General features: G+C 56.3%; 187 protein-coding genes, 1 other RNA gene, 1 pseudogene, 1 riboswitch and 1 other annotated feature. Of the genes and pseudogenes, 163 read left to right on the forward strand and 26 right to left on the reverse strand.

The annotated features are described in order from the left end of the window. The 16 genes from H8699_RS11380 to rnpB all read left to right on the forward strand — a co-directional run. The coding region (locus H8699_RS11380) for an EF-Tu C-terminal domain-related protein (RefSeq protein ID WP_330605238.1) at positions 1-120 on the forward strand (120 nt) is incomplete at its 5' end. A gap of 199 nt (positions 121-319) precedes the next feature. Beyond that, entirely contained in the window at positions 320-469 is a 150-nt protein-coding gene (gene rpmG, locus H8699_RS11385) for a 50S ribosomal protein L33 (protein ID WP_138296691.1), read from the forward strand. Positions 470-530: 61 nt separating this feature from the next. Further along, on the forward strand, positions 531-809 hold the full coding sequence (secE, locus tag H8699_RS11390; protein WP_138296690.1) for a preprotein translocase subunit SecE: 279 nt from the start codon (positions 531-533) through the stop codon (positions 807-809). Positions 810-845: 36 nt separating this feature from the next. Beyond that, positions 846-1,373 carry a transcription termination/antitermination protein NusG gene (gene nusG / locus H8699_RS11395; protein ID WP_138296689.1) on the forward strand — a complete coding sequence of 176 codons (528 nt, stop codon included), beginning with the start codon at positions 846-848 and terminating at the stop codon, positions 1,371-1,373. Positions 1,374-1,488: 115 nt separating this feature from the next. After that, complete coding sequence (gene rplK, locus H8699_RS11400) at positions 1,489-1,914, forward strand: 50S ribosomal protein L11 (protein ID WP_138296688.1); 426 nt, start codon at positions 1,489-1,491, stop codon at positions 1,912-1,914. Positions 1,915-1,981: 67 nt separating this feature from the next. Further along, on the forward strand, positions 1,982-2,671 hold the full coding sequence (rplA, locus tag H8699_RS11405) for a 50S ribosomal protein L1 (RefSeq protein WP_138296687.1): 690 nt from the start codon (positions 1,982-1,984) through the stop codon (positions 2,669-2,671). A 46-nt stretch (positions 2,672-2,717) separates the two neighbouring features. Continuing rightward, positions 2,718-2,855, forward strand: a sequence feature (ribosomal protein L10 leader region). 26 nt (positions 2,856-2,881) lie between these two features. After that, a complete protein-coding gene (gene rplJ, locus H8699_RS11410) occupies positions 2,882-3,409 on the forward strand; it encodes a 50S ribosomal protein L10 (protein WP_138296686.1) in 528 nt (175 codons plus the stop codon). Between the two features lie 56 nt (positions 3,410-3,465). Beyond that, positions 3,466-3,840: a 50S ribosomal protein L7/L12 gene (rplL, locus tag H8699_RS11415; protein ID WP_249285805.1), complete on the forward strand. Its 375-nt coding sequence runs from the start codon at positions 3,466-3,468 to the stop codon at positions 3,838-3,840. 257 nt (positions 3,841-4,097) lie between these two features. After that, positions 4,098-5,111: a deoxyguanosinetriphosphate triphosphohydrolase gene (locus H8699_RS11420; RefSeq protein ID WP_249285806.1), complete on the forward strand. Its 1,014-nt coding sequence runs from the start codon at positions 4,098-4,100 to the stop codon at positions 5,109-5,111. A 90-nt stretch (positions 5,112-5,201) separates the two neighbouring features. Then, the gene (dnaG, locus tag H8699_RS11425; RefSeq protein ID WP_249285807.1) at positions 5,202-6,998 is read left to right on the forward strand and encodes a DNA primase; all 1,797 of its coding nucleotides are present in this window, start codon (positions 5,202-5,204) and stop codon (positions 6,996-6,998) included. 13 nt (positions 6,999-7,011) lie between these two features. Further along, a complete protein-coding gene (gene rpoD, locus H8699_RS11430; RefSeq protein ID WP_138296682.1) occupies positions 7,012-8,109 on the forward strand; it encodes an RNA polymerase sigma factor RpoD in 1,098 nt (365 codons plus the stop codon). 175 nt (positions 8,110-8,284) lie between these two features. Further along, a complete protein-coding gene (locus H8699_RS11435) occupies positions 8,285-10,237 on the forward strand; it encodes a hypothetical protein (RefSeq protein WP_249285808.1) in 1,953 nt (650 codons plus the stop codon). Positions 10,238-10,252: 15 nt separating this feature from the next. After that, positions 10,253-10,945: a tRNA (adenine(22)-N(1))-methyltransferase gene (locus H8699_RS11440; RefSeq protein WP_249285809.1), complete on the forward strand. Its 693-nt coding sequence runs from the start codon at positions 10,253-10,255 to the stop codon at positions 10,943-10,945. Positions 10,946-10,947: 2 nt separating this feature from the next. Further along, positions 10,948-12,072, forward strand: coding sequence for a Nif3-like dinuclear metal center hexameric protein (locus tag H8699_RS11445; RefSeq protein ID WP_249285810.1), 1,125 nt, complete (start codon positions 10,948-10,950; stop codon positions 12,070-12,072). Between the two features lie 62 nt (positions 12,073-12,134). Next, positions 12,135-12,851, forward strand: a complete 717-nt coding sequence (locus tag H8699_RS11450) for a zinc ribbon domain-containing protein (RefSeq protein WP_249285811.1) — start codon at positions 12,135-12,137, stop codon at positions 12,849-12,851. A 45-nt stretch (positions 12,852-12,896) separates the two neighbouring features. After that, positions 12,897-13,236: RNase P RNA component class A (gene rnpB, locus H8699_RS11455), an RNA gene on the forward strand. Between the two features lie 35 nt (positions 13,237-13,271). On the opposite strand, the gene H8699_RS11460 is transcribed toward rnpB, so the two are convergent. Then, positions 13,272-13,487 (reverse strand): YdeI/OmpD-associated family protein, encoded by a 216-nt coding sequence (locus tag H8699_RS11460; protein ID WP_249285812.1) that lies wholly within the window; start codon positions 13,485-13,487, stop codon positions 13,272-13,274. 254 nt (positions 13,488-13,741) lie between these two features. Between H8699_RS11460 and clpB the strand changes: the two genes are divergently transcribed. The 15 genes from clpB (at position 13,742) to H8699_RS11535 (ending at position 35,037) form a co-directional block, all read left to right on the forward strand. Further along, positions 13,742-16,339: an ATP-dependent chaperone ClpB gene (gene clpB / locus H8699_RS11465; RefSeq protein WP_249285813.1), complete on the forward strand. Its 2,598-nt coding sequence runs from the start codon at positions 13,742-13,744 to the stop codon at positions 16,337-16,339. A gap of 219 nt (positions 16,340-16,558) precedes the next feature. Continuing rightward, positions 16,559-18,625, forward strand: a complete 2,067-nt coding sequence (locus H8699_RS11470) for a YgiQ family radical SAM protein (RefSeq protein ID WP_283244229.1) — start codon at positions 16,559-16,561, stop codon at positions 18,623-18,625. 203 nt (positions 18,626-18,828) lie between these two features. Continuing rightward, a complete protein-coding gene (gene tig / locus H8699_RS11475; RefSeq protein WP_249285814.1) occupies positions 18,829-20,100 on the forward strand; it encodes a trigger factor in 1,272 nt (423 codons plus the stop codon). A 38-nt stretch (positions 20,101-20,138) separates the two neighbouring features. Continuing rightward, positions 20,139-20,723 carry an ATP-dependent Clp endopeptidase proteolytic subunit ClpP gene (clpP, locus tag H8699_RS11480; RefSeq protein ID WP_147518760.1) on the forward strand — a complete coding sequence of 195 codons (585 nt, stop codon included), beginning with the start codon at positions 20,139-20,141 and terminating at the stop codon, positions 20,721-20,723. Between the two features lie 29 nt (positions 20,724-20,752). Beyond that, entirely contained in the window at positions 20,753-22,045 is a 1,293-nt protein-coding gene (gene clpX, locus H8699_RS11485) for an ATP-dependent Clp protease ATP-binding subunit ClpX (RefSeq protein WP_138296673.1), read from the forward strand. Positions 22,046-22,284: 239 nt separating this feature from the next. Further along, positions 22,285-24,609 carry an endopeptidase La gene (gene lon, locus H8699_RS11490; RefSeq protein WP_249285815.1) on the forward strand — a complete coding sequence of 775 codons (2,325 nt, stop codon included), beginning with the start codon at positions 22,285-22,287 and terminating at the stop codon, positions 24,607-24,609. Position 24,610: 1 nt separating this feature from the next. Further along, on the forward strand, positions 24,611-25,243 hold the full coding sequence (gene yihA, locus H8699_RS11495) for a ribosome biogenesis GTP-binding protein YihA/YsxC (protein ID WP_249285816.1): 633 nt from the start codon (positions 24,611-24,613) through the stop codon (positions 25,241-25,243). A 40-nt stretch (positions 25,244-25,283) separates the two neighbouring features. Next, positions 25,284-27,101 (forward strand): cache domain-containing sensor histidine kinase, encoded by a 1,818-nt coding sequence (locus H8699_RS11500; protein ID WP_249285817.1) that lies wholly within the window; start codon positions 25,284-25,286, stop codon positions 27,099-27,101. Between the two features lie 178 nt (positions 27,102-27,279). Next, on the forward strand, positions 27,280-28,890 hold the full coding sequence (locus tag H8699_RS11505; protein ID WP_249285818.1) for a response regulator transcription factor: 1,611 nt from the start codon (positions 27,280-27,282) through the stop codon (positions 28,888-28,890). Between the two features lie 210 nt (positions 28,891-29,100). After that, on the forward strand, positions 29,101-29,937 hold the full coding sequence (locus tag H8699_RS11510; RefSeq protein WP_147518764.1) for a class II fructose-bisphosphate aldolase: 837 nt from the start codon (positions 29,101-29,103) through the stop codon (positions 29,935-29,937). Between the two features lie 34 nt (positions 29,938-29,971). Then, positions 29,972-30,925, forward strand: a complete 954-nt coding sequence (locus tag H8699_RS11515; RefSeq protein ID WP_147518765.1) for a carbohydrate kinase family protein — start codon at positions 29,972-29,974, stop codon at positions 30,923-30,925. 45 nt (positions 30,926-30,970) lie between these two features. Next, positions 30,971-32,374 (forward strand): L-fucose/L-arabinose isomerase family protein, encoded by a 1,404-nt coding sequence (locus H8699_RS11520; RefSeq protein WP_249285819.1) that lies wholly within the window; start codon positions 30,971-30,973, stop codon positions 32,372-32,374. A gap of 125 nt (positions 32,375-32,499) precedes the next feature. Continuing rightward, positions 32,500-33,183: a DUF4867 family protein gene (locus H8699_RS11525; protein ID WP_147518767.1), complete on the forward strand. Its 684-nt coding sequence runs from the start codon at positions 32,500-32,502 to the stop codon at positions 33,181-33,183. An 82-nt stretch (positions 33,184-33,265) separates the two neighbouring features. After that, on the forward strand, positions 33,266-34,093 hold the full coding sequence (locus tag H8699_RS11530; RefSeq protein WP_249285820.1) for a transketolase: 828 nt from the start codon (positions 33,266-33,268) through the stop codon (positions 34,091-34,093). Beyond that, positions 34,093-35,037, forward strand: coding sequence for a transketolase family protein (locus H8699_RS11535; protein WP_249285821.1), 945 nt, complete (start codon positions 34,093-34,095; stop codon positions 35,035-35,037). Before H8699_RS11530 ends, H8699_RS11535 begins: the two co-directional genes overlap by 1 nt. A gap of 54 nt (positions 35,038-35,091) precedes the next feature. On the opposite strand, the gene H8699_RS11540 is transcribed toward H8699_RS11535, so the two are convergent. Beyond that, a complete protein-coding gene (locus H8699_RS11540; protein WP_249285822.1) occupies positions 35,092-35,847 on the reverse strand; it encodes a nucleoside phosphorylase in 756 nt (251 codons plus the stop codon). Positions 35,848-35,971: 124 nt separating this feature from the next. Between H8699_RS11540 and H8699_RS11545 the strand changes: the two genes are divergently transcribed. From H8699_RS11545 to H8699_RS11555, 3 genes are all read left to right on the forward strand, one after another. Further along, entirely contained in the window at positions 35,972-36,679 is a 708-nt protein-coding gene (locus H8699_RS11545; protein WP_249285823.1) for a M15 family metallopeptidase, read from the forward strand. 38 nt (positions 36,680-36,717) lie between these two features. Beyond that, positions 36,718-37,287 carry a glycerol-3-phosphate responsive antiterminator gene (locus tag H8699_RS11550; protein ID WP_249285824.1) on the forward strand — a complete coding sequence of 190 codons (570 nt, stop codon included), beginning with the start codon at positions 36,718-36,720 and terminating at the stop codon, positions 37,285-37,287. 350 nt (positions 37,288-37,637) lie between these two features. Continuing rightward, positions 37,638-37,880, forward strand: coding sequence for a cytoplasmic protein (locus H8699_RS11555; RefSeq protein WP_249285825.1), 243 nt, complete (start codon positions 37,638-37,640; stop codon positions 37,878-37,880). A gap of 75 nt (positions 37,881-37,955) precedes the next feature. On the opposite strand, the gene H8699_RS11560 is transcribed toward H8699_RS11555, so the two are convergent. Together H8699_RS11560 and H8699_RS11565 are read right to left on the reverse strand one after the other, a co-directional pair. Beyond that, positions 37,956-39,338, reverse strand: a complete 1,383-nt coding sequence (locus H8699_RS11560; RefSeq protein ID WP_249285826.1) for an MATE family efflux transporter — start codon at positions 39,336-39,338, stop codon at positions 37,956-37,958. A gap of 325 nt (positions 39,339-39,663) precedes the next feature. Next, the gene (locus H8699_RS11565; RefSeq protein WP_249285827.1) at positions 39,664-40,614 is read right to left on the reverse strand and encodes a hypothetical protein; all 951 of its coding nucleotides are present in this window, start codon (positions 40,612-40,614) and stop codon (positions 39,664-39,666) included. Between the two features lie 197 nt (positions 40,615-40,811). On the opposite strand from H8699_RS11565, the gene H8699_RS11570 reads away from it, so the two are divergent. From H8699_RS11570 to H8699_RS11605, 8 genes are all read left to right on the forward strand, one after another. Further along, entirely contained in the window at positions 40,812-41,390 is a 579-nt protein-coding gene (locus H8699_RS11570) for a class II aldolase/adducin family protein (protein ID WP_138295658.1), read from the forward strand. A 103-nt stretch (positions 41,391-41,493) separates the two neighbouring features. Further along, positions 41,494-41,769, forward strand: coding sequence for a hypothetical protein (locus H8699_RS11575; protein ID WP_138295659.1), 276 nt, complete (start codon positions 41,494-41,496; stop codon positions 41,767-41,769). Positions 41,770-41,984: 215 nt separating this feature from the next. After that, entirely contained in the window at positions 41,985-43,421 is a 1,437-nt protein-coding gene (locus tag H8699_RS11580; protein ID WP_407944000.1) for a nicotinate phosphoribosyltransferase, read from the forward strand. A 19-nt stretch (positions 43,422-43,440) separates the two neighbouring features. Next, a complete protein-coding gene (locus tag H8699_RS11585) occupies positions 43,441-44,043 on the forward strand; it encodes a DivIVA domain-containing protein (RefSeq protein WP_138295661.1) in 603 nt (200 codons plus the stop codon). Between the two features lie 205 nt (positions 44,044-44,248). Further along, a complete protein-coding gene (gene polA / locus H8699_RS11590) occupies positions 44,249-46,831 on the forward strand; it encodes a DNA polymerase I (RefSeq protein ID WP_249285828.1) in 2,583 nt (860 codons plus the stop codon). Between the two features lie 12 nt (positions 46,832-46,843). Next, a complete protein-coding gene (gene coaE, locus H8699_RS11595) occupies positions 46,844-47,467 on the forward strand; it encodes a dephospho-CoA kinase (RefSeq protein ID WP_249285829.1) in 624 nt (207 codons plus the stop codon). Positions 47,468-47,519: 52 nt separating this feature from the next. Continuing rightward, positions 47,520-48,065: a lytic transglycosylase domain-containing protein gene (locus H8699_RS11600; protein WP_147518781.1), complete on the forward strand. Its 546-nt coding sequence runs from the start codon at positions 47,520-47,522 to the stop codon at positions 48,063-48,065. Then, positions 48,010-49,671, forward strand: coding sequence for an ABC transporter substrate-binding protein (locus tag H8699_RS11605; protein ID WP_249285830.1), 1,662 nt, complete (start codon positions 48,010-48,012; stop codon positions 49,669-49,671). The genes H8699_RS11600 and H8699_RS11605 overlap by 56 nt, the downstream gene beginning before the upstream one ends. A 48-nt stretch (positions 49,672-49,719) precedes the next feature. On the opposite strand, the gene H8699_RS11610 is transcribed toward H8699_RS11605, so the two are convergent. Beyond that, positions 49,720-50,466, reverse strand: coding sequence for a hypothetical protein (locus H8699_RS11610; protein ID WP_249285831.1), 747 nt, complete (start codon positions 50,464-50,466; stop codon positions 49,720-49,722). A gap of 91 nt (positions 50,467-50,557) precedes the next feature. Here H8699_RS11610 and H8699_RS11615 point away from each other — a divergent pair, with 91 nt between their 5' ends. Both H8699_RS11615 and H8699_RS11620 read left to right on the forward strand, forming a co-directional pair. Beyond that, positions 50,558-51,697: an MGDG synthase family glycosyltransferase gene (locus H8699_RS11615; RefSeq protein ID WP_249285832.1), complete on the forward strand. Its 1,140-nt coding sequence runs from the start codon at positions 50,558-50,560 to the stop codon at positions 51,695-51,697. Further along, complete coding sequence (locus H8699_RS11620) at positions 51,694-52,224, forward strand: glycosyl-4,4'-diaponeurosporenoate acyltransferase CrtO family protein (RefSeq protein WP_138295668.1); 531 nt, start codon at positions 51,694-51,696, stop codon at positions 52,222-52,224. The genes H8699_RS11615 and H8699_RS11620 overlap by 4 nt, the downstream gene beginning before the upstream one ends. Positions 52,225-52,289: 65 nt before the next feature. On the opposite strand, the gene H8699_RS11625 is transcribed toward H8699_RS11620, so the two are convergent. From H8699_RS11625 to H8699_RS11650, 6 genes are all read right to left on the reverse strand, one after another. Then, on the reverse strand, positions 52,290-53,954 hold the full coding sequence (locus H8699_RS11625; RefSeq protein WP_249285833.1) for a peptide ABC transporter substrate-binding protein: 1,665 nt from the start codon (positions 53,952-53,954) through the stop codon (positions 52,290-52,292). 125 nt (positions 53,955-54,079) lie between these two features. After that, a complete protein-coding gene (locus tag H8699_RS11630) occupies positions 54,080-54,502 on the reverse strand; it encodes a DUF3842 family protein (protein ID WP_249285834.1) in 423 nt (140 codons plus the stop codon). 151 nt (positions 54,503-54,653) lie between these two features. After that, positions 54,654-55,037 carry a Rid family detoxifying hydrolase gene (locus H8699_RS11635; protein WP_249285835.1) on the reverse strand — a complete coding sequence of 128 codons (384 nt, stop codon included), beginning with the start codon at positions 55,035-55,037 and terminating at the stop codon, positions 54,654-54,656. Positions 55,038-55,049: 12 nt separating this feature from the next. Beyond that, positions 55,050-56,318, reverse strand: coding sequence for an MFS transporter (locus H8699_RS11640; protein ID WP_249285836.1), 1,269 nt, complete (start codon positions 56,316-56,318; stop codon positions 55,050-55,052). A gap of 3 nt (positions 56,319-56,321) precedes the next feature. Beyond that, positions 56,322-57,290, reverse strand: a complete 969-nt coding sequence (locus H8699_RS11645; RefSeq protein ID WP_138295673.1) for a carbohydrate kinase family protein — start codon at positions 57,288-57,290, stop codon at positions 56,322-56,324. A gap of 2 nt (positions 57,291-57,292) precedes the next feature. After that, positions 57,293-58,138 carry a class II fructose-bisphosphate aldolase gene (locus H8699_RS11650; protein WP_249285837.1) on the reverse strand — a complete coding sequence of 282 codons (846 nt, stop codon included), beginning with the start codon at positions 58,136-58,138 and terminating at the stop codon, positions 57,293-57,295. 365 nt (positions 58,139-58,503) lie between these two features. On the opposite strand from H8699_RS11650, the gene H8699_RS11655 reads away from it, so the two are divergent. Together H8699_RS11655 and H8699_RS11660 are read left to right on the forward strand one after the other, a co-directional pair. After that, positions 58,504-59,862 carry a glycoside hydrolase family 5 protein gene (locus tag H8699_RS11655; RefSeq protein ID WP_138295675.1) on the forward strand — a complete coding sequence of 453 codons (1,359 nt, stop codon included), beginning with the start codon at positions 58,504-58,506 and terminating at the stop codon, positions 59,860-59,862. Positions 59,863-60,062: 200 nt separating this feature from the next. Further along, positions 60,063-60,959 (forward strand): EamA family transporter, encoded by an 897-nt coding sequence (locus H8699_RS11660; RefSeq protein ID WP_249285838.1) that lies wholly within the window; start codon positions 60,063-60,065, stop codon positions 60,957-60,959. Between the two features lie 64 nt (positions 60,960-61,023). Here H8699_RS11660 and H8699_RS11665 read toward each other — a convergent pair whose 3' ends face one another. Then, the gene (locus H8699_RS11665) at positions 61,024-62,382 is read right to left on the reverse strand and encodes a GH1 family beta-glucosidase (protein WP_249285839.1); all 1,359 of its coding nucleotides are present in this window, start codon (positions 62,380-62,382) and stop codon (positions 61,024-61,026) included. A gap of 154 nt (positions 62,383-62,536) precedes the next feature. Between H8699_RS11665 and H8699_RS11670 the strand changes: the two genes are divergently transcribed. Continuing rightward, positions 62,537-63,397, forward strand: coding sequence for an alpha/beta hydrolase fold domain-containing protein (locus tag H8699_RS11670; RefSeq protein ID WP_249285840.1), 861 nt, complete (start codon positions 62,537-62,539; stop codon positions 63,395-63,397). Positions 63,398-63,463: 66 nt separating this feature from the next. Here H8699_RS11670 and H8699_RS11675 read toward each other — a convergent pair whose 3' ends face one another. Together H8699_RS11675 and H8699_RS11680 are read right to left on the reverse strand one after the other, a co-directional pair. Continuing rightward, positions 63,464-64,303, reverse strand: a complete 840-nt coding sequence (locus H8699_RS11675) for a DUF368 domain-containing protein (RefSeq protein WP_249285841.1) — start codon at positions 64,301-64,303, stop codon at positions 63,464-63,466. A gap of 37 nt (positions 64,304-64,340) precedes the next feature. Further along, entirely contained in the window at positions 64,341-65,345 is a 1,005-nt protein-coding gene (locus H8699_RS11680) for a LacI family DNA-binding transcriptional regulator (RefSeq protein WP_249285842.1), read from the reverse strand. A gap of 249 nt (positions 65,346-65,594) precedes the next feature. Between H8699_RS11680 and H8699_RS11685 the strand changes: the two genes are divergently transcribed. The 7 genes from H8699_RS11685 to H8699_RS11715 all read left to right on the forward strand — a co-directional run bounded on the left by H8699_RS11685 (position 65,595) and on the right by H8699_RS11715 (position 72,765). Next, complete coding sequence (locus H8699_RS11685) at positions 65,595-66,068, forward strand: RpiB/LacA/LacB family sugar-phosphate isomerase (protein ID WP_138295681.1); 474 nt, start codon at positions 65,595-65,597, stop codon at positions 66,066-66,068. A gap of 15 nt (positions 66,069-66,083) precedes the next feature. Continuing rightward, complete coding sequence (locus tag H8699_RS11690; RefSeq protein WP_330605239.1) at positions 66,084-66,848, forward strand: SDR family oxidoreductase; 765 nt, start codon at positions 66,084-66,086, stop codon at positions 66,846-66,848. Between the two features lie 210 nt (positions 66,849-67,058). After that, positions 67,059-68,060, forward strand: coding sequence for a 2-dehydro-3-deoxygalactonokinase (locus tag H8699_RS11695; RefSeq protein ID WP_249285843.1), 1,002 nt, complete (start codon positions 67,059-67,061; stop codon positions 68,058-68,060). A 130-nt stretch (positions 68,061-68,190) separates the two neighbouring features. Next, a complete protein-coding gene (locus tag H8699_RS11700; protein ID WP_249285844.1) occupies positions 68,191-69,276 on the forward strand; it encodes a LacI family DNA-binding transcriptional regulator in 1,086 nt (361 codons plus the stop codon). Positions 69,277-69,479: 203 nt separating this feature from the next. Further along, positions 69,480-70,823, forward strand: coding sequence for a sn-glycerol-1-phosphate dehydrogenase (locus H8699_RS11705; protein ID WP_249285845.1), 1,344 nt, complete (start codon positions 69,480-69,482; stop codon positions 70,821-70,823). 321 nt (positions 70,824-71,144) lie between these two features. Next, on the forward strand, positions 71,145-72,101 hold the full coding sequence (locus H8699_RS11710; RefSeq protein WP_249285846.1) for a glycoside hydrolase family 43 protein: 957 nt from the start codon (positions 71,145-71,147) through the stop codon (positions 72,099-72,101). Between the two features lie 286 nt (positions 72,102-72,387). Continuing rightward, the gene (locus H8699_RS11715; RefSeq protein WP_147518803.1) at positions 72,388-72,765 is read left to right on the forward strand and encodes a VOC family protein; all 378 of its coding nucleotides are present in this window, start codon (positions 72,388-72,390) and stop codon (positions 72,763-72,765) included. A gap of 97 nt (positions 72,766-72,862) precedes the next feature. Here the strand turns inward: H8699_RS11715 and H8699_RS11720 are convergent, their stop codons facing one another. From H8699_RS11720 to H8699_RS11730, 3 genes are all read right to left on the reverse strand, one after another. Further along, positions 72,863-73,858: a polysaccharide deacetylase family protein gene (locus H8699_RS11720; RefSeq protein ID WP_249285847.1), complete on the reverse strand. Its 996-nt coding sequence runs from the start codon at positions 73,856-73,858 to the stop codon at positions 72,863-72,865. Positions 73,859-74,062: 204 nt separating this feature from the next. Then, a complete protein-coding gene (gene argH / locus H8699_RS11725; protein WP_249285848.1) occupies positions 74,063-75,445 on the reverse strand; it encodes an argininosuccinate lyase in 1,383 nt (460 codons plus the stop codon). Position 75,446: 1 nt separating this feature from the next. Beyond that, positions 75,447-76,661 carry an argininosuccinate synthase gene (locus tag H8699_RS11730; RefSeq protein ID WP_249285849.1) on the reverse strand — a complete coding sequence of 405 codons (1,215 nt, stop codon included), beginning with the start codon at positions 76,659-76,661 and terminating at the stop codon, positions 75,447-75,449. Positions 76,662-76,901: 240 nt separating this feature from the next. On the opposite strand from H8699_RS11730, the gene ruvC reads away from it, so the two are divergent. The 16 genes from ruvC (at position 76,902) to H8699_RS11810 (ending at position 93,359) form a co-directional block, all read left to right on the forward strand. Beyond that, positions 76,902-77,396, forward strand: a complete 495-nt coding sequence (ruvC, locus tag H8699_RS11735; RefSeq protein WP_138295691.1) for a crossover junction endodeoxyribonuclease RuvC — start codon at positions 76,902-76,904, stop codon at positions 77,394-77,396. Between the two features lie 21 nt (positions 77,397-77,417). Then, on the forward strand, positions 77,418-78,026 hold the full coding sequence (gene ruvA, locus H8699_RS11740; protein WP_249285850.1) for a Holliday junction branch migration protein RuvA: 609 nt from the start codon (positions 77,418-77,420) through the stop codon (positions 78,024-78,026). Between the two features lie 27 nt (positions 78,027-78,053). Beyond that, complete coding sequence (gene ruvB, locus H8699_RS11745; protein ID WP_138295693.1) at positions 78,054-79,094, forward strand: Holliday junction branch migration DNA helicase RuvB; 1,041 nt, start codon at positions 78,054-78,056, stop codon at positions 79,092-79,094. Between the two features lie 18 nt (positions 79,095-79,112). Beyond that, entirely contained in the window at positions 79,113-80,138 is a 1,026-nt protein-coding gene (queA, locus tag H8699_RS11750) for a tRNA preQ1(34) S-adenosylmethionine ribosyltransferase-isomerase QueA (protein ID WP_249285851.1), read from the forward strand. A gap of 316 nt (positions 80,139-80,454) precedes the next feature. Further along, positions 80,455-80,859: a prepilin-type N-terminal cleavage/methylation domain-containing protein gene (locus H8699_RS12495; RefSeq protein ID WP_283244232.1), complete on the forward strand. Its 405-nt coding sequence runs from the start codon at positions 80,455-80,457 to the stop codon at positions 80,857-80,859. Positions 80,860-80,963: 104 nt separating this feature from the next. Further along, complete coding sequence (locus H8699_RS11760; RefSeq protein ID WP_249285852.1) at positions 80,964-81,731, forward strand: prepilin peptidase; 768 nt, start codon at positions 80,964-80,966, stop codon at positions 81,729-81,731. Between the two features lie 39 nt (positions 81,732-81,770). Continuing rightward, positions 81,771-82,976: a type II secretion system F family protein gene (locus tag H8699_RS11765; protein ID WP_249285853.1), complete on the forward strand. Its 1,206-nt coding sequence runs from the start codon at positions 81,771-81,773 to the stop codon at positions 82,974-82,976. A 30-nt stretch (positions 82,977-83,006) separates the two neighbouring features. Next, on the forward strand, positions 83,007-83,897 hold the full coding sequence (pilM, locus tag H8699_RS11770) for a type IV pilus biogenesis protein PilM (protein WP_249285854.1): 891 nt from the start codon (positions 83,007-83,009) through the stop codon (positions 83,895-83,897). A 13-nt stretch (positions 83,898-83,910) separates the two neighbouring features. Next, positions 83,911-84,480: a hypothetical protein gene (locus tag H8699_RS11775; RefSeq protein ID WP_249285855.1), complete on the forward strand. Its 570-nt coding sequence runs from the start codon at positions 83,911-83,913 to the stop codon at positions 84,478-84,480. Positions 84,481-84,492: 12 nt separating this feature from the next. Beyond that, the gene (locus H8699_RS11780) at positions 84,493-85,116 is read left to right on the forward strand and encodes a hypothetical protein (RefSeq protein ID WP_249285856.1); all 624 of its coding nucleotides are present in this window, start codon (positions 84,493-84,495) and stop codon (positions 85,114-85,116) included. Continuing rightward, positions 85,116-86,783, forward strand: coding sequence for a GspE/PulE family protein (locus H8699_RS11785; RefSeq protein ID WP_249285945.1), 1,668 nt, complete (start codon positions 85,116-85,118; stop codon positions 86,781-86,783). Before H8699_RS11780 ends, H8699_RS11785 begins: the two co-directional genes overlap by 1 nt. A gap of 12 nt (positions 86,784-86,795) precedes the next feature. After that, positions 86,796-87,845, forward strand: coding sequence for a type IV pilus twitching motility protein PilT (locus H8699_RS11790; RefSeq protein WP_249285857.1), 1,050 nt, complete (start codon positions 86,796-86,798; stop codon positions 87,843-87,845). A gap of 27 nt (positions 87,846-87,872) precedes the next feature. Further along, positions 87,873-91,523 carry a prepilin-type N-terminal cleavage/methylation domain-containing protein gene (locus H8699_RS11795; RefSeq protein WP_249285858.1) on the forward strand — a complete coding sequence of 1,217 codons (3,651 nt, stop codon included), beginning with the start codon at positions 87,873-87,875 and terminating at the stop codon, positions 91,521-91,523. Further along, on the forward strand, positions 91,520-92,095 hold the full coding sequence (locus H8699_RS11800; protein WP_249285859.1) for a hypothetical protein: 576 nt from the start codon (positions 91,520-91,522) through the stop codon (positions 92,093-92,095). Before H8699_RS11795 ends, H8699_RS11800 begins: the two co-directional genes overlap by 4 nt. Next, the gene (locus H8699_RS11805; protein ID WP_249285860.1) at positions 92,056-92,415 is read left to right on the forward strand and encodes a type IV pilus modification PilV family protein; all 360 of its coding nucleotides are present in this window, start codon (positions 92,056-92,058) and stop codon (positions 92,413-92,415) included. Before H8699_RS11800 ends, H8699_RS11805 begins: the two co-directional genes overlap by 40 nt. Further along, a complete protein-coding gene (locus tag H8699_RS11810) occupies positions 92,412-93,359 on the forward strand; it encodes a prepilin-type N-terminal cleavage/methylation domain-containing protein (RefSeq protein ID WP_249285861.1) in 948 nt (315 codons plus the stop codon). The genes H8699_RS11805 and H8699_RS11810 overlap by 4 nt, the downstream gene beginning before the upstream one ends. Positions 93,360-93,441: 82 nt before the next feature. Here H8699_RS11810 and H8699_RS11815 read toward each other — a convergent pair whose 3' ends face one another. Next, positions 93,442-94,308 (reverse strand): DUF362 domain-containing protein, encoded by an 867-nt coding sequence (locus H8699_RS11815; RefSeq protein WP_249285862.1) that lies wholly within the window; start codon positions 94,306-94,308, stop codon positions 93,442-93,444. Between the two features lie 497 nt (positions 94,309-94,805). Here H8699_RS11815 and H8699_RS11820 point away from each other — a divergent pair, with 497 nt between their 5' ends. The 5 genes from H8699_RS11820 (at position 94,806) to H8699_RS11840 (ending at position 98,507) form a co-directional block, all read left to right on the forward strand. Continuing rightward, positions 94,806-96,023: a S41 family peptidase gene (locus H8699_RS11820; protein ID WP_249285863.1), complete on the forward strand. Its 1,218-nt coding sequence runs from the start codon at positions 94,806-94,808 to the stop codon at positions 96,021-96,023. A gap of 15 nt (positions 96,024-96,038) precedes the next feature. Next, positions 96,039-97,193: a PDZ domain-containing protein gene (locus tag H8699_RS11825; protein WP_249285864.1), complete on the forward strand. Its 1,155-nt coding sequence runs from the start codon at positions 96,039-96,041 to the stop codon at positions 97,191-97,193. A gap of 15 nt (positions 97,194-97,208) precedes the next feature. After that, entirely contained in the window at positions 97,209-97,469 is a 261-nt protein-coding gene (locus H8699_RS11830; RefSeq protein WP_147518811.1) for a TM1266 family iron-only hydrogenase system putative regulator, read from the forward strand. 18 nt (positions 97,470-97,487) lie between these two features. Beyond that, positions 97,488-98,042, forward strand: coding sequence for an ECF transporter S component (locus H8699_RS11835; RefSeq protein WP_249285865.1), 555 nt, complete (start codon positions 97,488-97,490; stop codon positions 98,040-98,042). Between the two features lie 213 nt (positions 98,043-98,255). After that, positions 98,256-98,507: a hypothetical protein gene (locus H8699_RS11840; RefSeq protein WP_249285866.1), complete on the forward strand. Its 252-nt coding sequence runs from the start codon at positions 98,256-98,258 to the stop codon at positions 98,505-98,507. 2 nt (positions 98,508-98,509) lie between these two features. Here the strand turns inward: H8699_RS11840 and H8699_RS11845 are convergent, their stop codons facing one another. Continuing rightward, positions 98,510-99,655, reverse strand: a complete 1,146-nt coding sequence (locus tag H8699_RS11845) for an aminotransferase class V-fold PLP-dependent enzyme (protein WP_249285867.1) — start codon at positions 99,653-99,655, stop codon at positions 98,510-98,512. 95 nt (positions 99,656-99,750) lie between these two features. On the opposite strand from H8699_RS11845, the gene H8699_RS11850 reads away from it, so the two are divergent. The 4 genes from H8699_RS11850 to yhbY all read left to right on the forward strand — a co-directional run bounded on the left by H8699_RS11850 (position 99,751) and on the right by yhbY (position 102,555). Then, complete coding sequence (locus H8699_RS11850; protein ID WP_249285868.1) at positions 99,751-100,032, forward strand: DUF3343 domain-containing protein; 282 nt, start codon at positions 99,751-99,753, stop codon at positions 100,030-100,032. A gap of 80 nt (positions 100,033-100,112) precedes the next feature. Then, complete coding sequence (gene nth, locus H8699_RS11855; protein ID WP_249285869.1) at positions 100,113-100,757, forward strand: endonuclease III; 645 nt, start codon at positions 100,113-100,115, stop codon at positions 100,755-100,757. Between the two features lie 228 nt (positions 100,758-100,985). After that, entirely contained in the window at positions 100,986-102,248 is a 1,263-nt protein-coding gene (gene obgE, locus H8699_RS11860; RefSeq protein ID WP_249285870.1) for a GTPase ObgE, read from the forward strand. 19 nt (positions 102,249-102,267) lie between these two features. After that, positions 102,268-102,555: a ribosome assembly RNA-binding protein YhbY gene (gene yhbY, locus H8699_RS11865; protein WP_138295705.1), complete on the forward strand. Its 288-nt coding sequence runs from the start codon at positions 102,268-102,270 to the stop codon at positions 102,553-102,555. A 1-nt stretch (position 102,556) separates the two neighbouring features. Here the strand turns inward: yhbY and H8699_RS11870 are convergent, their stop codons facing one another. Beyond that, positions 102,557-103,441, reverse strand: a complete 885-nt coding sequence (locus H8699_RS11870) for a hypothetical protein (protein WP_249285871.1) — start codon at positions 103,439-103,441, stop codon at positions 102,557-102,559. Positions 103,442-103,560: 119 nt separating this feature from the next. Here H8699_RS11870 and nadD point away from each other — a divergent pair, with 119 nt between their 5' ends. From nadD to H8699_RS11885, 3 genes are all read left to right on the forward strand, one after another. Further along, the gene (nadD, locus tag H8699_RS11875) at positions 103,561-104,790 is read left to right on the forward strand and encodes a nicotinate-nucleotide adenylyltransferase (protein WP_249285872.1); all 1,230 of its coding nucleotides are present in this window, start codon (positions 103,561-103,563) and stop codon (positions 104,788-104,790) included. Between the two features lie 12 nt (positions 104,791-104,802). Then, positions 104,803-105,153 carry a ribosome silencing factor gene (gene rsfS, locus H8699_RS11880; RefSeq protein ID WP_138295708.1) on the forward strand — a complete coding sequence of 117 codons (351 nt, stop codon included), beginning with the start codon at positions 104,803-104,805 and terminating at the stop codon, positions 105,151-105,153. 74 nt (positions 105,154-105,227) lie between these two features. Then, positions 105,228-105,989: an AAA family ATPase gene (locus H8699_RS11885; protein WP_249285873.1), complete on the forward strand. Its 762-nt coding sequence runs from the start codon at positions 105,228-105,230 to the stop codon at positions 105,987-105,989. A gap of 65 nt (positions 105,990-106,054) precedes the next feature. Here H8699_RS11885 and H8699_RS11890 read toward each other — a convergent pair whose 3' ends face one another. Next, complete coding sequence (locus H8699_RS11890; RefSeq protein ID WP_249285874.1) at positions 106,055-107,479, reverse strand: D-alanyl-D-alanine carboxypeptidase family protein; 1,425 nt, start codon at positions 107,477-107,479, stop codon at positions 106,055-106,057. 167 nt (positions 107,480-107,646) lie between these two features. Here H8699_RS11890 and H8699_RS11895 point away from each other — a divergent pair, with 167 nt between their 5' ends. The 47 genes and pseudogenes from H8699_RS11895 to H8699_RS12125 all read left to right on the forward strand — a co-directional run bounded on the left by H8699_RS11895 (position 107,647) and on the right by H8699_RS12125 (position 150,553). Then, a complete protein-coding gene (locus H8699_RS11895; RefSeq protein ID WP_249285875.1) occupies positions 107,647-108,279 on the forward strand; it encodes a helix-hairpin-helix domain-containing protein in 633 nt (210 codons plus the stop codon). A 114-nt stretch (positions 108,280-108,393) separates the two neighbouring features. Then, positions 108,394-109,077, forward strand: a complete 684-nt coding sequence (locus tag H8699_RS11900; RefSeq protein WP_138295712.1) for a response regulator transcription factor — start codon at positions 108,394-108,396, stop codon at positions 109,075-109,077. Continuing rightward, the gene (locus H8699_RS11905; RefSeq protein ID WP_249285876.1) at positions 109,070-110,503 is read left to right on the forward strand and encodes a sensor histidine kinase; all 1,434 of its coding nucleotides are present in this window, start codon (positions 109,070-109,072) and stop codon (positions 110,501-110,503) included. Before H8699_RS11900 ends, H8699_RS11905 begins: the two co-directional genes overlap by 8 nt. Before the next feature lie 62 nt (positions 110,504-110,565). Beyond that, positions 110,566-111,555, forward strand: a complete 990-nt coding sequence (locus H8699_RS11910; protein ID WP_171026032.1) for a GerMN domain-containing protein — start codon at positions 110,566-110,568, stop codon at positions 111,553-111,555. Between the two features lie 16 nt (positions 111,556-111,571). Continuing rightward, on the forward strand, positions 111,572-113,125 hold the full coding sequence (locus H8699_RS11915; RefSeq protein ID WP_249285877.1) for a GerMN domain-containing protein: 1,554 nt from the start codon (positions 111,572-111,574) through the stop codon (positions 113,123-113,125). Between the two features lie 93 nt (positions 113,126-113,218). Next, complete coding sequence (locus tag H8699_RS11920; protein ID WP_249285878.1) at positions 113,219-114,133, forward strand: DUF2156 domain-containing protein; 915 nt, start codon at positions 113,219-113,221, stop codon at positions 114,131-114,133. Positions 114,134-114,152: 19 nt separating this feature from the next. Continuing rightward, a complete protein-coding gene (locus H8699_RS11925; RefSeq protein ID WP_249285879.1) occupies positions 114,153-115,298 on the forward strand; it encodes a GNAT family N-acetyltransferase in 1,146 nt (381 codons plus the stop codon). A gap of 172 nt (positions 115,299-115,470) precedes the next feature. Next, complete coding sequence (locus tag H8699_RS11930; protein ID WP_249285880.1) at positions 115,471-116,190, forward strand: FoF1 ATP synthase subunit A; 720 nt, start codon at positions 115,471-115,473, stop codon at positions 116,188-116,190. 41 nt (positions 116,191-116,231) lie between these two features. Further along, the gene (gene atpE / locus H8699_RS11935) at positions 116,232-116,465 is read left to right on the forward strand and encodes an ATP synthase F0 subunit C (protein WP_138295719.1); all 234 of its coding nucleotides are present in this window, start codon (positions 116,232-116,234) and stop codon (positions 116,463-116,465) included. Between the two features lie 18 nt (positions 116,466-116,483). Continuing rightward, positions 116,484-116,960, forward strand: coding sequence for a F0F1 ATP synthase subunit B (gene atpF, locus H8699_RS11940; RefSeq protein WP_249285881.1), 477 nt, complete (start codon positions 116,484-116,486; stop codon positions 116,958-116,960). Between the two features lie 3 nt (positions 116,961-116,963). Beyond that, positions 116,964-118,730: a F0F1 ATP synthase subunit alpha gene (atpA, locus tag H8699_RS11945; protein WP_249285882.1), complete on the forward strand. Its 1,767-nt coding sequence runs from the start codon at positions 116,964-116,966 to the stop codon at positions 118,728-118,730. A 1-nt stretch (position 118,731) separates the two neighbouring features. Further along, entirely contained in the window at positions 118,732-119,619 is an 888-nt protein-coding gene (gene atpG, locus H8699_RS11950) for an ATP synthase F1 subunit gamma (RefSeq protein ID WP_249285883.1), read from the forward strand. A gap of 41 nt (positions 119,620-119,660) precedes the next feature. Beyond that, positions 119,661-121,067 (forward strand): F0F1 ATP synthase subunit beta, encoded by a 1,407-nt coding sequence (atpD, locus tag H8699_RS11955; RefSeq protein WP_249285884.1) that lies wholly within the window; start codon positions 119,661-119,663, stop codon positions 121,065-121,067. Positions 121,068-121,105: 38 nt separating this feature from the next. Beyond that, positions 121,106-121,522 carry an ATP synthase F1 subunit epsilon gene (gene atpC, locus H8699_RS11960; RefSeq protein WP_249285885.1) on the forward strand — a complete coding sequence of 139 codons (417 nt, stop codon included), beginning with the start codon at positions 121,106-121,108 and terminating at the stop codon, positions 121,520-121,522. 89 nt (positions 121,523-121,611) lie between these two features. Beyond that, entirely contained in the window at positions 121,612-122,172 is a 561-nt protein-coding gene (cobU, locus tag H8699_RS11965; RefSeq protein WP_249285886.1) for a bifunctional adenosylcobinamide kinase/adenosylcobinamide-phosphate guanylyltransferase, read from the forward strand. A 5-nt stretch (positions 122,173-122,177) separates the two neighbouring features. Further along, positions 122,178-122,933 carry an adenosylcobinamide-GDP ribazoletransferase gene (gene cobS, locus H8699_RS11970; RefSeq protein WP_249285946.1) on the forward strand — a complete coding sequence of 252 codons (756 nt, stop codon included), beginning with the start codon at positions 122,178-122,180 and terminating at the stop codon, positions 122,931-122,933. A 4-nt stretch (positions 122,934-122,937) separates the two neighbouring features. Continuing rightward, positions 122,938-123,483: a histidine phosphatase family protein gene (locus tag H8699_RS11975; RefSeq protein WP_249285887.1), complete on the forward strand. Its 546-nt coding sequence runs from the start codon at positions 122,938-122,940 to the stop codon at positions 123,481-123,483. Between the two features lie 192 nt (positions 123,484-123,675). Further along, the gene (locus tag H8699_RS11980; protein WP_249285888.1) at positions 123,676-124,971 is read left to right on the forward strand and encodes a phenylacetate--CoA ligase family protein; all 1,296 of its coding nucleotides are present in this window, start codon (positions 123,676-123,678) and stop codon (positions 124,969-124,971) included. Positions 124,972-124,986: 15 nt separating this feature from the next. After that, positions 124,987-126,717, forward strand: a complete 1,731-nt coding sequence (gene iorA, locus H8699_RS11985) for an indolepyruvate ferredoxin oxidoreductase subunit alpha (protein WP_249285889.1) — start codon at positions 124,987-124,989, stop codon at positions 126,715-126,717. A 3-nt stretch (positions 126,718-126,720) separates the two neighbouring features. Then, positions 126,721-127,299, forward strand: coding sequence for an indolepyruvate oxidoreductase subunit beta (locus H8699_RS11990; protein ID WP_147518839.1), 579 nt, complete (start codon positions 126,721-126,723; stop codon positions 127,297-127,299). A 128-nt stretch (positions 127,300-127,427) separates the two neighbouring features. Further along, positions 127,428-127,862 carry an ACT domain-containing protein gene (locus H8699_RS11995; RefSeq protein WP_249285890.1) on the forward strand — a complete coding sequence of 145 codons (435 nt, stop codon included), beginning with the start codon at positions 127,428-127,430 and terminating at the stop codon, positions 127,860-127,862. Between the two features lie 31 nt (positions 127,863-127,893). After that, complete coding sequence (gene alr, locus H8699_RS12000; protein ID WP_249285891.1) at positions 127,894-129,003, forward strand: alanine racemase; 1,110 nt, start codon at positions 127,894-127,896, stop codon at positions 129,001-129,003. 8 nt (positions 129,004-129,011) lie between these two features. Continuing rightward, positions 129,012-129,623, forward strand: coding sequence for a 5-formyltetrahydrofolate cyclo-ligase (locus H8699_RS12005; protein WP_249285892.1), 612 nt, complete (start codon positions 129,012-129,014; stop codon positions 129,621-129,623). Then, complete coding sequence (locus H8699_RS12010; protein WP_138295732.1) at positions 129,616-130,236, forward strand: hypothetical protein; 621 nt, start codon at positions 129,616-129,618, stop codon at positions 130,234-130,236. The genes H8699_RS12005 and H8699_RS12010 overlap by 8 nt, the downstream gene beginning before the upstream one ends. Positions 130,237-130,287: 51 nt before the next feature. Beyond that, complete coding sequence (gene rsmD, locus H8699_RS12015) at positions 130,288-130,848, forward strand: 16S rRNA (guanine(966)-N(2))-methyltransferase RsmD (protein WP_249285893.1); 561 nt, start codon at positions 130,288-130,290, stop codon at positions 130,846-130,848. Continuing rightward, positions 130,845-131,324: a pantetheine-phosphate adenylyltransferase gene (gene coaD, locus H8699_RS12020; protein WP_138295733.1), complete on the forward strand. Its 480-nt coding sequence runs from the start codon at positions 130,845-130,847 to the stop codon at positions 131,322-131,324. The genes rsmD and coaD overlap by 4 nt, the downstream gene beginning before the upstream one ends. A 50-nt stretch (positions 131,325-131,374) precedes the next feature. Then, positions 131,375-131,818, forward strand: coding sequence for an ATPase (locus H8699_RS12025; protein ID WP_249285894.1), 444 nt, complete (start codon positions 131,375-131,377; stop codon positions 131,816-131,818). Positions 131,819-131,846: 28 nt separating this feature from the next. Then, positions 131,847-132,551, forward strand: a complete 705-nt coding sequence (locus H8699_RS12030; protein ID WP_249285895.1) for a DUF6483 family protein — start codon at positions 131,847-131,849, stop codon at positions 132,549-132,551. A 13-nt stretch (positions 132,552-132,564) separates the two neighbouring features. Next, a complete protein-coding gene (plsX, locus tag H8699_RS12035; RefSeq protein ID WP_249285896.1) occupies positions 132,565-133,584 on the forward strand; it encodes a phosphate acyltransferase PlsX in 1,020 nt (339 codons plus the stop codon). A 50-nt stretch (positions 133,585-133,634) separates the two neighbouring features. Next, entirely contained in the window at positions 133,635-133,862 is a 228-nt protein-coding gene (gene acpP / locus H8699_RS12040; protein WP_138295737.1) for an acyl carrier protein, read from the forward strand. A gap of 78 nt (positions 133,863-133,940) precedes the next feature. Then, positions 133,941-134,624, forward strand: a complete 684-nt coding sequence (gene rnc, locus H8699_RS12045; RefSeq protein WP_249285897.1) for a ribonuclease III — start codon at positions 133,941-133,943, stop codon at positions 134,622-134,624. 168 nt (positions 134,625-134,792) lie between these two features. Next, on the forward strand, positions 134,793-135,683 hold the full coding sequence (locus H8699_RS12050) for an AraC family transcriptional regulator (protein ID WP_249285898.1): 891 nt from the start codon (positions 134,793-134,795) through the stop codon (positions 135,681-135,683). Between the two features lie 173 nt (positions 135,684-135,856). Continuing rightward, the gene (locus H8699_RS12055; protein ID WP_249285899.1) at positions 135,857-136,747 is read left to right on the forward strand and encodes an alpha/beta hydrolase; all 891 of its coding nucleotides are present in this window, start codon (positions 135,857-135,859) and stop codon (positions 136,745-136,747) included. Between the two features lie 415 nt (positions 136,748-137,162). After that, on the forward strand, positions 137,163-140,741 hold the full coding sequence (smc, locus tag H8699_RS12060; protein ID WP_249285900.1) for a chromosome segregation protein SMC: 3,579 nt from the start codon (positions 137,163-137,165) through the stop codon (positions 140,739-140,741). A gap of 24 nt (positions 140,742-140,765) precedes the next feature. Further along, the gene (gene ftsY / locus H8699_RS12065) at positions 140,766-141,683 is read left to right on the forward strand and encodes a signal recognition particle-docking protein FtsY (protein WP_249285901.1); all 918 of its coding nucleotides are present in this window, start codon (positions 140,766-140,768) and stop codon (positions 141,681-141,683) included. A gap of 89 nt (positions 141,684-141,772) precedes the next feature. Beyond that, positions 141,773-142,138 (forward strand): YlxM family DNA-binding protein, encoded by a 366-nt coding sequence (locus H8699_RS12070; RefSeq protein ID WP_249285902.1) that lies wholly within the window; start codon positions 141,773-141,775, stop codon positions 142,136-142,138. Continuing rightward, complete coding sequence (gene ffh / locus H8699_RS12075) at positions 142,128-143,456, forward strand: signal recognition particle protein (RefSeq protein ID WP_249285903.1); 1,329 nt, start codon at positions 142,128-142,130, stop codon at positions 143,454-143,456. The genes H8699_RS12070 and ffh overlap by 11 nt, the downstream gene beginning before the upstream one ends. Positions 143,457-143,515: 59 nt before the next feature. Next, a complete protein-coding gene (gene rpsP, locus H8699_RS12080; protein ID WP_138295750.1) occupies positions 143,516-143,761 on the forward strand; it encodes a 30S ribosomal protein S16 in 246 nt (81 codons plus the stop codon). Positions 143,762-143,804: 43 nt separating this feature from the next. Beyond that, positions 143,805-144,032 (forward strand): KH domain-containing protein, encoded by a 228-nt coding sequence (locus H8699_RS12085; RefSeq protein WP_138295752.1) that lies wholly within the window; start codon positions 143,805-143,807, stop codon positions 144,030-144,032. 133 nt (positions 144,033-144,165) lie between these two features. Beyond that, positions 144,166-144,687, forward strand: a complete 522-nt coding sequence (rimM, locus tag H8699_RS12090) for a ribosome maturation factor RimM (RefSeq protein ID WP_249285904.1) — start codon at positions 144,166-144,168, stop codon at positions 144,685-144,687. Further along, a pseudogene (gene trmD / locus H8699_RS12615) lies at positions 144,677-145,375 on the forward strand (tRNA (guanosine(37)-N1)-methyltransferase TrmD); the annotation flags it as partial. The gene rimM and the pseudogene trmD, both read left to right, overlap by 11 nt. A 129-nt stretch (positions 145,376-145,504) precedes the next feature. After that, entirely contained in the window at positions 145,505-145,888 is a 384-nt protein-coding gene (locus tag H8699_RS12620; RefSeq protein WP_249285947.1) for a GNAT family N-acetyltransferase, read from the forward strand. A gap of 112 nt (positions 145,889-146,000) precedes the next feature. Beyond that, a complete protein-coding gene (gene rplS / locus H8699_RS12105) occupies positions 146,001-146,345 on the forward strand; it encodes a 50S ribosomal protein L19 (protein ID WP_138295756.1) in 345 nt (114 codons plus the stop codon). A 168-nt stretch (positions 146,346-146,513) separates the two neighbouring features. Continuing rightward, the gene (locus tag H8699_RS12110; protein WP_249285905.1) at positions 146,514-146,723 is read left to right on the forward strand and encodes a hypothetical protein; all 210 of its coding nucleotides are present in this window, start codon (positions 146,514-146,516) and stop codon (positions 146,721-146,723) included. Between the two features lie 151 nt (positions 146,724-146,874). Further along, positions 146,875-149,571 (forward strand): DUF4118 domain-containing protein, encoded by a 2,697-nt coding sequence (locus H8699_RS12115; protein WP_249285906.1) that lies wholly within the window; start codon positions 146,875-146,877, stop codon positions 149,569-149,571. After that, a complete protein-coding gene (locus H8699_RS12120; RefSeq protein WP_249285907.1) occupies positions 149,564-150,262 on the forward strand; it encodes a response regulator in 699 nt (232 codons plus the stop codon). The genes H8699_RS12115 and H8699_RS12120 overlap by 8 nt, the downstream gene beginning before the upstream one ends. 93 nt (positions 150,263-150,355) lie before the next feature. Then, complete coding sequence (locus H8699_RS12125) at positions 150,356-150,553, forward strand: hypothetical protein (RefSeq protein ID WP_249285908.1); 198 nt, start codon at positions 150,356-150,358, stop codon at positions 150,551-150,553. 149 nt (positions 150,554-150,702) lie between these two features. Here H8699_RS12125 and H8699_RS12130 read toward each other — a convergent pair whose 3' ends face one another. After that, positions 150,703-151,266 (reverse strand): manganese efflux pump MntP, encoded by a 564-nt coding sequence (locus H8699_RS12130; protein WP_138295766.1) that lies wholly within the window; start codon positions 151,264-151,266, stop codon positions 150,703-150,705. A gap of 201 nt (positions 151,267-151,467) precedes the next feature. Between H8699_RS12130 and H8699_RS12135 the strand changes: the two genes are divergently transcribed. From H8699_RS12135 to H8699_RS12165, 7 genes are all read left to right on the forward strand, one after another. After that, the gene (locus H8699_RS12135; protein ID WP_249285909.1) at positions 151,468-152,334 is read left to right on the forward strand and encodes a DegV family protein; all 867 of its coding nucleotides are present in this window, start codon (positions 151,468-151,470) and stop codon (positions 152,332-152,334) included. Positions 152,335-152,537: 203 nt separating this feature from the next. Beyond that, positions 152,538-152,843 carry a 50S ribosomal protein L21 gene (gene rplU / locus H8699_RS12140; protein ID WP_138295770.1) on the forward strand — a complete coding sequence of 102 codons (306 nt, stop codon included), beginning with the start codon at positions 152,538-152,540 and terminating at the stop codon, positions 152,841-152,843. 3 nt (positions 152,844-152,846) lie between these two features. Beyond that, positions 152,847-153,173, forward strand: coding sequence for a ribosomal-processing cysteine protease Prp (locus H8699_RS12145; protein ID WP_249285910.1), 327 nt, complete (start codon positions 152,847-152,849; stop codon positions 153,171-153,173). A gap of 19 nt (positions 153,174-153,192) precedes the next feature. Then, complete coding sequence (gene rpmA, locus H8699_RS12150; RefSeq protein WP_138295773.1) at positions 153,193-153,483, forward strand: 50S ribosomal protein L27; 291 nt, start codon at positions 153,193-153,195, stop codon at positions 153,481-153,483. A 75-nt stretch (positions 153,484-153,558) separates the two neighbouring features. Continuing rightward, positions 153,559-154,443 carry a DNA-3-methyladenine glycosylase family protein gene (locus tag H8699_RS12155; protein WP_249285911.1) on the forward strand — a complete coding sequence of 295 codons (885 nt, stop codon included), beginning with the start codon at positions 153,559-153,561 and terminating at the stop codon, positions 154,441-154,443. Between the two features lie 13 nt (positions 154,444-154,456). Then, positions 154,457-155,824 (forward strand): alanine/glycine:cation symporter family protein, encoded by a 1,368-nt coding sequence (locus H8699_RS12160; RefSeq protein WP_249285912.1) that lies wholly within the window; start codon positions 154,457-154,459, stop codon positions 155,822-155,824. Positions 155,825-155,887: 63 nt separating this feature from the next. Then, complete coding sequence (locus H8699_RS12165; RefSeq protein WP_249285913.1) at positions 155,888-156,718, forward strand: class B sortase; 831 nt, start codon at positions 155,888-155,890, stop codon at positions 156,716-156,718. An 86-nt stretch (positions 156,719-156,804) separates the two neighbouring features. On the opposite strand, the gene H8699_RS12170 is transcribed toward H8699_RS12165, so the two are convergent. Together H8699_RS12170 and H8699_RS12175 are read right to left on the reverse strand one after the other, a co-directional pair. Continuing rightward, entirely contained in the window at positions 156,805-157,152 is a 348-nt protein-coding gene (locus tag H8699_RS12170; protein WP_249285914.1) for a helix-turn-helix domain-containing protein, read from the reverse strand. Positions 157,153-157,344: 192 nt separating this feature from the next. Next, positions 157,345-157,722 carry a metal-dependent transcriptional regulator gene (locus tag H8699_RS12175; RefSeq protein WP_147518857.1) on the reverse strand — a complete coding sequence of 126 codons (378 nt, stop codon included), beginning with the start codon at positions 157,720-157,722 and terminating at the stop codon, positions 157,345-157,347. A gap of 184 nt (positions 157,723-157,906) precedes the next feature. On the opposite strand from H8699_RS12175, the gene H8699_RS12180 reads away from it, so the two are divergent. From H8699_RS12180 to H8699_RS12230, 11 genes are all read left to right on the forward strand, one after another. Beyond that, positions 157,907-158,116, forward strand: coding sequence for a FeoA family protein (locus H8699_RS12180; protein WP_249285915.1), 210 nt, complete (start codon positions 157,907-157,909; stop codon positions 158,114-158,116). Positions 158,117-158,139: 23 nt separating this feature from the next. After that, on the forward strand, positions 158,140-158,370 hold the full coding sequence (locus H8699_RS12185) for a FeoA family protein (RefSeq protein WP_249285916.1): 231 nt from the start codon (positions 158,140-158,142) through the stop codon (positions 158,368-158,370). Positions 158,371-158,409: 39 nt separating this feature from the next. Next, positions 158,410-160,887: a ferrous iron transport protein B gene (gene feoB / locus H8699_RS12190; RefSeq protein WP_249285917.1), complete on the forward strand. Its 2,478-nt coding sequence runs from the start codon at positions 158,410-158,412 to the stop codon at positions 160,885-160,887. Between the two features lie 18 nt (positions 160,888-160,905). Next, positions 160,906-161,094, forward strand: coding sequence for a FeoB-associated Cys-rich membrane protein (locus H8699_RS12195; RefSeq protein ID WP_249285918.1), 189 nt, complete (start codon positions 160,906-160,908; stop codon positions 161,092-161,094). A 131-nt stretch (positions 161,095-161,225) separates the two neighbouring features. Next, entirely contained in the window at positions 161,226-161,606 is a 381-nt protein-coding gene (locus tag H8699_RS12200) for an ArsR/SmtB family transcription factor (protein WP_249285919.1), read from the forward strand. 23 nt (positions 161,607-161,629) lie between these two features. Beyond that, a complete protein-coding gene (locus H8699_RS12205) occupies positions 161,630-161,848 on the forward strand; it encodes a cation transporter (RefSeq protein WP_147518862.1) in 219 nt (72 codons plus the stop codon). Positions 161,849-161,907: 59 nt separating this feature from the next. Next, positions 161,908-163,761 carry a heavy metal translocating P-type ATPase gene (locus H8699_RS12210; protein ID WP_249285920.1) on the forward strand — a complete coding sequence of 618 codons (1,854 nt, stop codon included), beginning with the start codon at positions 161,908-161,910 and terminating at the stop codon, positions 163,759-163,761. A gap of 38 nt (positions 163,762-163,799) precedes the next feature. Beyond that, on the forward strand, positions 163,800-164,522 hold the full coding sequence (locus H8699_RS12215; protein WP_249285921.1) for an ABC transporter ATP-binding protein: 723 nt from the start codon (positions 163,800-163,802) through the stop codon (positions 164,520-164,522). Continuing rightward, positions 164,522-165,439: a SufB/SufD family protein gene (locus H8699_RS12220; protein ID WP_249285922.1), complete on the forward strand. Its 918-nt coding sequence runs from the start codon at positions 164,522-164,524 to the stop codon at positions 165,437-165,439. The genes H8699_RS12215 and H8699_RS12220 overlap by 1 nt, the downstream gene beginning before the upstream one ends. Before the next feature lie 186 nt (positions 165,440-165,625). Beyond that, positions 165,626-165,961 (forward strand): HEAT repeat domain-containing protein, encoded by a 336-nt coding sequence (locus H8699_RS12225; protein WP_249285923.1) that lies wholly within the window; start codon positions 165,626-165,628, stop codon positions 165,959-165,961. Positions 165,962-166,094: 133 nt separating this feature from the next. Further along, a complete protein-coding gene (locus H8699_RS12230; protein WP_249285924.1) occupies positions 166,095-167,066 on the forward strand; it encodes a 2-hydroxyacid dehydrogenase in 972 nt (323 codons plus the stop codon). Between the two features lie 72 nt (positions 167,067-167,138). Here H8699_RS12230 and H8699_RS12235 read toward each other — a convergent pair whose 3' ends face one another. Then, complete coding sequence (locus H8699_RS12235; RefSeq protein WP_249285925.1) at positions 167,139-167,972, reverse strand: MBL fold metallo-hydrolase; 834 nt, start codon at positions 167,970-167,972, stop codon at positions 167,139-167,141. A gap of 162 nt (positions 167,973-168,134) precedes the next feature. On the opposite strand from H8699_RS12235, the gene H8699_RS12240 reads away from it, so the two are divergent. From H8699_RS12240 to uvrA, 5 genes are all read left to right on the forward strand, one after another. Next, positions 168,135-168,365 (forward strand): tautomerase family protein, encoded by a 231-nt coding sequence (locus H8699_RS12240; RefSeq protein WP_249285926.1) that lies wholly within the window; start codon positions 168,135-168,137, stop codon positions 168,363-168,365. Between the two features lie 6 nt (positions 168,366-168,371). After that, positions 168,372-169,376, forward strand: coding sequence for an aldo/keto reductase (locus tag H8699_RS12245; RefSeq protein ID WP_249285927.1), 1,005 nt, complete (start codon positions 168,372-168,374; stop codon positions 169,374-169,376). A 245-nt stretch (positions 169,377-169,621) separates the two neighbouring features. Beyond that, entirely contained in the window at positions 169,622-171,655 is a 2,034-nt protein-coding gene (gene uvrB / locus H8699_RS12250) for an excinuclease ABC subunit UvrB (RefSeq protein ID WP_249285928.1), read from the forward strand. A 98-nt stretch (positions 171,656-171,753) separates the two neighbouring features. After that, the gene (locus tag H8699_RS12255; RefSeq protein WP_249285929.1) at positions 171,754-172,158 is read left to right on the forward strand and encodes a VOC family protein; all 405 of its coding nucleotides are present in this window, start codon (positions 171,754-171,756) and stop codon (positions 172,156-172,158) included. A 94-nt stretch (positions 172,159-172,252) separates the two neighbouring features. Next, complete coding sequence (gene uvrA / locus H8699_RS12260; RefSeq protein ID WP_249285930.1) at positions 172,253-175,075, forward strand: excinuclease ABC subunit UvrA; 2,823 nt, start codon at positions 172,253-172,255, stop codon at positions 175,073-175,075. 135 nt (positions 175,076-175,210) lie between these two features. Here the strand turns inward: uvrA and H8699_RS12265 are convergent, their stop codons facing one another. Continuing rightward, the gene (locus H8699_RS12265) at positions 175,211-176,749 is read right to left on the reverse strand and encodes a UDP-glucose--hexose-1-phosphate uridylyltransferase (protein ID WP_249285931.1); all 1,539 of its coding nucleotides are present in this window, start codon (positions 176,747-176,749) and stop codon (positions 175,211-175,213) included. A gap of 186 nt (positions 176,750-176,935) precedes the next feature. On the opposite strand from H8699_RS12265, the gene H8699_RS12270 reads away from it, so the two are divergent. From H8699_RS12270 to H8699_RS12320, 11 genes are all read left to right on the forward strand, one after another. Then, on the forward strand, positions 176,936-178,222 hold the full coding sequence (locus tag H8699_RS12270) for a galactokinase (RefSeq protein ID WP_249285932.1): 1,287 nt from the start codon (positions 176,936-176,938) through the stop codon (positions 178,220-178,222). A gap of 1 nt (position 178,223) precedes the next feature. After that, positions 178,224-179,378, forward strand: a complete 1,155-nt coding sequence (locus tag H8699_RS12275; RefSeq protein WP_249285933.1) for an amidohydrolase — start codon at positions 178,224-178,226, stop codon at positions 179,376-179,378. Positions 179,379-179,435: 57 nt separating this feature from the next. Further along, positions 179,436-179,567, forward strand: a riboswitch (FMN riboswitch). A gap of 96 nt (positions 179,568-179,663) precedes the next feature. Next, positions 179,664-180,266 (forward strand): ECF transporter S component, encoded by a 603-nt coding sequence (locus H8699_RS12280; RefSeq protein ID WP_249285934.1) that lies wholly within the window; start codon positions 179,664-179,666, stop codon positions 180,264-180,266. 38 nt (positions 180,267-180,304) lie between these two features. Continuing rightward, positions 180,305-180,727, forward strand: a complete 423-nt coding sequence (tsaE, locus tag H8699_RS12285) for a tRNA (adenosine(37)-N6)-threonylcarbamoyltransferase complex ATPase subunit type 1 TsaE (protein ID WP_249285935.1) — start codon at positions 180,305-180,307, stop codon at positions 180,725-180,727. A 19-nt stretch (positions 180,728-180,746) separates the two neighbouring features. Beyond that, positions 180,747-181,460 (forward strand): tRNA (adenosine(37)-N6)-threonylcarbamoyltransferase complex dimerization subunit type 1 TsaB, encoded by a 714-nt coding sequence (gene tsaB / locus H8699_RS12290; protein ID WP_249285936.1) that lies wholly within the window; start codon positions 180,747-180,749, stop codon positions 181,458-181,460. Then, complete coding sequence (rimI, locus tag H8699_RS12295; RefSeq protein WP_249285937.1) at positions 181,460-181,912, forward strand: ribosomal protein S18-alanine N-acetyltransferase; 453 nt, start codon at positions 181,460-181,462, stop codon at positions 181,910-181,912. The genes tsaB and rimI overlap by 1 nt, the downstream gene beginning before the upstream one ends. Before the next feature lie 207 nt (positions 181,913-182,119). Next, the gene (locus H8699_RS12300; protein WP_249285938.1) at positions 182,120-182,905 is read left to right on the forward strand and encodes an alpha/beta fold hydrolase; all 786 of its coding nucleotides are present in this window, start codon (positions 182,120-182,122) and stop codon (positions 182,903-182,905) included. Positions 182,906-182,908: 3 nt separating this feature from the next. After that, positions 182,909-184,564 carry a UDP-N-acetylmuramoyl-tripeptide--D-alanyl-D-alanine ligase gene (locus H8699_RS12305; protein ID WP_249285939.1) on the forward strand — a complete coding sequence of 552 codons (1,656 nt, stop codon included), beginning with the start codon at positions 182,909-182,911 and terminating at the stop codon, positions 184,562-184,564. A 27-nt stretch (positions 184,565-184,591) separates the two neighbouring features. Continuing rightward, the gene (locus H8699_RS12310) at positions 184,592-185,788 is read left to right on the forward strand and encodes a D-alanine--D-alanine ligase family protein (RefSeq protein WP_249285940.1); all 1,197 of its coding nucleotides are present in this window, start codon (positions 184,592-184,594) and stop codon (positions 185,786-185,788) included. An 86-nt stretch (positions 185,789-185,874) separates the two neighbouring features. Continuing rightward, positions 185,875-187,083, forward strand: a complete 1,209-nt coding sequence (locus tag H8699_RS12315) for an NADP-dependent isocitrate dehydrogenase (RefSeq protein WP_249285941.1) — start codon at positions 185,875-185,877, stop codon at positions 187,081-187,083. Between the two features lie 38 nt (positions 187,084-187,121). Next, positions 187,122-187,622: an SEC-C metal-binding domain-containing protein gene (locus H8699_RS12320; protein WP_249285942.1), complete on the forward strand. Its 501-nt coding sequence runs from the start codon at positions 187,122-187,124 to the stop codon at positions 187,620-187,622. The last annotated feature ends 163 nt before the right edge of the window (positions 187,623-187,785 follow it).

Raw genomic sequence — 187,785 nt, forward strand, 5'->3', positions numbered from 1 at the left:
AACGTACAGATGGAAGTGAAGCTGATCACGCCGATCGCCATCGAAGAGGGGCTGCGTTTTGCTATCCGCGAGGGTGGCCGCACGGTTGCTTCCGGCGTCGTGGCTTCCATTATTGAATAGTTCAAGATTGTATTGAAAGCGGGGACAGGGTTGTCTGTCCCCGCTTTTTATATGCGCAAACAAAATTGCCGGAAAGGGCGGAAATCTCTGGCCAGATGGGCTTTTTTGGTTGACAACTTGCCTGGGGTATGATAAATTTAATAAAGCGTCACCCCTTGGGGTGTTTTTTAGTGATGAAAATTCTAGGAGGTACCAGAAGATGCGCGTAAAGATCACACTGGCCTGCACGGAATGCAAGCAGCGGAATTATGATACGACCAAGAACAAGAAAAATACGCCGGATCGCTTGGAAGTGCGCAAGTATTGTAAGTTTTGCAAGGCGGAGACCGTACATCGCGAAACTCGCTAAAAGCCATGCGCCTGATTTAAGGGAAACGGGACAACTAATTGCGAATTGAGGATGTGAAGCTATGGCGGGCATTTCGCTCAAAAAGGACCCGGCGGGGTCTTCTGCACCCGAGAAAGGGCGCAAGGGCGGGGTAAAAGCGCAGAATAATAAAAAGCAAAAGCGCAAGCCCTTCCGTTTTGTGCGCGAATCTTTGGTAGAATTGAAAAAGGTGAACTGGCCTTCCCGTAAAGAGCTTATCTCTTACACGGTGGCTGTGGTCGTCTTTGTCATTCTGTTCATGATCGTGATCGGTGCGGTTGACCTGGGACTTTCCCAGCTGTACAAGCTCGTGATAAATTAGGGTGGGAGGTAGAGGTTATATACCTCTGGTCTAAATATGTCTGAAACCACTGCTAGTGCTGCATGGTATGTCGTCCATACCTATTCGGGATATGAAAATAAGGTAAAGGCCAACCTGGAAAAAACCGTGGAGAACCGCGGCTTGCAGGATCTGATCCTTGAGGTAACCATCCCGATGGAAGAGCAGATCGAAATTAAAAACGGGAAACGCAAAACGGTTCAGCGCAAGCTGTATCCGGGTTATGTCATGGTCAAAATGATCATGACGGACGAATCCTGGTACGTAGTGCGCAATACGCGCGGCGTGACGGGGTTTGTGGGCCCGGGGTCCAAGCCCATTCCGCTGTCCAATGAAGAGGTACGCTCCATGCAGGTGGAGATGGTCCCGGTCAAGTTGGATGTGGAAGTCGGCCAGAATGTCCGTGTGCTGTCCGGTCCGCTGGAGAGCTTTATCGGTACGGTGACCGATGTGGATGCCGAGCGGCAAAAGGTACGCGTATCTGTATCCATGTTTGGCCGCGAAACGCCGGTTGAACTGGATTTCACCCAGGTGGTTACCTTATAAGTAACCTTTTATTTGCTTCCAAGACATGAGCAATCATGTGTTGTGATAGTGGGAGGGAAGCGCCGCGCAAGCGTGGCTCCCGCCTGAACCACAAAACGAAGAGGAGGTGTCAAACATGGCCAAGAAAATTGCGGGTTATATCAAACTGCAGGTGCCCGCCGGCAAAGCGACTCCTGCGCCGCCGATCGGTCCGGCGCTGGGTCAGCACGGCGTCAATATAATGGGATTCTGCAAAGAATTCAACGAGCGTACGGCAAAGCAGGCCGGTCTGGTTATCCCTGTGGTAATCACCGTCTATGCGGATCGTTCTTTCAGCTTCATTACCAAAACGCCGCCGGCCGCCGTTCTGATTAAGAAGGCGATCGGTCTGGAAACGGCTTCTGGTAAGCCGAATCGTGAAAAAGTCGGCAACATCACCACTGCCCAGATCCGCGAGATCGCCGAGCTGAAAATGCCCGACCTGAACGCGAACACGGTTGAAGCGGCGATGAGCATGATCGCCGGTACGGCCCGTTCCATGGGTGTTGTCGTCGTCGACTAATAGCGCTTTTAGTAATGTGGGAGGACGGGCGTGGCCCGGCCGATAATACCACCAAGGAGGAAACGAAATGAAACATGGTAAGAATTACCGTGCCAGCCAGGAGCTGATCGACCGCTCCAGGCTGTACGATACCGCTGAGGCTGTGCAGCTGGCCCTCCAGACGGCAAAGGCCAAGTTCGATGAGACCATCGAGCTGTCCATCCGTTTGGGTGTTGACCCGCGCCATGCCGACCAGCAGGTTCGCGGCGCGGTGGTGCTGCCCCATGGTACCGGCCGTACGGTTCGCGTGCTGGTCTTTGCCAAGGGCGATAAGGCCACCGAGGCGCAGAACGCCGGTGCCGACTTCGTGGGCGCCGAAGAGCTGATTGCCAAGATCCAGAATGAAAACTGGTTTGATTTTGATGTTTGCGTAGCCACCCCCGATATGATGGGTTTAGTGGGCCGTATCGGCCGCGTGTTGGGTCCCAAGGGCCTGATGCCTAACCCCAAGAGCGGCACGGTTACGATGGACATCACCAAGGCGATCGAGGATATCAAAGCCGGTAAGGTGGAGTACCGCGTTGACCGTTCCAGTATCATCCACGTGCCGATCGGCAAAAAGTCTTTCGGCGAAGAGAAACTGTTGGAGAACCTGAACGTGTTGGTGGATGCCGTTGTCCGCGCGAAACCCGCTGCGGCCAAGGGTACCTACATGCGTTCGATGGTCATCTCCTCTACGATGGGCCCTGGCATCAAAATCAACGCAGCGCGCTTCTAAATTGTATTGACGGGACGCCTGTCCCCTGGTATAATATTAGCGTTGTCAATTAAATAAATGGCCACCGCAGACAGCAGGTGCCCTTTGGGGCATAAAGGTTTACCGCCTGCCGAGGTGCGCATGGATATTGTATTACACAATGCCCCTGTGCCGGTCTGCGCACAGGGGCTTTTTATTGCGAGTGAAGATGCAAGGAGGTGGCAAAGAAGAATGTCCCAGAATGTTGAACTCAAAAAGACGGTTGTCGCCGAGATTTCTGATCGCTTCGCACGTGCGCAGGGCGTGGTGCTGGTGGATTATCGGGGTCTGACGGTGGAGGAAGTGACGCAGCTGCGCCGCTTGTTCCGCAAGGAGAACGTGGAGTACAAGGTACTGAAGAATACGCTGATCGGCCGTGCGGCCAAGGAGCAGGGTATCGAAGGCCTGGATCCCGTTTTGGAAGGGCCTACGGCGGTCGCCTTTGGTTACGACGATCCGGTCGCTCCGGCGCGCATCGTTTGTGACTTTATTAAAAAGACCAACAAGGTTGAGATCAAGTGCGGCGTCGTATCCGGCAAGGTGGTAGACGCGGCCGCGGTCAACGACCTGGCGAAGCTGCCCAGCAAAGAGGTGTTGGTGGCCAAAATGCTTGGCTCGCTCAATTCCCCGGCAGCAGGGCTGGTGGGTGTGCTCAGTGGCCCCGCCCGCGCATTGGCCGTTGCGCTTAATGCGATCCGCGAGCAAAAAGAACAGGCGTAAGTTAAGCGCCTCAAGTTACGCGTAAAGCGAATCAAAAAATTTGGAGGTAAATTCAAATGACTCGTGCTGAAATTATCGAAGCCATTAAGGAAATGAACGTTCTGGAGCTCTCTGAGATGGTCAAAGAGCTGGAAGAGATCTTTGGCGTTAGCGCTGCTGCCCCCGTGGCCGTGGCTGCTGCTCCCGCTGCCGCCGGCGATGCTCCCGCTGCTGAGGAGAAGACCGAGTTTGACGTTGTGCTCAAAGAAGTGGGTTCTGAGAAGATCAAAGTTATCAAGGCTGTGCGTGAGCTGACCGGCCTGGGCCTGAAAGAGGCGAAGGAAGCGGTTGACGGCGCGCCCAAGACCCTGAAAGAGGGCGTTTCCAAAGAGGATGCCGAGAAGATCAAGGCGACCTTTGCCGAGGTTGGCGCCACCATCGAGATCAAATAAGAAACCAGGGTTTCTTAAAAGGCTCCGCGCATGCGGAGCCTTTTTATATTACATGAGGCCAAAGTTACCCGTGGGGAGGCCAAGCAGAAATTTGCACCGAGCTAGGGGAGAATGTGGGAGAGCAAGGGTGAAAATCGGCAAATATGAAAATAAAGTTGTGTTTTATCCGTATAAATGCAGGAATTTGATGCAAGTTTGTTGTATTAATATAACGTGATGGCGCTGCCGGACGAGATGGACAGTAAGGGGCGGTATGAATGTTGTTGCGTACAGAACAGGAACGCCGGGAGGCAGAGCTGCTCGCGCCCTGGGCTGCAAAAGCGGCGCAGACCCGTGGCAGAGAAAGGGCGATTACTCCCTGTGAGATCCGCACCGAGTTTCAGCGGGATCGAGATCGAATCTTGCATTGCAAGAGTTTCCGCCGCCTGAAGCATAAGACGCAGATGTTTCTATCTCCGGAAGGGGATCACTACCGCACGCGGCTGACGCATACCCTTGAGGTTTCTCAAATCGCCAGGACAATCACCCGGGCCTTGAACCTGAACGAGGATTTGGCCGAGGCGATCGCTCTGGGACATGACTTGGGGCATACGCCCTTTGGACACAGCGGCGAGCGGGCGCTGCGCAAGGTGATGCCCAATGGCTTTGAGCATAATGAGCAGAGCCTGCGCGTGGTGGATTTTATCGAGCGCGACGGCGAAGGGCTGAATTTGACTTGGGAGGTGCGCGATGGCATCGCCCACCATTCGGGGCCTGTGGAGCCACAGACGCTGGAAGGCAAGGCCGTGCATCTGGCGGACCGGATCGCCTATATCAACCACGACATAGACGATGCGATGCGGGCGGGTATGCTTCGCCAGGAGGATCTGCCGCAAAACTGTTTGGTGATACTAGGCAAGACCCATGGACAGCGCATCAACACCATGATTTTGGATATTATCCGCCATAGCGGCGGACGCGAGGCAGTGGAGATGTCGCCCAGGATCGGCAAGGCGACGGATGAATTACGGAGCTTTATGTTTAAAGAGGTTTACCATCGCTCCATCGATCCGGCGCAGGAAGCGCGCGCAGAGCACGTGATGATCGCGCTGTACCAGCACTTTGCAGCCCACCCGGAGGCGCTGCCGGGCGAGATGCAGGCGCGCATTGGTCGCTTTGATTTAAGCTGCGTGGTAGGGGATTATGTGGCGGGAATGACGGACCGCTTTGCCGTAAGAACGTATGCGGATCTATACATCCCCACGGCCTGGCATGTTTTGGATAGCGAATGATTCTTATAAAAATAAAGGGTTTTGGCGAAAGATGTCGAATAAAACCCATTCGGCCCCTATGCGTGGATGGGGCAGTTAGGTGATGGATAAATGGCAACTTATTTCCCGGAGCAATGGTTAAATGAACTGCGCAGCCGCAATGATATTGTGTCTGTAGTTTCACAGTATGTGCCATTGCAGGCAAAGGGACGCCGTTATTGGGGGTGTTGCCCGTTCCATTCGGAAAAAACGCCCTCGTTTAGCGTCAACCCTGAGATGCAGATGTACTATTGCTTTGGCTGCAAGGCGGCCGGCAATGTGATCGGCTTTATCATGGCTGCAGAGCGGCTGGATTTTTTTGACGCCGTAAAGCTGTTGGCCGAGCGGGTGAACATGCCTTTGCCGGAAATGGACGAGCGTGGCCGGCAGGATTACCAGAGAGAGCGGGTTTTAAAGGATCAGCTTTACGAGGTCAACCTGATGGCCGCTCAGTATTTTAGGGATCAGCTGAATACCCCGGCGGGGAAGCAAGCGCGCGCCTATTTGATCAGGCGGGGCTTGAGCGAGCACACCATCCGGCGCTTTGGGCTGGGTTACGCGCCCGATTCCTGGAACGCTTTGTTAGATTTTGCGACCCAAAAGGGCGTACCCAAAGAACGGCTGGTACAGGCCGGGCTGGCAGTACAATCCAAAGGGCGAACCTATGATGCTTTCCGCAACCGGGTGATCTTTCCCATCATTAATACGATGGGGCGGGTGATCGCCTTTGGCGGGCGGGTGATGGACCAGAGCCTGCCCAAATACCTGAACTCGCCGGAGACGCCGGTGTTCAACAAGCGGCACAACCTATATGGGTTGAACTTTGTAAAGCGCCAGCATAAGCCGGAGCAGCTCTTTGTGATGGAGGGCTATATGGATGTAGTATCCGTAGCGCAGCAAGGCGTGATGGGCGCGGTGGCTTCGCTGGGTACCGCGCTGACCAGTGAGCAGGCAAGGCTGCTTAAACGATATGTGGATCGGGTGATCCTCAGTTACGATGGCGATTCTGCCGGGCAGAACGCGGCGCTTCGGGGCTTGGACATACTCCATAAAGAAGGGCTGGAGGTGCGGGTGCTCCCGTTGCCCGAGGGCATGGACCCGGATGAATATATTCGCAAATTTGGCAAGGACGCCTGGGACAAGCTGGCGCAGGATGCGCTGACGCTGCCCGCTTTTAAAATGAAGATCGCCGCAAATCGGCAGGACCTTTCTACCCTGGATGGGCGCACAAAATACGCCATCGCCGCCGCAAAAATCATCGCGGCCGTGGAAAATGCGGTGGAACAGGAGATTTATTTAAAGCGCTTACAGGTGGAAACGGGTTTTTCAATGGAAAGCCTGAAGGCACAGGTAGATGGAAGCGGCGCGGAACTAACCCCCAGGCATAACGTAGAACGTACCCGGAATACTAAGGATGACGCGCAAACCGAGATGAACCCGGAGACGCGGGCCGGCTGGTCGCTTTTGGCCAACCTGGCATCAAACGGCGAGGACCTGGCCTGGGTGTATGAACAACTGGAGCCCCAGGCACTGGCAGATGAAACGCAGCAGATGCTGTATCAAAAATTGCGCACCACAGCAAAAGAAGGCGGAAACCTTGCGCCTTCGGATCTGTTAGACGAGATAGAGGATAGCGAGAAAAAGGCGCTGGCAGCCAGAATGCTGGCTGGGGAACAGGCGCCCGAGCAGATGACGAAATATGTGCAGGACTTGGTCTGGGAGATAAAAAGCCAGGCCGTGGAACGGAAGATCAGCCAACTGCAAAGCCAACTGAAACAAAGCGGCCTTGATGCGGAAACCCGCAGCGAGCTGCTGCGGGAGATACAGGCGCTGATCGTCGCGCGGCAAAGCGGCCGCCGCCACAGTTAAGGGAGGCGAGTGTTTGAAAAACAATCAGGAACAAAAGGAAAAGATCAAAGCACTGCTCGAGTTGGGCAAGAAAAAGGGTAATCTCACCTATAAAGAGATTATGGACACCCTGGAGGATATCGAGCTGAGCCCCGAGCAGATTGAAAAGATTTACGCCACGCTGGAGAGCATGTCAGTGGAGGTGATCCGCGACGCTTCGGCTGGCGATATCGACCTGAGCGAGGCGGCGGAGGACGAGCCTACCACCGAGGAAAAGCTGGACCTGAGCGTGCCGGAGGGCGTGAGCATAGACGACCCGGTGCGGATGTACCTAAAAGAGATCGGCAAAGTGCCTCTGCTAACAGCGGAGCAGGAGATTGATATTGCCAAGCGCATGGAGCAGGGCGACGAGGAGGCCAAGCGGCTTTTGGCGGAGGCTAACCTGCGCTTGGTGGTCAGCATCGCTAAGCGGTATGTGGGCCGCGGCATGCTGTTTTTGGATCTGATCCAGGAGGGTAACCTGGGGCTGATCAAGGCGGTGGAGAAATTCGATTATCGCCGGGGTTATAAATTCAGCACGTATGCCACCTGGTGGATCCGCCAGGCCATTACCCGCGCCATTGCGGACCAGGCCAGGACGATCCGCATCCCGGTGCATATGGTGGAGACCATTAATAAGCTGATCCGCGTATCCCGCCAGCTTTTGCAGGAGTACGGCCGGGATCCGCAGCCTGCAGAGATCGCCAAAGAAATGGGCATACCTGAGGAGAAGGTGCTGGAGATTATCAAGATCGCCCAGGAGCCGGTATCGCTGGAAACGCCCATCGGCGAGGAAGAGGACAGCCATTTGGGCGACTTCATCCCGGATGACGATGCGTTGGCGCCCGCGGAGGCGGCGGCTTTTTCGCTGTTTAAAGAGCAGTTGATGGATGTGCTGGACAGCCTGACACCCCGGGAGGAAAAGGTGCTGCGCCTGCGCTTTGGCCTAGACGACGGGCGGGCCCGCACGCTGGAGGAAGTGGGTAAGGAGTTTAACGTAACGCGGGAGCGCATCCGCCAGATCGAGGCAAAGGCGCTGCGCAAACTGCGCCACCCCAGCCGCAGTAAAAAACTAAAGGACTTTTTAGACTAAACTGCATAGCGATACGCGAAATGAGAATGGGTTTGAAAAAGAGTGGGTATAGGCTTTAAAAAGGCGAACTCACTCTTTTTTGTGAAAGACTGAAAAACAGTATCCCTGGCAAAGCGCATGACCTATGAGATAAAGCTGTAAGGGCGCAGAAAAAAAGGAGGCGCAAGCGTAACAAATGAAGACTGCAATTCAAAAAAATGCACTGTGGATATGGTTAGCTGTGGCCGCTGTAGTCATTGTATTGACGGTATCATTTTCGCCGGTGGCGGCGTGTGTAATTGGCTTATTACCTTTAGCTGTATATTACGCATTGGCGTACTTTTCTATACGTATGACGCCGGCAAAGGATATTTTAAAATCGTTGACCAAAAAAGAGATATGGATTACAGTTGTCATCTGTATTGGTTTTTTTGGAGTAATGATGTATATCATTGCAAAAGAAAATTTTATTGAATATTGGGATTTTGGCGCATACAAAAACTTTGCCCTAACCCAGGGGAAAATGCTTTTTGATGATCCATGGGGTACCTTGCAGGCGCTTTACCAAAGCATTAATACAGCTGAATATAACAATCTTCTTGCGTTAATAATATCGATCCCACTGATGCTTTTAGGGGGAGGTTATGGCGCTTGCAACTTATTGGTCGTCTTTCTGTTTATCATACCCTTTGCCATTGCGTTTTCACTTTTAATGCGGTGCTTACTGCAAAAATACGGCTTGAAACAGATCTCATTTTATTGGTTTGTATTGCTTGGGTTTATAATTCCCCCAGTATTTATTCCTGCACTGCAAGGTTATTGTGATGCGAGTGTTTTACTGCCCGTTGCAGCAGTTACGCTGTTAACCTTAACGCGCGACTTGGGTAAATTCAATTGGAAGAAAAATTTGCTGACAGTTGCGTTATTACTATATATTCTTTGGTTGAGACGATATATTGCCTACTGGCTATTGGGCGGAGTGCTTACCTTGCTGATATGGTCAATTTTCCGCCTGATTATACTGCCCAAAGGAGAACGCAAGCGATTTGCCGCTGGGTTTTGCGCCAACCTTTTGATGGTTGGGGCTATTGGGGCGGGAGTGATCGTCATTTTCTTCCCGGGTTATTTTGAAATGCTGCTCTCCTCTCGATATGCGGATGCCTATGACGCGTATGGGCATGACTCATATCTGGTTCGGTTTACACAAGGCATTCATTATTTAGGCATTGCAAGTGGTATAATCTGCGCCATAGGCGTTGTACTTGAGTTAACGCAGATTCGCAAGCGTCAGTTTATCTGTTTCAACGCGGTGCATTTAATGATAAGCTTGTTATTTTTCCTGCGCATTCAAAATTTGACGGCACATCATGCATATATTTTGGTCTTACAGTTTATGGTTCTTATTGCTGGCAGTTTTATATATATTGGGGCAATCGCAGTTAAATCGCGGAAACTGAGGATAGCCCGGAATATAGCCGGAGGCCTTTGTGCCGTTCTCGTTGTATCCAATTTCTTTTTTAGTTTACCGGATCTGTCTGGGATAAATCAGAAGCCCAAATTTTTCGGAACAGCGGCTTATCAGGCTAAAATCATGGGACAGTATGGAGATATCATTGAGGTGCGACAGATTTTAGAGAACGTTGCATTAGCTCAGAATAAGTCGATCTATATTATTGCCAGTTCGTCTTTTTTTAATGAAGACATGATACGCAAAAGTTATATACCGCAAGATGTACCGCTAAATCTATTACCGGTTCCACATGTGGATAAGAACAGTGGCTTTAATACTGACTTTTTCGGCGCTGATATTGTGGTTGTTTGCGACCCGGTGCAGTATCATTTAGACAAGGGACAACGCGTGATTACGGAACTTTCTGATATGGTTACGTCGGAAGACTCACCGCTCCATGCGCATTATAGGGTGGTAGACTCGGTTACCTTACAAGGTGTGGATAATGGCGGCGAAAGGCAAAGCGATAAGGAAAGAAGTGCGGTTTGCACTATTTACGAAAGAGTAGAACCCTTTACCAAAGAAGACGTAGAATATGTCCGAGACCGTTTCAAAGCGTACTATCCTGATTTGCCAGAACTCTTTGAGAATAGGTTTGATCAGTATATTCAGACGCATTTTGCGCAAACGGAGAATTAGCGGTGGAGGAAGGCTATGCGAAACCAGAGGGCAGAGGCATTGCAGCCCAGATTGCTAACCGTGGCGGGCATGCTCGAAAAAGACGGCGCGCTGCTGGATGTGGGCAGCAACCACGGCAGGCTGTGCGCCTATCTGGCGGCTACCGGCTGGAAAGGGCGGCTGATCGCCAGCGACATCAGCGCGCCCTCGCTGGACCGGGCCAGGCAGCGTTTCCAGCGGCTGGGCCTTGAAGGGCGCATAGAGCTAAGGAACGGCGACGGCCTGCAGGTGGTGGCGCCTGGCGAGGTCAACGCCTGCGTGATCGCGGGTATGGGCGGCAGGACGATTGCTAAAATATTGGAGGACGCGCCCCGAGGTGTGGCAGAGACACTGACGCTGATGCTTCAACCGCAATCGCACTTAAGCCAGCTGCGGCACTACCTGTGGACCCATGGATGGCGTATCCAGCGTGAACGCCTGAGCAGGGACGCAGGACGGTTTTACGTGGTGCTGCGGGCCGTACCGGGACAGGAGGAACCTTACACGCCGGTAGAAGAGGCGCTGGGGCGCCGGCTGTTGGCAGATGGAGACCCGCTTTTACAAACGTATCTGTCGTGGAATTTGCAGGTGCTGTGCGCAAAGCGCGAGGGCATGGCCAATAGCCGCCATAATAAGCGGGAAGAACTGGAGCGAATCGACGCGCTGATCGCACGCTGCCGGGAGGGATGAAGATGGCATTTGCAAGGGTTAAAGATATTGCGGAAGTGATGGACCGCTGGTGCCCGCCGGAGTGGGCGGAAAGCTGGGACAATGTGGGCCTTTTGGTGGGCGACCCCGCGGCGGAAGTAAAGCGCGTTTTGGTCACACTGGATGTGACGCCAGCTGCCGCGTTTGAGGCCGCACAAAAGGGCGCGCAGATGATCGTTTCACATCATCCCTTGATCTTTAAACCCCTCAAGACCCTACGCGAGGATCGGGCGGGACAGGGTATCGTCTGGCGTTTAGCGCGGGACGGCATCGCGGCGTTTGCTGCACATACGAATCTCGACGTCGCCCCCGGCGGCGTAAACGATGCATTGGCCGCTGCGCTGGAGCTGCAGGATTGTAAGATTTTGGAAGAAAACGCAGCGCAGATGTTTAAGCTTACGGTTTTCATCCCCAAGGGATACGAAGAACGGGTACAACAGGCGGTGTTTGCCGCTGGCGCGGGCCGGTATGGCCATTACGACCAAAGCGGCTTTGCTGTGGAAGGTCAAGGCGGGTTCCGGCCACTTGCGGGCAGCAGCCCCTTTCTGGGGGAAACCGGCCGGCATGCGCTGGCGCAGGAGACGCGGTTTGAAGCGATTTTGGACGCGGCGGACAGCGCCGCGGTAGTAGCGGCGCTTTTAAAAGCGCACCCTTATGAAACGCCGGCCTTTGATTTAGCGCCGGTTAAGATCCCCAAGGCGCAAGGGGGGCTGGGCCGCATCGGCTCGCTGCCTCGGGCGATGAACGGGGAAGAACTGGGACGGTATGTGTGTAAAAAATTATCGGCTCAGGGCGTGCGGCTGTGTGGGCCGCAAAAGGAGCGTATAAGCCGGGTCGCCGTATGCGGCGGCAGCGGAGCGGGGACGATCGATTCGGCCTGTGCTTTGGGCGCTGATGCGCTGGTGACCGGGGATGTGGACCATCACGAGGCGCTGTACGCGCTGGAGCGAGGGTTGCTTCTGCTGGACGCAGGCCACGGGGTAACAGAGCGGGTGGTACTGGACTGCGTGGTTGACCGTTTACAAACCGCCGCAAATGCTTTACAATGGAATTTAGATATCGTAAAAAGCGATGAAAGCCATGATCCGTGGATGTGGGTTCAGGGATAAGCCGGTGCTTATTCCTTTTTTATAGGGCCCGCCCGAAGCGGAAAGATATAAGGAGTGTTGAAATGAAGGGTTTAGATCAATTGTGGGCTTACCAGAAGGTGGATATGGAGATCGATAAGGCCGAGCATGAGCTTAAGGTATCCCCCGAGCGGCAAAAGCTGGTGCGCACCCGTAATTTTCTGGTGGAGCAGCAAAACTTGATTAAATCGATGACCGAAGCGATGGCCGATAAGCAGGCGCTAGTGGAAAAACTGCTGGAAGCGCACGGCAAGCTGGCCGAGCAGGCGGAGGAATACGAGCGTATCGTTCAGGATGAAAAGGACTTTATCACCAAAGAGGAGCTTGAGCAGATGCGCCAGGAGGAGATCGAGCTGCTGGATGGGCTGAAAAAGTGCGAAAAGGAGCTAAATGCCCTGGGCGGAGAGATGCAGGATCAGATCGCCAAGCTCAACGATATGCGGGTGAAGATCGCTAAAGCGAAGAAAGATTATCCCGTACTCAAGGAGAAATACGACCAGGCGGCGGCCAAGATCGTGGAGGCTACCCGTCCGCTGGTGGAGCAGCGCAGCGAGATGGCCAAAACGGTACCGGAGGAACTGATGGCGCGCTATAAGGCCGTCAAAAAGCAACGGCCGATGCCGGTGGCCAAGCTGGTGGGCGACCAGTGCGGCGGATGCTTTATGAATATTGCGGCGCTGGTGATGCAGCGGGTAAACGAGCCGGATACCATCGTCGTGTGTGAAAACTGCGGCAGGATCCTTTATCCAGTAGAAAAATAAAACTTGTAGACGCATAGAGAATTATGATATGATAGGCCTTGTTTGCGAGGCAGCTGGACAGCCGCGGTCCGCTTAGGGCGGGACGAGGAAAGTCCGAGCTCCATAGGGCAGGGTGCTGGGTAATCCCCAGTGGAGGCGACTCCAAGGAAAGTGCAACAGAGATATACCGCCCGTTTTGTAGCGGGTAAGGGTGGAAAGGCGAGGTAAGAGCTCACCAGCGGACAGGGTGACCTGCCCGCTCTGTAAACCCCACCTGGAGCAAGATTGATGGAAGAGCGCGGCGGCCCGCCGCATTTCCAGATAATCGCTTGAGCCTGCGGGCAACCACAGGCCTAGATAGATGGCTGTTCACGACAGAACTCGGCTTACAGGCTGCGCTCGCAAAGCAAACGCCGGCATTTATGCCGGCGTTTTTGTTATTTAAAATAAGGTGCTGTGCCGCTCAAGTACGGAAACGGCGTGGTCTATCTTTTCTTTGGCCTGCTCGCCCGTGGTATTGCCATCGTGCACATAATGGATGACGGCGGTCTTTTCTGCCGGGGAAAGGGAGCCAAAATAGGTCAAGGCCTCGTTATTCTGCGCTAAGGACATGCCAAAGCCGATGGGCAGCTCTGGCACGTTTGATTTGGAAGGCATGTCTTTATTCCTCCTTTGTTTTTTCTAGTTTCCCGAACTTACTTTAAAATTATGCGATGCGCGCGGCTATTATCACAAGGCCGGGGGCACGCTATTAAAACGGTTAACCAGACACGGGCCCACAACATTTTTTAGTTGCCACACTGCTGCGATAAAAAAGTATCGTGCCGCATGTAAAAGCCCTTGACAGGCGGAGCCAGACATGGTAAATTATAAATGTCAAAGAAAGTCAAAGATTGAAAAGAGGGATCGTTATGGATTTTAATAAATATACCCAAAAGGCCCAGGAGGCCATCGGTTTGGCCCAGGAGATCGCCCTGCGCAGGGAAAACCCGGAGGTGGGGTGCGACCAGCTGCACCTGGCCCTGCTGACCCAGGAGGATGGCCTGATCCCCCGGTTGATCCAATATATGGGCAAAGACCCGGCCGCGATCACCCGCGAGGTTGAAGAGGCGGTAGGCAAGCTGCCTGCCATGCGCGGCGGCAACGCCCAGCCCTATCCTTCCAAAGCCTTCAGCCAGGTGATGCTGGACGCGCAGGACGAGGCGCAAAAGTTCCAGGATGAATACGTCAGCGTGGAGCATTTATATTTAGCCCTGCTAAAGAGCCGGGATGGAAGCACCAAGGCGATTTTGCGGCGCAACGGCATCACCAAGGATTTGCTTTTAAAGGCGCTGCAACAGGTGCGGGGCGGCCAGCGCGTCACCTCGCAGGACCCGGAGCAGACCTATGAGGCGCTCAAGCGCTTTGGCCGGGATTTAACGGAAATGGCCAAAGAGGGCAAGCTGGACCCCGTGATCGGCCGGGATGGCGAGATACGGCGTGTGGTGCGCATCCTTTCCCGGCGGACGAAGAATAACCCGGTGCTGATCGGCGAGCCGGGCGTGGGCAAGACCGCCGTGGTGGAAGGCCTGGCCCAGCGGATCATCCGGGGCGACGTGCCCACGGCGCTGGAAGGAAAGACGATATTTGCCCTGGATATGGGCGCACTGGTGGCGGGCGCCAAGTACCGGGGCGAATTTGAAGAGCGGCTTAAAGCCGTGCTCAAGGAGATTCAGGAATCCCAGGGGCAGATCATCCTGTTTATCGATGAACTGCATACCATCGTGGGCGCGGGCGCGGCCGAAGGGTCCATGGATGCGGGCAACCTGCTCAAACCCCTGCTGGCCCGGGGCGAGCTGCACTGCATCGGCGCTACAACGCTGAACGAGTACCGCAAGTATATTGAAAAGGACGCGGCGCTGGAACGGCGCTTCCAAACGGTATTGGTAGAACCGCCTACGGTGGAGGACACCATCTCCATCCTGCGGGGGATCAAGGAGAAGTTTGAAATCCACCACGGCGTGCGGATCACCGATGGAGCCATTATCGCCTGTGCGACCTTAAGCGACCGTTACATCTCCGACCGGTTTTTGCCGGATAAGGCCATCGACCTGATGGATGAAGCGGCGGCTATGCTGCGCACGGAGATCGACTCCATGCCGGCAGAGCTGGACGAGGACACCCGGCGGCTGATGCAGCTGCAGATCGAGCGGGAGGCTCTGAAAAAGGAGGAAGACGACGCCTCCAAGACGCGGCTGGCCGCGCTGGAGGGCGAGATCGCCGCGCTGCAGGAGCAGGTCTCCAAGATGAAGGCGCAGTGGGAGAACGAGAAAAAAGGCATTGCCCACGTCAAGGAGATTCAGCAAGAGATCGAGGGCGTGCGCCATCAGATCGAGCAAGCCGAGCGCGGGTATGATCTGGAAAAGTTGGCCCAGCTGCGCTATGGGCAGCTGCCGCAACTTGAAAAGCAGCTAAAAGACGCGCAGGAGCGCGAGGCCAATAAAGAACTACTGAAAGAAGCGGTGACCGAGGAAGAGATCGCCGACATCGTGGGGCGTTGGACCGGTATCCCGGTGGAAAAGCTGATGGCGGGCGAGCGGGAGAAATTGCTGCACCTGGCCCCGCGCCTGCACGAGCGGGTGATCGGCCAGGACGAAGCCGTGCAGGCGGTGGCCGACGCGGTGCTGCGCGCCCGGGCGGGCCTGAAAGACCCCAGGCGGCCCATCGGTTCGTTTATCTTCCTGGGCCCCACGGGCGTGGGCAAGACGGAACTGGCACGGTCGCTTTCGGCACAGTTATTTGACAGCGAGGACGCCATGGTGCGCATCGATATGTCCGAGTACATGGAGCGCCACGCGGTTTCCAGGCTGATCGGCTCGCCTCCGGGCTATGTGGGCTATGAAGAGGGCGGCCAGCTGACCGAGGCGGTACGGCGCAAACCCTATTGCGTGATCCTGTTTGACGAGATCGAAAAGGCGCACCCGGAGGTCAGCAACATCCTGCTGCAGCTTCTGGACGACGGGCGGCTGACCGATAGCCAGGGCCGTACCGTGGACTTTAAAAATACGGTGATCATCATGACCAGCAACGTGGGCAGCTCGATTTTGCTGGAGGCGGCCGAAAACGGCGGCGTAACGCAGGAAGTGCGCGAAAAGGTGATCGCTGAGCTGCATAAGTACTTCAGGCCTGAGTTCCTTAACCGGGTAGATGAAACGGTGGTATTTGATCCGCTGAACATCGAGCAGATCCGCAGTATCATCACCCTGAGCGTGAAGGATATTGCCGTACGCCTGGCGGACAGGGGCTGTACGCTTGATATCACCGACGCGGCGCGGGACTATGTGGCGCGCGAATCCTTTGACCCGGCCTTCGGCGCGCGGCCGGTGAAACGGTACTTGCAGCACACGGTAGAGAACATGCTGGCCAAGCGCATGATCGAAGGGCGCATTCCGGATCAATCGCACATCACCATCGACCTGGTAGACGGACAGCTGGATGTGGTGACTGCGGGTGGAAAAACCGGCGCGTAAACGCGTAAAAACATATGGCGCGGGCAAGAGTTCGATTAAAAAACCGATTGGAAACGCTTGCCCGCCCTTGTTTTTTATAAAAATTGCCTGTTGGGGCTCACCCGGGCCGCGGTTAAAAAGGTTGCTTTTATGCCGGCCGCCCTGTATACTGAGGGGTGCAGTAAGGGGAGCAGCGCGGCCGCAAAGGTCTGTGCTGCTTTTCGATCTTAGGAGGTAGCATTGGGATTTCTGCCGGTAAGTAAAAAAGAAATGCGCGCGCTGGGCTGGGATGCGGTAGATTTTTGCCTGGTTACGGGCGATGCGTATGTAGACCACCCCACTTTTGCCAACGCGGTGATCGGTAGGGTGTTGGAAGATGCGGGGTTCAAGGTGGGCATCATCGCCCAGCCGGATTGGAAGGACGAGGCCGCGTACGGCGTATTTGGAGCGCCCAGGCTGGGATTTTTGGTAAGCGCGGGCAACCTGGATTCCATGGTGAGCCACTATACCGTTGCCAAAAAGCCGCGGCGGGAGGATAGCTTTTCGCCGGGCGGCAAGGGCGGCAAGCGGCCGGACCGGGCCACCCTGGTCTATTGTAACGGCATCCGCAAGGCGTTTGGGGAGGTGCCCATCGTCATCGGCGGGGTAGAGGCCAGCCTACGCCGTTTTGCCCACTATGATTATTGGGATAACCGCATCCGCCGCAGCATTTTGGTGGATAGCGGGGCAGACCTGCTGGTCTACGGCATGGGCGAAGAGCAGATCGTAGCCATCGCCCGGGCGCTGGAGGCGGGCAAACGCGCCGCCGAGATACGGGATGTGCCGGGGACCTGCTTTATGGCCCGGGAGGACGAGCTGCCCGAGGGCATCACGATCCCCAGCTTTGAGCAGGTACATCAGAGCCGCGAAGAATTTGCGAAAGCGTTTATGGCGCAGTACCGGGAGCAGGATCCCGTGCGGGGCAAAGTGTTGATCCAAAAGCAGGATGCGCGCTATCTGATCCAGAATCCGCCGGCCATGCCGTTAAGCGGGAAGGCGCTGGATCGGGTGTACGAGCTGCCCTATGAGCGGCGTGCACACCCCAGTTATGAACCTATGGGCGGCGTGCCGGCGCTGGAAGAGGTGCAGTTTTCGCTGTGCTCCAGCAGGGGCTGCTTTGGCGGCTGCTCCTTTTGCGCGCTGACCTTTCACCAGGGACGGATCGTAACGGCACGCAGCCATGAATCCCTGCTGCGGGAGGCACAGTTGATCACCCAAATGCCGGAGTTTAAGGGTTATATCCACGATGTAGGCGGCCCCACGGCAAACTTCCGTGCGCCGGCCTGCCGTAAGCAGCTGGACAGGGGAACCTGCCCGGGCAAGCAATGTCTTTATCCCTCTCCCTGCAAACAGCTGCGGGCTGATCATAAGGACTATGTGGCGCTGCTGCGCAAGCTGCGGGAGCTGCCTGGCATTAAAAAGGTCTTTATCCGCTCCGGATTGCGGTTTGACTATATCATGGCGGACCGGGACGGCACCTTTATGAAGGAGCTGGTGGCCCACCACGTCAGCGGCCAACTAAAAGTTGCGCCCGAGCATATATCCCCCTGGGTGCTGGAACGGATGGGAAAGCCCCCGCGGGAGGTGTACGACCGGTTTGTACAGCGTTACCAGGCGCTAAACCGCCAGATGGGTAAAAAGCAATACCTGGTGCCCTATTTTATGAGCAGCCACCCGGGCAGCGACTTGAACGCCGCTATTGCCCTGGCGGAATACCTGCGGGACTCGGGCCAGCAGCCCGAACAGGTGCAGGACTTTTATCCTACGCCGGGGACGCTTTCGACCTGTATGTACTATACGGGGCTGGACCCGCGGGATATGCAGCCGGTATACGTGCCCAAATCCGCATCGGAAAAGGCCATGCAGCGGGCGCTGCTGCAGTATAAGAGCCCGCATAACTATTGGCTGGTGCGCAAGGCGTTAGAGCAGGCCGAGCGCATCGACCTGATCGGCAGCGGCAAGCGCTGCCTGATCGGAGAGCGGCCGCCGCGTACGGGAGAGGGCACAGCCCGCCGCACCGAAGGGCAGAAGGGCGGCGGTGGGAAAAGGCCCCCGCAGGAACGCGCGCAGCCAAGCGGCCCGCGCAGCGGAATAAAGGCGGGGAGCGGGCGGAACGCGCCCAAGCGGGACGAAGGACCAAGACGGAGTGGAAAGCTGCACCAGGAGCAGGCCCACGGAAGAGGCGGAAAGGCGCGAACGGGCGGGCCGAAAAAGGCGGCGGGTACACCGCGTAAACCGGCCGCGGGAAGAGGACGCAAAAGGGGTTAAAACCCTTGACCGGGGCTGGATTGCGCAATCCATGCAGACCCTTGACATTCCTTGCTTTTTGAAACCAAATGTGATAAGATAATTTGGATTATGAAAAGGCTGTGGGAAAGTATGCCGTTTTGCGGCTGGATCGCCCGCTGCCCAAAGATAAAAAACGAATCATGAACATGCGCTAATTTCGCATATGAGGAGGAGCAGAAGGCATGAATTGCACGATGGAAAAACTGGAGAAGGACCAGGTTCGCCTGACGATCGAGGTGGATGCGGAGCAGTTTGAAAAAGGGATCGTAGCTGCGTACCGTAAAATGGTGAAGAGCATGAACATCCCGGGCTTCCGCAAGGGCAAAGCCCCCCGTAAGGTGATTGAGCAGTTCTATGGCCCCGCCATTTTCTACGAAGAGGCGTTTAAAGAGGTCTATCCCGATGCGTATGAAAAGGCCATTGAGGATAACGACCTGCAGCCGGTGGATTATCCCGAGGTGGATATTACCGATATCGGCGGCGATGGGGTAAAGTTCACCGCTACGGTGCAGCTGAAACCTACCGTAACTTTAGGCGATTATAAAGGTATAAAAGTGGACCGGCCCGAGTACACTGTGACCGATGAGGATGTGCAGGCCGAAGTGGATCGCGCCCTGGAGCGCAGCGCCCGCTGGATCGCGGTGGAAGACCGTCCGGTGCAAGATGGCGACCGGGTGACGTTGGACTATGCCGGCACGGTGGATGGCGTGGCCTTTGAGGGCGGCACGGCCGAGGGGCAGACGCTGAACATCGGCTCGGGCATGTTTATCCCCGGCTTTGAAGAGCAGATGGTGGGCATGAATCCCGGCGAGGAAAAGGACCTGAACGTGAAGTTCCCCGAGGAGTACCAGGCCAAGGAGCTGGCGGGCAAGGATGCGGTTTTCCATGTAAAGCTGCACGACATTAAGGAGAAAGAGCTGCCCGAGCTGGATGATGAGTTTGCAAAAGATGTGAGCGAATTTGATACGCTGGATGAGTATAAAGCCGATATTCGGGCTAAACTGGAAGAGCAGAACAAGCAGCGCGCGGATGCGGAGTACGAAAACGCCCTGATCGAGAAGATCGCCCAGAACGCCACCGTGGAGATCCCGCAGGTGATGATCGAGCGCCAGATCGACAACATGATGCGCGAGTTTGAGATGCGCCTGATGTACCAGGGCCTGCGGCTGGACGACTACTTTACCATTACCGGTTCCAAGGCGGAGGACGCCCGTGCGGAATTTGCCAAGGATGCCGATACCCGCGTGAAGGTGCAGCTGGTGCTGGAGGCAATCCAGGAGGCCGAGAAGATCGAGGCCACCCCGGAGGAGCTGGATGCGGAGATCGCCAAAATGGCCGAACAGGCCAACAAACCCGTTGAAGAGTACCGCGCATCCCTGCAGCCGCAAGATATGGCGTACCTGACGGATATGATCGTGATGCGCAAGACCGTGGCCCTGCTCAAGGGCGAATAAGACGTGAAGAGCAATCCTCACGAAAGGAGGCATTTTTGATGAATTTAGTCCCTATGGTCATTGAACAAACCAATCGTGGTGAACGTTCATATGATATTTATAGCCGGTTGCTGAAGGATCGCATCATCTTTCTGGATGGCGAGATCAACGACACCACGGCAAACCTGGTGGTGGCGCAGCTGCTGTTTTTAGAGGCGGACGACCCGGAAAAGGACGTGATGCTTTATATCAACAGCCCCGGCGGCTCGGTTTCTGCAGGCATGGCCATTTACGATACCATGCAGTACATTCGTCCCGATGTCTCCACCATCTGCGTTGGATTGGCCGCCTCGATGGGGGCTTTCCTGCTGGCAGCAGGGGTAAAGGGCAAGCGCAAGTGCCTGCCCAACAGCGAGATCATGATCCACCAGCCCTTAGGCGGCGCCAAGGGGCAGGCGACGGATATCGCCATCCAGGCCGAGCAGATCTTGAGGATCAAACGCAAGATGAACGAGATCCTTTCCGCCCGTACCGGCCAGCCGCTTGAAAAACTGGCCCAAGACGTGGAACGCGACTATTACATGACGGCGGAGCAGGCCAAGGAATACGGCCTGGTGGACGAGATCATCAAACCGCGCCGGTAAGGTGCGAATCAAAGAAAAGGAAGCAGAAAATGACCAAATACGATGAACCCAAGGCGGTAAAATGCTCCTTTTGCGGAAAGACCCAGGAACAGGTCCGCCGGTTGGTTGCGGGCCCGGGCGTCTACATCTGCGACGAATGCATTGAGCTTTGCCAGGAGATTATCGAAGAGGAATATACCCATTCTGCCGATATCGATTGGCAGGACGTGCCAAAACCCATCGAGATCAAGACCATTCTGGACGAATATGTGGTTGGCCAGGAGCGGGCCAAAAAAGCGCTGGCCGTTGCGGTATATAACCACTATAAGCGTGTGAACGCCGGCGCCGAAAAGAGCGAAGAAGAGGTAGAGCTCACCAAGAGCAATATTCTGATGCTGGGCCCCACGGGCTGCGGCAAGACCTATCTGGCCCAGACGCTGGCGCGCATTTTAAACGTGCCCTTTGCCATTGCGGACGCCACCTCGCTGACCGAGGCGGGCTACGTGGGCGAGGATGTGGAGAATATCCTGCTCAAGCTCATTCAGGCGGCGGATTACGATGTGGAAAAGGCAGAGCGCGGTATTATCTATATCGATGAGATCGATAAGATCGCCCGCAAGAGCGAAAACCCCTCGATTACCCGGGATGTATCCGGCGAGGGCGTACAGCAGGCGCTGCTGAAGATCCTCGAGGGTACGGTTGCCAGCGTGCCGCCGCAGGGCGGGCGCAAGCATCCCCATCAGGAGTTTATCCAGATCGATACCTCCAATATCCTGTTCATCTGCGGCGGCGCGTTTGACGGGATCGAGCGCATCATCGAAAACCGCACGGGGAAAAACACCATGGGCTTTGGCGCTGAGATGATGAGCAGCAACAAAACCGAACTGGGCAAGGTGCTGGAAAAGATGCTGCCCGAGGATCTGCTCAAGTTTGGGCTGATTCCCGAGTTCGTGGGACGTCTGCCCGTGATCGTGACGCTGAACGCGCTGGATGAAGAAGCGCTGATGAATATTTTGACCGAGCCGAAGAACGCGCTGGTCAAACAGTATAAGCGCCTGTTTGAGATGGACGGCGTGGATCTTGAGTTTGAAAGCGGCGCGCTGCGCGCCGTGGCCCAAAAGGCGATGAAGCGCAAGACCGGCGCGCGCGGATTGCGCGCGATCCTAGAAGAGGCGATGCTGGGCGTGATGTACGATATTCCCTCCCGAGAGGATATTGAAAAGTGCATCATTACCGAAGCCAGCATTGTGGATGCGGAGCAGCCGCTGATGGTGGTGGCCGATAAACCCGCGTTGCCCGAGGCTAAGGAGGGTGAGAGCGCCACAGCAGGCGAAAGCGCCTAAAGCAAAAGCAAATATGGACCGGCTCTGATCGTCAGGGCCGGTTTTTTGCTGCATAAAATAGCGCAGCCATAGAAGGGGAAGGGGCCAGGGGTAAGCGAATATTGGCTGTGCTGGCGAAAATTACATGGGCCTGCATCGCCAGGCGCAGGTTGCAAAGGGGCCTTTTGACAGGGTATAATGGTGAAAGCGCAGCCGGGCGGATTCAGCGCGGCTGGGTATTGGAGGTGCTTTTAGGCTGCATGCAGAATTTTAATGTAAATAATATGCCGATGCTGGCGCTTCGGGGATTGATGATCTTCCCGCACATGGTGCTGAATTTTGACGTGGGGCGGGATAAATCCATCGCCGCGCTGGAGGCGGCCATGCTGGAGGATCAATCGATCTATCTGGCCATGCAAAAGGACATCAAGGACGAGGATCCTGCCCCCGACCAGATCCATTCGATTGGTACGGTGGCTAAGATCAAACAGATCCTCAAGATGCCCGGCGACGTGGTGCGGGTGATGGTGGAGGGCGTATGCCGCGCCCGCGCGATCCAATTCGTGGAAACCGAGCCCTTTTTGCGGGTGGAGCTGGAGATCTATGAGGATGTGGAGGGGGAGCCGGATATCCAGCGCCAGGCCATGATGCGCCTGCTGTGCGACCGGTTTGCCGAATTTGTCTCGGCGGGGGGCAAGGCCTCGGCCGAAACGGTGGAAACGCTGCGCGAGATCGAAAGCGCGGGACAGCTGGCTGACGTGATCGCAGCCAGTACCGTTGCGCGCCTGGAACAGCGCCAGGACGTATTGGAGGCGCTGGATATCGACCTGCGTATGGAGCGGGTTTATGAGTACATGCAGCGGGAACTGGAACTGCTGCGCCTGGAGCAGCGTGTCCAATCCCGAATGAAGCGGCAGATCGATAAAAACCAGAAGGAATTTTATCTCCGCGAACAGATCAAGGCGATCCGCAAAGAGCTGGGCGAAAACGAGAGCGAGCAGACCGATGAGCTCGCCGAGCGCGCCCGAAAGATGGCGCTGCCCCAAGAGGTGCGCGAAAAGGTGGATAAGGAGCTGGGCCGCCTGGGCCGCATGGCGCCGGGCACCCCGGAGATCAGCCAATTGCAGACCTATATCGAGTGGGTGCTGGATCTGCCTTGGGGCGTATATACGGACGACGATATCCGCCTGCAAAAGGCGCAAAAGGTGTTGGACGCCGAGCATTACGGCCTGCAAAAGGTAAAGGAGCGGATCGTGGAGCATCTGGCCGTGCACCAGCTGACCCGTAGCGTCAAAGGGCCGATCCTGTGCTTTGCCGGCCCTCCGGGGGTGGGTAAGACCTCCATCGCACGCAGCATCGCCCATGCGATGAACCGTAAGTTCGTGCGTATTTCGCTGGGCGGTACGCGGGATGAGGCGGATATCCGCGGGCACCGGCGCACCTATATCGGCGCAATTCCCGGCCGCATCATCACGGGGATGAAGCAGAGCGGCTCTATGAATCCGGTATTTTTGCTGGATGAGGTGGACAAGCTGGGGCACGATATGCGGGGTGATCCGGCGGCGGCGTTGCTGGAAGTGCTGGATGCCGAGCAGAATAGCGCATTTCGGGATCACTATTTGGAGGTGGCCTTCGACCTGTCGCAGGTGCTGTTTTTGACCACGGCCAACGATATCGGGGCGATCCCGGGACCACTGCGGGATCGAATGGAGATCATCAATTTGCCGGGCTATACCGTTGAGGATAAGGTGCAGATCGCTAAAAAGCACCTGCTGCCCAAGCAGATGGAGGCCCATGGGCTGCAAAAGGATATGCTGCACATCGCCCCGGCGGTACTGCGCGCCATTGCCGACGATTATACCCGGGAGGCGGGTGTGCGGCAGATGGAACGGCAGCTGGCAGCGGTTTGCCGCAAGGCCGCGCGCAAGATCGCCGCAGGCGAGTCGGAAAGCGTTACGCTGCGCAAAAAGGATCTGGAGGAATACCTGGGCAAGCCGGTATTCAAGCGCCAGGAGCTGACGGGCGAGCGCCTGCCTGGATTGGTGACCGGTCTGGCCTGGACCAGCTATGGCGGCGATACGCTGCCCATTGAGGTGGCCGCCATGAAGGGGACGGGCGCCGTGGAGCTGACCGGGCAGCTGGGCGACGTGATGAAGGAATCCGCCCATGCCGCCATCAGCTATATTCGTACCATTGGCCCGGCGATAAAAATACCGGATGAATTCCCCAAGGGGATGGATCTGCACATCCACATTCCCGAAGGAGCTATCCCGAAAGATGGGCCTTCGGCGGGCATCTCAATGGCGACGGCGATCGTCAGCGCGTTGACCGGGCGCCCGGTGCGGGAGCATCTGGCCATGACGGGCGAGATCACGCTGCTAGGACGGGTGTTGGCGGTGGGCGGTATCCGCGAAAAGGTGATGGCGGCCTATGCCCAGGGCGTGCGGGAGATCATCATGCCGGCGGAGAACCGCGCGGATATCGAGGAGGTGCCCCAGAGCATCCGCGATAAAATGACCTTCCACTTCGTGGAGCACTTCCGCCAGGTTTTGGACCTGGTGTTTACCAAAGCAAAAGGAGAGTAGGATGCTGCAGATCAAAAAATCCAGCTTCATTACCAGCGCCAAGGGCGCGGAGGGGATCCCCAAGGGCTTCCCGGAGATCGCGATTGCCGGAAAGTCCAACGTGGGCAAGAGCTCGTTTATCAACTATATGGCCAACAACTATAAGCTGGCCCGGGTCAGCGGGCAGCCGGGCAAGACGCGCATGCTCAACGTTTACCGCTTTAACGATGCGTTCCAGCTGGTGGATCTGCCGGGATATGGCTACGCCGCGGTATCTAAGGGCGAGGTCAAATCCTGGGCGGGCATGGTGGAGGGATACTTTATGTACTCGCATAACCTGCGCCATGTGTTCTTGCTGGTGGATATCCGCCACCGCCCGGGCGAGCACGATAAGATGATCGCCCAGTTTCTCCAGCAGTATCAGATACCCCATACCGTGCTGGCTACCAAGTGCGATAAGATCCCCAAACGGGATTGGAAGAAAAAGTGTATGGACATCGCTTTTGACCTGCGCCAGGACTTTGCGGACGATATCATACCGGTATCGGCGCAAAACAAGATCGGCCGCGATCAGGTTTTGGGGCGGATCGCTGCGGTGCTTGCCGAGCCGGTGGAGGTCTTTACAGGCGAGGGCGACGCGCAGCTTGAACCGTAAGATAAGCGGCATAACGGGATGAGGGGAGGCCGTACAAAAGATGAACTGGCTAAAAAATATGAGTTTAAAGACGCGTATTTTAGCGGCGCTTTTGCTGCTGACGGTGATCCCCATGGCTGTGAACAGCTTTTTAGCTTATAATATGGCCAAACAGGCCTTGATTGAAAATGCGCTGATCTATTCTCAGGACGTGGCCGACCGGGTCATGGAGAATATCGAGGGCTATCAAAATAAGCTGCAGGCGGTAGCCAGGCGCGCGGCACAAAACGACGAGGTGATAGAGAACCTGCATAAGGAATACGGCGGGGAGGACGCGCAGGCCGCCAGCAGCGACTTTCAGAAGGATTACGACCAGGCGTCCAAGTACTTGAGCAGCCTGATTACCCCCATTCCCGGCGTGCTGGAGATGAGCATCTGCAAGGCGGGATCGGGTTATCCGATGATGTTCAGCTCCACGCCGCGTACGGATATCGCGGTCGATCAGTGGGATTATACCAAGGAGCTTTGGTATACCAGCGTGGGCGAGGCGAGCACGCATGAGATATATCTTGATAATGTGATCTATGAAAATGCCGAAGGGGAGGAGATCCCCAGCATGATCTATGCCGTATTGATCAGGGATGAACGCGGAGCGGCCAAAGCCGTAGTCCGCGTGATGGCGGCCCAGTCGATGATCGATGGCTTTGTGCAACGGGCCGGGCGGGATAAGCGCCACGAAATATCGGTAACCAATCAATATGGCCGCATCATTTACGACACCCGCGAGGATAAATCAGCCAGCATGTTTTTGGATGCGCGGCTGCTAAAACCCATCGACAGCGGAAAAAATGGGCAGATACTAAAGGAAGACGGCGTATCGACCCTGGCCTATTGCAATAACAGCGCCTCTTCTGGATGGCGGGTCTTCAGCCTGATGAAGGAGGAATACCTGACGCAGGCGCTGGGCGATAACGGGCGGCTTTTTGTGATGATCGCGATCATCTTTTCGGTGGTTGCGGTGATCTTATGTTACTACGTGGCCATGCATATCGTCCGGCCTCTGAAGTGGCTGAAAAACAGCATGGACCGCATCGAAAAGAAGAATTTTGAGGATACCATCGTCTGGAAGTATAATGACGAGATCGGCGACCTGGCGGCCAGCTTTAACCGCATGAGCATGCGTCTGAAGATCCTGATCGCCCGCATCTACGAGCAGGAGGCCGAGAAACGCTCGGCCGAGATGTTTGCCCTGCAGGCGCAGATACAGCCGCACTTTCTCTATAATACCCTAAATGCCATACGCTATATGGCGATCATCCAAAAATCAAAGGGGATTGCCGATATGGTATCGGCGCTGATCACCATCATGCGCTCGGTAACGCGTACCACCACCGGCCCCATCCCGATACGGGAGGAGATCGAATGGATCAAATCCTATATCTTTATTGAGGAAACGCGGTATTGCGGCAAGTTCCTGGTGGATTATCAGATCGATCCACAGGTGGAAAACGACCTGACCATCGGCTTTATCCTCCAGCCCATCGTGGAGAACGCGATCTTCCACGGCTTAGAGCCTAAAGAGGGGATGGGCAAGCTGACCATTGCCATCCGCGAAAAGCAGGAGGAAGGCATCGTAGAGTTTGAGGTGCGGGATGACGGCGTCGGCGTGGAGCAAAGCGATATCGAGAGCTTTATGAACGCGGAGCTGCGCTCCAAGCAGCGCAGGCGGGATGTGGGGCTTTATAATGTCAACCGGCGCCTAAAGCTGAATTATGGCGATGAATACGGGCTGCAGATCCATTCGCAAAAGGGGGAGGGGACGCAGGTGCGCATTAAAATCCCCCTGGTGCGGGAGGAAGTATCTCATGTACAGGGCTAATGCCAAACGGGGCTTAGATATGATATAATAGGAGTACATGCCCCTAGGAAGGGCTGGTTTTGTCCGGCGGGCATGGGCGTTTAAAACGGGTTTATGGTATAATGGTGACGTTATAACAATATACCAGTAATGGATTGGAAATAGGTTCCCTAGAGGGGTTAGAGGTGAAAGTAAAGCGATGATAAAATTGATGATAGTCGACGATGAGCCGCTCATCCGTATGGCCATTAAGAACCTGTTCGACTGGGAGGAGAACGGGTTTGAGATTACGGGCGAAGCCTCCAATGGCGAGACGGCGCTGGCCCTGATCGAGAAAGTTCCGCCGGATATTATCATGACCGATATCAAGATGCCCAGGATGGATGGGATCGAGCTGATCTCGCACGTGCGGGAAAAATTTCCCCAGATCGTCGTGGTCGTGCTCTCCAGCTATAACGATTATGAGTATGTGCGGGAGGCCTTTGTCTACGGCGCGGTGGACTATATCCTCAAGTCCGACCTGGATAACGACAACTTCGCTAAAGTCATCTGTAAATTACGGGATAAGTATATCGCCGATAACGACATAAAAGTCGATACGCTGAAAAAGGAAAAACAGATCAAACGGGATATTGAATATCTTCGTGAGGAGTTTTTGCGCAGAATGGTCAAGGGACAGTTCTCCGATCAGGCGGATCTGGAGCATGCCCTGGCGGTATATGAGCTGCACCTGCGCGAGGGCAGCTACCTGATGTGCAATGTGGTGCTGGATTACGTGGATACCGAGGCCAGCGAGGCGGACCTGGTGGCCCAGCGCAGTACGGCGCTGGATGTGCTGCACGAGATCTTTACCTTCGACGGCTTTTATTTTAACGACAGCCCCAACCGCTATACCATGCTGCTGTATATGTCCAGCCCCAGCGAGAGCCAGTTTATGCAGGACGTATACGCCTTTTTGAACCTGCTTAAAAACAACCTGAGCCGTTATCTGAACGTGGAGGTGACGGCGGGGCTTTCCAAGATTCTATCCAAGCAGGAAAAGATACCCGAAGCCTACCGGCAGGCCTGGGAAGCGCTGCGCAATCATTTTTACGAAGGGCCGGGTAAGACCTACCATTACAGCGACCTGCCGCAGGAAGAGGACGAAGAGGCCCTGCGCCGCTTTAACGAACGGGAGAATATCCAGCGCGTCAAAGAGTACCTCTCCCGCAAGGATTGGGACAGCATTGACGCGTACATAGCCGAATTCCAGACCTTTTTGCGCGCGCACCGCTATGAGGAGCGCAAGGTAAAGGAATTGCTGATCAATTTTTTCCTGCTTGTGCAAAGCGAAATGATCGGCCAAATTTCCGCGGACAACGCGCTGCTTTATACCAATGATAAGATCTATGCTAAGATCATGGGCTGCTCCACGCTGAAGGAGCTGGAAAGTTTCATGAACGATTACATCACGCACCTGAAGGACTATTGCCGTCAGATGACGCGGGACCGTTACAGCCGGCCCATCAGCGAGACGATCGAGTACATCAACCGTTATTTCAACCAGGATATCACGCTGACGACGATCTCGGAAAAGATCAATATGAATCCCAGTTATCTCAGCCGCCTCTTTTTGCAGGAGACCGGGATGCATTTTATCGACTATATTACAAACCTGCGCATCGAAAAAGCCAAGATATACCTGAAGCAGAAGGATTGCACCATGCAGGAGATCGGCGAGATGGTAGGCTATGCCAACCCCAAGTATTTCAGCCAGATCTTCAAAAAAATTGTCGGCATGTCGCCAGGGCAATATCGCAATCACGGTTAAATTGTTGAAAAATGTGGACGATTGTGCCCACTTTTTCAAAGTTCATTTTTAAAGTATATTTATTTATGTAGGGTCAATACTGTACATTTGAATTTTGGTATGATAAAATAATCCCTGGTGGGGATTTCGACGTAAATCTCACCAGCCCTAATTCGAGACGAACGGGCGATGCCCCGTTTGCTATAAATTTATTAAAAGGGAGCTGTTTTCATGGCACTGGCGACACTGAATGATCTCATTAAAATCACGACGAAAAACAAGAATGCGGTAGGTATGTTCAACGTAATCAACTACGAATATGCCGTAGCAATGATTAATGCGGCCGAGCAGGTGAACTACCCCATCATGCTGGGTGTTCCCGAGGGCTTCGTTAAGAACTATTACGATCTGGACACGATGACCAGCCTGCTCAAATACCTGGCCACCACAGCGAAGGTGCCGGTAGCGATCCACCTGGATCACTCCAAGACCTTTGAGACTACGGTCAAATGCATGCGCGCTGGCTTTACCTCCGTTATGTTTGACGGTTCTGCGCTGACCTATGAAGAGAACGTGGAGCAGACCGCTGAGATCGTTAAAATCGCTCATGCCATGGGCGTATCCGTTGAGGGCGAGCTGGGTTATGTGGGCCGCAACGGCGTAGACCAGATCGATCCTGAGTCCTTCACCAAGGTAGAGCAGGCGGTTGACTTTGTAAAGCGTACCGGCGTTGATGCGCTGGCCATCGCGGTGGGCAACCTGCACGGCAACTACAGCTTTGAGCCCAAGCTGGACTTTGACCGCATCAAGGCCATCAAAGAGGCGACCGGTGTGGGCCTGGTGCTGCATGGCGGCAGCGGTATTGCTGATGACGACTTCCGCAAGGCTGCTGAGCTGGGCATCGATAAGGTCAACATCTTCACGGAGATTCTGGACTTTGGTAAGAAGTTCACCCTGGAGAACCTGCCGGATATGACCTTCCTGCAGTACTCCAAGGCTTTGGCCGATGCCATGACCGAGGTTGTCAAATATCGCATGGAAGTGTTCACCTGCGGTCGCACCCTGTAAGTTAAAAGTATTACGTTAAAGGAGTGCTTTGAGCATGGATATTATTGGCGTAGGCGGTGCCAATATGGATCTGCTGGTGCAGATGGATGAGATCAACCTGGGCTTTAAAACGCCCATGGGGGATTTCTCCCTCCAGGGCGGCGGCTTAATCGCCTCTGCTATGGCGGCAGCGGCCCGGTTGGGTGCAAAAGTCGGCATGGCGGGCGCCATTGGGGATAGCACCTTTGGCAAAATGGCCATGGAAGACCTGGCCATGGATGGCGTGGATACTTCGCATATGATCGTGCGCAAGGGCGCGCGGGATGCTTTTGGCATCATTCTGGCGGAGAAAAAGACCATGGAGCGTACGATCCTGGGCCGTCAGGGAACCGTGGAACCGGCAAAGTTTGAGGAGCTGGATCACGATTACCTGGTTTCGGGTAAGTTCATGTTCCTGTCCACGGCCGATGAGCTGACGATCAGCTGCGCGAAACTGGCGCATGAGCACGGCGTGAAAGTGGGCTATGACGCCGACGGCCGCGCGGATCCGGAGATTTTTGATCTGATCCCGTATCTGGATGTGTTCATCGCCTCGGAGGTTTGGTACCACAACCATTATGGTACCGAGGAAAATTTTGAAAAGCATGTACGCGAGATCCAGGCCATGGGTCCGGAGATCGTAGTGGTGACTTTGGGCGTGCGCGGCTGCGTAGGCGTGGATAAGGATGGCAAGTTCTTCCAGGTCCCGTCCTTCCGCGTACCGGTCATCGATACCACCGGCGCCGGCGATATTTTCCACGGCGCGTTCCTTGTGGGGTTGCTGCAGGGCTGGTCGGCCGAGCAGACGGCTCGCTTCTCCAGCGCGGTATCTGCAATCAAATGCACCCGTCTAGGCGGGCGCGCGGCATTGCCCAAGATGGAAACCGTACTCAAATTCCTGGAAACGGGCGAGATCGAGTATGGCGACATCGACGAGCGAGTCGAACTTTTCCGCAGCCGTTCTTTCTAAAGGGCAGTTGGGGAATGGAATAATTTATAAGGGGGATTCACTACAATGTACGAACAGCATAAGATCAAGATCGGTATTGTTCCCGTACGGCGCCAGGGTGCCTTCGGCAGCAAGGAAGCTGCTTTTGCCCAGCGCGACCTGTTCTGGAAAAAGCTCAAAGAGATCACGCCTGAGGCCGTTGAGCTGGTGGACATCAACGACGTAACGGAAGATGGCATCGCTCAGGAGCTCGAGCATATCGATCCCGTCGTCAACAAGCTGAAAGCTGCCGGTGTGAACGGCGTATTCTTCCCGCATGCCAACTTCGGCCCGGAAGAGATCACCGCCCGCATCGCCGCTGGCCTGAATGTGCCTGTGCTGATCTGGGGCAACCGCGATAACATGCCCGATCCTGTGACCGGCAACCGCGAGCGCGATACCCAGTGCGGTATCTTTGCGGTGACCAAGGTGCTCCAGCGCCTGCACGTGCCCTTTAGCTACATCGTGAACGTGGACATCGAAGATCCCAAGTTCACCAAGGGCTTTGGCGAGTTCTGCGGCACGGTTTCCGTTATCAAGAGCTTCCGCGGCATGAAGATCGCCCAGCTGAGCACCCGTCCCCGTCCGTTCATGAGCGTTATGTACGACGAGGCCGACCTGCTCCAGCGCTGGGGCATCCAGGTGTTCCCGATCTCGCTGCCCGAGCTGCTCAGCTCCATCGACAACATGGTTGCCAAGAACGATGACGAGTTCCAGGCTGCCTATAAGGACGTCACCAGCCGCTTTGCCATGCGCGACATGGATGAGATGGCGATGAAGAAGCTTGTCGCGCTCAAACCCGCGATGACCAAGCTGATCAAAGATGTGGGCGCGGATGCCTGCGCCAGCGAGTGCTGGATCTTCCGTAGCCTGATCGGCTGCTCTTCCTGCGCGATGTTCGGTGAGATCACCGACATGGGCATTCCGGTAGCTTGCGAGACCGACGTAATGGGTGCGATCACCAGCGTGATGACGCAGGCCGCCGCTCTGGGCTCCAAGACCACCTTCTTCTCTGACCTGACCATCCGTCATCCGGAGAACGACAATGCAGAGCTGCTGTGGCACTGCGGGCCTTACAGCTATTCGCTGGCCAAAGATCCTTCCTCCGCCGCGATCGCCGCTGGCCGCGCGCAGTTTGAGATCAAGGACGGCCCCATCACCGTGAACCGTCTGGATGGCGTGAACGGCAAGTACACGCTCTTCACCGGCGAGGGCAAGGGCGTTGAAGGCCCCAAGACCTCCGGTACCTATGTATGGCTGGAAGTGGACGATTGGGAGAAGTGGGAAGAGCACCTCATGTTCGGCCCCTATATCCACCACTGCACCGGCATCCATGGCAACTATTCCCGCATCATGGTCGAGGCTGCCAAGTACATCCCGACCCTGAACGTGGATGCGATGGCCGATTATCGCATGAGCCTGGGTTTCTAAATTAAACTTACTTGAGGCCGCGCGGTATGTCTGTTAGCAAATAAGAGGCATGCTGCGCGGCATCATGATATTGCGTAGCGCCATATAGGCGGCGCAAATGAATACGATAAGGGAGAATACTGAAAATGAGCACTGTTTTAGAGCAATTGCAGGCCCTGAACCCGGAACTGAACATTCGCTGCGTGTGCGACCCGGCTTTCCGCAAATACGGCAACGTGCATAAGGGCTTTAACGTACAGCCCCTGATCGACTTTTTGAAGAAAAATATCGAGATTCCCGCGGATAAGACCGCTTATATCGCCTCGATCCCCGAGGCGGAGGAGAGCCTGGATCTCTATCAGGAAGTGTCCGATGTGATCTACGGCGGCATGCCCATCGAGATCGGCATGTGCTCGGGCCACAACGTGATGATGAACGGCATGGAGTGGCATAAGGGTAACGAAGTGATCGTCGCCACCAGCGATACGGTACTGTTCCTGGGTTGCTTGAGCGATATCGACTTCACCGGCGAGAAGATCACCTACGATTCCAACAAGGTGGAGACCTTCTTCCTGCCCGAGGGCGAGATGATCGAGCTGTACGACACCTGCCTGCACCTGGCGCCCATGCATGCGAAAGCTGCGGACGGCTTCCTGGTATCGGTTATCCTGCCGCGCGGCACCAACCTGCCGCTGGATAAGGAAGTATCCGGTTACAAGGGCGAGCCCGAGCTGCTCAAAGCCAAAAACAAATGGCTGATTACGCATCCGGATCGCAATATGGGCTATATGGGCATCGAAGGCCCGAACCTGCAGCTTAAGAGCCTGTAAGGAATTGACAAAATGCTAAAAGGCGATTCGGGGGTTAGCCCCGAGTCGCCTTTGGGCATAAAAGGAATAAGGAGAAAATTCGATGGAAAAGTGTCAAGTGGAAAGCTTGCGCAAGTTTGCAAACGAGATCCGCAAAAAAACCATTCACTGCATCGGCACGCTGGGGGTAGGCCACTTTGGCGGCAGCATGTCGGTGTGTGAGGCGCTGGCGGTGCTGTATCAATCGATTATGAAGATCGATCCCCAGAATCCCAAGTGGGAGGAGCGGGATTGGTTCGTGCTCTCCAAGGGGCACGCGGGCCCCGCTGTGTACGCCACGCTGGCGCTCAAGGGCTTTATCCCTATGGAAACGCTGGATACCCTGAACCAGCCCAATACGATCCTCCCCAGCCACTGCGACCGGCACAAGACCCCGGGCGTGGATATGACGGTGGGTTCCCTGGGCCAGGGCTTTGGCAATGCGGTGGGTCTGGCGCTGGGCTTTAAAATGGACAAAAAGCCCAACCGGGTATTCTGCATCGTAGGCGATGGCGAGTGCAACGAGGGCTCCATTTGGGAAGGCGCAATGGCATCGGCACACTTTAAGCTGGACAACCTGACCGTGATGGTGGATGATAACGGCCTCCAGTCCGATGGCAGGACGACCGATATCATGAATATGCAGCCCATGGATAAAAAATGGGAAGCGTTTGGTTGGGACGTGCAGACCGTGGATGGCCATGATGTCGAGCAGCTTTATAACGCGCTGACGCGTGAGGTGTCGGCCGGTAAGCCCCGCTGCATCATCATGAAGACTGTCAAGGGCAAAAACCTGCTGGGATTTGAGGATGTATCCACCAACCACAATACTACCATTACCCGTGAACAAATGCTGGCGGCGATCGCTGCTCTGGAGGAGGTTAAAGCATAATGAAGGATACGCTTGAAATGCGGGAGGTCTATACCCGCGCCTTAGAGCAGTTGATGAAAGAGGACGAGCGCGTGGTCGTGGTCGAGGCGGACCTGAGCCGCGGCGTGAATACCCTGCGCCTGCGCGACGAGTTCCCCGGCCGCCATATCGATGCGGGCATTGCCGAGCAGGACATGGTCACGATCTCTGCCGGTCTGGCCATCAGCGTTAATAAGATCCCCTTTACCCACACCTTTGCGCCCTTCATCTCCCGCCGGGCGATGGACCAGGTCTACCTGTCGGTGGGCTTTTCCAACGCCAACGTGAAGCTGGTAGGTTCTGACCCGGGCGTAAGTGCGGAGATCAACGGCGGCACGCACGATGGCTTTGAGGATGTGACGCTGATGCGCATGGTGCCGAATATGACGATCTTTGAGCCGGTGGATGCCGAGCAGTTGCGCCAGGCGATGCCGCAGATCTACAAACACGTAGGGCCTTTTTACATGCGCATGTTCCGCAAGCAGACCGAAAAGGTGTTTGATGAGAACTACCGGTTTGTGCTGGGCAAGGCGGACACCCTGAAAGAGGGTAAGGATGTGGCGATTATCGCCTCGGGCATCATGGTGGCGGAGGCCTTAAAGGCCGCCACGGCCCTGCACGAGCAAGGGATAGAGGCGCGGGTGATCAACCTACACACCATTAAACCCATGGATACCGAAACGGTGCTCAAGGCCGCAAAGGAATGCGGCGCCATCGTAACGGCCGAGAACCACAATATCAACGGTGGCCTGGGCGGGGCCGTGTGCGAGTATTTAAGCGGCGTCTGCCCGGTTCCGGTAAAGCGTATCGGCGTGCGCGACCACTTTGGCGAGGTGGGCAAGCTGGATTTCCTGATGGAGAAATACGCCATGAAGGCTTCGGACATTGTTAAGGCCAGTCAAGAAGCCATTGCCATGAAAAAATAATGGCTTTTGCAGCATAAAAAACCGCGGGATATTTCCCGCGGTTTTTTGTTTGGCTTAAACGAGTGCGGCGATCTCCACCGCCAGGCTTAGATACCGGTCGTCCGCGCTGGGGGGCACTTTACCCATGGTGCGCGCATCCCAATCCTCGCCATCCAGCGTATCCTCGCCGTAGAGGTACTGGTAGATTTGTACGCCGCGGAAGTGACCTGCCGCCATAATACTGGCGCACTCCATATCCACGCAGATACAGCCCTCATCCCGGCGCGCCTGCATATTGTTGCGGGTCTCGCGGTAAATGGCATCCGTTGTCCAGGTTTTGCCCTCGATAAAGGGAACTTGCAGCTGGTTGAAGATCTGTGCCAGTTTGGGCTGGGTTTCAACCGGATAATAATCTTCATCGGCCGGGGCGTAGTGATAGCTGACCCCTTCGTCCCGGTAGGCGGCGGTAGGCAGGATAAAGTGCCCGGCGGCGATATCTTTGCGCAGGGTACCGCACGAGCCGAAAAAGATGAATTTTTTGCCGCCCAGGGCAATGATCTCCTCTAATAGCCCGACAGTGCCGGCCCCGCCGATCAGCGTTTGGTAAAGCCCGACGGCCTGCCCGTCGATAACGGCTTGATAGATGGGAACCGGGCTTGCGCCGTGCAGGGTTTTGATGATGGTGGGCGAATAGCGCGCAATGAACCGCTGGACGATCTTATGGCGGAAGGTGACCAACACCGTTTCAGGGAATCCCTCAATGGGGGAGAGCAGGTGCTGCGGCGTAAAGATCTCGGGTGAATGGGGGTCAAAAGCATGGATAATGCTCATGGTCAAACTCCTTCAGACATACTTTAGGATATTATAACATATCAAAGTACAGTTTGCCGTCTGGATTGACAAGAGGGATGCAGAACCGATAAGATAGAACGGTAGAAGGGATGAAGGCGAGCTTATGAAAAGATGGCTGGCCCTGGGCTTATGCGCGTTGCTGATGTTTGCGCCAATAGGCTCGGCGGCACGGGCAATGGAATATGTGGATTACGACTGGGAGCTTTCTGCCGATGAAAAGGTGATGCGGGACGCAGGCTTTATCGAGGTGCATCAGGCCAACGGGCTGATATGGGTTAAACTGATGTATGGCACAACGGATAACATAGCCGGATATGACCTGTATGGCGACCTGAAGCGGGCCTACCTGCACCCTTCAGCTGCGCTGGCACTGGGGCGTGCGCAGCGTCTGCTGTATGCGCAGGACAGCACCCTGGCGCTTTGCGTAAAGGATGCGGCGCGCCCGCTGCGCGTCCAACAGGCATTGTGGGATGCGTTGCCGGACCCCTCTTTGCGGGGATACCTGGCCAACCCCAAGACCGGCTCGCTGCACAATTACGGCATTGCTGTAGACGTTACGCTGGTCAACGCCCGCACAGGGGAAGAACTGGATATGGGCTGCCCGGTGGATACGCTGGACGCGATTTCTCAGCCCCGGTACGAACAGAAGTTTCTCAAAGAAGGGAAGCTGACCCAGCAACAGCTGGATAACCGGCTGTTGTTGCGCAGCGTGATGACGCAGGCAGGCTTTCAAACCATTCCCAATGAATGGTGGCATTTTCAAACGATGAACCGGGCGCAGGCCAAGCAGGCCTCTACGCTCATCCCATAATCAATCAAACCAAGCAGCGCACAGGAGGGATAGGGCCCATGTCCTTAAAAAGCATACTGAATCGATTGGAAGATTTTCCGGTTATCGCCGCGTCCCGCGAGAAAGAAGCGCTGGCGCGGGCGGGAGAGGCGGATGCGGGGATCGTCTTTGCCCTGGGCGGGGACGTGCTGGAGCTGGCGGGCCAGGTGCGCCGCCTGCAGGAGGCCGGCAAAAAGGTGTTTGTGCATATCGATCTGGTGGATGGGGTAAGCCGCAACCCGGCCGGGGTCCGGTTGATCGCCCGCCATATCCGGCCCGATGGGCTGATTACCACCCGTAGCCCCCTGATCCGCGTAGCGGCAGAAGAGGGCATGCGCACGATCCTGCGCATGTTTTTGCTGGATTCGGCCTCGCTGGGCAGCGGAATTAAAATGGTGCGGGAATGCCGGCCGGATATGGTTGAGGTGATGCCGGGACTGCTGCCCGAGGCTATCGCCCAATTTAAGGCTGCGATACCCCAGCCCATCATCGCAGGAGGCATGATCGTACGAAAAGACCATATCTATGCCGCGCTCTCTGCAGGGGCGCTGGCGGTATCGACCTCCTGTGAGGCGCTGTGGAGGGAGTGAAGGGAAAGGTATAGGTTATTGTTCGGCGAAGAAACGAGGCCTAATGCAAGACAGGAATAAAGGATAGGGAACGTGTTTTATATGTTAAGGGGGAAGGGGGATTCCGATTTCCACCTTATCCCCCTTAACCCCTTGAAACGGCCACTCCGTGGTGGGGACATATATTTCTCAAGCTCTCCGAAGTATATTAGCTTATATATTTTCCAGCCTGTTCGCCTATGCCCTGCCCTTTAGGTCAACTTACACTTGCCTCCCTCTGTCGAGGAAGGTGGCGCGACTTTGTCACGCCGGAGGGAGGGATTTCCTTTGCGCATAAACCTATAAAATGACACAGGGAGGAGGGAGAGCTTATGGCGGATTATATTGCCGCGCATTTGTATGCTTCGGATAACTGGGATAAGCTTTCTTCCGATAGAAAGTGCGGTTGCTTTTATTGCTTAAGTATTTTTGATCCTCGTGAGATCGTTGAATGGGTTCCTATGGAGAATACGGCGCTCTGCCCGTACTGCGGTGTGGATTCAGTGATAGGCGCGTATAGCGGCTATCCGATAACTAAAACGTTTTTACAGAAAATGAAGCAGTATTGGTTTTAGCCGTGCGATTATCGGCCGTAAAAAAAGCGCCCAGCCGGAGAACGCATTCTCCGGCTGGGCGCTTTTTTTGCCATTTTATGCGGGAATCTGTTCCGGCGCAATATCCTCGCCCAGATGGTGCAGATGCTTGCGGTATAACGAGGCAAAGATCAGCAAACTGGCGGCCAGAGAGACCGTTTCAGCAATGGGGAAGGCGTACCAGACGCTCTCCAGCCCAATCTTTGAGAGCAGGTAGGCAACCGGCAGCAGGACCACCAACTGACGAAGTACGGAGATAAAGAGGCTGCGCGCGCCCATGCCCACGGCCTGGAACAGGGTCGAAAAAATGATGCCGATGGCCGCTGGCACAAAGCAAAGACTGATTAGCCGCAGCGCCGGTACGCCGATGGCATACAGCTCTTCCGAGGCGTTGAAGATGGCCAGCAGCTCCTTGGGAAAGATCCAAAACAGCAGCGTGCCCAGCAGCATGATGCCGCAGGCGATGATCGCGCCGAACTTCAGCGCGTCCATAACCCGCCGTTTGTTCTTGGCGCCATAGTTAAAGCCCATAATGGGCATCACGCCATGCGTAAGGCCAAATACCGGCATGAATACGAAGGACTGGAGTTTAAAGTAGATGCCAAAGACCGATACGGCGATCTCCGAAAAACCGACCAGGATCGCATTAATCCCCATGGTCATAAACGAACCGATAGATTGCATGATGATAGACGGAAGACCTACCGCATAAATATCGCGCACTGCGCGCCAGTTGAATTTAAACTTTTTAAAGGTAATGTGGATGGCGTGCTTCTTTTTAAAGATGACGATCAAGCTGAACACCATTGCCAAGATCTGTCCCAGCACGGTCGCCAAAGCGGCGCCGGCGACCCCCATTTTGGGGAAGCCCAGCAGGCCGAAGATCATGATCGGATCCAGGATCAGATTGGTAACGGCGCCGGTCAACTGAAATAGCATGGGATAGATCATGTTCCCGGTAGCCTGAAGGGTCTTTTCCAGATTGACCTCGATGAGCATCCCAAAGGACATGATGGTAACGATAGAGAGATAACTTACCCCCATATCAAAAACCACCGGGTTCTCGGTAAAGCTGGCAAAAAAAGCCCGCGTGCCAAAGACGCCGTACAGGGCAAAGATCACCCAGCTAAAGGCGCCAAGCAATATGCCATGGGTAGCGGCGCGGCTGGCTTCCTCCTGCCGCCCTTCGCCCAGCCGGCGGGATACTAGAGAGTTGATGCCCACGCCGGTACCTACCGCCACCGCGATCAATAGAGATTGAATGGGGAAGGCCAGCGATACGGCCGTGAGCGCATCCGGGCTGTACCAGGATACAAACATGCTGTCTACGACGTTGTAGAGGGACTGGACCAGCATGGAAAAAATTGAGGGCAGTGACATCGATACGATCAGCTTAAGCATTGGCGAGGTGCCCATCTTGTTTTGCGTTGCACTTTCCATTTGTGTATAATCTCCTTTCAAAACGTTTAGCCGCAATCTATGGGCCGGCTCCCATACACATGCTGCATTGGGCCGGCCTGTGGCGCATTTTGGCTTTGGCATGAAAAGGATCAAAAAAATGCAGGCTGCTTTTTGTCCAATGGGGGATTGCGGTTCCGCCTGGAAATGGGCAGCAGCCGAGCCAATATATGACGCTGGTACATTATAACATATAAGGCATATATATGGAAGAAAAGTGGGGATTTAAGCGGGGCGATGGAATTGGATAGAAAAATCACCCGCAGCAAACCTGCGGGTGATTCAATACTGTTTTAATGGGTTACGCTTAGCCTTGCCAGTTGATAGCCTCCAACACGTTGTGATCGGCATCCGCAAATACCACGATGTGGCCTGCGGGGATATCGCTGGCCTTGACCAGAATACTGCGCACGGGCATCAACGGCGCGTCCTCCGGGATCTCGGCCTGATCGGCCGGGGCTTCGGTAGAAACGTGGATGACCACCATCTTGTCCGTACGGATGATGCCCTCAAAATCGATGGTGTAGCCCGGCTGCTCCTGCTTGCCGCAGGTCACTTGAACCAGTAGCTGGTCGATGGGAACGGACTGAGTCTCCTCGGGGTAGATCACCCGGTACTGGGCGCCCTCGCCCTGAAGCGTATCGGTAGAGGCTTCGTCAAAATAAGAGTATTCGACCTCCTCGCCCTCAGCAGTCAGCTCCTCTTTGGTGATAGAGGCTTTGAGCAGCAGCTTTTCCGTTTCCTGACTGGTGGCGCTGGCCTGCACATCGCTGGCAAAAGCGCGGCGGGCTTGAAAGATCTGGGCAATCTCCTGCGGGGCTTCAAAGTAGTGGTAGATCAGCTGGGGTTCGCCTTCGGCGGTAGCCAGATCCTCCACCACACAAAAAAACTGGTTGGCCTCATCGTAATAAATTTTGCATTGGGCCTGATTCTCCCCTTTGACCACGAGCGTATGGGAGGCATCCGCCACATTATAGTAGTAGTTGGGGCCCATACTCTTGGGTTGGGCGTTAAACAAGGCGTCGCAAAGCTGCAAAAATTCCTGGCAGCTGCCGGCACGCATGGTATCGCAGTAAAAGGTATTGGACTGGCGCCCCTCGGCGGTGTATTCTGTTTCAATGGCGCTGACGCTATCCGCGCTTTCCAGTCCGCTTTCAGTTAAAAGCTGCGCGGCGCTTTTATCTCCCGTAGGCTGGCATCCGAAAAGGCATAGGCATAGCAGCGCGATCAAAACAAAAATTCCATACTTATTGCGCATAGTTCCTCCCCATTTCTAGGCTTTGGCAGGCAAAACGCGCGGCGTGCTCCATCATAGGGCCTCAAGGTCCGGGAGAGCAGACGCAGCAGCGTTTAAAAAATTATCCTTTTCAAACCTATTTATAACGATTATACTATATTCGTAATCTGAAAAACAAATCCGGTTTTTGATACGGGAAAGGAAAAATCTGAGAGGGAATGAAAAGACATCTTTCAACCAACGCTTCAATTATCGCGACCTGTCACAGCCTGCACGAGCGCGGATACGTCAGCGCCTACGGCGGCAATGTAAGCGTGCGCACGGGCAACAATAAGATCGTGATCACCCGGGCTAAATCCTCGCTGGACGATTTGGGCGAGGATGACCTGGTGGTGGTGGATATGGACGGGCGGGTGTTGTTCGGCACCAATCCGCCGTCCAGCGAAACCGCGCTGCACCTGATGGTTTACCGCACTCGGGAGGATGTGCGCAGCGTCATCCACACCCATCCGCCGGCGTCCACCTCCTTTGCCTATGTTAACCGCGAGATCATCCCCATCAACCCGGAGAGCCGCAATTACATCCAGCGCATCCCCGTGGTGCCCTATAGGCCCGTGGGCAGCCAGGAGCTGGCGGATGAGTGCAGCGAATACATCAAAAACTGGAAGGTACTGCTGCTGGAGCGCCACGGCCTGGTTAGCTGCGGGGAGAATATCGACGAGGCCTATAACCTGACCGAGTTGGCGGAGGAAATGGCCATGATGAACCTTTACGTGCGGATTTTGCGCGGTCAGTAAAAAATTTAAAAAAGCAGGCAGCTTTTGACAGGCGCCTGCTTTTTTTTATGCTCATAGCCGGGCGGAAAGCTGCGAAAACTATCCTCAAAAAGGAGGGATTAACATGCAGCGATTGCAAAAAGGGCTGGTGCTGGCGTTAGGCGCTATGTTGGTGGCGTTTACGCTGACCGGATGTACCGACAATGACGACGGCTCTGTGCCCAGCGATACCGCGCAGCCTTCGGCCAACGTAACGCCGCTACCCAGCGGCGCGCCCACGGATGAAGCGCCCGTAGTAACGCCCGACCCGGAACCGCCGATCGTGACCCATAACGCGCCTGACGCGGCCAGCCCCATGCCCACGATCGACCCGAAACTCGTAAGCCCCATGCCGGAATAGACGGCCTGGCCCGGAAGCAGCGCTTGGCAAGTGGCCAAAGTGCGCGCCTTCCGGGCCCTGTCATTTCTTGACAGAGAATTGAGAAGAACCTATAATGATTTTGGATCATTACCAACGCTCCCCAGGCCTTCGCCTGGGCTTTCTATCTATTTTGCGCCGCGCGCGGGAAAAGCACGGGCCGCTATTGGCTCTATGGAGGGAAAACGCTTATGTTAATGCGGAACCTGACGATGATGACGGATCTGTACCAACTAACGATGATGAACGGCTACTTCCGCTATGGTAAGCGGGATCAGGTCAGCGTATTCGACATGTTTTTTAGAGGCCATGCTTTGCAGGAATACGCCGTAATGGCGGGGCTGGAGCAGGTAATCGAGTATATCCAGAATCTGCACTTTAACCGGGAGGACATCGAATACCTTCGCTCGCTCAATATATTTGATGAGGATTTCCTCGAGTATCTCAGGACCTTCCGCTTTAACGGGGAGATTTATGCCATGCCGGAGGGCAGCATCGTATTCCCGCAGGAGCCGCTGGTGCGCGTAAAAGCCAAGATCATGGAGGCGCAGTTCATCGAAACGGCGCTGCTTAACATTATTAACCACCAGACGCTTATCGCCACCAAGGCGCGCCGGGTGGTGCAGGCGGCAAAGGGCGGTAGTGTTTTGGAGTTTGGCCTGCGCCGCGCTCAGGGACCGGATGCCGGCATTTTAGGCGCGCGCGCCGCGGTGATCGGCGGATGCGACGCCACTAGCAACGTGATGACCGGGCAGATGTTCGATATTCCGGTCAAGGGGACCCATGCCCACAGCTGGGTGATGAGCTTCCCGGACGAGCTTTCCGCTTTCCGGGCCTATGCGGATGTGTTCCCGGACGGGTGCATGCTGCTGGTGGATACCTATGATACGTTAAAGAGCGGCGTGCCCAATGCGATCACCTGCTTTAAAGAACTGCGCGCCAAGGGGTACGAGCCGGTGGGCATCCGCCTGGACTCGGGCGACTTGGCTTACCTGAGCAAAAAAGCGCGCCAGATGCTGGATGCGGCGGGCTTCCCCAATGCCAAGATCTTTGCCTCGGGCGATCTGGATGAGGACCTTATTTGGGATCTGAATGCCCAGGGGGCCTGCATCGACGTGTGGGGCGTAGGCACCAAGCTGATCACCAGCGATGGGTTTACGGCGCTGGGCGGGGTGTACAAGCTCTCCTGTGAGGATGAGAACGGAACGATGGTGCCCAAGATCAAGGTATCCGAGAATCCGGTGAAGATCACCAACCCGGGCTATAAAAAGGTGATGCGCATTTACGATAACGCCACCAATAAGGCGATTGCCGATCTGATCATGCTGGAGGAGGAGAGTGTGGACGAGAGCAAGCCGTTGACGCTGTTCCACCCGGTAGATACCTGGAAAAAGATGACGGTGACCGATTTCCATACCAAAGAGCTGCTGCAGCCCATCTTTGTAGATGGAAAGCTAGTATACCAGCAGCCTAAACTGCAGCAGATCTGCGCCTTTGCCCGGGAGGAGATGGAGAGCTTCTGGGAGGAGTACCGCAGGCTGCGCAACCCGCATGTTTATAAAGTGGACCTTTCCCAAAAACTATACGACTTAAAACAGGAGTTGTTGAAAAAAGCCCGCAACGGCAAAGCATAAGCTGTAAGGAGGGGAGAGCATGGCGTTTGGAAAGAAGGAAAGAGAAGCGGTTTCCCTTCAGATAACCAAGACCGAAAACGAGAAGCTCAAGGCGCGCGTAGGCGAGCTGGAGGGCGAGGTGGAGCGGTTGAACCGCGAATTGGAGCGTTACCGCAAGGACGAGGCGAATATCGCCAAAGCCCTGTTGTTTGCACAGACCCGGGTTGAGGAGATGAACCGCAGCGCGGAAAAGGAGTTTGGCACCGTACGCCAGGCTTACCTGCGCGAATTACACGATTTGGAGCGCAGCATCCGCCAGCGCAGAGGGGAGCTGAAGCTGCTGGAGGAGAGCGCGGCGCGCATACTGGCCGGCCTGCAAAAAGACCTGGCCCAAATGGGCGACCCCGAGGAGACGCCCTTGCCGATGGAACAGATGGCCATCGCCGGAGTAGAGCCAAAGCCCTACACCGCCTATCTGGAGGAGGAACAAAACCAGCCGGTGGAAGACAGCCGGGAGGAACTGGCGCGGCTTTGCCGGGAACTGGGGATCGTATCCGGCCTGGAGCAGGAACCAGAAGATAAAGGCGAGGCAAAGGGCGAGGAAATAAAAGGGCAGGAAGCTATGCCCGAATACGACGCCTGATCTAAGCAAGAGTAAGCCTTTGCGCAAATGGATACGCTATGCGCAAAGGCTATCTTTATGTTAAAACTTAAGATATACTTAACAGTTTATCCAAGAGGCCTTGCGCGTTTGATTTTTGGTGCGGCATATGTTAAATTTAGTGTTAGGCCCGGAGGGGAAAAAAGACGGCTTATGGAGAACCATGGCCGTGAACGGGAGATAGACGATGGCTGAAACGTTAGTCGTGATCGATGGGTACAGCTTGATGCACCGCGCCTTTTATGCGCTGCCCATCCTGAGCAATAAAAATGGAATTTACACCAACGCCGTATACGGCTTTTGCAGCATGCTGTTCAAGATCGTGGCGGATTACGCCCCCAGCTATCTGGCCGTGGCGTTTGACCATAAGGGGCCAACTTTTCGCCATAACACGTTTGAAGCGTATAAAGCGGGGCGCAAGGCGACGCCTGAGGAGCTCAGGCCCCAGTTTGACCTGCTGCGTGAAGTGCTAGAGGCGATGGAGATTCCCTGTTATGAGCTGGCGGGCTACGAGGCGGACGACATCATGGGCACCTTTTCGCGCCTGGCGGAGGAAAAAATGGTGCCCTGCCTGCTGGTCACGGGGGACCGGGACGCCTGGCAGCTGATCGGCAACATGACCCGGGTGTTGTTTACCCGCAAGGGCATCAGCCAGGTGGAGTGTCTGGATACGGCAGGCCTTGTGGGGCTGGCCGGGGTGACGCCGGATCAGGTGCCCGACCTTAAGGGGTTGATGGGCGATGCGTCCGATAATATCCCCGGGCTCCCGGGCGTGGGGGAAAAGACGGCGCTGAAGCTGCTGGGCCAGTTCGGCACGCTGGAAAACGTGCTGGAGAACCCAGATCAGGTATCGGGAAAAAAGCTGCAGGCCACCATCAAAGAGTTTGGAGACCAGGCCCGTATGAGCAAACAGCTGGCCACCATCGACCGGGAGGTGCCGCTGCACCTGGATTTTGCCGCCTGCCTTTTACAGTGGCCCCCGCCGCAAAAAGCGCTGGATAAGTTTGAAAGCCTGGAGATGCGCAGCCTGCTGGGGCGTTTGCCCCAGGCGCAGACCAATGGAGGCGATAAGGCGCCGGTAGCCGAGATCCAGCGCCAGCGGCTGACCACGTTAGAGGCGCTGGCGGATTGTGTCGCGTCTTTGAAGGACCCGGTCGCCCTGACGTTGACGCCGGATGCGCTGACCCTTGCCGACAGTACAGAGCGGGAATATACGGTAGCCCTGAAGCAGTCCTTGCTGGACGAGGCCGAGGCGCTGGACGTACAGGCAGCCGTGCAGGCGATTCAGGGCTTTTTAGAGGATGACAAGCGGCCTAAAGTGCTGCATGAGGCTAAAAAACTATATCATTTGCTGCTCACGATGGGCGTGACCCTGCGCGGGATCGCCTATGACACCGCTATTTCCGCCTACCTGCTGAACGCTACGGCGGCCTCGTATCCGCTCAACCAGCTGTTGGAAGAGGCGGGGCTGGGCAGCGAGCAGCAGGGCGCAGCCATGCTGATGCGGCTGAAAAGCGTGCAGAGCGATGAAATGGCGAAGCTGCAGCTGCAAAAGCTGTTTGATACCGTGGAGATGCCGCTGGTCGACGTATTGATCGAGATGGAAACGCAGGGCTTTAAGATCGACAGCGAGGCGTTGCGCACCACGGGTGAGCGCTTTGCCGACCGGCTGGCGCTTTTGGCCGATGAGATCTATACGCATGCCCAGGGCAAATTCAACATCAACTCCACCAAGCAGCTGGGCGAAGTATTGTTTGAAAAATTAAGCCTGCCCCATGGACGAAAGACCAAGACGGGCTATTCCACGGATAACGAAGTGCTGGAAGGCCTGCGGGGGATGCACCCGATCATCGAGCAGGTCATCGAATACCGGCAGCTGATGAAGCTGAAAAGCACCTATATCGACGGGATGCTGGCGGTGATCGACCGCAGGGATCAAAAGATCCACACCAGCTTCCAGCAGACAGTGACGGCTACGGGGCGCATCAGCTCCACCGAGCCCAACTTGCAAAACATTCCGGTGCGCACCGATATGGGCCGGGAACTGCGGCGCTTTTTCGTCGCCTCCGCCCCGGAAAGGGTGCTGGTGGACGCCGATTACTCTCAGATCGAACTGCGGGTACTGGCGCACATGTCCGGAGACGCTACGCTGATCGACGCCTTCCAAAAGGGGCAGGATATCCATACCCGCACGGCAGCTGAGATGTGGGGCGTACCCATGGACGCGGTAACCGGGCAGATGCGTTCAAACGCCAAGGCCATCAACTTTGGTATCGTCTATGGCATCAGCGATTTTGGTCTGGCCCGCAATACCGGGATATCCCGCACACAGGCCGCCCAGTTTATCGAAAAGTATTTTGAGACTTATCCTGGCGTAAAGGCCTATATGGATGAGGCTGTGGCCAACGCCAAAGATGCGGGGTATGTGACCACCTTGCTGGGCCGGCGCCGGCCGCTGCCCGAGCTGCATGCCAAAAACTATAACCAACGCGCCTTTGGCGAGCGCGTGGCTATGAACGCGCCCATCCAGGGGACGGCTGCGGATATCATCAAGCTTGCGATGATCGCGGTCAACAGCGCGCTGCGCAAGGCGGACATGGACGCGCACCTGATCTTGCAGGTGCACGATGAATTGATCGTAGATGCGGCGGCGCAGCTGCAGGATACCGTCGCTGCGTTGATGCGCCGCGAGATGGAGCAGGTTCTGGCGCTGAAAGTTCCCCTTGCGGTAGACGTACACGCTGGCTATACTTGGTATGACGCTAAATAGGGGGCGCTTGGGATGAAGATTATAGGGCTGACAGGCGGCATCGCCTCGGGCAAGTCTACCGTCGCGCAGCATCTTGGGGCGCTGGGCGCCGTAATCGTGGACGCGGACGCTATTTCGCGGGCGCTGTCCCAGCCGGGCGGCAGCATGTATAATGCAATTATGCACACATTTGGACCGGAATACCGGGCTGAAAACGGCCAGCTGGACCGCAAAAAGCTGGGGGCCTGCGTATTTGCCGATCCGGCGCAGCTGGCCAAACTCAATGCCATCAGCCATCCGCTCATCCGCGCGGAGATCGGCCGGCAGATCGCTCAGGCGCGCGAGGGGGGAGCCCCCGCTGTCATTATAGACGCGCCGGTTTTGCTGGAGAGCGGTATGCAGGATATGGTGCAGGAAGTGTGGCTGGCCGTATTGCCGGTGGAGGAGCAGATTTCCCGGGTTATGGCGCGGGATGGCGCGACAAAAGATGCGGCACAGGCGCGCATTGCGGCCCAGTGGCCGCTGGAAGAAAAGAAAAAATATGCCGATGTCTGCATTGATACTTCGGGGACGATAGCGGATACGTGCCGCATCGTCGATAAGATTTGGATAGAAAGGGTTCAAAACAGTGGCAACGGGGCCGAAAAAAACGAATAAAAGCAGTAAATCCCGTGGGAAAAAGGCCAGGACGGACCGCCGGATCCTGCGGGTGACCTTATGGATATTGGGCATCGCGCTATGCGCGGTCATGGTGATCGTGGGCTTTTCCAAGCCCTACCAACGCAGGCTCTATCCGCTCCGCTTTGAGGAGCAGATCGTCGCGTGCGCCGATGAGTTTCAGGTAGACCCCTATCTGGTGGCGGCGATCATCAAATGCGAGAGCGGGTTTGATGAGGACGCCCGCTCCGGCAAAGGGGCCATGGGGCTGATGCAGCTGATGCCGACGACCGCGGACTGGATCGCCGAAAAGCTTTCCATGCCCGCTCCGGACGAGGCACAGCTGCTAACGGCGGATACCAATATCCGCCTGGGCTGCTGGTACATCAAGTACCTGCTGACCCTTTATGATGGGGATATCACTTTGGCCGCGGCCTCTTATAATGCCGGGCGCAGCCGCGTGCTCTCTTGGCTGGAGGACCCGGCGTACAGCGACGATGGCAAGACCCTGAAGGCGATCCCTTTTAAGGAGACCGAGGAATATGTTAAACGCGTTAAAAACGCTTATGAACAATATCAGATCCTATATCAGCTCTAAACGCCCATGGCGGGCGATGGCGGCGATGATGATCGCCCTGTCCCTTACGGCAGGATGCGTAGCCGTAGATGAGAGCGCCCAGGTTATCCAGGCGCCTACGCCCACGCCTTCCGCCGTGCAGCCGATAGCCGGCGGGACGCTGAAGCTGGGGATGGATCAAAACATCACCACGCTCCACCCGCTCAAAACGAAAAACCGCTCGGTGATGAACGCGCTCTCCCTGGTCTTTGAAGGGCTTGTGCGCCTGGACGATACCGGCAAACCCATCGCCGCGCTGGCGGAAAAGTGGGAATTGCAGGAGGGGGAGGACGGCAGCCTGGCCTGGGTCTTTACCCTGCGCCAGGGGGTGAGCTTTCACCAGGGAGGAGAGCTCAAGGCCGCGGATGTAGTTTATAGCTTTAATGCCATCAAGGCACTGGGCGAGGGCAGCTATTGGTCTGCCGGGCTTTCAGGCGCCACCGCCTGCGAAGCGGTAGATGATTATACCGTTAAAATACACGTGCAAACCCCCAGTTACGCGATCATAGGGGGAATGAACTTCCCTGTGATCCCGCAAAGCTATTATGCGCAGCGGGAGAGCGACCCGCTCTGCCTGCCCAATGGCACCGGCGCGTATGTATGCCAAAGCTACGCGCAGCAGGAGGGGATGAAGCTGGCCGCCAACGAAAGCTGGTGGCGGCCTCGCGCCAAATTTGACGCGGTAGAGGTTTTGCCCTATGCTACGCAGGAGGACATGCACAAGGCATTTGAGCTGGGGCAGCTGGACTGTATCGACACCGACAGCGTGCTGACCGGGCAATATCAAAGCGCGTCACTCCGGGCGGGCGCTAAGGAGTACACGGCCCACACGCTGGATGCGCTGATCTTCAACTATCAAAATACCCTGGTGCAAAACGAGGCGTTCCGGGCGGGGATCGCCTATGCCATCGATGCGAAAAATATAGCGAACACGACCTATCAAAACCATGCGCTGATCACTGAAGGACTGATCCCCCAGGATAGCTGGCTGTACTCAAACCAGCATAAGGCATTTGAGCATAGCAAGGAGGTAGCCCTGGCCCAGTTTCAGGCTGCGGGGCTTAGCTACGACGCGCAGACGCAGACCTTACGTCAGGGCGGCCTGCCCGTCAGCCTTACGTTATTGGTCTGTGATGATATTTCAAACCCATATATGCGCTACGCGGCAGAGACCCTGCAAGACCAGCTGGCCCAGGTGGGCATTACCGTTGTGCTTGACCTGCAAGGTGCGGATGGGTATGATAAAAAGCTGAAGGAGCATACCTACGACTTGGCGATGGTACGCTATACCGTAGGCGCAACTATGGATTGGAGCTTTGCCTTTGACACGGAATCCCCTAATTACTGCGGATACCGTTCGGCGACGATCTCGCAAGCCCTGGAGGATATCGCCCAGCAGCGGGATGAAAAGGGATATAAGCAGGCGGTTTCCCAGCTGGAACAGTGCTTTGTTTATGAGTTTCCCTTTATCAGCCTTTTTTATAGGACCAATACGTTGCTGACACAGGAAAAACTGTATACCAACGATACCGCTCCGCTGGACTTGAATAGTTATCACGGTATGGATAAATGGATGCGTACGCCCTAAAAGGAGAAAGGGCGCGCAAGCTTGCGCGCCCTTGATACCCTAGAGCGTTTAGAAAAGCCTTCTGCCGCAGAAGGGGCAAAACGAGGGCGGCTCCGGGCCGCAGCAATCCCCGATAGGACGCCCGCAGTTGTGGCAAAAGCCTGGCTGCGGCGCGCAGGCGCAGCTGTCATCACAGCTGCAGGGCTGCACAGGGCAGGGGGCTTCTCCATCCGGAAAGAGGGGGAGCCGGCCCCAGACCTCACTGCAATCCACCTTGGGGGGACAGGGCAGCACCAGCGTATAGAGGCTGATACAGGCGATGGCGGTAAAGCAGATGCGCGGGCTGCACACATCCTCGTAGGGCTGGGGCAGCGGTTTGCTTAGATCCAGCTTATCCAAACACGCGGCGATCTGATAGGGGAAGCCGCCGGAAGGGATACGCAGCGCGGCACGCAGGCAAAAGGTGAGCGTTACGCATTGGTTTGCACAGCATCCGCAGCTATCCCGCAGGGTGACGACGGCAGGCACGCAGGCATCGGCGGAGAACTGCAGGCGGCAGGGATTGCACCGGTCGGGCTTGCAGCGTATGTTATGGAGGCGAATCATGCGGTCATTGGCTTCGATTCGGTCGATGCAAACGGGCGGGCGCAGCGGGCAGTCCGCCGCTAATGTAAAGCAGCAGGGCTGGCTGCATACTTCCTTGGCCGTGCAGTCAAATACGCGCAATTGTGGGCTTGGCGGCATCGGCGGGCAGCAGCTTGCCGGAGGGCAGCATACTACCCTGGGACTGGTATATGGACGTAACTGTGGTGACATAGGCATTGACCTCCTTTGGGGTGAGGGTCTATCATCTACAAGATATGTAATGAAATAAATTTGGTGCCATAAGATAAAGGAGAGAAACACCATGACGGAAGAACAGATCGATGTACTGGTGATATATTCCAGCTTCGGTACCGGACATTTGCAGGTGGCCAGGACCGTAAAGGACTATTTGGCACGCCTGCATCCGGAGTGGAAGATCGAATGCGTCGACCAGTTGGACGTGATCCGTTCACCGATCCAGAACATCGGGCGTAAGCTATATAACCGGATGGATCGGCTCTATCGGCCCTTATATGCCTTTGGTTACTACATTACCAAAAATGTGCCCATGGGGAACTGGACCAAAAAGGCCGGCAGGATATATGACGCCAAGATGTTTGGTGAATATATCGCCCGGCGCATGCCGCGGTTGATCGTTTCGGTATTTCCGGCCGTCAATGGCGCCTGTGCGCTGCTTAAAAACCTGGGGATGAATATCCCTATTGCCTCCATTGTAACGGATGCGGCCGTGCACGCGGAGTGGCTCTATCGTGAGGTCAGCCTCTATTTCGTTATGGATGAGCAGACGCGCGAGGGATGCATCAAATATGGCATTGAGCCAGAGCGCATTTTTGCCACGGGTATCCCCACGCGCACCATTTTTGAAAAGCAGTACGACCGGGCTGAAACGCGGCGCAAATATGGCATGGACCCGGATCTACCGGCGCTGATGATCAGCGCCGGGGGGATGGGCTTTATCGATACCATGAAGACCATGGTGCGCCATGCGCAGGAGACGGAGCTGCCCATCCAGGTGGTGCTGATCACCGGGCGCAACCAAAAGGCCATGCAGATCATGAAAGAATACGCCAAGGAGGCCAAGATCAAGATCATTTTACCGGGATACGTAGAAAATATGGCGGAGATGATGCAGGCCTGCGATGCGATTTTAACCAAGCCGGGCGGCCTGACCATGAGCGAGGTGCTGGTGTGCGGGCTGCCGATGATCGCCTACGACCCGGTGCCCGGGCAGGAAACGGCTAACCTGCGCTTTTTAACCCAGCACGGCGCGGCGCGGCATCTTAAATCCTGCAGCCAAATGAAGCAGATGCTGGAGGATGTGTTGTTTAACGAGGAAACGCGCAGGTCGATGCGGGAGGCCTGCCTGCGCATCAGCTGTCCTAAGGCGGGGCAGATCAGCGCCGAAAAGATGGCGGCGCTGGTAGAGGAGGTAGAGGAATGACCCTGATCTGGAACCTGGTGATCTGGGCCACTTTCGGTGCTGTCTGCGCCTTTATAGGCGCGGTGCTGCCGGAAAAGTGGTTCGATCACGACAGCCTGCTGGCGCCGCCCACTGCCAAGTGGGAACAGGGCGGCGGGATCTATTCCAGGGTCTTTCGCATTCACTACTGGAAGGATTTTATGCCGGACCTGGGGTCGATGATCAGCATTGTGATGCCCAAACAAAAGCTGGATACAGAGGTACGTCACCAGGAGGATGCGGATGAAAAGGCCTATCTGCGCCGCTTTGTCATTGAGACGCGCAGGGCTGAGGCCGTGCATTGGATCATATTGGTATCCGGCTTTTTTTACCGGATCTGGAATGACAGCTTGCTGATCAGCGGGATCATGAGCCTGCTCACCATCGTGACCAACCTGCCCTTTATCATGATCCAGCGGTTCAACCGTCCGCGGCTGGTGCGGCTGATCAAGCTGACCGGCAGGCGAAAGACGAAAAAAAGGGAAGAGCCTACAGCGGTGGAAACCTAAGCGGCGCCGTAAACAGATACGAAAAAAGCATCCAAGCGCGCTTGGATGCTTTTTATATGGCTTTTTTATTCGACCGATACGAACTTATAGTAATGGTATCCGGCGGGAGAGACGACTAAACCCTGCACGGCCGGGTCCACCAGTACCTGTTCATTATAAAAGAACAGCGGAGAAATGGCCGCATCTTCCAGAAGGATGTTTTCCGCAGCATGATAGGCTTGCATTGCAGCCGCGGCATCCGCCGTTTCTTTTGCCGTGGCGATGGCGCTATCATAATCGGCGTTAGACCATTTGGCGCTGTTATAAACGCTATCGGTCAAAAACAGGTCGAAGAATTCCGACGGCTGCCCATAGTCGCCAGCCCATCCGGTAAGGCAAACTTGGAAGGTGCCCTCTCTGCGGGCCTGAGAAAAGGCTTCCAGCGATTTTGGAACGAGGGCGACCTGAAGCCCCAGGTTATCTTCCCACATCGCCTGTACGGCCTGTAGAGCCGCAGGATTCATATCCTCAAGATAAATCAATTCGATCTCGGGCAGACCGTTTCCTTCCGGATATCCGGCTTGGGCTAAAAGCTGCTGCGCCTGCTGGATGGAGGCTTCGGCCTGTTCGCTGTCCACGGGAAATAGATCGCCGCCATCGCTGCGAAAATCGTTACCGCTGGCAAGGTCGCGGACCCCGGCAGGGATATAGCCTCCCGCGGGGGAGACTGCGCCAAACAGCGCATCGCTGCAGAGCTTCTCCCGGTCGATAGCCAGCGCAAGGGCCTTGCGCACCAGGGTGTTATCAAAGGGTGCGGCGCTGCAATTAAAGCTTAAAAACGCGGTGCTGATCTGCGGATAGCGCTGCAGCATACCCGCCTGTGCCAGCACGCCGGTTTTTTCGATGGGATAGAGGCGCGAGATAAGAATCTGCCGGCTGGTAAAAGCGGTCAAGGCCTGCTGATCATCGGTGATCATGGCAAAATCCAGCTTTTGGGGCAACACAGTTTCCGCGGCATAATACGCGCTGTTTTTAAGCAACACCAAAGAGCGATCCTTTTCCCAGGAATCAAGGACGAACGGCCCGTTGCATAGGAGGGATTCGCCCTCGCGTGCCCAACGATCGCCGCTGTCTACCATATCCTGCCGCAGCGGTAAAAAGAGGGGCAGGGCCACGACGGCGTCAAACCCGGCATAGGGCTGCTTTAATGTAACGACCAGCGTACGCTCGCCATCGGCCTGAACGCCAAGATCGGTGACGGGAAGGGTGCCGTCGTTGACTTCGGAACCGTTTTTGATAAACTGGCGGATTAAATAGGCGTGCTGAGCCTGGGTCCCGGGGTCAGCGGCTCGCTGCCAGGCGTAAACGAAATCCTGCGCCGTGACGGGTGTGCCATCGGACCAGTTGGCCTCGCGCAGTGAAAACGTCCAGGTCAGCTGATCTTCGCTGATCGTCCAATCCTGTGCGATGCCCGGCACGATATCCCCCGCAGCGTCCACGCTGGTCAGCCCTTCAAATAGCTGAAGGCAATAAATGGCATCGTTCTGGCTGCTTGCTTTGGCCGGGTCCAGCGTATCGGGCAGCGTGCCCAACGTCAGGGGTAAAACGCCGCTCTCCGGACCGGGCGTGGGCGAGGGGGAAGGGGCCTGGGCAGAGGTGGAAGGCGTTGCCTGCTGTGGGGCGCACCCACACACCAGCAAGAGGGCACAGGTCATGACCAGCGCCATCCGTTTCCATATAGCCTTGGGCATAAAAAAGTTACATCCTTTCTCCTTCAATGCGGGCGTGGCGGCAGATGATAAAATCTTACGGGCGCCATTACCCTATACATCAGCATATCCAGTCACAGGCAGATTTATCCAACTGGATATGCGTTTTATTTGTCTAAAGCCGCGATCATCTGCCGCAGGCAGGCCATCGCCTGGTCGATCGCCTCAGGCAATGGAGGCGGGGTAAGGCCGGCGATGATCACATGGCAGCGGTTGACCGGCACCAAGATCTTTTGTGCCGGGCTCTCCGCTACGGCGCAGGCGATTCTGGGTGTCAGCTCGCCTAACAGCGCGTTGGCCAAAATGATACCGATAGGGCCCAGAATTATATCCACTTTTCCTGCGTTAAACAGGATAGGGTTTTCGCCAGTCGCCCCTTCGTCTGCGCCGGCGCGCAACATGGCTGCGGTGGCTGTGGCGTTGGTGCCCAGCGCAAGGAGGTGCACCGAGTCACCCCATTCTTTACGGATTGCGGTAACCAGCGCACGGCCCACGCCGCCGCCCTGTCCGTCGATAATTGCAATATCCATAACTGCTCCCTTGTATTTTATATTGGTGTTGACCCTCCATATCATAGCAGATATTGGGTTTTTCTTCAAATATAGGGTGGTGTAGGCGCATCCACGGGCAGGCACACGAAAGCCCCGCAGGAATTTTCCTGCGGGGCTAAACCGGATGGGGTTATTCTGCGTCCAGCGCGGCGATCACTTCGATCTCCAACGGCGCATCCATGGGCAGCCGGGCGACCTGAACGGCAGAGCGGGCGGGATAATCCGGCCCGAAATACTGCTGATAGATGGTATTTACCGCCGCAAAATCGTCCATATCGCGCATGTAAACGGTTACTTTTACGCAACGCTCCATACCGCTGCCCATTTCCTCTAACACCGTTGCGATGTTTTGCAGCGCCTGGCGCGCGGCCGCTTGCACATCATCCGCCGCCAGCGTATCGGTAGCCGGATCGATGGGCAGCATGCCTGAAAGATAGGCCAACCCGCCGTGAATCATGGCGGTAGAATAAGGGCCGATGGCTTTGGGCCCGCGGTTGGTCAAAAAAGCTTTCATAGCCGAATCCTCCTATAGTTCGCCGGCGCGCCGCAGCGTGGCTGGGTTAGGATGCTGCAGCCCCAGCATTTTGCCAATGGGGAAGGAGAGCAAGAAGAAGACCACCGCGACCAGCTGCACCACGCCGCCGAATACATAGAGCATGCGGATGCCCCAAAGGTCGATGATCCAGCCGCTTACAGAGCTGCCGATCATGGCGCTGACGCCCGAGGCCGCCGCGCACAGCGTTTGGCCGGTGGCGTTGAGCTCCCGGGGAACGATGCTGAAAATGTAGCTGACCGTGCAGCTTAAATACAGGCCAAAGGCCATACCGTGCAGGCACTGAACCAAAATGATCTGGAACACGTTCTGCGCGAAGAAGTAAAGGAATTGCTCGATCATATAAAGCGCAGCGACTGTAAAGATGATCTTGATCAGGCTAAAGCGCTTGGCAAGCTTTGCCGAAAGGAAGAGCATGGGCACTTCCATCAGCGCCTTGACCGCTACCACCATGCCGATCTCCTCGGAGTGGGCGCCCACAGCCTCGACCAGTTTGGGGAGGAAGGAGGCGCCGAAGTTTACCGGCATGCTGATGCACATGTAAAAGAGCATGAAGGTGATAAAATAGTAATCTTTAAAAAGCCGGCCGATATGCAGGTTTTTAAGCGGTACGGACGCCTTTTTCTTATCGCTCTTGAGCATCAGGCACAGCACGATCATCACCGCGCCGAAGAATACAAAGCCGTAGAACGCGGTTTCATAGGGCGCGCCGCCTTGGTTGATCAGCCAATAATAAGAGAAAGAGGCGGCAGCAAAGCCGATAGACCCCCACAGGCGGATGGAACCGTAGTTTAGGCGCATGCCCTGCGCCTGGGATTCATTGGTGGTCTGGATCACCCAACTATCCACCAGGGCCGTCAGCGGCATGCGGAAAAAGGTCATCACCGCCATGACGGTGGCCATGGGAATATCGCCGTAAGCCAGCGGCAGGATGACCGACATCAAGCTGGCGCCGGCTACACAGATGATGAGCACTTTGCGGGTAGAACCCATCTTGTCGCTGACCACGCCCCAGATCGGCTGGCCGACGATGGTCATCAAGTTATTGAGCGCCAGCACGATACCGATGCCCACATTGCTCATACCCTTGGCGCTTAAATAAACGACGACAAAAGAGTTGGTCGCCATAGCGGCCCAGAAGAAAAACTCCAGGCTGCTGAAATACGCCAACAGTTTCCGGTGGGGGGGGATGATCCGCCCCCGCCGGTCCAATCTCACTTTTGACTCGGTTAAATTATCCATGGCTTACACGCCGATCCTCCTATAACGCTCCACGCGTTGGTCGATCTCGGAATAGTCGATCTCACCGGTCTCAATAAAACGCAGAGCCACCTCCCGGGTGGGGATAGCCGCACGGCCGCCCATGCGGGTGCACTTGATGGCGGAAACCGCGTTGCAGAACCGCGCGCGCTGGGGCGTGGTCCAATCCTCCTGGAGGGCGGCGTAGGCATACGCGCCGTGGTAAACGTCGCCAGCACCGGTAGTATCCACCGCCTCGACCGAGAAACCTTCCACCTCAAAATAGCTGTCGGTCTCGTCCACGCCGACAACGCCTTTCTCACCCAGGGTGAAAAGCACGACTTCAGGCCCTTCGGCCTTTAGTTTGCGGGCATTTTCTTCATAACTACCCTGGCCTTGGAACTTGGACTCATAATAGAACTCCGAGGCGATGAAATAATCGATATAGTGGATCATCTCATCCAGCTCCGGCGTGTACTTATCCGCGTCGATCAGTACCTTTACGCCACTCTCCTTGGCCCATTTGGCCGCCTGGAAAGAGGCATCCGAGCAATCGCTGATGTGTAGGATCCTGGCAGAGGCAATCAGCTCTTTGCTAAAGTCCGCCGGGGTGTACTTGCGGGCCGTACCGGGATAGTGGAAGATGGTGCGGCTGTGGGTCGCATCATCGCTCAGCACAACGGAGATGGCGCTTTCCTTCCCCTCATCGATGATGATGTGGGAGGTATCGATGCCGTGATCCTTAAAATCCTGCAGCATAAATTTGCCGTTGGGACAATCGCCCAGAACGGTGATAAAGGCGCACTTGGCGCCCAGCCGCGCCGAAGCGACGATGCCGCTGGCCACCTTGCCGCCGCCCTGGGTAGAATACTGCAAGATGGGCGCGCCGGTGTTGACCGGGGGCATGGCAGGGATGCGGTTTAAAATATCCACGCAGGACAGGCTCATGCCGATAACGTCATATTTCTTTTCCATAATTACACATCCGCCTTTAACAGATTGAATTTGCCGCGCAGGAACTCTTTAACAGAATCCTTGGACATCTGGCTGATCTCAAAGAGGCTGTCCTTATCCGGAGCCGCCGCAATGGAAGCGCTATAGCCTTTATACATGGCGCGGAAGTACTCGGTGGCGATGTTGACCTTGGCGATGCCACGGGTGATGGCCTGTTTGATCTGCTCATCCGGAATATCCGAACCGCCGTGCAGGACCAGCGGAATATCCACTGCATCGTTGATTTTGCTTAAAAGATCCAGCTGCAGGTTGGGGGTAGCCGCATAAGCGCCGTGGGCGTTGCCGATGGAAACGGCCAGCGCGTCTACATTCGTCAGCTCAATGAACTTGACGGCCTCATCAGGATCGGTAAACTTACCGCCGGTAGCAAAATCGTCCAAATTGCTGCCGCTGCCCACGTGGCCCAGCTCGGCCTCGACTTCGCAGCCCAGCGCATGCGCCGCGCGGCTGACCGCGGCGGTCAACGCCACGTTTTCATCAAAGCTCAGCGAAGAGCCATCGATCATGACAGAGGGGAAGCCGGCCGCAAGGCCCGCAAAGGCGATCTCATAGGTGGCGCTGTGGTCTAAGTGAACGCATACCGGCACGCTGGCGTGGGCTGCCAGCTCCTTGGCCGCGTCGCACATTACTTTGAGGGGAATGTAAAAATCATACCCCGGATAAAGCTGCACGATGACCGGGCGCTTTTCCTCCTCGGCCACCTCGATCGCCCAGGCGATGGTTTCATAATTATAGGTGTTAAATGCCGGCACGCAATAGCGGCCCTCCTGCGCCATCTTAAGTACTGTGCTGTACTTCTCCAATGCCATAACGAATTCCCATCCTTTCAAATATAAATCTGATAACTGGATTTTATGCAGGCCTACACGCACAGCGAGGCCCCTTACAGTGAGTAAGGAACCAAGCACGGTTTATAAACTTGCACAAAATACAATCCTATCATAAATCGTTTTTGCGGCTGCGTCAATTACAAAGCTGCGATTTAATGCCCCACAAAGGCGGATTTGGACGAAAGTTAGCCAATAGACCAGTATTTATGAATATATTTAGGAAGGCTTTTCCCGGTTTTGTCCATTTAGAAGAGCGGCATTGGCATTGCCGGCCTATTATAGGCGTGGTATGCTGAGAATGATAAGATGGATGCCGCCACAGGCGGCAAGGGGGAGGTAAAATCATGTTAAAAGCACAGGGCAAGGATTTTGTAGATCATGGACAGAAGATCGTTCTAACGGGCTTCAACTTTTGCGGCTGGATGCAGATGGAAAACTTTCAGATCGGCTTTCCGGGCGTTGAACAGCAGTTTAGAGGCTATCTGGCCCAATATGCGGGCCGCGATAAGGCCGAGCATTTTTTTGACCGGTTTTTGACCCAATATGTACAGGAGGCGGATATCGCCTTTATCAAGGCCATGGGCTGCAACCATGTTCGCCTGAACATCAACTACCGCCATTTTGAATCGGACCAGGCGCCCATGCAGTTCAAGGCGGAGGGGTTCCGGCATCTGGACCGGGTGCTGGAGCTGCTGGCGAAATACGGCATGTACGGCATATTGGAGATCCACGGCGCGCAGGGCTACCAGAACCCCGACTGGCACAGCGATAACGCCACCAATAAAGTTGGACTGTTTCAAAACCAGTTCTATCAGCAGCGGCTGATCGCCCTGTGGCGCTTTATCGCCGAGCATTATAAGGATAACGCGGCGGTGGGTGGCTATGAAATCATGAACGAGCCCTGGGCCGAAGCGGATGAGATTGACACGCTGGTAGATATCTGCAAGCAGGCGACGGCGGCTATCCGCCAGGTGGATAAGGAGCACATCGTTTTCATTGAGGCGAACTTATTCGGCAAGACTTATGAAGGCTTCCCAGAGCCTTGGGACGACAATATGGCCTGCTCGGTACACCAGTATCCATATCCGTCGCTAAATATGTTCTGCTATCCGGCGCTGAATGAGGGGGGCAGCGTATTCTATAATAAGGACTATATTGCCTACGAGATGGATATCCGCGATGGATACGGAAAAAAGTACAACCTGCCGGTATGGATGAGCGAGTTTGGCATCGTACATAACGATGATTTCCGTGAGGATAAGCTGCGCCTGCTGGAGGACCAGCTGGCGGTGATGGATGAGCGAGGGCACAGCTGGGCGCTGTGCTGCTATAAGGACGTTGGGAACATGGGCGTGGTGCGGCTGGATCCGAACAGCGCCTGGATGCAGTTCGTGAAGGAAAGCAATGCCTTGAAGCTGAAATACCATACGGATTTTGATCCCCTCGCCAGCGGAAGCTGGGAGATGATGGATGTGGTCAAACATCTGTTCCGCGCGGACTTTACCCCGGGCAGCGGCGAGGTCGAGGCGCGGCTGCACCGGCACCTGGCGGTGTTTTTCGGAGAGGAGCTGTGCATGCGGCTATGCAAGCGCCTGGCGCAGCTGAGCCTAGACGAGCTGGATACCCTGATGGACAGCTTCAAGTTTGAAAACTGCCTGGTCCGTGAGGATTGGAAAGCAATTCTGACCGCGCATACAAAATAGCGGAATGTAGACCCGCCCAAGTGCTACCGGATAACGGCGGACCGGGCGGGTCTTTTTTTGCTTTCATGATGGTAATTGTCGTTTAAAAACTATTGACATAAACCCCGCTCTATGCCTTATAATGGGCGTTAGGCGCGCTATGGATAAACGGCTGATAAACGCGCACTCTCCAGGCAAATGGGAGGAGGTAGACCCTTTCAATGGCGCTACACTATCTATGGCTGTTTATCGCCGTCATCTGCTTTAGCGTACAGCTTACGGCAGTTAAAGAGTATAACCATCGTTTCAGCAAGGGCAAGGCGACGCTTTTTCAGTTTCAGGCGCTCCATCTTTATGTCGCCAGCGGCCTGACGCTGATCGTCTGCCTGGCGGGCGGCGGCTTTGGGCCGCTGCTGCCGGCAACGCTGTGGTACGGGCTGCTTTTTGGCGCGGTATTTATCTGGTTTTTCTTCTTTTATACGATGGCGATCGACACAGGCCCCATGTCCTTTACCACGCTGTGCAATTCATCCGCCAATATCTTTCCGGTGCTGATCGGGCTGCTGTTTTGGGGGGAGACCTTAAGCCCGCTGCAATACTGCGGCATCGCCCTGGTGCTGGTCATGTTTTACCTGGGCAGCGGCATCGGGACCAATACGGGGGAGAACCGCAAAGCCAGCGGCAGGTGGCTGATTTATGTGGCGCTGATGATGGCCTGCAGCGGAACGCTGATGACCCTGACCAAGCTGCATCCCATGCTGACCGGCGGATTGCAGGTGCCGGAATTTTATACCATCGGCCTGGGTACAGCTGCGACGATTGCCCTGATTTTATCGCTCATCTTCCACAAGGGAAAAGGGGAAGCGGTCAATCGTCTGGGCCCGCGCCTGGTGGGGACCTGTGCCATCGCAGGGGTGGGGACCTGTGCGGGCAACCAGCTCATGGGCCTGGTCGCCTCGCAGGGGGTCAACGCGTCGATCATGTTTCCCTTTGTCAACGGGGCGCAGGTGGTATTCATTACCCTGATCTCGACGCTGGTCTACCGCGAGCGGCTGACGCGCAGGACCCTGATCGCCCTGGGGATCGGCATCGTAGCGCTGGTACTGATCTCGGTTTAGCCCGATCAATAGAGAAATTAAAAAAGCTGGGGACAAGCCCCAGCTTTTTTGTATCCGCTCTCTACTATAAGGAGGCGCCGTTTTCTTCGATGATCTTTTTATACCAGTAGCCAGAATCCTTGATGATGCGCTGCTGAGTGCGGTAATCCACATAGACCATGCCAAAGCGCTCAGCATAGCCGCTGTGCCATTCAAAATTATCCAGCAAAGACCAGTGGAAGTAACCCTTTACCGGCACACCATCTTGCACCGCGCGCTTTAAGGCCCCCAGGTAACGCGCTAAAAAGTCGATCCTGTTGGGGTCGTGCACCTGCCCATCCAGCGAGACCACGTCGTGGCAGGAGAGGCCGTTTTCGGTGATGTACAGGGGCAGCGAATACCGCTCGCACAGGAATTTGGGGCCCCAATAAAGCGCTTCCGGGGTAATGGGCCAATCCAGCGCCGTTTTAGGGAAGCCCGCGTAGCGCGGAACGAATTGGGGTTTGCCGTCCTCGCCCATGCGCACTTCCGAGCCATTATAAATATTCTGCCCGAAGAAGTCCAGTTTCTGGTGGATCAGCGCCATGTCCTCCGGGGTGATCTGCGGCAGATAGGGATGATATTTGCGCAGGCCCTCCTCGGGATAATGGCCCAGAATCACCGGATCGCTCCACCAGGGCACGTTCCAAGTCCATTCTTCTACATCAGGCAAGGCAAAACACGCCTGGCGCGCCGCCTCAATATCTGCAGCGCTCTCACTGGCAGGATAGTGCAGGGAGGCGGTGGGCGCGTAGCCGATTTTGACCTCGCCACGGGCTTTGTCCCGCAGGGCGCGCACGGCCATGCCATGGGCCTTTAAGACGTTATGAGCCATGGCAAAGGTATCCCAGGGGGACATTTTCAGCCCCGGGGCATGGATGCCGTTGGCGCAGCCGTGACCAACAAAGACCTGCGGCTCGTTAAAGGTGAAATAATACCGCACCCGGTCGGAAAAATGCGCTGCGATAACGCCGGCGTATTCGCCAAACCATTTGGGGCTTTGCGGGTTCATCCAGCCGCCCTGCTGGTGCAGCGCCAGGGGCAGCTCCCAGTGATAAAGGGTCAGGTAGGGTTCGATACCGTTTTCCAACAGGCAATCGATCAGCTCGTTGTAAAACCGCAGCCCGTCGGCGCTGACTTTGCCCGTCCCCTGCGGGATCAAACGGGCCCAATTGATGGAAAACCGATAGGCCTTGATGCCCATTTCTTTCATCAGCGCCACATCCTGGCGGAAGAGATGGTAGTGGTCGCAGGCGACCTCGCCGGTGTGCCCGCCAAAGACCCGGCCGGGCTGTTTGCAAAAGATATCCCAGATATTTAAGCCTTTATCGGCCTGGTAGGCCGCGCCCTCGATCTGATACGACGAGGTGGCCGCGCCCCAGACAAAATCATTTTGAAAACCCATATGCATCCTCCTTATACCGTTATTCTGCCCAGTTCAGTATAGATTTATTATATAACAACGATTTGCCACTTTACAATAAATAGCGGGGCGCAAAGGGGTGTACAGTGTGTTTAGTAAGGTGGTATACTGGAAACAGTAAGAAGGAGGGATGAACGTGATCTACAATTTGAAGCCGGAGGTCAAACGTCCGGCACTGTTGACGACGACCGAAATCACCTATGCCTATGCGCCGACTTACGGCGGCATCACCTGCCAGCCGCTTAAGATGAGCATTGTGCGCCCGGCCAGTTCCGCCGGGGAAAGGCTGCCGGTATTGCTATGGGTTCAGGGCGGCGCCTGGAAGGAGAGCGACCGTAATTTAAGGCTGGCAGAGTTGGGTGCCTTTGCGTACCGGGGGTATCTGGTAGCCAGTATCGAGTACCGCGTCAGCAGTCTGGCCACCTTTCCGGCGCAAATTCAAGATGTGAAGGCGGCTATCCGCTTTTTGCGCGCCCATGCGGACGCCTTTGGGATCGATGGGGAACGTATCGGCCTGAAAGGGGATTCGGCCGGCGGCCACCTGGTAGCGCTGGCCGGTACCAGCGGGGATGAGCCCGCGTTTAAAACCGGGCAGTGGGCGGATCAATCCGACCGGGTGCAGGCTGTTGTAGACCTTTACGGCCCTTCTGACCTGCCGCAGATGGGCGAGGTGCCCGGCTTTGAGGATCATCACGATCCGGCCTCGCCGGAATCGCTGGTACTGGGCGGGCCGGTACGGGAAATGGCGGGCGCCGCACGCATCGCAAACCCCATCACCTATATTTCAGAGGATACGCCGCCCTTTATGATCCTGCACGGCACGGCAGACCCGGTGGTGCCCATCAGCCAGAGCGAGTTGCTTTACGACGCGCTGGTGGCCAAGGGTGTGGAGGCGGATTTTTACCGCATTGAGGGCGCGGGGCACGCCACAGTAGAGTTTAACCAACAGGAAATATTTGATTTGATCGGGGAGTTCTTGGATAAACACTTAAAGTAGAGCGACTGCTCCAATAAAAAGTGCCGGCGCAAACGCGCCGGCACTTTTAGCTGTTTGGGTGCGACCTTATTTTTCCTCGGGCGCTTGTTTAAATTTGACGTTGTCCATCCACAACGCCAGCAGAAATCCTGCCGCAAAGACGGCGGCGCCAAGCGCTAAATCCAGGACGTTGGTAAAGGAAGAAGGCAAAATCATCAGCACCGAGGAGAGTACAAACCCCAGGATGACCCGTGAAAGTCCTGTGTAATGGTGCTTTAGCAGCTGATCTACCCCCCTTGAGGCAAGGACGATGGTGGCCGCAAAACCGATGACCAGAGGAATGAGTACGCTAAAGTCCAGATTGCCGATTCCCTCCGCCATGGGCTGGTATAATCCCATAAAAAGGAGGATGGAAGAAGAACTTAACCCCGGGATCACCATGCTCAGCCCCCAGACCGCCCCGCAAAACAGGAACCAGGCCCAGTTAGGCGTTATGGCGTTGCCTTGCATGCCGGTATCGAGCAGTCGAAAAAAGAGAAAGGAAGCGATCAGGGTGATGGTGAATCCTGTCCACCCCTTATCCGGCCCGCTGGCGACGGATTTTTTGATGAGGCCGGGCACCGTGCCGCCGATCAGCCCTGCAAAGAGCATCATCGCTATGAGCAGGGAGGCGCTAAGAAAACCCTCGACTACCTTGGCTAAAAGCATAAAACCAACTAAACCGCCGGCGATCAGCGCGATAAACATTTTGTAGCTTCGCCTAAAGGTGCGCAGCGGATGTACCAGAAAGGCCATCATCGGTTCATAGATCCCAAAGGCCACACAAAGCACGCCGCCGCTGATGCCTGGTAAAATGGCGCCGGTTCCGATGAGAATGCCCTGTAAAAAGAACAGGAGCCATTGCCACTTCTTTTTAAATTGATGCATGAGAGATTTTAACCTCCGTAAACGATAGCATAGGCCGTTATCCGCAAGGCCCGGTCGATGCGCGAGAGATCAGCTGGCAATCCAGAATCTCGCGCCTTTGGGGGCGGGCAGGGCTGTTGATGCGCTCAAGCAGCATCTGTACAGCCAGCTTGCCGATCTGTTCATAGGGCTGGGCGATGGTGGTCAGCCCTATACCGGCAAGGCCGGCGTAGGGGATATCGTCAAAGCCGATGATGCTCAGATTCTCAGGGATGGATTTTCCAGCGTTTCGATAGGCCTGCAAAAGCCCAATGGCCATTAGATCAGTCGTACAGAAGATGGCGGTGGGCGCAGCGCTCCCCAACGATAGCAAATGGCTGCCCAGCGTGTGCCCGCTATCCATATCCAGACTCCGGGTCGTAAAACTAAAGGCCTCCGGCAGGGCAACGCCGCCCAAAGAGAGCGCGTGAACAAAGCCTGCACGCCGGTCGCGGTGCGTGGTGGTATTTTTATCGCCGGAAAAAACTGCAACCCTGCGGTGCCCCAGCGCCAAAAGATGGTGGGCTGCCAGGCTCCCACCGTGAAAGTTATCCGTCGTGAGCATATCGCCCGCGAAATCGTCGATATAGCGGTTGAGAAGGATCACCGGGCAGCCCAGCGCAGGGGCGCTTTGCAGCAGATAGGCCTCGTTGGTGGGGGAGATCACGATGGCCCCGGCGAAATTATATTGCGCTGCCAGGTCGATAAAGTTGCGCTCTTTTTCGGGGTCCTCGCCGCTGCACCCTAAAAACATGTGGTAACCCTGCTGCTCAAGCTCTTTTTCAATATACCAAGTAACCTCCGAGTAATAGGGGTTGCGGATGTCGGAGATGATCAGCGCCACCAGGCGGGTAGCCCCTTGTACCAGTCCTCTGGCGATGGAGTTAGGCTGATAATGGTTGCGGCGCACCGCATCCATCACGCGCCGGCGGGTCTCATCGCTGACGTGTGGATCGTGGTTGAGCACGCGGGATACTGTGGACTTTGAGGTCCCCGCCAGGCGGGCGATGTCGTTGATAGTCATCCGATAAAGAACTCCTTGCCAGCAATAGGATTTATGGGAATATTCCCATAAATCTGTTTTTATCTTATTAGGGGAAGTGCGATCTGTCAATATCACCACGATAGATTTAGTTTGCGGTCTACCCCCTGCAAACAGGGATTATCCTGTGCATTCCGCTGGTTTTTAATTGACTTTTTGCCCTTTACACTTTATAGTTGGATTATATGGGAGCGTTCCCATATCAATCGAGGACAAAGGAGATTTTGATTTATGAAATTAGTTATTGCTTCCGATTTTGCGGGCTTTACCCTGAAAGAGGCGGTCAAAAAGCATCTGATCGAAATGGGGCATGAAGTGGCCGATGTGGGCCAGCAGACGCCGGAAAATCAGGTGATCTATGTGGACGCGGTTGCGAATTTGGCCAAGGCGATCGCCAGCGGCGAATATGAGCGCGGCTTTGTGATGTGCGGCACGGGCGCCGGCGTAAGCATTGCGGCCAACAAGTTTAAGGGCATTTATTGCGTCGCTTGCGAGAGCCTGTTTACCGCCCCGAAGTGCGCGATCATCAACAACGCCAACGTACTGGCCATGGGCGCGCGGGTCGTTGCCCCGGATAATGCCTGCGAGATGGCCGACGCCTGGTTAGAGCAGAGCTTTTGCAAAGGCTTTGCGCCGGAGCGAGCGGAATTTGTGGGCGGCTTGTTTAAAAAGCTGCAGGCCATGGAAGACGAGAATTTCAAGTAAGGCGGGAGCGGGAATATGCCGATGGAATTGTTTGACCTAACGGGTAAGTTTGCCCTGGTGACCGGCGCCGCCCGTGGGATGGGGCGCGCGATGGCCCAGGCTTTATACGACCATGGCGCGACGGTGGCCCTGGTCGGCCTGCATGAAACCGTGAAGGAGACCTGCGAACAGATCGATCCCACCGGGGAAAGGGCGCTGCCCTTTGTGGCAGACCTGGCCAGGCGCGAGGAGATCGACCGGGTATTTGACGAGGTGCTCTCAGCCTTTAATGGACGGCTGGATATTCTGGTGAACAACGCGGGCATCAACCTGCGCCACCCGCCGGAAGAATTCCCCTTGGAGGATTGGGATCAGGTGATACGCCTGAACCTTGACGCAGTCTTTATTCTGGCGCAAAAGGCCGGGCAGGTCATGCTGCGTCAGGGCGCGGGGAAGATCATTAACATGGCGTCGCTGACCAGCTTTTTCGGAGGGACGACCATCCCGGCTTATACGGCGGCCAAGGGCGCTGTGGCGCAGTTGACCAAGGCGCTGTCTAACGATTGGCGGGGCAAGGGAATCTGCGTAAACGCCATTGCGCCGGGCTATATCGCGACGGACATGAATACCGCACTGATCAACAACCCGGAGCGCAGCCGCAAGATCATGGATCGCCTGCCTTGTAAAGAGTGGGGCAAGCCGGAGGATATGATGGGACCGGTGGTATTTTTGGCCTCTGCGGCATCGGATTACGTCAGCGGGCACGTACTGGTGGTGGACGGCGGCTACATGGGCATGTAGCGATCAAGCAAGTTTCGCCCCGGGCCGATGGACGGCGCTACGCCCCGTGGAGGGTAGGCGTGCCGCCGGGAGAGGGATCATTTGTGCGCCGGGGTTCCGCAATGGGCGGGCTGGAGCCGCAAAGCTGTATGGACGTTCTCCTCGCGGGCGCCTGTGCAGCTGTGCGGTATTTCCGCTTTGAGCTGTGATTGAGGAAAGGAAGGCCGCGATATGGAAAAATTTTTGATCGCCATTGATGCTGGTACGACCAACACGCGGGCCGCGCTGCTGGATCAGGAAGGCAAGCTGATCGGCCTGCAAAAGGCCGCCGTGGGCGTGCGCAATACCGCTATCGACGGGGATAACCATAAACTGCGCGAGGCGGTCAAGGGCTGCATTAAAGCCCTGCTTACCAACCGCGGGCTGCTGATGGCGGACCTTGGCGGCATCGTGGCCAGCGGAATGATCACCTCAAACGTGGGTTTGGTGGAGGTGCCGCATATATGCGCGCCTGCAGACGCCAAGACCCTGGCGGAGAATGTGCGGACAATTACTTTGCCGGAGGTGTGCGATTGCCCCATTTGGTTTATCCCCGGCATCAAAAGCGCCCAGGGGCCTATCGGCCTTGATAACTTTGAGGATATGGATATCATGCGAGGCGAGGAAGTAGAAAGCGTGGCTGTGATCGCCCAGCTGCACCGGGGAGAGCCTATGCTGCTGGTTTTGCCGGGCTCGCATACCAAATTTGTGGCGGTGGATCGTGCAAGGCAGATCACAGGCAGCCTGACCACCATCGCCGGGGAGTTGCTCAGCGCCATCACGCAGGATACCATCTTAGCCGATGCGGTAGGACGTCAATTTGTTGCGCCAGGAGATTACGACCCGGAGCTGATGGCAGCCGGCTATAAAGAAGCGGAAAAGTATGGCCTTGGCCGCGCGGCGTTTCTGGGCCGGATCCTGAACCAATTTGCCATTAAGGATAAGACAAAGATCGCCAATTATATCTTGGGCACTGTGATCCAGGGAGATGTGCAGGCGGCAGAGCAGTGGTTAAAAGGCCGAGGCACGGGGCACACCGTGGTCTGCGGCACGGGCACTATGAGCCGGGCCCTGGCTGATGCGCTGGCCATGGACGGCGGATTTGGAGAGGTCGCTATGTTTGATGGCGATGGAGAGCTGCCGCTTTCTACCATGGGGGCGTTGGAGATCCTGCGGCAGGGAAACTATATTTGAGGTAACCGCCTTTACAATCGGGCCGCCAAAGCTCTGGCGGCCTTTTCCTGTGCGCGGGGCTGGCGGCGCGGGCAGATTTCGGGTATAATAGTACTGCACATTTTGTCAAACGGTAAGGGTAGGGAGAATTTTGAGAAAAAAACGGGTCACATCATCGGATATCGCCAAAGCTGTGGGCGTATCCCAGACGACGGTTTCGATGATCCTTAACAAAAAGTACAATACCTCTTTTTCCAGGGCAACGGTGGAGAAGGTGGAGCGCGCAGCGCAGGAGCTGCACTATCACCGGCCCCGCCGGCGCGCTAAAAAGACCTATACGGCGCAAAAGCTGCTGATGGTGCTTTGCCCTTCGCTGGTTAACCCCTATTATACGACGTTGATACAGGGCGTGGAAGAAGGCGCGCGCGAACATGGTTACAGCGTGATCGTCTGCAATACCGGCAGGGTGCGCAAGGCAGAGGAGGATTATCTCGAAAGGATCGAGACGCTGCGCCCGGCCGGCGTGATCTATATGTACTATCCGCTGTGCCAGCGGCGTGCGGAGGCCCTGGCGCAGCGCTGCCCTTTGGTGCTGGTAGGGGCGCAGGGCGAGCTTAAACATATCGACGCGGTAGCGCTGGACAGCGCCAAGACCGGTAGACTGATGGCCGAACACCTGCTGGAGCTGGGGCACCGGCGGGTGGCTTTTATCTCGACGCATATCGAATCCCAGCAGCCCGCACGGCTGCGCCGTGCAGAGGGATTTGAAGAGGCGTTTAAGGCCGGCGCGTCGGAAGGGCGCGTACTGGTCAAGGCGCCGCATGGGGAAGGGGATTGCCTGGATGACGCGCAGCGCGAATACCGTACCGGCTATGAGCTGACCCGTGAGCTGATGGCGCAGGACCCGGATATCACGGCGATTGCCGCGCTGAACGACATGGTCGCCCTAGGAGTGCTGGATGCGCTGTTGCAGCTGCATTATAAGGTCCCGCAGGATATATCGGTCATCGGGTGCGATAATACCATGACCGCGCGCCTGCAAAGCGTGAGCCTGACGACCATTGAACATTTTTCCCTGAATAAGGGACGGGACGCGGCGGACATCGTCTTTAAAAAACTGGCGATGGCGGGCGCCGATGTGCCGGGGGACCTTACTGCGAGCAACTACCACGTAGAGTATGAACCCTATCTGGTGCCGCGGGCTACCACGGGCCCGGTGCGGATTGCCGAAAAATAAGTTTTGGAGCAAAAATTATTATTAAAAAAGCGGCGTACCTTGCGCACAGGTGCGCCGCTTTGCTGTGAATGGGATATTGGGGATAAATTTACGTCACGATCCAGGCGAAATTATTACTAATAATTGCTGCCGGAAACCGATTTTATTAAGCGGCCAAATGCAACATGTGCTATGATAAGGCTAACCAATAGGAGGGGGATGGAATGATGGAAAAGGGACTTCAACTGGAACAGTATTTAAACCGTCAATGGGCTTGCAGCTGCGGCAAAACCCACGCCACGCACCTTAAAGCCGTGGCGATCCGCCCAGGCGCGGTAAACGATGTGCCGGAGATTTTAAAAAGCGTGGGCTGCGCGCGGCCCTTCGTATTGTATGACGAAACGACTTATCAGGCGGCGGGTGCGCTTTTACAAAGCGCGCTGGAAGGCGCGGGCGTTGCTTATACGGCCTATATCCTGCCCTATGCGGAGCCGGTCCCGGACGAAAAGGTGCTGGGGCAGATCCTGTTTAATTTTGACGCAGCCTGCGACCTGCTGCTGGCCGTAGGAACGGGTACGCTGAACGACCTAGCCAAGTACGTCAGCTTTAAGATGAGTAAGCCCTATGCCGTGGTGGCTACCGCCCCTTCGATGGACGGATTCGTATCCTCGGTGGCGGCCCTGATGGAAAACCACATGAAGGTGACCTATCCGGCGCATGTGCCCTGCGCGGTCATCGGGGATACGGATATTTTGAAGGCGGCGCCCATGGAGATGATCGCCTCCGGCGTGGGAGATATTTTGGGTAAATATACCTGCTTGTGCGATTGGGCCATGGCCCGCGAGATCGAAGGGGAATACTACTGCCCGGAGCTCGTGGCGATCATGCGCCAGGCTATCGACTACGTTGTGCAACTGGCGCCCCGGGTTCCGGCACGCGATCCGGAGGCGATCGCCGGCGTTATGGAGGCGCTGGTGCTCTCCGGCATTGCCATGGCCTTTGCGGGCAATTCTCGGCCTGCCTCCGGCAGCGAACACCATCTATCCCACTATTGGGAGCTGCAGTTCCTCGCGCAGGGGCGCAAGGCCGTACTGCACGGGATCAAGGTAGGTATCGGCACGGTAGCGGTATTGCGAATGTATGAGTGGCTTTTTGCCCGTAAAATCGATTTTGAGGCCGCAAAGGCTGGGGCGCTAGCCTTTGACGAAGAAGCTTGGCGCGAGCGGATGCGCGCGCTGTACGGAGAGGGTGCCCAAGCGGTGTTGGACCTGGAAGCGGCTACCCACAAAAACGGGCCGGAGGCGGTAGGCGCGCAGCTGAATGCTATGGCTGAAAAGTGGGATGCCCTGCAGGAAATCGCCGTCCAGCTGCCGCCAAGCGGGGAGATCGCCCGGATCCTGCAGCTTTTGGGGGCGCCTGTGGCGCCGCAGCAGGTAGGGGTGGATGAGCAGATGTTTGCCGATAGCGTTGTGGCGGCTAAGGAGTTGCGCAACCGCTTTGGACTGCTGCAAATGCTCTTTGATCTAAATTTGAGCCGGCAGGCGGCACAAGCGGCGCTAGAAAGCTAGCATAGACGGTTGCACCTAAAAAGAGCTCTCTGTTAACAGAGGGCTTTTTTAGGTTTATAAGGATAGCCGGCATTTTATCCAGCGGTAATAGTGTTTGGAAGGAACGGCCGGCGGGATAAGGGAGAATACACCGCTTGATCGAGAAAAAACGAGAATTGCCGCAATGAATAGGCTAACCGCTTTAGGCTGATAGGAACATCGTGTATAATAAGGATAAAGAGCGGCTTGAGCGCCAAATCGAGATAAATGAAGAGCCGATGGCGATGCGCCGTATACAGTGCAACCTTGGCTATTCAAACAAAAATATGAGGGGGAAAAACAATGCGGCATATCCAAGACATGCGCGTGAGGGATCCATTTATCCTGACGGACAAAGAAAATGGGTGCTATTATTTGATCGCCAGCGACCGCCTGGCGCGGACCGACGGCAGGCCCGGAGAGGGTGTGGATTACCTGCGCAGCGAGGACCTGATACACTTTGAGGAACCCAAAGCCGCCTTTCGCCCGGATACGAACTTTTTTTCGCCCCACCAGTTCTGGGCGCCGGAGGTGCACGCGTACAAGGGACGGTATTACCTTTTCGTCACCACCTGGGGACGCTGGGGCGAGGAACCGATTGACACCGGCGTATTGGGCGAGGGGGAGATACGCGGCACGCAGATCTTTGTGGCAGACGAGATGACCGGGCCTTATCGGGCGTGGTCTCATGGGCCGGTGACCCCACGCAAAGATCTGACGCTGGACGGAACCTTGTATGTGGCCCCCGATGGAAAGCCTTACATGATCTATTGCCATGAATGGCGGCAGATCATCGATGGAACGATCGCGGCCCTGCCGTTGACGGAGGATCTGCGGGCCGCCGCGGGGGAGCCGGTAACCCTGTTTAAGGGCAGCGATGCGCCTTGGGCCACTGGAGATTTTGTGGAGAGCTATGAGGATACGCCCTATCACAAGGTGATTTATGTGACGGATGGGCCGTTTTTGTTTAACGATCTGTCCGGTGGGCTGTGCATGCTTTGGAGTACCGGCGGCGAGGGCATTTATACCACCGGCATATCCCGCAGCCCCAGCGGCAATGTCCTGGGCCCATGGGAGCAGAGCGAGCAGGCCCTGTTCACTGGGGACGGCGGGCACGCCATGCTGTTTCACACCCTGCAAGGACAGTTGGTGCTGGCGCTGCACCAGCCCAACGGCGCCCCAGATGAGCGGCTGCGCCTATTCCCGGCCCGGCTGACGGAGACAGGGCTGGCGCTGGGGCCTGCACTTGTGCGCGGATAAGGGAAGAGGAAGCTGCCCGGGCCAAGAAGAGAAAACGGCAAAGGCAGGCATGCCCATACCGGAGTTTTCGGTTGAGGCCCCTGGAAAGCGCGTGGCTGTGCAACAGAACCGGGCATAATCCAAATGCATATAAAAAGGGCGGAAGGGGTTATCCTTTCCGCCTAATTATCCCCCTAAATTGTTTGTCCCGGTGGGATGTAATTTGGTTGGCGGCCGTGGTATAATAAGGCTAAACGTTTTAAGCAGACGGCTAATGACCGCCTAATATTGACAGGAGGGGAAAGAAATGTCCGTAGCACAGTACGTAAAGGGGCTGGCGCACTTTGGCCTGCCTACCAACGACATTGAAAAGACCATCGCTTTTTACAAGGGGTTAGGCTTTGAGGTGGTCCACCAGCCCAAGCCCACTTGCGCGTTTTTGCAGCTGGCCAATGTCCAGATCGAGACCTATCAGACCGGCACCGCCCCTGAGGCCATTGGCGCTATCGAGCATGTGGCGCTGGATGTGTGCGATATTGACAAGACCTATGCGGAGATCACCGCGGCCGGCCACAAAGTGGTCAGCGATGGCGTGCAGCAGCTGCCCTTCTGGGAGAATGGCGTGCGCTTTTTCACCATCGAAGGACCGAACGCCGAAAAGGTAGAATTCTGCCAGAAGCTGTAAGGGCATTCCCTAGGAAATACGCGGTTATAAAAAAGAAGCTATGATGCGCATAGCTTCTTTTTTTATTGTGACAATCTCTATTGCGCGTAAAGGGCGCTTAGCTGAACAGCCAATCGATACCGCCGGGCTCAAGCCCCTTGGCGCGCAGCTGATCGATCAGAGAAGAGAGGATCTCTGCGTCCATATCGATGGTGTGCAGCAGGATGATATCCCCATCCTTGACCCGCTCGAGGATGTGCTGCAAGCGGGCCGGCGCGGTCTTAGTCTTGCAGTCGTTAGGATCGACCGACCACATGATCACACCGGAATAGTTCATCTGCCCTGATACGGATAGAATGGTTTCGGACTCCTTAAAGCCGCCGCAGCCATAGGGCGGGCGCATAAAGCGCAGGGCGGGGGCGCTACCCCCAAGGGCTTTTTGCAGCTGATTTTCCATCCCCTGCAACTCGCTGCGGATACCGGCGGCATCCAGTTTATCCAGACGGGGATGCGTCATGGTGTGGTTGCCGATCTCATGCCCCTCGGCCACCGCGCGCTGCCATAGCGCGTGATTTTGCCCCAGCGCCTGTCCAGTGGGGAAAAAGGTGGTATGTACGTTTTTAGCCCCCAGCACGTCCAGTATTTTGGTGATGGCACTGGAATGATACCCATCGTCAAAGGTGATCGCCACCCGTCCCCGGCCGCGCGGCCCATGGAAGACCTTAACGGGGGCACCAGCGGTAAAGGTGGAGGAGCCGCCGCCCGAAGGCGCCGGGGGAGCCGGTGTAGGCGTCGACGCGGGCGTGGGGGTAGGTGTTGGAAGCGGCTTATAGTCCATCTCGAACCGGACGGGCTTGCCGCTTTTAGGGGCTGTGGAGAGCGCCTCCAGCTTCTTTAACGGTTGGCGCTGGCTGGAAACCAGGGCCAGATACTGCTGGCGCATGCCGGAATCGACCCTGCCGGCGCTGCTGGGCTGAACGGCGGCGGGGATGGATAGAAAAGTTAAAGTCAGCACAAACAGCAGGAGCGGGATGACCCGAAAAGCCGTTTTTTTACGGTGCTTGCCCCGGCGGGGGCGCGTAGCGCGGGGAAGTTTTTCATTCGTATGCAGCATAGACTTTCAACCTTTTCATTCGTATTCATTTAAGCATGCTTACAGCCTGAGTATAGCATGCTTCGACAATATTCGGGGGATTATGACGGAAACGTGATAAATATTTAACAGGTGTAATAGGTGTAAAATTTTTGCAGCTAAACCGCCTGCTTTGGGTACAAAAAGAGCTGCCCTAAAGGGCAGCTCTTTTGAACGGGTAATTTTTTATTCAGATAGGCTATCCAGCCATGCGCGGGCCGCATCGATGTGGGCCTTTACGCTTTGCGGCGCTGGACCGCCGGACACCTTGCGCTCGCGCACACAGGTGAGCAGCGATACAGCCTCGAACACATCCTCCCCAAACAGAGGACTAAAGCTGCGGAACTCCTCCAGCGTCAGTTCGCTGATGGCGCGCCCCTTTTCGATGCAATAAAACACGATTTTGCCGATGACCTCATGCGCCTCGCGGAAAGGCAGTCCCTTTTTGACCAGGTAATCCGCCGCGTCGGTGGCATTGGTAAACCCGCCGCCCGCGCCGGCGTGCATCCGGTCAGTATTAAAGCGCAGGGTGGAGAACATGCCGCAAAAAACCTGCAAACATTTGATGTAGGTATCCCGCGCGTCAAAAAAGTTCTCCTTATCCTCCTGCATATCCTTGTTATAGGCAAGAGGGATGCCCTTCATAGCGGTCAGCAGGGCCATCAGATCCCCAAACACCCGGCCGGACTTGCCGCGGATCAGCTCCGCCACATCCGGATTTTTCTTCTGGGGCATGATGCTCGACCCCGTGGAAAACCCGTCGTCCATCTCCACAAACTGGAATTCGTTGCTGGACCAGAGCACCAGTTCCTCGCAAAAACGGGACAGGTGCATCATACCGATGGATACGCAGCTGGCAAACTCGATACAAAAGTCTCGGTCGCTGACCGCATCCAGGCTATTGGCCGTGATAGCGGAAAAGCCCAAAAGCTGGGCGACCCGCTCGCGGTTCAAATCATAAGTGGTACCGGCCAGGGCGCCTGCGCCCAACGGCATCACGTCGACACGGTCATAACAATCCTGCAGGCGGGTGATATCCCGCTTGAACATCTCAAAATAAGCCATCAGGTGGTGGCCCAGGGTGATGGGCTGCGCCTTTTGCAGGTGGGTATAGCCGGGCATGATGGTCTCCAAATGCTGCGCGGCGGTATCTAAAATGCACTGGCACAGTTTTTTCAGCTCGAATACGGCTTGGCGTATGCTGTCCTTGCAGTACATGCGCATATCCAGCGCCACCTGGTCGTTACGGCTGCGGCCGGTATGCAGCCGCTTGCCCGCCTGGCCGATGCGCTCGGTCAGCAGCTTTTCGATATTCATATGGATATCTTCGGCATCGATCTCAAAGTCGACCTTGCCCGCCTCGATATCCGATAAGATACCCTTTAGACCCTGGCAGATCGCCTGCGCATCCTCCTGGGGGATGATCCCCTGCTCGCCCAGCATGGTGGCATGGGCGATGCTGCCGGCGATATCCTGGCGGTACAGCCGCCAGTCAAAGGAGATGGAGGAGTGGAAGTCGTCCACCATCGCATCGGTCTGTTTTTGAAAGCGTCCGCCCCAAAGCTTCATCTTACTTGTTTCCTTTCAGGTTCTCCATCATCAGCGCGCGAACTTTAAGCGGCAGGCCGAACAGGTTGATAAAGCCTTCGGAATCCTTCTGGTTGTAGACCTCGTCTTCGCCAAAGGTAGCAAACTCCTCGCTGTACAGGGAATAAGGGGATTTGCAGCCCGCGGGCACGCAGTTGCCTTTGTACAGCTTCAGCCGGACCGTGCCGGTGACGGTCTCCTGGGTGGAATCCACAAACGCAGCCATGGCCTCGCGCAGCGGGGTGTACCAGCAGCCGTCGTAGACCAGCTCGGCATAGCGCACGGCCATGGTCTCTTTGTAGTGCTGCGTGGCCCGATCCAGCGTAAGGTACTCCAGCTCTTTATGGGCGGCGTACAAAATGGTTCCGCCCGGGGTCTCGTACACGCCGCGGGATTTCATGCCCACCAGGCGGTTTTCCACGATGTCGTCGATGCCGATGCCGTTAGCCGCGCCCAGGGCGTTGAGCTTATCCATAATTTCCAGCGGCGAGAGCGCCTTCCCGTCGATCTTGACCGGGACGCCTTTTTCAAACTCGATCTCCACGTAAGTGGGGGTATCCGGCGCCTTTTCCGGCGGGGTGCAGATCATATACAGCTCGTCCTTCGGCGCGTTCCAGGGGTCTTCAAGATCCGCGCCCTCATGGCTTAAGTGCCACAGGTTACGGTCCATGGAATAGGGGCGCTTTTTGGTGACCGGCACGTCGATCCCGCGGGCCTGGGCGTACTCGATCTCTTCCTCGCGGGATTTGATATCCCAGATCCGCCAGGGGGCGATGATCTTCAGGTGAGGCGCCAGGGCTTTGATGGTCAGCTCAAAGCGAACCTGATCGTTACCCTTGCCGGTGCAGCCATGGCAGATGGCTACAGCGCCCTCTTTTTCGGCGATCTCCACCAGACGTTTGGCGATCAGCGGGCGGGCGATGGAAGTACCCAGCAGGTATTTGCCCTCGTACACCGCGCCGGCCTTCATGGTGGGATAGATAAAATCCGTCACAAACTCTTCGCGCAGATCTTCAATATAAATCTTGCTGGCGCCGGTACGGATGGCCTTTTCGTTTAAGGGCTCCAGCTCTTCGCCCTGCCCCACATCCGCTGCAACGGCGATGACCTCATAATCGTAGTTCTCTTGGAGCCACGGGATGATGATCGAGGTATCCAGTCCGCCGGAGTACGCTAAGATTACTTTTTCTTTTGCCATAGCAAAACTCGCCTCCTAAATATTGAACGGGCGCGCGCCCGTTTTCGTCGAATTTTATATAATTATACATAACCATGATTACTTATGCAATAGCGGAAGGGAAAATTCTTGTGACGATTTTATGAACGGCCGCTTTTCCCGCGTTGACAAGCTTTTGCAAAAAGCATAAGATTACTATAGCAAACCGGGCGGGGATTATCAATTCCCCAACGGGTAAAAAACGCGGGATGGAGGGCTGTTTTGAGGATTTTAGGGATCGACCCGGGAATTGCGATCGTAGGCTACGGCGTGATCGAATCCCAGGGTTCAAGGCTAAAGCATATTGAAAACGGCGTGCTGACCACGCCCGCGGGGATGCCACTGCCCCAGCGGCTGGAGCAGGTGTATAACGGAATGAAAAAGCTGCTGATGCTCTTTCAGCCCGAGGCGATTGCCTTTGAAGAACTGTTCTTTGCCAAAAACGCCAAGACGGCCATCACCGTAGGCCAGGCGCGCGGCGTGGCGCTGCTGGCCGCGGCCCAGGAGAGTGAACAGCTTTTTGAATACACGCCCTTGCAGATCAAACAGGGCGTGGTGGGGTACGGAAGGGCGGAAAAGAACCAGGTGCAGCAGATGGTCAAGGTGCTGCTGAACCTGCCGGATATCCCCAAGCCGGACGACGCGGCGGACGCGCTGGCGGTGGCTATCTGTCATGCGCACAGCGCAAACAGCCAGCAACTGTTCAAAATCAAGTAATATTCATATAAAGGAAAGTTTATGTACGCATTTATTGAGGGGAAAATCGAAGAAAAAAGTTTGGATTCCATCGTTATCAACGCCGGCGGCGTGGGGTATCTGATCATGGCGACGGCTTCGGCCATTGCCGCGGCAGGCCCGGTGGGACAAAAAGCGCGCATCTATACCTATCTGGCCGTGCGAGAAGACGCCATGGTGCTCTATGGCTTTGCCAGTCTGGAAGAAAAAAAGATGTTTGACCGGCTGATCGGCGTCTCGGGCGTAGGGCCCAAGCTGGCGCTGGCGGTGCTTTCCAACCTGACGGTGAGCGACCTTGCCGTGGCCCTGGTCACCGGGGACGCAGCAAGGCTTAGCGGTGTGCCGGGCGTGGGGAAGAAGACGGCCCAGCGGCTTTGCCTGGAGCTCAAGGAAAAGATCAACAACGAAGAGCTGGCCGCCACCGCCGGTGAGGCGGCGCCCGAGGGGATTTCCGGCGCGACCGTAGAGGGCGAGGCCGTACAGGCGCTGATTGCGCTGGGGTATCAAAGCGCGGAAGCGGCCAAGGCCATCCGCGCCCTGGAAGGCAAGGCAGACCGGGTGGAGGATCTGGTGCTGCTGGCGCTGCGCAGGCTGGACGGGCGCGCGAAATAGCGGTTATCAATTTAAGGGAGAAGCAAGATGCAGGAAGAGGATCGCATTATCAGCCCCGGGCTGCGGGAGGACGACGAGGCGGAGTACAGCCTGCGCCCGCGCAGCATCGAGGAGTATGTGGGGCAGCAAAAGGTTAAGGAAAAACTGAAGATTTTTATCGAGGCGGCGCGCAACCGGCACGAACCGCTGGATCACGTATTGCTGTACGGCCCGCCCGGATTGGGGAAGACTACCCTGGCTAATATCATCGCCAATGAGATGGGCACCAGCATCCGCGTGACCTCCGGCCCGGCCATCGAAAAGCCCAAGGATCTGGCGGGGCTGATCACCAACCTGGCCGAGGGTGACGTGCTGTTTATCGACGAGATTCATCGTCTTAACCATAGTGTTGAAGAGGTGCTCTACCCAGCCATGGAGGATTTTGCGCTGGATATCATGCTGGGGCAGGGCCCCAGTGCCCGTTCGATCCGGCTGGACCTGCCCAAGTTCACGCTGGTGGGGGCGACGACTCGCGCGGGCATGCTGACCGGGCCGTTGCGGGACCGGTTTGGCATCACCAACCGTCTGGAGCTTTACGACGATGAAGACCTGAGCACTATCGTGCGGCGCTCGGCTAAAATACTGGATATTTCCATCGAGCCTGCGGGCGCAACCGAGATCGCCCGCCGCTCCCGGGGTACGCCCCGCATCGCCAACCGGCTGTTAAAGCGCGTGCGGGACTTTGCCGAGGTCAAGGCTGATGGGGTCATCACCCGCCCGGTGGCAGACGAGGCGCTGAACCTGTTGGAGGTAGACGCGCTGGGTCTGGACCAGACGGACCGCAGGATCCTCGAGGCCATCATCTGCAAATTTGGCGGCGGCCCGGTGGGCTTGGATACTTTGGGCGCCACCACGGGGGAGGAGACCTCCACCATTGAGGATGTGTACGAGCCGTACCTGATGCAGCTGGGCTTTATCTCCCGCACGCCGCGGGGGCGGATATGCACGGCGCTGGCCTACCGGCATATGGGTTATGTGGCCCCGGATCATGTGGAAGAGCGCACGCAGACGACTTTATTAGCGGATTAGAAATGGAGAGCGACGCCTTTGAATAAAAGCGATTTTTATTACGACCTGCCCCAGGAGCTGATCGCCCAAAAACCCATGGAGCCGCGGGACGCCTCGCGGCTGATGGTGGTACACCGGGCGCAGGATCGCATCGAGCACCGGCATTTTTACGATATATTGGAGTATTTGAGCCCCGGCGACGTGTTGGTAGTCAACCATACGCGCGTGATTCCCGCCAGGCTGTACGGCCGAAAGGTGGGTACCGGCGGGAAGATCGAGTTTTTACTGCTCAAACGCCTCAGCCGGGACGAGTGGGAGGTTATCTTAAAGCCGGGCAAAAAGGCGCCGGTGGGGGCGCGCTTTGAATTTGGCAACGGAGAGCTGGTGGCAGAGATCATCGGCCATGCGGACGAGGGCGGGCGCATCGTGCGCTTTAGCTACGAAGGCGTGTTTGAGCAGGTGCTAGAGCGTCTGGGACAGATGCCGCTGCCCCCCTATATCCACGAACGGCTGGAGGATCGCGACCGCTACCAGACCGTGTATGCCAAGTACGATGGTTCTGCCGCCGCGCCCACAGCCGGGCTGCACTTTACCCCGGAGCTGCTGGATAAGGTGAAGCAAAAGGGCGTCGAGATCGTCCCGATCCTGCTGCACGTAGGCCTGGGCACCTTCCGTCCCGTCAAAGAAGAGCATGTGGAAGACCACCATATGCACAGCGAGTATTACGAGGTATCGCCCGAAGCGGCAGATCAGATCAATGCAGCGCATGCCCGCGGCAATAAGATCTTTGCCGTAGGGACCACCTCCGTGCGGACGCTGGAGAGCGTGGCCGACGAGGCAGGCGTGGTGCATGCCGGCAGCGGTTGGACGGAGATCTTTATCATGCCGGGCTACAAGTTCAAAGTGGTGGACGCGCTGATTACTAACTTCCACCTGCCCGAATCCACGCTTTTAATGCTGGTCAGCGCTTTTGCGTCCAGAGAACAGATTTTAAATGCCTATAAAATCGCCGTTCAAGAAGGATACCAGTTCTTCTCGTTTGGTTCGGCGCAGCTGCTGCTATAGCCGTGCAGCATTATTGGCGCAGTTTAGGCGGCCAGGCAGCTCTATATGCGAAGCATTTTGGCGCGAGATAATTGAATATGGGCCGCTAAAGCGTCTGTGGTGAAGGATAAGCCAGAAAGATGAGTTATTCGACCGGATAGTTCATTTTTCTGGTTTTTCACATTTTTTTACATTCTCTTGCAATATGATGGCGGACGCAGTATGATTGACACTAAGACTTATTAGACTTTGATATAGATTATCGTTTGGTAGAGGAGGAGTACTCAGGCATCCTGATTTACAATATGACATTGTTGGAGGTAGGTTTCTGATGGAGATGGCACTCAAAGCAAGAAACAACAAAAAAGGTTTTACCCTGGTCGAAGTTATCGTGGTGGTCGTGATCTTGGCGATCCTGGCCGCGATCATGGTCCCCTCCATGATCGGCTGGATCAACAAGGCAGAGGATAAGACCGCGGTGGTCGAAGGGCGGACGATACTGGTTGCAGGCCAGACGATTGTATCGGAGAATTACAAGGCGTTTGACTCGGCTACGGTAACGATGACCCCGAGTACACATAGCGATTATATCAACCAGATTCAATCATTGGCTGATGTTGGCGCTACTGTGACGAGTATGACCGTAACCGACGGTAAGGTCACAGCGTTTGAGATGAAGTCTTCCGGCAATAAAACAGTAACATACAGTTCCACGGCGGACGACCCGTATACGGTTTCTTAGTCCATTTTTCTAAGAGAGGGTACAGAGCGGCTTAAGGCTTTAAGCCGCTCTTATCGTATATGGGAAGACTTTGGGCTTGCGGCGCCAAATGCCGTGGAGAAAAAATGGAATTTGTAGCTTACGGAGTTTTAGGGTTGTTTGCCTTTTTATTCGGCAGCTGTACCGGCAGTTTTATAAATGTGGTGGCCTACCGGCTGCCGCGCAAGCTGGATATGGTCAAAGGCCGGTCTTTCTGCCCGGCCTGCGGAAAAACCCTGAAAGCTTACGATATGATCCCGGTGCTCAGCTTTTTCTGCCTGAAGGGCCGGTGCCGGTTTTGCAAAGAAAAGATATCCCCGCGCTATCCGGCGGTAGAGGCGCTGTCCGGCGCTGTGGCGCTGGCCTGCGTGTGGGTCCATGGCTATACGCTTGCCGCGCTTATAGCCTTTTCGTCCTGCGCGGTTTTACTGGCCGTCGCCCTGATCGATTGGGACACCCAGGAGATCCCTAACGGTTTGGTGCTCGCGCTGGCCGTTCCCGCCCTGGCGGCGATAGGGGTATTCCCCGAGGTTTCGCTGCTATCGCGGGGGATCGGCCTTGTAGCCGTCAGCCTGCCCATGCTGGCGATGGCGCTGCTGATCAAAAACAGCTTCGGCGGGGGAGATATAAAATTAATGGCGGTCTGCGGCCTGCTTTTGGGCTGGCAGCAGATATTGGTAGGCACGTTTTTCGCCCTGCTTACGGCGGGCGGCTATGGAGCTTACCTGTTAGCGACCCATAAAAAAGGGCGGAAGGATACGATTGCCTTCGGGCCCTTTCTTGCTGCAGGCGTAGCCTTGGCGCTTCTGGCAGGAGAGCCGGTGCTGCACGCCTACCTGTCGCTGTTTATTTAGAACCGCCCGCACATTAAAAGGGACAAAGGAGTTAGGAACATGCCTGATTATCGCTATCGCGCCAGACGGATCGATGGCAAGCCGGTACGCGGCATCTTACGTGCCGCCAGCGAACCGGCGCTGCGCGAGCTGTTGCGCGAGCAGGAGCTTTATCTTTTGGAGTGCGAGGAGACCCAGGCGCGGCAAAATGGCTATCGCCTCAAACCCCGCCAGCTATCGGAGTTTTGCCGGGAACTGGGCACCATGCTTTCCTCTGGCGTGCCGCTGATCCGGGCGATCGGCATCATGGCGGGGCGGGATATACCCGAAAAGGTCAAAACGGTGTATTTGAATTTGCAGCGCTGCCTGCAGCAGGGGTTGGTGCTTTCGGAGGCCATGGCCCAGCAGGGGGATGTCTTTCCAGAACTGCTGATCAACATGTACCGGGCCAGCGAGGCCAGCGGCAGGTTGGACCTGACCAGCCAAAAGATGGCCGGGCATTACGAAAAAAACTACCGGCTCAACCGCAAGGTCAAAAACGCCATGATTTACCCGGTACTGCTGATCATCGTAACTTTTATTGTGGTGATGCTGATCTTTCTATTAGTGCTGCCCAAGTTTTTTACGGTATTTGAAGGGATCGATGCGCCGATGCCGGGCATTACCCAATTCATGCTCAACCTGAGCAATGGCATGCGGCAAAACTGGATCTGGGTATTGATCGGTATTTTGCTGGCGGTCCTGCTCGTGCAGACGGTGATCCGCATTCCGGTGGTCAAAATGCGGCTACACCGGTGGAAGGTACACTTCCCCGGGATAGGCAGGCTGATGCGCATTATCTATACGGCGCGCTTTGCCGAATCGCTCAGCTCGTTATACGCCAGCGGCATCTCAATCATGAACGCGCTACAAAACGCCCGCAGCACGGTGGGCAACGTCTATATTGAGGCGCAATTCCCTGAGGCCATACGGGCCGTGCGCTCGGGCGAATCGCTGTCGGGCGCGCTCTCCAAGATCGACGGATTTGACAGCAAACTGGCCGCCAGCGTACAGATCGGCGAGGAGACCGGCCAGCTGGACGATATGCTAAGCGCAACGGCGGATAATTTTGACTATGAAGCGGAGATGGCTATCAGCCGGCTGACGGCGCTGGTGGAACCCTGCCTGATCATTATTTTGGCGGTGGTCATCGGGTCGATCATTATATCGGTGATGCTGCCGCTGCTTTCGCTCTATGATACGATCGGCGCCTCCGGCGGCATGTAGACCGGGCTATTTTCTGAAGGGAGAGCAAGTATGATTACCTCGATTTATATTGCTAATGAGCGCGTGCAGGTCGTCATGGGCGAGGCGGGGAGACGGGGCTTGAAGATACAGACGCATGCCGCCACCCCGCTGCCGGAAGGCGTGATGATCAATGGCGTTATCACCGATGAGCGGGCGCTGCGTGCGGCTTTAGAGCAGCTGCGCAGGGATTATCCCAGCCTGAAATGGCAAAATGTGCGGCTGTGCATCGACTCTAGCGCGATTTATTATAAACAGATGCGCCTGCCCGCCCTGCGGCCCAAAAGAATGCTGGAGCTGGTACGGGGAGAGTTTGCGGATATGGAGAACGCGCAGGAGTTGCTGTGCGATTATGCGGTGCTGCAGCCGCGGGCGCAGGAAGGCGGCGTAGAGGCGCTGCTGTGCGCGGTCAAGCGGGAGATGGTAGAGAGCTATGTGCAGCTTTTAAAAGAGAGCGGCATTGCCCTTGGCGCGGTCAATACGGCGCTGGACAGCCAGATCAAGCTGGTGCGCAATTTACCTGCGCTGCGGGAACAGACCTTTATTATCATGGTGCTGGATGGCAATGTGCTGGGGGCCGCCGTCTTTGTAAAGGGGCAGTTTCGCTTTGCCAACCGTTCGCGGCTGTTGGCCGAACGGGGGAGCGAGGGGCTGCAGGCCGAGGTGGAACGCGCGGTATCCACGCTGATCCAGTTTAACCAATCCCAAAAAAGCGGCGAAGCGGTCACGCACTTGTACCTGGCAGGGCTGCGGCCCCAGGAGCGGGAACTGCAGGCCGAGGTTTGCCGTGCATTCGGGCTCAGGGTCGGCCAGCTATCCCAAGGCGGATGCGAGATCGACGCCCCGGACGGCTTTGATATGGCAGATTATGCCTACGCCGCCGGCAATCTATTTGATTTTTAGGGGGGAGCTGCCAATGATAGGCCAGCGTAAAGATATTAATTTTATAGCCAGCTACCACCGCGAAAAGACGGTCGACCGGCCGCGGCTCCGCCGCAGGGCAGCCTATATCGCCCCGCTGGCGGGGATATGCGTGGTTTTGCTGGCGGTATTTGCAGTATTGCAGATCGCGTTAGCCGGAAAAAACCAGCAATTAGACCAGTTGGAAGGTTATATCGACCGGCATATGCCGGCCTATGAGGAGGCGCTGGCTCTTACCGCACAGCGGGATACGCTGGCCCAGGCGGCGGACGCCTTACAAGCATCTGCGCAGGGGCAGGCTGCCTATCCCACTTTAGACCAGGAACTGTTTGGCAAGGTGGCGGCCTGCACGGATGCGGATTTTACCATCCAATCCTACCACTATGACGGTGTGACGCTGCAGCTAGGCGCCAAGGCGGCCTCTGCCGAGGTCATGCCCCAAGCGGTGCAAAAGCTGCGGGATACCGGGCTTTTTTATGCGATCGACTATACCGGCTACAACAGCGCCGCGGATGGCAGCTATACCTGCACCATCGGCTGCGCACTGTACGCTGCGCAGGATTAGGGGAGGGTGGATATGGCAAAACTTTCAAAACGCGAAAAGGTGCTGATCTATATCATGGTCACCCTGCTTCTGGTCGTAGGGCTGGTGATGCTGGCGATCCGCCCCACGCTGGATGCTATCGACGCGGCGGATGAAGTGATCGGCGAGCAGCAGGTGCGCCAGGCCAACATGGCCCAGGCCCTGACGCTGGTGGATGGCGTGAAGCAGACGCTGGACGAGGACCGCGCGCGGATCAGGGAATTGGAAGGGCGCTTTTTGCAGCCCATGTCAAACGACCAGCTGGATACCTACCTTACGGGGATATTGACAGGGCAGGGATTGACCGCGGAAGCGCTCTCGATCGAAATGAAGGATTTAAACGAGGAAGCACAAGCGCAGGATGCCGAAAAGAGCGAGGCGCTTGCCGTGAGGCAGGTGCGCGTGGTGGCCAGCGGGACGATGGATGATTTTGTGCGCCTGGCCGACCAGGTGCAGGGTTTATACGGCGTACGGATCTGCGATTATAACCTGCAGCCCAGAGGCGGCGGCAATACCCTTGGCGCTGCAGAGCAGACCGGTCAGATGACGATGAATATCGGCTTTGAGATCCTGATGCTGGATCAAGCGCTGCTGCCGGAGGGGGAGGTAAACCCGTGATGAAAAATATACCCATTGGCGAAGTGCTGCGCCAGTACGGCTATATCACCGAGGAGCAGCTGGGGCATGCGCTGGATTACCAGAAACAGCATGGCGATAAGCGCCTGGGCGCGATCCTGATCGAGCTGGGCTTTGTAACGGAAAAGCAGATGCTAGAGGCGCTTGCCCTGCGCATGAACCTTCAGATGGTGGACCTTGGCACCTATCAGGTAGATGTGGCCGCGGTGGAAAAGATCCCCAAGGCGCTGGCGCAGCGGTATAATCTCATCGCCGTGGCGCTAAAGGGCAGCCGGATCGCCATCGTCATGAGCGATCCGCTGAATTTCTATGCCATAGAAGACGTACGTCAACTGACACAGCTGACGCCGGAAATATTGCTGGATGTGACGGCCAATATCGACCGGGCGATCGAATACTATTATGCGGAGATCGACGCGCGGGCTACGGCGACCTGGGCTAATGCCGCCGTTACGGCCGAACCGGTAGAGGCCGCCGAGGATACGGACGAGGCCGCGCCGGTGGTACAGGTGCTCAACAGCCTTTTGATGCGGGGATACAGCATCAACGCCAGCGATATCCACATCGAGCCCTTTGAGGAACACGTAGCGGTGCGCATGCGCATGGACGGCGTGATCACCGACTATGTCACGCTCTCCAGCTCCCTGCTCCAGTCGCTGATCGCCCGCATCAAGATCCTTTCAAACCTGGATATAGCCGAGCGCCGGCTGCCTCAGGACGGGCATTTCCGCACCACGGTAGAAGGGGTGGAGATCAACGCCCGCGTGTCTATCATCCCCACCGTATTTGGCGAAAAGGCGGTGATCCGCTTTCTGCTGGCCAAAGCCGTGGTGGACGATGCACAGCGCTATGGCATGACGCAGGATAATTACGACAAGTTCGGCCATATGCTGGCCTCGCCCCATGGCATAATCTATATCACCGGCCCTACGGGCTCGGGCAAGACCACCACGCTTTATATGGTGCTAGAGAAGCTGGCCCAGCGCATGGTCAATATCTCCACCATTGAGGACCCGGTGGAGCGCAACCTGGCGCGGGTAAACCAGATGCAGGTCAATACCGTGGCGGGGCTGACATTTGAGCGGGGCCTGCGGGCGCTGCTGCGCCAGGACCCGGATATTATCATGGTGGGCGAAACGCGGGACAGCGAAACGGCCTCGATCTCCGTGCGCGCGGCCATCACGGGGCATCTGGTGCTTTCGACCCTGCATACCAACGATGCGATCTCTTCCATCGTCCGCCTGCGGGATATGGGCATCCCATCCTATCTGGTAGCCAACTCGCTGGTGGGCCTGGTAGCCCAGCGGCTGATGCGCAAGGTTTGCCCCTATTGCGGGGAAAGCTATACAGCAGACCTGACAGAGCGCCAGGCGCTGGGGGTGGACCGGATGGTATCCCTCAAAAGGGGTGCGGGCTGCCATATGTGCAATGACACCGGATACCGGGGGCGCACGGCCGTGCATGAGGTAGTGCTGATCGATAAGGGGCTGCGCCGCCTAATTACCGAAGAGGCGCCGATGGACGATATCGCCGGATATGTGCGCGCGCATCAGCAGTTTGTTACGCTGAAGGATGCGGCGCGGGACCTGGTGCTTGGGGGCGTGACCACGATGGAAGAATATTACAAGGTATCCTATTATGCCGATTAGGAGGAAAGCAAAATGACCATTGACGCGCTGATTGCCATCGCGCGGGAGCAGGGCTGCTCCGATATCCACCTAACAGAGGGAATGCCGGTCTCGCTGCGCCTGCACGGGAGCCTGGTGCCCTGCAGCGCAGCGCTGGAGGAGGGGCAGGTGCGGGAGATGATCCTTTCTCTGTGTGATGCGCGCAGACAAGAGGCGCTGGAGCGCGGGGAGGATCAGGACTTTGCTTGGCAGGCACCCGATGGAACGCGCCAACGGGTGAACATTTACCGCCACCGGTTGGGCCTGGCGGCGGCTATCCGCCTGCTCAGCGACCATATCCCTACCCTGGCGGAGCTGAACCTGCCGCCTGCGGTACAGCAGCTGGCCGATCAGCCCCGGGGGCTGATCCTGGTGACCGGCCCAACGGGCAGCGGTAAGTCTACCACGCTGGCCGCGATGATCGACCACCTATCCCGTACCCGCCCGGCGCATATCCTGACGGTGGAAGATCCGATCGAATATGTTTTTGCGCAAAACAGGGCGATGGTACACCAGCGCGAAGTGGGGGAAAACGTCCCCTCCTTTGCCAGCGCCCTGCGCTCTGCGCTGCGTGAGGACCCGGATATCATTCTGGTGGGCGAGATGCGGGATTATGAGACGATTTCTACCGCCGTTACCGCGGCGGAGACCGGGCACCTGGTGCTTTCGACTTTGCACACCACCGGCGCTGCGCAGACCATTGACCGGATTGTGGATACCTGCCCGCCTCAGGGACAGCAGCAGATGCGCACGCAGCTTTCGCTGATCTTGCGGGGGGTAATCACTCAGCAGCTGTTGCCGCTGGCCTCGGGCGGAGGGCGCACGGTCGCTACCGAGATATTGATCGGCACCGATGCGGTGGGTAACCTGATCCGCGAGAACAAATGCCACCAGCTGGGTACGCTGATGCAATCCGGAGGGGCGCAGAGGATGCATACATTAAGCGCCAGCCTGGCCGCCTTAGTCCGCCAGGGCAAGATCACCCGGGAGACCGCGCTGCAGTACGCAGCGGATGCCGGCGACCTGCGCCAGTACCTGGATTGAGCGATATTAATACTTGGAAGTGGATGGATGAAAGCAGACAAGAGGCAATTGCATAAGGGCTTTACACTGGTGGAGGCCATCGTCACAGTGACGATTCTGGCGATTTTGGCAGCTGCGGCGGTGCCGGGCATCGTCAACTATATTACTTTAGCCCAGCAAAGAGCCAGAAATGAGACCGCGCGTACCGTGTTTATGGCGGCCCAGAGCGCGCTGACCAACCGCTATGGCAACGGGCAGACCCAACCGGCGGAAGGCAGTGTGGCGCTGCAAGATATTGCCCCGGCGCTGCCCCAGCAGGAGATCGACCAGAATAGCGATAATATCGGCTTTTTGCGTTTAGATCAGGGTCAGGGGGCCGCAGGCCAGGCTTTGTACGATCTGCTGGAACCCTATATTGCCGACAAGACGGTTTTGAATCAGTCGATCCTGATTGAATTTAATGTGCTAAACGGAAATATGCTCTCCGCATTTTACAGCGATACTTCAGCGCCCTTAGGCTACGCAGGGGCTGGCTACAACGTGACCGACCGAACGCAGGATAACCTTGCGGCCAACCGTACGGGCTATTATGGCGTGGACGGTACGGGCAAGGCCAGCGCGGTAGAGCAGATTGGAGATGTGGAGATCGCGCTTGTGGACTATACCGGGCAGGCGGCGGGGCATAACATCAATGGCGGCGCCAATTACGGAATTTTGACGCTGGAATGCCTGCTGCCGCAAAACCGGGGCGCTGATTTTGCGTATGACATTACCCTTAAACCCGCCAATGGGATGGAGGAGAGCCTGCATATCGTTGAAAAAGAGGGAGCGGACAGCGGCCTTTCGCTGGAGGCTATCGGCACGAACCTGACGCTGGAATACGCGCTGCAAAATCCCTTTGAAGTGACCCGGGCAGATGGAACGGTGCGCCATGTAGCGGCTTATCTGACGGAGGAAGGGGACCGGGAATTGCTGGTTGTGGTGCTGGACGCGGTATACCCCGGGATGAGCATCGCCGAGAATTATCCCAATATCCAGCCGGGCGCCTTAACGGCCTCCCTTACGGTATCCAGCGGCGCGCAGAGCAAAAGCGCCAATGCCGGCATGGTGCACGCTTATTATGCCGACGAGACCCAGACGGGTGACACGGTGACCTATGGCGTTGCCAGCGTGCGGCACCTGCATAACATTCGCTATAAGGCGGCCGCCGGTTTTGTGCAAAGGCAGGATATCGCCATGACGGATCATGCGGGCAGGCCGTTGCTTTGGCAGCCCATTGGCGATGCCGCGGGGCAGAGCGATACCGGTTTTAAGGGCAGTTATTCCGGCTCGGACGAGGCGGGCAACGCCTATGCGCTGCAGGACCTGACTGTGGATGGCGAACGGGCGGGCCTTTTTGATGGGCTATCGCAAACGGCGCAGGTTAAGGATATTGCCCTGACCTATACGGAGGGCTATTTGGAGCGCTTTGACGCGGCGGATGAGACGGCGCGGCAAGCGTATTTTATCAATGGGGAGAAGCTAGCCGGCGGCATTGCGGCGTACAATGCGGGAAAGATCGAGCATTGTATGGTGGATGGACGCGTGACCTCCGGCGCAAGTGAAGGCCAGGCCGGCGGTATTGCCGGGCAGAATGACGGCGGGTCCATCACCTTAAGTGTGAATGGGGCAGATGTCAGCGCGGGTAAGCTGGCAGGAGGCATCGCGGCGGGGAACCTAGGCAAGGGCAGCGTGGAGAGCTGTACGGTATTGTGTGACGTGCAGGCGCACGAAAGCGCAGGTTACGCCGGAGGGATCGTAGGGGCCAATGAGCAAAGGGCCGCCGTTCTCAAATGCATGGCCGCCGCCAATGTTCAGGCGGGAAAAGCAGCCGGCGGCGTGGCGGCTAGCAGCCAGGGTGAACTGCGTTACTGCGAGGTAGGTACCGCCAGCGGTCTGCAAGAGGGGGCGCCGGCCATCGTCGGCACGCCCTACTTTGGCGCCTATGCCGATGGCAGCCAATCGGATTACAAGCCGGACCGGGGAACGGTACAAAACAATATCTTTACCATCAGCGCCACGGGCAAGGGCGCGCGGGCCGGCGGTATTGCTGGCGAGATGGCGGGCGGCTCCCTTTACTATTGCGTGAACGCGTCCAAAGTGGAAGCGGCCGATGCGGGAGACGCCGGCGGGCTGGTCGGGGTGACCGGAGAAAGCGGCGGCCTGGGCGTGCGCTCTAGCTATAATGCGGGAGACGTGGCGGGCGGCGCCACGGCCGGTGGACTGGTGGGCAGCCACTCTAGCAAGATAGAGGATTGCTATAATACCGGGCTTGTAAATGTGAGGACAAAGCTGTCCACTGAATATGGATTCAGCGCTTATGTCGTGGATGAGGCGCTGCACCCAGAGGCGCTATCCGGCGGGCTGGCGGGGATCAACCACGGATCTATCGCCCGCGCTTACAACGCCCAATATGTGGGGGATGCGTTTGGCGGCGCGGTGGGCCTAAACCTTGCGGATATGGAAGGGTGCGCATTTTTGCAGAACATGCACAACCGCACGGCGCTCTGCCGCACACAGATAGATGGGGAACCAAAGCAGCTGACGGGTGTAGAGATGTTGGACGCGAAAACCCTGCGGCAAAGCCGGATGGGGCAACTGCTGCCCAACGCGCAGGGGAATGGCGTTGGCGTCTATGAATACCCTTATCCCTATCTCAATGTGAAGGATTCAGACTGTGCGCTGGCCGCTGGCTTCCATCGTACGCCCTATCAGATGGTGCTGGAGGACGTGGCGCGGGTGCGCATTGCGGAAAAAGAGGGCGGCCTGTTGGAAGTGCACTTTATGTTCCGCGAAAAGGCGGCCGACCTTGTACTGCATACCGACCAGGGCGATGTGGTTTTCGCCATTGATGAAACGACCCGCCGTAAGGCGGAACAATTCAGCGCCATTGATTACGGACAGGGGCTGCACGCCACCATGGGCTGGTATGGCAACTTAGCGGGCGATACGGATTACGCTTATTGTGACGGCGCGGCCATGCGGCTGAATGCCGAAAGTCCGGACTATGCGGATGGCTACCGCTATGAATTTGTGCTGTGGATCAGCTGGCCCAAGGGCGGCGCGCAGGATAACCAATATCTGCCCGAAAAAGCGGCCTCCTGCACCGCAAAGCTATACCCCTACGGAAAGGGCGGCGGGCAAGATGAGCTGCCCTGGGCCCAGAGCCAGGAGGTGACCACCACCTATGAAGGCCAGCAGCCGGATGATCTGGTTACGAGTGAACAGAGCCGGGAGCGGACCACGGCGATCCACTTCTGGCTGCCGGAAGGGCAGATAGATGAGGTGCTTAAGATCGAGCTGACTTTTCTATTCCAAAATGGGGAGGAAACCTTCTCCATCAAGCCGGAAATGCTGCGCCAGCCCTACCGTACAGACGGCGTTGGCCAGGCGATACAGGCTTGGAATGGAGGCCGCGGGCCGGTAGATTCCATTGCGGGCGGCGGCAGCCATCAGTATCCGTTCTACGAGCAGGCGCCTTCGGCCAATTCGGGCTACAGGGAATATGTGGCTGTACTGCTGTGGGATGAGGCGGGCAACCAGGGGTGGAATGGCCTTTCCGGCCTGGGCAAGCCTTTCCAGGTCAAGCTCAGCTATACTTTGGCGGATGGTTCCGGGTTTGAATACCTCTCTCCGCCGTATGAAGGGGTGCAAAAGTGATCGGGCGGTTTAAAAAATGGATGAGCGGCCAGCGCGGTGGAGAATCGATGATCCTAGCGCTGATCCTCCTGTTCCTGTTTTTGCTGATCGGCGTATCGGTCCTGACGGCGGCCTCGGCCAGCGTAGGTACCGCGACCCAGCGCATACAGGACCGGCAGACCTATTACTATGCCCGCTCGGTATTGGATACGTTGGATGAGACCTTGCAGCACGGCCAGCTGGGCCATAAACTGCGGGATGACGCGGTAACCGAGCTTATGAGCTCGGGCAAAGAGGAGATCGACCTGCGCCATACCCTTGCACCGGTGGTAGACGCGCCCAATGACGAATGCGGCGTGACTGGGTTGACCTTGAACTACGCCGGCAAGGCGGCGGTTATGAAAAGAGATGGAGAGGGACAGATAACCGAATATTCTGTTGCCATCGACCAGCTGGAAATGGCCTTTACGGTGACCTACCGGGGCCAGGAATACCGGATGCAGGCGGTTTACAGCTGCCGGATGTGGGCCGTAAAGGAAGAGGGGGAAGGGCGGTGGGACGAAAAGTGGACCGTGCAGGATTTAAGACAGTGATGCGCCAGGCGCTGGGATGCCGGGGCGAAACGCTGGTGGAGGCCATCGTCAGCTTTGCGGTGATTCTGATCGTTTTGTTGGGGGCGACGGTTTTAGTTCAAAGCGCCATAAACTTAAACCGGCGCGCCTATGAGAGCATGGAGGCGCTGGAAATGGATATGGCCGCCATCGAAAAAGATAACGGCCCCACCAGCGCCGCAGCGCCGGATGGCGCACTGCGCCTAAGCGTTGGCGATGTGCTGATCGATGTACCGGTCCTGCAAAAAGAGCAGGGGCAGCTGCGGTATTTTATGCCCATACCAGGGGGGATAGCGCCATGAGAAAAGGAGGATTCACGCTGGTCGAAGCCATTGTGGCGCTGGCGGTAGCGGCGATATTTTCACTTTGCGCTTCGATGCTGGTGGGGCCTATCCTGAAGATCTACCGGCAGGTAGCGACCCGCTCGGATGGACAGTTGATCGTCGGCAACGTGATGGATGCCATCCGCAAGGAGACGGCATATGCCCAATCGCTGACTGTGGCCGACGAGGTTACACTGGACCTGGGGGACGGTAAGATTACGCTGTCCCCGGAGGGGTACCTGGAAACGGATGGCGAGCTGGCCTTTGCCGAAGGTTATTATAATGGTAAAAAGCTGCAGATGACCTGCGCCCAAGCGGGGAAGGATCAGGCGGACGTGACGTTGTCAGTCTATACGCAGGACAGGGAACTGTGCCGCGTGAGCGCGCGGGTCAGCCCGCTGCGCAACGTGCTTGCGCGTACCTATAGTATTTATGAGCCGGAGGGTATGCGCCAGATCACTTTGGAAACGGCGAAGAACCATACGGGCTGGAACGCCAATAACGATATTTTTGCTGACGTATACCAGAATATCTACGGCGGAGCTGTGCCAGAGTATTCGATGGACAACATCCTCTCTAAAGAACGGCGCCAGGCGCTGCTGGACGCGGCCACCGAACAATACGGGCCGTACAGCCCCAAGCTAAAACGCTATAAGGAGCTGCTCAACGATACCTATTATCTGGCGGTGGGCGTAACCAAGACCACGCTGGTGCCCATCGTTTATGTGACCAATTCGCCGGGAACGCTGAACAATCAGCCCCATGCCTCAATGACCATGGTGTATTTTGATTATGCCTGGTATTTTCCGGCGGAGAATTCGGGCTATTACCTCCCGCAGTTTAACGGCAAGACTGAAGAGGAGATTCGATCGCTTTTGGCGGATGAAACGCAGTGGATCCCGGTATCCAAGCTACGCGGATAGCCCTGTCACAAGAGAATCGAAAAGGCAGGATACCCTATGGGTATCCTGCCTTTTGCATACCGATTGGATGGGAATGGAAATATTAGTCCACGCAGATCAGCTCATACTTCCGGCTGCCCACGCCCAGCGCCGCGGCCGCCTCAACGGTGTGCACGCCGTTACGGGATTCGATCCGCTCGATCAGATCGGCCTTGCCGGGATCCTCCGAGCTATAGACCAGATCCAGACAAGCCTGATCCAGCGCCACCGGATCCAGCGAAGAGAGGATGCCGATATCCCCGATCTTGGGATCTTCGGCAACGGCGCAGCAATCACAGTCTACCGACATGTTGCACATGACATTGATGAAGGCGATTTTATCCTTAAAATAGTCCATGATCGAGCGGTCCGCATCGGCCATAGCTTCCAGGAAAGAATCGTGGTCGGCCGTCCAAATCTCCTCGGGCTTGCCGGCGCCGTGGATATACGCCTTGCCAAAGGAGGAGGCAATACCGATGGAGATATTCTTCAGCGCGCCGCCAAAGCCACCCATGGGGTGCCCCTTAAAGTGGGAAAGGACCAACATCGAATCGTAATTGGCCAGGTGGCCGCCCACATAATTGGTCTTGATGCGCTTGCCGGAGGGAATGGGCAGCTGCATATCGCCCTCTTCATCCAGAATATCGACCGTGGCGATCTGCGTCCAACCGTGCTGCTGCATGGTTTCCCAATGCGCTTTGGTGTTGTTGCGCTTGCCGTCATAGGCCGTATTGGATTCGGTGATGGTGCCCTGCACGTGATCGACGATGGGCTTCATAAAATCAGGGCGGATAAAGTTTTGGTTGCCGATCTCGCCGGAGTGGACTTTGGCGGCCACCTTCCCGGGCAATTGGACGGATAAAACGTCAAACATCTTGATCATGGCTTCAGGCGTGATCGCTTTGGTAAAGTAGACCTTGGATTTTTGCATGGCGATAATCTCCTTTTGTATGATTTATTTTTAAGTTTGTAAGGGTTCCGATGTCGAGCGGCTGCAGTGAGCCGCAGTATGAATTGAGCGTGAAAGGGTAACCGCGTACATGGAGTATTATAGAACTTGGACTGTACTCTAAGTCAACTACTTTAGGCATTTTTGTGATGCGAAAATTTACGCTTTTTGTTGGGCCTTGGTTTTAAGATGCCATTTATAAGTCTGCTGCCCAAATGGACAGTCCTAGAATAGTTTCCATTCATACATTTATACTCAGCTAACTGAACAGGGAAAGGGCGCGTTGCCCTTTATCAGGGGCAGCTGGAATATCTTAGAAATACTTGGTATAATAAAACCAGTTTTTCACATAGGGCATATGCCAAATGCCCTGCTGGGAGAAGTGCCGTTTGCACCAAATGCTGATTAAAACCAGACGCGGTTAATATACTACTACGGAAGCGGCAGGTACGGCGGTACTAAGAATAAGGAGGCAATGTATGTATTCAAAACAATCGGTCGTGCGATTGGCGATCGTGCTGATCCTCGCCACGGCCATATTATCGGTGGGTGGGACGGTACTGGTCAGCAGTATTTTGCAGTTATCCGGCGAACAGGTGGCAGTCAGCGCGGACGAGTACGCCTCGATCGAGCGATTTGCGCGCCTGGACGATGTGTACCAGCGCATTATGAAGAATTACTATGAAACGCCGGACGGCGAAAAGTTGATCAACGGAGCCATCAAAGGAATGGTGGAAGGACTGGACGACCCTTATTCGCGCTACTATACGCCTGAGGAATACACGGAGAGCCAACAGGATGCAGAAGGGCTGTACTATGGCATAGGCGTGGTGGTATCTATGGATAAGGATACGCATCAGCTCAACATCATTAAAGTCTATTCTGATACGCCTGCCCAGGAGGTAGACCTGCGAAAAGGCGATGTGATCACCTCCGTAGATGGGGCGGACTTGAGCGGAATGGAGCTAAGCCAGATCACCGCGCTTATTAAGGGCGAGGAGTTATCCCAGGTGAAGCTGACGATTTTGCGGGACGGGCAGACCCTTGAAAAGACATTGACCCGCCGGCAGGTCACGGTGGACCGGGTGGAGTGGCACATGATGGCGGATAACATCGGTTATATCCAGATATCCGAGTTCCGCGGCAATGCCCTGGAAAAGATGGAAGCGGCTATCGCCGAGATGAAGGACAAAGGGGCAAAGGGCATCGTTTTGGATCTGCGGGATAACCCGGGCGGGATGATGGATATCGTAGTCCCCATTGCGGATATGCTGTTGCCCGAGGGGCTGATCGTCTACACAGAAGATGTGAACGGCAACCGCCGCGAGGAAAAGAGCGATGCAGAAATGCTGGGCCTGCCGCTGACAGTCCTTATCAACGGGAATTCGGCCAGCGCCTCTGAGATTTTAGCCGGCGCGATTCAGGACTATGGGGCGGGGACGCTGATCGGCACCACAACCTACGGCAAAGGCATCGTGCAATCCATCATGCCTTACAAGGAGGATGGCGCGGCGTTGCAGATCACGACCTCGCGCTATTTCACCCCCAATGGACGGAACATCCACGGCGAGGGCATCGCCCCGGATATTACAGTTGAAATGCCGGAAGAGTTGCTGAAGAATCCCCAGGATCTTACAGAGGAGAACGACCCGCAACTGCAAAAGGCGCTGGAAGTATTGAAATCTGAAATCAAATGATAAAGGAAAGCGGAAATGGATAATTTGGCCGCCCTGCAAAGGCAGGGGATGATCGGCGGCATGGCGCTGTGGATGGCGCTGATCGGATGGATCGTGATCCGCAACGCCTGGCGGCGGCAAACATCCTTGGAACGCGCGTTTTTAGAGGAAGCGCGCATGGGCAACTGGCGCCGGGCTTTGTACCAACTGCTGCCCGGCCTGGGTGCGGGGGCGCTGGCTTCGCTGTTGATGGGATGGCTGGAAATAGAACTCGATATTTCCCAGGCTATGTTCTTCTCGGCCGCGGCCATCATACTGTCCCTGTTTCGCGCATTTCGCTATTGCGGTTACCTCTATGGCGGGGCGCTGGTGCACGCCATGTCCTATAGCGGGGCCACGGCGTATCAGCCCGATGCAGTGGTTTTGGTATGCGCGGTCCTTTGCTTTTGTGAGGGAGCGTTGTGCCTGGCTACGGCGCAGTTTAACCGTATCCCGGTTTTGCATGATGCGGGGCACAGCCGGGCTGGCGCGGGCTGCGTAGCGGATATTAACTGGCCGGTGCCCTGCCTGATCGGGCTGGCAGGCGGCGGGCTGGGGCCGATGCTGTTTATAACCGGGAGCTTTTACCAAGGGGCGCTTACCCCATACCGGGAAAGGATGCAGGTCAGGGGAGCTGTGCAGGCGGTAGGGGGACTTGTGCTGCTGTTGTTGGCCCTGTGGCTGCGCGCACAACCGGCGGCGCTGTACGGCCTGCATGTGGCGTTACTTTTACTGGTAGAGGGTGCGCAATATTATACGGCACATGCGCCGGTGTTGACAGAGGCGGACCTGCCGCCGCGCAGAGGGCTGCAGATCCTGCACACGCTGGAAAAGGGCCCGGCGCGCCGGATGGGGCTTAAAACGGGAGACATTTTGCTGGAGTTAAACGGACGCGCTGTCAATAGCGAGCGGATGCTGGAGGAGATCATGGCGCCCGCCCTGCCGGTCGTCTGGGCAAAGTGGCGGCGCGGGGAGCGCGAAATGGAGGGCGAGCAGCGCAGCTATAAAGACCCGTATGAAGATCTGGGCATTATCGCCCTGCCGGTACAGACCGGGCATTTTTACCGCCAGGAGGCGGGCGGTGGATTGCTTAACGCGTTTTTTGCCTGGCTGAACCAGCGCAGAAGCGTAAAGAATAGATCAAAAGAATAAGGGAGGAAGTTTGTTATGGAAAAGAGAATCGGCGTGGTGGGGATCGTAGTGGAAAATCGGGAGAAAAGCGCGGGTTATGTCAACGAGATCCTGTCGGACTACGGGGAGATGATCGTGGGGCGCATGGGGATTCCCTATCATAAGCGCGGCGTTTCGGTGATCTCCATCATCGTGGAAGGCTCGGTCGATCAGATTCAGGAAGTGCGCCAGAAACTTTCTGAGGTACCGGAGGTGACCGTGGAAGCGGCGCTGACCCGAGAGGCCTTTGACGATTAAAAGGAGAGAGGAAACCTGATGCACCAGTACAGCCGTGCAGATAACAGAAAGAAGATACAATGGGTAACGCGCACGGCGCTGTTGCTGGCGCTGGCGTTGCTCTTCCAAAGCCTGCGGTTGATCTTTCCAGGGATACCGGCAGGCGTCAATCAATTTTTGGTGGGGACGCTGGTCAATCTGTGTCTGATGCTGGCCGCGATGCTGGCGGGGGCCTGGTCGGGCATTGCGATTTCGGTAATCGCCCCGGTCGTGGCGTTTATGCAGGGCGGCGCGCCGTTTATCTGGATGGTGCCGCTGATCGCCGCTGGCAATGCGGCCCTGGTGCTCGGCACGGTTTTGCTGGGGCGCAAGGCGGCCTGGGTGGGCGTGGCGCTGGGGGCGTTGGCGAAATTCGTGATTCTCTACTGGGGGATCGTGGCCATAGGTATTCCCCTGTTCGGCGTGCCGAAACAGGCGGCGGCGCTTCTTTCATTTTCGTTCAGCTGGCCGCAGCTGGTAACGGCCGCACTGGGGGGCGCGCTTGCCCTGGGCATAAAGCCGCTGCTGATGCGCGCGGTGGAAGTGGACAAGTAAATTACCGCAACTTTTGAGGAACGCTGAAGGCCTCCCTGTAGCAGGGAGGCCTTCAATATATTTACGCCACGGCCGGCTGATAGCCGTACGGGCGGAACGGAGGGGGCAACAGTAGCCTATGTTTTTGCGGGCACGAAGGTGACAGAATTAGCGGAAATTCGTCATATACTAGGGAGGGAGCAAGGCATTTACAAATCCGCGGGAGGGGTAAAGATGACGAACCGTATCACAAATCCGCAAGACCAATGGGAAAGGGAAAACGCGACAGATAGCGGGGAAGAAGCGAGCAGGGACGCTCTTTTTCAGGGCATTTTAACGCTGGCAGCCCGCGAACAGGCGAAAAGGGAGGATCAGCAGGAGATCCTCAGACTTTCCCGGGCGCTGTATCCGCTCTTGCCCGCATGCCAACAGGGGCAGCTTTGCAGAATCTTGAGGGCGTTGGGGATCGCCTTTACGCTGGAATAGGGTCAGCCAAGCTGCCCGGCGATCCGCCCCACGGCCAACAGGCACTGCTCGATCTCCTGTCGGGTGGTCGCCCAACCGACGCTCAGACGAATGGCGCCCTGATTCTCCGTGCCTAAGAAGCGGTGCACCAGCGGCGCACAATGCATGCCCGCCCGGCAGGCGATGTTGTAATCCCGGTCCAGCAGATCGGCCACCTCGCCGGAATCCACCTGGCCCAGATTAAAGGCGACGACGCCGGCCCGCCCGGCTAGCCCCTCCGGCGTATAGACATGGATGCCGGGGATATCCCGCAGCCCGCTGGCCAAAAGGTCCGCATGGAAGGCCTGCTGGGCGTGCAGCTCGTCTGCATGCGCCTGCAAAAAGCGTACCCCGGCCAGCAGCCCGGCGATACCCGGCAGATTCAGCGTGCCGGATTCCAGGCGGTCGGGCATATCGTCTGGCTGCAGCATCAGCTGTGATTCGGAGCCTGTACCGCCCTGGCGCACGGGGGCGAGCATCAATCCCTCCCGGACATAAAGCACGCCTGTGCCCTGAGGCCCCAGTAGTCCCTTATGCCCGGGCATGGCCACAAGGTCGGCCTGGAGCTGTTCCACATCAAGGGGCAGATGGCCGGCTGCCTGCGCTCCATCTACCAGACAGAGCGCGCCGTGGGCGTGGCTGAGCTGGACGATCTGGGATACGGGCTGAATACGCCCGGTCACGTTGGAAACGTAATTGACCACGACAAGGCGGGTATTGGGGCGCAGGACACTTGCGATGTCCTCGGGATGGATGCGTCCATCCTCCCGGGGCGCGACCAGGCTTAGGCTGATCTGCCCCCGTTTTTCCAGGGTGTGCAGCGGGCGCAGCACGGAATTATGCTCGTAATAGGTGGTGACCACGTGATCCCCTGCGCGCAGTACCCCGCCGATAGCGGTATTCAGCGCATCTGTACAGTTCAGGCAAAAGATGATCTGGAACGGATCGGGCGCGTTGAGGTATTGGGCAAGGGCCTCGCGTGCCTGCATCACCAGGCTTCCAGCGGCGATGGAGAGCCGGTGGCCGCTGCGGCCGGGGTTGGCGCCGCAATAGCGCATGGTGTTGGCCACGGCGCGTACCACCGCATCAGGCTTTGGAAAACTGGTGGCCGCATAGTCGAGATAGATCATAAAGGTTCCCCCTTCACAGTTTAATGATCGGCTTCATAAGCTATATTATTCGACGGACGGCGGGAATGCGCCGTAAAAGGGGAGGAATCGTAAAAATGATTAGAGATCATTATGGCCTGGCGGCGTTCCGCTCTCGCCAGCAGGCGATCTATTTTGCCAACCAGCTCCAGCGCGCGGGGGTGCGCGCCTCTACGGTGAATACGCCCCGGGAAGTATCGCTGGGATGCGGGATATCGGTACGCTTTGACCCTGGACAGATGGCTAAGGCCCAGAGCCTGCTGCGCCGCACCAACCCGACGACCCTGATCGGCCTGTATGACGCGACCCGGGACGAGCGCAGCGTTGCGCTCAAACGGGTCAGCACCTCCAGTTTTTAGCAGGCTGGCAGGGGGTTGAAGTGGCGCCCCCCTTTGCCGTATACTATACTTAAATGTAAGATACGGAGGAAAAGGGGAAGATGAACGAGGCGCAGCGCTATAAAGCGATATTGGATACGCTGGCAAAGACCTATCCGGACGCCAAGCCGGGCTTGCATTTCAGCAGCCCGTTTGAACTGCTGATCGCGACGATCCTTTCGGCCCAGTGTACGGATAAAAGGGTCAATCAGGTAACACAGGTGCTGTTTCGAGATTATCCGGATGCACAGGCGATCGCGCAAATGCCATCAAACGTGCTGGAGGATTACATCCACAGCTGCGGCGTATATAAAAATAAGGCCCGCAATATCCTGGCCACCTGCAAGATTTTGGTGGAGCAGTACGGCGGACAGGTCCCTAAGACCATGGAGGAGTTGACGAAGCTGCCCGGCGTTGGCCGCAAGACCGCAAATGTGGTGATGAGCAATGCCTTCGGCATCGACGCGATAGCGGTGGATACCCATGTGTTCAGGGTCTCGAACCGGCTGGGGCTGGCCCATGCCGCCAATGTGGAAAAGACGGAGGAGGACCTGATGCGCAATATCCCCAAAGAGCAATGGTCCATCGCCCATCACTGGATCATCACCCATGGCCGGCAGGTCTGCTCGGCCCGCAAACCCAAGTGTGACCAGTGCCCGTTGCAGGCCGAGTGTGAATACTACAGCGCCGCACAACAGGCGGGTTAAGCAGTAAATATAAGGCATAAAAAGCAGGTTGGCCCAGTGGGGGCGAATCTGCTTTTTTTATAAGCGGCCGGAGTTTTGGTTCCAAACAGTTTGTTTTTCGGGGCGCGCATGCTATAATGAAAAAACTGCAACACGCGGTAAATCCTACATTTAACGCATAATCCTGCCCCGAAAACGAAACCTAGGGGCAGATGGATAAAGACGCGCAAGGGCGTAAGGAGACGAAAGATGTTTGTAGATAAGGCGAAGATCATGATCCAGGCGGGTAAGGGCGGCGACGGCGCCGTGGCCTTCCACCGTGAAAAATACGTTTCCCGCGGCGGCCCGGATGGGGGCGACGGCGGGAATGGCGGCAGCATTATTTTTGAGGCGAAGGGCAATATGCATACGCTGCTGGACTTCCGCTATCACCGCAAATTCAAGGCGACCGCCGGAGAAAATGGCCGCGGCGGAAATATGAGCGGCAGGCGGGGCGAGGATCTGGTGATCTACGTGCCGCCGGGCACGGTCGTCAAGGATGAGCAGGGGCGGATCATCGCGGACCTGTTCCGCGAGGGAGAGCGGCGCTTGGTGCTGCGCGGCGGGCGCGGCGGCAGGGGCAACGCCCGGTTTGCCACCCCCACCAGGCAGGCGCCGCGCTTTGCCCAGCCGGGCGAAAAGACGGTGGAATATACCGTAACGCTGGAGCTAAAGACCATTGCGGACGTGGGGCTGATCGGCTTCCCCAACGTGGGCAAGTCCACGATACTCTCCGTGGTTTCCGCCGCGCGGCCCAAGATCGCGGATTACCACTTTACCACCCTATCCCCCAATCTAGGGGTGGTGAAGGTGGACTCCCACTCTTTTGTCATGGCAGATATCCCGGGCCTGATCGAGGGGGCGCACGAGGGCATGGGATTGGGGCACGACTTTTTGCGCCATGTGGAGCGCACGCGCCTGCTGGTGCACGTGATAGACGTGAGCGGCTGGGAGGGGCGCGACCCTGTGGAGGATTTTGAAAAGATCAATGCTGAGCTGACCCAGTTCAGCGACGAGCTGGCCGGCCGCCCGCAGATCGCCGTGGCCAACAAGAGCGACTTGCCGGACGCCGACGAGCACTTTGAAGCGCTTAATGCCCACCTCGATCCGTTGGGGATCCCGCTATTCAAGCTCTCCGCGGCGACGCACCAGGGCTTTGAACCGCTGCTGCGGGAGATCGTTCGCCAGCTGGAGGCGCTGCCGCCGGTGCATAATTATGTGGAGCAGGAGCGAGAGCTGCTGCCGCCGGTCAAGCGGGAGCTGCAGATCACCCCGCTTGAAGAGTTCTATCTGGTGGAGGGCGACGAGGTGGAGCGGCTGATCGGCCGGGTGAACTTTGAGGACTATGACTCTATCCAGTACTTCCAGCGCCAGCTGCGGGACATGGGCGTGATCGACGCGCTGAAGGCCGCAGGCGCGGGGGAAGGCGATACCATCCGCATCGAAGAGATGGAATTTGACTTTGTAGAATAAAGACGTAAGGAGTAAAAAGATGATTACCAGTAAACAGCGCAGCGCTTTGCGGGCCATGGCCAACGACATGCAGCCCATTTTCCAGTTGGGCAAGGGCGGCATTACCGAGAATTTCATCAAACAGGTGGACGAGGCGCTGGAGGCCCGGGAGCTGATCAAGATCACGATCCTGCGCAATTCTGACAGTGATGCGCGTAGCGCCTGCGACGAGCTGTGTGCGGCATTGGGCGCCGAACCGGTACAATCGATCGGCAATAAATTTGTGCTTTACCGCGCCAGCACCAAAAATCCGGTGATTGAGCTTTAGCCTAGTTGGCGCTGCGGCCCGGGTCGCCCTGGCGGCCATTAAAGGTACACACCGCCGCCAACACCACACAGACCCCGGCGATGACCATGTAATAAATACCGTAGCGCGTCATTAGCGAAAGGGCAAGCAGCACGATGGCGCTGGTCAAATACCGCTTGGCGTGGATGGGAAGGAAGAATTCGCCCCGGTCCGGATGGCGGCGCAGAGCGGCCACCTTGAGCGCGAGCAGTTTATCCCATTCCTCATCGGTCAAAGTCTGGCCCTGCTTTTGCAGGTAGGCGGCAAAGTCCTTGCCGTTGAGTAGGCCGATGCCGCTGGCGCTGAGGAACTCTATTTGCTCGGCCGAGAGGGCAAAACCATCCAGGCCGATCATATAACCATGGCTTGCGCCGGAGCGGCGATAGGCATGGAAGGCTTGAGCGCAGGCCTCCGGCGTCGCCTTTTGTCCGGGCAGGGTCGCGGCCAGATGCAAAAATACGGTATTATTACCCAAAGTGCCCATAACGGCGCCCGCCTGATCGCGCAGGCCGTCGATCTGAGCGGCGGATTTGAGCCAGGGCAGGGCCTGACGAAAAAAGTCTACCTCTTGGAGAAGGCGAAAGCGTGCCAGCAGGCCCTCGCGCTCCAGATCTTGCACCAGCGTTTCTTCGCGGGCGCGCAGGCGGATCGCGCGAAAGGCCAGATGTACCAGGATAAAACCCGCCAGGATGGCCAGCGCGCCAAGGGTGGATGAGATGATGCGAAACGTCCTGAAAAACAGGATGATATAGCTGACGGCCAGTACCCCCAGGTACAGGGCGATCCGATCTATCGCCAGCCCGAGGCGGGATTTGCCCCGGTCCAGTGAGTGGCGGGTCAGGATGGCCAGCGCTTTTTTGTCGGACAAGTGAGTCACCTCCCATAAATGCAAGTATGGCCAACGTGACCCAGATTTATCCAAATCCCCTATCGCCAAATGCGCAAATTGGGGTATAATTGCAGTATAAAGTGAGATGGAGCAAGAGCATGAACAGCGATTTGGCTCAACATCGCCTGGGGATCATGGGCGGCACCTTTGATCCCATCCATAAAGGGCATATTATGATCGCCGAATATGCCACCAAGGCTTTTAACTTGGAGCGGGTGTTATTTATCCCCACCGGGCGCCCCCCACATAAGCGGGAGATTCGCCTGGCGGGCGGGGAAGAACGCCTGCAAATGTGCCGCTTGGCGGTCAAAGGGCATCCTGATTTTGTCGTAGACGACCGTGAAGTGCGCCGGCAGGGCACCACTTATACGGTGGACACCATGCAAGAGCTGCATAAGGCATACGGCCCTGGCTGGCAGTTTTACTTTATCATCGGCACGGATACCCTGCAGGTGATCGACTCATGGCGCTGTTTCCCACAGGTGGCCAAGATGACGGAGTTTATCGCCATCTATCGCCCAGGGGATGAGCGGGAGGAACTGACGCGCTGCGCCCAGCGCCTGGAGCGGCAATATGGCGCGCGCATCCACTTTGGCGCGTATGAAGGGCCGGATATCTCATCGACGCAGGTGCGCAGGCGCGTTGCTTCAGGCGGGGCGGTGGACGAATGGGTGCCGGATGCGGTGGATTGCTATATCCGGACGCACCAGCTTTATAAGGAGACGGAGGACGGAAACAGAACGATGGATTTTGACGCCTGGACGGCAAGGTTAAAGGCAATACTCAGCCCCCAACGCTTTGACCATACCCTGCGCACGCGGGATATGGCGGTAGAATTGGCGAAACGATATGGGGTTGATGCGGATAAGGCGCAGGCAGCCGCCCTGTTGCACGATTGCGCCAAGGAGATGGAACGCGCGCAGATGCTGGATGTGATCGGGAAGGCGGGCATGCAGGTCAGCGGTGAAACGCTGGAGTTTTGCAGGCGCAACGGTTGCTACGGGATTTTGCATGGCCCTGCGGGAGCTGCCGCCGCTAAGATCGATTTTGGCGTGACAGATCCGGAGATATTAAGCGCCATCGCCTGGCACACGCTGGGCCAGCCAGAGATGGGGATGCTTGATAAAGTGATCTATACGGCGGATATCCTGGAGGAAGGGCGCCAATGGCCGGGCATTGAAGAAGTGCGCGCGGCGATACAAAAGGATCTGGACGAAGGGTTGCGCCTGTGTGTCGGGCGGGGGATGGAGTACCTGATCCAAACCAACCGGCCGATCCACCCCAGTGCACTGGCGCTGTGGAACGAACTGAATTTTACCAATCATTAAGGGGGAACATGCATGACCACGAAGGAAATGGCGGTTAAAATCTGCGAGGCACTCTCGGACAAAAAAGGACGGGATGTGCTGATGCTGGCCGTAGAACATATGACGATCATCGCGGACTATTTTGTGATCGCCAGCGGCAACTCCGTGCCGCAGGTGCAGGCGCTCAGCGACGCGGTGGAGGAATGCGCCCAGGAGATGGGCCTGAGCCCCAGGCGCAGCGCGGGTTACCGGGAGGGGCGCTGGGTCATTCAGGATTTTGGGGACGTGGTGGTCCACATTTTCCACCAGCAGGAGCGCGAGTTTTACGACCTGGAACGCCTGTGGACGGACGGCGACAACGCTACCTGGTTTAACGAAGACTAGCGCTTGGCGCGCAGGGCGTGGAAGGCCTACTTCCACGCTTTTTTCTTAACCAGAGCGCTCGGGAGGAGTAGCGGATGAATACGCTTTACATCAACCGTATCGAGCGAATCGAGCGGCTGCAGGGCATATCGGAGCAGGCAAGCTATTATCTGGCGCTGCCAGCGGTGCGCGCCCTGGATAAGGGCCTGGCATTGCACAGCCCGGTCACGATATTGGCGGGCGAAAACGGAACGGGCAAATCGACGCTGCTGGAGGCTATCGCAGTCAACTATGGGTTCAATCCGGAGGGCGGCACACGAAATTTCAATTTTGCTTCCGCCCAGACCCATTCGGGGCTCTATCGCGATATCCGGCTGATTAAGGGTATAAAACGCCCGCTGGATGGCTTCTTTCTGCGGGCGGAGAGCTTTTATAATGTGGCTACGGAGCTGGACCGGCTGGACGAGGCGTATCCAGACGATTTAAAGCTCAACCGCTATTATGGCGGGAAGTCCCTACATCATCAATCCCATGGAGAGAGTTTTCTGGCGTTGATGCTCAACCGCTTCTCCGGCCAGGGGCTGTACCTGCTCGATGAGCCGGAGGCGGCGCTCTCTCCCAGCCGCCAGCTGACGCTGCTGGCTCAAATGCATCATTTGCTGGAACAAGGCTCGCAATTCATCATCGCCACGCATTCGCCCATCCTCATGGGCTATCCGGGGGCAGAGATCTTTTGGCTGGACGAAGAGGGGATCAGGCCGGTAGACTATAAGGAAACGGAACATTATATCCTCACCCGCAAGTTTTTGAATGACCCGAAAAGCCTACTGCGCTACCTATGGGACGAAAAAGAATAGGCAATACAAAAAGCCTCCGGATTTACGGAGGCTTTTTTATTGTTTTGACTTAAAGAATCAATGGCTTAACGCTTTTTACGCCGGTAGACCACCACGCGTTTACGCCGGTTTTTGCGGCGGAAGCGCCGGGCTTTACGGATGCGCAGGATCAAGATGATCAGCAGGATAACGGCCAAGGCGATCAGCGCATAGGTCAGATAGCTGGGCTTGCCGTCCTCCTGGGTCAGATCGGGCAGAGAGGGCAGGGCGGTTTGCTCTTCGTTTACCGCGTTTTCAGCCACCAGCGTGCCCACAGATACCGGGTCGCCCCCCTTAAAGTAGGTATAGCGGGTGATCTGCTGCCCCTCCGTGATGGGGGCCTTAATGGTAGCAAGATCGTTTTCCGGCTCAAGGACGAGGGCAGTTGGATCGTTTTGCAGCTGGGCGATGTTTTGCTTGGTATCAACGATAACGGTTGAGGTGCTTTCATCCGGCACCAGTTTTAGCTGAACGCGGCCTTCAGAACCGTCTGAAGTATCCGCGTTTTCGGGGACAAAGGAGAGAGGGGACTGTGCGTACAGTTCCTGCAGATCCAGCGCGCCGTAATATTTAAAGGCGTAGTCGAACATGGTCTTCATGCCCTTCCACTTGCCCTCTTTTTCATCGTTCATTACGACGGCGATGACCTCTACGCCATCTTTAGAGGCGGAGGCCACCAGGGTATGGTTGGCCTTGGTCGTATAGCCAGTCTTAACGCCGATGGCGTATTCGTAATAATAAGGGGAGTTAGGGTCGATCAATTTATTGCCGTTGACCAGGGGCCGCTCGTCAGATACTACTTCATTGGTGGGAAGCTCGGAAATACGGGTGGAAACGATTTCCCGGAATTTAGGGATGCTCATCCCCACGCGGGCCAGCTTGGCCATATCCGCCGGGGTGGTATAATGGTTATCATCATGCAGGCCATGGGGATTGACGAAATGGGAATTGGTCATTCCGATCTCAGCGGCATAAGCGTTCATCATGTCGGCAAAGCCCTCGATAGAACCACCGAAATGCTCGGCGATCACCGCTGCCGCATCATTGCCGGAATTGAGCATCAACCCGTACAACAGCTGTTCCAGCGTCAGCGTTTCGCCGGGGCGAAGCCCGCAGTTACTGCTGCCAGCCTCAATGGTGTTGACGATGTTGGAAACCTTGATCTCCTCTGCCAGATCGCCGTTTTTAAGCGCCAGGATACAGGTCATGATCTTGGTGATACTGGCGGGGTAGCACTTGGTATCGGCATTTTTTGAAAAGAGGACCTTACCTGAAGCGGTGTCGATCAAAATCGCGCAGGGGGCTGTAATGCTGCCCTGCGAGAGATTTTGAAATTCAGGCAGCGGCGTAGGCGAGGCGCTGGCCTGCGCCGAAGGAGATGCCTGGGAATCAGGCTGGGCCAGCGCTATGCCGGTAACGCCGCCCATTAGCAGTAAAGAACACAAAAGTAGGGAGATCAGTTTTTTCAACATTTACGACAACCTCAGTTCTTCAAGCTTTTATTTACTATCCTTATGAGAAAACCAGAATCAATCATGCAGATAGAAAATAGAGGAATTCCCCAATAATCCTCGAATATTTTAACAGAGTATGGATATTCTGTCAAAATAGCGGATATGCCCGCTGATGGAGGCGAAATATGGATACCGGCAAAACGGAAAATGAGGCCAAGCCGCGTAAAATAAAACGGATTACCAAGGGAATGGTGCTGGGCTTTATCATCTTGGCGATTTTTTGCTGCCAGGCCGTTTATCTGATCTCTTACGCATTTACGGCGCCGCAGGCAGGACAGACGGCCCATGTGCAGGCGCAGGAGGGCGCTACACCAACGCCGGCGGAGTATGTGTGGATTACGATCGCAGGAGAGGTCAACGAGCCGGGCGAGTATAAATTAAAGCGCGGCTGCACGGTGCGCGATGTCGTAGAAAGGGCCGGCGGCTTTGCGGATTTTGCCGATGTGGATAAGCGCCAGTGCAAAGCGCAGCTATGGCACGATCAGGAAGTGGAGATCAAACGGCAGAATAACTTCCGTGTGCGGGCGGATGGCACGGTCTATCCGTTTGTGGACGGCAAGCTGAATATCAACCTGGGCACGAAACAGGACTTTATCGACCTGGATGGCATTGGCGAAAAGACAGCGGAAAAGATCATCGCCTACCGCAGCGACCATTATTTTTACAGCCTGGAAGAGCTGATGGAGGTGCCGGGGATGACGCCGAAGCTGTATGAAAAACTGATGGAACAGGTGACGCTGGATTACCAGGATTATTAATGAAATTATTTTTGCGGCTTTAAGGGTTGCGGTTTTTACAAAATAAGGGCAAAATAGAACTGTATGAAGAAAGCGTAAAGAAACGATAAACTTTAGATTGGGGAGTGGAACAGCGTGCCGCAGACGATACTGATTGTAGACGATGAGCCGATGATCGTAAAGGGCTTGAAGTTCAGCCTGGAGCAGGATGGCTATGCTACGGACGTGGCCTATGATGGCGAAGAGGCGCTGGATAAATTTAAAAACGGCAAATTCGACCTTATTATTTTGGACCTGATGCTGCCTAAGATCGACGGAATGCAGGTCTGCCAGACCATACGAGAATCTTCAGAAATACCTATTGTGATGCTGACGGCCAAGGGTGAGGACATGGATAAGATCCTGGGGCTGGAGTATGGGGCGGACGATTATATGACCAAGCCCTTTAATATTTTGGAACTCAAAGCGCGGATCAAGACCATCTTGCGCCGCGCTAAATCGCATGTACAGCCGGTGCAGACGATTACAGTGCGCCAGCTGGTCGTCAATCTGGACCAGCGCAGCGTACAGGTGGACGGGAAGGATGTACGCCTGACGGTGAAGGAGTTTGAGCTGCTCAAACTTCTGGCCACCAACCCCGGCAAGATCTTCAGCCGGGATACGCTGCTGGAAACGATTTGGAAATACGATTATTTGGGCGACCTGCGCACGGTGGACGTACATGTGCGGCGGCTGCGCGAGAAGATCGAGCGCGACCCGGGGCAGCCCGAATTTATCCTGACCAAATGGGGAGTGGGCTATTATTTTACCGATGCTTAAGCCCTTTCGCAGCATCCGATGGCGGTTGGTGGCGATCTACCTTTTGATCGTGCTGCTGGCAATGGGCACGCTCAGCGTGGTGATTACCATGCTGGTAGAAGATTCGCTGATCCAAGAGCGGATCGAGCAGCAGCAGGCCCAGGTAGACCGGCTGGCCTTAGATGCCTCGGCCTATATGTACCGGGCGGATGCCGAGCAGCTTTACCGCCTGGCTGTGGAGCAGGCGGAAACGCTGGGCGGGCGCGTTGTATTGCTGAGCATGGGCGGCATCGTGCAGGTGGACAGCGCCTCGCGGCTCAACGGCCAGGCAATCGGCTACAGCGAGGTGCTCGACGTTATCGGAATGGAGAAGACAAATGCATATGGTTTCCACCGCGTGACGGATGTTTCGGCTGGCGGAGAGAAGAATTGGGCGGTCTATTATACCGCGCGGATGACCTACCGCAATAGCCCGGTAGGGGTGGCCCTGCTCTCGGTTTCGATTCAGGACGTGATGGATAAGATTCACAACCTACGCGTTGAGATCGTTATATTTTTATTGGCGGTCTGCCTTGCCGTAGGCTTTATTAGCTTTATCATATCCGAGATCATCGTCAAACCTATCCTAGAGATGACACGTGTGATCCGCAATATGGCGCAGGGCGATTTTACCAGGCGAATCAAGATCGGCCGCTTTGGACACAGCGAAATATCCGATATGGCGCGGGCCTTTAATGGAATGAGCGAGCAGCTGTCAAATCTGGAGCAATCCCGCAACGAATTTGTCGCCAACGCCTCTCACGAGTTAAAAACGCCGCTGAGCTCCATGAAGATTATGATCCAAACGCTGCTTTTGCAGCCGGCCGACCCGGAGATGACCCACGAGTTCCTGTCGGATGTGGATCAGGAGATCGATAGGTTAAACAATATTATTAACGACCTACTATCCCTGGCCAAGGCGGATGCCAGCCATGTGGAAAACCGCTTGAGCCGCGTGAATTTGAAGGACCTGCTGCAGGCCACGCTGCATAACCTGGAGCCGTTGGCGCAGCGCAAGCAGATCGATATGGAGATGGTCTTGCCGGAGGGGGAGCTGACGCTGCAATCCGATCCCATCCGCCTGCAGCAGGCTATCAGCAATATCATCGATAATGCGATCAAATATACGCCGGAGCAAGGCAGCGTCCGCATCGAGGCGGCACAGCAGGGCGCCCGTATTGTGATCTGGGTACAGGATACGGGGTATGGTATTTCGCCGGAGGATCAAAAGCATATTTTTGATCGATTCTACCGTGTGGATAAAGCCAGAAGCAGGGCCACCGGCGGTACCGGACTGGGTCTGGCAATTGTTAAGCAGATCATTACAGGCTTGGGCGGAAGTATTCGCGTGGAAAGCCAGGAAGGAGAAGGGTCGACCTTTACGGTCGAGCTGCCGATAGAGCCATGAAGACCAAATTCATCATAAAAGGGCAAGACGGAGTCAGAAAAAAAACTAGGGCGGGGGCACGGATGTGTGCGCTGCTTATGGCGTTGCTGCTGACCAGCGGCTGTTCGATTTTGGACAGCTTATCGCCTGTACATGAGGAGGCCCTGCCCAGCGAGGAGGATGCCGCCCAGATCGAATATAATGTGGGGACGACCCAATCCACCTCCTATTCGGCGACGCTGTATTACATTTACCAGGGCGATAACGATATGCTGCTGCCGGAAAAGCGCACCCTCTCTTTTGATCAGGACCGGCGTATCGAAACGGTGCTGATCGAAGAACTGATCAAAGGGCCGGCGCCCGAGCAGACCAATCTGTTGGCGGTGATCGATCCCAATACAAAGGTCATCAGCGTAACGGGCGACACCGGCGCCAGCGATACGCTGTATATCACCCTGAGTGCAGAGTTTTTAAATGAGCCGCCAGTGTATAAGGAAAAGTATACGGACGACCCGGCGGAGCTAAACCGCTACCGGCGCCAGGCAGTGAATGCTATCGTCAATACCATTACAGAGCTTGGGCAGTTCTCGCGGGTGGATATTCAAATACAGGACGGGAAAAATACCCGCCGCCTGATCAATAGCGAGGCAGGACGCACGACCAACCCTGCCAACACCCTGGAGCCTGTAACGCGGCAATATGATGTGATCATCACGCCGCGAATGGTGGTGCAAAAGGTGTTTACCCTGATGCGGGACAGGGCATGGCGCGCGCCGCTGGGCAATTATCTCTCCTTTGAAGGATCGCAGGATAACGGCTTGGCGACCTCGGAGGAACGGGCCTATGCGGAGCTGGCAGCGCAGGATGTGCAGATTGAGGACTTCACCATTGGGGATGTGACGCAATCTACCGATGGGAAAAGCGCGGTGGTGACCGTGCGCCAGTTGCAGCTGCGCGATAAGCTGGGGAAGGTCAAATACAGTAAGGAGAACGTGCCCATCAAACTGACTTTAGAAAACGGAATTTGGAAGATCCCCTATACCCGTTTTAGTAATATACTGACTTTGCAGTAGGTAGGAGCAGAAACGGATGCGAGTGAATAAAAGAACGATCCGCCGCACGGGGCTGATATTGGCTGTGCTAATGTGCTGCATGTCTTTAAGCGGCTGCTATTCCGTTATGGGCACGTCAAACAGTGGAAGCACGATCGTCCAGCAGGAGAGTGCTCCCTACGTTGATACGGGTGAGGCGGATAGCGCTGTGGCTGAGGATGCGATCCAGGAGGATGATGGTGAGCGGGCCTATGTGCTGTACTTCCCCAATGAGGATTATACCCGCCTGACGGTAGAGGTCGCCTACAAGGCGGCGGATGAGGGTAAAAGCCGAGAGGAGACGGCGATCGACCTTCTGCTGGCCGGCCCCAGCTCGGACGATCTGCGTCCCGTCTTTGACGAGGGGGTCAAGGTGACTCGATATGAGCAATCGCTGGATCTGATGAATATTTATTTTACAACGGATCTGCTCAATATGAGCGATGAGGATATCTTGCGCGCCCAGGCCGCGGTGGCCAATACGCTGACAGAACTGGGGGAGGTCAAGCGCGTGGCGTTCTTTTGCGAAGGGCGTCTGATAAAGGTGGGCAACCAGCCGCTGATGCCTGGCCAGGCTATCCAGGAAGAGCTGGATGCCTACATTATGCGCAAATTGATCGACCAGTTTATGCTGCCCGAGGAGATCACCCAGCGCGAAGTGGTGCTGTATTTTACGGATGCCAACAAGCGCTATATGCTTCCGGAAACGCGGACGGTCCGCTTTACCTCGGATGATGATGCGGACTATATTCTCGATGCGCTGTTCCGCGGCCCCAGCAGCACTGAATATCTGTCAGCCTCGGTATCTTTTAAGCTGGAGGAGGGGCAAAAAACGGCGGTCAGCCGGGACAGCAGAGGTTACGCCACGGTAGAAGTGCCGTTATCACAGGATTATGTAACCGACTTTGCCGAATTTGACAAACAGCGCACCTTGGAATTAGGCGCTATCGTGTACAGCCTGACCGGTTCTATTGACCAAGTACGGGATGTAAAATTCATTTGTAATGGCGAGCGGGTGTTGATGGACGAACTGGATGTGAACGGCGACGGGCGGCTAAGCCGGTTGGATTTCCTGGATTATGTGGGCAACCGGCTGGTGTTGTACTATCCGGATAAACAGATGACCGGTTTGCAGAAGATCCAGCGCATCATCAGCTGCAATAGCTATCATGACATCGACATGCGCCTGCAGGAGCTGCTCAAAGGTCCCTCTAAGATCGGGATATCCTCCAGCGAAGGCAACCTGACCTGGCCGGTAGATACGGCTGCGCAGATGCCCGGCTTTACAACGAAGGTGGAGGAGGACATTCTATATATCGATTTTGACAGCAGCTTCTACAACCTGTGTGTGAATAGTCTGACCCAGCAACAGGAAGAATATTTAACAGTATATGCCATCGTCAACACCATGACGGAGGTCACGGGCATCCGGCGCGTGGCTTTTCTGCGGGATGGGCAGCCCGTCGAAACCCTTAAAGGAAACATCCGCTTGAGCGAGCCGTTAATGCGCAACCCGGGGGTGATTTTGAATTCCGGAACGGGTGAGCGCTAGGCCCGGCTATCTATTTAGAAAATAGCAATATCTTGCGGCCTGCTGGAAAAAGAAATAGCATCGTCGTTATGACCCAAAATTGGAGGAGAAAGCATGGCTCTCACGTATCAGCAGATACAGTTGGAAGATAAAGAGCAAATCGACACCTATTTAAAGCCCTATCATTTTGAAAATTCAGAACTGACCTTTATGGATCTGTTCGTTTGGCGAAAGTCCTGGTCCTTTGAGTGGGCCCAGGGTGACGGCGCGCTGTATATCCGCGGCAAAGGTCCGGATGGGAGCTGCTTTGTTTACCCGCCCTTTGCCCGAGACCGCGAAAGCTTGGTACGGGCGATGGATCATTTGATCGCCCAGGCAAAAGAGCAGGGTAAGCCGCTTTGTATGCGCGAGATTTCTGAACCGCTGGCCGGTGAGCTGCGCTGCCTATATGCCGATCAACTGATTTTTACCTATAATGATGATTATTCGGACTATGTCTATAACCGGCAAGACCTGCTGGAGCTCAAAGGTAAGCGTTACCATGCCAAGCGCAACCATGTCAACCGTTTTAAGTCGTTATATGCGTACTGCTACGAGCCGCTCTCACCCGAAAATGTGGAAGAGTGCGCACAGGCGGCCGCGCGGTGGGAACAGCTTAAGCAGGAGGCCGGCCTTACCCAGGAGGAGGCGCAGACCATAGCCTATGAGCATATCGCCCTGCGGGAAGCGCTGAGCCATTTTGAGGCCTTGCAGGCGCAGGGCGGGGCCATCCGCATCGATGGGCAGATACAGGCGTTTTGTGTTGGAGAGCTGCTTACGCCACAGGTGGGATGCGTGCATTTTGAGAAAGCTGATGCGCAATACCATGGCCTGTACGCGGTCATCAACCAGGAATTTATCGCCCATACCTGGCCGGAGGCGCTATACATCAACCGGGAGGAGGACATGGGCCTGCCGGGACTGCGAAAGGCAAAACAATCCTACTATCCGGTGAAAATGATCCGCAAATACCGGGCGGAATTGCGGTAGAAGAGGGAAGGATATACAGATGGATATTCGCACCCTAACCATGGAGGATATGGGGCAGGCCAAAGCGCTGTGGGACGCGGCGTTTGGGGATAGCCCCGCCTATCGGGACTGGTATTTTGCCAACCGCATCCAAGAAGGCTACTCGCTGGGCGCCTTTGAGGGGGAACAAATGGCCAGCATGCTGCATATGCTGCCCTTTGAGCTGGATTGGTACGGCCGGCCGCTGGCGGCCGCGTGCATCGCAGGGGTAGCGACCTGGCCTTGCCAGCGCAAGAAGGGCCTGGCCAACGCCTTACTTAAGGCATGCTTTGAACAGCTTAAGGCGCGGGGCATCCCTCTAGCCTTTCTGTATCCTTTCCGCCAAAGTTTTTACCGTCCCAGCGGGTTTGCCACGGTGAGCGATATGGATAAGATAACCTTTTCGGCCGGCAGTTTAAGTGCGATTGATGCGCAGGGCTACAAGCTTTTGGAGCACGCGCAAACCCCCAACTTAAGCGGCATACGCGAGGTTTACCACGAGATGACCGCCAACTATACGGGTTATGCGCTGCGGGATGAGCGGGCATGGCGCCTGCGCGCCCAGGAGTGGGCGGCCGATGGCGGCTCGCTCTTATGGCTGGAGAAAAATGGCGCGTGCCGGGGTTATGCGCTATGGGCCAGGGATGGCGAAAAGGGCGTTGTGGAGGAATGGGGCGCACGGGACCTTGCGGATTTCGCCGCGCTGTGCCGCCTGCTTTTAGAGCGCTGTGGCGGCACCGGCTCTTTAGAGATGCTGGCGCCCCCTGAAACGCCGGTATTTGAATGCCTGCCGGAGCGAAAGGATGTGCGAGTGGAGCGGATACCCTATGCCATGATGCGGATACTGGATGTGCCCAAGGTCGTCATGCCGGCTATAGCCAAAGAAACACAGGACGAGGTTCTGCTCGAACTTGATGATGGAATAATAGCAGAAAATGCAGGAAAATGGATTATTTCTTGCAAAGTGAGCGTGGCGCAACGGCAGTATGATGCACGGAATTGCGCGTTAAAAATGACGGTTGGACAGCTGATACAGGCCTTAACGCACTATGGAAGGGCTGCGGAACAGGCGAGATGGGGCGTTTTTCCCGGTGAAAAACTCAATTTCAGTGCAGATAAACCGATTTTGCTATGGGATAAATACTGAACCGATAGGGCAATGTTAAAATCCTTATAGGATACTTGAAACACGAGAATTATTGGTATAAAATGATAGTAACAGATAGAAAACCTGCATGGGACGCATCTGCCTACCAGGACAAGGAGGGGTGAGGACAGGTGCGCTTCGTTTATCTATAGCGCTTAAAGGAGGCTCATACATGGAACTTCAGATTCAACCCAACATGGTCAATATGATGGGCCTTACCATTTCAGAATCTGTGGTTACTTTTTTTGTGGCCAGCGTTGTGGTCGTCCTTGCGGCGATTCTGGTACGCCACTTTGTCATCAGCCGGTTTAAAGAGGCGGATGAGAAGCCCGGACGATTCCAACTGGTGTTGGAGTGGGCGGTAGAAGCGGTGCAGAACTTTTCCAAAGGGATATTGGGCGGAAATGCCCACTTTATGAGTTCGTATGTCTTTTGCATCGGGCTGTTCATTTTACTGGTGGGATGGATCGACCTTTTCGGGCTGCGCACGCCGTTGAGCGATTTAAACGTAACGGCGGGACTGGCGATCATCACGTTTGTTATGATCAACTTTTTTGCCCTGCGCAAAAAAGGGCTGGGCGGACGGATGCGCTCCCTGGCCACGCCCAATGCGCTGTTCGCGCCGCTGAGGATGCTCAGCGATGTGGCGGTGCCCGTTTCGCTGGCCTGCCGGATGTACGGCAACCTTCTGGGCGGCACTATCGTTTTGGAGCTGCTACGCAGCGTACTGCTCAGCCTGGTTAAAAACTACTGGTTCGCGGTGGTCCCCGTAGCGCTGGCAGGTGCAATGCCGGGCATATTGTCGATTTATTTTACGTTATTCGATGTCGCTATCCAGGCTTACGTCTTTATGACGTTGAGCGTGACGTTTGTCAACGAGGCGATTGAATAAACGGGATTATTTCCCGGGAAAAAGTGATGGAGGTACGGAAAATGGATTTGGGCTTGTTAGCAATTGGTGTAGGTATAGTGGCGCTGTCTCTGTTGGGCGCAGGCTTAGGTATGGGCATGGCGGTATCCAAAGCCATGGAGGCTGTGGGCCGGCAGCCGGAGGCCAGCGGCAAGATCAACCAGATTTTGCTGGTAGGCTTGGCGATGGTGGAGTCCGTTGCAATTTACGGCTTTGTTACGGCGCTGTTGGTCATTTTCGTACTGGGTGCAAAATAACGGTTTTGAGGAGAGAACATGAGTATTGATATCGTCAGTGTTCTGCTGATCATCGCCAATGTGCTGGTGCTGTATTTTGTCCTCAATAAGCTGCTGTATAAACCGATTGCCAAGTTTATCGGCAGGCGTGAGGAAGCCATCGGGCGGGCGCGCGACCAGATCAACCGCGGCAAAACGGCAGAGGCGGATGCTAAAGCGCGCGCGGAAGAGATTCTGGCGCAGGCACGCGCCCAGGCGGAAAAGCTCTCCGCCCAGATCCAGGAGGATGGGCGGGCCCGCGCGGACGCGATGGTGGCCCAGGCCAGGGAGCAGGCTGAGGGCATCGTACAAAAGGCGCGCGAGCAGATGGAGAGCGAGCGCGAGCAGATGCGCCGCCAGGTGCGGGAAGAGGCCGTTGGCTCCGCGCTGGCGTTGACGAGTAAAATGCTGAAACGCGAGGTCACCCGTGAGAACAACCAGGACATGATCGACGAGTACCTCGAAAAGGTGGGATAAAGTTTGGAAAAGCTCAAGGGACAGATCTATTCGGCCTACCCGGTACAGGGCGATGGGCTGCGGCTGCTGGAAGAGAAGTTTTCCAAAAAATATGGCCAGCCCGTAACACTGGAATGGGTGCAGGACGACGAGATTTTGGCCGGTTTCAAGGTTGAGATCCTCAACATTGACCAGGCGCCCCGCAAGACGTATGATTACAGCTTATCCGGGCAGCTGGAGCAGCTTAACCGGGAGCTGATCGCTGAGGTGGATGCGAACGATGCCGACCTGAGCCAGACACTGAAAAACCGCATTGCAGATTACGCGCCCAGGGCTACAGAGCGGGATACCGGCTATGTCATCACCGCCGGTGACGGGGTGCAGCGCATTTCGGGGCTGCGCAGCGTAAAATATGGCGAGCTGCTGGCTTTTGAGGGCGATGCTTATGGCATGGCGCTCAACCTGACGGAGGATGAGGTTTCGGCCGTACTGCTGACCAATGCCGATCAGGTGGGCGAAGGGACGAAGGTATACGCTACCGGCCAGGTAATGGATGTGCCGGTGGGCGAGAATATGATCGGCAGGATCGTAAGCCCTTTGGGGCTGCCGCTGGATGGCAAGGGCCCCATCAAGACCGATAAGCGCCGGCCTATCGAGACGCCGGCCCCGGGAATTATGGACCGCCAATCGGTCAAGACCCCGCTGCAGACGGGACTGGTGGGGATCGATTCGATGATCCCTATCGGCCGCGGCCAGCGTGAGCTGATCATCGGAGACCGGCAGACGGGCAAGACGGCTATCGCCATTGATACCATCCTCAACCAGAAGGGGCAGGACGTTATCTGCATTTACGTGGCGATCGGCCAAAAGGCGTCTTCCGTAGCGCAGCTGGCAGGGCAGCTGGAAGCGGCCGGGGCGATGGACTATACCATGATCGTCAGCTCCTGCGCCAGCGACCCGGCGCCCATGCAGTACATCGCGCCCTATGCGGGCTGTGCGATGGCGGAAGAATTTATGTATGAAGGCAAGGATGTATTGATCGTTTATGACGATCTTTCAAAGCATGCTGTGGCGTACCGCACCATGTCGCTACTGCTTCGCAGGCCGCCGGGCCGCGAGGCTTATCCGGGCGATGTGTTTTATCTGCACTCGCGCCTGTTGGAGCGCGCGGCGCGCCTGAGCCCGGAAAAGGGCGGCGGATCGATTACCGCGCTGCCTATTATTGAAACCATGGCCGGCGATATCTCGGCCTATATCCCCACCAACGTGATCTCGATTACGGATGGGCAGATTTTTCTGGAGAGCGAGCTGTTCCATGCGGGCGTGCGTCCGGCGGTAAACGTGGGCCTTTCGGTATCGCGGGTGGGCGGTTCGGCCCAATGCAAGGCCATGCGCAAGGTGGCCGGACAGCTGCGTATCGACCTGGCACAGTATCGCGAACTTGCGGTATTCGCCCAGTTCGGCTCGGATCTGGACCGCTCTACCCAGGAGATGCTGGCCTATGGCGAGCGGTTGACAGAGGTGCTCAAGCAGGATCAGTATCAGCCCTTGACTGTGGCCCAGCAGGTGGCAGTGCTTTATATCGTATCGCACCGCATGCTTATGCAGGTGCCGGTCAACCGGATTCGCGAGTTTTGCAAGGCCTTCCTGGAGCGGCTGGGCGTCCAGCAAAAAGACGCGCTGCAAAGTGTAATGGATACGGGGGATTTGAGCGAGGCGGCAACCGCTGCCTTTGAGGATACCGCCCATGAACTTTTGATCCAGTGGGGCATCGAGGAAAAGAGGGCGTAGGATGCAAAATATTACCGATATCCGCCATCATATCCGCACTGTGGAACAGACGCGGCAAATCACCCGCGCTATGTACCTGATCTCGGTATCCAAGCGGCGCAAGGCGATCAGCATGGCCGCGGCCAACACCGCCTACCACAAGCGGGTACATGAAATGATGAAGGAGATTTTACAGCTGGCGCCCAATATCAGCCATCCGTTTTTGCGCAAAGAACACCCACAGCGCACGCGCACGGCCTACATCGTCGTTTCCGGCGATAAGGGGATGGCTGGCGCCTATAACCATAACGTGCTCAACCTGGCGACCGAGCACATGGCGGGGCGGGACGAGGTCTATATCTTTACGGTGGGCAATGTGGCGGCGGACTATTTCCAGCGCGAGGGATACCGGGTCGATATCGAGTTTTTGCATACGGCGCAAAACCCCAGTCTGCATAATTCCCGCCAGATCGCGCGCCAAGTGCTGGAACTGTATGGGATGGATGTGCTCGATGAGGTCTACGTAGTATATACGGAAATGGTTTCGGCCATCGTCCAGACGCCGCGGGTGGAACGGCTGCTGCCGGTCATGCTGGACGATTTTAGCGATGTTGAGGACATGGAGATTCACCCCAACCGGGAGCTGGCTTACGAACCTTCGCCCCAGGAAGTGTTCGATACCCTGGTGCCCCAGTATCTGATCGGTTCGCTGTACGGCTGCCTGGTGCAGTCCTTCGCCAGCGAGCACAGCGCCCGCATGCGCGCCATGGATACGGCCACCCGCAACGCCGACGAGATGCTCGGCAAGCTGCGCTTGCAGTATAACCGCGCGCGCCAGGCTGCGATCACCCAGGAGCTGACAGAGATCGCCGGCGCCGCGGAATCGCTGCTGCAGGGCCCTCAAACCTGAGGCGCGGCTGGAGGGGAATATAGGAAGCGAGGAATAACGCAATGGCAAATGAAGCAACACCCAATAGGGGCGTATTATCCGCTATCATGGGCCCGGTTTTGGATGTACGCTTTCCCATGGGGCATCTGCCCCATATTAAAAACGCGCTCTACGTCAACGATGGCGGGCGGCAGGTATGGATGGAGGTATCCCATCACGTAGGGGCCGAAGTGGTGCGCTGCGTGGCGCTGCAGGCCACCGAGAGCCTGAGCCGCGGGCTGGAAGTTATCGATACCGGCGCGCCGATCTCGGTGCCGGTGGGGCCGGAGATGTTGGGACGCACCATCAACGTGCTGGGCCAGCCCATCGATAACGAAGGGCCGATCCAAAGCAAGGTGACCTGGCCGATACACCGGCCCGCCCCCAGCCTGGAAGAACAAAACCCGGCTGTGGAGATTTTGGAGACCGGCATTAAAGTCATCGACCTTTTGGCGCCCTATGCCAAGGGCGGCAAGATCGGCCTGTTTGGCGGCGCTGGCGTGGGCAAGACCGTACTGATTATGGAACTGATCCATAATATCGCCACCATGCACGACGGATGCTCTGTTTTTACCGGCGTGGGCGAGCGCAGCCGCGAGGGGAATGACCTGGTAAACGAGATGCACGAGTCCGGCGTTATCAAAAAGACGGCGCTGGTCTTTGGACAGATGAACGAGCCGCCGGGATCCCGTATGCGTGTGGCCATGACCGGGCTGACCATGGCCGAGTATCTGCGGGACGCGATGAACCAGGATGTGCTGCTGTTCATTGATAATATCTTCCGCTATATCCAGGCGGGGGCCGAGGTCTCCGCACTGTTGGGACGCATGCCCTCGGCCGTAGGCTATCAGCCCACCCTGGCCGACGAGGTGGGCGCCCTGCAAGAGCGCATCGCCTCCACGAAAAAGGGGTCGATCACCTCGGTGCAGGCTATTTACGTGCCGGCGGACGACCTGACGGATCCCGCGCCAGCCACCACCTTTTCGCATCTGGATGCCACCACGGTGCTTTCCCGCCAGGTGGCGGAGCTGGGCATTTATCCGGCGGTGGATCCGCTTGCCTCAAGCTCGAGGCTGCTGGAGCCCACGCTTTTAGGGCAGCGCCACTACAGTATCGCCCGGCGCGTGCAGGAGACCTTGCAGCGCTATAACGAGCTGCAGGATATATTGGCTATCATGGGTATGGAAGAGCTCAGCCAGGAGGACCGCACCATTATCTACCGCGCCAGAAAGATTCAGCGCTTCCTCTCCCAGCCCTTCTCGGTCGCGCAGGTGTTTACCGGGAACGAGGGGCGGTATGTGCCTTTGCAAAAAACTATCGATAGCTTTGCCGCCATTGTGGATGGCGAGGTGGACGATCTGCCGGAAGCCGCCTTCTTTATGGTGGGAGATATCGACGAAGCCAAGGCAAAAGCAGAAACGCTGAAATAACGGCCGCCACTGGCGGCCCAGTGACAGAAGGGATTGCGATGGCCACATTATTTCCAATCGAAATCGACACGCCGGAGCGCCGGTTTTTTGAGGGGCAGGTGGAGTCCGTCATCCTGGATACTCCGGATGGGAAGATCGGGATCATGGCGGGGCACCGCCAGATCACCTCGACCCTGGATGTGGGGGAGATCGCCATCTTGCAGGACGGGGCGTGGAAGCACGCCTTTTGCTCTGCAGGCTTTTTTATCGTGCTGGATGGAAAGCTGACCATTATGGCGCAAACGGTAGAATGGCCGGAGGAGATCGACGTGCGCCGCGCCAAAGAGGCGCTGGAGCGGGCCGAAGAGGCGCTGCGCCAGAAGCAGAGCATCCGCGAATACATGCTCTCCAAGGCTTCCATGGCCCGTGCGATGGCGCGATTGCGGGTGACCAACCAGCACAATGTAAATAACTAAGGGCCAAAATCGTTTGACTTGTGGCCGTTCCTCTCTTAACATGGAGGGGAGCGGCTTTTTGCTGCCAAACAGGATGGGGGTATGAGGTTATGATCGAGCTGGTAACCGGCGGCGCGCGCAGCGGCAAAAGCAGATTTGCCCAGGCAGAAGCGGCGCGCTTGGGCGGCAGGATCGGCTATATCGCCACGGCGCAAGCCTTTGACGAGGAGATGCGCGCGCGCATCCAAAAGCACCGGCAAGACCGGCCCGCTACATGGCGTACCTTTGAAGGGCACCGTGACCTGGCGGAGTTTTTATATCGGAATCCGGAAATAGATACCTGGCTCTTGGATTGCGTGACCCTGTGGATCACAGGATTGATGTTTGACCATGGGGGCGAATGGATACAGCCATCATCCGAGATGGTAGAGCAGGCAGAACAGCTGGTGGCCGCACAGGTGCAGGAGCTGCTCCAGGCGGCCGAAAAGAGGGAGAAGCACTTGATCCTGGTGACCAATGAGGTGGGGATGGGACTGGTGCCCGAAAGCGCCTTTGGGCGCATTTTCCGCGATATCGCCGGGCGCGCCAACCAGCGCATTGCGGCCCGGGCGGATGCGGTATATTTTATGGTTTCGGGGATCCCCCTGCAGATCAAGGGGGCGCAGCGGTGAAAACGATGACAAGGCGGCTGATCTTTGCCTTCCAATTTATGACGCGGCTGCCCATCCGCAAAAACCTGGACCTGCAGGAGGGGGATTTTGCCGGTTGCAGCGTGTTTTATCCGCTAGTGGGGCTGTTGACCGGCGGCGTGGGCTGCCTGGCCGCTTGGCTGGCGAATTTTTTACAGCTCCCCCTGCTGACCGGCTTTTGCGCGGTATTGGCTATGGTAGCGGTAAATGGGGCGCTGCATTTGGATGGGCTTGCAGACTGCTGCGATGCGCTTTTTAGTGCCCGCAGCCGCGAAAAGATGTTGGAGATCATGCGGGACAGCCGATTGGGCACCATGGGCGCGGTGGGCCTTTTTGCCGACCTGGCCGCAAAAACGCTGCTGATCGCCCCGGCTGCCACGATGACGTATAGCGTGTATGGCGCAATTTTGCTGGCGCCCCTGGTGGGCAAGGCATGTATTGCGGCCATGGCATTTCTGGGCCGCAGCGCCCGGCGCGACGGCCTGGGCGTGGCGGTGATCGACCATATGAAGGGCGGATACCTGCTGATTAACCTGTTGGCGGCGCTGGCCGGTGTCGCTGTCTGGGGACGCAGTCTGTATTGGGGCGCTGCGGTGCTGGCCGGTCTGGCGCTGGCTATGCTTATGACGCTTTACTTTCATAAAAAACTGGGCGGGATCACGGGAGATTGCCTAGGCGCGGCCAGCGAGATTGGAGAGATCGGCTTTTTGCTGGCGCTGCGGGTTATAAGCGTATGGGGGTAAAAAAATGCGATTGATATGCGTGCGGCATGGGGCCACGCCGCTTTCTCAGCAAAAGCGGCTGTGCGGGTGGACAGATGTGGCACTAAGCGCTTTGGGACGGGAGCAGGCTGTCCGCACGGCGCAGGAGCTGCGTGGGGGCGGGTATCGCTTTACAAAGGTCTATGCAAGTCCGCTTTTGCGTTGCCAGGAAACCGCGCGCCTGTTGGCGCCGGGAAGAGAAATTATCCTGCTGGCAGAAATGAAAGAGAGTTTTTATGGCGCCTTTGAGGGGATGGATCATGCCCAGGCGCAGCGGGCCGACCCGGAGGGCTACCGGCGCTGGATGGAGCATTGGCGCACCGTGGGGCCGCCCGGCGGGGAGAGCTACGCGCAGGTGCTCGTCCGGGTGCGCCGCGGCCTTGGCCAAATAATGGAAACGGCCGGCCCAACAGAGACCGTACTGCTGGTCAGCCACGCGGGGGCGCTATCCGCCTTGTATGCGCTGCTCAGCGGGCAGGATGAACCGGTCTGCCATCTGCGGCCGGCCGGCTGGTACGCGGCGGGATTTTAAGCGATATTTGTCGGTCCGCCCTTTTCTTTTGCGGGCGTATGCGTTATAATTTTGTAGGTATTGTGCTTATAAAGCAGTATGGTAGAAGGGTACCGATTAAAGACAGGTAGCATGGAAGGATGGCCCGGCGGCTTAAGACATGGGGCCCGCGCATCCTCCAACGGCCGAAAACGAAACGAAGAGGTGTGGAACATGATTTGGGACCCCCAGTTTGAATGTATGCCGCATAGCGATATGCGCGCGCTGCAGCTGGAGCGGCTGCAGAAAATGGTGCAGTATGCCTATGACAGGGTACCGTTTTATCGCAAGAAGTTTGACGCTATCCATTTAAAGCCTTCGGACATCCATAGCCTGGAGGACGTGGCGAAGATTCCGTTTACCGTAAAGAACGACCTGCGGGATCATTACCCCTATGGCCTGTTTGCCGTGCCGATGAAGGAGATCGTGCGCATCCACGCCTCCAGCGGTACCACGGGCCGCTCCACGGTGGTGGGTTATACAAAAAAAGATCTGGATACCTGGTCCACCGCCATTGCGCGTATTGCCGCCCAGGGCGGGGCTACGGATAACGATATCGCCCAGATCGCCTTTGGCTACGGGCTGTTTACCGGCGGGTTCGGTCTGCATTACGGGCTGGAGAAGCTGGGGGCGGCGGTTATTCCCATGTCCACGGGCAACACCGAAAAGCAGATCAAGATCATGCGGGATTTTGGGTCAACGGTGCTGGTCAGCACCCCCTCTTACGCGCTTTATATGGCGGAAGTTGCGGAAAAAGCTGGATCCAACCCGGCGGAGCTTCCGTTAAAATACGGCCTGTTCGGCGGCGAGGGTTCGACCGAGTCCATGCGCGCGGAGATCGAGCGGCGTTGGGACATGCAGGCTACCGAAAACTACGGTATGAGCGAGGTCATGGGCCCGGGCGTTGCGGGCGAATGCCTGGAAAAGCACGGGATGCATATCAACGAGGATCTGTTCTATGTGGAGATCATCGACCCGGAGACCGGAGAGGTGCTGCCGGAAGGCGCAAAGGGCGAGGTGGTCATCACCACGCTGTGCAAAGAGGGCATCCCCATGCTGCGCTACCGCAGCAAGGATATCTCTTACCTGATGGGCGAGCCCTGCCCCTGCGGACGGCTGACCACCCGACTGGCTAAGATCGAGGGCCGCACGGATGACATGCTGATCATCCGCGGGGTCAACGTATTCCCCAGCCAGATCGAAGAGGTGCTGATCTCCATTCCCGAGGTCGGCCCGCATTACGAGATCATCGTTTCGCGCAGAAATTATCTGGATGTATTGGAGATCAATGTGGAGGTGGCCGATGGGAAGCTGTTGGAGAGCTTCAGCGGCCTTGAGAAGCTGGAAGAGGAGATCAAGCGTAAACTGCGGGTCATGCTGGGGCTGGACGCTAAGATCAACCTGGTGGAGCCTGAGACGCTGAAGCGCTTTATGGGCAAGGCGCAGCGGGTGACGGATTTACGCAATTAAAGTGAGGATGACGATATGAAAAAGCTGATGTTGGGTAACGAAGCGGTTGCGCGCGGCGCCTATGAGGCGGGTGTGCGCGTAGTATCCTCCTATCCCGGTACGCCCAGTACCGAGATCACGGAGAACATGGCCAAGTATGAGGGCCCCCACGTTGAATGGGCGCCCAATGAGAAGGTGGCCCTGGAGGTAAGCTGCGGGGCGAGCTTTGGCGGCGGCCGGGCGATGAGCTGCATGAAGCATGTGGGCCTGAATGTCGCGGCGGACCCGCTGTTTACCGTATCCTACACCGGGGTGAATGCGGGTCTGGTGGTCGTGGTGGCGGATGACCCGGGGATGCACTCCTCGCAAAACGAGCAGGACAGCCGTTTTTACGCCCGTTCGGCCCATATCCCGATGTTGGAGCCGGCGGACAGCCAGGAGGCAAAAGACTTTACCCGGCGCGCCTTTGCGCTGAGTGAAGAGTACGATACGCCCATTTTACTGCGCATGTGTACGCGTATTTCCCATGCCCGCAGCATGGTGGAGCAGGGAGAGGTGGAGCAGGTAGCGCTCAAGCCCTTCCAGAAAGACCCGATGAAATACGTGATGATGCCCGGCATGGCGCGCGCCCGTCACCTGGTGGTGGAGGCGCGCATGGAGAAGATGGCGCAAAACGCCGCTTCGCTGGGCTTTAACCGGGTGGAGATGGGGGACAGCAAGATTGGCATCGTGACGGATGGCACGGCCTATCAGTACGTCAAAGAGGCGATGCCCGAGGCCTCGGTACTCAAACTGGGCATGGTCTATCCCATCGCCATGGATCAGGTAAAAGCGTTTGCGCAAAAGGTGGAAAAGCTCTATGTGGTCGAAGAGCTTGAGCCCTTTATTGAGGATCAGCTGCGCGCGGCAGGCATCTCCGTTTCTGGTGGAAAAGACCTGTTCGGCCGGCAGGGCGAGCTGACGGCCGCCAAGGTTGCAGAGAAGCTGGCGGGCCGCAAGATGGATGCAGCGCCCGCGGTGGAACTGCCCCAGCGTCCCCCGGTGCTTTGCCCGGGCTGCCCGCACCGCGCTACGTTCTATGTGCTCAACAAGCTTAAATTAACGGTTACCGGCGATATCGGCTGCTATACCCTGGGGGCGATGGCGCCGCTGAGCGCGGTGGATGCCTGCGTTTGCATGGGCGCCAGCATCGGTATGGCTCATGGCATGGAAAAAGCGGGCGGCGAAGCGGTATCCGAGCATACCGTAGCGGTGATCGGCGACTCGACCTTTATCCATTCCGGCATCACGGGGTTGATCGACATCGTTTACAACAAGGGCAATGCTACTGTACTGATTCTGGATAATTCTACCACCGGTATGACCGGCCACCAGCCCAATCCGGCTACGGGCAAGACCATCCGCCTGGAGGATACCTACCAGGTGGACTTGAAGGCGCTGTGCCAGGCTGTGGGCGTACAGCACGTGCGCGAGGTGGATCCCTTCAATATGAAGGAGCTGGAGCAGGCCCTGCGGGAGGAGACGGCGCGCAAGGCGCCCTCGGTCATCATCTGCCGGCGGCCCTGCGTCCTGCTTTCCAAGCAGCAGACCCACTCGCTGCGAGTGAATAACGACGCCTGCCGCAATTGCCGCGCCTGCATGAAGATCGGCTGCCCGGCCATCGAAAAACGGGATAAAGGCGTTTGGATCAATCCGGCGCTGTGCAATAGCTGTGGACTGTGCGTGCAGATGTGCGCCTTTAGCGCAATTGAAAAGGCGGGTGAATAGAGAATGAAAAATCTCGATATATTGATCGTGGGCGTCGGCGGCCAGGGCACGCTTCTGGCCAGCCGGATCTTGGGGCAGCTGGCCCTGCAGATGGGGCTGGACGCCAAGGTGTCCGAAGTGCACGGCATGGCCCAGCGCGGCGGCAGCGTGGTCACCTATGTGCGGATGGGCGAGAATATCGCCTCCCCGATGATCGAAGAGGGCGGGGCGGATTACATCCTGGCCATGGAAAAGCTAGAGGCAGCCCGCTGGCTGAACCATCTGAAAAAAGACGGGGCGCTGGTGGTCAACGATCAGGAGATCGCGCCGATGCCGGTGATCATGGGCAAGATGGCCTACCCGGAGGGACTGGAGGAGCAATTTGCCGCCTATGGCGTTAAGGTGACGAAGGTTGACGCGTTTAAGATCGCGGTCGAGTTGGGGAACCAGCGGGCCTTTAACTGCGTGCTGATGGGCGTTTTGGCCCGCAGTATGCCCTTTGCCAAGGAAGAATGGCTCAAGGCGGTTGAGGTATGCGTGCCGCCCAAGACCATCGCGCTGAACCAGCAGGCCTTCTTGAAGGGATACGAGCTGGGAGAATAATTTACAATTAAGAAATATGGCCGATCGGGGCGAAAGATAAAAAGCGGTTTTTATGAACCGCTTTTTATGATAGAATGGACTTATTAAGAAGGGTTAAGATCAAACAGACTTAAAGCGGAGGGAAACCTATGGTTAAACAGCTTTCTGTTTTCTTGGAGAATAAGCCGGGGCGCCTGGCGAAGATGACCCGCGTGCTGGGGCAGGAGTGTATCGATATCATCACGCTGTCCATTTCGGATACGACGAATTTTGGCATCGTGCGCGCCATCGTAAATAATACGGATAAGGCCTTGGACATCTTGAAAAACAGCGGGTTCACCATAAACGTGGCAGAGCTCCTGGCGGTTTATGTGCCGGATCATCCCGGTGGCCTGGCAGAGCTTTTGGCGCTGCTGGAGGATAAGCACATCAGCGTGGAATACCTCTATTCCTTTGTGCGCAAGCCGGGGGATAAGGCGATGATCGTCTTTAAGGTGGAGGACGTGGCCGCGGCGGAGCAAATGATTCGCGAGGCGGGAAAAGGCATCCAGCTGTTGGATGAAAAATCGGTCACCCAGGCCTAACAGACCCGGGCGCAATGACGGGGTGAGTAATATGAGGCCGACAAGGGCTTTGGTGGATTTGGAAGCGATCGGGCATAACATGCGCGCCTTTTGCCGTTTGGCGGGGGGTGCGAAGGTGATGGCAATCGTCAAGGCGGATGCCTATGGACATGGCGCCGTGCCGGTGGCGCGGGCCGCGCTGAAAAACGGGGCGGCTTTTCTAGGCGTGGCGATACCGGAAGAGGCATTTGAACTGCGGGATGCTAGGATCACTTCGCCGATTTTGATCCTGGGCAGCCGGTGCGAGGATGTGGCACAAGAGCTGGCGGCGTTGAATATCAGCCAGACGGTATTTGATATTGAGACGCTGGCCGTGCTGGAGACTGCGGCTAGGGCGGCGGGCCGCCGGGCTAAAATACACCTGAAGGTGGAAACCGGCATGAACCGGTTAGGTATCCTGCCGGGTAAAGCGCTTGAAGAGTGGCTGGACGCGCTACAGGCGTGCCCGCATATCGAGCTGGAAGGCATGTTTACCCACTTTGCAGATGCGGACGGCGCGCAGGAAGACTATACCCTGACGCAGGCGCAGCGCATGGCGCAGGCGGTAGCCCAGGTTAGGGCCAGGGGCTTTGCCCCCATTGTGCACGCCTGCAACACGGCGGGCATCCTGCGGTTTGCTCAGTTTGATTACGATATGGTTCGGGCTGGCATCGGCCTGTACGGCTATCCACCGGTAGAACCGCCCGAAGGGACCGTATTTAAACCGGCGCTCACCTGGCGCAGCGAGGTGGCCTTTATCCACGACTTGCACGCGGGGGAGCGCATCAGTTATAATGGCATTTATACAGCCAAGACCCCACGGCGGGTGGCGACCCTTCCGGTGGGCTATGCCGATGGGTATAACCGGCTGCTGAGCAATACGGGTTTTGTGTTGATCGGCGGGCAGCGCGCGCCGGTCATCGGCCGGGTGTGTATGGATCAATGCATGGTAGATGTGACGGATATTCCAAGCGTTAAGGTCGGGGATGAGGCCGTTCTCTTAGGGCAGCAGGGCGCACAGCGCCTTAACGCCGAAGAGATGGCGCAGCTTTGCGGGACCATATCCTATGAGATCCTGTGTAATATAGGCAAACGGGTGCCGCGCGTTTATTATGGGGAGTGAAAGGGAGCATGGATACGCCGATGGAGGCGGAATACAAAAAGCTGGGCCTGCGTCAGGAGATGAAGCGCCTGCGAGGGGCGTTGGACGCGGGGGCCAGGGCGCTAGCCAGCGAGAAAATTGCCCAGCGTTTGCTGGATAGCGGCCTGTGCGGCCCGGGCAAATGTGTGCTGAGCTACTGCAGCACGGGCAGCGAGGTAGAAACGGGTAGCCTGATCGCCGCCCTTCGCGAGCAGGGATGCGAGGTGCTGTTGCCCAGGATGGAAAAAGAGCGGGCGCTTAGCGCGCGCATCTTCCGCAGCGGCGACACATTGGTTCGGGGTTCTTATGGTATTGAGGAACCCTCTAAACACGCGCCGCAGCTGCCGCCCCAAAAGATCGATGTAATTCTGCTGCCGGGGCTTGCCTTTGACCGGGCTGGGCGCAGATTGGGGTATGGCGGCGGGTATTACGACCGTTTTCTGCCGCGCTTGCGCGAGGATTGCACCAAGATCGGCTTATGTTTTGACCTGCAGATCTTTGACGAGATTCCCCATGAGCCCCATGACGCACAGGTGGATTACCTGGTGGATGAAAACCGTATCATCTCCTGCGGGCAAGACGAGGAGGAAATAAATGGATAAGTGGAAAGTCTGCGGTAAGAACTTTTTGTTTTATATGGCGCTGGTGCTGGTGCTGCTGGCCATGATGGGCATGATCTTTCAGGCCATTGGCGTGACGGAGGATGATATGGTAGGCAATACCATCTTCCGTTCGATCTTTATGATCTGGCTGCCGGTGGCGGTCATTGCGCTTTTTGTGGTACGGGCACGCAAAAAAGGGTTTGCGGATATGTCGTATAATCTGATGATCGAGCGCAAAACCTTAAATGCGGGCGGACAAGCTTATCAGCCTACGCCGGAGGAGGCAGAGCACTGTTTTAAGCCCAGTAAGGGATTTCTCATCGGCTTTGTTTCATTTGCGCCGCCGGTGTTGTTCGCACTTTTGGCGTTACTCTTTTCCGGCGTGCCCAGTGCGTTTGCGGTGTTCGATCCGATCTGCCGCATCCTGCTAAACCCTTACCTGCTGCTGTTTGGCTTTGTGATCGACGATGTGATGGCGGCCTATGCTTTTTTGCCCCTGTCGCTGATATTGCCGCTGAGCTATGCGATCGCCTATTATACCGGCGGGCGCAGGTTCAGAAAAGAGCATCCTTCCCTGGAGGAGGAAAAGGCCCGGGCGCAGACGGCGGGCTAGCTTGTGGATTCCCTGCAGGGTATGTTATGATATAAGGATGGTGCTATACTTTTGCTGCGCATAATTGCAGGCCGTTTTGGCAGCCGTAAGCTGACGGCGCCACAGGGGCGGGATACGCGCCCCACCACGGACCGGGTCAAAGAGGCGGTATTTTCTATACTTTTGCCCTATCTGCCCGAGGCCAGGGTGCTGGATCTGTTTTGCGGATCCGGTGCGCTGGCGCTGGAAGCCCTTAGCCGGGGTGCCGCGCGGGCTACTTTGGTGGACCGCGATGCCAAGGCCATTGCCGCCGCGCGCGCCAATATCCACGCGCTGGGCGTAGAAGATGAGTGCGTGCTGCTGCAGCGGGAATGGGGACAAGCACTGACTCTTTTGCACACGCAGGGGTACCAGTTCGATATCGTGTTTTTGGACCCGCCATATGCCAAAGGGCTTTATACCCCGGCGATCGAGGCATTGTATGAAGAAAATTTGCTTGCGCCGGATGCGCTGATCGTAGCGGAGCACGATGCGGAATATACGCTTTTGCTAAACGATGCGTTCGAGCTTACCGATAAGCGCCGCTATGGCGATACGGCGGTATCTTTGATCAAGAGGAAAGTAACACCATGAGGACTTGTGTTTATCCGGGAAGTTTTGATCCGTTGACGCTGGGACATCTGGATCTGATCTGCCGCGCGCACGATATCTTTGACGAGGTCATCGTGGCGGTACTGGTCAACGCCAGCAAAAAGCCTGTATTTTCGGTGCAGGAGCGTATGGAGATGATCCGGGACGCGGTGACCGGCTTGGATCACGTAACGGTAGACGCCTTTGACGGCCTGCTGGTGGACTATGCCAAGTCGAAAAAGGCGAGTGTGATCCTGCGGGGTCTGCGCGCAGTTTCAGACTTTGAATATGAGTTGCAGATCGCAACCTTGAACAACGAGATGGCGCCGGATGTGGAGACGCTATTTATGATGTCGCAGCCGCAGTATTCCTTTTTAAGCTCCAGCATCGTGCGCGAGGTCGGTTCTTATGGCAGGGACTTGAGGCCCTTTGTCCCTTCGCAGATCGTCGACCGGGTGAGCCGGCGGCTCAGAAAATAAATAAGCGTATTACCTCAGTTTTGAGTGATTATAAAGTAGGAGGCGTAAAGATGAACATTCATTCTTTGTTAGATTATTTGGAGGCAGAGCTGGGCAAGGGCTCCAGCATGCCGTTAACCAGCCGTGTATTGGTAGACCGGGAAAAATGCCTGGAGATTTTAGAGGAGATCCGCGAGAACCTGCCCGAAGATATTAAAGAGGCGCGCTATATCGTCGAGCAGCGCAACCAACTGCTCTACGATGCCCAGCAGGAGTGCGACAATATGCTCTCCGGCGCACAGGAGAAGCTGAGCGCGATCATCAACGACCATGAGATTACCCGAGGCGCGTATGCCCAGGCGGAGCAGGTTTTGGCTAACGCCCAGCAGAACGCCCAGGAGGTGCAAATGGGCGCCAAGGTCTATGCGGACGATGTACTGGCGCAATTACAGAACTTTTTGGATAAAGAGCTGGAGGACGTTGTGCATAACCGCGAGGGACTGCGCCAGGAATAGGGGCTAAGGGAGGACGCTTGGAGGGGACATGTACGAAAACGATACCATACTGCGCATGCTTTCCCAGATGGAAGCGTTTTTGGAAAAGGTAGCCGGGCTGACCAAAAAAGATCAATTGGACGAGGCGCAGGCCTTGGTGGAAAAGACGGCGGTGGAACTGCTGAACCTGGACCTTCAGACGATGGAGGGTTTATCCTATACCAACCTGATCCAGATGGTAAACGATGGCTCGCAGAATATTCAGCCGCTTAAGACCAATATTGCCGCCAAGATTTTGGAGGCTTATGCCAGTGTGCTGCAGCGCCGCAGGGAGACCCTGCGGGCCGAACAGCTGCGGACCAAGGCCTTTTGTATGCTGCTCCTGCTCTTTGAAAGGGATACCTCTCTTACAGAGGAGCGGGATTATCTGCTGCGCCGGGGCAGTGAGATCCCGGTGGCCGTGCTGGATTATCCCAGCCTGATGCGGCTTTTTGCTATGTTTGAATTTTGCGGCGCATACGGATGCTGTGAGGATCTGCTTTTTGATATGCTGGCGGAGGACGACTTGGCGCCGCGCAAGGCAGAACTGGCTAATTTAGGTTTTGCCTTTTATACGCGCGTGCTGGCGCTTGAGGATGAGGCGCTGCAGCGGGGCAACCTGCCGCGGACAGAGGTGGAGGTGGGCTTTGCCCAGTTTTTAGCCCGGGTGCGCACCGTATCGGTGGAGCCCGGTAATTGGGAGCGGATCATCTGATAGGAGGGGAACAATGGTTAAAATTATCATCGATGCGATGGGCGGCGATCATGCTCCGGGTGAGGTTGTCAAGGGCAGCGTCGAAGCGCTGAGCAGGTTTGAGGATATCGAGATCACGCTGGTGGGCCAGCAGGAGGCGCTGGAAAAGGCGCTTGAGGGGATGTCATATCCTGAAGGAAGGCTCAAAACCGTATTTGCCTCTCAGGTGATCGAGACGGGCGAGGTGCCCGTGCGCGCCGTCCGCCAGAAAAAGGACAGCTCAATGGTGGTAGGTATGCGGCTTTTGGCCGGCGGTGAGGGAGACGCGTTTATCTCAGCAGGCAGTACGGGTGCGCTGCTCACCGCGGGTATACTGATCGTCCATACCGTGCCCGGCGTACACCGCCCGGCGCTGGCGCCTATTTTGCCTACGGCGCGGGATCCCTTTATGCTGATCGATTGCGGGGCGAATGTGGACTGCAAGCCCGTTAACCTGCAGCAGTTTGCCATGATGGGCAGCATTTATATGCAGGAAGTAGCGGGCAAAGAGAATCCCCGCGTGGGGTTGATCAATATCGGCGCGGAGGAGGAGAAGGGCAACGAGCTGACCCGAACGGTCTATCAGGAGCTTCAAAAGATGCCCATCAACTTCATCGGCAATGTGGAAGCGCGGGATATTCCGGAGGGAAATGCGGACGTGCTGGTCTGCGATGCGTTTGTGGGCAACGTGGTGCTCAAGTTCATGGAGGGCTTGGCCAGCACCATGTTTACCATGCTAAAAAAAGAATTGATGGCGACGAAGTTTTCCAGTATACTAGCACTAGGGCTGAAAAAACGCTTTGCCAGCTTTAAAAAATCCATGGATTATACCGAATATGGCGGCGCCCCGCTGCTGGGGCTGAATAAGTGCGTGATCAAGGCGCACGGCAGTTCAAATGCAAAGGCCTTTTGCAGCGCGATCCGCCAGGCGCGGGAATTTAGTCAAAACGACCTGAGCGGCAAAGTCCGCGAGGGGATTGCGCGCGCAGGCGCGGCCTTTACGCGGGACGTGTAAAGGACAGGCATAGAGATAGAGAATAGATTTTGAAGGATGAGGTGCTGAAAATGGTATTTGAGAAAGTAGCTACGAGGATCGCTAAACAGCTGGATATTGATGCTTCCAAGATCAACATGGAATCCCGCCTGATCGAAGATCTGAAGGCCGATTCTCTGGACCTGGTGGAGCTGGTCATGGATCTGGAGCAGGAGTACGACCTGGAGATCGCGGATGAAGAGCTGGAGAGCATGAAGACGGTTGCCGATATCGTCACGTTTATCGAGCAGCACTCTTAATTACAACGAATTCGGGCGGGCCCGGGGATTATGCCCCCGGGCCTTGATCGTGCTATTGTGCTATAGGGATGAGGAAAAATGGCGTATACCAAAGAACAATTTGAAGCGGATATCGGCCATCGCTTTTTAGACAGGCAGCTGCTGCGCTCTGCGCTGACGCATTCCTCCTATGCAGGCCGGCCGGAGGATTGGCCGCATAACGAACGGCTGGAATACCTTGGCGACGCCGTGGTGGAACTGGCGGTGAGCGATTGGCTGTATAACCATATCCCGCCGCTTCCCGAGGGGCAGATGACCCAGGCACGGGCGCAGAGCGTGTGCGAGGCGGCGCTGGCCGGGTGTGCGCGGCAGATCAGGCTGGGTGAGCTGCTGTATTTAGGCAGGGGCGAAGAGCTGACCCATGGACGGGAGAAAAACTCCATCCTTTCAGACGCGTTTGAAGCCTTAGTGGGCGCTTTATATCAGGATGCGGGGTTTGATTTTGCCAAAGATTTTGTGCTGCGTGCCGTAGGTCCGCTGCTGATCACAGCGCTAAACGGCGAAAATCAGGATTGTAAGACCCAGCTGCAAGAGCGGCTTAAACAGCTGCAAAGGGGCGATCCGGAGTATGTGATCCTTTCAAGCGAAGGCCCCAGCCACCGCCCGGTCTTTACCGCTGCGGTGGAGGCGGACGGACAGCGCCTGGGCCTTGGGCAGGGCGGCAGTAAAAAGGAAGCGGAGCAGGCTGCGGCTGCTGAAGCACTAGAGTGCCTGAAGGGGTAAATCTATAGAAAATAATGGCTTGAGTGCCGGCAATTTGTTTTAGTATCCGTTCCAGTCATAGCGCCATTTGTTGAACAACTACCTGTTTGCTGAAAATTTTTTAGGTAATTCAGTTGCATATTACAGGGCTTTTAGAATGCAGCCTTGTGCATTTTGAAGGAGACAGCCATGAGGGAAGCGGTGCCCAAACACCAGGTTATTGAATATCTGAAAGAGGAACCTTTTTATATCGCAAACGTTCGTTTTTCTGCAGTAAATGATTATTATGCAATAAATAGTCATTGGCATGAAGAGCTGGAGATCGCCTATATTTTAGAAGGAAATCCACACCATTATATTGATGGAGAATGCATTCAATCTGAAGCCGGGAGATTGATTGTTACAAATTCGGAAAGTGTGCATCATGTGACATGCGAGTTTGAACATTCCAGGGAAGAGGCGATATCTGCAGTTGTTCTATTGATCCATAACCGTTTTATTATGGAAAATTTCCCTGAGTACGGGACACTATGGTTTACCAATAATAAAAGACAGACCAAGCCGGAGATTAGAGATATTATGCTTTGGCTTTCTGCGTATGCTGAGAAAAAGGAACACCGCCCGCAAGAATATCTTTATGTTAAGGGATTATTGCTGCAATTACTCTACTATATGTATGAAGAAGGCATAGTTTCTCGAAAAGATCAGACCGCCATTGTCAAACGTCAGAATATACAGCCGTTAAAGGACATTTTGGTTTATGTGGAAGAACACTATCAATTGCCTCTCGCTCAGGCAGATGTTGCAAATCAGTTCTACTTGTCTCAACAGTATTTTTCGCGTTATTTCAAACAATGCACAGGTATAACTTTTACAGAACATATAACGCGATATCGGTTAGAAAAAGCAATAAAAGAGTTGCGAGATACGGATAAGCGTATTGTAGATATTGCACTGGATAACGGCTTTACAGAAGAAAGGCGATTTGCCTTTGCATTTAAAAAATTCTATGGTGTATCACCTTTGCAGTACCGTAGACAATTACATGCGTCTGACAAGAAAGATGATCTTATTAAATAGCGAGATCAAAAGGAGAAAATTTAGTCGTATTCGTGCAAAAATTGGTAGGCGATGTACTTACACCATGTTTATAATGATGTTATCAGATATCGGCGTGGCGAACATCAGATAATTTATATTTTCGGATCTTTAAAAGCGACGTGGAGCATTATTAAAAAAAGGAGCTGAAGTGTATGTCTCAGATAACTGATAAGATTAGGAAACAATTTAAAGAATCAGATGATATTCGGGATGCCGGCTTAATTACGCCGGATGATATCGTCCGCTATGATGATATTGTGTATGGGGAGGATCCGACCTCACAGTCTCTGGATGTTTATCGCCCAAAAGCAGCTGTTGGAAAAGTGCTGCCCGTTATTGTCAGCGTTCACGGCGGTGGATGGGTTTATGGCGATAAAGAAAGATATCAATATTACTGCATGAATTTGGCTCAACGTGGTTTTGCCGTGGTTAACTTTACCTATCGTCTAGCGCCGGAATTCAAATATCCGAGTTCGTTGGAAGATACAAATTCAGTATTTACCTGGGTGCTGGATAATGCGCTGCAGTATGGTTTTGATGTGAAACATGTTTTTGCTGTGGGTGACTCTGCAGGCGCTCATAATTTAGGGTTATACTGTGGTATATGTACAAATGCAGATTATGCAGCAGAATACGATTTTAAGCCGCCCACGGGTTTTTCTCCTACGGCGATTGCGCTTAATTGTGGCGTTTACCGTATCACGCTGGCTGAAGGGGAACGGGATGAAACGCAAACCTTAATACAAGAATTCCTACCACAGAGGGGTTCCCCAAAAGAAATTGAATTGATTAATGTATTGAACCATGTGACCGGAAATTATCCGCCTACTTTTTTAATGACATGCACTGGCGATTTTGTTAAGGAGCAGGCACCTATTTTGGCAGCAAAGCTAGCACAGTGTGACGTACCTTTTATATACCGATACTATGGGGATACTGATCACGTACTAGGTCATGTTTTCCACTGCAATATGCGGTCCGCGGATGCAAAACTGTGCAATGACGAGGAGTGTAACTTTTTTAAAGAGTTTCTTCAAAACTAATATTAGGGCCAAGGTAAGATAAGGGATTGCCGCCCGGGCTTGTAAAAGCCTGGGCGGTTTGTGTTATGCAGGGCGCATATGCAAATGCCTTAATAGCTCCACAAGAATTTATTTAATGAACGTTTATGGGCAAATCTGGGCAGGTATACGCGCGCACTCATGGTAAACATTGAAAAATAACATTTGTTATGCTAAAATTTAAAAACATGTCCAATGCTTTTCCAAATCGGAAAAGGTGGCGGGCCGTTAATTAGTATGGAGCAATTAAGCCGCCGGGGGCCATTTATTGCACCTGCCGGCAGAAAGTTGAACAGGTACGAGATTACAACATTATGCTGTAGAGCATAAAAACGTTATGATACATGATGCTATGTTATAATAAAATGCATAAGCTATGAGGAGTAGAGAGACTCTTATGTTTTTAAAAAAGCTGGAGATATACGGTTTTAAGTCCTTTCCGGACCGGATTGAAATCCAATTTGAGCGCGGGATCACCGGGATTGTAGGGCCTAACGGCTCTGGCAAAAGTAACATTGGCGATGCGGTGCGCTGGGTGCTGGGCGAGCAGAGCGCCAAGTCCCTGCGCGGCGGCAAGATGGAAGACGTGATCTTCAGCGGGACGGAGAAGCGCAAACCCCTTGGCTATTGCGAGGTGGCACTGACCTTTGATAACGAGGACCGAGGGCTGGATATCGACTATACCGAGGTCACTATTATGCGCCGGGTCTATCGCTCTGGAGAGGGCGAGTATTTTATCAATAAAAACGCCTGCCGCTTAAAGGATATTGTGGAACTGTTCCGCGATACCGGTTCTGGCCGGGAGGGGTACTCCGTTGTAGGACAGGGCAAGGTGGACGAGATCCTTTCCGCCAAGCCGGAGGACCGCCGCCAGGTATTTGAAGAGGCGGCCGGAGTGATGAAGTATAAGGCACGCAAGGAAGAGGCGGCGCGCAAGCTGGACCACACCCAACAGAATATGGCGCGCATCGAGGATATCGTGCAGGAGCTGGAGATCCAGATCGGCCCGCTAAAAGAACAGAGTGAAACGGCAAGGGTCTATTTAGAGCTGCGCGACCAGCTGCGATTGGCTGATCTGAACGCGTTTTTGCTGCAGAACGAGCGGCTGACAGAGCGTATCTCCGGCTACGAACAGAGCCTGCAGGATATGGGAAACCAGGCCGAGGCCCAGGGTGAGGAAGAGGCCCAGGTCAGCGCCCAGCGGGGCGTGCTGCAAGAGGAACTACACGCGCTGGAAGCGCAGCTGGATGCGCTGCACGCTAAAAGCGCCCAGGCTGGCACAGAGCTGGAGCGTACCGAAGGCGAACAGCGGCTGGAGGCGGAAAAAGAAGAGCATCTGCGGGCCGAAATGCGGCGCGTTGAGAACAAGCGCGCGGAGGATGCGCAGCTGCTACAAAACCTGAGGGAGCAGACGGCGGGCAACCGCTCCGCCGTCGAGGTGCGGGAAAAGGAGATCCTCCGCTTAAAGGGCGAGTGGCAGGCACTGGAGGAAAAGATCGGCCAGGCGGACCGGCAGATCGGGGAGAAGGAGGGCGAGATCGAAGCCTCCAAGGCCCGGGTGATCGATACGCTGAACCGCCTTTCGGATATCCGTAGCCGAAAAACACACTTGACGGCATTGCAGCAAAACGCTAAGAACCGCATAGCGGAAATGGAGCGCGAAGGCGAAAGCGCCGCCCAGCAGCAGCATACCTTTGCCGATGAATTGGCGCAGGCGCGCCAGCAGGGCCAAGCGCTGCTGGCGGATAAAGCCGCTTATACTGAAAGAATAGAAAAAAATGCGGCCCAGAGCCAAGCGCTGGAGGGGCAGCAGGCCCAGGCGCAAAACGAGGTGCGCCGCAGCGAGGCGGATTGGCAGAGCCTGCGTTCCCGCATCGAGCTGCTTATGCAGATGAAGCGGGAGCATGAGGGTTTTCAACCCAGCGTGCGCAGTATTCTAAGCGCCTGCGCCAAGAATGAGGCGCTGGGCCAGTGCATCTGTGGCGTGGTAGCGGAGCTGATGCACGTGCCAGCCAGAATCGAGCGGGCAATTGAAATGGTCCTGGGCCCCGCGCTGCAAAACATCGTTACTCCGGACGAGCAGGCCGCCAAAAAGATGATCGAATACCTAAAGCGCACACAGACCGGCCGGGCGACCTTTTTACCGGTCAGCTCTATGGTGCCGCGCACCCTGAACCCGCGGGAGCGCCAGACGCTTTCACAGCCGGGCTGTATTGGAGTTGCCAGCGAGCTGGTCAGCTTTGATGGACGGTACCGCAATGTAATGGAATACCTGCTGGGGCGCACCGTGGTGGTGGAGAATATGGAGGCTGGCATTGCACTTTCCAAAGTCAACCGTTCGGCTTTCCGCATCGTGACGCTGGACGGCGACCTGTTTAATGCCGGCGGATCGATGACAGGCGGCAGCTTCCGCGGCAAGGCGACCGGTATTTTGAGCCGGGCGCGAGAGTTGGAAGAGGGCAAGGGCAAGCTGGATGCGCTTAAAAATGAGATCCTTCAAAAGCGCGAGCGGGTGGCACAACTGCAGCAGCAGAGCGAAGCGCTATCGCAGGAGAGCTTGGCGTTGCGCGCTGACCTGAACGCGCTGGAAGTGGATATTGCCCGGGAAAACGAACGCTGCAGCATCCTGGCCCAGAACCGGCAGGAGAGGGCTAACCAGGCGGCCCGCTTCCGCCAGGAGGCGGCGCAGTTGGGCGAGACATTGCTGGATATCGAAAGCGAACTGGCGCAAATCGCCCAGATGGAGCAGAATATCGAAGGCAACACTTCCTCCTCTCAAGAGGATATGACCCAGACGCAGGAGCAGCTTAGCGCCCTGCGCCAGGACCGGGCGGCGTTGCAGGAGCAGTCCACGGCGCTGCAGGTGCAGCTGGCAGCCTGGGAGAAGGAGTACCATGCCGATGTGCGGGATATCGACCGCATTGGGCGGGATATCGCGCGGCTGGAAACCGAGGTGGCCCGGGCAGAGGAAGATGTGGCGCGCATGCAGCGCGAATTGCTGGACGCCAGAGGCCGGCAGGAAAAGTTAAAGGACGAACTGGCAGTTGAGCGCGGAGCGATGGATGCACTGCAGGCGGAGCTGGGCGAAAAGCAGGCCCTGCGCACACAAAAGCAAGAGCGCGCCGCAACCCTGGAGGCCAGGCGGGAACAACTGCAAAGCGAGCAGGCCGCCGTGCTGGAGCGCCAGCACCGCATCGACGTACAAAAAACGCGCGCGGAGCTGGAGATGGAAAACCTGCAAAAGCGCATTTGGGATGAGTATGGTTTGACCTATGGCACCGCGCAGGAATACCGCCGGGAGGGGATGAGCCTGGCGCAGTGCAACAACCAGGCGGGCGAGCTGAGGGGCCGCATCCGAGAGCTGGGCGACGTCAACGTCAACGCCATTGAAGATTATAAGCAGGTATCCCAGCGCTATGAGTTTATGAATGCCCAGCTACAGGACCTTCAGGCGGCTAAAGAGGATCTGATCGGCATCATCGAGGAGCTGCAAAAAAAGATGGCCGTGCAGTTTAAGGAGCGCTTCGCCATCATTAATGAGAACTTTAAGGAGATCTTTTCGCAGCTGTTTGGCGGCGGACAGGCCGAACTGCGGCTGCTGGATGAAGAGAACCTGCTGGAGTGCGGTATCGAAGTCGTAGCCCAGCCGCCGGGCAAAAAGCTGCAGATGCTCTCGCTGCTTTCGGGCGGGGAAAAGGCGCTGACGGCTATTGCGATTCTCTTTGCCATGCTGCGGCTCAAACCCACGCCGTTTTGCATTCTCGACGAGATCGAGGCGGCGCTAGACGAGGCCAACGTGGTGCATTTTGCCCAGTTCCTGCACGAGTACGCGCATAAAACGCAGTTCGTGGTCATTACCCACCGCAAGGGCACCATGGAGGCGGCGGACGCGCTTTACGGCATCGCAATGGAGGAAAAGGGCGTATCCCGCATGCTCAGCGTGCGGATGGAACCGGCCGGCGAGGCGGCTGTATAGGACTAAAGAGGGGAGGAACGACCTGTGGCAGAATCCAAAGGACTATTTTCGCGCCTAAAACAGGCGTTGACCAAAACGCGGGATAATTTTTCACAGCGCGTGGAGGAGCTGATCTCCTATTACCGGGAGATCGACGACGAATTTTTTGAGGAGCTGACCGATCTGCTGATCGCGGCGGATGTGGGGGTGAGCACCTCGCTCAAGATCATTGAGGAGCTTAAAGCTAAGGTAAAGGCGCAAAAGATCGGCGATCCGGAGAAAGTGAAGGGCCTTTTGCGCGAGATCATCATCGAACTGCTGGGCGACGAGCCGGTAGGGCTGGATCAGCACAGCGGCCCGCAGATTCTGCTGGTGGTAGGCGTCAACGGCGTAGGCAAGACCACGGCGATCGGCAAGCTGGCCAATAAATACACCCGGGAAGGCAAAAAGGTACTGTTGGCGGCGGCCGATACCTTTCGCGCGGCGGCGGCAGAGCAGCTGGCCGTATGGGCCCAGCGGGCGGGCGTGTCCTTGATCCGTCATCAGGAGGGGGCGGACCCTGCGGCGGTGGTTTATGATGCGCTGGAGGCGGCCAAGGCCCGCGGAACCGAGCTGCTGATCATCGATACCGCAGGGCGGCTGCATAACAAGAAAAACCTGATGGAGGAGCTGCGCAAGATCAACCGGGTGATCGAACGAGGCTATCCGGAGGCGGACTATACCGCGTATTTGGTGCTGGACGCGACTACGGGGCAAAACGCGGTGCAGCAGGCCAAGGTGTTTAGCGAAGTAGCCAAGCTGGATGGCATCATCCTCACCAAGCTGGACGGCAGCGCACGGGGCGGCGTGGTACTGGCCATCCGCAGCGAATTAGGGCTTCCGGTCTGCTTTGTGGGCGTGGGCGAGGGGATCGACGATCTGCAGCCCTTTGACCCTAGGGGATTTGCCGAGGCATTGTTCTAAAATTTGCTTGACAGCTTGCGGAAAAACGCTATAATAGGACTGTAAAGGTTTTAACCTTTACAGTCTTTTGCTTAGAATGAGGAGATGCGATGGAACAACGGTTGCGTGTCTCATTATTATTGCAGTTATACGGCGCTTTTTTAACCGAGCGCCAGCGCACGGCCCTGGAGCTGCATTACGACCAGGATTTTTCTCTGGCTGAAGTGGCAGAGCTTTCGGGCATCAGCCGCCAGGGTGTGTATGACGCCATCCACAGGGGAGAGAACCTGTTGGAAGATGCGGAAAAACGCCTGGGGCTGCTGGGCCGCGTGCTGGATATCCGCCAACGGCTAACGGCGCTGGACGAGGCGGTGGAAAGCATACCGCAGACGGCGCAAAGCGCGCAGGCACTGCGCGCGGTTAAGGCGCAGTTAAAGGATTGGATGGACGTTTGGGAGGCGGAATATGGCCTTTGAGGGTTTGAGTGAAAAACTTCAAAATGTAATGAAAAAGCTCTCCGGCCGGGGAAAGCTCAGCGAGGCGGACGTCAAAGCGGCGATGCGCGAGGTGCGGCTGGCCCTGCTGGAGGCGGATGTAAACTATCTGGTCGTTAAAGACTTTGTTAAAAAGGTTTCCGAGCGCGCGGTGGGCGGCGAAGTGCTCTCCAGCCTTACGCCGGGGCAGCAGGTCATTAAGATCGTTAACGAAGAGCTCACGGCGCTGATGGGCAAAACGCAGGCCCGCATCAATTATGCTTCCGCGCCGCCAACGGTAATCATGCTGGTCGGCCTGCAGGGCGCAGGTAAGACCACGATGGCGGCCAAGCTGGGGTTAAACCTGAAAAAGCAGGGAAAAAAGCCCCTGATCGCCGCTTGCGACGTGTACCGCCCCGCGGCGATCGATCAGTTGAAGATCGTGGCCGAGAAGGCTGGCGTGCCGGTATTTGAGCAGGGACAGGGCCAGCCGGTAAAGATCGCCCAGGGCGCCAAGGCGGAGTGCCAGCGCCTGCTATATGATACGCTGATCATCGATACCGCCGGCCGGCTGCAGATCGACCAGGCGATGATGGACGAGGTCAAGGCGATTCGCCAGGCGGTAGGCGTGCATGAGGTCATGCTGGTGCTGGACGCCATGACGGGCCAGGAGGCCGTAAACGTCGCCTCTTCGTTCAACGAGCAGGTGGGCGTGGATAGCGTTATTTTGACCAAGCTGGACGGCGACACCCGGGGCGGCGCGGCGCTGTCTTTGCGCGCGGTGACGGGCAAACCCATCAAATTCTGCGGCGTGGGAGAAAAGCTGGAAGATTTTGAGCCTTTTTATCCCGACCGGATGGCCAACCGCATCTTGGGCATGGGCGATATGCTCTCCCTTATCGAACAGGCGCAGGCTAACTTCGATGAGGAACAGGCTATTAAAATGGAGAAAAAGCTGCGCACCCAGCAGTTTGACCTGGAGGATTTTCTGGAGCAGTTCCAGCAGGTCAGAAAGATGGGCGGCGTGGCGGATCTGATCAAAAAACTGCCGGGAGGCCTTGCCAACAAGGTTAATGCGGATGATGTGGACGAGCGGCAGATGTACCGTATGGAGGCTATCATCCGCTCGATGACGCCGCAGGAGCGCCGCCAGCCCGAGATACTGGGCGCCAGCCGCAAAAAGCGTATTGCCGCGGGCAGCGGCTGCACGGTGCAGCAGGTCAACCAGCTGCTCAAGCAGTTTGACGGGATCAAAAAGATGATGAAGCAGTTCGGCGGGATGGGCGGCAAGCGCCGCAAGTTCCGCGGGCTTCCGTTTTAACGCGTTTCTAAAGCAGGCATTGCTTTTGGATAAAGAACATTTATTTTTTGGAGGAATGAATCATGGTTAAAATTCGTTTGAGCAGGATGGGCGCAAAAAAGGCTCCTTTCTATCGCATTGTGGTTGCGGATTCCCGCTCCCCGCGCGATGGCCGCAACATTGAAGATATCGGCTACTACAATCCGCTGGTCGAGCCGGTTGAGATCAAGATCGACAGCGAAAAGGCTACCCAGTGGCTGAAAAACGGCGCGCAGCCCACGCAGACCGTGCGCACGCTGCTCAAGAAAGCCGGCGTAATTGAATAAGACGGGCGCGCTTTACAAGCGGCCGTAGGAATGGGGGATGAGCATGACAGAATTGGTTCGTTATATTGCGCAGTCCCTGGTGGATCATCCGGAGCAGGTGGACGTGCGGGAAGTGGAAAACGAGACCAGCGTCGTCATCGAACTCCGGGTTGCGCCGGAAGATACCGGTAAAATCATCGGGAAACAGGGACGGATCGCCAAGGCCATCCGCGCTGTTGTCAAGGCGGCTACCGTCAAGGAAAAAAAGCGCGTATTGGTAGAGATTATCTAAAGGGACGGGGCTGCAAAAGGGCCCCGTCTTTTTATTACGAAGTAGCAGGCTAGTGTAAATAGAAAGAATAAACTTTATTACTCGCGCACGCAGGCGCATATTATCCTGCTATTTTTTATAAAGGAGATAGGCAATGCAGCAATACATGGTAGTAGGGCAGGTGCTAAAGCCCCAGGGCATCAAAGGCGAGCTGAAGGTGCGCCCCATAACCGACGATCCCGACCGGTTTTACGACCTGAAAGAGGTGCGCATAGCGCAGGGGAAGGATTACGCGGTCTATCCGGTGCAGGGCGTGCGGGTGCATGAGGGGTTTTGCTATCTGCGCCTGGCGGGCGTGGAGGATCGGAACGCCGCGGAGGCCCTGCGCGATCAGCTGCTCTATATCGACCGTTCGCAGGCGGTCAAGCTGCCGGAGGGGCGCTATTTTATCTGCGATCTGGAGGGTTGCCAGGTCGTAGACGAAACGGGTACGGCCATCGGCGTGCTGGATGAGGTGATCCAGACCGGCGCCAACGATGTGTATATGATCAAGGGCAAGAAGCAGGCCTATATGCTGCCGGCGCTCAAAACGCTGATCCTCGCAGTGGACATCGAAAAAGGAATGATCACCGTGCGCAGGGAAGGGCTGATGGAGGTGGACGCCGGTGCGTATTGACGTGCTGACCCTATTCCCGGAGATGTTTTCGCCGGTGATGGACGCCAGCATCTTGGGCCGCGCGCAGAAGAACGGGCTTTTGACCGTGGCGTTGCACGATATCCGCACCTTTAGCCAGGATAAGCATAAACGGGTGGATGATTACCCCTTTGGCGGAGGCGCGGGCATGGTGATGACCCCTCAGCCCTTGATGGACGCCATTGCCCATGCGGCCGGGGAGGGGCCCTGTAAAAGGATTTATCTGACCCCGCAGGGGCGCCCCTTTACCCAGCGCGTGGCAGAAGAACTGGCGCAGCAGGAGCACTTGGTGCTGGTGTGCGGGCACTATGAGGGTATCGATCAGCGGGTGATCGATACCTGCATCGACGATGAAATTTCCATTGGCGATTTTGTGCTCACCGGCGGCGAACTGGGCGCTATGGTGCTGATCGATTGCGTGTCGCGTTTGGTTCAAGGGGTACTGGGCAGCGAGGCATCGGCGCAGGATGAGAGCTTTTCGGCTGCGGGCCTGCTGGAGTATCCCCAATACACCCGCCCGGCGGAATACCGCGGCCTTGGGGTGCCAGCGGTGCTGCTTTCCGGCGACGCGACTAAAATTGAAGCCTGGCGGCGTGAAAAGGCCATTGAAAAAACGGCGCGCATGCGGCCGGACCTGCTGGAAAAGGCGGAGTTAACGCCAAAAGAGCAGGCTTTAGCCGCGCGCACGCGCACGGGACCTGCTAATATCGAGATCAGAGCGGCCGCGGCGCAGGATAGCGCCGCCCTTGTAGCCTTGCAGCAGTACTGCTATTATCCCCTGGCGCTTAGGCTTGGCAAAATGGAGATCGCACCCGTTGCTGAAAGCCAAGAGGCGTTTGCTGCGCATCTTCTGGATGCAGAGCAGATATGCCTGGCGGCGTTTGACGGCGCAAGGCCTGTGGGCGGCATTTTGGCACGGAATGGAGCGGAAGAGGTGCAGATTTTGCGTTTGTTTGTACACCCGGATTACCGCTTGCGGGGGATCGCCAGCACCCTGCTGCAAAGGATAGAGGAGCGGGCGGGCAAAGCGTCCTGTAAAGCCTTTATTCCCATAGAGGAGCAGCGGGATACGTTGGCCTTTTTTAAGCGCTGCGGCTTTCACCCCGTGGGCAAGGCACAGTATTGTGGCCTGCCTGCCCGGGTGCTGTTTAAGGGTGAAAGGCGGCAAAAGGGCATAAAATAAGGCTTGCCAACCCTTAATTTAGTATGGTATAATTATCGCTGTGATTACGGGCGGTCCGCTGCTGCGATAAGTTGATGCGGCATGAACGTCTATGAGGGAAGGAGGAAAATCCATGGATCCGATCATTCAGGCTCTGGAAAAAGAGCAGCTTCGCAGTGATCTTCCCGCCATTCGCGTAGGCGATACGCTGCGTGTCTTCGTAAAGGTTATCGAAGGTTCGCGCGAGCGTCTGCAGGCGTTTGAGGGCGTCGTTATCGCGAAAAAGAACAGCAGCGCGCGTGAAACTTTCACCATGCGCCGCGTCTCTTACGGCGTAGGGGTAGAGCGTACTTTCCCGGTACATAGCCCCAAAATCGACCATATCGAGAAGATTCGTTCCGGTAAGGTTCGCCGTGCCAAGCTGTATTACCTGCGTGGGCGTTCTGGTAAGGCTGCCCGCTTGAAGGAAATCCAGTAAAGGTTATTTTCCAAGTGGAACTAAAGGCACAAGCGTTAGCGCTTGTGCCTTTTTTATGTTTGCTAAAAATCTTTTTCTTTATGGGATTTTAAACCGCGCTTCGTCATTCCTTTTACCTTTTTTATATCTTTTCGCCTATGCTAAGGAATGTAAGGAGGCGCAGGAGAGATGACGACAGCGGCGCTAACGCTTAAAGCCAAAAGACATAAAAGCAAACGATTGACTGTGGCCCGCATGATGGACCGGCTCTACTTCCGCCACCCCATGCTGTGCTATGGCGCAATGGCTTTGCTTGTTCCGCTCTTTGTACTGGCTGCGGTGGCTCTTCTCACGGTCGTGCTGGCACTGCCGTTTATGTGGATGGCCGGAGCGATATAAACGGGCCTTAAATAATGCCGCAGCACCTTAACCGCCCTTTATGTTTTCTTAATACAATCTTAATTTCTCTTTATACACCCTTAGCGCGATGTTTATACTGCGCCAAGGGTGTTTATGATACAATAGAAGCAGTAAAGGGGGTGAGGCCGACGTGGAGCAGGAGAAGCGAAAAAGCCCGGAGGAATTGCTCGATGCCATCAAGCGCCAGGAGCAAGGCGCAGGGCGCGGGCATTTGAAGATATTCTTTGGTTATGCCGCGGGGGTAGGCAAAACTTACGCCATGCTGCGTGCCGCGCGTGCGGCCAAACAGCGGGGCGTGGATGTGACGATCGGCTATATTGAGCCCCACTCCCGGCCGGATACCATTGCCCAATTACAGGGTTTAGAGCAGCTGCCTCCTTTGCAAATAGAGCATAAGGGGATCAGGCTCAGAGAGTTTGACCTGGATGCAGCGATCTCCAGAAAACCTGAATTAATTTTAGTGGATGAACTAGCCCATACCAATGCGCCGGGCAGCCGCCACGCTAAGCGCTACCAGGATGTGGAAGAACTGTTGCGCGCGGGGATCGATGTCTATACCACCGTCAACGTGCAGCATATCGAGAGCTTGAACGATATGGTAGCGAGCATAACCGGCATAACGGTCCATGAGCGGATACCGGATCACGTTTTTGACGGCGCGGATCAGGTGGAGCTGGTGGATATAGAACCGCAGGATCTGATCGACCGGCTGCGGGATGGTAAGATCTATCGGGAAGCGCAGGCGCAAAAGGCACTGCTCAACTTTTTTGACGTTAAAAATCTGGTAGCGCTGCGGGAGATCGCCCTGCGCCGCTGTGCGGACCGGATCAACCGCATGGCTGAAAAGGTGCTGCAAGCCCAGCAGGATGGTTATTATACGGATGAGCATATCCTGGTGTGCCTGTCTTCCTCTCCGACAAATGCCAAGATCATCCGCACGGCGGCGCGCATGGCGGGTGCGTTTAAGGGCAGCTTTACGGCGCTGTACGTGGAATCCCCCCAACAGGCCGTCGTTGGGGAAAAAAGCAAACGCCGCCTGCGCGAGAACATGCACCTTGCCGAGCAATTGGGGGCTACGGTAGAAACGGTGTATGGCAACGATATCGCCCAGCAGATCGCAGCGTTCGCAAGGGTATCGGGCGTATCCAAGATTGTGGTGGGCCGCAGTAACGCCCAGCGCAAATATGTGTGGAGCAAGGCGACGCTGACCGAGCGCCTGGCAGCTGCGGCGCCTAATCTGGATATCTATATCATCCCAGAGATGGACGGCAGCCGGTATAAAGAACGGGTAAAACGGCGGTTGGACAATACCTTTGCCTGGGCGGATGTATGGAAGAGCCTGCTGATACTGGCACTGGCCACGGCGGTAGGCGTATTATTTAATTATCTTGGCTTTTCGGAAGCCAATATCATTACGGTCTATATCCTGGGGGTGCTGATCACCGCGGTGGTGACCCGCAGGCGGATATACAGCCTGGTATCTTCCATCGTCAGCGTGTTGACCTTTAACTACTTTTTTACCGACCCGTACTTTACCCTATCGGCCTATGATAAGGGCTACCCGGCTACGTTCCTGATCATGTTTCTGGCGGCCTTTATTACCAGCACGCTGGCGGTACAGCTCAAGCGCCAGGCCCGGCAGGCGGCCGCCACGGCCTACCGCACAAAAATTCTGCTGGAAACCAACCAGCTGCTGCAAAAAAGCCATAATGCCGGCGAGATCGCCGATACGGTAGGCGGGCAGCTGACCAAGCTGCTTAAAAGGGACGTGGTCTTTTACCTGGCGCAGGGAAAAAGCTTGGCCGCGCCCCAAACGTTTATGGCCATGGCCGATGGCGACGGCGCGGCCTATACCGGCGATAACGAGCGGGCCGTAGCCAACTGGGTGTTTAAAAACAACAAGCACGCAGGGGCGACGACGAATACCCTGGGCGGCGCACAGTGCCTGTACCTGGCCGTGCGGGTCATCGATAAGGTCTATGCCGTCGTGGGCATAGCTGTGGGAGCAGAGGCGCTGGATGCTTTTGAAAACAGCATCATGCTATCCATACTGGGGGAGTGCGCCCTGGCCCTGGAGAACGATACTGCGCAACGCGAGCGCGAGCAGGCGGCCATTTTGGCTAAAAACGAACAACTGCGCGCCAACCTGCTGCGCTCGATCTCGCATGACCTGCGTACGCCGCTGACCTCGATCTCCGGCAACGCGGGCATCCTGATGGCGAATGGGGAGGATATCGGCCGGGAGAAAAAGCGCCAGCTGTATGAGGATATTTATGACGATGCCCTGTGGCTGATCAACCTGGTGGAGAACCTGCTATCGGTCACCCGGATAGAGGAGGGCACCATGCGCCTGAACTTAACGGCGGAATTGATGGACGAGGTGATTACCGAAGCGCTGCGCCACATCAACCGCAAAAGCGTGGAACACACCATCGTCGTCCAGCAGGAGCAAGAGTTCATTATGGCCAAGATGGACGCCAAGCTGATCGTTCAGGTCATCATCAATATCGTCGATAACGCGATCAAATACACCCAGCCCGGGTCGACGATCACGATTAATACGACAACAGAGGGAAAAATGGTCGTGGTGACGATTGCCGATAACGGCGGGGGCATCCCGGATGAGGCCAAGGCGCGGATCTTTGATATGTTCTATACCGCCAACAAGGGCATTGTAGACAGCCGCAGAAGCCTGGGAATGGGGCTGGCGCTTTGTAAATCGATCGTCAATGCCCATGGAGGCGAGATCGCAGTGCTGGATAACAAGCCTGCGGGTACGATCTTCCGCTTTACTTTACCGCTAGAGGAGGTAACCTTACATGAATAAACCGCTGATCTTAGTTGTAGAGGATGACGCGGCTGTTCGCAACCTGATTGCGACGACGCTGGATACGCACGATTACCGCTATCACACCGCGCCAAGCGGCGAGGCGGCGATCTTGGAGGCCGCTTCTCATAACCCGGATGTGGTACTGCTGGATCTGGGCCTGCCGGATATCGACGGGATCGAGATCATTAGAAAGATCCGCACCTGGTCCAACATGCCGATCATCGTGATCAGCGCCCGCAGCGAAGACCGGGATAAGATCGACGCGCTGGATGCGGGGGCGGACGATTACCTGACAAAGCCCTTCTCGGTAGAAGAACTGCTGGCCCGGCTGCGGGTGACCTTTCGGCGGCTGCATTATGCCGCAAACGGGCTGGAGCAGGGTTCAGCCGTATTTGAAAATGGGGATTTGAAGATCGACTATGCGGCGGGGTGCGCCTATATGGCGGGTAAGGAGTTGCATCTGACGCCCATCGAATATAAACTGCTCTGCCTGCTGGCTAAAAATGTAGGTAAGGTTTTGACGCATACCTATATCACCCGGGAAATTTGGGGCAGCGCATGGGATAATGACGTCGCATCGCTGCGGGTGTTTATGGCCACGCTGCGCAAAAAGATCGAAAAAGACCCTTCCTCGCCGCAGTACATTCAGACCCACGTAGGCGTAGGGTACCGCATGCTGCGGGTTTAAAACAGTTAAAAAGCGCATATAATCGGTATACCGCAATTTGCCATGTATCACGCTCCTGTTGCCGTTAAGGATAAAGTGCGGGAGGTGATATAAGTGCGATATCAGGGACTGCACGATCTGCTTGCTTGCAGCAATAGCACCAGGCAATACTTTCTTTCGCTCCCGGTGGCCATGCAGGTGGCGCTGCACGAGCAGGATGCTTATATCCATACCGCGGCCCAACTGCGCGCCCGCGCGGAGGCGATAGAGCAATATAACAACGCTGTACGAATATCACGTTTGTTATGGTGATGAATCGGAGCGGATGATACCGGCCTAGATCGCTGCGGAGAAAACAATAAGCCGCAGAGCTTAACGATTTAGACCTGCGATGAGGAAAAGTTCAAGAGAAAAAGCGGCGAGCCCATTGGGCGCGCCGCTTTTGTGGTTTTGCTATACAATTAACCCATCAAATGCTCCAGCAGGATCTTAACGCCGATGCCGATCAGAACGATACCACCCACAAATTCCGCCTTTTTCTGGAAAAGAGGTCCCAGCTTTTTGCCGATCATCACGCCTAATACGGATAGGGCAAAGGTGGTGCAGCCGATAAACAGGGCGGAGAACACGATGTTGGCGTTAACCATAGCCAGGCTGATGCCGGCGGCCAGCGCGTCAATACTGGTGGCAATGGCCAGCAGGAAGAGCCAGCGCGTGCGGGTAGGGTCTTCATGCTCGCAATCTTCCTCTTCCTCGTGGAATCCGTCCCAGATCATCTTCCCGCCGATGATGGCCAGCAGGCCAAAGGCGATCCAGTGGTCGTAATCGACGATATAAGTGCTGATGCTGCGCCCGGCGAGCCAGCCGATCGTAGGCATCAGCGCCTGGAACACGCCAAAGAACAGACCGGTTTTGATCGCATGCCAGGGTCTGAGGTTGCGAATGGTGATGCCGTTGCCGATGGATACCGCAAAGGCATCCATGGAAAGGCTGATGGCGAGCAGTGCGATTGAGATCAGATCCAAGTCCGGTCATCTCCTTAAAATCCGTTAGGTTAGTAAACGTGAATCTATATTATAGGGGAGAATGTAAAAGATTGTCAACGAATTCTATGTTGTAAAGGCGCGCGATATACGGGATCGCTGGATTGTGCTTGTGTTGTAGAACTATAAATAGTACAATAAGGGTTGTATAAGGGGTAAAATAAAGAAAGAAGGAGGTTTTGCATGCAATCGATTATTATGACCGATTCCAATACGGAGCTGCCCCTGGAAGTTGTGGATAAGTATAACGTACCTTTTGTGCGTATGCCATATACCATCAATAATCAGGAGTATTTTTACGATTTGGGCCGGGAATCGAACCTGGACGATTTTTATGCCCAGGTGCGCGGCGGCGCGATGCCCATAACGTCTATGCTGCCGCCCGCCTTTTACGAGGAGTATTGGCGGCCGATGCTGGAGGCGGGAAACGATATCCTGTTCATCTGTTTTTCCTCCCAGCTCAGCGGCGCGTTTAACTGCATCAATATGGCGCGGGAGACGATCTTGCAGGAGTTCCCCGAGCGGAAGATCACCCTGGTCGATACCAAATCGATCTCCGGAGGCGCCGGGCTTTTGGTGTATGAGGCGCTTAAAATGCGGGAAAACGGCAAGACGGATGAGGAGATCGTAGCCTGGCTGGAAGAAAACCGCACCCGGATGCATCATTGGGTGACCGTGAACGACCTGATGCATTTAAAGCGGGGCGGGCGGATTTCTACCGCGGAGGCCGTGTTCGGCGGGATCTTGGATATCAAGCCGATATTAAAGATCAATGCAGAGGGCAAATTGTTGCCCTGCGGCAAGGTGTCCGGACGGAAAAAGGCGATCCGCACGCTGGCAAGCAATGTAGAGCAAACGGTGGGCGACCCGGCAGGGAAGATCTGCGTGATCCTGCATGGAGACTGCGAAGCGGATGCGCTATTATTGAAGCAACAGATTGAAAATAAGGTAGCCTTTCAGGAGATTTGGGTCCGCAAAGTCGGCCCGGTAATCGGTACACATGCTGGCCCCGGCGTGTTGGCCGTGTGCTATCTGGGCAACGAGCGGTAAAGCGTTATTTAACGGAATCATTTTATTTATTGTTTATTCAGGGCGCCCCGTTTCGGGGCGCTTTTCTCTGCCGGGGCGGCAAAACTTGTTTGACAGCCCGGATGGGCCATGCTATAATAGTCAAAGCCGCATGAAAGAGGCCTTTTTAAGCCATGCCTAGCGCATGCGCCTTAACAGCGAGACTGGTTGGAGGAGGTGCAAAAATGTACGCGATTATTCAGACTGGTGGTAAGCAGTATAAAGTTCAGGTCGGCGATACGGTCTTCGTTGAGAAGCTGCCCGTAGCCGAGGGCGAAAACGTCGATTTCGACGTGTTGATGCTGCAAAACGATGCAGGCGTCCAGGTGGGCGCGCCGGTAGTGGAAGGCGTCAAGGTTCAGGGCAAGGTCTTGGGCCATGGCAAGGGCCAGAAGATCATCGTCTTTAAGTATAAGGCGAAGAAGAACTACCGCAAAAAGCAGGGTCATCGTCAGCCGTTCACCAAGGTAGAGATTACCAAGATCGGCTAAGCGATGATTCGGGCGAGATTTTACGGTTCCTCTAAGGCCTGGGAAGGGTTCGCTCTGGAAGGGCATGCCGGCTTTGAGGATAGCGGCAGGGATGTGGTCTGTGCGGCGGTTTCGGCGCTGGCGCAGGCGACGCTTGGCGGCATTCTCGATGTGGTAGAGGCCCGGGCGGACTATCAGCTTTGCGATGACGGCGCGCTTTCCATCCGTTTGAGCGATGAGACCGATGAGCGAAAGCGCGAGGATGTGCATCTGCTTTGCGAGGTGCTTCGCCAAAGCCTTGAAGGAATTGAGCACGATTTTGGACAATACTTGAAGGTAAGTACCGATTAATAGAACGGAGGTGGCACCAATGTTTAAGATGAATTTACAGCTGTTTGCTCATAAAAAGGGCATGGGCTCCACCCGTAACGGCCGCGATAGCGAATCTAAGCGCTTAGGCGTGAAGCGGGCGGATGGCCAGTTTGTACTTTCGGGCAACATCCTGGTTCGCCAGCGCGGGACGAAGATCCATCCCGGTAATAATGTTGGCATTGGCAGCGATGATACGCTGTTTGCCCTGGTGGATGGCACGGTGCGCTTTGAGCGTAAAGGCCGTGACAAAAAGCAGGTCAGCGTTTATCCTGAGGCGGTAAACGAATAAGAATGTATCGTTAAAAGGGCCGTATGCTGATACGGCCCTTTTTTCTATCCAAATTTTGGGGAGGGGGATAGACTTTTGCGGTGGCGTGAAAGCGAGGGCGGCGTTATTATCGAAAACTGGACGGAGTTTGATGCGAAGCTCACCTTTGAATGTGGACAGGCCTTCCGCTGGGAGGGTGAGGGTGACCGCTGGGTCGGAACGGTCCAAAACCGCTTGGTTAAACTGGAACGGATCGAAGGGAAAACCTGGTTTCTGCATCCCTGCAGCGCCGGCGAGTTTGAAGGATATTGGCGGCGGTACTTTGATATGGATATGGATTATGCCAACTTGATAGAGCAGATGAAGGATGATCTGGTCACCTGCCAGGTCATACGCCGGATGCAGGGGCTGCGGGTACTGCGCCAGGAGCGGTTTGAAACGCTGATTACCTTTATCATTTCGGCAAACAACCATTTTAACCGCATTAAAAAGATCACTGCATCCCTGTGCAGGGAGTACGGGACGCCGATCCCTGACAGTGGTGGAATAGTGGCCGCCTATGCCTTTCCAACATCGACGCAGCTGGCGCAGGCCTCGCCTGACGCAATACGGGAAAAGTGCGGCGCGGGCTATCGCAGCGCATATATCGTAGGCGCGGCGCGTATGGTGGAAGAGGGTTTTCCACTAGCGCAACTGGATGAGCTGCCTTATGATGAGGCACTTAAGCTTTTGCAGCAGCTGCCGGGGGTCGGGGTCAAGGTGGCAAACTGCATACTGCTTTTCGCCTGCGGACATCGGGGCGCCTTCCCCGTGGATACCTGGATCAAAAAGGTTTTGACCCAGGTGTACGGCGTGCCGGACCGGCCAAAGGACTTGCAGCGCGCCGCGGCGCGCTTTGGGCCGGAAGCCGGATATATCCAGCAGATGCTGTTTTGCTATTACCGCATGCATCCGGAGGCGTTGGAAAACCCCAATTCCTAAAAGGATGGGTGCGATGCAGCCGATAATGCAGGGCGTTGAAATGCTCAATGCCAACATAAACCAAATTGTGTGGGGGCCGTTGATGCTGATCTTCTTATCAGGGATCGGCATCTACCTGTCTTTCCGCACGGATTTTCCTCAGGCGCGCCACTTTGGGCATATCTGTAAACATACCATTGGCACCCTGTTTAAAAAGAGGACCGCGCGAAAAAAAGGGGAGATCACACCCTTTCAGGCTGTTTCCACTGCGCTGGCAGGCACCATTGGCGTGGGCAACATCGTCGGGGTAGCCACGGCGATCACCGCGGGCGGCCCGGGCGCGGTATTCTGGATGTGGGTCAGCGCTTTTTTCGGGATGATGACGAAGTATACGGAAGTGTTGCTCGCCGTGCGGTACCGAAGGAGGCGGGCCGACGGCAGTTTTACGGGCGGGCCGATGGTCTACCTGGCCGATGGATTGCATTTTAAAAAGCTGGCGGCGCTGTTTGCGGTGCTATGCGTGCTCGCCTCCTTGGGAATCGGCAACATGACCCAGGCCAACGCCATTTCTCAGGCGGCCCAAGCCCTTTGGGGCGCGCCTGCGCAACTAACCGGCCTTGTTGCGATGGGGATCGTAGCCTTTGTAATGCTGGGCGGGATAGGTCGCATTGCCAATGTAGCTGAAAAGATCGTGCCATTGATGGCGCTGTTCTACATCGCCGGGTGCGTAGCGGCCCTGGCCATCTATGGAGAGCAGCTGCCCAGCGCCTTTACACAGATTTTTCAGGGCGCTTTTGACTTGCGCGCGGCGGGCGGCGGCGTAGCGGGCTATGCGGTGGCGCGGGCCATCCGCTATGGTTTTTCAAGAGGCGTGTTCTCTAATGAAGCAGGGCTGGGCAGCGCACCCATCGTTCACGCTTCCGCGCAGACGGATAACCCGGTGCGTCAGGGATTTTGGGGCATGATAGAGGTCTTTTTCGATACCCTGGTGATGTGCACGATGACTGCGCTGGTCATCATCGCCTCAGGATTGTGGGAAAGAGCCGGTATGGATGGCCTGGTGCTGACGGCTGCGGCTTTTACCAAGGCGCTGGGGCCGATGGGCGGCAGCTTTGTTTCGATCGGCGTGATCTTCTTTGCGTTATCTACCATATTCGGCTGGTCGGTATATGGGCAGCGCTGTATCGAATATTTGTTTCCGCGCACACCGCGGATGGCACAGGGCTACCGTATTGGCTATGTTGCACTGGTATTTGCCGGCGCGGTAATGGAACTGCAAATGGTGTGGAATATATCCGATACGCTAAACGGCCTGATGGCCATCCCCAACCTGATTGGCGTGGTGGGCTTAAGCGGCGTGGCCATCCGGATGACGCGGGATTACTTTGACCATCTACGCTAAAGCGCGGGTAGGCAAAGCCCAAAAATATGGTATAATAGCAGCATCAAATGCAATGGAGGACGTATGTCTGCACAAACGAAAAAGAAAAAAAGCGTGCTGCTCAATATTATTCTGTTTATTTCTATCGCGGTATTCTTGGTTAGTGCGGGAATTTTGGCCTGGCGCTTCATCTCGGATTATCAGGAGGATCAGCACAATACACAGGTGGAAGGGGCCAGTGCGGTAGGCTTTTTGCAGGAGGGGTACCAGCGCGGCTTTGATCTAAGCGATGGCGCATATGAGTTTTCGCCTGAAATCTCGCCCGTATGGCCTGAAAGGCAGGATATCGGCCATCTGCAAGAGCGCTATGCTAACCTGAACGGCTGGATCATGATCCCCGGGACGAAGATCAACTATCCGGTGATGATGAGCGATAACGAGTATTACCTGACCCATGCCTACGATGGCAGCGCGCTTCGGGCCGGGTCGATCTTTATTTTTGACCACACGCCGCTGGAGCCGGTATCCCGCAATGTGGTGATCTACGGCCATAATATGAAAAATGGGTCGATGTTCGGCGGGCTCAAGGCCTATTATCTGAACGATTCATTTTATGATCAGGCCAGGTATATCTATATCGATACCAAGGGCACGCGCCTGAAGTACGAGGTTTTTTCCGTTTTTATCGCCCAGGAGAACGAGGAATACCACAAGACAGCTTTCGCCTCGGATGAAGAGTACGTCGCTTTTCTCCAGCGCATGGCCAAGCGCAATATCCGCGGCGATATGCAGCAGACCTTTACGGCGGACGATTCGATCATCACCCTTGTTACCTGTACCAGCTTAGGCGGCGCGGGGGAGGATGACCGGCTGATCGTTCAAGCCCGTTTGGTGGAGCAGCAGGAAGTACAATAGGTCATCTATAAATTTGCGTAAAAACTGAGGCTCTTGCCAAAACGGCAAGGGCCTCAGTTTAAATCTTCATACAGTTCTGTTTTACTTTATTGGGCTTCTTCGCCCAACGGCAGATATTTGACGATGGTGCGCATGATATCAAGCAGCGCCCTTTTTTGCGAAGGGGATTTGTTATCCAGTAGCTGCAGCAGTTCTTCGGTCATCTGCGGGTCGCGTGGCTTATAGGAATCAGAGAGCAGATAGTCTACTGTTACACCCAGGCGGTTGCTGATCTTAATTAAGGTTTCCAGCGAAAGGCTGCGCTCTGACCGCTCGATGTGGCCGATAAAAGCCGTCGTCACATCGGCAGACTCAGCCAGCTGCTCCTGCGTTAAATTCAACTTTTGGCGTTCTTGACGAATACGCTGCCCCAGGGAGGAATAATTCACCACCATAATCAAATTCACCCTCTATCCGTTTCAAATTCTTATGTTATTTCAATCTATCACATTATCTTGCTTCCTGCAAGATGAAAAGTCGCATGTTTACATTTTTAAGTAAAAAACCGCTTATTTAGAATGACTGAAACCATATTTTAAATTATTTGAATACGGAACTTGCAAAATGACCTGTGACAGGTGCAATATTTAGCCGGCTGTCTGTCCTCGGGTGGCATGACGCTTAATGGCTTCAAAGCTCTCTGCGCTGATGGCGTGCTCAATACGGCAGGCATCCTCTGCCGCGACCTTGGGATTTACGCCAAGGGCCTGCAGCCAATCTGCGAGAAGGGTGTGCCGCTCATAAATGGTCTCAGCGATGGCGCGGCCGGAGGCTGTCAGCGTGATATGCCCTTGTGGATCGATTTCAATATAGCCGTTCAAGCGCAGGTTTTTCATCGCCACACTGACGCTGGGCTTTGAAAAGGACAGCTCCGAAACGATATCAATGGCGCGCACCGAACCTTGGCGCCGCTGGAGTATAAGGATGGTTTCAAGGTAATTCTCAGCGGATTCCTGTATTTTCATCGGGCGAACCTCCTTTACAAATGGAATTGATAATTTATTATATCATATTTAAAATAATTAGCAAAACGAGGAGGAAAAGCTTGACAAATCGGGTTAGCGCATGCTAACATGCAATTGGTTAGCAGATGCTAACCGATATTTTGCGCTTAAAGTTAGGGTTGACTTACTAAAAGGAGTGAACGATATGCCCTTGACCATGGCACGACCGGGGGAAATCAACGCGATCAAAAAAGTGGGTGGAAAGGCGGATACCCGCCGTTTTCTCGAAAATCTTGGGTTTGTAGTCGGCGGCAATGTTACGGTGGTCTCTCAGATCAGCGGCAATGTCATCGTCAATATCAAAGAGTCCCGCGTGGCGATCAGCCGCGAGATGGCAAATAAAATTTTGGTCTAAAAGACACGGGAAAGGAGAAACGTATGCAGACCCTGAAAGAAGCCAAGGTCGGACAGACCGTACAGGTCGTTAAACTTTATGGCGAAGGCGCGGTAAAGCGGCGCATTATGGATATGGGTATCACAAAGGGCGTAGAGGTTTATGTGCGAAAAGTGGCCCCTTTGGGCGACCCGGTAGAAGTCAATGTGCGCGGCTATGAATTATCCATCCGCAAAGCGGACGCCGAGAAGATCGAAGTCCGCACAAAGGCATAAGACCCGTTTTAAGACCTGATCATTAGGAGGAGGAGAGGTATGGCCATTAAAATCGCCCTGGCCGGTAACCCGAATAGCGGTAAGACGACGCTGTTCAACGCGCTTACCGGCGCCAACCAGTTTGTGGGCAACTGGCCCGGCGTAACGGTAGAAAAAAAGGAAGGCAGACTTAAGGGTAATAAAGACGTGACGATTACCGACCTGCCGGGTATCTATTCGCTATCGCCCTACACGCTGGAAGAGGTGGTCGCCCGGAACTATCTGCTGCAAGAACGCCCGGACGCGATCCTCAACATTGTCGATGGTACCAACATCGAGCGCAACCTGTACCTGACCACGCAGCTGATGGAGATCGGCATCCCGGTGGTCATGGCCGTCAATATGATGGACATCGTGCACAAAAACGGCGATAAGATCGATGTTAAGCGCCTGCAAAGCGCGCTGGGCTGTGAGGTCGTAGAGATCTCCGCCTTAAAGGGTACCGGCATCGACGAGGCGGCAAAGCGCGCGGTTTCCATCGCCCAGCGCAAGGGGGAGACCCCACCGGTGCATACCTTTAGCGCGGGCGTAGAGGGCGCGCTGGAGCAGATCTCCCGACAGATCGCCGGCGTACCGGAGGCGCAAAAACGCTTTTACGCCATTAAGCTCTTTGAGCGGGATGATAAGATCATTAGGCAGATGAAAAATCCGCCCCAGGTAGAATCGGTGATCAAGGCCCTGGAGGAGGAAATGGATGATGATGCCGAGAGCATCATCACCAACGAGCGGTACGGCTATATCACCTCCATCATCCAAGGGTGCGTCACGAAGAGAAAACATGGCGGGCTGACGGTTTCGGATAAGATCGATAAAGTGGTGACCAACCGCTTCCTGGCTTTGCCGATCTTTGCCGTGGTCATGTTTATCGTTTATTTCGTGTCCGTCACAACGGTAGGCACCTGGGCGACGGATTGGGCTAACGACGGGGTATTCGGCGATGGATGGCACCTTTTCAACATCGGCGCCGGCGAATACGAGGAAGTTTCCGAGGAATATGCGCTTGAACAGGAAAAATTGAGCGCCTACCTGGCTGCTGCTGAGGAAAGCGGTATTGATACCTCCGCGTTGACAGAGGCGATGGAAGCGGAAGAACCAGATGAGGCTGCTATCGCTGAAGCTGCGGAAAGCTTTGAAGCCCAGGCGCAGGCTGCGGGCCTGACTGCCGAGGCGCAGATCCTGGACGATGAGGGGCAGGTTGAAGAAACGCTGCCGGTCGGCCTGGAGGATTTCAAGGCGGCGATGGCAGCGCAGGAGCCAGATCCCGCAAATTATGGCGTATGGGTGCCCGGTATTCCCGGACTGATCGAGGGCGGTCTGGAGGCGGCCAACTGTGCCCCCTGGCTCAGCGGGCTGATTCTGGATGGCATCGTAGGCGGTGTGGGCGCAGTGCTGGGCTTTGTGCCGCAGATGCTGATCCTGTTCCTCTTCTTGGCTTTTCTGGAAGCCTGCGGGTATATGGCGCGTATCGCCTTTATCATGGACCGTATATTCCGCAAGTTCGGCCTCTCGGGTAAATCGTTTATCCCCATGCTGATCGGCACGGGCTGCGGCGTGCCGGGTATTATGGCCTCGCGTACCATTGAGAACGACCGAGACCGGAAGATGACGATCATGACCACCACCTTTATCCCCTGCGGGGCAAAGCTGCCCATCATCGCGCTGATCGCGGGCGCGCTGTTCGGCGGGGCTTGGTGGGTTGCGCCCAGCGCGTACTTTGTGGGCATTGCGGCTATCGTTTGCTCGGGTATTATCCTTAAAAAGACCAAGATGTTTGCTGGCGATCCGGCGCCCTTCGTCATGGAGCTGCCGGCCTATCACCTGCCCACAGTAGGCAATGTGCTGCGCAGTATGTGGGAGCGGGGCTGGTCCTTCATCAAGAAAGCGGGGACCATCATCCTGCTGGCTACGGTTTTGGTCTGGTTTACCTCCAACTTTGGCTTTACGGCGCAGGGCTTTGGCATGGTCGGTATGGAAGAGAGCATCCTCGCGGCCATCGGCAACGGTATCGCCTGGATTTTTGCCCCGCTGGGATGGGGCGATTGGAAAGCGGCAGTGGCGGCCTTTACCGGCTTGATCGCTAAGGAGAACGTGGTCGGCACCTTCGGCGTGCTGTACGGCGGCCTTGACGAAGTAGCCGAAAACGGCTGGCAGATTTGGACGAACATGCAGATGAGCTTTACGGCCCTGTCCGCCTACTCCTTCCTGGTATTCAACCTGCTGTGCGCCCCCTGCTTTGCGGCCATCGGCGCTATCCGCCGGGAGATGAACAGCGCTAAGTGGACCTGGTTTGCCATCGGATATCAGTGTGTATTCGCCTATGCGGTTGCGCTTTGCATCTACCAGATCGGCAGCCTGTTTACCGGCGGAGGATTCAATGTCTTTACCATCATCGCACTGCTGCTGGTAGCGCTGTTTATCTACCTGCTGGTCCGCCCCTATAAAGAGAGCGAGACGCTGGGCGTAAAGGTGCGCGTTTAATAGAAAGAAGGGAAGAGCATGCTGCAATTTTTGACGGAGAACCTGGGAACGATCCTGGTCGGCCTGGCCGTTGCACTACTGCTTACGCTGGTGGTCGTCAAACTGTTTCGCGACCGAAAGAAGGGCAAAAGTGCCTGCGGTTGCGGCGGCGCATGCTCAGGCTGCCCGGGAGCGGCCATGTGCCACCATGGGCATAGTAAGACTTAAGTGAACCCATACCTTGTCAATATTAGCGAAGAGGGCGCGTCCTTAGGATGCGTCCTTTTCGCTATTAATTTTTATTGGGGATTGACATTTTTGGCAAAATCGCATATCATAACATATGAACAGATGAACATATGAAGGGACGTGAAAAAATGGCGCGGGAGCAGGAGCTGGAACGATGCGAGTTTCAATTTGTACATGAGGATGTGGTAAACGCCGTACAGGGCCAGATGCCCAAGGACGAAGTGCTGTACGACCTGGCAGAGCTGTTTAAGGTTTTTGGAGATTCCACGCGCATCAAAATTTTATACGCGCTGTTTGAGGCGGAGCTTTGCGTTTGCGATATAGCCCAGCTGCTGGGGGTGACGCAGACGGCGGTTTCTCACCAGCTCAGGGTTTTAAAAAACAACAAACTGGTGAAATTCCGGCGGGAGGGGAAGAATATCTTTTATTCCTTGGCGGACGACCACGTGCGCAGCATTATCAATCAGGGTATCGAGCACGTGGAAGAATAAGTGATAAAGGAGCGGTGAATGAGATGAAAAAGGCGTTTAAACTGAGGGATTTGGATTGCGCAAACTGCGCGCTGAAAATGGAGGATGCAATCAAAAAGATCGATGGGGTACAGGATGTGCAGGTGAGCTTTCTGCTGCAAAAGATGACGCTGACCGCTGAGGACGGCAATTTTGATGAGATCTTGAAAAAGGCGGTCAAGGCCTGCAAACGGGTGGAGCCGGACTGTGAAATTCTCATCTGACAAAGGCAGATGAGCCTGTAGAAATGATCCATGAAGCGCTGATGTAAGGAGAATGACCGATGAGTAAAAAGCACAAAAAAATGCTGGCGCGCATCCTATCCGCCGCGGTTTTGCTGGTAGCGGCCAAACTGCTTCCGCTGGAAGGGGTAGCCCAGCTTGCCGCTTACCTGGTGCCCTATGCCATTATCGGGTGGGACGTGGTGTGGCGCGCCCTGCGCAATATCGCCCACGGGCAGGTTTTTGATGAGAACTTTTTAATGGCCTTAGCCACCGTCGGCGCGTTTTTTACACAGGATTATCCAGAGGCCGTAGCCGTTATGCTGTTTTATCAGGTGGGTGAACTATTCCAAAGCTACGCGGTGGGCCGCTCGCGGGAATCCATCGCATCGCTGATGGATATCCGGCCGGATTACGCCAATATCGAGCGGGATGGCCAGCTCGTGCAGGTAGACCCGGACGAAGTGGATGTGGGCGATGTGATCGTTATCAAAGCCGGGGAAAAGATTCCGCTGGACGGTGTGATCTTAGAGGGCGCGTCAATGGTGGATACGGCGGCGCTCACGGGCGAATCGCTGCCGCGCGAGGTTGAGCCGGGGGATGACGTGATCAGCGGCTGCATCAACCAAAGCGGATTGCTGCGCGTACAGGTGACCAAGGCCTTTGGCGAATCAACGGTTGCTAAAATCTTGAACCTGGTAGAAAACTCCAGCGCCAAAAAGGCGAAGGCGGAGAATTTTATCACCAAGTTTGCCCGCTATTATACGCCCTGCGTCGTGATCGGCGCGGCGCTACTGGCGGTGCTGCCGCCGCTGTTAATGGGCGGGCAATGGGATGAGTGGATCCGAAGGGCGCTGATCTTTTTGGTGATCTCCTGCCCGTGCGCACTGGTGATCTCGGTGCCGCTGAGCTTTTTCGGCGGCATTGGCGGGGCCTCAAAAAATGGGATACTGGTCAAGGGCGGCAACTATTTAGAGGTGCTGGCCAACGCGGAAACGGTGGTTTTTGATAAAACCGGTACCTTGACCCGTGGGGTATTTAACGTAACGGCCATCCATCCGGATACTTGCTCGGAGGCGCAGCTGCTGGAAGTGGCGGCCCTGGCGGAGAACTATTCGGATCATCCCATCTCCCGCTCGCTCAAAGAGGCCTATGGCGCACAGATCGACCCTGCGCGCGTGACAGATGTGGAGGAGCTTTCCGGACGGGGCGTCCGCGTCAAGGTAGACGGCCGGCTGGTCTGCGTCGGCAACGATAAGCTGATGGATGAGATCGGGGTCAAATGGCACCCCTGCCATCGGGTGGGCACCACAGTGCACGTGGCGCTGGACGGGGCTTATGCCGGTCATATCGTGATCTCGGACGAGGTCAAGCCGGATGCGGCCGCGGCGATACAGGCGCTTAAGGCCGAAGGCGTGCGAAAAACTGTTATGCTGACCGGGGATGCAAAAGCGGTAGGCGAGGGCGTGGCAAAAGAACTGGGCTTGGACGAGGTATATACGCAGCTGCTGCCGGCGGATAAAGTGGAGCAGGTAGAGCGGCTGTTGGCCCAGAAGTCGGCCAAAGGCAAACTGGCTTTCGTAGGGGATGGGATCAACGACGCGCCGGTGCTCTCCCGGGCGGATATCGGCATCGCGATGGGTGCCATGGGATCGGATGCGGCGATCGAGGCCGCGGATGTGGTATTGATGGACGATCAGCCCTCCAAAATTGCGGAAGCCATCCGTATTGCCAGAAAAACCTTGCGTATTGTACGGCAAAATATTATATTTGCCTTAGCGGTCAAAGCGCTGATATTGGTGCTGGGCGCCCTGGGATATGCAAATATGTGGGAAGCCGTGTTTGCCGATGTGGGCGTGGCGGTTATCGCCATCCTCAACGCGATGCGGGCGCTAAAGGTAAAACCCAGGGGATAGAATCGCCAAGTTCATAGGATAAGGAAGAAGGATGCAGCATGATGCAGTTGGAACACTTGGCCTGGAGCATTCAGGGCGGTGTGGAGATTATAAAAGATATCGACCTGGTTGTGCCGGATGGCAAACTGGTGGTGGTGACCGGCCCCAATGGGGGCGGCAAGACGTCGCTTGCCAAGCTGATCGCCGGCATCACCCCGCTTAAAAGCGGAAAGATCGTCTTTGACGGGGAAGATATCACAGCTCTTGACGTGACAGAGCGCGCCCAAAAAGGGATTGCCTTTGCCTTCCAACAGCCGGTGCGCTTTAAGGGCCTGCGGGTGCGCGATCTGCTGGAGCTGGCCGCCGGGCATCCGCTGGACGAGGGAGAGCTTTGCCAATGGCTGGGGCGCGTGGGGCTGTGTGCTAACGAGTATATCGACCGGGAGCTGAGCGCCAGCCTGTCGGGCGGGGAGATCAAGCGTATCGAAATCGCCAGCGTCTTGGCCCGCAAAGCCCGCTTCTCCATCTTCGATGAACCGGAGGCGGGGATCGACCTTTGGAGCTTTTCGCGCCTGGTGGAGACTTTCGAAGATATCCGCCGCAGTAAGGCGGGCACGCTGATGATCATCTCCCATCAGGAGCGTATCCTGGCGATCGCCGACGAGATCGTGGTGGTAGCGGAGGGGCGTGTGCGTGCGGCGGGGCCAAAGGATGAGATCCTTCCTATGCTGCTGGCGGATGAAAAAGCGGTTTACTGCCCTCTTGGAAAGGAGGAAGCGTAATGAACAGGGTGACCGATGAATTGCTCAGAATGGTTTCGGATTTTACCGGCGCCTTTAAAGGCGCGTTCAATATTCGGGAAAACGGCGAGTGCGCCGGCCGCCAGTCCACTGACAATATCAAGATCGAGTCCAAACCCAACGCACCGGGGTTGGTGGTCCACATCCGCCCGGGCACGAAGGGGGAAACGGTTTATATCCCGGCCTGCGTGACGCAGGGGAACATCAACGACCTGGTCTATAACGATTTTTATGTGGGGGAAGGCGCGGACGTGACCATCGTGGCTGGCTGCGGCGTGCACACCGAGGACGAGGGCGAGGCGACCCATAATGGGATCCATCGCTTCTTTCTAGAGAAGAATGCCCGAATCGTATACCGAGAAAAGCACGTGGGCACCGGCGGGGGTACGGGGCAAAAACGCATCGATCCCGTCACCGAGGCGACGCTGGCGCAGGGCGCCAGCCTGGAGATGGATACCGTGCAGCTGGGCGGTGTGGATGAGACCTACCGCAAGACATGGGCCAAGCTGGCGGCAAACGCGCGCCTTGTGGTCCGCGAGCGGATCATGACCGATGGAGACGAGCACGCCCGCACTGACTTTGAAGTGACGCTGGCGGGAGAGGACTCGGGCTGCGATCTGGTTTCCCGCTCTGTGGCACGCGGACAATCCCACCAGGAGTTTTATTCTAGCATCAAGGGGCTTACGCGCTGCGCGGGCCACTCTGAATGTGATGCGATCCTGGCCGAGAACGGCACGGTCACCGCATCGCCAGCGCTGGAAGCCTCGCATGTGGACGCGGCGCTGATCCACGAGGCGGCGATCGGCAAGATCGCGGGGGAGCAGATTCTAAAGCTGCGTACTTTGGGATTGACCGAGCAGGAGGCGGAGGAAAAAATCATCGAGGGGTTTTTGCGGTAGAGGGAAGAAAGCGCGGCATTTCGCCGCGCTTCTTCTTTTGCATAAAGTTAGCAGGGAAACGACTGTTCACACATTATTCATATATTACGGCAATAAAGTTCATAAATGCGGCGTATCCTTATAGTAACAATAGAGTAACGGTCGGCTTTGATTGGTACGAAGCGAGATAGAAAAGAGGGAATCAAGATGGCAGATAAGATGGCGAAGATAGAGAAATTGATCGAAAAAGGCAAGTGGGATAAGATCGAGGCGAAGTACCTGAAGGGGAGCGACGAAGAACGACTGGACCTGGCCAAAGCCTGTGCCACTTCCGACACGGACGGCGCGTTCAATTGTTTGATCACGCTGCTGAACGATAAAAATGACGCGGTGCAGCTGGCAGCAATCAATTCTGTAGGCGCTACGGGGAACGATCATGCCACAGCGCAGCTGCAATGGCTTTTACAGCGCCTGCCGCCGGAAAAGAAGGAAACCATCGACGCGATCCATGCGGCGATCGCCAACGTTAAAAATCCGGAATAGTGCTTGTATAAAGGGCCGGCCCGAATAGGGCTGGCCCTTTTTTTGTTGCGCTGAAATATGGTCATCGTTCCCTTGATGCGGTACAATAAACTAAAGGAAAGCGCATCTAAATTGAGGAAAAAGGGGATATGAAATGAAACTGAAAGTGATCACCAGCTTTGAGCAAAAAAGATATATTGACTTTATGCGCAGCCAGGACTTTGATGTAACGCAGGTGGCAAAGGGCGATGGCGGCGAGGCGGATACGATTAAAAGAATGCGCGGTTACAGTGCCGTGGCGGTGATGGATGAAACCTTTTCTGCGCCGGTGCTGGAGGCGCTGAAAGATGAGCTGAAGATCCTGGTCCGGCTGGGGATCGGCTACGATAAGGTGGATACGGCTTACGCGGCTAAGCTGGGAATATGCTGTTGCAATACCCCGGGCGTCATGTCCGCGGGCGTGGCCGAGCAGACCATAACGATGATGCTGGAGTGCGCGCGCGGGTTTTATCGCGCCCATCAGATCATGCAGCAGGGCGGATGGGACAGGGGCCAGACCCCGGCCCGGCAGCTGGAAGGGTCTACCGTGGGATTGATCGGCTTTGGACACATTGCCCAGCGCGTGGCGCAGTACCTGCGGGGTTTTAACTGCCGCATACTGGCCTATGATGTGACTTATGACGAAAGCAAGCTGAAAGAATTGCATGTGCAAAAGGCGAGTCTGGACCAGATTGCCGCTCAGTCGGATTTTGTCAGCCTGCACGTGCCCCTGCTTCCGGCCACGGAAAAGCTGGTGGACGCGGCGTTTCTAAAGCGGATGAAGCCTACGGCATACCTGATCAATACCTCGCGAGGCGGCACGGTGGACGAGCAGGCGCTGGCAGCGGCGCTGCGGGAGGGTGAGATCGCCGGGGCGGGCTTGGACGTCTTTACCCAGGAGCCTACGCCCCGGGATAATCCGCTGCGGTATATGGACAACTGCTTTGTCAACCCCCATATGGCGACCTTTACGCAAGAATGCTTTCGGGCCGGTTTTGAGGGGATCGTCAAGTGCCTGAAGGAGTATGAAGCGGGGCAGATACCGGAGTTTTGCCTGAACCCGGCCTATGTGCAATATTTGCGCTAGTCATTTCGCGCAATGTACATAAAAAAGCGATGCGCCTTTTAAGCGCACCGCTTTTTGCTATTCTAAAAGGATTCATCTCGCTTTGGCTAACACAAACCGTTGGCCATGCCCGCCGATCCACACGCTCTGGGCAGGGTACTTGGCCTCCATGTAATCGACAAAGCGGATGGGATCGGCCGTATTGCCGGGGAACATATCGTAATGCCCGGGGATCGCCAAACGCGGCGCAAGTGTTCCGGAAAGATCTACCGCCTCGCGGAAATCCATATTGCCGATGATGTTGCTGCGGTACTTCTCCGCATCCCGCCCGTTGATGGGAAGGATCATCACGTCGAACCGGCCGGCCGCGCGCAGTTTGCTTTCCTGTCCCTCATAACGGCAGGTATCGCCCGCGTGAAAGATGCGCACACCGCCGCTCTCCACGATAAAGCTCATGCTGGGATACAGGCCGGTATCGGGATCGGGATCCAGAAATTCGTGCGCCGCCGCCACACCGGTGACCTTTACCTTTTTCTCCGCGTCCTCAAATACCTGCCCGTCCGTAAGGCCGATGATGCGATCCCTGGCGATGCCGTAGCGGGCGGAAAGCGCGTCGGCAAACAGGGCCGGGGCAATAAAACGGGTATGGGGAGAGGCTTTGGCCAGACGCGGCCAGGTGTAAGCGTCGATATGGTCGCTATGGTCGTGGCTGCCAAACACGTAGTCGACCCCCACCAACTCTTCAGGGGCCAGCAGCGGGGGGATGCGGCGCTTGGAGCTTTCGGCGTCTAAATAGGGGTCCAGGGCCAGCGTGGCGCACGCAGTCTTAAAAATAAAGCCCATCTGCCCCAACCACCAAAAGGCCAGCTCGCCTTCCTGCGCGCGGTAATCCGCAATATCCACTATCAGTTTTGTTCCCTGTAACATGCGCTTTGCGCCTCCTTTATCATCGCGATTAAGTTCAGTTTACACGAGCGGATGCAAAAAGTCACCCCATATGCGGGCGGTTTAAAAGATAAAACACTTGACTTGGAGCCAACTCCATATGATAGCCTGATAACAGAGAAAGAATAATGCGAAGGAGGGGTTATGATGCCGCATATCGCCATAGCGATGATCCCGGGGCGGGATGAGGCGACCAAGCAGCGGTTAGCGGAAAGAATGAAAAGCGCGCTGATAGACGAATTGGGGGTTCCGGAGAATTGGGTATCGGTCTCCCTGCACGAGATCGCGCAGGAAAGCTGGCAGGACGTGATGGAGCAGATCGGAGACGAAGCGATGTTGATTCGGGCCAATATTCAGCCGGAAGAGGGGAGATGACGCGGCGTGCAAAAACGAACTTTAGGAAAAAATAAGTTGGAAGTATCGGCCATCGGCTTTGGCTGTATGGGGCTGACGCAGAGCTATCCGCCCTTTCCGGAGCGCAGCGAGTCGATCCGGCTGCTGCGCCAGGCGGTGGAGATGGGCGTCACATTTTTTGATACGGCAGAAGTCTACGGCCCTTTCACCAATGAAGAACTGGTAGGGGAGGCGTTAGAACCGTTACGCAATGAGGTGGTGCTCGCCACCAAATTTGGGTTTGACCTGCATGGCGGGGCGCGCGGGGCAAGTGGCAAGCCTACGGGGCTGGACAGCCGCCCGCAAACCATCCGCCTGGCGGTGGAAGGGTCGCTCAAACGGTTGCGGACCGACCATATCGATCTGCTGTATCAGCACCGGGTGGACCCTGAGGTGCCCATCGAAATGGTGGCCGATACCGTAGGCCAGCTGATCAAGGAGGGTAAAGTGCGCGGTTGGGGCCTATCAGAAGCCGGGGCATCAACCATTCGCCGCGCCCATGCCGTCTGCCCGTTGACTGCGGTGCAAAGCGAATACTCCATGTGGTATCGGGAACCGGAAAAGGAGATTTTGCCGCTGCTAGAAGCGTTGGAGATCGGGTTTGTGCCCTTCAGCCCGCTGGGTAAGGGCTTTTTAACCGGACGCTTTGATCAGAACGCAAAATTTGAAGCAAACGACTTCCGCAACAGCATCCCCAGGTTTGCCGAGGAAAACTTGGCGGCTAATCTGGCCCTGATGGAGGAGATCACCGCGCTGGCTGCCGAAAGGGAGACCACGCCCGCGCGCGTCGCGCTAGCCTGGCTGCTCAAGCAAAAGCCGTGGATCGTGCCGATCCCGGGTACCAAAAAGCGCGAACGGCTGCAGGAGAATATAGGCGCAGCCCAGTTGAACCTGTCCGCAGCGGAGTGGGCGCGGTTGGATGCGGCGCTGAGCCGGATCAGGATCGTCGGGGCGCGGTACCCCGAGGATCAGGAAAAGCTGACGGGTAAATAGGCGTATTTTAGAGCCCGGCGTGCAGATATGCGCCGGGCTCGTTTTATTGTACAGGGCAACGGAGAAGCCGCGTATAAGTTTGGACACGCTGGCAAATATGACCTTTTGTGCTATTTTTCGCTGCAGCGTTCGCTTTTATAATATTTCCAGTGGAAGGACTTTTTTAATAGTGGTATGATGAAGGAGAACGCGTTGCAGATGAGCAGATAAGCGATGAGAAACAGCCATTGGGATGGAGAGTGAACATGCGCGAAGAAGGCAAATTCAAATTGGTGTCGCCCTACAGCCCGCAGGGCGATCAGCCCCAGGCGATCGATAAGCTGGTTGAGGGATTGAACCAAGGGTATCAGGATCAGGTGCTGCTGGGCGTAACGGGCTCGGGCAAGACCTTTACCATGGCCAACGTCATCGAGCGGGTGCAGCGGCCTACGCTGGTCATTGCCCATAATAAAACGCTGGCGGCCCAGCTGTGCAGCGAATTCAAAGAGTTTTTTCCGGACAGCGCGGTGGAATACTTCGTTAGTTATTACGATTATTATCAGCCGGAGGCCTATATCCCCTCGTCTGATACCTATATCGAAAAGGATTCCTCCATCAACGATGAGATCGATAAGATGCGCCACAGCGCCACTTCCGCCCTCCAGGAGCGGCGGGATGTGATTATCGTGGCCTCAGTCAGCTGCATTTACGCCCTGGGCGATCCGGAGGAATACCTTCGCCAGAGTATTTCCCTGCGCCCGGGGATGGTCAAATCCCGGGAAGAGGTGCTCAAGCGCCTGGTGGAGATTCAGTATGAGCGCAACGATGTGGACTTTGTGCGCGGCACTTTCCGCGTCCACGGCGACGTGGTGGAGATCTTTCCCGCCAACGCCTCTGAGCAGGCGATCCGCGTAGAGTTTTTTGGCGATGAGATCGAGCGCATTACCGAAATCAGCGTGGTGACCGGCGAGGTGCTGGCCCAGCGGGCGCATATCGCCATCTTCCCGGCCACCCACTATGTAGTGGCGGAGGAGGCCACCGAGCAGGGCCTTTTGGATATCGAGCGGGACCTGCAGGAGCGCTTGAAGCTGCTGCGGGAGCAGGACAGGTTGCTGGAAGCCCAGCGGTTGGAACAGCGCACGAACTACGATTTGGAGATGATCCGCGAGATTGGCTATTGCTCGGGCATCGAAAACTATACGCGCTATTTTGACGGCCGCCAGCCGGGAGAGCCGCCCTTTACGCTGCTGGATTATTTCCCCAAAGATTATTTGCTGATGATCGACGAAAGCCACGTGACCATCCCGCAGATCCGCGCCATGTACGCAGGGGATCGTTCGCGCAAGACTTCGCTGGTGGATTATGGGTTCCGGCTGCCGGCTGCCTTTGATAACCGGCCCCTGAAATTTGAGGAATTTGAGCGGCGCATGGGGCAGACTATCTTTGTCAGCGCTACGCCCGGCCCCTATGAACTTAGCCGTGAAAAGCAGATCGTGGAACAGATCATCCGCCCCACGGGCCTGCTCGACCCGGAGATCATCATCCGCCCCGTGTCCGGCCAGGTGGACGATCTGTTGGGCGAAATACGCGAGGTGACAAAGCAGGGCTTCAGGATTTTGGTTACCACGCTGACCAAGAAGATGGCCGAACGGCTGACCGATTATTTAGTGGAGATGCAGGTCAAGGTGCGCTATCTCCACAGCGATATCGAGACCATTGAGCGCATGGAGATCATCCGCGACCTGCGCGCGGGCGAGTTTGACGTGCTGGTGGGCATCAACCTGCTGCGGGAGGGACTGGACCTGCCGGAGGTGGCGCTGGTGGCCATTTTGGATGCGGATAAGGAGGGCTTCTTGCGTTCTGAAACTTCGCTGGTGCAAACGGTAGGGCGCGCGGCGCGCAACGTGGAGGGCCGGGTGATCATGTACGCCGATCAGATCACCGATTCCATGCGCCGGGCCATCGACGAGACCAACCGCCGCCGCAAGATACAGATGGATTTTAACGAGAAGCACGGAATCCAGCCCCAGACCATCCAAAAAGCGGTGCACGACGTTTTGGAGATCACAAAGCCCCTGGAGGAGAAGCAGGAGATGACCCTGCTGCAGATGGAGGCCGCCTTTGCCCAGTTGGAAGAGCAGATGCTGCAGGCCGCCGCTGCGCTGGACTTTGAGCAGGCGGCCAAACTGCGCGACCAGTTGTTTAAGCTGCGCGAAAAGCGAGATGGGAAGGTGGCTGATGTACCCAAGGGTACCCGGCGCATGACGGCTAAAAATCCCCGGCGCCGGCGGAGAAGTTGAGCCGCACTTTTGGCAGAGGGATGGATTTAGCGGCCGTATCGTGCTAAAATAGGGATAGACGGGCTAAAGCCCGCAACAATAAAAAGGGGGATAATAAAGTGGCAAAGATCACGGCTATCGGTCACCTGGGGTTCAATGTAAAGGACATGGATGCGACGGTCAAGTTCTACACCAAGGCGCTGGGCTTTACCTATGGTTTTACGATCGAGAAGGACGGCAAGCCCTGGATCGAGTATTACAAGGCCTGCGATAACCAGTTTTTTGAGTTTTTCTACGGCGGCAGCGGCGATGCGCCGGCAGCCGGCCAGTCCTATGCTCATGTTTGCCTGGAAGTCGATAACATGGAAGAGTACGTTAAGCAGATCGAAGCAGCCGGATATGCGCTGGACATCCAGCCCAAGATGGGCGGGGACGGCAATATCCAGGCTTGGGTCGTGGATCCTGACGGCAACCGCATCGAGCTGATGCAGATGTCGCCCACCTCCAAGCAGCGCACCTGCTAGGGGAAAGGCAAGCGGTAATAAGGATGGCAGACCCCATCGTGTAGCGGGCCTGCCATCTTTTTCATCAAAACGGAAGTTCAAAGGAGAATCGGATTTGCGCAATTCAATTTACATCAAAGGCGCGCGGGAGCATAACCTTCAGAATGTGGATCTGGAGATCCCGCGGGAGAAACTGGTGGTTTTTACGGGCCTAAGCGGCTCGGGGAAGAGCAGCCTGGCGTTTGACACGCTGTATGCGGAAGGGCAGCGGCGGTATGTGGAGTCGCTCTCCTCTTATGCGCGCCAGTTTCTGGGGCAGATGGAAAAACCGGACGTGGACTATATCGATGGGTTAAGCCCGGCGATCTCCATCGACCAGAAAACCACCAGCCGCAACCCGCGCTCTACCGTGGGTACGGTAACGGAAATACACGATTATTTCCGTCTGCTGTATGCGCGCATCGGCATCCCGCACTGTCCCAAGTGCGGCCGGGAGATCCACCAGCAGACGGTGGATCAGATGGTAGACCAGATTCAGGCCATGCCGGAGGGGACGCGCCTGCAGCTGCTGGCTCCTGTGATCCGCGGGAAAAAGGGCGAGCACGTCAAGGTACTGGAGGATATCCGCAAAAACGGTTATGTGCGCGTGCGGGTCGATGGCGAGCTGCGGGAAGCCAGCGAGGAGATAGCGCTGGACAAAAAGCGCAAGCATACCATCGAGGTCGTGGTGGACAGGCTGATCGTGCGCCCGAATATGCAGCAGCGTCTGACCGATTCTCTGGAAAATGCCATGGCGCTATCGGGCGGCACGGTACTGGCAGACCTGATGAACGGTGAGGAGCTGCTTTTCAGCGCCAACTACGCTTGCCCGGATTGCGGTATCAGTATCGAGGCGCTGGAGCCGCGCATGTTCTCCTTTAACAGCCCTTACGGCGCCTGCCCGACCTGTACGGGCCTGGGCACGCTGATGAAGATCGACCCGGACATCGTCATCCCTGACCGAAAAAAAAGCCTGGCCCAAGGGGCGGTGCAGGCCTCTGGCTGGGTCGGCGGGCTGGACGATGGGATCTCCGGCATGTACTTTAAAGGGTTGGCCGAGCATTATCACTTTGACTTGGATACGCCCATAAAAGACTTGCCAGAGGAAGCAGTAAACGCGATCTTGTACGGCACGGGGGATGAAAAGATCGAAGTAAGCTATGACCGGGGCTACGGCACGGGCACTTTTTCCACCACCTTTGAGGGGGTGATCGGCAATCTGGAGCGGCGCTACCGCGAGACACAGTCCGATGCGGCCAAGGCCGAGCTGGAGGAATACATGGCGACCATTCCCTGTCCGGATTGCCACGGCCAGCGTTATAAGTCGGAGGTGCTGGCCGTGACGGTGGGGGGCAAAAACATCGCCCAGCTCTCGGAAATGTCCGTGACCAATGCGCGCCGGTTTTTTGCTGGATTGGAACTGAGCCGCACCCATCAGATGATCGCCGAGCGTATCTTAAAGGAGATCGACGCGCGGCTGGGCTTTTTGGACGATGTAGGGCTCAATTACCTGACACTCTCCCGCGGGGCGGCGACGCTTTCGGGCGGAGAGGCCCAGCGCATCCGTCTGGCCACCCAGATCGGTTCCTCGCTGATGGGAGTGCTCTACATTTTGGATGAACCCAGCATTGGCCTGCACCAGCGAGACAACGCCAAACTGCTCAAGACGCTAAAGCATCTGCGGGACATTGGCAATACCTTGGTGGTGGTGGAGCACGATGAGGAAACCATGCTGGAGGCCGACTATATCGTAGATGTGGGCCCTGGCGCCGGCGCACACGGCGGTAAAATCGTGGCGGCGGGCACCTTGGAGGAGATCAAAAATACGCCCGAGTCCCTGACGGGGGACTTCTTGGCGGGCCGGCGGCAGATCGCCATCCCGCTTCAGCGCCGCAAGCCTGGCAAGAACTGGCTCAAGGTGGTGGGCGCCAACGCCAATAACCTGAAGAACGTGGACGTCGCGTTCCCCATCGGCCTTTTTACCTGTGTGACGGGGGTATCGGGTTCGGGCAAGAGCAGCCTGGTCAACGAAATATTGAACAAAGCCCTGTCGCGGGACCTGAACCGGGCGCATACCCGCCCGGGCAAGCACGACCATATCGAAGGGCTGGAGCATTTGGACAAGATCATCGATATCGACCAGTCGCCCATCGGGCGCACGCCCCGCTCTAACCCGGCTACCTACACCGGGGTGTTCGATATGATCCGGGATGTCTACGCCCGCACGCCGGATGCGAAAATGCGCGGGTACAAAAACGGCCGCTTCAGTTTCAACGTTAAAGGCGGCCGGTGCGAGGCCTGCAAGGGCGATGGTATCATCAAGATCGAGATGCACTTTTTGCCGGATATTTATGTGCCCTGCGAGGTATGCGGCGGCCAGCGCTATAACCGGGAGACGCTGGAGGTGCGCTATAAGGGCAAAAATATCTACGATGTGTTGGAGATGACGGTGGAGGAGGCGTTGGCGTTTTTCTCCAGCCACCAGCGCATTCGGCGCAAGCTGCAAACGCTGATGGACGTGGGCCTGGGCTATGTCAAGCTGGGGCAGCCCTCTACGCAGCTTTCCGGCGGCGAGGCCCAGCGCATCAAACTGGCTACCGAGCTTAGCCGCCAGTCCACCGGGCGCACGGTCTATATTCTGGACGAGCCCACTACCGGGCTGCACATGGCCGATGTGGAACGGCTGGTGGACGTACTGCAGCGCCTTTGCGAGGGCGGCAATACCGTTATCGTCATCGAGCATAATCTGGATGTGATCAAGGTAGCCGACCATATTATCGATTTGGGCCCGGAGGGCGGCGATAAAGGCGGTAACATCGTGGCCACCGGTACGCCGGAGGAGGTCGCCAAAGTCAAGGGCAGCTATACCGGGCAGTACCTTAAGCGGGTGCTGAAATAGCTTGTAGACCTGAATAAGATACAGATAACTTATTTTGCCCGCGGATTGGCTCCTTCAAGTTTAGCGCCGCTAAGGGCAAGCCGATATAAAAAGCCGTATGGAGAAATCCATACGGCTTTTATTGTTGAGATTGTTTTAATCCAGCACTTCCAGGCCGCAGGCCTTTGCAAAGCGCAGCTGGGCGGCGCGCCCTTCGGGCGTATCCTTAAACACGCCCGCGTCTGCCAGAATTTCCTGGCCGATTTGGCCCACTTCTTTGTGGATGACCTCCTGCGCCTGCTCGGGGCTGAGGTTTTGCCCATAACGGGCGATCAGCTCATGCAGCCAATCCAAATGCAGGTGAAGGGGATGCCCTTCCTGCGCTGCCTCCGGCGCGATAGCGGCGCCGCACAGCACCTCCTGCACGGCGGCCAGCTCTTTTTGCAGCCGGCCCGGGAGGATAAACAGCCCCATCACCTCGATCAGGCCGATGTTCTCCCGTTTAATATGGTGCAGTTTTTCATGGGGGTGGAAGTTGCCCAGCGGGTGCTCAGGGCTGGTCAAGTTGTTGCGGAACACGATATCCAACTGCCAGTTTTCGCCCTTTTTGCGCGCGATGGGCGTAATGGCATTGTGCGGCGTTCCCTCAGTCTGCGCCAAAACGCCAATGCTTTCATCCGTATAACCCTCCCAGGCTTGGGCGATCCGCTCCGCGATGGCGGTCACCTGGTCGCGGCCGGGGCCGGTCAGGCGTACGGCGGCCATGGGCCAGCGGATAAACTCAATGCGTACGCCGGGGTATTGCGCGTCCCGCAGGCGCGCCCAGGCAGGGGCGTTCTCCATGGGGAAGGTGTGCCTTCCGCCCTGGAAGTGATCGTGATCTAAGATAGACCCGCCCACGATGGGCAGCCCGGCATTGGAACCGATAAAGTAGTGCGGGAACTGGCCCACGAAATCAAACAGCCGGCGAAAAGTGGCGGCGCATACGTTCATGGGCCGGTGCTCATCACAAACCACGATGCAGTGCTCGTTATAATACACATAAGGCGAATACTGGAAAAACCAGTTCTCTCCGTTCAACTTCAGGGGGATGGTGCGCAGCGTCTGGCGGGCCGGATGGTTCAAGCGCCCGGCGTACCCTACGTTTTCCTTGCAGAGCATGCATTTAGGATAACTGGTGGAAACCAGATCCTTTAACTTGGCAACCTCCCTGGGATCCTTTTCAGGCTTGGAAAGGTTGATGGTGATCTGCAACTCGCCATAGTCGCTGGGGCTGGTCCAGGCGATGCTGCGCGCGACTTCCGCCGTGCGGATGTAGTAGATCTTACGGCAGAAATCATAAAACCAGTCCGTCGCCGCACGGCTGTTGCGGGATTGCCACAGCTCATAAAACCGGGCGGTCACCTCGCTGGGCCGCGGGCAGAATACGCCCATGATACGGGTATCCAGCAAAGTACGCTCGGTGTAGGTATCCCCGCATACGCCCCGCGCCGCCGCATCGTCCACGATACGGCCCAACAGGGTAGAAACATCTTCGCCATCCAGAGGGCCCTGCGCGGCCTCCCCTGGCTGGGGCAGCTGAAGGATATCCAGCAGCTGGTTTTGCGCGCAGATTCGGTCCTGCTCATCCAAAAGGCCGCATTGGATCGCATAATGCAGCAACTTTTCCACATCCGGCCAAACTTCGTATGCCATTTTAAATTTACGCCTCGCTTTTCATCTTGTTAAAAGGGGCCAAGTAACCCTTTCATATTATACCCGCTGGCGCACCTGTACACAAGAGCGGGATTGTCTTGACAAAGCCGCGCTCTACTGGGAAAATGTAACGTGTAATAGAGCGGGATGGGCGATCCTAATTATAGAGTAAGGGGCGAGCGGACGATGGAATATCGGAAGTGGATGGAATACCTTAGTACCAGCGCGGGGCAGGATTTATTGGCGCAGCTCTATGGCTCTGGGCATGCAGCGGGCGCGCTGGAGCGTTATGGACAGTTGATGCAGCGGCATGTGCAGCGCACCGGGGCGCCGGAGATACGGTTGTTTAGCGCCAGCGGGCGCACTGAGGTATCCGGCAACCATACCGACCATAACCATGGCCTGGTGCTTGCGGCAGGGGTAACGGTGGATACTCTGGCCGTGGTTTCCCCGCGCGCGGACCGCAAAATCAATGTAGTGTCCGAAGGCTTTCCCGAGGCGTTTGAAATCAGCCTGGACGCGCTGGAGATCGATGAAAAGGCCTTCGGCACCACGCAGGCGATCCTACGGGGCATTGCGCGCAACCTGTGCGACCGGGGTTTTACCCTTGGCGGGTTTGACGCGACGGTGGCCAGCTCTGTACCGGTCGGCTCGGGGCTTAGCTCCTCGGCTGCCTTTGAAGTATTGATCGTAGAAATCATGAATCAGCTCTTTTGCAGCGGGAAGATCGACGGGATCGCCCGCGCGCAGATCGGCCAGTATGCCGAGAACGTATACTTCGGCAAGCCCAGCGGTCTGATGGACCAGATGGCCTGTTCGTTGGCATCCATGAGCCTGATCGACTTTGAAGATCCTCAAAAGCCGAAAGTGGAGCGTATTGCCTATGATCTTGAAAAAGCCGGGTATGCATTGGTAGTGGTAGCCACGGGCGGCGACCATGCGGATCTGACCGACGCGTACGCGGCGATCCCCCAGGATATGAAAGCCGCGGCCAACTTCATGGGGAAAGACTTTTTACGGCAGGTGGCGGTGGAGGACTTTATGGCTGCCATCCCGCAAATGCGTGAGAAGATCGGCGAGCGGCCCATCCTGCGCGCGCTGCATTTCTTTGATGAAAACGCCCGTGTGCTCCGGCAGGCCCAGGCGCTGAGGGAGGGCGATGTGCAGACCTTTTTGTCTTTGGTGATCGCCTCGGGCCAGAGCAGCTGGCGGCTGCTGCAAAATTGCGTGGTGCCGGGGCGGTTGGAGCAGGGGCTACCCCTGGCGCTGGCGTTGAGCGAGCGGTACCTGCGCCCGGTGGGCGGCGCATGGCGGGTACACGGCGGCGGCTTTGCCGGCACCATACAGGCTTTTGTGCCGCTGGATGAGGTAGAGGGTTATATTGCCGCCATGAGCGAGGTATTTGGCCCCCACAGTTGCACGCGGCTGGGGGTACGCAACCTGGGCGCTATGGAATTAAAGGCGGAGGCATAAGATGTTCTTCATTACAAATGCAAGGGTCATGACCATGGCGGGCAAGACCTATGAAACGGGCTGGGTCGCCATAGAGGATGGCAAGATCGCGGCGGTGGGAGAAGGGAACCCCAAAGTGTCGGCCGGAGACGAGCGGCTGGACGCGGGCGGCGCTTACCTTTTGCCCGGCTTTGTAGATCCGCATTGCCATATCGGCCTGTTCGAGGACGACCTGGGCCGTGAAGGGGAGGACGGGAACGAGGATATCGACCCAGTCACGCCGCATCTGCGCGCAATTGACGGTATTAATCCGGATGACCCCAGCTTTTGCGATGCGCTGGACGCGGGCATCACCACGGTGGTCACCGGCCCGGGCAGCGCCAATGTGATCGGCGGCCAGTTCGCCGCGCTCAAAACCTATGGGCGGTATGTGGACGAGATGGTGCTCAAAGCGCCGCAATCGCTCAAAGTGGCCTTTGGCGAGAACCCCAAGCGCACCTACCAGGATCAGGAAAAAAGCCCGGTGACCCGCATGGCCACCGCCGCACTGCTGCGGGAGAATTTAGTCGCGGCGCAGGAATATGCGCAAAAGCTCGAGGAGGGGGAGGAAGACCCCGATAAGCGCCCGGAGCGCGACCTGAAGCTGGAGATCATCTGTCATGCACTGCGGGGGGAGCTGCCCGTTAAAGCCCATGCGCACCGGCGGGACGATATTTTTACCGCGCTGCGCATTGCCCGGGAATTTGGGCTGGAGATGACGGTGGAGCACGCTACAGAGGGGCATTTGGCGGCAGACGTGCTTAAAGAGGTGGGCGCGCGGGTGATCCTGGGCCCCTATCTTTGCGGAAAGGGTAAAGTTGAGCTGCAAAACATGTCGCTGGAGGCGCCGGCGCGCTTGGCAAAGGCCGGTGTGCCTTTTGCGCTGATGAGCGACCATCCCGAGACGCCAGTGCAGTTTTTGCCCGTGCAGGCGGCGCTTTGCGTGCGCGCGGGGTTGCCCGAAGATCAGGCCCTGCGTGCGATCACCATCGATGCGGCGCGGCTGTGCGGCATCGATGACCGGGTCGGCTCCATCGAGCCGGGCAAGGATGCGGATCTTGCGCTGTTCAGCGCACATCCCCTCTCGCTGCAGGCTAAAGTGCTGGCTGTATTTGTAGACGGGCGCAAAGTACGCTGAGTATAGGGGTTGCATTTTGTAAATTATGGCGTATAATAATCTTTGAATTAAATACCGGTATATCTTCAGGGCAGGGTGTTATTCCCGACCGGCGGTAAAGCCCGAGAGCCTTTGGCGCATCCGCGCCAGGGGTTGACCAGGTTTATTTCCTGGGCCGACAGTGACAGTCTGGATAAAAAGAAGATAACCTGATGGAAAATTGGCGTTGCTTTTGCAGGGCTTCTTTCTTCGGGTTCTTGGAGACATTCCGGGAACCCGTTTTTTATAAAGAAGGAGGCAATGACAATGAAGAACGACAAGGTAAAATGGTTGACAAAGGTCGGTATGCTATCGGCCATCGCGTGGGTGCTGATGCTGTTGGAATTCCCGGTGGCATTTTTCTTTCCGCCCTGGCTGCAGATGGATCTATCCGACCTTCCGGCGCTGCTGGCCGGCTTTTCACTGGGGCCGGTGGCGGGCGTGTGTGTTGAACTGGTCAAAAACCTTTTGCACATGCTGACTAAGGGACTCTCCTTTGGCGGCGCGGGGCAGCTGGCCAACTTCCTGGTGGGCATCGCCTTTGTTTGGCCCGCCGCTATGATCTATAAAAAGCATAAGACCTTAAAGCGCGCCATCATCGGCATGGCGGCAGGCGCGCTATGCATGGGTGTGGTAGGCATGCTGGCCAATTACTATATTTTGATCCCCGTTGCCTTCCCGGGCGATGCGCTCAGCGGGATGAGCACCGCCGCCGTTCCCATCGCGGGCGCGCTGGGCGCGGGGCAGATGGGCTTTTTAGGGGCCTATGTGATCTTCGGCGTGCTGCCGTTTAACCTGATCAAGGCCGTATTGGTATCGCTGCTTACCGGCGTACTGTATAAGCGGCTGAGCGGTATTTTGCACCGCTGATCAAGTTTGGATTTGGAAAGGATTGGATCGTTTCATTCATGCGCAAGGAAGAGTTTATATCCCATAATCAGGCGCAGACCGAGGATATCGGCGCACGCCTGGCACAGGCGCTTACTGGGGGAGAGGTGTTGGCCCTTTACGGCGGCCTGGGCGCGGGGAAAACGGCATTTACCCGCGGCCTGGCGCGAGGGCTGGGCATCGCCCGCCCGGTCACCAGCCCCACTTTTACCTTGCTGCACCAGTATAAGGGGCACTTGGCGCTCAACCACTTTGACGTATACCGCCTCTCCTCAGTCGAAGAGGCGGAGGATATCGGCATCGACGAGATCATGCAGGCGGACGGCGTTACGGTGATCGAGTGGCCGGAGCGGGTGGAAGAACTGCTGGATGATAAGACCATCGTGGTTAAAATTGAGGGTTCCGGAGACGAGCCGCGTGTGCTCACGGTTCTTTGGCCCTAAAGGAAAGGCGGAACGAAGCGTGCGGATATTGGCAATGGATACCTCGGCCAGGGTTTGCTCCGTAGCTGTGCTGGAAGATGGCGTCCTGCGCAGCGAGCAATCCACCAACCGGAACCTGACGCATTCGGAAATGCTGATGCCCATGGTGGAGGCCGCGCTGGATGCATCCGGCCTGACGATAAAGGATATGGACCTTTTTGCCGTGGCAAAAGGGCCGGGGTCGTTTACCGGGCTGCGCATAGGGGTCTCGACAGTGAAGGCCCTGGGCCATGCCTGCGGCAAACCCGTTTGCGGAGTGATGACGCTGGATGCCCTGGCCATGAACGCGGCGCATCATGTGGGCGATGTGGTGGCGCTGATGGATGCGCGGCGGGGACAGGTCTATGCGGCGCGCTACCGGGGCGATGGCCGGCATATCCAGCGCGTGGGCGAACCGGAGGCCATATCTTTGCAGGCGTATTTGACGCGGGAGACCTTTTCGCAGGACGTACTATTGCTGGGGGATGGCGTAGCGCCGAATGAAGCGGCGATCAAGGAACTGCTGGGTCAGCGGGCGATTCTGGCGCTGCCGCATATCCGGCTGCAGCGCGCGGCCAGCATCGCCGTGCTTGCCGAAAAGATGGCCGATAGCGGCGAGAGCATGGATCAGGATGCGCTGCAGCCCCTTTATCTGCGCCTTTCACAGGCGGAAAGGGAGCGCGCGCGCAGGCTGCGCGAGGGGGCAAAAGCGTGATGGTCCATATCAGGCCCTGGGCCGGGGAAGATGTGGCGGCGCTGCATGCCTTAGAGGAAGCGGCCTTTGAGGCGCCATGGAGCCTTAACATGTTTCAGGAGGAGTGGGAAAACGAGCGCGCGCATTACTGGGTCGCGGAGGATGAGGCCCACAGGCCCCTGGGCTATGCGGGCTGTTGGCTGATCCTGGACGAAGTGCATGTGACCAATGTGGCGGTGCATCCCCGTGCGCGGCGACGGGGAATCGGCAAAGCGCTGATGGAACAGATCATGTCCTTTGCCCGGGAGCGGGCGGCGCGCGTGGTTTTTCTTGAGGTGCGTCAGTCCAACATGCCGGCCAGAAACCTTTACCGGCAGATGAAATTCAGGGATGTCGGCAAGCGCCCGCACTATTATGAAAACGGCGAGGATGCGGTGCTGATGACGCTTTGGCTGAACGATACCGCGCTGTGATCGCGAATATAAAAGCCCGCGGCAGGGAACAAAACCTGCGCGCCGGGCTTTTCTTTTTTGCCTAAACAAGGTAAAATAGTTGAATAGCAGCCGCCTGTATTTCGTCTTGTTTACGACGACGCGGTGATTTTCGACTATGGGCGGCCATAGATAATAAGTAGTAGAGGGCATTTGCCCTTTGCAAACCTGAAGGTTAGGAGCATCGGTTTGTTTATCGATATTGATGATATTCGCATCCATTACGAGAGTTTTGGAGAAGGGGAGCCTATCCTGCTGCTTCACGGCTGGGGCGGGCAGATCGAAAGCTGGGGCCCGGTGATCCCCTCGCTGGCGCAGGGGCGCAAGGTCTATGCGCTGGATTTCCCGGGGTTCGGGTCCAGCGCGCAACCGCCTAAGCCGTGGGATGTGATGGACTATACGGCAATGTTGCTCCGGTTTATGGACCAGATCGGCCTGGAAAAAACAGATGTGATGGGCCACTCTTTCGGCGGCCGGGTGACCATCCTGCTCTCGGCCACCGCGCCGGAACGGGTGGGTAAGGTCATACTTGTGGATAGCGCGGGGCTGATCCCCAAGCGGACGTGGCGCTACTACTTTAAAGTTTACTCTTATAAGGCGCTTAAGCGTGTGGCCGCCTGCAGGCCGCTGGCGGCGCTGCTTAAAGGCGTGGGCGTGGATGCAAAAAAGATCGTTGCCAAGCGGGGGGGCTCCAGCGATTACCGCGCGCTGCCCGAGTGCATGCGCGCGACCTTCGTCAAAGTGGTCAATCAGGACCTGCGGCCTTATCTTAAGCAGATCAAAGCCTCCGCACTGCTGATCTGGGGGCGTAACGATACGGATGCGCCGGTGTACTTTGGCGAGATCATGGAGAAAGAAATCCCGGATGCGGGCCTGGTGGTGTTGGAGAATGCAGGGCATTTTGCCTATTTGGACCGCTTCGGCGATTTTGATAAGATCGTTAAAAACTATATTCATTTTGAGAAAAGAGGTTGATTCATGTTGGATATGTTTCTATCCCCTTGGGTGTATTCGCCCGTGATCATCATCCTGGCCGCCCTGCTGGCGCTGGGGTGTACCAAAGGCTATATCCATATGCTTCAGCTGGAGAGCTATCAGCTGCCCGGTTATTTCCGCTGGTTCAAGCAAAACGATAATAAGCTGTACACAGCGACCCTTTTGGTGGCGCTTCCGGCCGCTATCGTGGACGCTGCCTATACCTTTTTGCGCAATCAGCTGCCCGATGCTTCCGCCTGGTGGGGTTACGCGGTATCGGCAGTGTTGGTCGTCAGCGCCCTGATCTTTATGTCGCAGCAGAAAAAACAGCCGGCGAAAAAGCTGCTGGTCTATACCGCAAGGGTCAAACGCCTGGTGGCGGCCATCGTCGTACTGGAAGCGCTGGTCTTGGCTGCGGCCACGGTCGTTATGTACTTTTATAATGCGCCGGCCATCTTCCTGGCGCTGCGTTTGGCACTGTATGCCCTGGTGCTGCTGATGCCCTTCTGGGTGGCGCTGGCTGCAGCGGTCATGCAGCCCATCGAAAGGGCTATCGCCAAAAAGTACTTTAAAGAGGCGCAGCGCAATATTCTGGAGAATGAGGCGCTGATCCGCATCGGGATCACCGGTTCCTATGGCAAGACCAGCACCAAGTTTATACTAGGCACCATCCTGGGCGAAAAATACCGGGTCTTGGTGACGCCTTCCAGTTACAATACGCCCATGGGTGTGACCCGGGTGATCCGCGAACAGCTGATGCCGGATCACGAAGTGTTCATCGCGGAGATGGGCGCGCGCCATGTGGGGGACATCAAGGAGATGTGCGAGCTGGTAAAGCCTATGCACGGGCTTTTGACCTCCATCGGCCCGCAGCATTTGGAGACCTTCGGCTCTATCGAAAACGTGGCGGCTACCAAATACGAGTTGATGGAAGCGCTTCCGGAAAACGGCATCGCTATTTTTCCGGATGACGGCGCCCATTGCACCCGCCTTTATACTACGACAGAGGGGCTTGATAAAGCTCTGTTCGGCGTGGATGAGGGAGAGGGGCGCCTGGTCTGGGCAAAAGATCTTTCCTTCGGCCCGGAGGGCAGCCGCTTTACCCTTTGCACGCAGGATGGTCAGGAGGAAGAATGTACCACCCAGCTGCTGGGGCGGCATAATGTGCAAAACATCGTAGGCTGCGCGGCCATGGCGTTAAAACTGGGCCTGACGCTGCAGGAGATTGCCAAGGGTATCGCCAAAGTAGAGCCGGTAGAGCACCGGCTACAACTTATCCCCGGCGCAAATGGCGTGACGGTGATCGACGATGCGTTTAATGCCAACCCTGCGGGAGCCAGGATGGCGATGGAGGTTCTAGGACAATTCCCGGGCCGGCATATCGTCATCACCCCGGGCATGGTGGAATTGGGCGAGCAAGAAACAAAGCTCAACCGCGCCTTTGGCGAGCAGATGGCCAGCGCGGCGGATATCGCCATTTTGGTCGGAGAGAAGCGCACGCGCCCCATCGTAGAAGGGCTACTGGCCCAGAAGTTTGATGAGGATAATATCAAGGTCGTGGCAAACCTGGAGGAGGCGACGCAGCTGCTGGGCACGCTGACCCGTGCGGGCGACGTGGTGCTTTTTGAAAACGACCTGCCGGATAACTATAACGAATAACCGCTTATAAGAAGGGACCTGAAAGCAATGAAAAAGCAAGTTGCCGTATTTTTCGGAGGCCGCTCGGCCGAGCACGATGTTTCCATCATTACCGGGCTGCAGCTGATGGATAACGCGGACACCGCGAAATACGATCTGATCCCGGTGTATATCACCCGAGAGGGCGCCTGGTTTACGGGAGAGGCGCTGCGCAACATCGAGACCTTTAAGCATTTTGACCCGCAGACGAAAGGATTGTTGCCCTGTTGGCTGTCGCCCGTAGCGGGCGAGAGGGCGCTAAAAGCAGAAGTTACGCGTACGTTTGGAAAGAAGATTCAGTCTTATCCCATCGATGTGGCGATCCCGGCCATGCACGGCATGCACGGGGAGGACGGCACGCTGCAGGGCTTGTTCGAGCTGGCGGATATCCCCTATGTCGGCCCGGCCGTACTGGGGAGCGCCTGCGGGATGGATAAGATCGTCATGAAGTCCGTTTTTCGCGATAATGGGATCCCCGTACTGGACGCTGTGGCCTTTGACCGGGGAGAATTTGAGCTTGACCGGGAGGGCGTGCTGGATCGTATCGAGGGAGCGCTGCCCTATCCCATCTTTGTAAAACCGGCCAACCTGGGTTCCAGCATCGGCATCTCCAAGGCAAGCGACCGGGCCAGCTTGCAGGCGGCCGTGGAAGTGGCCATCCATTACGACCATCGTATCCTGGCGGAAAAAGGCGTGAACCATCTAAAAGAGGTGAACTGTTCGGTGCTGGGCATCGGCGCCCGGGCCGAAACGTCGGAACTGGAGGAGCCAGTCAGTTGGAAAGAATTCCTCACCTTTGAGGAAAAGTATATGCGGGGCGGAAAAGGCGCCAAATCCTCCGGCGGAAAAGGCGGCATGGCTTCGCTGGATCGCAAGATTCCCGCAGAGATCACGCCCGAGCAGGCCCAGCGCATCCGTGATATCTCGCTGCAGGCCTTCGCGGCGCTGGATTGCTGCGGGGTGGTCCGCATCGATTATATTATCGACCTGGACGAGGAAAAGATTTATCTCAATGAGATCAATACCCTGCCGGGTTCCTTTGCCTTTTACCTGTGGGAGCCCAAGGGCATGCCTTACCGGCAGTTGATCGACCGCCTGGTGGAGCTGGCGCAGGAGCGCTTTGCCATCAAGACGAAAAACGCCTTTGCCTTTCAATCGGCCCTGCTGCAGAGCCAGGGCGGCGGGGCAAAGGGAAGCAAACGCTAAACGCTTGAATGTCTCAGGGTTTGCTGCTATAATGCTAACGGATAATTTACGCGCGGGCGCGTGCATAACGAAAGAAGGAGCATGTTATGGCAAAAATTGCGATGGTAACGCCGCTGGTGGAGATGGACGGCGACGAGATGACCCGGATCATCTGGCAGGCGATCAAAGAAAAGCTGCTGGAGCCCTATATTGATTTAAAGACTGAGTATTACGACCTGGGCCTGAAGCACCGCGACGAAACGGACGACCAGGTGACGGTGGATTCCGCCCTGGCGACCCAAAAATACGGCGTAGCCGTTAAGTGCGCGACCATTACGCCTAACGCCCAGCGCGTGGAGGAATATGGCTTAAAGAAGATGTGGCGCAGTCCCAACGGTACGATCCGCGCCCTGCTGGACGGCACGGTATTCCGCGCGCCGATCATGGTGGACTGCATTAAGCCCAACGTGACCAACTGGGAAAAGCCCATCATCATCGCACGCCATGCCTATGGCGATATCTATAAGAGCACGGAGATGGATATTCCCGGCCCGGGCAAAGTCGAGTTGGTCTTTACCGGCGAGGATGGAAGCCGCCAGACCCTGACGGTACACGATTTTAAGGGCCCCGGCGTGGCGATGGGCATGCACAATACCGATGCGTCGATCTCCAGCTTTGCCCGCGCCTGTTTTAACTACGCGCTGGATCTAAAGCAGGATCTGTGGTTCTCCACCAAGGATACCATCTCTAAAACTTATGACCATACGTTTAAGGATATCTTCCAGGAGATCTACGATGCCGAGTTTAAGGCGCAGTACGAGGCGGCCGGTATTGAGTATTTCTATACGCTGATCGACGATGCGGTAGCCCGCGTGATCCGCTCTAAGGGCGGCTTTGTCTGGGCCTGTAAAAACTATGATGGCGACGTGATGAGCGATATGCTGGCCACCGCCTTTGGCAGCCTGGCCATGATGACCTCGGTGCTGGTTTCGCCCGATGGCAAGTATGAATATGAGGCGGCGCACGGCACGGTCACCCGGCACTATTACCGGCACCTGAAAGGGGAGGAGACCTCCACCAACTCGGTGGCGACGATCTTTGCTTGGACGGGCGCGCTGCGCAAGCGCGGTCAGCTGGATCATATTCCGGAATTAGAGGCTTTTGCCGACCGTTTGGACCGTGCGACGCTCAAGACCATTGAAAGCGGCGTGATGACCAAGGATCTGGCCGCGCTGGCCAAGCTGGATACGATCAAGACTGTCAACACCATGCAGTTCCTGGATGAAGTGCGCGCCACCATGGAGGCGGGCGAATAAGATACAAATTTCCGTTAAAGACGAAAGGATTGGATGAAATGGGTATTTATCAAACCTGGATGGACCGCGCCCAAAACGGCACCGAGCAGGAGCAGCAAGTTTTCTGGCAGACTTATCTGCATCAGGAGCGGGACGCGTATGCCAAGATATTGGCCGGGAAAAATCCCTGCCTGGAGGGCACGCCCGAGAGCATTGCCCAAGAGCTAGAGATGGATATGGACGTCATGGGCGGGTTTATCGATGGGATGAAGACCAGCCTGGTGGACGAGCTGGACGTAGAGGCCCTGGAAGCCGATACGCCGGTCAAGCTGAACCTGGATTGGGAAAAGCTGTTCTACAATATGATGGAAGCCAAAGCGGATTGGCTGTACAACCTGCCCGAGTGGGAGGATGTGCTGGACGAGCAGCAGCGCAAAGAGATCACCCGCCAGTGGCGCAAAGACCATATCGCTGTGAGCACCAAGACTGTGGGCCGCAATGATCCTTGCCCCTGCGGCAGCGGCAAAAAATATAAAAAGTGCTGCGGTAAAAACGCATAGTTCCAGATGGAAAGCAAAAGGCGCCTCGACGAGGCGCTTTTTTATTTGTAAAGAAAACCACGCGTTAGACGCGTGGTTCAAAAGAGCCTATGGCGATGAAGAAGAAAACTCCCTTTGCTAAAATAAAGTGTAGTCTGCCAAGTGCACAAAGAAAGCAAAGGGA

Origin of the sequence: Luoshenia tenuis, from assembly GCF_014384745.1 — a bacterium.
GTDB lineage: Bacteria > Bacillota > Clostridia > Christensenellales.

Bases quoted from the DNA above. Each gene is read 5' to 3' on its own strand.
- H8699_RS12025 (WP_249285894.1), top strand. From the start codon at position 131,375: ATGAACATTCATTCTTTGTTAGATTATTTGGAGGCAGAGCTGGGCAAG.
- H8699_RS12270 (WP_249285932.1), top strand. From the start codon at position 176,936: ATGGAATATCGGAAGTGGATGGAATACCTTAGTACCAGCGCGGGGCAG.
- yhbY (WP_138295705.1), top strand. From the start codon at position 102,268: ATGATTACCAGTAAACAGCGCAGCGCTTTGCGGGCCATGGCCAACGAC.
- dnaG (WP_249285807.1), top strand. From the start codon at position 5,202: ATGGCAACTTATTTCCCGGAGCAATGGTTAAATGAACTGCGCAGCCGC.
- H8699_RS12050 (WP_249285898.1), top strand. From the start codon at position 134,793: ATGAGGGAAGCGGTGCCCAAACACCAGGTTATTGAATATCTGAAAGAG.
- H8699_RS11585 (WP_138295661.1), top strand. From the start codon at position 43,441: ATGGCGTTTGGAAAGAAGGAAAGAGAAGCGGTTTCCCTTCAGATAACC.
- rsfS (WP_138295708.1), top strand. From the start codon at position 104,803: ATGACCACGAAGGAAATGGCGGTTAAAATCTGCGAGGCACTCTCGGAC.
- H8699_RS11895 (WP_249285875.1), top strand. From the start codon at position 107,647: ATGGATACCGGCAAAACGGAAAATGAGGCCAAGCCGCGTAAAATAAAA.
- H8699_RS11715 (WP_147518803.1), top strand. From the start codon at position 72,388: ATGTCCGTAGCACAGTACGTAAAGGGGCTGGCGCACTTTGGCCTGCCT.
- H8699_RS12180 (WP_249285915.1), top strand. From the start codon at position 157,907: ATGCCCTTGACCATGGCACGACCGGGGGAAATCAACGCGATCAAAAAA.
- rplU (WP_138295770.1), top strand. From the start codon at position 152,538: ATGTACGCGATTATTCAGACTGGTGGTAAGCAGTATAAAGTTCAGGTC.
- rpmA (WP_138295773.1), top strand. From the start codon at position 153,193: ATGTTTAAGATGAATTTACAGCTGTTTGCTCATAAAAAGGGCATGGGC.
- rpmG (WP_138296691.1), top strand. From the start codon at position 320: ATGCGCGTAAAGATCACACTGGCCTGCACGGAATGCAAGCAGCGGAAT.
- H8699_RS12310 (WP_249285940.1), top strand. From the start codon at position 184,592: ATGAAAAAGCAAGTTGCCGTATTTTTCGGAGGCCGCTCGGCCGAGCAC.
- H8699_RS12320 (WP_249285942.1), top strand. From the start codon at position 187,122: ATGGGTATTTATCAAACCTGGATGGACCGCGCCCAAAACGGCACCGAG.
- H8699_RS11635 (WP_249285835.1), bottom strand. From the start codon at position 55,037: ATGAAAGCTTTTTTGACCAACCGCGGGCCCAAAGCCATCGGCCCTTAT.
- plsX (WP_249285896.1), top strand. From the start codon at position 132,565: ATGGTTAAAATTATCATCGATGCGATGGGCGGCGATCATGCTCCGGGT.
- rimM (WP_249285904.1), top strand. From the start codon at position 144,166: ATGCAGCAATACATGGTAGTAGGGCAGGTGCTAAAGCCCCAGGGCATC.
- H8699_RS11520 (WP_249285819.1), top strand. From the start codon at position 30,971: ATGTACGAACAGCATAAGATCAAGATCGGTATTGTTCCCGTACGGCGC.
- H8699_RS12620 (WP_249285947.1), top strand. From the start codon at position 145,505: ATGGAGATCGCACCCGTTGCTGAAAGCCAAGAGGCGTTTGCTGCGCAT.
- H8699_RS12175 (WP_147518857.1), bottom strand. From the start codon at position 157,722: ATGAAAATACAGGAATCCGCTGAGAATTACCTTGAAACCATCCTTATA.
- H8699_RS11435 (WP_249285808.1), top strand. From the start codon at position 8,285: ATGAAGACTGCAATTCAAAAAAATGCACTGTGGATATGGTTAGCTGTG.
- H8699_RS12220 (WP_249285922.1), top strand. From the start codon at position 164,522: ATGAACAGGGTGACCGATGAATTGCTCAGAATGGTTTCGGATTTTACC.
- H8699_RS11995 (WP_249285890.1), top strand. From the start codon at position 127,428: ATGGTTAAACAGCTTTCTGTTTTCTTGGAGAATAAGCCGGGGCGCCTG.
- H8699_RS11555 (WP_249285825.1), top strand. From the start codon at position 37,638: ATGGCGGATTATATTGCCGCGCATTTGTATGCTTCGGATAACTGGGAT.
- H8699_RS12240 (WP_249285926.1), top strand. From the start codon at position 168,135: ATGATGCCGCATATCGCCATAGCGATGATCCCGGGGCGGGATGAGGCG.
- H8699_RS11530 (WP_249285820.1), top strand. From the start codon at position 33,266: ATGGAAAAGTGTCAAGTGGAAAGCTTGCGCAAGTTTGCAAACGAGATC.
- ruvA (WP_249285850.1), top strand. From the start codon at position 77,418: ATGTACGCATTTATTGAGGGGAAAATCGAAGAAAAAAGTTTGGATTCC.
- H8699_RS12170 (WP_249285914.1), bottom strand. From the start codon at position 157,152: ATGGTGGTGAATTATTCCTCCCTGGGGCAGCGTATTCGTCAAGAACGC.
- H8699_RS11910 (WP_171026032.1), top strand. From the start codon at position 110,566: ATGTGTGCGCTGCTTATGGCGTTGCTGCTGACCAGCGGCTGTTCGATT.
- H8699_RS12200 (WP_249285919.1), top strand. From the start codon at position 161,226: ATGAAGGGACGTGAAAAAATGGCGCGGGAGCAGGAGCTGGAACGATGC.
- atpF (WP_249285881.1), top strand. From the start codon at position 116,484: ATGAGTATTGATATCGTCAGTGTTCTGCTGATCATCGCCAATGTGCTG.
- H8699_RS12070 (WP_249285902.1), top strand. From the start codon at position 141,773: ATGGAACAACGGTTGCGTGTCTCATTATTATTGCAGTTATACGGCGCT.
- H8699_RS12215 (WP_249285921.1), top strand. From the start codon at position 163,800: ATGATGCAGTTGGAACACTTGGCCTGGAGCATTCAGGGCGGTGTGGAG.
- H8699_RS11580 (WP_407944000.1), top strand. From the start codon at position 41,985: ATGCGGAACCTGACGATGATGACGGATCTGTACCAACTAACGATGATG.
- H8699_RS12230 (WP_249285924.1), top strand. From the start codon at position 166,095: ATGAAACTGAAAGTGATCACCAGCTTTGAGCAAAAAAGATATATTGAC.
- H8699_RS11685 (WP_138295681.1), top strand. From the start codon at position 65,595: ATGAAATTAGTTATTGCTTCCGATTTTGCGGGCTTTACCCTGAAAGAG.
- feoB (WP_249285917.1), top strand. From the start codon at position 158,410: ATGGCCATTAAAATCGCCCTGGCCGGTAACCCGAATAGCGGTAAGACG.
- H8699_RS11660 (WP_249285838.1), top strand. From the start codon at position 60,063: ATGGCGCTACACTATCTATGGCTGTTTATCGCCGTCATCTGCTTTAGC.
- H8699_RS11890 (WP_249285874.1), bottom strand. From the start codon at position 107,479: ATGTTGAAAAAACTGATCTCCCTACTTTTGTGTTCTTTACTGCTAATG.
- H8699_RS11705 (WP_249285845.1), top strand. From the start codon at position 69,480: ATGATGGAAAAGGGACTTCAACTGGAACAGTATTTAAACCGTCAATGG.
- H8699_RS11615 (WP_249285832.1), top strand. From the start codon at position 50,558: ATGACGGAAGAACAGATCGATGTACTGGTGATATATTCCAGCTTCGGT.
- H8699_RS11535 (WP_249285821.1), top strand. From the start codon at position 34,093: ATGAAGGATACGCTTGAAATGCGGGAGGTCTATACCCGCGCCTTAGAG.
- H8699_RS12120 (WP_249285907.1), top strand. From the start codon at position 149,564: ATGAATAAACCGCTGATCTTAGTTGTAGAGGATGACGCGGCTGTTCGC.
- atpE (WP_138295719.1), top strand. From the start codon at position 116,232: ATGGATTTGGGCTTGTTAGCAATTGGTGTAGGTATAGTGGCGCTGTCT.
- smc (WP_249285900.1), top strand. From the start codon at position 137,163: ATGTTTTTAAAAAAGCTGGAGATATACGGTTTTAAGTCCTTTCCGGAC.
- lon (WP_249285815.1), top strand. From the start codon at position 22,285: ATGCAGAATTTTAATGTAAATAATATGCCGATGCTGGCGCTTCGGGGA.
- H8699_RS11510 (WP_147518764.1), top strand. From the start codon at position 29,101: ATGGCACTGGCGACACTGAATGATCTCATTAAAATCACGACGAAAAAC.
- H8699_RS11540 (WP_249285822.1), bottom strand. From the start codon at position 35,847: ATGAGCATTATCCATGCTTTTGACCCCCATTCACCCGAGATCTTTACG.
- H8699_RS12235 (WP_249285925.1), bottom strand. From the start codon at position 167,972: ATGTTACAGGGAACAAAACTGATAGTGGATATTGCGGATTACCGCGCG.
- H8699_RS12055 (WP_249285899.1), top strand. From the start codon at position 135,857: ATGTCTCAGATAACTGATAAGATTAGGAAACAATTTAAAGAATCAGAT.
- rplK (WP_138296688.1), top strand. From the start codon at position 1,489: ATGGCCAAGAAAATTGCGGGTTATATCAAACTGCAGGTGCCCGCCGGC.
- H8699_RS11815 (WP_249285862.1), bottom strand. From the start codon at position 94,308: ATGCAAAAATCCAAGGTCTACTTTACCAAAGCGATCACGCCTGAAGCC.
- atpC (WP_249285885.1), top strand. From the start codon at position 121,106: ATGGCCACATTATTTCCAATCGAAATCGACACGCCGGAGCGCCGGTTT.
- H8699_RS11925 (WP_249285879.1), top strand. From the start codon at position 114,153: ATGGATATTCGCACCCTAACCATGGAGGATATGGGGCAGGCCAAAGCG.
- H8699_RS11905 (WP_249285876.1), top strand. From the start codon at position 109,070: ATGCTTAAGCCCTTTCGCAGCATCCGATGGCGGTTGGTGGCGATCTAC.
- H8699_RS11710 (WP_249285846.1), top strand. From the start codon at position 71,145: ATGCGGCATATCCAAGACATGCGCGTGAGGGATCCATTTATCCTGACG.
- H8699_RS11930 (WP_249285880.1), top strand. From the start codon at position 115,471: ATGGAACTTCAGATTCAACCCAACATGGTCAATATGATGGGCCTTACC.
- H8699_RS12110 (WP_249285905.1), top strand. From the start codon at position 146,514: ATGACGACAGCGGCGCTAACGCTTAAAGCCAAAAGACATAAAAGCAAA.
- H8699_RS12210 (WP_249285920.1), top strand. From the start codon at position 161,908: ATGAGTAAAAAGCACAAAAAAATGCTGGCGCGCATCCTATCCGCCGCG.
- iorA (WP_249285889.1), top strand. From the start codon at position 124,987: ATGAAAAAGCTGATGTTGGGTAACGAAGCGGTTGCGCGCGGCGCCTAT.
- H8699_RS11730 (WP_249285849.1), bottom strand. From the start codon at position 76,661: ATGGCAAAAGAAAAAGTAATCTTAGCGTACTCCGGCGGACTGGATACC.
- H8699_RS11825 (WP_249285864.1), top strand. From the start codon at position 96,039: ATGGATAATTTGGCCGCCCTGCAAAGGCAGGGGATGATCGGCGGCATG.
- clpX (WP_138296673.1), top strand. From the start codon at position 20,753: ATGACCAAATACGATGAACCCAAGGCGGTAAAATGCTCCTTTTGCGGA.
- H8699_RS11505 (WP_249285818.1), top strand. From the start codon at position 27,280: ATGATAAAATTGATGATAGTCGACGATGAGCCGCTCATCCGTATGGCC.
- H8699_RS11500 (WP_249285817.1), top strand. From the start codon at position 25,284: ATGAACTGGCTAAAAAATATGAGTTTAAAGACGCGTATTTTAGCGGCG.
- H8699_RS12030 (WP_249285895.1), top strand. From the start codon at position 131,847: ATGTACGAAAACGATACCATACTGCGCATGCTTTCCCAGATGGAAGCG.
- H8699_RS11630 (WP_249285834.1), bottom strand. From the start codon at position 54,502: ATGGATATTGCAATTATCGACGGACAGGGCGGCGGCGTGGGCCGTGCG.
- H8699_RS11765 (WP_249285853.1), top strand. From the start codon at position 81,771: ATGCCTGATTATCGCTATCGCGCCAGACGGATCGATGGCAAGCCGGTA.
- H8699_RS12185 (WP_249285916.1), top strand. From the start codon at position 158,140: ATGCAGACCCTGAAAGAAGCCAAGGTCGGACAGACCGTACAGGTCGTT.
- nth (WP_249285869.1), top strand. From the start codon at position 100,113: ATGAACGAGGCGCAGCGCTATAAAGCGATATTGGATACGCTGGCAAAG.
- H8699_RS11795 (WP_249285858.1), top strand. From the start codon at position 87,873: ATGAAAGCAGACAAGAGGCAATTGCATAAGGGCTTTACACTGGTGGAG.
- H8699_RS11645 (WP_138295673.1), bottom strand. From the start codon at position 57,290: ATGGAAAAGAAATATGACGTTATCGGCATGAGCCTGTCCTGCGTGGAT.
- nusG (WP_138296689.1), top strand. From the start codon at position 846: ATGTCTGAAACCACTGCTAGTGCTGCATGGTATGTCGTCCATACCTAT.
- H8699_RS12315 (WP_249285941.1), top strand. From the start codon at position 185,875: ATGGCAAAAATTGCGATGGTAACGCCGCTGGTGGAGATGGACGGCGAC.
- H8699_RS11650 (WP_249285837.1), bottom strand. From the start codon at position 58,138: ATGGCATTGGAGAAGTACAGCACAGTACTTAAGATGGCGCAGGAGGGC.
- rplS (WP_138295756.1), top strand. From the start codon at position 146,001: ATGGATCCGATCATTCAGGCTCTGGAAAAAGAGCAGCTTCGCAGTGAT.
- coaE (WP_249285829.1), top strand. From the start codon at position 46,844: ATGAAGATTATAGGGCTGACAGGCGGCATCGCCTCGGGCAAGTCTACC.
- H8699_RS11605 (WP_249285830.1), top strand. From the start codon at position 48,010: ATGTTAAACGCGTTAAAAACGCTTATGAACAATATCAGATCCTATATC.
- H8699_RS12305 (WP_249285939.1), top strand. From the start codon at position 182,909: ATGTTGGATATGTTTCTATCCCCTTGGGTGTATTCGCCCGTGATCATC.
- secE (WP_138296690.1), top strand. From the start codon at position 531: ATGGCGGGCATTTCGCTCAAAAAGGACCCGGCGGGGTCTTCTGCACCC.
- H8699_RS11565 (WP_249285827.1), bottom strand. From the start codon at position 40,614: ATGCGCAATAAGTATGGAATTTTTGTTTTGATCGCGCTGCTATGCCTA.
- H8699_RS11610 (WP_249285831.1), bottom strand. From the start codon at position 50,466: ATGTCACCACAGTTACGTCCATATACCAGTCCCAGGGTAGTATGCTGC.
- H8699_RS11620 (WP_138295668.1), top strand. From the start codon at position 51,694: ATGACCCTGATCTGGAACCTGGTGATCTGGGCCACTTTCGGTGCTGTC.
- H8699_RS11665 (WP_249285839.1), bottom strand. From the start codon at position 62,382: ATGGGTTTTCAAAATGATTTTGTCTGGGGCGCGGCCACCTCGTCGTAT.
- H8699_RS11545 (WP_249285823.1), top strand. From the start codon at position 35,972: ATGAAAAGATGGCTGGCCCTGGGCTTATGCGCGTTGCTGATGTTTGCG.
- H8699_RS12165 (WP_249285913.1), top strand. From the start codon at position 155,888: ATGTCTGCACAAACGAAAAAGAAAAAAAGCGTGCTGCTCAATATTATT.
- H8699_RS11850 (WP_249285868.1), top strand. From the start codon at position 99,751: ATGATTAGAGATCATTATGGCCTGGCGGCGTTCCGCTCTCGCCAGCAG.
- H8699_RS11450 (WP_249285811.1), top strand. From the start codon at position 12,135: ATGAAGGGTTTAGATCAATTGTGGGCTTACCAGAAGGTGGATATGGAG.
- H8699_RS11550 (WP_249285824.1), top strand. From the start codon at position 36,718: ATGTCCTTAAAAAGCATACTGAATCGATTGGAAGATTTTCCGGTTATC.
- H8699_RS12495 (WP_283244232.1), top strand. From the start codon at position 80,455: ATGGCACTCAAAGCAAGAAACAACAAAAAAGGTTTTACCCTGGTCGAA.
- H8699_RS11440 (WP_249285809.1), top strand. From the start codon at position 10,253: ATGCGAAACCAGAGGGCAGAGGCATTGCAGCCCAGATTGCTAACCGTG.
- H8699_RS11920 (WP_249285878.1), top strand. From the start codon at position 113,219: ATGGCTCTCACGTATCAGCAGATACAGTTGGAAGATAAAGAGCAAATC.
- H8699_RS11655 (WP_138295675.1), top strand. From the start codon at position 58,504: ATGTTAAAAGCACAGGGCAAGGATTTTGTAGATCATGGACAGAAGATC.
- clpB (WP_249285813.1), top strand. From the start codon at position 13,742: ATGGATTTTAATAAATATACCCAAAAGGCCCAGGAGGCCATCGGTTTG.
- H8699_RS11570 (WP_138295658.1), top strand. From the start codon at position 40,812: ATGAAAAGACATCTTTCAACCAACGCTTCAATTATCGCGACCTGTCAC.
- H8699_RS12135 (WP_249285909.1), top strand. From the start codon at position 151,468: ATGCAATCGATTATTATGACCGATTCCAATACGGAGCTGCCCCTGGAA.
- pilM (WP_249285854.1), top strand. From the start codon at position 83,007: ATGATTACCTCGATTTATATTGCTAATGAGCGCGTGCAGGTCGTCATG.
- obgE (WP_249285870.1), top strand. From the start codon at position 100,986: ATGTTTGTAGATAAGGCGAAGATCATGATCCAGGCGGGTAAGGGCGGC.
- ruvB (WP_138295693.1), top strand. From the start codon at position 78,054: ATGCAGGAAGAGGATCGCATTATCAGCCCCGGGCTGCGGGAGGACGAC.
- polA (WP_249285828.1), top strand. From the start codon at position 44,249: ATGGCTGAAACGTTAGTCGTGATCGATGGGTACAGCTTGATGCACCGC.
- rimI (WP_249285937.1), top strand. From the start codon at position 181,460: ATGGTCCATATCAGGCCCTGGGCCGGGGAAGATGTGGCGGCGCTGCAT.
- H8699_RS11915 (WP_249285877.1), top strand. From the start codon at position 111,572: ATGCGAGTGAATAAAAGAACGATCCGCCGCACGGGGCTGATATTGGCT.
- H8699_RS12265 (WP_249285931.1), bottom strand. From the start codon at position 176,749: ATGGCATACGAAGTTTGGCCGGATGTGGAAAAGTTGCTGCATTATGCG.
- H8699_RS11760 (WP_249285852.1), top strand. From the start codon at position 80,964: ATGGAATTTGTAGCTTACGGAGTTTTAGGGTTGTTTGCCTTTTTATTC.
- H8699_RS11885 (WP_249285873.1), top strand. From the start codon at position 105,228: ATGAATACGCTTTACATCAACCGTATCGAGCGAATCGAGCGGCTGCAG.
- H8699_RS12145 (WP_249285910.1), top strand. From the start codon at position 152,847: ATGATTCGGGCGAGATTTTACGGTTCCTCTAAGGCCTGGGAAGGGTTC.
- yihA (WP_249285816.1), top strand. From the start codon at position 24,611: ATGCTGCAGATCAAAAAATCCAGCTTCATTACCAGCGCCAAGGGCGCG.
- H8699_RS11975 (WP_249285887.1), top strand. From the start codon at position 122,938: ATGCGATTGATATGCGTGCGGCATGGGGCCACGCCGCTTTCTCAGCAA.
- H8699_RS12225 (WP_249285923.1), top strand. From the start codon at position 165,626: ATGGCAGATAAGATGGCGAAGATAGAGAAATTGATCGAAAAAGGCAAG.
- H8699_RS11990 (WP_147518839.1), top strand. From the start codon at position 126,721: ATGAAAAATCTCGATATATTGATCGTGGGCGTCGGCGGCCAGGGCACG.
- atpD (WP_249285884.1), top strand. From the start codon at position 119,661: ATGGCAAATGAAGCAACACCCAATAGGGGCGTATTATCCGCTATCATG.
- H8699_RS11625 (WP_249285833.1), bottom strand. From the start codon at position 53,954: ATGCCCAAGGCTATATGGAAACGGATGGCGCTGGTCATGACCTGTGCC.
- H8699_RS11515 (WP_147518765.1), top strand. From the start codon at position 29,972: ATGGATATTATTGGCGTAGGCGGTGCCAATATGGATCTGCTGGTGCAG.
- ffh (WP_249285903.1), top strand. From the start codon at position 142,128: ATGGCCTTTGAGGGTTTGAGTGAAAAACTTCAAAATGTAATGAAAAAG.
- alr (WP_249285891.1), top strand. From the start codon at position 127,894: ATGAGGCCGACAAGGGCTTTGGTGGATTTGGAAGCGATCGGGCATAAC.
- H8699_RS11830 (WP_147518811.1), top strand. From the start codon at position 97,209: ATGGAAAAGAGAATCGGCGTGGTGGGGATCGTAGTGGAAAATCGGGAG.
- H8699_RS11810 (WP_249285861.1), top strand. From the start codon at position 92,412: ATGAGAAAAGGAGGATTCACGCTGGTCGAAGCCATTGTGGCGCTGGCG.
- H8699_RS11845 (WP_249285867.1), bottom strand. From the start codon at position 99,655: ATGATCTATCTCGACTATGCGGCCACCAGTTTTCCAAAGCCTGATGCG.
- cobS (WP_249285946.1), top strand. From the start codon at position 122,178: ATGACAAGGCGGCTGATCTTTGCCTTCCAATTTATGACGCGGCTGCCC.
- H8699_RS11640 (WP_249285836.1), bottom strand. From the start codon at position 56,318: ATGGATAATTTAACCGAGTCAAAAGTGAGATTGGACCGGCGGGGGCGG.
- H8699_RS11840 (WP_249285866.1), top strand. From the start codon at position 98,256: ATGACGAACCGTATCACAAATCCGCAAGACCAATGGGAAAGGGAAAAC.
- atpG (WP_249285883.1), top strand. From the start codon at position 118,732: ATGCAAAATATTACCGATATCCGCCATCATATCCGCACTGTGGAACAG.
- H8699_RS11525 (WP_147518767.1), top strand. From the start codon at position 32,500: ATGAGCACTGTTTTAGAGCAATTGCAGGCCCTGAACCCGGAACTGAAC.
- H8699_RS12085 (WP_138295752.1), top strand. From the start codon at position 143,805: ATGACAGAATTGGTTCGTTATATTGCGCAGTCCCTGGTGGATCATCCG.
- H8699_RS12160 (WP_249285912.1), top strand. From the start codon at position 154,457: ATGCAGCCGATAATGCAGGGCGTTGAAATGCTCAATGCCAACATAAAC.
- H8699_RS11695 (WP_249285843.1), top strand. From the start codon at position 67,059: ATGGAAAAATTTTTGATCGCCATTGATGCTGGTACGACCAACACGCGG.
- H8699_RS12010 (WP_138295732.1), top strand. From the start codon at position 129,616: ATGGATAAGTGGAAAGTCTGCGGTAAGAACTTTTTGTTTTATATGGCG.
- tsaE (WP_249285935.1), top strand. From the start codon at position 180,305: ATGCGCAAGGAAGAGTTTATATCCCATAATCAGGCGCAGACCGAGGAT.
- cobU (WP_249285886.1), top strand. From the start codon at position 121,612: ATGATCGAGCTGGTAACCGGCGGCGCGCGCAGCGGCAAAAGCAGATTT.
- acpP (WP_138295737.1), top strand. From the start codon at position 133,635: ATGGTATTTGAGAAAGTAGCTACGAGGATCGCTAAACAGCTGGATATT.
- H8699_RS11575 (WP_138295659.1), top strand. From the start codon at position 41,494: ATGCAGCGATTGCAAAAAGGGCTGGTGCTGGCGTTAGGCGCTATGTTG.
- H8699_RS11560 (WP_249285826.1), bottom strand. From the start codon at position 39,338: ATGGAAAGTGCAACGCAAAACAAGATGGGCACCTCGCCAATGCTTAAG.
- rnc (WP_249285897.1), top strand. From the start codon at position 133,941: ATGGCGTATACCAAAGAACAATTTGAAGCGGATATCGGCCATCGCTTT.
- H8699_RS11720 (WP_249285847.1), bottom strand. From the start codon at position 73,858: ATGCTGCATACGAATGAAAAACTTCCCCGCGCTACGCGCCCCCGCCGG.
- H8699_RS12195 (WP_249285918.1), top strand. From the start codon at position 160,906: ATGCTGCAATTTTTGACGGAGAACCTGGGAACGATCCTGGTCGGCCTG.
- H8699_RS11680 (WP_249285842.1), bottom strand. From the start codon at position 65,345: ATGACTATCAACGACATCGCCCGCCTGGCGGGGACCTCAAAGTCCACA.
- H8699_RS11835 (WP_249285865.1), top strand. From the start codon at position 97,488: ATGCACCAGTACAGCCGTGCAGATAACAGAAAGAAGATACAATGGGTA.
- nadD (WP_249285872.1), top strand. From the start codon at position 103,561: ATGAACAGCGATTTGGCTCAACATCGCCTGGGGATCATGGGCGGCACC.
- rplA (WP_138296687.1), top strand. From the start codon at position 1,982: ATGAAACATGGTAAGAATTACCGTGCCAGCCAGGAGCTGATCGACCGC.
- rplJ (WP_138296686.1), top strand. From the start codon at position 2,882: ATGTCCCAGAATGTTGAACTCAAAAAGACGGTTGTCGCCGAGATTTCT.
- H8699_RS11980 (WP_249285888.1), top strand. From the start codon at position 123,676: ATGATTTGGGACCCCCAGTTTGAATGTATGCCGCATAGCGATATGCGC.
- clpP (WP_147518760.1), top strand. From the start codon at position 20,139: ATGAATTTAGTCCCTATGGTCATTGAACAAACCAATCGTGGTGAACGT.
- H8699_RS11675 (WP_249285841.1), bottom strand. From the start codon at position 64,303: ATGCATCAATTTAAAAAGAAGTGGCAATGGCTCCTGTTCTTTTTACAG.
- H8699_RS11820 (WP_249285863.1), top strand. From the start codon at position 94,806: ATGTATTCAAAACAATCGGTCGTGCGATTGGCGATCGTGCTGATCCTC.
- uvrB (WP_249285928.1), top strand. From the start codon at position 169,622: ATGCGCGAAGAAGGCAAATTCAAATTGGTGTCGCCCTACAGCCCGCAG.
- H8699_RS11460 (WP_249285812.1), bottom strand. From the start codon at position 13,487: ATGCCTTCCAAATCAAACGTGCCAGAGCTGCCCATCGGCTTTGGCATG.
- H8699_RS12280 (WP_249285934.1), top strand. From the start codon at position 179,664: ATGAAGAACGACAAGGTAAAATGGTTGACAAAGGTCGGTATGCTATCG.
- H8699_RS11780 (WP_249285856.1), top strand. From the start codon at position 84,493: ATGGCAAAACTTTCAAAACGCGAAAAGGTGCTGATCTATATCATGGTC.
- H8699_RS12275 (WP_249285933.1), top strand. From the start codon at position 178,224: ATGTTCTTCATTACAAATGCAAGGGTCATGACCATGGCGGGCAAGACC.
- H8699_RS11420 (WP_249285806.1), top strand. From the start codon at position 4,098: ATGTTGTTGCGTACAGAACAGGAACGCCGGGAGGCAGAGCTGCTCGCG.
- argH (WP_249285848.1), bottom strand. From the start codon at position 75,445: ATGAAGCTTTGGGGCGGACGCTTTCAAAAACAGACCGATGCGATGGTG.
- H8699_RS11445 (WP_249285810.1), top strand. From the start codon at position 10,948: ATGGCATTTGCAAGGGTTAAAGATATTGCGGAAGTGATGGACCGCTGG.
- H8699_RS11790 (WP_249285857.1), top strand. From the start codon at position 86,796: ATGACCATTGACGCGCTGATTGCCATCGCGCGGGAGCAGGGCTGCTCC.
- H8699_RS12005 (WP_249285892.1), top strand. From the start codon at position 129,012: ATGGATACGCCGATGGAGGCGGAATACAAAAAGCTGGGCCTGCGTCAG.
- H8699_RS11775 (WP_249285855.1), top strand. From the start codon at position 83,911: ATGATAGGCCAGCGTAAAGATATTAATTTTATAGCCAGCTACCACCGC.
- rplL (WP_249285805.1), top strand. From the start codon at position 3,466: ATGACTCGTGCTGAAATTATCGAAGCCATTAAGGAAATGAACGTTCTG.
- H8699_RS11690 (WP_330605239.1), top strand. From the start codon at position 66,084: ATGCCGATGGAATTGTTTGACCTAACGGGTAAGTTTGCCCTGGTGACC.
- tig (WP_249285814.1), top strand. From the start codon at position 18,829: ATGAATTGCACGATGGAAAAACTGGAGAAGGACCAGGTTCGCCTGACG.
- coaD (WP_138295733.1), top strand. From the start codon at position 130,845: ATGAGGACTTGTGTTTATCCGGGAAGTTTTGATCCGTTGACGCTGGGA.
- H8699_RS11785 (WP_249285945.1), top strand. From the start codon at position 85,116: ATGAAAAATATACCCATTGGCGAAGTGCTGCGCCAGTACGGCTATATC.
- H8699_RS12205 (WP_147518862.1), top strand. From the start codon at position 161,630: ATGAAAAAGGCGTTTAAACTGAGGGATTTGGATTGCGCAAACTGCGCG.